This is a genomic window from Cellvibrio sp. BR (genome assembly GCF_000263355.1).
GTDB lineage: Bacteria > Pseudomonadota > Gammaproteobacteria > Pseudomonadales > Cellvibrionaceae > Cellvibrio.
Window position 1 is genome coordinate 403,701 of record NZ_JH668203.1, and the last position, 202,858, is coordinate 606,558.

The window sequence follows — 202,858 nt, forward strand, 5'->3', positions numbered from 1 at the left end:
CGTAAACTTTGCCGTCTTCACGCAGATAAGCCTGTGCTGATTTATCAACCGTGGTTACTGCCGGGAACCAAGCGCCGTAATCCCAGTAGCCAACACTGCCGTTAACCAACAAACCTTTTTTCTCTAACACTCTATCGGGTGCTGCAAACAAAGGCCCTGGTGCACCGTACCACTTGGCGTTGGTGTTTGCGGTGACTTCCATTTTGGGATTGCGCGGGCAGGAGTATGGGTTGTCGCGACCGGTAATTGGATCCTGGCCGTAGGATGCATAATCCTGTTGCAACTGACCACAAGACGCCGAGATTGGATAATTAACAGGATCGCCAGTGTTGATCGACCAGTTATTTTCATCACAGGCATCATACTGAATCGTTTCTTTCATACTTTGCGAAAGGAACGCTGCAATCGCCACTTTGGCGTACTTGATGTTGGTTGCGTCGTCTTTGGTTGGATCAAGCAACCAGTACTTGGTTGGACCCACACCAACGTTGTGCATGGCATTGAGCGCCATCAAGAAATCCGCCCATTTATAGATGCTGGATGGCTCCTTACCGTTGGATGGTGTTGTGTAAAGGAATGCCTGATTGTTCATCGCATTTTCAACGCTGAGCAAATCACTATTCAACTGCGGAATTGAGGTGATTGCACTCGCCGTTGTTAATTGGCCTGAACCATACAGAGGCATACCACCAGCGGCTTTGTTGGCTGCAATTTTATTTTTCAACCAACCGTTATCCGTTGCGCTGGTAGCGGTTGGAACAACAGCAGTACCTTGTTTGCTTCCCCAAAGAATCGCAAACACATTGCTAAATGCAGCACGACGCAAACCAGAAGTTCCCCAATCATAGTCAGGGGTTTGCTGTAACAGTGCATTAACATTGCTCGCACCGGCATACACAGAGGCATTGAGCGGAATATTTAATACTTCGCTGCGCACATTACTAATAGTGCGGCCAATACTTTTATCGCCCATAAAATAAGTACCAGCGGTACCCGAATCATTGGCTAAATTGTAGCTGCCAATTGATTCACTTACGCTCGCCAAGTGGCCGCCGGGAATTTGCCATAACATTGCAGGAATCGATAACGAATCGGTTACTTGACGCACATAGTTCAAATAATTTTCCCACTCTTTTGCGCCATAGGCATAAGCCGCACGCGCAGAGGGCGATAAGCCATCATCAGCGGATTTATCAAAGGCTAAAAAGTCAGGGCGATAATTATTCGTCGTATAAGCACCAATTGCATTTGCAAAGCTAGATACTGAAAATGCAGCGGCATCCCACACATCTTGCAAGCCATCAAAATCCGTGTGCACCCAGGTGTTATTGCCTGGGCTGGATACGCTAGCCACCCAACCGAAAGATACATCCGGGCTTAAACGTTTGATCAATAAGTTATGCGCCTGCACCCAACCGGTGATGTTGTTTTGCAATGCACTGTCCACTTCAGTTTTCAAACTATTCAGATTGTAAATAGCCGATAGTGATTGGCTGCCAAGCGCATAATTTGCTTCGTTAGTTAACGCATCCTTAACCGCTTGTTTAACATCAATTGCAACCCAATTGCCTGCACTGCCAAATGCAGTTTTAAAGCTGCCATTTTGATTAGTTTGCCACTGCGCCAACAAGCCAGCGTTCAGCACCAACGCACCGGGATTAGCCTGAGTTGAATCTTTATTGGCTTGCACAGTAGCGGCAATACGAATCAGATTTTGGAAATGTTTGACCAGATTGGCGTTATTTAAAATATCCTCTGCGCCAATACCGGTTGCGTCGGCAGTCGCCACACCAATCACCGGCAATACCGAACGCCCACTGACATTTTCAATGTTACGCGCTTGCAAAATGGTTTGTGTAGTAACGGCGGGCGTAATGACCTGACCGCGATCGCCGGTGCCATTGCCTTCGTTAGCGAAAATAGAATCCACACCTGACGCGGCCAAAGCATCGTTTGCTGCAGCGTTGTTATCGGTGAAAGAACCCATCGCCAAATCACTTGGCCAACCTTTCACTTTCAGGCTTACCGGATTCACACGCGTTGGATAATAACCACTAATCACGACACTCACACTACTGCTGCTCACCGATACAGAAGAAGAGGAAGCAATAATGACTGAACTGGATGAAGAGCTGGAGGATGAACTTTTTGAAGAACTACTGAGTGAAATTACACTCGCAGAGCTTGCACTGCTGCTGCTCACAGAAACCACACTGGATGAACTTGTACTGCTCACACCGCCGCTGCAGTTGCTGACAAATGTCCAGGAGCCATCGCTACCAGGAATACTTTGTGTCCACCAATTGGCGCGGTAGGCCTTGCCCTGGTATTGCATTTGATCGCCACCTGCCGCGTGGGATGGATTACCCGCCCAATCTTTTTGCGTCCAATTGGGGTAGATATTAATACCGGGGCAAGTGCCGCCCTGAGTGCTGGAATTTACGGAGGAAGCCACGCTTGAAGGCGCGACACTTGATACAGCAATACTTGATAAAGCAACACTAGATAGCGCAACACTGGAGGCAATACTCGAAGGCGCTGCACTGGACGGTGCGATGCTGGAAAGTGCGACACTGGATGCAATACTGCTGGAATTATTGTTTGCATCACACGCACCTAGATCCGTCCAGGCATTACTGGCCGCCCAACCCACACCCGGCTCATAGGGGCCACCAACACTGCACCAACCCGCTACGTCGCAGCGAAATGCTTTATTGATATTTTTAACCAGCGCACCCGCGCTATAAGTGCCCGGTGCATACTGAGGCAAGGGCGCGCAATTATAGGCATGGGCATTGGCCCCCACCCATAAGCCCGCCGATGACAAGAGCATCAGCATTGATTTTGTCTTCATTATTTTCCCCTCGATGGTTGATGATTTTTTTCAGGCAAAAGGGTGCCCGCTCCTGTGCAGGAGATTTTTAAACAAACACACAAACGCAAAAGACACACACACGAACCGCAGTGACACCAATTGAAAAAAGCAGGCCCTGCATAACAGAAAGGGGGCTACAACAAATACTGCAGCGGGCGTAATGAACTGGTTATTTCAGGCAAAACAAAACACCTTCGAGTTGAGCAACTCAAATTCACAATTCATTCGCAGACTATTCAGCGATTAACCCGTAATTCGTCAGATTTTTATTATTCCGTTGTTATTGCCCAACAGGTGCAATAACTTTTTCCAACAAACCTAGACAACCAACTACAGAACAACACCCGAACGGGATGCCGGTAGCGTTTAACTTACGCCTCATGGACAACGTTGTCAACATCTGTCAAAAAAAAGACCCCGCAGGGTCTTGTCCTAGTCGGACTATACGCAATACTTAAAAACATAAAAAATACTGGATAACTCCTGCAATTAAAATTTCATCACGCAGATTTTTGCTCTTGTGATTGCGACTGCGCAACCACCACCGGCAGGAACCAGGTTTCGGCGATACTGAAATGCAAATTGCCAATGGCTAATTGCAGTTCGTCGATGTATTCGTGCAAACCGGATTGCAGTAGCTCGTCCAAATCAGCTTCATCCAATTTGTGTTGAATACTCACAATAGAGGCCAACACTTTTTCACTATTGGGCAGCGCCCACAAACACTGTTCCAATTGTTTTAGGCAGTGGGCTACGGCGCGGGGGAAATCCTCGTTTTGCAATAAAAATTTAACCACTGCGTTGGCGTTCACCCGGTCGCGCACTTGCTGGCGATACATTTGATAAGCGCTGAGTGAACGCAATACACTCATCCATAAAATATTGTCGTAAGGCTCCAGGACTTCGGTGCCGCCAATGGATAAGTGCGGCAATAAATTCACCAAGCCGGCATCCACAATGCGCGTGGTCATATCGGCGCGCTCAAGGTTGCGGCCAATGCGAATTAAATCGTAGGCATTGTTGTGACTCATGCAGCCAGAGAGCAAACCCGTAAATTGCTGCACACTGCTGATTACATGCAGCAGAATTGTGCTGCGATCACGACGCGAAGTGACTTTGTCAGCACGCTCGCGAATGTAGTGATACAAATCATTAATTAACTCCCAGGCTTCCATGGGCATTGTTTCGCGCGTGATACGTGCATTCTCGCGGGCAAAGCTGAGGGAATTAATTAATGAGGCGGGATTTTTTTTGTCCGCCAAAATAAAATTCACCACCGTTTTTTCATCGGCAAGCTGGGTATCGCCGCGTTCAAAATAGCTGCCAGTACCGCTGATATCAATTAATGACCCCCAGCCCACGCGCACACCAGAGGGTAAATCCAATAATAAATTCGAGTTAACATTGACCAGCCGCGCAATATTTTCACTGCGCTCCATGTAACGACCCAACCAATAAATACGTTCCGCAACACGAGACAACATGGTTTAGTCCTCCACCACAATCCAGGTATCTTTACTACCGCCACCTTGCGATGAATTCACCACATAGGAACCTTTGCGCATCGCCACTCGGGTTAAACCGCCCGGCGTTACATGATGCTCGCGCCCCTGCAAGACAAAGGGGCGCAAATCAATATGGCGCGCCTCGGCATTGCCATTGGTAAGAATCGGTGCAGTTGATAATGAAATTAAGGGTTGCGCCATGTAGTTGCGCGGGTTGGCTTTAATACGTTCGGCAAATTCAGCGAGTTCTTTTTTGCTCGCTTGCGGGCCGATAATCATGCCGTAGCCGCCCGATTCGTTCGCGGGTTTCACGACTAATTTATCGAGGTTGGTGAGCACATAATCGCACTGCTTTTTATCCACACACAAATAGCTGGGCACGTTCGGCAGAATGGGCTCCTCGCCTAAATAATATTTGATCATGTCCGGTACAAAGGTGTAGATGACTTTGTCATCCGCCACACCGGCGCCGGGCGCATTGGCAAGTGCAACATTACCTTTTAACCAAGCGCGCATTAACCCACGCACGCCGAGCACTGAATCCGGGTTGAACATTTCCGGATCCAAAAATAAATCGTCGATGCGGCGATAAATAACATCCACGCGTTTTAAACCATCGATGCTGCGCATATAAACGCAGTCATCGCTATCTACAACTAAATCACTGCCTTCCACCAATTCCACACCCATTTGTTGGGCGAGATAAGAATGTTCAAAATAAGCGGAGTTATAAATACCGGGCGTAAGCACCACAATTTCCGGGCGCTCGGATTGACGCGGTGAAAGCGATGCAAGTGTGTCAAATAATTGATTGGGATATTCGGTAACCGGCACAATATTGTGATTTTCAAACAGCTCCGGAAATACTCGTTTGGTCACCTTGCGGTTTTCCAGCATGTAGGACACGCCGGAAGGGACACGCAAGTTATCTTCCAGCACAAAAAATTCACCTTTGTCGTCGCGAATTAAATCGCTGCCGCAAATATGCGACCACACGCCATAGGCGGGTTTCATGCCGATACATTCTTTGCGGAAATTGACCGAATCTTCAAAGAGGTAAGCGGGCACAACACGATCTTTAATAATTTTTTGATCGTTGTAGATGTCATTAATAAATAAATTTAACGCGGTTAAACGCTGGATTAATCCGCGTTCGGTTTTTTGCCATTCACGTTGCGGAATAATGCGCGGAATAATATCAAAGGGCCATTCGCGGTCGATGTTGCCAGCATCGCTGTAAACGGTAAATGAAATGCCCATGGTTTTAATAGCGAGTTCGGCCGACAACTTTCGCTCTTGTAATTCTGCACCACTGAGCGAGGCGAGATACTGGGCGAGGTGACGGGTTTCCGGACGGGCTTGGCCGGGCGCGCGAATCAGTTCATCATAGAAATGGCCAGAGTGATAATTCTGCCAATCTATTTTCATTTCACTCATAGTGACTTCCTTTAACATCGCGGCCTCGCTCTCTAGAGTATGCGCTTTTAGCATTGTTATAGCGCCCGCCGAAGTCTCCTCCCTGATGTCCGTTTCTCCCGTCCCCGGAGAATTTCAGCAGGCTACATCCAACCGTTGCAATAAAGCTGCCAACGCATACGCAATTTGGGTCAAGCGGGCATCACAGGGGTTTAATCCGAAACCAACCCGCAATACTCTGGCGCCGGGCGGTGGCCGGCAGCACTTCATGCGGAAAATCTTCACTCAAGAACAACACCAGCCTGCCATATTCTGGTGCAAGGCGCAGCAATTCATTCTCACCCGCCTCATCATAGAGCACCAATTCACCGCCCTGGGTTTTATCCCACTCAGGATTCAAATACAGCACGCTGGACAACTTGCGTCCGGGTTTACCGCGAAATGCATCGCGGTGCTTTTGGTAAAACGCACCCGGCTCATAAACCGCATAGTGGCTTTCGTAATCAAACAAACCGAGAAACAAACGCTGGTTCATGGCTTCACGCAGTTTATCCATCCAGCATAAAAATTCAGTGACAGCGGGAACACCTGGCTCCAACCATTGGATTGCGTCGCCACGAATGGTGTTATTGCGCTGGTAATCACCCTGCCGCCCTACACCGGCGGGGTTTAACGCCGTGTCTTGCTGCTGCAAATTCAGCAATAAGCCATTACATAAATCGTCCGGCAGCGGGTTTTGCAACACTATATAACCCGACCTGGCCAAGGCATCGGCGATCTCGTCGTAGAGCAAATCGAGGTCGGTAGCGTAAACAGTATCGAGAGAATTGGTCATGGGTAAATCGTCAATAAAAAGAAATGGCGCGCACGCCAGTAAAAATCGGCGCAATTATTCAGATAGCCCGCATTATAGGCTTGATCCACATCAAGTCACTGCACAGCGCAAGTTTTTACCATGGGCGAAACTCTTCGGGAAAATTGCCAATGTCACTCTTTATTCAACCGCTGGATTGGGATAAACAACTGCTGCAGCGTTACGATCTGGCCGGGCCGCGCTACACCTCCTACCCTACTGCACCGCAATTCCAAGAAGCCTTCAGCGAAACGTCGCTGCGCAATGCCATCGGCCGTAGCAATAAAGCTGGCCGCCCGCTCTCGCTGTATTTTCACATCCCCTTCTGCGATAGCCTCTGTTACTACTGCGGCTGCAACAAAATTGTGACTAACAATAAAAGCCGCGCCCTGCCCTATTTGCAGCGCATGATTCAAGAACTTGCGCTCTATGCGGATTTATTTAACACGGACAAAACCGTTAAACAATTACACTGGGGGGGCGGCACACCGACTTTTATCAGCGATGACGAAATGTCGCTATTGATGCACGCCACGCGCCGGTTATTTACCTTGGCCGATGACGATAGCGGAGAATTTTCGGTGGAAATTCACCCCGGTTGGGTGAGCACAAAAACCATGGGGCATTTGCGTGAGCTGGGTTTTAATCGCGTTAGCATGGGTGTGCAGGATTTTGATGAGCGCGTACAAAATGCCGTTAATCGCTACAACACCGTGGGACAAGTGAGTGAACTCACCCAGGCATTGCGCGCACAGCAATATAAATCCATCAGCATGGATTTAATTTACGGTTTGCCGCTACAAACCATTAACAGTTTGCGCGATACCTTAAATAAGGTGATCGACATGAACCCGGATCGCTTATCGCTATTTAACTACGCGCACATGCCGCATCTGTTTAAAAGCCAGCAATTAATTAACGAGCAGGATTTACCCTCCGCCAGCGCCAAACTGGAAATGCTACAGTTCGCGATTCAAACGTTGGAAGCAGCAGGCTATCGCTACATAGGCATGGATCATTTCGCCAAACCCGATGACGAATTGGCGCGCGCGCAAGACGCTGGAAAACTGCAACGCAATTTTCAAGGCTACTCCACCCACGGCGATTGCGATTTATTGGCGGTAGGCGTTTCCTCTATCAGCATGATCGACAATGTCTACGTGCAAAACGCCAAGGAATTAAATGCTTACCAACAAAAAATGGACATGGGTTTATTGCCCATCAATAAAGGTTTCACCCTGAACGATGAAGACCTGCTGCGCCGCTTTGTGATTAATCGCCTCATTTGTCACTGCAAATTGGACTTTGCCGAATTACAGGAGGTGTTTGATATAGAAGCTGCCCATTATTTTGCAAACGAGCTCGCGCAATTAAAACCTATGCAAGAAGATGGGTTGCTCAATATCGATGCGAAAGGCATTAGCGTACACAATAAAGGACGTTTATTAATTCGTCGGGTGTGTATGGTGTTTGATGAATATCTGCAAAAAGCCAAACAGGATTCAGCACAGATTCGCTATTCTAAAATTATTTAGAAATATCTCTCTAGCCCAAATAAAAAAGCCCGATGCGATTACCGCATCGGGCACAAAAGGCAGACGAATCTGCCACGACAAGCTAGACGAGCAAAAAAACAAACAAGAACTAAAAAACTAAAACGAGTGCGGCACTTGTGCAGTGCCTAACTCCATTAACGCCAAATCAATCGCCCCCACAATTCCCGCTTTACCATCAAGGCCAGTAGGCACTATGTATTGATCCACCCGCGTTAAAATCGATTCCGGCGCGTAGCCATTAATTAATTCCAGAAACTTACTACGCACCAGCGGAAAGAGTAATTTTTTATCCATCACCCCACCGCCTAAAATAATTTTTTGCGGTGCAAAACACTGGGTTAAGTTTACGCACATAGCCGCCAGATAATGGGCTTCATAGTCCCAGGCAGCGTGGTCGTCGGGCAGGTCTTTGCCGTTAATACCCCAGCGTTTGTTAATAGCTGTGCCAGATGCCAAACCTTCCAGACAGCCTTTATGAAACGGGCAGCAACCCTGGTAGTCATCCTGCAGCGAAGCGCGCGGCATCAGCATGTGCCCCACTTCCGGATGGGTGACGCCCTGCAACAATTTGCCATTCACTACTATGCCGGCACCTATACCGGTGCCAACAGTGACATAAATAAAATGGCTGCAATCACGTGCAGCACCAGCGACCAACTCACCCCACGCCGCACCATTAACATCGGTTTCAAAAGCAACGGGCACATTAAAGGCTGTGCGGAAATAACCGCAAATATCGGTATTTGACCAACCGGCTTTGGGTGTTTTGGTGATAAAACCATAATTAGGCGCACCGCGATCCAATTCTACCGGGCCAAAACTGGCAATGCCCATCGCCGCCAGTGAAGTATCGCGCGAGCGCACAGCATCACTAAAAAAATTGCGCGCTAGAGCAAGTGTTTCTGCCGGGGTTGTGGTGGGAAATGCCGCTTGCGCCAGCACCTTGCCCTGCATATCCGCCACGGCACAATTAAATTTGGTGCCACCCGCTTCAATGGCACCCAGTAAACGCTTATCGATTTGGGGAGACTCAAGCTGCATACATATCTCTTAAACGGCTAGTGCCACTTACTTTATTGTTGAATACCACTAAGGGCTACCAATGCGATTAATTAAATCACTGTGATTTAGTATTGGCAAGAGGTGCAGCATTTATTTTTTGATTAACCAGAATTAAACGGGGTATCTACCCCATCAAACACAAATGCCCAGCCGCCGATGTGGATTCGGCGATTGGGCATTTAATTGGACAGAAATTTAAACGAGGAATGAAGCGGGCATTAATCCAGCAGCGACAAACTACCATCATCTGCAACGACAACTTTGATTGGGTCGATGATATTACCCGCAAATTGTCCCTGCGCATCGTTGCCCATAAAGGCCAGCAAATACCAGGCTTGATCCGGGCCTTTAATCAAACGACCAGAGTAGAGGCCGTCTTGTTTGGGGCCGGTCAAAAAGCCATTACCCATGCATTCGTAAGGCCCCATCATGGAGTCGGCGACAAAATATTTCACGCCAGTTTGCGGTTCACAACCAGGTTCGGCTTTGTGTTTTGCGGAGTGGAAACGTGTGGATACCGAACAGAATAAATAATAGCGGTCGCCAATTTTTTCGATCTGCGGCACTTCCATTTCACCAAACCAACCCGGTGCCAGAAAGGCATCGCCCACTGCCCAGTCGAGCAAGTTGGTGGAAGAAGCATAGCCAATCGCACCGCGACCATCCGGCTCACCGCGATTAACACGGCAAGTAACCAGCATATGGTACAAATCCGTTTGTGGATCTTTCATCACCCAGGGATCGCGCCAGGAGGCATCGTGCCAATAATCCAAATTCAAACCGTCGTACCAACGCTCATCCAGCTCCACCACCGGATTGCTGTCGTGTTTGGTCCAATGAATTAAATCGGGGGATTTAGCCAAACATACACGCTGCACCAACCCTTTTTCTGCGCGCTTGGTGCCGGTGTAATACATGTACCACTCAGCGCCGACGTTAATAACGCAGCCAGTCCAGGTGGTAAAAGAATCGGGCGCATTATCATCGCCTTGGGTGGGTGCGATGGCATCTGGCAGCAGTGTCCAGTCGCGCAAATTTTTAGAAACCGCATGGCCGACCGACACATTCCAGTGGCGCAAATCCGGATTTTGCAGCGCCTTATCGGCCTGCAAATAAAACATGTGGTAATCCTCGCCATCCACGGCGAACCAGAAATCCCATACCCATTTATCAGTCAGCTGCAACACGAATATAACCCTCAAACAAACTTGAAAAAAATCAGGTTGCACTACTGAACAGGGCTAAATATCAGCGCTGATCGTTACTGCCCTGATTGGTCAGCATCACCGTAGTATCCGGTGAAAAATTGGCATAAAACGGCAATATCGCACCGCCAATCGCGCGCGCATCAACACCGATAATGCCGCAGAAAATATCCGGCAAAAACACACCGGGTGGCGTGAGTTCAGCCAGGGTGGTGCGCAAACGCTCCACCAATTGCAACACAATCACGCGGGGCAAATTGCCATCCAGCACTATGGCTTCAAAATCCAGCACCCCCGTTGCAGAAAAAATCGCAAAGGTCAGTGCCTGGGCGCAATCTTCTATCCACTCGTCAACCGCCACTTGCGCCTGCGGCAATATGCGCGGTAATTCCGAAATATTGTTGATCGCAAAACCGCGTGCTTTGAGATGACGGCGCAATACATAAATAGAGGCGCGATTAGCCAACACTTCAAACGGCCCTTTCACCGGCGGGCAGGAATCCAGAGTGGAGGGCGACACCGGCATAGAGGCCAAAGCCCCGGAGTTGCCATGCACACCACTTTCCAAATTGCCTTGCAATACCACCCCGCCACCAACAAAGGTGCCGATAAAAATGTACAAAAAGTTTTTAACCTGATTGCCCAAACCAAATTGCAACTCGGCGATGGCGGCGGCGGAGCAATCGTTTTCGATAAAAATCGGCAGGCTGATACGCTTGGCCAGCTCCTGATCAAACTTGAGTGAATTCCAGCGCGCGGCCAGTTCATCGCTCATATTTAATTCCTGCTGCCAACCACCCATAAACCAGGGCATGGCCAAGCCAACCCCCACCAAACGCGGGCGTTCGCTGGGGTCTAACAAGCCCTGTAAATGCGTTATCGCCAGCTCTACTTTTTCCAGCAGAAAGTCTGGGTTAGGCAGGCTAAATTCATGTGCGACTTTATTTATCACATTGCCGCCAAAATCCATCAACAATATTTGGATGTCATTGCGACCCACATTCACCCCAATGGAAAAAGCCCCCTTGGGATCAATACTGTACATGGTGGAAGGTTGGCCGAGACCGCGCTGTAACTTGCCCCGTTGTGCCACCAGCCCCGCCGCTTCCAGGTCGTCGATAATACGTGTGACCGCTTGTGGGGTAAGGTTGGAGAGCCGCGCCAGTTCAAACTTGGAAGCCATGCCCAGGCTACGCAATGAACTGATCAACACCCGTTCGTTATAACGGCGCAAACCACTCGAATTACTACCCTTACTCATAGCGACCCCTATTACCTTTAGAGAATATAAAAACTATTTTTTATCATGTAATCGAGTTGACTTAATTAAACCACTGTGAATAAATAAGTCAACTACTTTTCCAATCATACGCTTTTGGGTGCCAGACTCAAATGCTGTACTAGCATTAATAAACCGAGATTAATAAAACGGGATAAATGCAACTGGAATTGATACACAGGGATCAATCAGACCGGAATCAAGACATACCTGATTTGCTCGCAACCAGAGCCTAATAATTCACAATAAATTATCTATTTTGCACAGGGCTGCCCCATGACATCTGCACACCAAGAACACAATCTGGTTCTTATCCGCTGGCTCACGTTTTTAATGTTCACCATGTTTGCCATGACCACCGATGCGGTGGGTGTGATCATTCCCGAAATCATCAAGGAATTTAACCTCAACCTCACCCAGGCCAGTGCGTTTCACTACGCGCCGATGATTGCCATCGCCTTTAGCGGTATCGCCTTTGGGTTTTTAGCGGATCGCATCGGGCGCAAGTACACGATTTTGATCGGCTTGGCGCTGTTTGCCATTTCCTGTTTTTTATTTGCGCTCGGCAGTTACTTTGAGTTTTTTGTCGGGCTGCTATTAATCTCCGGCTGTGCGATTGGCATTTTTAAAACCGGTGCACTCGCACTGATTGGCGACATTTCTACTTCCAGCCGCGAACACACACGCACCATGAATACGGTGGAAGGCTTTTTTGGTGTCGGTGCCATTATCGGTCCAGCGATTGTCGCCTATTTACTAGCAGCAAAAGTCTCGTGGATTTATTTATATATTTTTGCCGGATTTGTGTGCTTGCTGCTGATTGTCATCGCATCACGGGTAAATTATCCCAAGCATAAACCCGCCAGTGCACAGGATAAAATTGATGTTAAACGCACGATAAAAATGATTGGCAACCCCTATGCCGCCGGCTTTTCGGGAGCAATTGCCCTGTATGTTGCCACCGAAGTTGCAATTTATGTGTGGATGCCAACTTTCCTCAAAGACTATTCCGGCAACGCCCTGTGGTTTGCTACCTATGCGCTGACAATATTTTTTGTGCTGCGCGCGGGCGGACGCTTTCTGGGCGCCTGGATTCTGACTAAATTCAACTGGACATCGGTAATGGCACTGTTTAGCAGCTGCATTTTTTTATGCTTTCTAGGCAGCATGGTGGGCGGTGTGAACTATGCGGTTTTTCTATTGCCGCTTTCGGGTTTATTTATGTCGATGATTTACCCAACGCTTAATTCAAAAGGCATCAGCTGTTTCAATAAAAGTGAACACGGCACAGTCGCCGGTGTGATTTTATTTTTCACCGCCGTGGCTGCAGCACTTGGCCCACTATTAATGGGTGCCGTGGGAGATTTATTTGGCCACGTGAAATACGGCTTTTATTTGGCAACCGGTTTTGCGGGTTTATTATGTATTGCCATGATTTATAACTGGCTCAAAAATCCTGCGGAAAAACATTTATCACAATTGGAAATTAGCCAGTACGGTGGCCACTAAATATCACCCGTATTATTGAGTCGCTCCGGTAATTTTTTTAACGTATAAATATCGTAGCGACTCGATTTTCCTTCCAGCTGATAAGACGGCGCTTGATTATTTAATAAGGGCGCCTTGCGCGGCCGCTTCACCACCACGCGATAATTGGCGTGTGCCAGCGCCAGTGGCAACAGTGCATCGGCATCTTCATCTTTACCCACCAGCGAATGAAACGCGGCCATGTCTTTTTTAACATCGGCCGTTTTGTGACGCTCGGGAAACATAGGGTCCAAATAAATTACATCCGGAAAATTGTCTGCCGTTAGCGATTGCAAATAATTATGGCTATCTTGTTGCGCCAAGCGCATCCGTTGTAACACCGCAAACAATTCCGGATCTTGCAGCGCATAATCGCGCGCGCGCTGCAAACCATCGTTTAATAAACAGTGCACGATGGGCGAACGTTCAATCATGGTCACGGCACTACCAAGTGTAGCCAATACAAAGCTGTCTTTCCCTAAACCCGCCGTTGCGTCCAACACTCGTGGGTAAACACCGGCTTTAATGCCTACTGCCTTGGCAATCATCTGCCCCTTGCCGCCACCAAATTTACGCCGATGATCCACTGAGCCTTCCGTAAATTCCGCGCGAATCGGCCCCGGTGCTTTACGCCCGGTTTGCTGCAACTCAATTGCATGAGGTGCAATCACCAACACAAAATCCACATCACTAATTGTTTCAGTATCCCGCTCGCGCAATAAGGGCAAAGACCACTGCATCGCCAAGGTCTCGGCGTAGGGCATGGATTCAGGGTGATTACACAACAGGGCAATAGGATTGGACATAGCAGCAAAAACAACGTGAAAAAGATGCGGCATTATCGACTCACAGCGAAACCGCCGCAATCATTTGTTCGGTCGCGTTATTTTTCCATGTTGAAACGAACCCTATCTCTCACATCTGGCGTTTTTACCGCAACACCATCCACCACATTAGGTTTGTACTTCCAGCCTTTCACCGCTTTGATCACACTGCGGTTAAACACACTGGAGGGTACGGCGGCGATAATTCGAATATTTTCGGTAGTCCCCAATGCAGTCACATCAAACATAATATCCACATAACCTTCGACGCCTCGCGCAACTGCCGCCTGCGGATACTGGGGCGCAATGCGGATAATGGGTACCATTTGCCCAGCAAAACCAAACACACCATCAATGGGTGGTTTCGCTGCAAGCGGTGGCTCGCCGAAATTCATACCGGGGTCTACTTTAACCTCGATGGTCTCCTGCGTATTAATGACTGGCGGTGGCAATTGCTCAACCGGGCGCACAGGCGGCTCTTGTTTTATCGTCTCAATGGTTTCAGGAACTTTCATGGTAACTGTCGGTATAGGCGGTGTTGGTTTTGCCGGCTGTAATGGGTAATCGTTATGCACCAGCGAATACATCGCAAATAGCAGGCACAAAGTCATCAACAATGCGGCGGGGAAAATACTCAACAGACGAGCTATTAGGGAATGGGTAAATAGATGACCATCAACTAAAACGGGGGTAGGTATAGCGTTCATAATAATTTCCTCGGTTTTTGGGCAAAGAAAATCCCTGCCCGGTTATGGCATACAAAAAATGATTAACGATCTGTGTAGATGGAGGGGAAGTTAAAACTTATCGTCGTCGTGTGGCGACATCAGCGGGTCTTGCACCCGTAGCTGAATCATCATGCAAGAGCGTAAAGCGGAACAATTCTGTTACACCTTGCACAACAATAGGTTGACCATCAATTACTTGCGGACGGTAGTGGGATTTTTTTAATGCAGTTAAAACACTGCGGTCAAACACACGCGAGGGCGAACGGTTAATAATACGCGGATTGATAATATGGCCGGTGGTATCAATCGTAAATTCAACCTCCACCCAGCCCTCGATACCCTTACTCAGCGCGCGCGCGGGATAAACGGGTGTAACCAACGTTACCGGCAAAAAACCTTCGACTTGAATGCGAGGGATGGGCAAGGCTGAAGGGGAACCAAGTTCAATACCGGAGAGTTGGGTCAATTCGGTTTTATCTGGTTTAACCGCCTCAACATGTACCTGTTCTATTATTTCCAGAGGCGATGGGGCATCAGACAATACAGGTTTTAATGATTGTACTAACGCCCAGCTGAATATTTCGCTGCGCACTTCTGTGTTATGGAGCAATGCATCTTGATTATCTTCCCACTGGATTTTCAATACATTATCCACTGAGGCATTCATTTGCGCGCGCAAGGGAATCCACTGCACACTCGCAAAAATGCTTAGCAACAATGCACCAATAAGTACCCAGTACTGCGCTGACTCTGTAGCGATGGAATGATGTGGCCGCTGCTTATCCAACACAGCCAAAATACGCTGATGAATATCTGAATGGCCACGCATATACATTGCGCTATCATCGACCGGATGATTTCCCTCTAGTGTCGCAAACGCCAATAAATTTTTAGCATAGCTAAGATGCTTGTCACGCAACTTATAGATGTAATCATCACACGCGATTTCAGCTTGTAAGAATAGTTGATGGGCCACCCACCAGATTGGCAACAAAAACCAAAAAATAGCGCAGGTAATTTTTACCAACAAACTAATTAGCCAATCCCAACGCGCGATATGCCCTAACTCATGCATCAACACGCTCACGCGTTTGTCTTCATCCCACAACAACACCGCGCGCGGCAATACAATAACCGGTCGAAAAAGCCCCCAAGTGTACGGTGATTTCACATCGGGCGACGTCAATAATTGAACCGGGCGCTGCACATCCACTAATTCGCACAACACGGCAGCTTGTGCGAGTAATTCGGGATCGATAATTTTTTGTGCCGATTTTTGTTGCTGCCAAAGACCAATTACTCCCAGCAATAAATAGAACAATAAACTGCTAGCGGGAAATAAATACAGCGCGAGAAGAATTAACCATTGCACCTGTGTCAACCCTTGCTCCAACAACGAGCCCACTGATACAAAGTATTCATGTGATATCCATTGGGTAATCAGCGGTGTTGATTCAAAGCTCAGCAGGATAACCGGTGCAATATTTGCGAGCAGCGGCAATAAGAGCATCCAAAGGAAACCAAGACTCAGCACAAAATGCTGCAAGGCAGCCGATTTATTGCGCACCAATAGCCACAACATCACAATTATCAATAATAACAATGCAGGCTTAATCAAGCCGGTCACCAGGACATCTATGGTTGTTGCGGTATCCATAACTCTGCCTCGTATTAATGGACACTTACACGCAAAAATAATGTTTGTGTGCGATTATTATTGGCTTTTTTTCGGTGACGATGGCTCTTTTACGGTTGAATGCACAGCGGATGAATTTACTTCCACATTAGCGGCTTCATCGATTGCTTGCTGCAGCTGGACAATTTCATCGGCGCTGAGTTTGTCCTTATTCATCCCTAATAACGCATTGACGGCCGCCGCAGTAGACCCCCCAAAAAAAGTTTTTAGCAGTTTTTGCAATGCGGACGTACGCGCCTCTTCCTGGGCGATTCGCGGAAAATAAATGTAACGCGGCCCCTCTTCACGAAAATCCACAATTTGCTTTTCCACCAACTTGGCCAACAATGCCCTGACAGCCGAATAACTTGGCGCATCGGGAATGGCCTCACGAACATCCTGGGCAGACAACTCGCCCGCCTCAAATAAGGCATCCATAATTTGCCGCTCGCGCCGACTGAGCTGTGAGGCAGCTGCTTTTTCTATATCATCTGAAGTCATATCTCTACTAGCACTCTATTTGCTGAGTTACCTGGAAGTGCTATTTTTTTAGCACCATGCTATTAAATTAGCACCTTTAACTCACCGGTCAAGTAAAAGATGCTAAAAAAGCAGCACCCGTTAAAAATAATCGTTGCCCATACAAAATATGGGCAATAAAAAAGCCGCTGCGGTTACCCGAGCGGCTTTTGGACGAGCAGTCGAACTTATTGTTCGTTAGGTACCAGTTCCAGTTCTACACGACGGTTCTGTTCGCGACCCATAGCGTTGTCGTTGCTGGCAACCGGGTAGCGCGAGCCGTAACCATAAGACTGGATACGCGCACTCGCCACTTTTTGGCTGCGCAAGTACATGGCCACACTGTCAGCACGACGCTGGCTCAGCGGCTGGTTGATGCTATCGCTACCAGTAGAATCGGTATGGCCAGTTACGCGAATAGAGGTTTGATTGAACTCGGCCAATACTTTGGCTACAGAATTGAGTACAGAAAAGAAGTCTGAGCGAATATCAGCACTGTTGGTTGCAAAGGTAATGTTGCCCGGCATAACCAAAAACAGGTTATTACCTTCTCGTCTTACTTGCACACCCGTGCCCTGTAATTCGGCACGCAGTTTGGCTTCCTGGCGATCCATGTAGTTACCTACACCACCACCCACTACACCGCCCAGGGCAGCACCTTTAAGCGCACGCTCACGGCGATCCTTGGCATTATCGCCAGTAGCTGCGCCCAATACCGCACCCGCTACGGCACCAATACCGGCACCTTTTACAGTTTTACTGGTTTTTTGTTCGCCAGTGTAAGGATCAGTAGTTGTACAACCGATCAAGCCAACGGATAACAAAAGCGCAATTAGGTATTTCATGATGAGTCTCCAATAAAACAAAAGTAACGAATAGATGCTGGGGGTGAATAAAAATCGATATCGCCCAAGCAGATGCCAAGGTTCAATCCATGCTCATGGTTGATCGAGTATTGATTTTTAACGACAGGAACTGAACCAATACTGAATTCGCGATTCTACCATTGCTGTCACCGGTGTATCTGATTAAAGTGGCTAGTAACACTTATTTACTCAGCGCCAAATCCACCAGCACCGCAATCTAGGTAAAGTTGATATGCAAAGCAAGCTTCCACTCATTCAAATTAAATCGCTATGGATATTTTGTGCTCTACTCATCAGTCTATTAATGAGTGGCTGTAAAAATTATTCTGTGAGCGTCAACGACAACATGGTGTATGTACCACCCTCTATTTTTAAAGATTTTAAAATAGCGGACCAACAATTATTCGATTGCGTACAACAAACTATTTACGACGCACACATCACGCGCGCAGAAGATCTAAGCACGCTAAATTGCAGCAATGCAGGCATTAAATCACTACAAGGACTGGAAAAGTTTTTTGCGCTGAAGGAATTAAATTTAGCGGATAATCAACTTACAGACATTACCACTTTAGGGAGTTTGGGGCGCTTGGAAATAGTAAAGCTAAGTGGCAATAATATTAAAAATACCGCGCCGCTGTTGCACCTACTGCACTTAAAAACATTGGATATACGCAACAATAGCGCGCTGGACTGCAAAGATTTGCCACAACTTATCGCCAATTACAACAAAACCACTACTGAGTTTTTATTACCTACACAATGTATTAAATAATAAAAGAATATTCACTGCGCACAATAATTGCGCGCAGTGAAGGTACGCGCAAACTCTCCAACCCAGAACCCCGTCAACTACTGCTGCGCACAAACATTAAACCAATGGTATTGCGCAGCTGATGCACTACGCGCATGCGGACTGGCTCCGCATTAATTGCACCCACTGCCTTTTTGAATTTCACCATCACTTCAGTTCCAACCGGCGGGCAAACCTGATTTTCAATTTGCACTTGTGCGCCGCCATCTGAAATGTCTTTTGCAAAACCCACGATCATGCCAAAACTGGGGTTGGACATCTCGACCCTGACTGAGGTTGAGGTGCGCTCAAAAACGCGACGTTCGTTCACTGTTCAATCTCCATTTTGTTCTCCATTAGTGCGCAATAACCGATCAAATTACTTTTTACCGTTTGAGTATAGATACTAATTCCCAGAACACACGGCAATAAAAAAGGGGCCGAAAGCCCCTTTTTGGCGATCGAAGAACACAACTAGAAAGTCAGCCCTAAGCGCTGGCCCACCATTTCATAGGATTCCACCACATTACCGAGATTCTGGCGGAAACGATCTTTATCCAACTTCTCGCGAGTGTCTTTGTCCCACAGACGGCAACCGTCTGGAGAGAACTCATCACCGAGGATAACTTCTCCCTTATGCAGACCAAACTCCACTTTGAAATCAACCAACAACATATTGCCTTCAGCAAACAAGGCTTTAAGTATGTCATTGATCTTAAAGGTTAACTCCTTCATCCGCGCCAATTGCTCGGGCGTCGCCCAACCGAAGGATTGAACGTGGGATTCGTTGACCATAGGGTCACCCAAAGCATCATTTTTGAGGAACAATTCGAATGTAGGTGGAGTTAACTCCATGCCTTCCTGCACCCCCAGACGACGCACCAAAGAACCGGCGGCCAAGTTGCGTATCACACACTCGACCGGAATCATTTGCATAGTTTTCACCAGCACTTCGGTATCTGACAGGAGTTTTACAAAATGGGTAGGAATGCCGGCAGCTTGCAGCTTGCCCATAATGAACGCATTGAACTTGTTGTTCACCATGCCTTTGCGATCCAACTGCTCGATACGCTTGCCATCAAAAGCGGAGGTATCGTTGCGGAACAACATGATTACGTGATCCGGATCATCAGTTTTGTAGATGGATTTGGCTTTGCCAGCATAGAGTTGTTCGCGCTTTTCCATTGATAGGCCTGCTATTCAAAAGTAAAAATGTAAGAAACTGAATTTAAGAAACGGATAACCAGTCAAACCCCTGGTTTTGACACGCAAAAGTCACTTGTTTGACCTCTGCTGTGACGGGTGCCAGAGTGGCTTGCGCCAGCTCCAGCGAATTATTTTGTTGACTTATATGAGCAATCACCAAATGCTGCAAGCGGGCACAATCCAAACGCTGCAAGAACCCAGCGGCCTGCTGATTACTCAAATGCCCCCACAAACCACCTACACGCTGCTTGAGCGATGGCGGGTAATCACCCGACGCGAGCATCACGGGATCATGATTTGCTTCCAATACCATCGCATCCAGATCCTGATAATGCGCTTCAACGTGAGCGGTAATACTGCCCAAATCCGTCAACACACCAAGGCGCAACCCGGCATACTCAAATACAAATTGTGAGGGTTCGCGCGCATCATGTGGCACCGCCACTGGCGTCACCAGCAGCTGATCGATCTCAAACGGCTGGTACGCTTCAATCAAACGTAAATCCGGTAAATCACCCAAATTGCGACTGTGATAAGTACCGGGTGTCATATACACCGGTAAATCATAGCGTCGCGCCATAGCGGCAACGCCCTTGATGTGATCTGTGTGCTCGTGCGTGACCAGTATAGCGGTCAGCTCTTCCGGACATTTGCCCAACCGCTGCAGGCGCTCATTTGCTTGTTTGACGCTAAACCCGCAATCAATGAGCAAAGTGCCTGCCCCCCACTCCACCAACGTAGAATTGCCGCGACTGCCGCTACCGAGAGATGCAAAACGCAGGGGAGCTGTCACTTAAATCAGGTTTTTACGTAATAAAGTGACTAAATGGCGCGCTTCGCTGGTAGTCAAGCGCTTGCCATAAGGGTCGCGTACCCTCACAACATAATCGTTGTTTTCACCCGTGATTACTATGAGATAACCAGGTGCTTTGGGTAGTATTTTTTCCTTTTTACGCTCCGAGCGTGGAGCTGCTTCAAACTCACTACCCGTCAACATGTTTGTTTTAATTTGCGCCAAGCTGTAGGGGGTGGTTGGCGCTTTGGGTTTCAAACCAATTCTAAAAAGACGCTTGAAAAAGCCTGGCTTGGCCTCTTCTGGATCCAAATAATGAACATAGTAGATGGCCGCATCGGCATCAGCTTCAAAGGTAGTAAAACCATCTTGTTTAGCTGCATAAGCCAAGGTGGCAAAGGCGCGAGTGCGGTCCAACTTGATCAGCATTGCTGGCTCACCGCGCAACATGGTCAAACTGGCTTTTACTGAACCGCCGATAGACTGGGCCAAGAGTGAAGTGCCGCCTTCGGCTGTTTCACTTGCAAGTGTTGCAGCCAGCTCATCCAACAACCATTTTTCACGCTCAGGATTAACCGATTTACGCGGCCATCCCAAATCGGCAGCGGGTTTTTCCGCTTTAGGTACACTCATGTGCGTGATGTGCACTTCCGTCGTTTCCGGTTGTACCCCCTGATCAATCTGCAGGCGATAACGATCATAGGTCGAAAGATCAGTTTTGAATTGCAACCAGCTGGTTTCAATAATGCCGCGACTAATATCCGCACGACTAACCGCCAAATTGTTTACGTTGAGGAAGTTACGAATGCGTGGCCAGACCTCTCCGGGAGCAGCGTTAAGCAAAATCCAGCTCTCGCCACCCACACGTTGGATTTTTACGTTTTCCTGCTCAAGATTGGCAGACAAAGGCATAGGGCGGGGAATTTCGTTATCAACCGAATTAGGGTCGTAACCAAAGTCTGTCGCGGTAATTGGGGGAATGGGATACAACTCACCCATGGCTTCGGAGTGCTTACCGGCTGGCAGAACCAAGGGAGGAATATTATCTGCTTTCAGATAATCGCTTTCGCGATTACGAAAAACGCCCTCATCACCAAAAAACATGCCGCAGCCAGACAGGGAAAACCCCACACTCGCCAACAACAACATGTTGAGCGGACGGGTGAAGCGTGTACCAAATATTTTTATCGTCATTGCGTTACGTAAACTCATGAATCATCTCATCGACAACAACAAGACAAGTGGCGGGAATTAAAGACCCGCTGCTTGCATGGCTGTTTTAAGCTGTTGGTGATACTGCTCTGACAAACGTGTCAGTGGCAGGCGAATACCTGATTGAATCAAACCCAATTGCTCCACGGCCCACTTGACCGGAATGGGGTTGGATTCAACAAACATAGCAGTATGCAAAGGCAGCAAACGTTCATTAATGGCACGCGCTTCTTCGGCATTACCCGCCAAGGCCAACTCACACATACGTGCAATGGCAGCAGGTACGACATTCGCGGTGACAGAAATATCCCCTTTGCCCCCTAAAAGAATTAAATCGACTGCTGTGGCATCGTCGCCAGAGATGATACTAAAGCTCTCAGGTGCTTGATCGATAAGGATTTTAGCCCGGGCCAGATCGCCTGTAGCTTCTTTGATGCCGATGATATTCGGCACTTTTGCCAGACGTAGCGCTGTTTCTGATTTCATATCAACGCCGGTACGACCTGGCACGTTGTAAAGAATTTGCGGAATAGCAACAGCATTAGCGATATGCGCATGATGTAAAAACAAACCTTCTTGGGTAGGCTTGTTGTAATAAGGTGTGACCAGCAGACAGGCGTCAGCGCCGACATCTTTCGCCGCTTGGGTGAGTTCGACCGCTTCCGAGGTAGAGTTGGCACCCGTGCCCGCAATCACCGGTATGCGACCATTGACCTGATCGACCACTTTCTTAATAACCGCCAAATGTTCATCAACCGTCAAAGTGGCTGATTCGCCAGTGGTACCCACCGCAACAATGGCGTGAGTACCCTGCTCCAGATGCCAGTCCACCAATTTATGCAAACTCGCCCAATCGAGGGAATTATCTGCATTCATTGGGGTTACCAGGGCAACCATACTGCCTTGAATCATCGAGAGCTCCGTTAGCTAGCGAAAAAAGTAGCGATATAAAGGTGGAAACAACAGGTCAACAAACGAAAGGCGCCATGGTACTGAGTGGGGCCTGACGAAACAAGCAAAACACCATCAAGAGCAGCGGAATCGCCGCGAAAGAGTTATTTTTTAAAATCGAGCATACGCTGCAACGGAATCATAGCCTGGCGACCCAACTCGGGATCAACATGAATCTCGTTATCACCCTGCTCAAACACATTGGCCAGATTGTCCAACACATTCATCGCCATCCAAGGGCAATTTGCACAAGAACGACAGGTCGCACCACTACCTGCGGTGGGAGCGATATGGAAAATTTTATCCGGATTAAGCTGCTGCATTTTGTAAAAAATGCCTTGATCTGTCGCCACAATAAATTCGCGATTAGGCAGTGTTTGCGCCGCCTTAATTAACTGCGAGGTGGAACCCGCCACATCGGCCAAATCAACTACCGCTTTGGGCGATTCAGGGTGCACCAATACAGCCGCATCAGGGTAAAGCAACTTTAGATCTTCAATGCCCTTGGCTTTAAATTCTTCGTGTACGATACAAGCGCCGTCCCAGAGCAATACATCGGCACCGGTTTTTTGCTGTACGTAAGCGCCCAGATGTTTATCCGGCGCCCAGAGGATTTTTTTACCCTGACGATCGAGATAATCAACGACATCCAGCGCAATACTGGAGGTCACTACCCAATCAGCACGGGCTTTTACCGCAGCAGAGGTATTGGCATAAACCACCACTGTGCGATCCGGGTGCTGGTCGCAAAACGCAGAAAATTCATCGATAGGACAACCGAGATCGAGCGAACAGGTCGCCTCCAACGTCGGCATCAAAACACGCTTTTCAGGAGTGAGGATTTTGGCGGTCTCGCCCATGAATTTCACACCGGCAACAATTAAGGTATCTGCCGGATGATTTTTACCGAAACGCGCCATTTCCAGCGAATCCGATACACAACCACCGGTTTCTTCGGCAAGCGCCTGAATCAATGGATCGGTGTAATAGTGTGCAACCAATACCGCATTATGCTGCTTCAACAACGCCTTGATGCGCGCCTTGTAGCCAGCCTCTTGTTCGGGGGTATATTGCGGAGCGCTCCAGGCGCGGGCGAGATGCTGTTTTACAACATCTTGCGCATTGGCATCGCGCTTGGCCACATTAAGAAGTTCAGACATAAAATCGCCTCACTGGACGCTCACTCGCGATGGCGAAGAGCAAATTTGCGCGAAATTTTATCACAGAGCCGAATCGTTGACGGGAGAATAAACAGCGCCAGACATGTTTTCGATCTAATAAAAAAAGGGCGCCTGTAAGCGCCCTTTTTTGACTCTGCCACACGAATTAACTGCAGCATTTAATGTGGTGGGTCGTGCTGGATTCGAACCAGCGACCAATTGGTTAAAAGCCAACTGCTCTACCGACTGAGCTAACGACCCACAGGTGTCGCACTTACAAAAACATCACCACAACAGAGTTGAGTGGTGGGTCGTGCTGGATTCGAACCAGCGACCAATTGGTTAAAAGCCAACTGCTCTACCGACTGAGCTAACGACCCTAAATGCGAGGCGCGTATAATAAGGTTTTGATAAAAAAAGACAAGCGTTTTTTTAAACATTTCATAACGAACCACAAATTTCTACGGCGGCCGGTTATATAAAAAACGATTTGTTTTTCTAATGCACAAACACCTGCTATTCACGCTGGAACACAGGTTTGAACGGCAAGCAAGATAAAAATTTCCACTCCTGCGTGTAAAAATTGACCTATTATTCACTGCATAGGCCTCTTCACTGAACGACTGCTATTGAGACACTCGCATGCCGCTTGCGCCCTCCGGAGAAAACACACTAAGGCCTGCAGGGGTCAAGCCGAGCCAGTTTTTAATACTGCTACTGGCTTATTTCTCTACCGGCTGGTTAGGCTTGCTGGTTCCGTTTGAAAATGAAAAGGTCACACTATTTTGGTTGCCAAGTGGTATAGCTGCAGCGGCGTTTTATCGCTGGACACCCAAACTCTGGCCCAGTGTTTTTATTGCGGCACTGCTGATAAACATGACCTCCGGCAACAATCTGCAAATGAACCTGCTACTCGCCGCCGGTAATACCCTCTCGCCTCTGGCAACCGTCTGGCTGCTGCGCCGATTTAATTGCGACCTATCCAGCCTTGATCGTAAACACACCCTCGGCTTTTTGCTGCTCAGCGCTCTGGGCATGACACTCTCGGCGCTGGTGGGCGCAAGTTTAATTGGTATTTACCATCAGTTATCTCTGGAGACCGCTGCCTACATCGCTCTTGCATGGTGGATGGGCGACAGTCTGGGCGTGTTTCTGGCCATGCCGTTCTTGGTCAACATGAATCGCGACTATCTGAACCGGGTCAATACGCGCAGGACAGATTTTTTATTGGTGATCAGCACAAGTCTGATCGTTGGATTAATCTGCTTCCCGCTCAACAATTTTGTCAATGGTGCGCACCTGCCCATAGTGTTTATCACTTTTATTTGCATTGCATGGGCAGCCCTCTGGTTCGGCCTGTTTGGCAGCGCGATCACCACCATAGGCTTTTGTTTTTTAGCCATATGGGCAACCGTGAACCAATGGGGGCCATTTGTGTTGCCCAGTATGACGCTGAGTTTTTGGCTGATTTGGCTCTATACCGCAAGTATGGTGATCATTGGTTTTATGATCACCGCTGCACACATCAAGATTACCCATAGCTACCAGCAACTCGCACAATCAGACCTTCATCAGGAACAGCAGCAAGCGCAACTGAAACGCGCGCAATTAATGGCACGTCTGGCTCATTGGCAGTGGAACCCGCACACCGGGAACTACCAGTTCAGCGAATCCATGAGCAAACTATTCGGGCTGCCAGCAGAGGCGTTAAGCGGCAAGATGGAGGATTTTATTGGTTCCTTTATCCACCCGGATGATCGCCTGCTGCTACAAATCGCACTCAACTCAGCACTTGACCAACAACAACCGCTGTCCCTGGATCTGCGGCTTGAACCGGGCGGCAATCAACGTTTTTGGTTGCAACTACAGGCCGATAAAACACCCACCACAGAAGGCATAGTATTGCAGGGCACAATGCAGGATATCAGCGAGCGCAAGCGCCTCGATTTGGCACTGACCGCTGCGGCTGCTGATGCCGCTTCAGCACCGGATTTTTTTGTCACTATCTTGCGCGCCCTGGGCGATGCAATGTGCGTGGAGCATGTGCTCATCAGCCTTATAGACCCCGATGACCCGATGACAGCGCACACCCACACCTATCTCCGGTGCGGTGAGTTGCAGCCCAACTTCAGCTATTCACTTGAACACACACCCTGCGCCGATGTGATGGATGAAAATCTGTGTTTTGTCAGCAGTGCGGCCACCGCGCACTACCCCTTGGATGAAATGTTTCGCGAGCACAAGATTGAGAGTTATTTGGGTGTGGGCATCCGCGATGCGGAAGGGATTCCCATCGGCATCCTGATTGCCATGGCCGAGCACCCCACCCCTGTTTCTGCGCAATTAAGTTCGCTTCTGTTAATTTTTGCAGAGCGTATTGGCGGCGAGCTGCGCCGCGCGCAGGATCAGGAAAAAATCTACAACCTTGCGTTTTTTGATCCACTGACCCGCTTACCCAATCGTCGCATGCTGCAAGACCGCCTCAAATTAGTTGTCTCGCAAAGCACCCGCAGCCAACAGTACGGCGCTTTACTTTTTATCGATCTGGATCACTTCAAACTGCTGAATGATACTCGCGGCCACCATATTGGCGATCAACTTTTGGTGCAGGTGGCCGAGCGCATTGAAAGCATTATCCGCAGCTCTGATCTGGCAGCCCGGTTGGGCGGCGATGAGTTTGTGGTGGTGTTTGATAATCTGGGGGATAACCCGCAAGACGCGGCTCAGGAAGCCAAAAAACGCGCCGAGCATTTACACGAGTTAGTGAGCCTGCCCTATGCATTGCGCCAGTCGGTCTATCACTGCACCATCAGTATCGGGGTAAGCCTGTTTAACGGCCAAAACCGCTCCATCGATGACCTGCTACGCCATGCCGATGCCGCCATGTATCAAGCCAAAGACAGTGGCCGCAATGCCATCCGCTTTTTTGACCCCAACATGCAATCCCATTTGGAGAAACGCGCAGCCATAGAGGAGGATTTACGCAGTGCCCACGATTCGCGCAAACAGTTAATTCCCTACTATCAAGTGCAGGTTGATGAACAAGGCAAAGCCATAGGTGTGGAGTTATTACTGCGCTGGCAACACCCCCAAAAAGGGATGATTTCGCCCGCCGACTTTATTCCCGTTGCGGAACAAACCGGATTAATTGTCTCCATGGGACGCGAGGTAATTCGCCAGGCATGCCAACAATTACAGCGCTGGCAGCAGCGCGCTGAATTTGCACACCTGAGCATTGCAGTGAATGTCAGCCCAATCCAATTCAACCAACCCAACTTTGTGGAAGAGGTACTGACCATTGTCGACAGCTGCGGGGTCAATCCCCGCCGGCTCAAGCTGGAGCTGACAGAGAGTTCACTGCTTAAAAATGTCGATCAAAGCATTGTCAAAATGCAACTGCTGCAGGATCGCGGTATAGGCTTTTCAATGGACGACTTTGGCATAGGCTATTCATCACTTTCCTACCTCAAACGTCTACCGCTGGATCAATTAAAAATTGACCAAACCTTTGTACGCGATATCGCCATAGACCCAAACGATGCAATTATTGCGCGCACTATTATCGCCATGGCGCAAAACATGAATTTGCAAGTGATAGCGGAGGGAGTTGAAACAGACCAGCAGCAAGTGTTTCTGGAGCAAAACGGTTGTCGTTTGTTTCAGGGGTACTTTTTTGGCCGCCCCATGCCGCTGGAACAACTCGAAAGCGAGTTGCTGGCACGAGGCTATTGCTCCTAAAACAGTTGATGCAGACGCGCTATTGCTAGCGCGGCATTATTGATAGCGAGTGGGATCAGCAATACCGGCCTGCACAAAGCCCTGCTTGCGCAGGCGACAACTATCGCACTTGCCGCAAGCCTCGCCTTCATCATTGGCCTGATAACAGGATACCGTCAGGCCGTAATCCACACCCAGCGCTACACCTTGCTTGATGATGTCGCCCTTACTCAGATGAATAAGTGGTGTGCGAATATGTAGCTTATTACCTTCCGCGCCCGCGCGCGTCGCAAGGTTAGCCATCACCTCATAAGCAGCAATGTATTCAGGGCGGCAATCCGGGTAGCCGGAAAAATCCACCGCATTCACGCCGATAAAAATATCATCGCAACCCAGCACTTCCGCCCAGCCCAGCGCAATAGATAAAAACACTGTATTGCGCGCCGGTACATAAGTCACCGGAATACCGCCGGTCTCCTCTTCCGGTACCGCAATAGTGTCATCAGTCAGCGCAGAGCCGCCAATGGCACGTAAATCCAGCTTAATCACCTTGTGTTCCACTGCGCCCAGCGCCTTGGCGGTGCGCTCGGCAGCTAACAGCTCGGAGCGATGGCGCTGGCCATAATCAAAACTCATGGAATAACAGGCATAACCTTCGCTACGGGCGATGGCGAGCACGGTAGTGGAATCCAAGCCACCGGAGACAAGAACTACTGCTTTTTTTTGCAACATAACTCGATCAACCAAAACAAATGAAGGATTAGCCAGGCCTGAGAAACTTTGTAGGAATCAGTGGCCTGGCACGTCGTTCCACAACAGCTTGTGCAATTGCAGTTGGAAACGCACAGGCAAATTATCGGCCAGAATCCACTCCGCAAGTGAAAGCGGTGTTACTTGACCAAAACTGGGGGAGAACAACACCTCAGCAACACGGCCAACCAGCTGGTGTTCATCAACCTTGAAACGAGCCCATTCGTAGTCCTCCCGGCTGCAGATCACGAATTTAACCTGATCCTGCCTGCTCAGAAGTGGGATATTTTCCCAGCGGTTGCGCCCTACCTCACCGGAACCGGGGGTTTTTAAATCCATGACTTTCACCACTCGCGGATCCACATCATCCACTGGCAAGGCGCCACTGGTTTCGAGGGATACGCTGTATCCTGCATCACACAATGCACTCAAAAGGGTCAAACACTCACGCTGGGCGAGAGGTTCACCGCCGGTGACACAAATGTAACGGGGATTAAAACTGGCAACCTTGGCAAGAATTTCATCAAGGGATAATCGCTCGCCACCATAAAATGCGTATTCAGAATCGCAATAACCGCAGCGCAGCGGGCAGCCGGTCAGGCGCACAAACACCGTGGGCAAACCCACAGTGTTGGATTCGCCCTGCAGCGAATAGAAAATCTCGGTAATTTTTAAACTGGCTTGGGTCATGGTGCTGGTTTGGGTCATGTGACTGCACGCTGGCGTGCTGGCGGGATGAACTAGAGCGCCCGAACCGGTTGGATAGTGCAGCCAGGCGGCTCAGCGAGTAAATGTGGCGCGCAGTTTACCCCAAAGGCCGCCACTGATGCGAGGATCAGTCCATCGCAAGGTTTGCCCTGATGTCAGGCGCACTGTTATGCTGGCAGATGCCGTTTTTTCCGCCCATCGCGTTTATTAACTGAAATATTCTGAATTCAATGATCAAACCAACCAAAACTCGTCGCCAATTGCATCAGGAACTGGAAGCGCAAATCCAGGAATTTCTGACCCATGGCGGTCAGGTCAATGAAGTGCCGCGCGGTTTAAGTGGCCGCGCCGATGCCAATGGACCATTGATCAGTATCTTTGATGGCAGCGGCCAAGAGGATCGCACACCACTGCCGGAAGTAGTTGCAGCCATCGAGGCGCGCAAAAAACCGCAACTGGCACAAAAAACAAAAAAAATGCGCCCACGCAAAAAAGTGATTCTCGACGATTTTGGTCAACCCCTGCGCTGGGAATGGGTCGAGGAGTAAGCATTCGCAACAATTTAAGCGCTAATAGCGCAAAAAAAACGCCACAGCGATCACTCACTGTGGCGTTTTTATTGGTAACCATGGGGCTTATCAGAGCCAATCTTTGCGCTTGAAATACCAATAGGGCAAGACCGCCGAAAGCAACATCAACACTACTGCGACTACAAAACCGTATTTCCAGTCAGTGTGGGGAATGTACTCAAAGTTCATCCCATAAGCGCTGGCTACCACGGTAGGCGGCAGGAACACCATCGCGGCAATGGAGAAAATTTTAATAATCTGGTTTTGTTCAATATTGATAAAACCCTGGGTGGAGTCCATCAGGAAGTTAATCTTGTCGAACAAAAACGCGGTGTGCGACATCAGGGTATCCACATCGCGTTTAATCTCCCGTGCCGTTTCCTGCAACTCAAACGACTCGCGCAAATGGCGCTGCAAAAAAGAAATGGAGCGCTGGGTATCCATCAAACACAGACGAATCTTACCGTTACTGTCTTCCAGTTTTGCCAGTTTATCGATGGCATCTTCCAGCTCGGCGTCCTCATCCTCCAGCACCATATGGCTCACATCTTCGAGTTTGCGATGGATATCCTCTAGGGCATCAGCGAGGTTTTCCACTTTCTGCTCAAACATGGTCACCAGCAAATCCTGGGGGGACGCCACTTGCACCTGACCGGCGCGGGCGCGCATACGCAACAGACGGAAATCCGCTAGGTCGCCATCGCGCACACTGATCAAACGTTTCTCTTGCAGAATAAATGCAACCGTAGCAGTGCTGTGACGGCCAGATTCACCGGGAGCAAGGAACAGGGAGTGCACGTGAATACCTACACTGTCCTGAAAGTAGCGCGCCGAGAACTCAATCTCTTCAACATCATCTGACTCAGGTAGTTCGGCACGTAAGAAGCCGTTTAGCTCATCGCGCTCTTCGTCGGAGGGTTCGTGGGCATCAATCCAGAGCGCATTATTCAATGCCAAGCGCGGGCTTTCATCCGACTCCTTATCCTCTCGCAGGGTATTACCTTGAACTTTAAACATTCTTAACATCGTTGTTCATCTCCTGCAGCTCAAGGTCTAAGGTATCTCCCCCTACGTCATAGTCGGGCGAGCGGTTTTAGGGCGGCTTTATAGCACAGCGCCAATACAGTTAAAGTATTTTATTAGGTTTTCGCCCTAGGCGATTATTTTTTTGAAGGTTTTTCAGAGGCCAGCCGATTTACCGGATGGCAGCCTTGCGCTAACAGCAAAGCCGGTGCAATTCTGCTAAGGTTGAGCAGCCACTATTTTGAGCTTTGATTATGCAAATTCGCCAGATATCCGCCGCCCTGGATGCCAAACTCGTGCAGCTGGATCACCAATTAAAACAACTGGAAAAACAATATCAACAGACGCCAGATCAACAATTGGTGGATGAGATGGCGGCACTGAACCAGATACGCGACAAGCTGCTCAAGTCCAAAGACATTGCATGGCGCGCCCATCAACTGCGCGACGATAATGATGATCAACGCCGTGCACGGCAACGCATGACAGGGTTGATTATGTGTGGGCTGAGTTTGATAGGCGCAGTAGCACTGGTCTATTTTGCCCTGCAATAACGCACCGCAAATGGGTGCAAAATACAAAGCCCGGCAGTGCGTCGCCGGGCCAAGGGTAATCCCACTTAACTAATTAAGCGGCAACCGCCGCATCGATCAAAGGTTTTAATTCACCCTTCTCGTGCATTTCGGTGATGATGTCGCAACCACCGATCAACTCACCCTTAACCCACAGTTGCGGGAAGGTTGGCCAGTTAGCAAATTTTGGCAATTCAGAGCGAATATCCGGATTGGTCAAAATGTCCACATAAGCGAAGCGCTGGCCGCAGGCCATGAGTGCTTGTGACGCACGCATAGAAAAGCCGCACTGCGGCGCGCTGGGTGAACCCTTCATGTAAAGGATCACAGCATTGTCACTAATTTGCTGCTTGATTGTATCTAACACGTCCATCTTAACTACCTCGATGATCTTTAGGGATGTCTTCTGGGAATGAGGGGGCAACTGGGCAAGATCGGTATATCCGAGTATTTTGCTCAAGTATTGCCATTTTACCCTAGCCGACCGCTGCAGGCCAATCGGGGGCGATTGCCAAATCGCGGTTTTTGCTTATTCTGTGATAAGTCTGTTCGCTGTCTCTCCCGCCCTCTGAAGGTATTCGTTGCTGTGAAGTTTAATTTACGTGTCCAATTATTTGCCGCCTTTGCGCTATTTGCGCTGCTGTTAACCGGCGGGCTTTACCTTTACTCACGCTTGAGTTTTGAACACAGCTTCAATAATTACATGGAGCAAAAAGAGGCCGCGCGCAACGCCAAGTTAATCAATGCACTGGAGCATCACTATCTGCTTTATGGCAACTGGGAGAGCTTCAAAAATAATCGTCACTTTTGGCAGATGTTTGTCTGGCAATATTCCACTAATTGGCGGCAGCGCAATGAGCGACCTATTCCGCTGCCACTACCGCCGGAGATAAATCCCTCCTTCGCACCAGACGATAATACCGATGCGCTGCAATCTTTTCTGTTGCGTCGCAACACCCAGGAAAATCGTCGTGATGATCGCGACCGCCCCGTGCGTCCCGATGATTTTTTGCGTCATCAACCCTTCAAGCGTTTTATTTTGTTGGATGCCGACAAAAATTTACTCAGTGGTAAAAAGTGGCGCAATGAAACTTATTTTTTTAACGACTTGATACTTACAATCGATGGTGAAAAAAAAGTAGTAGGTTATCTCGGTACGCCGATGAATCCGGCATTGCGCGACTTGCGCGACAATGAATTCGCCAAACGCCAGCAACAGCATTTTTTATTAACTGCACTGGTTGCACTGGCAATTGCACTTTTCTGCGCTATTCCGCTGTCCTATTTGTTAACCCAGCGGGTAAAAAAACTAGCGACTCACGTGCAGCGCTTAAGCAGTGGCGATTACACCCAGCGCTTGCAAAGCAAAGGACAGGATGAAATTTCTACCCTGGCCGAACACCTTAATCACTTAGCCCACACCCTGGCGCAAAGTGAACAGGCACGCAAACGCTGGGTTGCGGATATTTCTCACGAATTGCGTACCCCGCTCGCGGTGCTCAAAGCAGATTTAGAAGCACTGGAAGACGGCGTGCGCAAGTTTGATGCAAAAGCGATTACCCGCCTGCAAAAACATGCTGAGCGCCTTGCCAATCTGGTAAACGATTTGTATCAACTCTCGCTCACCGATATAGGTGCCATGAGTTATCGCAAACGCGAGTGCGATTTAGGAGAAATTATCGAGGAAATCAGGGTTTCCCTGCAGGATAAAGCCACGCAACAAGGGCTTTCGCTGGAATTAAAAACACCCAAAAATCCCCTGCTTGCTTTTGCCGACCCCGAACGTTTGCATCAGCTGTTTTTAAATTTGTTTAACAACAGCATTAATTACACGCAAAGTCCCGGCACTATTCGTGTGCAACTCGATACTGCGTTAAAAAACAATAAAGCCCATGCAGTATTTATGATTGAAGATTCGGCACCGGGTGTAGACCCAACGTTACATGAAAAATTATTTGAGCGACTCTATCGCGCCGAATCATCGCGCAGCCGTGAAACCGGTGGCGCAGGTTTAGGTCTGAGTATTTGTCGCAACATTTGTGAAGCCCACGAAGGCTGCATTGACATTGCTAACAGCGAGTTGGGTGGCCTGAAAGTATCTGTTTATTTACCTCTGCAGGAATCCGCATGAATATATTAATTGTTGAAGATGAAATTGATCTGGGTGAAATACTGCAAGATTATTTAGTCAGTGAAAACTTTACCGCCACACTGGTCAGTGATGGCGAGGTGGCGCTGCAAAAAATACTCAATGAAAAATGGGATTTGGTATTACTGGATTTAATGCTCCCCAATCGCGATGGTTTAAGTATTTGCCAAGAGGTTCGCAAAACCTCGCAAGTACCCATTATTATGACTACCGCAAAAGTAGAAGAAATAGACCGATTGCTCGGCTTGGAATTGGGCGCCGACGATTACATTTGCAAACCCTTTAGCCCACGCGAAGTAATTGCACGCGTAAAAGCTGTATTGCGCCGCAGCAATAAAACCGACGAGCAACAAGACACCGGCTTTCGTTTGGATAAAGAGCGTCAGTACGCCTGTGTGGGTGATCAATGCGTTGAACTAACCAGCATTGAATTTCGCATTTTGGAAACATTGCTGCTTAACAAGCAGCGTGTTATTTCACGCGATGTATTGCTCAAAAATGCCTACACCGACCACCGCATTGTGAGTGATAGAACCATGGATTCTCACATCACCAAATTGCGCAAAAAATTACTGCCCATTTGCAGCGACGATTTGATTCATTCGGTTTACGGTGTTGGCTATCGCCTGCAACTGCCTTGATACAGTTGACGATACACCGGCGCCACGGACGGCGCGATATCCCCTCCCATTCGCAAGAACCCAGGTAAGAAACTGCGCAAAAAACTGACTTTTCTTGCTCTTTTTCCCGCGCCCCATCAAGTTCCATAGTTTTTGCACAGTCATAAAGTTTGCACAAATTATGCAAATTGCTTTCACAATCTGCCCATAACAAGCTTTTCGGAATCTGGTCATAGTTGTTGTCAATAACAGTTGCGCCATTAAGCGCTACTACTAACAACAGCCACTACTTATCAGCACAGGAAAATAATTATGCATCAGCAGCCGAACCAGCAGGACAGAAACGGAAATACAAATAGCAATGCAAATACAGCGAAAAGTACAGTCGATAGCGACCGTCGTAAAACGCTTGGTACACTTGGACTATTTAGCCTTATGGGCGCCACCGGTTTAATCAGTTGTGGTGGAGGCTCAAGTAATAGCAGCACCAGCAGTAGCTCTACTGCATCCACCGCCAGTATTAGCTCAACAAGCACCAACGCCGCAACCAGTAGCAGCTCAGGCAGTTGTACATTAATTCCCACCGAAACCATTGGTCCCTTTCCATTATCAACCCTACTAAATAATTCACTGGTACTGCGTGAAAATATCGCAGAGGATAAAACCGGTGTGCCCTTACAGGTGAAATTAAAACTGGTGAACGTCAATAACAATTGCAGCCCGGTTTCGGCGTATATGTATATCTGGCACTGTGATAAAGACGGATTGTACTCAGGGTATTCCACCAACAATAATGCTGGGCAAGCTGGGCAAACCTATTGCCGCGGTATTCAGTACACCGACACAAGCGGCGTGGCCCATTTCACTACCATTTACCCTGGTTGGTACGCCGGGCGAATCACCCATATTCACTTTCAGATTTTCCTAACTACCTACAGCAGCACTGCGCAGTCCACCGCCATTTCACAAATGGCATTTCCCGCTGCGGTAACAACTGCTGTTTATAATTCTTCGCTTTATACCAAGGGGCAAAATACTTCCGTAACCAGTTTTGCCACAGACAATGTATTTAGCGATGGAGTGGAATATCAATTAGCAACGGTGACAGGAAGTGTAGAAGAGGGCTATGTTGCGGAGCTGGAAGTGGGTATCTCGGTGTAGCGAAACCCATCCAGCCCGGTAAATTTATTGCGGCACTTGCTGCTGCGCTAATTTTCGCTTGGTTAGTGCAGTCGCCTCGTGTTCCAGCGGATTTTCCGGCCAGGGGTGGCGTGGGTAGCGGCCGCGCATTTCTTTGCGTACCTCGGGGTAGGCCTGCTGCCAAAAGGTTTGCAAATTAGTGGTAATGGCGAGCGGGCTGCCATTGGGTGAAAGCAAATGGATTTTTAGCGGGATTTTGCCATTACCCAGTTGCAACTGTTCGCAGCCAAAAAACTCCTGCAACTTGGCAGAGATTTGCGCACTGCCTTCACTGGTAAACTCAATAGTTACACTGCGCCCACTGGGTAAAGTAATTTTATCGGGCAACAGCTGCGCAACTTTTTGGCACTGTTCATATCCCAAATAAAATTCCAACGCTTCACGCAGCGGCAAGCGTTCCAGTTGTGTGCTTTCATTCAAAAACGGCGATAGCCACTGCGGCATCTTCTCGATAAGTGACGCATCATCCAGTGCGAGACAATCCAACAACTGATGTATATTTAATAATCGTGCACGTTCGAGTAAAGCGCGTGCGCTGTCACTCCATGATAGTTGCGCTAAACTTTTTTCGCGCGCAAGCTGTTGAACATGAGCCACCAATTTTGCGCTCAACTCTGTAGAGTCAATGGGTTGAAACTGCTCGTCGATAACCACACCGCCCATGGTCCAACAGCTGTGCTCTTGCCAGCGCTGCTGTTTGAAAACCATGCTTTGGTTTAACTGACTTAACTCGCGCTGTTGCGCCTGCGCAAGTGATAAGGCGAGACCAATACCGGAGTGACTTTTGGGCTTGGTATTGATGAGCAAAAACACCGCCCAATTGGATTCCAATTTTCCTTGCGGCTCCACACTCATGCCCGAATTTAAACGGTAGCGGCCAGACTCCTGTTTAAAACCGATACGATCACTGAACGCCCGCGCAATCAATAACGAATCGATTGCGGCATTTTCTTCCTGCAGCGCCAATACCGAAAGCCAGCGTTTTTGTTGTCGCTGCCAGTGGTGATTGCGTTTTAATTCTTGCGCTGCATCCGCAAGCCACTGCTCCAAATCCTGATCGCCCGCCAATTCAAAATGTAACGCCAAAGCGAGCAATAGAGATGAAGTGGCGATCACATTTTTATGCAGCAACAAAAACGCGGCAATGCGCGGGTGAGTACCCAGTGCGCTGACTTTTTCACCCGTAGGGGTAATTGCGCCCTGTTCATCCAGCAGCTGCATTTTTTGCAATTGTTGCTGCGCAAAAGCTAATGCCAGCGCATTCGGTGCTTCAAGCCAAGGTAAGGATTGGGCGGGGCTGCCCCAGTGGGCGATGCGCAACATCAGCGGAAGGTAATCCGTCGCGCGAATTTCCGGTAAATCCGCAGCGGCGAGCGGCTGGTCTTGCGACCAGAGACGAATACAGTGGCCGGCTTGCACGCGCCCCGCACGACCGCGCCGCTGTTCGGCGCTGGCCATGCTGATGCGTGTGGTGCGTAAGCGAGTAACGCCAGTGCGCTGTTCGTAATCGGCGCGGCGCGCCAAGCCAGAATCAATCACCAGTGTGACATCGGCAATCGTCAAGGAGGTTTCAGCAATATTCGTCGCTAAAATAATACGCGGCCCCTGCGCTGGGTCGAGCGCCATTAATTGCTCGGCAGCGTTAACGCGGCTGTGTAAGCGACAGACTTTGTGTGTGGGAAAATAGCTGGCGAGCAATTGCGCGCAATCTTCTATTTCACGCCAACCCGGCAAAAAAACCAGACAACAACTGGCTTGCCATGCAGGATAAGACTGCAAGGCACGCAGTAATTGTTCATCCACTTTCTCCGGATATCCGCGCACATTTTGTTTGGCCGGTTGATGCTGCACGGTGACGGGAAAGCAGCGACCCGGCGCAAAAATTCGCTGGGAAATTTGTTGTTGCAACGCGGGATCAGGTGTTGCACTCATTAGCACAAGCTGCAAATCCTCACGCAGAATTTGCACTTCTTGCAAAAACGCCCACGCCATATCCTGATTGACACTGCGCTCATGAATCTCGTCCAACATCACACAGGCAACATTATCGAGCGTGGGGTTTTGCAGCAAATGCTGCAGTAAAATACCGGGGGTCATTAATACTAAACGGGTATCCGCACTCATGCGCGAATCGTAGGGCACTTGATAACCCACTTGTTGCCCCGGGGTTTCACCCAATAGCTGGGCGAGCCGTTGGGCAAGCGCTTGTGCGGCTAATACCCGCGGCTGCACCAACCATACTTGTTGCCCTGCGGGTGCTTGTTGCAAAACCCACAGCGGTGCGAGGGTGGATTTCCCAGCGCCCGGCTCCGCTTCCAATAACAAAGGCGTGTGTGCAAGTGCGGCGACAAATTCACTGCGCAGTGCGCTTAAGGGTAATTCAGGCAGATGAATGGCAGCGTTTTTCGCCTGCGGATTTAACTCAATGCTCACGCATTACTCCTGACAATGCACAAAGGTATTTAGCGTAAGCCTGCCGGTGCGCGGATTGGGATCAAACTTAAATGTCGGTGCGATATTGCCGGAATGTAAGTGATTACTGCGATACATAACCAGGCGATTAAAAACGGCGTCATAACTGGCAAGCTGTTCGAATAGATCGGTTGAACCATTGATATAAGCTTTGGGTAATTCGCGCTGCTGCAATTGCGCCGTCAGTTCCACCAAATAAAGTTGCTTACGGGCGTCACTGATTGTTTGATAACCGGTGGTACGGTGACGATACAGAGAAGTACCGCCCATGGTTTCATCACACAAATAATGCACACAGGCGAGATTATTTAAACCAGTCGAATCCACATGGGGTACACATTGTGGCGGGCGCAATTGTGCCGGAGGTGTCACCACCATTGAATAATCGCTGCGCAAACCCTGAATCATGGTGGATTTTATAGCAAAGGTTGAATAAATAATTTCACCTAAATCGCGCAACATAGCGCGCAGATAAGTGCTGGGCGCAGGCATGCGCACACCGGGGTAAGATAAATCTGCAGTATTAAACTTACTGTGCTGCACGCAGTAATCAATAAGCTGTTCAGCATTGGCGAGAAAATTATCTACCACTAATACCGGCTGACGTTCATCACCGATATAATCAACGCGAAAACTAAGCTGCTGGTGTTTATGCAGCTGGGGCAACCTTTCGGTCGCGGTATCGTTTAGTGGATTAATCACAAAGCCCCCATCTACCAAATCCAATTTGACTCAGTTTACGCGCGCGCATAGATAAAAGTATTTAATGTTAACCGGCCAGTGCGCGGACTGGGGTCAAAAGTAAAATCCGGCGCGATATTGCCGGAGTGCAAATTATTGCAGCGATAAATAATAAGGCGATTGAAACGTGCTTCGTAACTGGCAATTTGTTCAAAAAAATTATCGCTACCATTCATGTACCTACGCGGCACCAAATGATCCGGCAGTTCTTGTTGCAAACTGCGGCGATAGATTGGCTTGCGCTCAGCATCGATAGTTTCATAATTTGTTGAGCGATGACGATAGAGCGAAGTGCCGCCCTGTTTACTGTCACACAAATAATGTACTGCCGCCAATTCACGGCCATTGGTTGAATCAAAGTGCGGTAAACACTGCGCCGGGCGCAACTCGGCAGGCGGTGTGACGACCATGGAAAAATCTGCTTTTACGCCAGTAACCCACTCGTCACGCATTCCAAAAGTGTCACTCACTAATCGATGCAGGTGCCGTTGAAAGGAATACAAATAAAGTTCCGGCGCAGGCAGACGAACACCGGGGTAATGAGCATCGACATTGTTAAATTGCCCTTGCTGCTGCGCAAATTCAACCAGAGTTTCAGCATGAACCAAAAAATTATCAATGACCAATACCGGTTGACGCTCAAGGCCAACGTAATCAACCCGATACTTAAAATCGCTATGCAATGGAACCGATGGCGGTGAACTCTGCTGTTGCATGCTGCTCTCTATTATTGAAACCTAATGGCTATTATTAAAACACTATGTTCATTCCGGCCGTCATGTTACGCCCCAGCGCTGGCTCAAATGCGCGACCATTGGCTTGATTCACTACCACTGAGCCAACGTAATTTTCATCGCTCACATTTGCGACTTTTAACCACCAACCAACACGCAGTTGATTAATTACCACATCGCCCTGGGCACTCACATCAAAGGTGCGATAACCCGGTGCAGACACGGCATTATCATCGGCGCTAAATACCCGCGTGCGCTGTTGCAGGCTGGCGCCTAATTGCAACGCTTCGCTACCGAAGGGCAGCCATTGTAAACCGAGTTGATATTGCTCGCGCGCTACTCCGGGTAATTGGTTGCCATCCAATTCACCCGCGGAATAAATCGCATCAATAAATTGGGCGCTGGCTTGCAGGCGCCATTGATCGTTAACACTGTAGCGACCTAACACCTCCACACCTTCGCGCTCAGTCGCTGCCGCATTGCGATAGCTGGTGCGACCGCCAACCGACTGATCCACCACTAATTCGTTTTTGCTGTCGATCATAAACTGGGTGACGCTTAATTCGGCACCAGCCACGGGGCGATAATGAATACCCCATTCCTGCTGATGATTCAGCGCAGCTTCTAACGCGATATTTAACCCGCTGCCCACGCGGCGATAAGCCATCTCGGTGAGTGTAGGTGTTTCGTAACCGCGCCCACGGCTGGCAAATAACTCCCACTGGTCACTGAGCTGATAATTCGCGCCAAACGCATAGGCGTTTTCACGATAGTCACGCGTGCCGCTGTCATCGGGATTACCGGTAACCACAAAATAGTCGTCCACTTCCATATCCAACCGGCTTTGACGCACACCGGTGTAGAGCGACAAATCCGCTGTCGGCGTTAATTGCAGCAGCGCATAAATATCGCGGCTATCCACCTTGCCCAATTCATTGCGACGCAAATCGCCCGCGCTGCCGTTATTGTTTACAAAACCGCGCCGGCGATCTTCCGTTTGCGCCAGTTCGATACCGACACTCATATCGGCGGGCATATTCAGCAGGTTAAAACTTTGGGTGATATTCGCGCTGGCACCGGCGAAATCGCGCACTAAATCTACGACGCCACCGCTGCCGGAAATCCCCTCACCGCTAAAACCCAGGTATTGGGTGATGGCGCGCTCGCCCTGCCAGAACGAGGTTTGCCAGCGGGTTGCCCCCTCACTGTCGCGCAGGCTGAGTGAGGTCTGCTCATGGTCGACAGATTTGCGGGTATTAAAGTCTTCGGCGAGTTGATTGGTTTGACGCGGGTTAGCGCGCCACTCTTCCGGTCGCAGCGAAAGCGGGTCTTGCAGCAGCGGGTCATGGCTGCGCTCGTGTTTCAGGGTGATGTCCAGCTGATTGCTGGTGGTGTAGTAAAACTGGGCCGCACCCTGCTGGCGCTCCGCGCTGGAATGCGGACGCTCGCCATCCACCTCGGTATTCGCCAGCTGTACCCGCGCCGCCATTGCCCCTTGCCGCCAATCGCCTTGCACCGTTTGGCGCTGTAAGCCGGGGTCGCCGCCCATCACGCCTAAATTCACCTGATTTGCCACGGGCGCGGCGGTTTGCAAGGCAATGACCCCTCCAGCGCCATTGCCATAAAGCGCAGCGATAGGGCCCCGCAGCACCTGCACGCTGTCAATATTATCGAGCATGACGCTGGATAGCTGCCCTTGCCCATCGGGGGTGGACATGGGGACGCCATCTACCTGCAGATCTATACCGCGCACCCCAAACGCGGAGCGGGCACCAAAACCACGCAGACTGATGCGTGTGTCCTGGGCGTAATTGCTGCGTGAATCCACCTGTACGCCAGGCAGGGTTTGCAGCAGTTCAGCGGGATCAAGGCGCGCACCGGGCGGGAAATCGCCGGCGTTTTTTAGCATCACTTGGGATGACAAAACCGACGCCGGGCGCTCGCCGCTAACCACCAGCGTCTCCAGCACTTGTTGCGCCTGAACTGCAAGCGGTAGCGTCATCAGGATTGTGGATGACATAAGGCAGAGGCCGGTAACACGAGGGGCAAAACGGTTGAATCGATTAGACATTGCAGTGGAATCTCTTAACCCGGTAACCGGGTGCGACGGTAAGAAAGAAATGACAGGCGCCATTGTGCGCAAAGGCTGCTGAACTCTCATCTGCTAAAACGGTTTTTTACATCGGCGATGAGTAAGCATTCGTACTTAAATAACACTTTGCATAACAGCCTCTATACTGAAGTAAGCAACAGTGGACCGAGCCTATGACGCAAGAATTTCGTAAACAGCTTGAAGCCCTGCGCCAGCGTTTTATTACCAGCCTGCCAGAACGTGCGCGGCATTTGGAAAACATCTGGGGTTACCTGCGCCACTTAAACTGGAGCGCACAGGGTTTTGCCGCCCTGCAGCAGTTTGTGCAGAAGCAAAATGAGGCCGGTGCCAGCTACGGATTGCCAGAGCTGCGCGCCAGCGCGAGCCAATTGGAAAACTTCTTAAACGAACTGCAGGAGTTGGGACGCAGCTTTGGTGGGCAGGAATATACCCAGCTGGAAGAGCACGTCAAACGCCTGAGCCAAGTGATGATGGCAACGGCCCAAGGCATTACCACAAAAGACAACTTACCCGCTCCCATTGAGAAACAGGCCTACCCGGATGCGGAAGGCAAGGTGTTGTTTTTAATCGACCCGGATCGCACCCTCGCGGCCATGTGTAGCATCTATTTACGCCGTGTGGGTTTCACCGTTGAATACTTTGAAACTGTACAACAGTGCATGCAGCGACTGAACCTGGAATCGCCCAGCGCCATTTTGATGGACCCGGATTTCGAACACGCTGGTTTGCAGGCGCTGGGCAACCTCCATCAAATCAAAGCGCTGGTTCCGCCTAGCACCCCGATTGTGCTGATGTCCGGGCGCACCGATGTCAACGCCAAACTGCGCGCCCTGCGTGCCGGGAGCAGCGATTATTTAATCAAGCCGCTGGACATGGGCCTGCTGATTGAACGGCTGTTGCAAGTCATCACCCAGCACAATCGCACCTATAAAGTGATGGTGGTGGACGACGACCCTGATATGGCTGCGCTGGAAAGCGAGATTTTGCGCCTTGCCGGTATGGAGGTGATCAGCGTGCACCAGCCACTGCACAGCTTGCAGCAGGCTGCGCAGTTCAATCCCGACCTGGTGATTTTGGATATGCACATGCCCGACATCAACGGCATGGAACTCGCCGTACTGCTGCGCCAGGATCCGCAATTTCTGCTGCTGCCAATTGTATTTGTGACCGCCGATACCGACACCAGCCTGCATCACACAATCAAAGCGCTGGGGGTTAATGCCGTACTGACCAAACCCTTTGAAGCGACTGAACTTATTGGCATCTGCGAGCAGGCGCTCAGCCAGACCTCAACCCTCAAAAGCCGGGTTGCACGGGTGACGCGCCACACCCAACTGCCGCAGAAAATTAATCGCAGTTACTTTTTTTCAGTGCTGGAAGATGAAATCAACAGCGGCGCTCAGGGGCCGCATACCAGCGCGCTCTATTACATCAGTATCGACAACCTCAGCGAGCTGAGCCAACAGTTGGGCATGGTGGAGCTGATCAAACTCCACGACCAATTCTGCCGCCATTTGGATGATTCCATTGGCAGCGATGAGCAGTGGATCGATTTATCCAACATGGTGACTTGCGTATTAGCCGGTAAACGCAGTGCCGAATTTCACCGCCAACGTTGCGAACAATTGCGGCGCCATTTGGCCGCACGTACATACCTGGCCCACGAGCAGGCAATATCCCTGACGGTAAACACCGGTATCGCCCTCTTAACCGCCAACCTGGGCACAGCCAATCAGGCACTCTTGTGTGCGGAACAAGCATTTGAGGCCAGCTTGGCTCCCAAACCCAACCATGCGCCAACAGCAGACACTGTCGATATTGTGACTATTCCGGTACTCACCAAAGTCGAGCCGGACTTTTCCCAAATCGTCTTCAGCCGCGATTTGTCCCTCGCCTTCCAGCCCATCATTAGCCTGGAAGATGCGCGCATAGAGCACTTCTCGGTATTGCTGCGCTTACAGGGTGAAGACGGCGAACCCATCGCCGCTAAACAATTTCTCAGCCGGATCAATAAACCGTCACAGCGTATTGAATTGGATCGCTGGGTATTGCAACAAGCGGTGAGCGCTATCGCCAATAACAGCGCCACCCGTGAGCAGGCCACGCTGTTTATCCATTTGGCCGAAGACACGCTGCAACAAAGCACCTTCTTTTCTTTTGCCGCCAATGTGCTGCGCTCCTCCCGCCTGCGCGGCAGCGAGCGCCTGGTATTTATGCTGGAGGAAAACTGGGTGCTCAATCACCTGCATCAAACCCGCGAAATTGCGCGGGCGCTGCATGATATCCAGTGCGGTATTTGCCTGACCCGGGCGGGAGAAAACCCCGGTATTGTGGAGATAATCGACCAACTGCCGCTGGACTATTTGCGTCTGTGCCCCAAGTTGTCGAATACCGGGACAAATCCGGCACTTCTGGAGAGCCTGGTCAGCACGGCAACCCAACGCGGGGTCAAGGTCATCGCGACACAAATTGAAAACTCACGCAACCTGTCCAGTTTGTGGCTACAAGGGGTGCGGTTATTTGAAGGATTTTTTATCCAGCCACCGGACGAAGGTTTCCACCTGCAAAACGATATTATTTTTGCCAAGGAGTTTGTGCAGGGAAATGGCTTTAGCCAATAAACCGGTGGCGACCTGCGTGTAACTGCCACAAAAATGGGCAAATTTGCCAATAATCGCAATAACTTATATATTTACCGCCTGTTTTTGCTGCGCGCCTTAGGCGCACCCACTGCGCCGTTCCGGCTCGCCGTGTTGAGTTAGCGAAAAATCCCCTTAATGAATCACCCGCCAGCCCGCACGCGATAGGCTGAGTTGGTTTCGTTTTTTCAGCTATCGGGAACTGACCTTGTTAAAGCCTCGGCTTTGTTTTTGGAGAACACCATGTCCAGTCTAATGAACACTTACGGCACCAGAACCCTGACCCTGACCAAGGGCGCGGGCAGCCGCGTGTGGGATGATCAGGGCAACTCCTATATCGATGCGATTGCCGGTATCGCCGTGTGCGGTTTGGGCCATTCGCACCCTGCCCTGACCAAAGCCATCTCTGAACAAGCAGCAACCTTGCTGCACGTATCCAACCTGTACAACATTCCCCAGCAACAGCGTTTGGGCGATTTGCTGATTCAGGTCTCAGGCATGGACAAGGTATTTTTCTCCAATTCCGGCGCCGAAGCCAACGAAGCCGCGATTAAAATCGCGCGGAAATATGGCAACGAAAAAGGCGTGAAAAATCCCGCTGTGATCGTTATGGCCAACAGTTTCCACGGCAGAACCCTGGCGACATTGAGCGCTACTGGCAACGTAAAAGTACAAATCGGCTTTGAACCGCTGGTGGAAGGTTTTATTCGTGTGCCCTACAACGATGTTGCTGCAGTGAAAGCCGCCATCGCTGAGCACAAGAATATCGTCGCTATTTTGGTTGAACCCGTACAAGGCGAAGGCGGTGTGCGGGTACCTGCGGCCGACTATTTAAACCAGTTGCGCACCCTGTGTGATGAACACGCCTTGCTATTGATGACCGATGAAATCCAAACCGGCAACGGCCGTACCGGCACTTTCTTCGCCTATCAGCACAACGGCATATTGCCGGATGTAGTCACCACCGCTAAAGGTCTGGGTAATGGCATGCCTATCGGCGCCTGCCTTGCACGCGGTAAAGCCGCAGAAGTATTACAAGCAGGCAACCATGGCACTACCTTTGGTGGCAACCCACTCGCCTGCAGTGCCGGTATCGCGGTGATTGAAACCCTGCTCGCCGACAAACTGATGGAACGGGTAACCACACTAGGCAATAGAATGCTCACGGGTTTTAAAGAAGCCCTGGGCGATAACCCCAAGGTAGTTGATATTCGCGGCAAGGGCTTAATGATTGGTATCGAACTCAATGCGCCCTGTGCCGAGCTGGTACAAAAAGGTCGCGACCTGGGGATACTGATCAACGTAACTGCCATGAATACCATTCGTTTGTTGCCAACCTTCATCCTCAGCGATGCAGAAGCCGACGAGCTGGTCAGTAAAGTGGTAACGCTAGTGACAGAGTTCTCCCCCAATTAGTAATGCGTTTTAAGTGGGCGCGCGCAATAAAGCGCGCGCTATAAATGAAAGAGCATCGATTATGGTTCCCTCAAAGGCACCGAGACACTTCCTGACTCTCAACGACATTAACCGCGCCGAACTGCAACAAATTATTGCGCGCGCCATCGAACTCAAAGCCATGTTGCGCCAGGGCACTGCCCCTGAGCCTTTTAACAACAAAGTGCTGGCGATGATTTTTGAGAAAAATTCCACCCGCACCCGCGTCTCTTTTGAATCCGGTATGGCCAAACTGGGCGGTCACGCCATTTTCCTGTCCACCAAGGACTCGCAATTAGGCCGCGGCGAACCCATTGAAGACGCCGCCCGCTGCATCGCCAGCATGGTCGACATGGTGATGATCCGCACCTATGCCCACAGCACCGTGCAACGTTTTGCCGAATATTCACGCGTGCCAGTCATTAACGGCCTGACCGATGAATATCATCCCTGTCAATTGCTCGCCGACATTCAAACCTACGTTGAACAGCGCGGCTCCCTCGCGGGCAAAACCGTGGCGTGGGTGGGCGATGGCAACAATATGTGCAACAGCTACATTCAAGCCGCCGAGCTGTGCGACTTTGAATTACGCATTGCCACCCCCAAAGGCTTTGAGCCGGAAGACGAATTTGTCACCCCCTACCAGCATCGCGTCAGTTTGAGTAATGACCCACGCACTGCCGTTGCCGGTGCCGATTTGGTGGTGACTGATACCTGGGCTTCTATGGGCCAGGAAGATGAAAAGAAACAGCGCGAAAAAATCTTCAGCGGTTATCAAGTCAACAAAGAGCTGATGAGCCTCGCCCAACGCGATGCATTGTTTATGCACTGCTTGCCCGCCTATCGCGGCAAAGAAGTGAGTGCCGATGTTCTCGACGCACCCGACTCAGTGGTATGGGAAGAGGCAGAGAACCGCATGCATGCGCAAAATGCTTTGATGGAATTTTTGTTTAACCAGTAATTTTATCGGGATAAAAATATCCGGCGCAGACATCAACGCGCATGAAAAATCGCCCTGCACATCACTGCCCATAAAGCCACCTGTAAAAAATTACAGGTGGCTTTTTTGTTGCTGCCAACTTCTTGCCCCATTCCTCCCGCAATTACATTTCGCTACAGTTTTTTAATTGACGCTATCGCAGCAAAAGCAATAAATACTTAACGATTAGTTTTGGTTTATGGGTATTACACTCAGGGAAAATAGCAGCAGATGAAACTCAGCGACTTTAATGAATTGGTATTCCAGTTTGCGCAAGCCGAAACCACCGAAGACATCACCCGCCTTTGCGTTACTCACTGCGCCAAAATGGGTTTTGATAATTTTATTTACGCGCTGCGCGTACCCACCAGCTTTGCCGAAGCACGCATTATTACCATTAAAGGTTATCCGGATTCGTGGCTGACACATTATTTTGAAAATGCCTATTACCTGGACGATCCGGTAATCATGCACTGCAAAAAACATTTGATCCCAATCCAATGGCAAGACCTTGGGCCAGTGAGCACAGAGATGGGCGAGCGCATTATGAATGAAGCGACTGAATTCGGATTAAAAGGCGGTATTAGCATGCCGGTCCATGGGCCGACCGGGGAATTTGGTATTTTCAGCATGACTTTGAATGAACAAAAAAAGATGCATCTGGAATTAATCCAGCAGGCATCACCCTATATCCATTTATTTGCCGCTTACCTGCATGAAACGGTACAGCGCGTTTTAAGCCTGGATGTTCCCGATAAAAAACTATTGCTCACCGCGCGCGAGAAAGAATGTTTACGCTGGACTGCCGACGGAAAAACCTCGTGGGAAATTTCACAACTGCTAAATACTTCCGAGCGCACTATTAATTTTCATTTAACCAACTCAATGTCAAAACTCGACGTCAACAATCGCCAACACGCCGTTGCCAAAGCGGTATTGCAGGGAATTATTAACCCCAATCCGTTTTAACAGCCTGTCAGTTTTTACAGCTAACCGCCCACGCCGCAATGATTTCTAATAAGTGAACAACACTCTCTGGTGTTTGCTGTTTAGCACTGTTGAATTCAGCCAATTTATTTGCGGACTTGATCATGAATAAATACGACTATTCTTTTTTATCACAGGATTTTTTTACCAAAAAATTTGTTTCGCTCAAACACCTTGTCACGCCGGCGGTTACTGCCGCAACGTGCAGCTTGCTAGTTGCCTGCGGTGGCGGGGGTGGTGGCGGTAATAATAATTCCAGCCCGGCATCCAGTAGCGCCACCTCCGTAGCTTCCAGTGTCAGCAGTAGCGCGAGCAGTGTCTCCTCCAGCCTCTCTTCGTTGAGTGCCTCTTCATTGAGTGTTTCATCGCTGAGCCTGTCCTCCAGCAGCCTTTCTTCAGTGAGTTTATCGTCCCTGAGCAGCGCCCCATCGAGCACCTCTTCAGTAAGCAGCAGTGCAGTCGCCGTTTCATCTGCCAACAGTTCATCGAGCAGCATTGGCGATGCAACCGCTATCAGCATCATCTCGCCACCCGGCGCGGCCAGTGCACGAGTGGCAATAGACGATCAAGGTAACGCTTGGGCGATCTGGAAAGGCATTATTGACGGCGCAAGCGGCGGCGATAATTTAATTGCCAATCGCTATGTAAAAGGATCTGGCTGGGGCACAGCGCAGCTATTGGAAAACGACGGCGCTTCCGTCGATAAAGCTGAAATCTACATCGACCCAAGCTCGGGTCGCGCTGTGGCAACCTGGACACAGCTCACCTCCGCTGGCGCTTACGATTTATGGGTGCGTCGCTATGCGCCAGCAACGGGCTGGGCAGAACCCGAGCGCATCGAAAACTCCGAAGGGGCCATGGGCTTTTTCGCCAAAACCATTATCGACAGCAACGGCAATGCACTGGCGGTGTGGGCGCAATCACCCGTGAATTTGGGGCGTTTCAGTATTTGGTCCAGCCATTACACAGCGGCAGCGGGCTGGTCAGAACCGGTTCTGTTAGAGGACAACAACGTGATTGGCGGTCAGGACGGTTCACCGAGCCTCGCCTGGACCGGTGATGGCAAGGCGCTGGTGGTGTGGTTAAACAGTGGCAACAATCGCGTCAACATCGCCACCAATAGTTACACGGCAGCTGGAGGCTGGGCGGAGGATGAAATACTGGTTGCCGACACAGGCGGCGATATGGTGCTCAATCACCCGCTACTGGTTAATGACGGCGCAGGCAAAGCCCTGCTGGTTTGGGGGCAATGGAATTCGCTGGGCGATGGCACCTTCACCAGCCGGATACTGGCAAAAAGCTACAACAACGGCTGGAGTGACGATATTGCCGTGGTGGGCGAAGACCCCGGCAGCGATTTGGTCAGCGCGCCGCGTGCAGCCAGTAATGGTAGCGGTGTGGCCGCAGTAACCTGGGCGCGCAAAAATCAGGCAGTGATGGCAAATATCCGCGCGGCTAATGGTACCTGGGGTACCCAGAGCATTCTTAAACCGGGCAATGCAGATTTTCTGCAGAGTGTTCCTGAAGTGGCCATCGATGGTGCCGCCAATGGTTTGCTGGTTTGGTCGCAAGAATCCAACGATAACACCAGTAAAGACAGCTGGTTCGCCAACCTCAGCGGCAGCACAGGAAGCTGGGCAAGCGGGCAGTTATTAGAAGCATTTGTCGGCACAGCTGTAGAGCCAATAGTTGCCGCCAATAACGCGGGTGATCGTGTAGTCGTCTGGTACAACTTCAACAGCTTCGGCTCACCCGGCTCGGAAATTTACGCCCGTTATTTCCCCGCTGGCACTACAGCTGCACCTGTGCCCGCAGAGGACTAATCGTTTTTTCACCCCTTGCGTCGCAGAGGCTTCTACAACTCTGCGGCGCCTTTTTACACGCTCAAATACTTACACCGTCAGTTTTTTTATACCGTCAAATTAATCTCTTGCACAACACCCACCTTGCCGTCTTCCGTGAGATATACACCGGAATTGGCGACCTCACCTAACGACTGGTTATCGGGTCCTTTCAACTGAAAAGGCGACGACACATGGCCGAGAAAAATTGCGCCGATATTTTTATCACCCAGTGCCGCCAATTGACTTGAGCCGTCTTCATTGATCATCCAAATACGCAGCTGGTGATAAATACTGTCACCTTCATCGATAAAATTATTGCCGTCCTCATCAAACGCTGCCAGCTCGGCAAAACCGCGTCCGCTATTAGGGCCAAACAATTCACTGCCGTTATTGATTGCCCCATCGCCATTGCGATCCAACGCCAGATAGCCATTGCCGGGGCGTAAACTCGCAATCTGCTCTGCTGTGCCGTCGCTATCCAGATCAAATGCAAAACGGGTTTGGGTGAGGCCCGCCCCCAAGCCATCAAAATTGATTACCAGCGGGTCAATTTTGGCGGCGCCAATACGCACTTCCAGATGGGATTCCTGCACAAACTCGCGGCTCATTGTAAGTGCAACGGCAAAGTCGATGTCGCGCCCGTCCGCCGTGCGCACCACACCCACCGCTTGAAAACTGGATGCCTCCTGTTCGCTATAACGCTCCTGACGCTGGTAAACCAAGCCCGGCCCGGTAGCGCGCGCCAATACTTGCGCCGGTGGGGTGGCATCCACCGAGAGTGTTTGCACAGCGCCGCCGTCTGTTTTGGGCTGTATATCCGCAGGGGTTGTTACCTGCAAGTCCTTACCGGTGATGGCCTTGTACATCGCCTCCAGAATCATCAAATTCAAACGCGAACGGGAATCCAGTTGGGGCGATAAATCCAGCAGCTGTCGCTCGCGATGCATGGCCAACACCGAACCGGCGGAGGATAAATCCACCCGCACCGCAGGCTGTTGCGGCGCTGTTTCTGGTTCAGTGACGGGGGTGGCAGCTCGCTCACCTAGCCAAAACTCCAAGCGCTCGGCGACCTGATGCTCCTCGCGATAGTCGTGTTGGGCAGCCATGTGGATGTGTGCGTTGGCAATAATCATAGAGTCGCCTGCATAGGATTAAGGGATACAAACCCTATAGCGGCAAAAACGCGCACTTTTTGAGCAGAAAAATGCAAAAGAATTAGATTTTGTGGTTATAAGCGACAGAAAGCAGAAGCCGGAAAATCTACAGAACGAGTGCCTAGTTACTCGCCAGCGCCAATTGGGTTTTATAGCGCTGATGCAGAATGTTAACGCGGAAAACGTAGGTTTTGGTTTCATCAAACGGAGGCACGCCGCCGTACTTCTCCACATTGCTGGGGCCAGCATTGTAGGCGGCAGTCGCACGGGTGATGTCGCCATTAAAACGTTTGAGTAACCATGCCAAATATTTCACCCCACCATCGATATTTTGCGCGGCGTTGTAGGCATCACTAACTCCCATATCTTTGGCGGTGCCGGGCATTAATTGCATCAAGCCCATGGCGCCCTTGCGGGAACGGGCAAGAGGGTTGAAGTTGGACTCGGCATGAATCACCGCCCGCACCAGTGATGGATCTACCCCATGGCGCGCCGCTGCTTGCGTGATGGAATAGGTAAATTGGGACAAGTACAGGCGGGTAACACGCCAGTCCACTGTCGATAGCGGGTTACAAGCAAAGCAGGAGTTGTAAACAATAACTTGATAATCGGTTTTGCGAGGCTGGCGATCCGAATAAGTCACGGCGCCGTCTTTGCGATACTTAAAAAAAGTCAGTTGCTGGGGTTTATTTGCCTGGGCTGCCGCTTCTCGCTCCAAACGCTCCTGTTCTTGGCGCGCTTTTTCCTCAGCGGCAGTACGCTCGGCAATACGGCGCACATGGGCTTCAACGTCGGTAATGCTGGATTCCTGATGGGCCAGCAGCTTTGCCGCCGAAGGGGTTGGCGCAAGCGAAACCTCATTCAACGGCGAGAGTTCCACCATGCCTGTTTCAGCCAATAGGCAGCCACTGGAGAACCCCAGAAGCAGCACACCTATGACAAAAGCACCCTTACGCACGGCCAACACTCTCTCAGTAATGGAACAGCAACTACACCACACCGGCGTAAACGGCGCCGGGAGGTTAAGTGTAGCTCAGCCAGCGCACAGCAAGTGGCACCAAAAACGATTTCCGTGACCAACTACCACTTGATAAGACTCGCCGTTTTCGGGACACAGGCTTCGGGGCTCAGGACTCAAGCCACACATCGCGTACCCAGTGCCATACCGAGGGCCAAGTTTCGTCGGTTAATTCGCCATCGCGCCAAAACACCACTTCGCCGTCCTGCTCTACGCAATAGTAAGCACCATTCACTTCACACAGCGGCATTAAATAACGCGGCACCCCCTGCTCCCAGGCAACTGCCGTCACCTCGGGCAAATAAGTATGCGAGTAAGGGTCGGCCGCCGTAACCGGCTCAATGGAACCGTAAACCACATCGCTGGCCTCCAACAAAAAGCTGCGCATTTCGCGAGGGATTGGCAGTAATAATTCTTCTTCGATTTCAACCAAGCGGTCTTCATCGGGCAATTCCAGCGGCACAGGGACTGGCTCATTGTGATCGCGCAACAGCTCAAGAACTTCATCGATATCGGAATCGGACTCAGACATATAACTACCTGAAAATGACAAAGGGAGGCGGACTATAGCCCGATCAACCAAACAACGACAACTGGCTTTCCACCAATTGGTTCAGCGACTCATCGCGGAAATGCAAAATGCTGTCAGCGACAGGCGAAAGCTGTTTGTCGATGTAATGCTGATAATTAATCGGGCTTTGTAATAACGACAGGTTTACTTCATAACTGCCTAGTGGCTCGGGGCCGTTGGTGGTGATCACATAACTGATCCAATCACCGCGCCGCAGGGTTTCACCGGTGAGCTGTGCGTATTTGCGTGCGGCCTGCACATGGGGTGGGACATTTTTTTGATATTCATGTAAATGACGGCGCAGGCGTTTGCGATAAATTAATTCCAAATCACGTTTTCCCGCCAAAACCTCTGCCGTCGTACTGCGCACAAAATCAAAATAATCCTCACCATCAAACACTTTGCGGTAAAGCGTCATTTGAAATTCTTTGGCCAATTGTGTCCAATCGGTGCGCACGTTTTCCAACCCTTTAAATACCATCTCGCGCTCGCCATTTATTTCTATCAAACCGGCGTAACGTTTTTTAGTACCCAATTCAGAGCCGCGAATCGTAGGCATTAAAAAGCGCAAGTAATTAGTTTCGTACTGAATTTCCAATGCGCTGTTTATATTGAATTCCGTGCGCAATGTCTCTGCCCACCAGAGGTTCAGCTCTTTCGCCAGACGCTTACCAATAAGGTCACATTGCGACGCTACTTTTGGTGGATAACCCGTGCAATTATTTTCCAGCCACACAAACAGCGAATCAGTATCGCCATAAATAACCGCATACCCCTGCTGCTCAATCCAATCGCGGCTGCGCTGGATAATTTCATGACCGCGCAAGGTAATTGAGCTACATACACGAGGGTCGAAAAAACGGCAGCCGGTGGAGCCCAGCACACCATAAAACGAATTCATAATAATTTTGATGGCGTGGGAGAGCGGCGCATTTTTATGTTGTTTGGCTCGGTCGCGCGCCGCAGAAAGCTGTTCGATCACATTAGGCAGAATATGCCCCTCACGCGCAAAATAAGCCTCGTTAAAACCAGGCACAATGTCTTCATCGCTTAAGTGATTGTGCTGCGCCAACCAAAAGGCACAGGGGTCGATTAAAAACGTTCGTATAATGCTCGGATACAGGCTTTTAAAATCCAGTACCAAAACGTTATCGTAAATACCGGGGCGCGAGTTCATCACATAACCGCCGGGACTAATGACATCAGACTCCAATTCACCCAGATTAGGCGCCACATAACCGCGCCGATGCAAACGCGGCAAATATAAATATTCAAACGCCGCCACCGAACCGCCAATACGATCCAGCAACAAACCCGTCAATTGGCTGCGCTCCAACGCAAACGCCAGCAATTCCTGGCGCTGGAATATTTTCCACACCAACTCGCAGTCGTGCAGATTATATTCGGCCAGTGCGATTTTATCGGTGTTAAACAACTGGGTAATATCACTGCCGCGATCATTACCGCTGATTAATTTACTTTCACCCAATAATTCTTCCGAGATATTTTGCAGCGAATAACTTTCATAGCGATAGTTAGCCGCTTTTAACAGCTCGATACCATCCAGCGCAACGCGACCGGGAATCACCACAAAACTGCGACCGCCGTCATTGGCATCTTCATGGCGCCAATGAATGGATTGGCCTGCGCGACCCAACTGCAACGGCATTTTCAATCGCTGGCACAGTTTTTCCAGTACCAACAAATCAAACTGCACCAGATTCCAACCAATTAAAATATCCGGGTCAAACTCCGCAATCGCCGCGAAAAATTGTTGCAAGCATTCTTTATCGTCGCGACAAAAAATAATCGTGTGATTACTTTCTGGTGCCGCGATACTTTCACCCTCACCGATCATAAACACGGTTTTTGCCGCATCACACCAAATAGCAATGGAATAAAGCTGCTGCGCATCCATCGAGGTTTCTATATCCAGCGACAACATGCGCAACCTTGGTCGCCACAGCGTGTCCTCAACGGGCACAAGGCGCGGGTTGCGCAGTGGTTGTTGGGTAATATCCGGCATATCCAACTGCGCCGCTGCGGTAATAAAACGCTCCATTAAATAGCGCTCAGGCGGGCGAATATCGCTTTCCCAAAAAGCAATATCCTGCTGCCGTAGCAGATCCTGCGCATCGCGCGCGGTGCGGTGCTGTTTGAAATAGAGGGCAACAACTGGCTGATTATGAAAGGTTTTTAATTCCACCTCCGCCATACGCCAGGCGCGCAAGCGGGAAAAAAGCGCAGGCAATTCCGGTGCATGTTTGCGCTCAACAAAAAACACCACCTCTTGCCCGGTAATTTGCGTCCAACAACTCCCCTGCTCAGTCGCCCACCACAAATCCAACACCACACCCTCACGGGTATCGCGCCATTGGCGGGTCAATAAAAAGGCATTAGTCATAAGCGCACAAACAAACTGGTTAAGTAACCAGTATTATCCTGCAAATGACCACAATGAAGCAATCAGGATTAATAGTGCATTTAGATAGGTTGGGCACACGCCCCACATGGATTGGTATGCTGCGAACGGAGATTCATTTAATGTTACGGTTAACCCCAATTATTATTTATAGCCACCTTATCCGAATTGTGGGCAAACAAGAAATAAGTACCTAATCCGTAATCAGTGGGTCAGTTTTAAGTGTAAATTGATCACCATACAAACTATATGAGTAGCACATGGATACATTAGTTGGAGTAAAAACAGTGATCGCGGTAGTGGAGTCTGGCTCATTTACTGCGGCGGCAGAAAAACTGGCGATATCGAAGAGCTTAGTGAGTAAATACATTCACGAAGTTGAGTCGCAATTGAATATTCGCCTGTTTAACCGCAACACTCGCAGAATATCCTTAACTGATGCAGGCAATAATTATTACCAACACGCATTAAAACTTGTAGAGCACTACACCGCCATGATGGAAGATGTGGTCGGCAATGAGGCAAATCCAAAGGGCACATTACGAATAAGTTGTCCCGTAGCTTTTGGTGAGCATGTTATATCAGCGCTGCTACCAGAATTTGCCAAAACCTATCCGGATATCTCGGTAGACCTGCAGTTAAATAATCGTGCGGTGAATATGCTGGAAGAAGGTATAGATGTACGCATTAAGAGCGGGCTTGTAAACGATTCAAATATGATTGCCCGCCATCTTTGTCAGTGGCCTTTAATTTTTTGCGCGGCAGCGCCATTTATTGCTCGCCATGGCCTGCCCGCTACCCCCGAAGCCCTACGCGAACTACCCTGTGTGATTGATAGCAATTTAAAAAACGGTCGCAATTGGATGTTTCTATCTGCTAATGGCGGTCATCAAACCGTTTTGGTTCAATCCAATATTTCGAGCAATAACCCACAAGCTGTGGTGAATATGGTTAAGGCTGGCGGTGGAATTGGGCTGGTCGCACGCGGATCGATAACAACAGAATTGATGAGCGGTGAATTAATTGAGCTACTCCCTGAATACCAATCGTTAACTCTGGATATATTTTTAATTTATCCCCATCGCAAGCATATACCCGCCAAAGTGCAATGTTTTATCGACTTTATGCTGGCAAAATTTGTACAACTGTAAATCTATATGCGATCAACAATGCACAATCCTGCACCGCTTTATTTGCACTGATTACAATCCGTTAACAGTGTGTTTACGCTAGCCCTATTTATCACCCCCCTCCTGCTGAGTTAACGTGCTGCATGCCATTCGCACCAGCGATCGCGAGCGTGAATCTAACAGGGCTCCCTCTATGCACAGCGTTATAAGAGTTAACCACTCGCAGCTTTGCCAAGCGATTTGCCAACGTCTGCAACAGGCGGGGGTAAATACACATCAAGCCAGAATAGAAGCCGAGATCATGGTGGAAGCCGATTTATTGGGCACCCCCTCCCATGGGGTGCGCATGCTGCCTAATTTGCTCGCTGCATTGGCCAGCGGCCAGGTCAGTGCCACAGCCACACCTCATAAAGTGAGTGAGCTAGGAGCCATCAGTATTGTGGACTGTGGTAATGGCACCGGCCGCTACGCCTCAGCCACAGCAATGGATCAAGCTGTAAGCCAAGCCAGCCAATTTGGCGCAGGCGTGTGCCTAGCCAAAAACACTAGTCACTGGGGGCGCGCTCATGCCTATGCCAGTAGAGCAGCGCAACAAGGATTCATCGGGCTTTGCACCACCAACGCTATTCCTACAATGGCAGCTTGGGGCGCAAAAACCAGGGTAATAGGCAACAACCCTATTGCAATTGGTATACCCGGTGTTTCACAGGGGGAGCCTATAGTGCTGGATATGGCCATGAGCCAAGCTGCGGTGGGAAAAATCGCCACCATGCACCGAGAAGGCCAAGCAAATACCGAACACTTGGGCTTGGATCGCCACGGCAAGGCTACAGCCGACCCTGCTGCCATATTAGAAGGTGCGGTAACACCCATGGGACAACATAAAGGAGCTGGCCTAGCCCTAATGTTTGAGTTATTAACAGCAGCATTAGCCGGTGCGCAGTTTGGTTATCAATTAGGTGCAAGCGGCACTAACAGCGTGGATTCCGCCGCAACAAAAATTTTTATTGCGTTAAATATTAATGCTTTTATTGAACCTGACATGTTTAAAAATAAAGTTGCTCAATTACTGCATCAACTTACATCTGAAGCAACGCCATTTAATTACCCGAGCGAACGCGGCTGGAAAGACAAAAAAAACAATCTCATTAATGGTGTGCCACTGCACCAAAAAATTGTAAAAGAGCTGTTAGCCGTAGGTGTGGATATCGCCGCGTGATTGACATGTTCACACAATAACAATTGCCAAATAATCCGAACAATAAACGAAAGGAAATAAAATGTTACGTAAAGCCTTCATAACAGGAATAGCGAGTTTGTTGCTAAGCAGTGCTTGTATTAATTTTTCGAGTGCTACCGCAATACCTAAGCCTGTAGGCACACAAGTGGCCGATGCCATTATTGCGCGCTACCAGCCAACCATTGATGTATTAACCCATCACGGCTGGGACCACTCCAACAGTATTGTTTTACACGGTATAGAGAAGATTTACCTGCACAATAAAAACGCACAGTATCTCGATTATATAAAAAATTATGCTGACGACTATATCAATGCAGATGGAAGTATTAATGGGTTACTGACAACCTTGGATGGTATGCATCCCGGGGTAGTGTGCCTTTTTCTCTATCAACAAACAGGCGAAGACAAATACCGTTTAGCCGCACAGACCATGCGCAATCACTTACTGGGTAGCGATACAAAACCATCTACTTTTAATAAAACTCCTGATGGCGGCTACTGGCATAAAAATGATGCAAAATATAAAAATGTCGTATCGGTAGACGGCCTGTATATGAAGGATCCATTCCTGGTGCGCTATGGTGTTATGTTTAACGAGCCAAACACAATTAATGCAGCGCTTGAACAAGTACTTTTGGTTGCGCAACGCTCGTTTAACATTCGCACCAACCTGGCTTTCCATGCGTGGAGTTACGACAAATCCCCAGTCTGGGCAGACCCCATAACAGGCCAAGCCAACCAGCATTGGTCGCGAGCTTCAGGCTGGTTCGCTATGGCTTTGGTCGATATTTTGGAACACCTACCAAAAGATCATACCGATTATTCAAAAATAACCTACTTATACCAACGCTTGGCGCAAGGTATAAAAGCCGCACAAAACCCAGCCAATGGACTGTGGTATCAAGTACTGGACGCTTATAACCAACCAGATAACTATCCCGAAATAAGTAGCTCGGGCATGATGGTATATGCGCTTCAAAAAGGCGTAGCGTTAAAATTACTGCCGAGTGAATACAGCCTCCTCGCCAAACGCGGTTGGCAAGGCATGCAAACTTATATTAAAACGTACGCCGATGGTGGCCCACAGATTACTTCTGTGGCACCAGGCATGAGTAGTCAAACAGGCTATCAAGCTTACGTGGATATCAAACCCATCAGTGTGCCGAGCACTGAACCCATACAATATTCGCATGGTTATATTGGCGTACTTATGGCTGCGTCAGTAATGGAAACTTTTGAACATTACACTCTGCAACACCTGCCAATACTGATTGATTAATGTTTTAGCAAAAGCCCGTCACTCAACGCGCGACGGCAGGCATTAAATGCAGGTACCAGCGACAACACAACACTGGAAAGTAAAATCGCCAATAAGTAATAACCCTGTTGCGGTGTCATAAAATTCAGTGCGAGTTGAATGCCCCATTCGCTCAACAACCAGGGTTGTAGCGACCAGAGCAAAAATGTGAGTAGTGCGATGGCGAATACTATGGCACTGCTGCAGATGAGCAATACTTCCAAGATTACCAATACAAATAAATACCAGAGGCCTGCGCCGAGCGAGCGGAGAATGGCGAATTCGCGCTGGCGTTGGCTTAAGCCAGCGAGCAGGCTGGTGGTCATACCCAGCAGACCGGCGATAACAACTAACCATGCAATTAAATTAAATGCAGTTTCTACCGAGCCTACCAACTGCCACAACTCCGCTAATGCAAGGCCGGGAATAATGGATTGTAATGGCTCGCCGGTGTATTGATTGATTTGCCGCTGCACAGTGAATGTTGCAGCGCGATTATTTAAGCCGACAAAAATCGCACTTAACGATTGGTCATGCGCATGATGATCGTGATGTTGCTCATCATGTTCTTCATCACTGCTGTGATCATCAGCATGCTCGTGATGCTCCTCTTTATTATGACCATGGTCGTGATCGTGGTCGTCTTGTTTTTGTGCTGTTTGTTGTGATGTTTTTTTCGGTGAAGGAATTTGCACACCTGATTGCCAGTCTTCATGAATCGCGGCCATGCCTTCAAGGGAGATGTAGAGGCTTTTATCGACGGGTGTTCCAGTAGGCGCTAAAACGCCGGTGATAACAAAAGGCGAATCGTCGTGTTTCGCGAGTGAGACTTCGGCAATGCCGTGCGCCAGAACAATTTTATCGCCCAGTTGATAACCCAATTTGCGTGCGACGGCTGCGCCTATCACTACATCGTATTTTCCGGCAAAGGCTTTTCCTACAGCAAAACTCAAGTTTTGTTTTTTGCCATAGGCGTAGTGCGCAAAAAAATCTGGAGTGGTAGCAACTACACGGTGACTTTTGTGTGAATCGCCCATGGCCAGCGGAATTGCCCATTTCACCTGGCTGTGTTTGGTCAACTCTTCATAGGTTTGCCAGCGAATACTGTGAGTGCTGCTGCCCATATGAAATACGGAATACAACAATAAATTCAACGCGCCACCGCGTGCACCCACAATTAAATCGGTTCCCGACAGCGTATTGTTAAAACTCTCTTTCACCTGCGTACGCAAGTGATTAATACCGAGCACCAACAGAATTCCAATGGTGAGTGAAAGAATGGTGAGCAATACAGTCCCACGGCGATTGACTAAACTTTTACCGGCAAGGCGCAAGCGCATCATACTTGCACCTCGTTTGCGCTTGCTGCAACGATTGAATCGGCGCGAAAGGCTTGCATATTAAGTACACTATCAAAGCGCGGCAGAAGTTGTTGATCGTGGCTGACAAAAACCAAACAGGTTTTTTCATCCAACAATTCAAATAACAAACCCATAAATTCTTCACGCAAATCTGCATCCAGTGCAGAGGTGGGTTCGTCAGCAATAATAATGCGCGGGCTACCCAATAGCGCTCGGGCGAGTGCAACACGCTGTTGCTGCCCGACACTGAGTTGATGGGCTTGTTGTTGTGCAACATGGGCGATTCCCAAGCGCTCCAGCAATACCGGAATTTGCGCGAAGGCAGCCTGTTGTTGATCGCGCGGTAAAAACTCGATGCGCATACGCAAGTTATCCGCACAATTGAGATAGGGAATTAAATTGAATTGCTGAAAAATAATACCCATGTGCTGCGCGCGAAATTGGTCGCGCTGGCGATTACTCAATCTCGTCACATCAGTACCCAGCAGATGGATACTGCCCGCGCGCGGCAAAACCACGCCCGCCATCAAATTCAGTAGCGTACTTTTGCCAGAGCCAGAGGCACCGTGCAAAAATAGTTTTTCACCGGGTGCGATGCGCAAATCATCGATCACCAGAAAAGGCGAATCCTGTTTACGCCATGCGTATTGGACGGACTGTAACGAAATTGCAGTGTTGCTCATGCTGTTATTCATGTTGTTTTTCATGCTGCTTTTCATAAATAGGGCTTGTATGATTGCGCAATTAATCCTGCCGATGCAGGTGTGATGGTACTGTGAGACACCTAATGATGAAACTTTATCCCACAACACTCTATTCGCTTTGCTCGAATTTTCTTTCTCTTGCCTCGTATTTTTTTGTGCTAACAATGATGTTTTTCGCTACTGCCGTTTACGCAGTGCCCGAGCATCTTATGCGCCCTGCCGTGACCGTTGAGTGGACAGAATTACTACCCGACGAAGATTTACGCTTGCTGGAATCCATTCCGCAAGTGGATCACGAATCAATGAGTGAGGACGAGCTAGCGCTAGACTCACCGATGGAAGGACTCAACAGCAACACCTCGGCATTTGAAGACCAGGTTGCCAATGCCATTGCCGAGTCAAAACAAGCAATCGCCGATGAAAAGAAATACGGCCGCGATTGGCGCGACGCACTCAAATCCACCAAAGTGCGCCCGGAATTTAATAACAAACGCATTCGCATTGCGGGTTACATAGTGCCCATCGAATACGACGATAACCAGGTCATCACCGAGTTTTTTCTAGTGCCTTACTTCGGCGCCTGCATCCATGTTCCGCCGCCACCGCCCAACCAATTAATTTACGTTAAACACCCCAAGGGCTTTCAATTGCCCGACCTCTATACCCCCTTTTGGGTTGATGGCACTGTGGTGATAGAAACCCAGGAAAACGAACTCGGGTTATCGGCCTATTCAATGCGCAATGTCAAACTCACTCGCTATGAGGAACCGGAAGAACCGGAGTTTTTGAATTAACGGCTTTGCCTTAGTCCTGACTCCAGATCCCGCCAGCAATTCACGAACCTCGCCACCCATAGAGAAATAAGCAGTCGCTTGATAGCTACTTAACAACCATTAGTGTTATGTTATAACAACATGAAGGATGTTATCAATTTTAGCGACCAACCAACTGCAGCCGAATATTGGTGTAAGTGTGACCGCGAATGCATATGCCTGTCGTGGGTTTACACCATGCAATGAGCCAGCGCGCCAAGAGACTAGGACTAATGACTGCTGATGAACGCATACCCATTTATTTGTTAACAGGATTTTTAGGCAGCGGTAAAACCACGCTATTAAATTCACTGGTTAAACAACCGGGCATGGAGCGCACATTAATTTTAATTAATGAATTTGGTGAAGTCGGCCTTGATCATTTATTAGTGAGCCACTCCACGGAAGATATAGTAGTGGAGCTGGATAGCGGTTGCCTGTGCTGCACCACGCGCGGCGATTTTGCCAAAACCCTGCGTGATATTCCCTGGCGTTATTCGCGCGAGGGAAAACGTTCGTTTGATCGCGTCATTATCGAAACCACTGGCCTCGCCGACCCGACATCGGTTATTCACACCTTAATGACGGATCATTCCATTTATCTGCAATTTCGTTTGCAGGGCGTAGTGACCACGGTGGACGCAGTGAATGGCGAAGCAACTCTCGAACGCCATATTGAATCATGCAAACAAGTTGGTGTTGCCGATTTATTGCTGGTGACAAAAACCGACTTAATGGACGATGAGAATAAGACGGATAATTTTTTGCAGCAACTCTGTGAGCTTAACCCCACTGCGCAGGTGCAAGTCGCGCAAAACGGAAGCATCGCCGCCGAGGTTATTCTGCAATTGGATCACATCGAACCCATGGACTCCGCAACGCCGCTCAACCAATGGCTCAACATCACCTCCTTTTCCATTCAACCCACCACCAAAACCCGTTGGGCATTTCGCGAATTAACAACCGCGAGCACAACCCAAAACGATATCAATCGCCACAACGACCATATTCAAGCGCAGTGTTTTGTATTTGACACGCCCTTTACCGAAGCAAGTTTGGATATGTGGCTGGAAATAATTACCAAATTAATGGGGCAAAATTTACTACGTTTAAAAGGCATCATTAACGTACAAGGCTTCACTGGCCCCGTGGTAATCCACGGCGTACAACACATCTTCCACCCCGCTGCACTGTTGCCGGAATGGCCAGATGAAGATCGCCGCACAAAATTAGTATTTATTACCTACGACACACCACGGGAATTAATAGAACGAACGTTTGATTTATTTTTAGTGGCAGCAGCGGATAAGTCGGATGTGGTGACGCAACCAGAAAATGTGTGAGGTGTAGCCTGTATGGAGCCTAGCGGAATACGGGGGTGGATTTATTAAAAAACCCGCATGTTGTGGAGTGTCATGCGGGTTATTCATTATTTCCGATTATCTTTTATATACATGGCATTCCCACCATTACGCATTTCCACATCGAACAACTCACTTGCTCGAACCAAATCGCCCAGTTTTTTGTAGCCGTAATTAATGGATGAGAAAGAACTATTATTGGAAATATATTGGCCAACCCTACCCATTTGCGACCAACCGTCATCATCTGAAGTCTGCTCAGCGGCGGTTCTCAACAACTTGACCAGCACAGTATCTTTACGTAGCTCGTTCTTGCTCTTTTTGATTTGAGCTGGCTCACTGGTTTTTTCTTCCGGCTCCAACAACAGGTTTTCAGTGAATACAAATAAGGAGCAGGAATCCACAAAAGGCTGCGGCGTTTTCTTCTCACCAAAACCGTATACGGGCATTCCACTTTCCAATATGCGCAGCACCAAAGGAGTGAAGTCACTATCACTTGTCATGAGCGCGAAGGCATCGACTGTTTTGCTATGCAATAGATCCATTGCGTCAATAATCATCGCAGAATCGGTAGCATTTTTTCCTTTGGTATAAGCAAATTGCTGCATTGGCCTAATCGCATTAGGGTGCAGCTTTGTTACCCAGCCAGACAATGATGGGCTATTCCAATCACCATGCGCATGTCGCACATTAACCATGCCGTATTTAGCAAGCTCTGCTAACACACCTTCGATAGAATTATGACTGACATTATCGCAGTCGATTAGCAAAGCTATTTTTTTGGTTTCGGGCATTTGGATTCCTTTTTAAAAATAGAGATTCTTGGGTATTTTAAACTTCGCCTAATTATTTTCTGTCAATGCTGGGTATGATCTCCCAACCTTCGGACTATTTAAATTCAAAATTAACAACACTGGCCAAATACGAAAACCCCTCTTCTCCTTCAAAAATTTTTCTACAGTCTTCACCTCTAGCAGTTGCAGTAAGCCTTTCACTTCCTGATTTGCTAATATACTTAATAATTACACTATCTGATTTGGTGATTATCCAAAGCTGATAAACAAATTGCGATGCATGGATCCCTCGCGGCATAGCCTCCTCGAATGTCACATCGACAAGCTCCGCATATGCCATATCCTCACGGATACTTAGATCAACCACTTCGAAACCTTGAGAAGCCGCCCCCACACAAAATTGAAATTGTTCATCTAGATCCTTTCGTTTGAAACCTTTACAGTGAGAAATCAAATTGTCTGCATGATCTAAAAAGAATATCGTGTGCGATGTGCGGATAGCCGAATAAACCAAAAAAATCGAATTTGCAACGTCCATTAGCTCTTGTCTTTCGAGTTTAATAACGTGTTGATTTTTTACTCCATATCTACAAACAATTAATGACTGCTCTGTGTCAATTGAAAGATGCTGAGCAATATTTCTCCACTGATTAAGCGGCACCAACCATGGACTTAAGGTGAATATATCAACACTTCCGAGCATTTCACTTAGTTTTTTTACTACTTCACCTAAACTCAACGCAGCAATTTCAGAATGTGACACATTTTTATCCTGTGCAAAGAAAGCTATATGAAGCAATTCCTTTAGGTAAACCTGAAAGGTACCTTCAATTAAACCACCAATATTTCTCAACAATTCATAAGCATACTCATCAATTGGTAAATCACCCTTATTGTGCTCAAATTTTAAAGCGTTCCAATAAAGGGACAGCGCCTTACCAATCTGCTCCTCCCATTGCGAACAAACTTCAGCACAAATATTTTTATCTTTCGACAAAAGTTCTCGACGAATCATCATGCTTTTATCGTATATTTCAGAGGCACATCTATTCATTCTCACCTTAGTAATATTCACTGATTCTGCAGCAAGTAAATCTATGCCATATCGATCAAGAACAGTTGGATTGTCAAACTCTGGCTCAAGCCGCTGGAGAATACCCCCTTTTATTTCTTCTTTTGAATATCCTGCTTCATAGGCTTGCAGCAACGGGCTGAAAACCCTTACCCCGTTTAACACTCTTTTATTCCCAGATTCCAATTCGAAGCTCCCCTCTAAGTTAGAACGATTGTACAGCCCTAAAAAAACTCTATTTAGACAGCTAAATACTCGGATATATGTGGTCCTGCCTAACAATTCCTCTTGCTACGACTCGTCCCCACAGGATATCTATCCACCTAAATACGCATTCCAACAGACAGACACCATCCAAAGGAAATGCACTTCCGCCCACAGGTTTTTCGAGAGAATAGCAAAACGAGAAACAACATAGCGAATGGACTTTTCGGCTATTCGATGGTGGGAAATACTCGAGATGGGTGCCCGCGTTCGCGAGTATGACGGGGTATGAGGCTTTCAAAGTCGCCCTTTTCTGCTCGCATTAGCCACAATATGAATAAAATTCACATTTTCATGAATTTATATCGTTTTTATTCACTTTGACATTCCAGTATAAAGACAACCTGTATTTAACCAGAGCCAACTTTACCCTTGCCTCTTCATCAGGTTGCAACATCACCATGAACAACGATTTTACGTTTAGCATCAAAAGCATTTGTTTCGATGAGAACTATCATCCGGCAGACAATACGCGTGCCACTACCAACTTTGCCAATTTGGCGAGGGGTAATAGCCGGCAAGAAAACTTACGCAATGCGCTGAAGATGATTGACAATCGTTTTAATGCCTTGGCGCATTGGGATAACCCCAAAGGGGATCGTTATTCGCTTGAACTTGAGATTATTTCTGTGGAAATGGATCTTGATCGCGAGGGTAATGGTGACCCCTTCCCGGCGATTGAAGTTTTGAAAACCACTATTCTGGATCGCTACAACAACAAACGTATTGAAGGCATTGTGGGGAATAATTTTTCCTCTTATGTGCGCGATTATGATTTTAGTGTGCTGCTGTTAGAGCACAACAAAAACCAACCGACATTCACTATTCCCGATAATTTTGGCGATTTGCACGGCAAGCTCTTTCAGAGTTTTGTGAACTCGACTACCTACAAAGCGCATTTTAATAAACCACCAGTGATCTGCCTGAGTGTTTCTGATAATAAAACTTATCGGCGCACTGAAAACCAGCACCCGGTGCTGGGCGTTGAATATCAGCCAAATGAATCATCGCTGACGGAGCAGTATTTCAAAAAGATGGGCTTGGCGGTTCGCTATTTTATGCCACCCAATAGCGTTGCGCCGCTTGCCTTTTATTTCTTTGGGGATCTGCTGGTTGATTACACCAACCTTGAATTGATCAGCACCATTAGCACTATGGAAACTTTCCAGAAGATTTATCGACCTGAAATTTATAACGCCAATGCGGTAGCGGGAGCCTATTACAAACCCAATTTAAAAAATCAGGATTATTCATTAACCAAAGTGGTTTATGACCGCGAGGAGCGCAGCAGATTGGCGATTGAACAGGGGAAATTTGCTGAAAAACAATTCATCAAACCCTACCAGAGCATTCTTGAGCAATGGTCTGCCAAGTACGCGTTTTAATTAGCCATGCTGTTGATTTTTTTGGATACCCGCGTTCGCGGGTATGACGGGAAGTGAATATTTCAGAACTTCCCAAAACCATTCATATAAACAAGATCATTCACTATGAAAACATTATTGCCCACATCCACCGCTGGCAGCTTACCCAAGCCTTCCTGGCTTGCACAACCTGAGACACTTTGGTCACCCTGGAAATTGCAAGGTGATGAACTACTGGAAGGCAAACAGGATGCGTTGCGTTTGTCATTGCAAGAACAACAACAGGCAGGGATTGATATTGTTGGTGATGGCGAGCAATCGCGCCAACACTTTGTGACGACGTTTATTGAGCACCTGAGCGGTGTTGATTTTGCGCAGCGCGAAACCGTTAGAATTCGCAATCGCTATGATGCGAGCGTACCGACGATTGTTGGTGATGTGTCGCGCCAGAAGCCGGTTTTTGTTGAAGATGCCAAGTTTCTGCGTAAGCAAACCACGCAACCCATTAAATGGGCCCTGCCCGGCCCCATGACGATGATTGATACACTTTACGATGGACACTACAAAAGCCGCGAAAAACTGGCTTGGGAATTCGCCAAAATTCTCAACCAGGAAGCGAAAGAATTAGAAGCGGCAGGCGTTGATATTATTCAGTTTGATGAACCTGCTTTTAATGTGTTTTTTGATGAGGTGAATGACTGGGGCATTGCCACATTAGAAAGAGCGCTTGAAGGCCTTAAGTGTGAAACTGCCGTACATATTTGTTATGGATACGGCATAAAAGCCAATACCGAATGGAAAAAAACGCTGGGTTCTGAGTGGCGACAATACGAAGAAATTTTTCCCAAATTGCAAAAATCCAACATCGATATCATCTCGCTGGAATGCCATAACTCGCGCGTACCAATGGAACTACTTGAACTGATCCGAGGAAAAAAAGTGATGGTCGGTGCAATTGACGCAGCAACCAACACCATTGAAACACCCGAGGAAGTCGCCAATACCCTGCGTAAAGCCCTGCAATTTGTAGACGCCGACAAACTCTGCCCCTGCACCAACTGCGGCATGGCGCCTTTATCCCGCCAAGTCGCTCTCGGCAAACTGAAAGCCTTAAGCGCAGGTGCGGAAATTGTGCGCAGGGAACTCGCGCGCTGAGAAAAAGAGGAGAGAGAAATAATTGGTAGGTTGGGCAGCCATGCCCAACATCTTGGAATCAAACTATATTGTTGGGCATGGCTGCCCAACCCACGTTATACGCACTATTAATCCGCCCAGCAGTTAAAATGTTTGGGCACCGCTTTTTACAGGTGCTCGATTAAATCACAGGTCACCACCAATCGTTTTGGCTGTTGAGTGGTCGGCGCTGGTGAGCGGTGAATAATTCCTCTTCCTTCATTCCCTTCCCACAACTCGCCTTTGAATAAAGCCACATCACCCGCTGCCATGCGTTGGATGTGGCGTTCACTCGCAGTGATCGCACCGGGTGTATTGATTTGGCTGGCAAACGCAGTGCCCAATGCGACGCGGTTGGATAATTGATCGGGCAGCCATTCGGTGGCCAAACCGTAATAGGTGGTGATTAAACGAATGGCGACATTATCTGTATGGAAACGCGGGCACATGGCGTGTTCGAGAGTATTGATGCGCAGGCCGAGAATTTTTGCATCGAACAAACAGGCAAACATATCCAACACTTGATGGATATCCGCATAAAACGCCGCCGCCCTAATACAAGAACTTTGTTCGCCAATTAATGCAGGTGGAAAGAATGCAAGCGGAAATACCCGTTGGATTTCTTCCATCAGTTGTTCGGGCGAACCCGATAATTTCAGTGCAATAGTTTTTGGTTTGCGCAGCAGCTCATTCAAATAAGAGTCGACATCTTGCTGCAATTGGCGCTGCCAAATCGCAATGCTGATGGCATCCTCATAAATGCGCGCGAGCACGGCGGGATCTTGATCGATTGCCCAATCATCACCCGCTGTTTCTGATTGCAACATGACACTCATATCCGGCTCCTTAATTAATAGGAATAAGCTTAGTGCGCGTGACCTTGCGTCCAAGTCGGAAACGGATCGGGTAATGTTTTCCAAAAATCCTGGCCTTTTAACACTTCCTCTTCAGTGAGCAAACACTGATCTAGCTGCGCGGTGACAAATTCTTTGTCCAGATTTTGGCCGATAAATACCAACTCCTGACGCATATCGCCAAAAGGTTCCACCCACTTTTCCATAATGTAATTTACCTGCTCTTCATCTTCCGGCCATTGCTCTTTGGGGATAGCTTTCCAGAACATTCCCGCAGCGCCATGTTGCGCAATACCACCCGCCTGACTCCACTGCCCTGCCCATTGCGGGCGTGATGCAAGCCAAAAAAAACCTTTTGAACGCAGCAACTTTCCTTTTACGGCTGGACTGGAGAAAAACTCATAAATTTTTTCCGGATGAAACGGGCGGCGCGCATGATAGGAAAAACTGCTGATACCATATTCTTCTGTTTCCGGTGTGTGCTGGCCGCGCATTTCTTTTAGCCAACCGGGCGCTTGCTGGGCTTTTTCAAAATTAAACTTTCCGGTGTTGAGCACTTTGTCGAGCGGTACGTTGCCACGCTCGACGGGAATAATTTCGGTATCGGGATTCAGCTTGGTTAAAATCGCGTAGAGTTCAGCAAGTTTTTCTTTTGAAATTAAATCGGTTTTGCTGATTAACAACACGTCGCAAAATTCAATTTGATCAACGAGTAAATCCGCCACGTTGCGTTCGTCTTCTTCGCCGAGGCTTTCACCGGTTTCTTGCAGCGAGAGCGCATCGTAATAATCATTTAAAAAATTCACCGCATCGACAACGGTAACCATAGTATCCAGCCGCGCGACTTGCGAGAGGCTCTGGCCGTCTTCATCCTCAAAGGTAAAGGTTTCGGCAATCGGCAAAGGCTCGGAAATACCGGTAGATTCAATTACCAGATAATCAAAACGCCCTTCTTTTGCCATGCGCGTCACTTCGACCAGCAAATCCTCACGCAGTGTGCAGCAGATGCAGCCATTGCTCATCTCGACTAACTTTTCTTCGGCACGATTCAATTCCACCTGATTTTGGATCAACGACGAGTCGATATTTACTTCGCTCATGTCGTTCACTATCACGGCGACGCGGCGGTTTTCGCGATTATTCAGAATATGGTTGAGCAGCGTAGTTTTACCGGCCCCTAAAAAGCCGGATAAGACGGTAACAGGTAGCACGGTAACGGGAGGTAATGCCATAGGTTTAGCCCACAAAGAAACGTTATAATATAACATTATCAACAAAAGATAGGCCGATGACAAGCATGAGAGGAGCGATGATCTAATTTAAGTAAGCGAGGGCTCAGGAAAGCCCTGTGCTCGAAAGCGTAAGCTATGAGCACAGGTATAACAGGCGGGAAGATTTAACGACTTAAATTACTTGAGAACCCGGCTCGAACTTGCCGGATGCCATGGTTCAGGTACATAACGAGTGCGTGCAAGGGTTTTGTAATATTCCAAATCATGTTTGGGTTTTTCATAACCGGCGGGGATCGCTTTGCCGGAGTAGGTTTGGAAATAGAGTACACAGGAGTCGCGCCAGATGATTGCATCGCGCTCTTGCACTTTTAATAGGGCTTTCACTTGCGCAAAGCGCGCGGGGTCAACGTAGGCTTCTTGTGCATCCCACGCGGTTTGCATCGCGCGCACTTGCTCTACGCCTTCGTAGTATTTGTGCACTAACTCTTCCCACAGTGTGCGACCGGATTTCATTTTGTGATCCCAACTGACATGGTGGAACCAGAGCAACAATTCCTCCGGTACTGCATTTACATCGCCATAAATTTTTGCCAAAGGTGCCGGGTATTGCGCGATAGCATTGGAGCCGGTGTTGGTGCGGTTAAAACCCAAACCGTCTTTTGCGGCGCGGTGATAATAAATAGCTGTCCAATCCGGGCGCTCAGAATTTTCCGTCCAGGGTGCAGGACCGTAGTGATCACCTTGTGAATAGAGGTGAGTCAGCCCTAAAGGCGAGCGGTAATTCACACCGGCTTCGCGTGAGACCATCATCAGCTCTTTCATTGGGTCGATAAATTTTTGCTCGTTAGAGAAGGTCATGCGCAACCATTCTTCTGCGGCAGATTCAGCAGAAATATTATGATCCCACGCCATGCGCCCGAAGGCATACCAGCTAGATTGCACGAACGGATGACCCGTCCAATTGCGGTCAGTACCGGGGTTAATTACTGCCGCCATACCGGTGCGCTTGGTGTTAAATACTTTTCCTTCCAAAATATTGCCGATGGTTGAGCCTTCACCTTTTACATAGGTTTCGGTGCGCAACGATTCTTCAAACAATGGGCCTTGATAAGCAAGGTGCGTGGCAAAACCAAAATATTCTTGTGTGACCTGGAATTCCATCATCATGTTGGTTTTTTCCATCGCGGAAAATAATGCGGAATAAGGTTCGCGCGGCTGGAAATCGATGGGGCCATTTTTGACTTGCAGGATGACGTTGTCTGCAAATTTGCCATCGAGTGGTTTGAATTCATCGTAAGAGCCGCGAAAGCGGTCACCAATGTCCGGGCTGTACACAAACGCGCGCCAAAACACCACACCACCAAAAGGTTTTAGCGCAGCGGCGAGCATATTTGCACCGTCAGCGTGATTGCGGTTGTAATCCTGCGGGCCAGGTTGACCTTCAGAATTCGCTTTTACCAAATAACCACCAAAATCCGGGATATATTTATAAACTCTGGCGGTGCGTTCTTTCCACCATTGTTGCACGCGCGGATCGAGCGGATCGGCAGTTTCCAAATCACCAAAGGCGCGCGGTGAATTGTAGTTAATTGATAAATACATTTTTATGCCGTAGGGGCGAAATACGTCGGCCAGCGCGGCAATTTTTTCTAAAAATTGATCGCTCAAAATGCGCGGGTCGGCATTCACATTATTCAACACTGTGCCGTTAATACCGAGCGAGGCGTTGATGCGCGCGTAGTCTTCATAACGTTCAGATTTATAGCCGGGCAAAGTCCCCCAATCCCACAGCGATAACCCGGCATAACCACGCTCAACCACGCGATTTAAATTATCCCAATGATTGACTACGCGGTGCTGCAATTTGGGTGCACTGCGAATGTTCAGGTTATCCAGCGATTGCTGTGTTTGCAGCAAGCGTAAAAAATGAAAACTGCCGTAGAGCACACCCACATCGGTATTGGCTGCAATCACCAGCGCAGCACGGTTATTAATTTTTTGCTCGGCAATTAAATAACCTTCATCACCCAACGCCGCGAGTTCATTATTCAGTCCGAGCGCTGCAATCAGTGTAGAGTTATTGGGGGTTCCAATCACCAGCGCATTTTTCGCGGGATTTTTAGTGGCGCTAGCAATAGGTTTTGCTAACAAACCACTCAAGCCGCGCTGTAATTCTGCAGCAGCTTTTTGCATAGTTACCGAGTCGCCCTGCACCACAACCTGGGTGATTTTTTTGCGATAGGTTTTGAGTTGTTGCTCATTGCTAATTGGCTGATAGCGCAGCCACATTTCATAACCGTCCTCCGCATACGCATTACTAACGGCCAATAGGGGTAATAAGAAAAACAACCAACCGTACTTATTGATATAGAGATTGATATAGGTATTGATACAGGTTTTAAACACTTCCACACCCCTCGTAAACGTTTCTTAATTTGCTGTCTCAGCATTTGCTGCGTATCTTATAGTCATCTAAAATATAACACTGGTATACAAGAACACCAAACAGCTTTTTACCCATGAAAATGTAAAGTTTTATCCACAACAGGCTATCAACAACAATAAGCACAGAGGATCAACCTATGAATCTTTCACGTCGGCAACTTCTCGCACTAACCAGTGCGAGCATCGCGATGGGCCAAGCCAGCAAGCTTGCGGCAGCAACCAAAGCGGCGGAGCAAACCGGGCTTAAAAGTGCCTACAAGGATAACTTTTTAATCGGCGCCGCACTCAATGCGACTATTGCGAGCGGTGCAGATGAACGCCTTAATACCTTGATTGCCAAAGAGTTTAATTCAATTACGCCAGAAAACTGCATGAAATGGGGTGTATTGCGCGATGCCCAAGGCCAGTGGAATTGGAAAGACGCCGATGCATTTGTTGCATTTGGCACCAAACACAATCTGCACATGGTCGGCCACACCTTGGTATGGCACAGCCAGATCCACGATGAAGTATTTAAAAACGCCGATGGTAGTTACATCAGCAAAGCCGCGTTGCAGAAAAAAATGGAAGAGCACATCACCACCCTCGCGGGCCGCTATAAAGGCAAACTTGCCGCTTGGGATGTAGTGAATGAAGCGGTGGGCGATGATTTGAAAATGCGTGACAGCCATTGGTACAAGATTATGGGCGATGATTTTATCTACAACGCCTTTACCCTTGCCAATGAAGTCGACCCCAAAGCGCACTTGATGTACAACGATTACAACATTGAACGCACCGGCAAACGCGAAGCAACAGTGGAAATGATCAAGCGCTTGCAAAAACGCGGCATGCCCATTCACGGCTTGGGTATTCAGGGACATTTGGGAATAGATACACCGCCTATTGCCGAGATCGAAAAAAGTATTATCGCCTTCGCCAAATTGGGCCTGCGCGTGCACTTCACCGAGCTGGATGTAGACGTACTGCCTTCGGTATGGGAACTGCCGGTAGCTGAAGTGTCTACCCGCTTTGAATACAAACCCGAGCGCGACCCCTATACCAAAGGTTTGCCGCAGGAAATGCAAGACAAATTGGCAAAACGCTACGAAGATTTATTCAAATTATTTATCAAACACAGCGATAAAATCGACCGCGCCACCTTCTGGGGTGTAAGCGATGACGCCAGCTGGCTCAACGGCTTCCCGATTCCCGGTCGCACCAACTACCCACTGTTGTTTGATCGCAAACTACAACCGAAAGACGCTTACTTCCGTTTACTGGATTTAAAACGTTAAGCTCAAAATAAAAATCCCGCATCATTGAGTGATGCGGGATTTTTTAAAATACAGATCGATTTATCACTTGTACACTTCGTAGCTCGTTTGTCATTAGGATTTTTCATTTCGAAAACGCATGAATACCTCCTTGTAGCTCCCTCAAGTCGTCCCTGACTTGAGGGTTTCGAAATGAAAAATCCTAACGCCAAACTAAAAATTACAGTGGCACTATTTACCACTTCATTTTCTTTTCGATAAACGCTGTTAATAACTCTGCATTCGCCTTGTGTTGTGCGATACGTGGATGCTGACCGTAACCGTTAAAGGGAAAGAAAATAGTATCGATTTTCTTGTCATTATTTTCTTGCTGCATACGCGCTACCGCATCTTTTACATAACCCGGCCAGGTCGGATTAGCCGTTGCATCCATACTGCCCAATGCACAAATAATCTGCGCTTTAGGATATTTTGCGCGGATAGTGCGCACAAAATCCACGTAGGCTTGCACTCGCTGTGCATCACTGGGAATGGGTTGCAAACGTTTTTCACGGTCAACTAACCAACTATCGTTTTGAAACAAATTGATCACGACTAGATCAGGCGTCCAGCGCGAAAAATCCCATTGACTGTCATTATCCCCCACCGCATTTAGCTGATCGTAAAACTGCGGCATGATGAACGGAAACCAGCTGATCATAATGCCAATGCCGCTTTGCGAAATAGTGTGCAGCTCAGCGTTTACATTGCGCGCAGTGATCGCACCATAGGCCCAATAATTATTTTTTTCGCTGAGCAAATGATCCGCGCCATTATCTGCACCTTCATTGCCCATGCCGCTGGTGATGGAATCACCGTAAATTTCCATGCGGCGCTTGGGGCGCGCTGGCGGTTTAACCAGGCTCGCATCCTTATCCAGTACCAGACCTTTGAAGTGAGTTGCGCCCTCTTCGCCCTCGGTGCGCTTGTAAATTTCCAGGCTGTGTTTGCCCGGTTTTAAGGCGGTGGAGATCACATAAGTATGCTCACCTTGTTTTGCCTCCAACACATAGGGGTGTTGGGTTTCACCATCGACTATCACATTAAAAAAGTTTTTGCCTAATTGATCGTCGAGCACAATCGCAAGCGAGGTGCCAGTGAAATTGGCTTTAATACTGGAACCCGGCCAGGAAAGTTGCGGGGATTTTTTATCACTAAAATCAATACGCCCGGTGTAAAGATAATGCTGATTGTCGGCACTGATGGTTTGCACCGGCTCGGCCAGCGCGAAGCTGGAAAAGCACAGCGCGCCAATTAACAGGCTGTGGATAAATTTCATTGTAGTTCTCACGTCAGGTAGGGGTTGATGTTTTGCCGTCCAACATATGGATCTTGTTATAGCCAGTCATATTAATCGGCACCGACTACAAATACCATTGTCTGATCACTAAGAAGCGTAAACCCGCGCCGCCACGTTGCTCACAGAAAACGCGATATAACAAGACTGTTTTTGCAGCGCTTTACATGCGAACATTCAAACTATTCCCCGGCACACAAGCACTGAGCCTAGGCCAGTGATGGTTAATAGCACACGGCAGAAGCATGATGATAGAGAATAGCAACGAATACTTTTCCAAAACTTTCAATGCCCTGGATGCTGCAGAAGAATCTTTTACCGAAATTCTCTTTGAAAACTGTATTTTTGAAAACAGCAATTTCTCCGACACACGCTTTTACAAATGCAAGTTTGTCGATTGCATATTTACCAATACCAACCTGAGCAATATAAAAGTTGACTACAGCCGGTTTTTAGATACACGCTTTCACGAATGTAAATTAGTCGGTGTGGATTGGACTAAAGCTGACTGGCCCCGTTTTCACTTTTCATCACCACTAAAATTTACCCAATGTATTTTGAATGACACTTCTTTTTTTGCGCTGAGTTTGAGCGAATTACAGTTGGAACACTGCAAACTTCACGATGTGGATTTTAGAAACGGTAATTTTTCCAAGGCAAATTTTACCTACAGCGATTTCACCAATAGCTTGTTTATGAAAACAAACCTGAAGGAGGCAGATTTTAGTGAGGCCGAAAATTATGACATCGATATTTTTAATAACCAGATTACCGCTGCGCGCTTTAGCCGACACGAAGCAATCAGGCTGCTAAATAGTCTGGATATCGAACTTGTCGATTAAAAAAGCAGCGCTTGCCAAAGCAAACAAGGCTTGCTATGGTTTGTCCATGAACTATTGCACTGCACTGCACATTTCACCTCTTTCTTCCGCGCCGGAATGCAATTCCGTTCGCGCCTTCGTCGTATTTGGCGATTAAGTTACCGCCCACTTAATCGCCGAAAAACCACCCCACTTTATTTTTTTCGCACAAGCAGCCTGATGGCCGCTTCTTATTTTTTGGAATTATTATGAGCAGCAAAAAAGCAAGCGCTTTGGTCATTGCCAAAACCGATTATTTACGTCTTATGCAATTAATTGAAAAAACTGACAGCGACGCGGCAGATGCTTTGGATTTGGAAATTAGCCGCGCAAAAATTGTGGAAGATGCCAAGTTACCTGCTGACGTAGTCGCAATGAACTCCACCCTCACGTTTAGCGACTTGGATTCTGCCGAAGAAAAAACCATTCAACTGGTTTACCCGCAAGATGCCGATGTAACCCAACTGAAAATCTCTGTGCTTTCACCGGTTGGCAGCGCGTTAATTGGCCTAAAAATTGGTGGTGCCATCGAGTGGCCAGTACCACAGGGAAAAGTTCGCCGTTTAAAAGTAATTGCAGTGGAACAACACAAGCAAGAAGCCTGATCCAACTCCGCGAATTCAAGCTGTTGAGTTCTATATACTTCTATTCGCGGGTATGCCGAAAAATAGTATTCCTAAGGTTTCCCCAAAAGCAAAAGGCCGATGACAATGCCATCGGCCTTTTGCTTTTTACTCACCGGTTAGTTTGTTAACCAATTCGTGCAACAGGTAGTTATTTCAAATCGAACCGATCTGCATTCATCACTTTCACCCAGGCTTTTACGAAGTCTTTTACAAACTTCTCACGGTTGTCGTCTTGTGCATAGACTTCCGCGTAGGAGCGCAGGATGGAGTTGGAACCGAATACCAGATCTACACGTGTTGCAGTCCATTTCACATTGCCAGTTTTGCGTTCAACAATGTTGTAGCTGTTTTTACCGGTAGGTTTCCACTGGTAGCTCATGTCAGTCAGGTTTACGAAAAAGTCATTACTTAATACGCCAACTTTATCGGTAAACACGCCGTGCTTGGTGCCACCATGGTTAGTGCCCAGTACACGCATGCCGCCAATTAATACAGTCATTTCCGGTGCAGTTAAGCCCATGAGCTGCGTGCGATCTAACAACAACTCTTCGGGTTGTACTACATAATCCCGTTGCACCCAGTTGCGGAAACCATCGTGAATAGGTTCCAGCGGCGCAAAAGATTCTGCATCGGTTTGCGCTTCGGTAGCATCACCGCGACCGGCAGCAAAAGGTACGCTGATATTGACACCGGCATCTCTCGCCGCTTTTTCAACGGCTGCAGTACCGCCCAACACAATTAGATCAGCCATGCTGACTTTTTTGCTCAAACCGGATTGGATGCCGGCCAGCACGCCAAGCACTTTTTGCAAACGTGCAGGCTCATTACCTTCCCAATCTTTTTGCGGCGCAAGACGAATACGCGCACCGTTGGCACCACCGCGGAAATCCGAACCGCGGAAAGTGCGGGCACTGTCCCACGCAGTAGCAACTAATTCCGACACACTCAAACCACTGCTGAGGATTTTTGCTTTCAGCTCGGCAATATCATCACTGCTGAGAATGTAATCCACCGAGGGAACCGGGTCTTGCCAGATTAAATCTTCCGTAGGTACGTCAGCACCCAAGTAGCGCGCTTTTGGTCCTAAATCGCGATGCGTTAATTTAAACCAGGCACGTGCAAATACTTCGGAAAAGTACGCCTGATCTTTCGCAAAGCGTTCGGAAATTTTGCGATATTCCGGATCGACTTTCATTGCCATATCCGCGTCAGTCATCAACGGCATGCAGCGGATGGAAGGGTCTTCCACATCGACTGGTTTATCTTCTTCTTTAATATCTATTGGTTTCCACTGCCATGCGCCCGCCGGGCTTTTAGTCAGCTCCCACTCGTGATTCAACAGCATTTCAAAATAGCCGTTGTCCCATTGGGTTGGGTTGGTTGTCCAAGCGCCTTCAATACCACTGGTCACAGTATCGCGGCCAATGCCACGGGTTTTGTGGTTGTTCCAGCCCAAGCCCTGCTCTTCTACATCGGCCGCTTCCGGCTCTGGCCCCAAATTCGCGGCACTGCCATTGCCGTGCGCTTTACCCACGGTGTGACCACCGGCGGTGAGCGCGACAGTTTCTTCATCGTTCATCGCCATACGTGCAAAAGTGATGCGAATATCGTTAGCGGTTTTTTGTGGATCGGGATTACCATCCACACCTTCGGGGTTTACATAAATCAGGCCCATCATCACTGCAGCTAATGGGTTTTCCAAATCGCGCTCACCAGAGTAGCGAGAACCTTCACCGCCACTTTTGGCCAGCCATTCTTTTTCCGAACCCCAGTAAATATCTTTCTCGGGGTGCCAAATATCTTCGCGGCCACCACCAAATCCAAAGGTTTTCAGCCCCATGGATTCATAGGCCATATTGCCCGCAAGGATCATCAAATCCGCCCACGAAAGCTTGTTGCCATATTTTCTTTTGATCGGCCACAACAGGCGGCGGGCCTTGTCTAAATTGCCGTTATCCGGCCAGCTATTGAGTGGGGCAAAACGTTGGTTGCCAGTGCCAGCGCCGCCACGGCCATCGGCAATGCGGTAGCTACCCGCGGAGTGCCAAGCCATACGAATAAACAGGCCGCCGTAGTGACCCCAATCGGCGGGCCACCAATCCTGGCTGTCAGTCATCAGGGCTTTGAGATCGTTTTTAACGGCTTGCAGATCAAGCTTTTTGAATTCTTCGGCGTAGTTGAAATCATCGCCGAGCGGGTTGGTCTTGCGGTCATGTTGATGGAGTATGTCGAGGTTCAAGGCATTCGGCCACCAGCTCATCACCGATTTGCTCGACTCGGTATTAGCACCGTGCATTACCGGACATTTTCCGGCTGTGTTGGTATCTTTATTGTCCATAACGCTCTCCTGTGTTGGCATTAATTGAGTAGGCTCATCACCTGGTACAGGCTTACCTTAGGCCAAAACAATCAATATAGTAAATTTATATTAAATAACTCATCAATAGCCAAAGCCTATTCTTAAAGAATTGCAGCAATTAGTCCTGCGCGAAGAAAAGTCTAGAAGAACTTAAACGAAACGCCTTTGGCATCAATCAAAAAGTTGTGTAAATGCCAGCAGTGCATCCGGTTTATCCGTGAATACCGCATCTACCCCTAACTGCTGCATTGCTCGCCAATCGTCCTCGTGGTTGACGGTATAAACCCAATTTTTCAGGCCGCGTCGCTGTGCATCAACCATTAATTCGTGGGTGACAAAACTCAAATGGGTATTAAAGGAATAGGCCTTGAGTGGCTCGCAACAAGCGGCGTAATCCAGCGGAATTCCCTCTATTAATACACCGCGTTTTACCTGTGGCATTTGCTGTAAGGATTGAAACAATTGCTGATGGTCAAAGCTGGATACACAATATTGTTCGTAATTACCGTGATGGGAATAAATGTGATCATCCAATACCTGCGCCAATATCGGCACTGTATTTTCACCTTTTATTTCAATATTCAGCAGCGCTTTTTCACCCACCAATTGCAACACCTGTTGCAAACGGGGCATGGGTTCACCGTTAGCCAGGTGTTGCGCATTTAAGTAATCAAGCGACTGAGCAGTGATTATTCCCTGACCGGATACTACGCGCCCCAAGCGACGGTCATGGGTAACAAACAGTTCACCGTGAATTTGAAAAACATCAATTTCAACCGCATATACGCCCAAGTCGAGCGCGCGCGTTATGGCAGCAAGGCTATTTTCCGGCAGTGGCGCAGGCCCGGCCAAAGGGCCGCCGCGATGGGCGATACACAACAAAGGTTTCATAAAGCACTCGTTCAGCTGTTAGGTGGGTATAATGTGCGAACGAGTATGGCAGTCGTTTATTGAATCAGCAACGCAGGTGCCGCAGTGGATCATTTACCAACATTTCAGGAAACTATGAATTTTTTACAAGAGATAACCAATCACGGTGTCTTCTCCAAATTAATTATTATCTTCAGCTGCATTATTGTTTTTTCGCTTGCATCTAAATTACTTGATCGCATTATTCACGACGTCAGCGTGCGCCGTGCACTGGGCGATTTGCGCGTGCTCTACATTACCCGCCTGATGAAAATCGGCATGGTGTTTTTGTGTATTGTAGTGATGTGTTTAGTGCTGGGTTTGGGTTATAGCGAAATATCGGTATTCCTCTCCTCGATTTTCGCAGTAGTAGGTATTGCGCTGTTTGCCCAGTGGTCGATTTTAAGTAACGTCACCGCCAGCATGATTATCTTTTTCAGTTTTCCCTATAAGGTAAACGATCGGATTAAGATTTTGGATAAAGACGATGACATGAGCGGCGTGATTGTAGAAATCACCATGTTCCATGTGATCCTGGAACGGGAGGACGGCAATTTAATCACCTACCCCAACACGCTGATTTTACAAAAAGCAGTCCTAAAAATAGATCATGAATTAAAAGAAAATCACACCGAAGAAAAAATTCGCTTGGTACAGCGCGAGCTGGAGTTTAGCGCCAGTGAACCGGAAAAAATCAAGCAGCAGTATTAAATATCTTAATCCGCACCCAATAAAAAAGGCGATCCGCAAAAATGAGGATCGCCTTTTTTTACCACAGGTTGAACAACTAGAGCACCGCCACAATCGCCTTACTCACGTAATCCATTTTCTCCACCGTTAAACCGGCCACGCTGATGCGGCTGGTATCGGTCATGTAAATGCTGTAATCATTTTTGAGTTGATGTACTTGCGCTACTGTCAGCCCCAAAAATGAAAACATGCCGCGCTCCTTGGCGATAAAACTGAAATCCCGCGCTTGCTGTAATCCCCGTAAAGATTCAACCAATTGCACGCGCAAACCGGCGATGCGTTCGCGCATTTGGGTAAGTTCGGTTTGCCACATCAGGGTGAGTTCGTCGCTGTGCAGAATGATGTCCACAATGGTTGAACCGTGTGCGGGTGGCATGGAGTAAATTGCACGCGCTACATTTAATACTTGGCTCAAGCCTGCGTCCGCTTGTTGCGGAGTCGCAAATACCAAACTCAACGCCGCTGCACGCTCTCGATACAAGCCAAAATTTTTGGAAAAAGAAGTCGCCACAATCATTTCTGGTACACGACCGGCCAACATGCGCAGGCCGTAGGCGTCTTCCTCCAGACCTTCACCGAAGCCTTGATAGGCCATATCCACAAACGGAATGATGCCGCGTTCTACCAACACATCCGCTACCTGATCCCATTGCGCGGGGGTTAAATCCGCACCACTGGGATTGTGGCAACAAGCGTGTAACAACACCAAATCGCCGCGCGGGATTTCCTTGAAGGTGTTAAGCATGGCGGCGAAATCGATGCTGTGGGTCGCGTAATCATAATAAGGATATTCACGTAAGGTGAGGCCGGCGCTGCCCAAGAGTGGAATATGGTTAGCCCAGGTTGGGGTACTTACCCAAAGGTTAGCGCCGGGTTTGGCGCGCTGGATTAATTCCGCCGCTACCCGCAGTGCGCCGCAACCGCCGGGTGCTTGCACAGTGCGCACCCGCCCTGCTTCTACCGCCGGGTGCCCCACACCAAATACCAATTGGGTCGCGACTTCATTCGCGCCCGGAACACCCGCCGGTGGGGTGTAGGCTTTAGTGGAGTCGCGCGTTATACGCAGTTTTTCCGCTTCGGCCACGGCGCGCATAATCGGTGTTTGACCCACATCGTTTTTATAGACACCCACGCCCAAATCCACTTTGTTGGGATTGGTATCCTTCGCGTAGGCAATGCTCAAGCCCAAAATAGGATCATTCGGCAGTAACGACAGGGTTTCAAACATGGCGGGCTCCAATCAAATAGGGGTAGCAGACTGTGTTGCGGGGCGCGATTATACGCGCAAGCTGTGAAAGAGGTTAAGTTGCTCCTGCGCCTGTGATAACTTGCCCGCCCCGCTAGTAGGAACACTTTCCATGACAATCCATACCGCTATGACGATGAACTGGCAAATCAGCCCGCTTAACCGCGCCAACGAAGCAGACATTCAAGCGCGCATCGACCAAAAAACCAAACCTTTGGGTGCCCTTGGCCAGCTTGAACAGCTAGCCATGCACATTGCGCTGGTGCAGCAGAAAGCGCGCATCAGTATTGAGCGCCCATTGATGTTGGTATTTGCAGGCGACCATGGCATTGCCGAAGAAGGGGTGAGCATTGCACCGAGCAGTGTCACCCAACAAATGGTGCTGAATTTTTTAGCAGGCGGCGCGGCGATAAATTGTTTTTGCCGCACCAACCATTTACCACTCAAGGTGATCGACGCGGGCATTAAATACGAAATCAAACCCGCACCTTCGGCGTTAATTGTGCAACGTATTGCCGCCGGAACGCGCAACCTCGCGTTTGAAGCGGCGATGACTCACGCGCAAGCCGAACAGGCATTATTTCTGGGTAAAACCATCGCGGAGCAAGAAATTGCGGCGGGTTCGAATTTATTGGCCTTTGGCGAAATGGGCATCGCCAATAGCAGTTCAGCGGCGGCAATTTTGGCCGCATTGAGCGGTGCCCCCGTCGCCCAATGTGTGGGTAAGGGCACGGGCATTAACGATGAACAGTTAGCGAAAAAAATCGCACTGGTGAGTCAGGGGGTTGCGCGTATTGCGGATAAATCCCCTTTGAATGTACTCGCGGAAGTAGGTGGTTTTGAAATCGCCCAAATTTGTGGTGCCATGCTCGCCACGGCGCAGGCGCAAAAATTAATTCTGGTGGATGGTTTTATTGTGAGCGCTGCGGCACTACTCGCGGTTCACTTTAATCCGAATGCACGCGACTATATGATTTTCGCCCACAAATCCGAAGAGGCCGGGCATCAATTATTGTTGCAATTATTAAACGCACAACCGTTACTGGATTTGGGTTTGCGCTTGGGTGAAGGCACAGGTGCCGCGCTCGCATTACCACTCATTCAAGCGGCGACCAGTTTTTATAATCAAATGGCAACCTTTGAAAGCGCTGGTGTAACGGTTTAAAAAATTACGATTCACTGCTTCGATCTCTCAAGAGGCGGAGCAGATAGCCCTGCAAGACTGTCGGAGACAGGGACGTCGACGACAAGCCTACATGGATGTATTCACGGCGTGTCTTGCAGGGCTATCTGCTCCTCCGACACGCGACCAGGTTTTATGAAAAAACAACTCAATTTATTTTTTCTCGCACTGGGATTTTTCAGTCGTATTCCCATGCCAGCGTGGATTGAATATTCACCGGAATTACTCAATCGCTCCAGCCGTTACTACACCTTGGTCGGTTGGTTATTGGGCGCGTTGGTAGCAGGCGTTTACGTCGCTGCGAGTCAGGTTTTTTCCACACCTGTCAGTATTTGGTTGGCGATGGTTTTTAGCTTGCTGCTCACGGGTGTATTTCACGAAGACGGCCTTGCCGATACCGCCGATGGTTTTGGCGGCGCGTTTGTGCGTGAGAAAAAATTGCTGATTATGAAAGACAGCCGCATCGGCAGTTATGGTGCCGCAGCATTGGTGATGGCGTTATTGGGTAAATATCTATTCCTCGCAGAAAGCCACACCATTGCACTTAGCTTGTTAATTGCTTATGCACTCTCGCGCACACTCGCGGCCAGTTTAATTTTTACCATGCCCTACGTGGCCGATGAAGACAGCAGCAAAAGTAAACCCCTTGCCAATAATCAATCCAAAACCGATTTTTTAATTCTAGTAATTACCGCGCTGCCCATTTTTTTACTGCTGCACTGGCAGGCGGCAAGTGCATTAATCATTGCATTGTTAATACTGCGACAATTAATAAAAATGTATTTTATGCGGCAGATTGGCGGTTACACCGGCGATTGTTTGGGTGCGGCGCAGCAAGTGAGTGAACTGCTGATTTATGCGGTGCTGTTGTTGTGTGGCGTGGCTAGCGCAAAATATCTACCAGGATTTTTACTATGATCACCTTGGTATTGGGCGGCGCGCGCTCTGGTAAATCGCGTTATGCGGAACGTCTCGCCAGCAACAGCCAGTTGCCAGTGCTTTATATTGCCACTGCTACCGCACTGGACGATGAAATGAGCGCACGTATCGCGCATCACCAAACACAGCGCCCCAGCGAGTGGGCGCTGTGTGAATGCCCATTGCAGCTGGCAGAAACACTTGCCCATGAAAGCCAAAAACCGCAATGCATTTTGGTGGACTGTTTAACACTCTGGCTTAACAACCAACTCTTTCACTACCCGCAACAGGATTTCTCCTTGCTGTTTAAACAGCTAATCGATTCACTGCAGAACAGTCAGGCGCAGATTATTTTTGTCGCCAATGAAGTGGGCTTGGGCATTATTCCGCTCGGCGAAATCAGTCGCCAATTTGTGGATGAAGCAGGTCGGCTAAATCAAGCACTGGCACAACGCGCAGACACCGTCTTTTTTATCGCCGCCGGTTTGCCCCTGCAATTAAAAGGCGATGCTGTATGAGCAATCGCCTTATTACCCTAATCCGTCATGGCAAAGTCGATGGCCCCGCTGCACTCTATGGCCGTACCGATATCGCATTGAGTGATGCTGGCCGCACAGATTTACAGCGCGCCCTTAGGGCAATTCACCAACAAACCGCAATCGACCAAATTGTCAGCTCACCCTTACAACGCTGCGCGAGCGTCGCACAAGAATTTAGTGCGCAATATGAATTACCGCTGTTGATCGAACCGGATTTGCAGGAAATGAATTTTGGCCGCTGGGATGGTATCGCTTTTGATGCCTTGGGCGATGAATGGGACAAGCTCGCACGCTTTTGGGATTCACCCGCCACCGCGCAAGCGCCCGAGGGTGAAGCGCTGCAAGATTTTGCAGCACGCGTAATTAGTGCCTGGCAGCAATTAATTTGTAGCTCCACCGCAGCGCACCAAGTGATTGTCTGCCACGGTGGGGTAATCCGCATTATTATTGCGCACATTTTAAAACTGGATGTGGGCACACCCAGTTTGTTTCAACAATTGCAGATAGATTACGCAAGCCAGACGCGCATAAGCATCGACAACTATGATCAAGCGCAACCAGTAATCAACCATATCGGTCTTAAAACCTAATGCGCGCTCAAAAGTGAGCGCAGCATTATCTATCCAGATGTAACGGAATTTTTTGTGAACGCAACAGACGATCAAATTAATCAACCCCTCCCCGATCATAACCAAAGTTTGGTTACGCGCACCCTGCATGAGTGGAAACAACTCGCGCTAATGGGCGCACCAATTTTAATTGCGCAGTTGGCACAAATGGCCAATGGGGTAATTGATACCGTAATGGCCGGTCACGCCAGCGCTGAGGATTTAGCCGGTGTAGGTATTGGCACCAGCCTATGGGTGCCAGTGCTGTTATTTTTTGCGGGAGTATTGGGCGCAATGCAGCCTACTATTTCCGGCCATCGCGGGGCGCAGGAATTTGACAAGATCATGCCCGCCACCTGGCAGGGGATTTATATTGCATTAGTGGCGATGCTATTAATGATTGCGGTATTAATTAATACGCAGCCGCTGCTCACCATTCTGCAACTGGATGCAAAAACCAACAGTATTGCGGTAGGTTATTTGGATGCGTTTGCCTGGGGTGTGCCTGCATTATTACTCCTCACCGCACTGCGCGGCCTGACCGATGGACTGGGTCATACTGGCGTGATTATGGCGTTCTCATTATTGAGCACCTTACTTAATTTGCCGCTCAACTATATGTTTATTTACGGCGCGGATTTGGGTGTTATACAAATACCCGGGCTGGGTGGTATCGGCTGCGGCTGGGCAACCAGCATTGCCAACTGGAGTGCAACATTGGCACTGCTAGTATATTTAAATCGCAGTAAAACCTTTGCGGCATTTCATTTACTCAGTGGCTGGGCCGCGCCGCAGCTTGCGGTTATCAAACGTTTATTAAAGCTCGGTTTGCCTATTGGCTTTACCAGTTTTATTGAAGTAAGCATGTTCTGCATGATTGCACTTTTTCTGGCGCCGTTGGGTGCTACAACGGTGGCAGCGCATCAGATTGTATTGAATTTAGTTTCATTATTTTTTATGTTGCCGCTGAGCTTGGGTATTGCCATTACCCTGCGTGTGAGTTTTTTAGTGGGCGCCACTGATTACAGCGAAGCGCGCCTATTGGCGCGTAGCTCGCTACTCTTGGCACTGGGTGTAGGTTGTACCAATGCCAGTATTTTATTTTTGGGACGCGATTGGTTTGCCAGCCTTTATACGTCTGACCTGGCAGTGCAAAAAATTGCAGCAGATTTATTTTTATTGGGCGCGTTATTTCAAATTGCCGATGTAATTCAAGTGACCATGATTAATGTGCAGCGCGGTTACAAGGACACCAAAATACCCATGTTGATTATGCTGCTCGCGTTTTGGGGAATTTGTTTGCCACTGGGTTTTGCACTGACATTTAAAGACTGGCTAACGGATGAACCCATGGGCGCCGCCGGGTTTTGGACAGCGTTAATTGCAGGTTTAATCTGTGCAGCCATACTTTTAACGCGGCGCGTATTTTATTTTAATCCGCAGCAATTCCGGCACACGTAAAAAAATGTCCTAAAAACAGCTGCACTCAAATACAATCCTTGAGTGCAGCGATTGAATCCAACACCCAATCAGGTCGCACGTCGGACTGGGCAAAATAACTTTCGCGAAATTTACCGGTTTTTACCAAACACCCCCGCATCCCCATTTGCTGGGCGCCGCCCACGTCGCTGTCGATATCATCACCCACCATTAACGTCTCACTCGCTGCCACACCGGCGGAGTCGAGAATCAATTGGAAAAAATCACGATTGGGTTTGCCCATAATGAGCGCCTGTTTACTGCACACATACTCAAGACCCGCGACAAAAAAACCGATGTCAGCTTTTAAACCATCGCTGGTTTGCCAAAAGCGGCCTTTGTGTAGCGCGATTAATTCGGCGCCGCCATGCATGGCATTAAATAAGCGATTGATTAATTCCAAATCCCAGCGCTCACCTATATCGCCGAGTACCACATAATCCGGTTGCTGTTCATCGTGAATAAAATCGCTGAAATCGGTTTGGATGGCACTGGCCACCAGCGGCCAAATGCGCAACGGCCTGCCAGCTTGTTGTTGCAATTTTTCCAGCGCGATGCGCGCAGCAACGGGCGCACTAATCAACTCGTCATCGCCCAACGTAAATCCCATCGCGCGCAATTGATCAATTAATTGTTGTTGGGATTTGGTGGTGGTATTGGTGAGAAAACGCAGCGCAATACCCTGCGCACGCAAGGTAGCAAGGCACTCGATCGCGTCGGAAATGGGGCTGTCGCCCACGTAGAGGGTGCCATCCAGATCGAGCAGAATTAACCGGGGTGTAGTGTACATAGCCGCGCTCCCTGGTACTGAATAATTCAACTATAGCGCTGTTTACTTCACTAAACACACTAACGCCATTCAGCCCAATTCTTCAATGCAATTAATCAATGCAATTTTTTATTCACCACCCGCAATATTTCTTCTGACAGTTTTGGGTCGTCCACGGCGCGCGCCATAACTTGTGCACCGACCAAAGTGGCCAGTGTTAATAGTGCCTGTTCGCGTTTGGCGGCTTCAGTTTTTGTGGCGGGCAATAAATTCATCATAGCGCTGAGCAGACGATTAAAACTTTGGGTAAATGCCTGCTTGATTGCTGGCGATTGACGCGCTGCATCTGCCCCGAGCGCGGCCATCAAGCAACCGCTACCGGGATTATCGCGGTGCCCGATCGATAGATAGCGTGAAATATACGCTTTGTATTTCGACCCTTTTGTTGTTGCACGTGCCGCCTCGCCCTGTGCCAAAAGCTCATCTACTGCATAAGCACAGGTCTGCTTCATTAAATCTTCTTTTGAGGTGAAATGGCCGTAAAAACCACCATGGGTTAGGCCAACTTTTTTCATCAGATCGGCAATACCGATGCCATCAAAACCTTTTTCACGAAATAATTGCGCAGCGGTATGCAAAATTTTTCCGCGATTTTCTGCTGCTTGTTCTCTGCTGACTCTCATAGCGTTCCTCTTACCGTTAAACCAGCCATGGATAAAATCTGATTGACAGTATACATGACGGCCATCATATAATTTATAAATGACGATCGTCATGTAAATTAAACTGAGGAATAACCATGAGCCAGCCAACCCGCATTGTGATTACCGGAATGGGCATAGCCTCTCCACTGGGCTGCGGCATTGAACCTGTATGGCAGCGGTTGCTTGCGGGCAGATCCGGCTTGCGTCGCCTGCCAGATGAAATGGTTAGCGACTTACCCGCCAAAGTGGGCGGTGTGGTTCCCACAATTGAGGAAGATGCGGACGCGGGTTTGAATCCGGACGCCATCGTCAGCCCCAAAGACCAACGCAAAATGGATCGCTTTATTTTGCTCGCGCTCGCCGCCACTGAAGAAGCCCTGCAGCAGGCGCAGTGGCAACCCACAACAACCGAACAGCAAGAGCGCACGGCGACTATTATCGCTTCTGGAGTTGGTGGTTTTCCGGCGATTGCTGAGGCAGTGCGTACCGCAGACGCGCGTGGCACACGCAAATTATCGCCCTTCACCATCCCCTCGTTTCTGGTGAATCTGGCCGCTGGACATATCTCGATTAAGTACGGATTTAAAGGGCCATTAGGTGCGCCGGTGACGGCCTGTGCGGCCGGTGTACAAGCAATTGGCGATGCCGCGCGCATGATTCGCGCAGGCGAGGTGGATGTGGCGATTTGTGGCGGTGCAGAAGCCTGTATCCACACCGTAAGCCTCGGCGGTTTTGCGGCCGCGCGGGCGCTATCGTCGGCGTTTAATGATGAACCGACTCGCGCATCGCGCCCCTTTGATCGCGACCGCGATGGTTTTGTCATGGGCGAAGGTGCAGGCATTTTAGTCATTGAATCACTTGAACATGCCCTGGCGCGCGGAGCAAAACCCATTGCTGAAATTGTCGGCTACGGCACCAGTGCCGATGCTTACCATTTAACGTCCGGGCCGGACGATGGCGATGGCGCAAAACGCGCGATGGAAATAGCCATCAAACAGGCGGGAATAACACCCGCACAAATCCAGCATTTAAATGCACATGCGACCTCAACTCCCGTGGGAGATAAAGGGGAGCTTGCTGCAATTAAGCGCGTATTTAAACTTGAGAGTGGTGGCGAGGGAAAAATCGCCGTGACGTCCACCAAATCCGCCACCGGTCATTTGCTCGGCGCCGCGGGTGGGATTGAAACTATTTTTACAGCGCTGGCCTTACGCGACCAAATGATCCCTCCCACCTTGAATCTCGAACATAAGGACGAGGCGGCAGAGGGCATTGATATAGTTCATGGCAGCGCGCGTGCGGCCGAGCTTGATTACGCCATCTCCAACGGCTTTGGTTTTGGTGGCGTAAACGCCAGTATTTTGTTAAAGCGCTGGGTGTGAGCCGCGCGCCTCAAGGCGTATACTGCGCACTCTTTTTTGCTGCAATTGTTGAGGAACTCGCATGTCGAAGTTTTGGAGTCAGGTGGTGCGCGAACTGGAGCCTTATGTGCCCGGGGAGCAACCGCAAATTGATGGTTTGATCAAGTTGAATACTAACGAGAGCCCCTACCCGCCCTCGCCCAAAGTCATCGACGTGATTAACCATGACACCATCGACCGTTTGCGCCTCTACCCGGACCCCAATTCCAAAAAGTTGAAGAACACCATTGCCACTTATTACGGTGTGACCGCCGAGCAAGTGTTTGTGGGCAATGGTTCAGATGAAGTGCTGGCACTGCTATTTATGGCGTTTTTCCAGCAGGACAAACCACTGCTGTTCCCTGACATCAGCTACAGCTTTTACCCGGTGTACTGCAAATTATTTGGCATTGATTATCAAACCATAGCCCTGCGTGATGATTACACCATTAATTTTGCCGATTACCCCCAAGCCAATGGCGGTATTATTTTCCCCAACCCCAATGCACCTACCGCGATTGGCAAACCACTGGCGGAGATTGAAGCGCTGCTGCAGCAAAATACTGAATCAGTCGTTGTTGTCGATGAAGCCTATGTGGATTTTGGTGCGGAAACAGCAATCAAATTAGTCGATAAATATCCCAATTTATTGGTGGTGCAGACTCTGTCCAAATCCCGCTCACTGGCAGGTATGCGCGTAGGTTTGGCAGTGGGCCATAAGGATTTAATCGACGCACTGGATCGCGTGAAAAATTCATTTAACTCTTACCCGCTCGACCGCATCGCTGAAGCAGCGGCAGTGGTAGCGTTTGAGGATGAAGACTATTTCGCTCGCTGCCGCGACCAGATTATCGCCACACGCGATTGGACAACCACTGAATTGGAGAAACTTGGATTCAAAGTACTACCATCGCAAGCCAATTTTGTATTTGCCGAGCCGCAAGGCAAAAATGCTGCTGACCTTGCCCAGTATTTGCGCGATCACAAAATTCTGGTGCGCTATTTTAACAAGCCGCGCATCAGTCAATTTTTGCGCATCACCATCGGTACCGACGAGCAAATGCAGGCGCTGATCGACGCGTTAAAAAAGGTTGGCTAGGCACAGGCAAACCAGCAACAAAAAAGCCCGGCATTGACCGGGCTTTTTTGTCAGAAAAATATGTCAGGAAGGCTAGGTGATCTGTGTGGTTTTAATCACAAAGTAGCGATCCATTCCCGTCCACTCTAACAACTGCGCGACATCTTTATTGCAATTGCACAGGCTAATAGCTTCGCGCGCCGAACGTTTTCGCTCTTTAAATAATAACAACATACCCAAGCCTGTCAGGCTCAGTGCGGGGGTGTCGCTGAGGTTAAACTCAAATTCTTCGACGCCGGTATCTGCCGTACCTTCCAAAAGACGCGCCCATTCTTTGCGCAGATCGTTGTCGATACAACCGTGAATATTTACACGCAAGCCGCGACCATTATTGATGGGAATCCAATCCAGTGAAGCAGAATCGGAAAAGGTAATGGCGCTTGCACCGGTGCTGGTTTTTTTTACGGCAGGCTTGGCTGTAGCTGGTTTAGGTTTAGCCGTGTTCCCCGTACGCGCAGGTGTTTGCGGCGCTGCTGATGAGCGCGCAACAGAAGCAGATACAGCTGGCTTGCTCACCTTGGGCACGGAGCGATCAACCCAGCCTTCGGGAACCAGATCATCCCAACTACTCGGTGCAACACCCTCGCCTACCACATCATCAATTACCTTTCCGCTCAAACGCTTGGCGCGCGCCTGCTCGTCTTCGGCGCGAACCACTTTACGCTCACCCACGAAAGGAACCTGATGTCGCATGACGACCTTACTCCGGCACAAAGCCATAAAAAACAAGGAACAATAAACTGAGAATAATAAAACTGACGCTCAATTAAATTTTAGATCAGCACTTGATAAAAGCGAACTTAGACGACGGCAAAACTAACCCTGCGCACCGCCAGTCATACAGACAGATAAGTTGCGATGCTGAGCCTTCTTTTTAGATTACTTATGAAAACATAGTATTGGCATATTTTTCATCTTATTAACAATAATGCGCGCCACCTTTGGGAAGATTGGAAACACTTTGGCGTCAAAATAAACTAATCGTAGGTTAATTTTTGAGTGTCCTTTACAGGGCAGGTTTAATTATCATAAAAAAGGATGTGTTTAGGCACTTTTGTTGTAAAGTGCTGATTCACGTTAGAAATTTGGGAAATGCAGGCCCCGGAAGAGTGGCCAACAGTTAGGTTTTTAGTGACACAGCGCCAGCCTGTAGAAGTGGCCAGAAGTTCAGACACACTAAATCGCGAGACGATCACCCAAATTGAGCAAATATGCCGAATAGCGAATCAACGCAGTCGAAACACACTGCCGTCGAGTTGATTAAGAAGTTCCAACGACTTTTTACCAACCTGAATCACAAACAAATTGCCGAGCGCTTGGTGAAGTTGGTTATTGCCAAACACACCATTCAGCGGGTTGCTTTGCTCGTCGCTCGCGACGGCCATGTGTATGTTGAAGCGATTGCCAATCGCACTGGCGCGCAGACATCTATTGATGCAATCGCCACCTCACTCAGCCGGATTAAAAACCTACCCTCTGCTTTTATTCATGAGACCTTTGAACAGGGCCAACCCCTGTCCTTGAGCCGCAGTGCCATGAGCGGCCTGATTGGCAAAACCATTCCCGTCGATACCCAGTCCTGCCTGTTGCATCCCATCTGCGAAAACCAGAACACCATCGCGGTGTTTTACATGGAGTCCCAAGGGGATTTGCATGGCCTGCAACAAACGGTGCAGCAATTGGATACGGTGTGGACCTTCAGTTCGCTCCTGGTTCGCCAGATGATCGACATGTGGCAACACGAAGAACAGGCAGAGCGCTTTCGTTTAGCGCAACAGGCACTCTGGGCAAGCGAAACCTACCTGAATGCGATTTTGAACCACTCGCCCGCGTTGATTTCGGTAAAAGATCTGGATGGCAATGTAGTGCTCGCCAGTGAGCACTACAAACAAATGGCCAACGTCGATGACAGCGGTTTTGTCGGCAAAAATGTGTTTGACGTCTACCCCAAAGATGTCGCCCAATCCATGTGGGAGATCGACCTCGCTACCAAAAAGACCCAGCAGACCTACGAGGTTGAGCTGGATCTGATGCACAAAGATGGCACCCAGCACACTTACCTGCTGGTGAAATTTCCGCTGCGCGATAAAGAACACAATGCCTTTGGCGTATGCACTATTGGCACCGATATTTCCGAGCGCAAACTGGCCGAAACCGCGCTGCGCGAACAGCAGTCGCGCCTTAACTACATGGCATTCCACGACTCGCTCACCTCCCTGCCCAACCGCTCGCTGTTTTACGACCGCATCTACCACGGTTTAGCCCGTGCCCGGCGCGCCAATTCGCGGGTAGCGCTGATGTTGCTGGACATCGACCGCTTTAAAAATATCAACGATAGTCTCGGCCACGACGCCGGCGACATATTGCTCAAAGCCATCGCCACCCGCCTCAATGAAGGGGTGCGCGATATGGATACGGTTGCGCGCTTGGGCGGCGATGAGTTTGTGGTGGTATTGGAAGGTATTCACGATATCGACGATGTGGTGTTTGTCGCCAACAAACTACTCAGTACCCTGTCGCGTCCAATTGAAATTAGCGGCCACAGTATTTCCACCACCGTCAGCATCGGCGTAAGCCTCTACCCTGATGACGGTGAAGACACCGATGAGCTGCTGAAAAATGCCGACATCGCGATGTACAAAGCGAAAGAAGCAGGCAAGAACAATTGCCAGTTTTACACCAAGGGCATGAACGCCACGGCGGTCAATTATTTGCTACTGGAAAACGATTTACGCCGCGCCGTTGAGCAGCAGCAATTAACCCTCTACTACCAACCACAGGTGGATTTAAAAACCGGCGAGATGACCGGCGTAGAGGCACTGGTGCGCTGGCAACACCCGGAGCGCGGCATAGTATCACCCGCCCACTTTATCCCACTGGCGGAAGAGACCGGCCTGATAGTACCGATTGGCGAGTGGGTATTGCGCGAAGCCTGTCGCCAGCAGCGAATCTGGCTCGATGCCGGCAAATATGTGGGCAAGATTGCAGTAAACCTTTCACCGCGCCAATTCCGCCAGAAAAATTTCCCCGGCAAAGTGGAGGCAATCCTCAGCGAAACGGGGTTGGATGCCCAGCATCTGGAACTGGAAATCACCGAAAGCTGCGCCATGGAACACGCCGGCGAAACCATCAACCAGCTCAACCAGCTCAATCAAATGGGTATGTTTTTAGCCATCGACGACTTTGGCACCGGCTATTCATCGCTCGCCTATTTGCAGCGCTTCAAGGTACAGAAACTCAAGATTGATCGCAGTTTTATTAACGATATTCACGACGACGCTAACGATGCCGCTATCGCCAAGTCCATTATCGGCCTGGCGCACAACATGCAGATGCGGGTGGTTGCAGAAGGGGTAGAAAACGAGAACCAAGCCGAATGGTTGCGCAATATGGGCTGCGATCAGGCACAGGGCTTTTTCTACGCCAAACCCATGACCGCCAAACAACTGGAAAGCCACTTCCGCAACGGCCGTTTTTACTTCGATGGCACCGTAGTACGCCTGGAAAAACACTTGCGCGAACAACAGTTAAAAGTGGGCGCCTAAGCGCCCGCACTGATCAGCCCTTACCGCGAGTTTTATTGGCGTTGGGGCGCGCATTTTCTTCTACAAAGGCCACGATCGCATCGGCGATATCTTTATGAGTCGCGCCTTCAATACCTTCCAAACCGGGCGACGAATTCACCTCCATCACCAACGGCCCGCGCGCCGAGCGCAGCAAATCCACCCCCGCCACTTGCAAGCCCATGGTTTGCGCCGCTTTGATAGCAGTGCGCCGTTCGGTAGGGGTTAGCTTGGCCAGTTTGGCCGAGCCACCGCGATGCAGGTTGGAGCGGAACTCACCTTCGGCAGCGGTGCGCTCCATGGCGGCCACAACTTTGTCGCCAATCACAAAACAGCGCAGGTCGCTGCCATTGGCTTCCTTGATAAATTCCTGCACCAAAAACTCGGCGCGCAGTTCGCGAAAGGCTTCGATCACACTCTCCGCCGCCTTCTGCGTCTCCGCCAGCACTATGCCGCGCCCTTGGGTGCCCTCGCAGAGCTTTAACACCAGCGGTGTACCACCAACCAGCTTGATCAGCTCCTTCGCGTCATGCACGTTGTAGGCGAAGCTGGTTTTGGGCAAACCCAACCCTTTGCGCGAGAGCAATTGCAACGCGCGCAACTTGTCGCGCGAGCGGCCCAGCGCGATGGACTCGGTGAGGCAATACACACCCATCATTTCAAACTGGCGAATCACCGCCAAACCGTAGTGGGTTACCGAGGCGCCAATACGCGGGATTACCGCATCAAAATCCTCCAGCTGTTCGCCCATATACCAAATAGCGGGGCTGTCAGAAGCGATGTCGATATAGCATTTCAGAATGTCGATTACGCGCACTTCATGGCCGCGTTTGGTACATGCCTCTACCAAACGACGCGTGGAGTAAAGGCGACGATTGCGCGACAAAATAGCGATTTTCATAGGGATCCTGAAGGATATTGATCAAGTAAGGGGAGGCACCCGGGGCAAATCGCCCTAGAGCGCGGACATCAGTGGCTGATCTTTGGAGCCGCCGAGTAAAAATGATTTGCTGCTATCCACCCAAAAGCCTTTTTTGAGTGCACTGCGCCCCAGCAGCATACGGAAGCGCATATTTTCACGGTCGGTGAGCGTAACTTCTATTGGCATTTCCAAGCCGTTAATGCGCAGGCAGGTTTCAATCACCACCCGCGCCTCAGTATGACCACCAGAGTCGGTTACCTGACGCACATCTTTCACCGGCGCCTCGCATTCAATACAGGTGAGGCTGTCCTGCTGTAAGGGATGCAACCCGAAGCGCACCCAGGGCTTGCCATCCTTTTCAAAGGGGGTGACATAGTAGGCATGCAAGGCACTGGTGCGCGCACCGGTATCCACTTTGGCTTTGATGGCTGGTATCCCCAAATCCGGCAAGCCTACCCACTCGCGCCAACCGATAACTTCCACTTGTTTTTTTGCCACTGTCGTTTGCCCTCACCCAAAAAAGTTAGCGTTTTGTGCGCCGGTAACAGGCGCGCTTTGTAACCCAGATTAGCGCCAAGGTAAAAAGAAAAATCTCTTCACCCAAACAAGATTTTTCTTTTGTTTTTTAATGGGCTATGGTAAATAGCGCGGGTCAAATTTTCCCTGTGGGGAACGACGCCAAACCTTCTCTCTGTCAATGTTGGAGTAGTCTTATGTCAGTTGATGTAGAGTCACCGGATACTGATCTTATCAGTGATGTTAGCATCGAAACCGATGATGAAGAGGCAACGCCAAAACTGACTGGCAAAGAAGCCAGCCAGCACACTTTGGAAATGCGCCGCAAAATCGAAGATCGCCTGGAGCGTCGCCGCATTAAGGATCAGCTCGGGTACGATGATATTTCCGATCTGGATTTTTAACGCTCACCCCATCCAGTCACACAGCCGCCGATTTATCGGCGGTTTGTTTGTCCAGCCTGTTATTCCAAGCCAGTCGTGTTTTCCAACCGAATGTTATCCAGATATACCCGGCGCACACGGGTTAACCCCGATGCAAAAATCCCCAGGTTACACACAGCATCGAGCTGCATAGTCCGCTGTTTTGGGCTTTGGGCTATGTCGGTGATCGCAAACCGCAAATGATTCCATCCCGGCTGCAACACTAGCGACTGATTAAAACGATCGTGATAACTATGGCTACCGCGATCATGAACTACATCGGAAAGCCGCAACACCAGCTTCAGGGTCTCCTCATCCGGGTTGAACAGATCGAAAGCCAGATAGTCGTAACCACTCCAATCGCCATAACACACCCGCAGGCGAATACCGGCATAACCACCAGTAGCCAAATCCATCTGCAAAGAATGCTCGCCCTGACTGACGATCCCTGTAGTGAATTGCGCTTCCACCCGCTCGGGGTTAACACCTAATTGCCGCACTTCGGCGCGCGATTCAAAACTGTTTAACAGCGGAAAGGCACGACGCAAACTCACCTCAGCCCAAGCCGCATCAATCACCAACCAGAGCGCGGGGGTGATCAACAAAAAGCTCAACCAGCGCCCGAACCTCACCCTTACAACGTTAGCGGCGGTGGGATGCTGCCCCCAAAATAACCCTAACCAAACCCCCACAAGATTATTAAATATGTCCGACCAACTGGCATGGCGCCCCACAAAATGCTGCACCACTTCTACCAAACCACCCAGCAACAGTGCGAGCAAAGTTACACCCAGCCAATGGCGCCAATGCGCAAGCGGAATAAACCACTGCAGCACAATTAACAACAGCGCATAAAAAACCACGTGGCCAAAATTCCACAGATTTTTTAATAATTGTGATGATACCCAATCCGGCCCGCCCACAAAAAATAACGGCGCCGCGAGCAGTAGCAACAAACCAAATACAACCACCAGAATACGCGCGGTTGCAGGTGAAAAAAATGCATGCAACATAACGCGATTAACCTAATATTTTCAAAACGGTGAATGCCCCATACCATTAAATTGCTTGGCGAGGTTGGTGGCGTAGTTGTCGGTCATGCCACTAATAAAATCGATGACCGCCATAAGGGCGAGATATTTATAGTTTTGCGCTTTATTGCTGACGTCCGGGTGAAAATTATTTTCGCCAATTAACGCCATCACCCGATTATCTTTATAGGTCATTTGCGCCGGATCGCCGAGCGAGGCATAAACCGCAGAGCACACAGTATTTAACAAAGTCCCAATCACCGCGTAAGCGCCAATTTCCAATTCAACCCGACGCGAGTGATTAAATATTTTACGCTTGGCTAAATCTTTTGCCGCCTGTACCGCCGTGCGCACTTTGGGGTCACACAGTGAAATCAAATCGCCCTGCACTTCACCGCGCAAAAATGCATCCTGATGTTTAATAAACGCGGCGGTACCTGCATTGATAAATGCATCAATTACTTTGCCTCGTACCAATGCAGGTTTGCGACCATCATTGACTTTTTTCAGCAAGCGCTCCAAATCACCCAACTGTGGTGAATCGGCAATGACCGGGTGCAATAATTCGTAAATTTCCGCCCAGTTAAGAATGCCCATTTCCAAGCCGTCTTCCAGATCGATAATGCCGTAACAAAAATCGTCCGCCGCTTCCATTAAATACACCAATGGATGACGGCAATACCAATCGCTACCCAATTCGATCAATCCAGTTTTCTGCGCGATTTCATGAAAGTGCTCCAGCTCGGATTGAAATATTCCGTACTTGTTATCTTTCGGGCGCTGCCCCAATACCGTGGGCGATGATGTCCAAGGGTATTTAATCGACGAAGCAAGCGTGGCATAAGTCAACCGCATGCCGTCATGAAATTGGTGATACTCAGACGTCGTCAACACCCGCAGACCCTGTGCATTACCTTCAAACACGCGAATATCATCGCGCTCGGAGGGCGACAAATCCGCTAAAAATTCCGCGCCCTCTTTTTGGAACCAGTTGCGAATCGCATCTTCACCGGTATGCCCAAACGGCGGGTTACCAATATCGTGCGCAAGGCACGTTGCCTGCACGATATCGCCTATGTCCGTCGGCCAGATATTAGTGGGCAAATCGCCTTTATCTTTTAACGCCTGCCCCACACGAATACCCAGCGTACGCCCGACACAAGCCACTTCCAAACTGTGTGTCATGCGGTTATGCACATGATCGTTCGTCGCCATAGGGTGCACCTGCGTTTTGCGCGCAAGGCGACGAAAAGCACCGGAGAAAATAATTTTGTCGTGATCCGAGTGAAAGGGCGAACGCCCCTCCTCGTGTTTGGCAATACGCTGCCCCAAGCGATCTGCGCAGAGCAATTGGTTCCAGTTCATGGTCATACAGAAATCCCTAACAGTTTTTAAGATATCCAGTTTTTTTGGATTTCTTGTTTATCACGCAATGAATAGATCCACTCTTTGCCGTCTTTGTGTTTATCAAAAAGATTTAGTTCGACCAAACCATTTAAAACAGTGGCGGCGGTGTTGTAAGAGCAGTGTAATTTTTCTTCTACATATCGTGCTGTAAAAATGGTATTCGGGCTGCTTTTTGCAACTTGAAAAACAATTCTCTGTTTCCCACTGAGTTTTCCATAAACACCGCTGTTAAATAACCATGTATCAAATGACTCAATACTTTCAACGGTTTTTTGGCAGTGATTTTTGAACGCAGCAACCGCACGCATAATCACCGAACATTGATAATCAATGAAATAGGTCATATCCATCTCATCCGTTTCGGTATACAAATAGGATTTCCCGTATTGTGTAGCCGCTTCTTTTAATAGATTACTAATCGATATATAGCGGAAGGCACCATAATCTTTTTTAAACATAAACCAGTAAAACAATGCCCGCGCAACCCTGCCATTACCGTCATTAAATGGATGTTCGTATCCTATTGCAAAATGGATGCAAATCGCTTTTACCAAGGAATGAATATAGCTTTGACTTTCGATATCGTCATGATCTGTATTCACCCAATTACATAATGACTGCAAGCGCTCATCAAGCCCAGTAGCTGGTGGCGGCTGATGAACTATATTTCCATCACTATCCTCGACAACCACATTATCCGTCAGGCGAAAAATTCCCGGTGTGTATTTCCCGTCATCTATACCGCCAACGCCAATTGCATGAAGCTCTTTTATTAAATCAGCCGTGAGCGGAAGCAGTCGTTTATCCCATACAAAATGCATCATTTTAAAATTGCCAATAATCATGCGCTCATCCATGCTGCGCGGCTCACGCTTACGCTTGATCATCTCTTTCGCAACCAAGGTCGTTGTAGCCGCGCCTTCTAGCTGGCTGCTACTTATCGCCTCGTCTTCAATCAGATCCTCTAGCATGTAAGCGATATTCAGCCCTTCGCCTACTTTTTTGTTAGCCCACTCTAATGCGGCGCTAGTAGTGGACTGATCGACGATTGTCGCAGTCTTCTGCATTAAATTAGTGGTTATATAGGTGCCCTTGCGCTTAGGGTCGACCTGACCGAATAATGACTGTTTTGCATGGGCGCGCGCTTCTTTGGTAAAAAACCAAGCAATATCAACAGATAGATCTTTTGGTACACGATGACGAAATTCATCGTAAGGTAAATACCGCCCTCGCGCATCAACAGGAGCAGCAAAAGGAATGTACGGAGGCAACTGGTCAGAAGAGAGGCTTGCCCATGGGTTCGCTAGCTCGGCTTTGACTGGAGGACGCTTAATCATCTCAATTCATCTCAAAAACCAACAATATTGAGATAAACTATAGTTTAGTCAGCTTGATATCTCAATATTTATAAAATTTGAGATATAGAAAGAAGGCTAAATCGCACCAATTTAGCCCCCCAACAAAAATCCCACGCACAACTTAAGCGCATAAAACCCTTCGTAAAAACCGCCTCAAAGCGCCCCATTCCATCCCCTTATAAAATTCATAACCAATTGAATAAAAAGACTTTTATTATTTTTAAATAGTAAATTTAGGACGCCGATTTTAGGCTGGCACAGTTTCTGCAAAACCAACTGAAAAGCAATCTTGTATCCAAGATTGTATTTCAGATTTGAACGCAGGAACCATAATGACGCTGTTGCAAAATAACGAGACCACTGGCTGGACAATTACTGAATGGCTCAACGCCTATCGCAGCGAAGGTTTGCAGGCGCGCGATGCGCTGCTGAACCTTCGTGCACAACTCAAAGCCGATGACGCTGCCTGGATTTACATTGTTTCGGCCGCAGAGATTGAGGCACAGCTTAATGCGCTGGCGAGTCTTGATGATGCAACCAGCCTCCCGCTCTACGGTATCCCCTTCGCGGTTAAAGACAATATTGATGTTGCGGGCATGCCCACCACCGCAGCCTGCCCGGCGTTTACCTATATCGCCGAAGCCGATGCCACCTCTGTTGCACGCTTGAAACAAGCGGGGGCGATTGTGCTGGGCAAAACCAATCTGGATCAATTTGCGACGGGTTTGGTAGGCACGCGCTCACCTTATGGCGCCGTACCTAATTCATTTAATGCAGATTATGTGTCCGGCGGTTCCAGCTCCGGCTCAGCCACTACTGTTGCGCGCGGATTAGTACCTTTTAGTTTGGGCACCGATACCGCAGGCTCCGGCCGTGTGCCAGCGGGCTTTAACAATATCGTGGGCTTAAAACCAACCAAAGGGCGCTTCAGTACCAGCGGTGTTGTGCCCGCCTGTCGCAGTTTAGATTGCGTTTCGATTTTTTCACTCACCGTGGACGATGCAGAAACTGTTGCCAAGGTGATGGAAGGGTTTGACGCAACCGATGGTTATTCGCGCATTAACCACAGCACACCCATTTATTTTTCCGCCAAACCGCGTTTTGGTATTCCCGCATCACCCAATTGGTTTGGCGATACGCACGCCGAAGCGGCGTGGCTGGAAACACTGGAAAATATTTCAGCGCTGGGTGCGGAATTAATCACCATCGATTTCACGCCCATGTTCAACCTCGCGCAATTATTGTATGGCGGCCCCTGGGTTGCTGAGCGTCACGCCGCGATTAAGGATTTTATGCAAGACCACGCCGCCGATATGAATGATGTGGTGCGTGGCATTATTGAAAAAGCGGTGAATTTTTCTGCAACCGAAGCGTACCGCGCTGAATATCAACGCGCTGACCTTGCACGTGAAATTCAAAATTTAATGAACGGTGTGGATGCGCTGCTAGTGCCAACATCGCCACGCCACCCAACACTCAATGAGGTAGCGGCTGACCCAGTAACGGTTAACAGCCAACTTGGTACCTACACCAATTTTGTGAATCTCGCTGACTGTTCTGCTCTCGCATTACCTGCAACGCTGCGTGCCGATGGTTTGCCCTTTGGCCTCACCTTAATTGCACCTGCATGGCAAGACGCCGCCCTCGCCGCTTTCGGAAAAAAATGGCACAGCAGTGTGAATTTAAAACTCGGCGCGACACAACAACCAACACCTGCACCACAAACAAACACCAATCCACCTGCTGGTTATGTGCGCCTCGCCGTTGTGGGCGCGCACCTCACCGGCATGCCACTCAATGTGCAATTGCAAGAACGCAAAGCACTGTTTGTTGAAAGCACTTACACCGCCAGCAATTACCGTTTATTCGCGCTGCCCAATACCACACCGCCCAAACCTGGATTAATTCGCACTGAATCAACCGGTGCAGAAATTATTGTGGAGCTGTGGGATGTACCGCTACAGCACTTCGGCAGTTTTGTTGCACTGATTCCCGCACCACTCGGTATAGGCACATTGAGTTTGCACGATGGCCGTGAAGTAAAAGGTTTCATTTGTGAAGGCGCCGCCGTAAATGGCGCAACGGATATTACGCATTTGGGTGGATGGCGGGCTTATATCAAGTCGCTGCAGAAATAAAAAACAGAATTAACGCCGGAGAAGAATCATGTTGAAGACCGTACTTATCGCTAACCGTGGAGAAATCGCGGTACGCATTGCCAAAACGCTGAAAAAAATGGGCATCGAATCGGTTGCTGTTTATTCCGATGCAGACCGCAACTCCGCGCACGTCACTGCCTGCGATAAAGCGATATGCCTTGGTGGTAATACGGCGGCAGAAAGTTATTTAAAATCCGATTTAATTCTCGCTGCCGCTAAAGCAAGCGGTGCCCAGGCGATTATTCCCGGTTATGGTTTTCTCTCTGAGAATGCAAAATTTTGTGAGCAGTGCGAAGCCGAAGGCATTGCATTTTGCGGCCCTACTCCCGCACAAATTCGCGAATTTGGTTTGAAGCACACCTCGCGTGAAATTGCTGAAAAAGCCGGTGTACCTCTCACTCCCGGAACCGGTTTATTGGACTCGATTGACGAAGCGGTTGCATCTGCTGCACAACTTGGTTATCCGGTGATGTTAAAAAGCACCGCCGGTGGTGGTGGTATCGGTTTAACGCGCTGCAATAACGAAGCTGAATTAGTCGCCGCCTATGAAAGCGTAAAACGCTTGGGGCAAAACTTTTTTAGCGATAGCGGAGTATTCCTCGAACGCTTCGTGGATAACGCCCGTCACGTAGAAGTGCAAATTTTTGGTGATGGTAACGGCAATGTACTTGCACTGGGCGAGCGCGATTGCTCATTGCAACGCCGCAACCAAAAAGTGGTTGAAGAAACTCCTGCACCCAATTTACCTGCTGCCACGCGCGATAAATTATTGGCCGCGTCCAAAAGCTTGGGCGAGGCTGTTAACTACCGCTCTGCAGGTACCATTGAATATATTTACGACGCGGCGCGCGATGCGTTTTACTTTTTGGAAGTAAACACTCGCCTGCAAGTTGAACACCCAATTACTGAAGCTTGTACCGGTGTCGATTTGGTTGAGTGGATGATCCTCACCGCTGCCGGTACTCCGCCAAAACTGGATATCGAAATTAATCCGAAAGGCGCCGCTATTGAAGTGCGCTTGTACGCAGAAGATCCGGTGCGCGATTTCCAACCCTCACCCGGTGTGTTAACGGATGTGGTGTTTTCTGAATCGGCACGTATCGATACCTGGGTTTCAACCGGCACCGAAGTATCGCCCTATTACGATCCGATGATCGCCAAAATTATTGTGTACGGTAAAGATCGCGCCGATGCGATCAGCAAAATGAAAACCGCACTTAATGAAACTCGCGCCGCAGGTATTGCCACCAATTTGGATTACTTGCGCCAAATTATCGCAACCGATTTTTTTGCCATCGGCGATGTGGCGACCAATAAATTAGCCAGCTTTGAATACCAAGCACCGGTTGTTGAAGTATTGCAACCCGGCACTTACACCAGCGTGCAGGATTATCCTGGCCGTGTTGGTTTGTGGAGCATTGGTGTTCCGCCGTCAGGTCCAATGGATGATTACGCATTCCGTTTGGCCAACCGTATTGTCGGCAACCACGAAAGCGCTGCTGCACTCGAATACACCATCATCGGGCCAAAATTAAAATTTCATCGCGATGCAATTATTGCGCTCACTGGCGCAACATCGCCTGCAAAAATTGATGGCGAATTAATTCCTTTCTGGCAACCGGTTGCCATTAAAGCCGGACAAATTCTGGAAGTGGGCAAAGCCGAGCAAGGCTGCCGTGGTTACCTCGCCGTACGCAACGGTTTTGATGTGCCAGTTTATTTAGGTAGCCGCTCCACCTTTGCGCTCGGCCAATTTGGTGGTCACGCAGGTCGTACACTGCGCGCGACCGATATGTTGCCAATTAGTAATCCAGCGATTGCTGCTTGCACTACGCCCGCACCAACCTATGAAGCTGCCGCAGCACCCGTTGAATTAATTCCAAGCTATCCAAATGAATGGGAAATTGGTGTGCTCTACGGCCCACACGGCGCGCCCGATTTTTTCACGGAAGATGCGATTGATATGTTTTTTTCAACCGCATGGGAAGTTCACTACAACTCCAACCGTTTAGGCATTCGTTTGAATGGCCCCAAACCAACCTGGACGCGAAGCGATGGCGGCGAAGCGGGTCTGCACCCTTCGAATATTCACGATACCGAATACGCCGTTGGCTCCATTAATTTCACTGGCGACATGCCGGTAATCCTCACCAAAGACGGCCCCAGCCTTGGTGGATTTGTTTGCCCGGTAACAATCGTCAAAGCAGAGTTGTGGAAAGTTGGCCAAGTAAAACCCGGCGATAAAATTCGTTTTAAACGTTTGAGCTTCGACGCTGCACTCGCGCTGGAATTATGTACCGACCGCGCCATTGAAAACCTGAGTGCACAACCAGAAGTTTTGCTCGCACCGATTGTGAAACCGGAAAACACTATTTCCGATTGTATAGTCGCCGCATTACCACCCGAAGGCAGCCGCCCACTGGTGAGCTATCGTCAAGCAGGCGACAAATATATTCTGCTTGAATACGGCGACAATGTTCTTGAATTAAGTTTGCGCCTGCGTGTGTATGCGTTGATGGAAGCATTAAAGGCATCACCCATTAATGGCGTGATCGAGTTGTCACCCGGTGTGCGCTCACTGCAAATTAATTACGACAGCCGCGTGATTCACCAACAGCAATTAATCGATAAGCTACTGGTGATTGAAGAAACGCTCGGTAACGCGCGAGATATTAAAGTGCCTAGTCGCATCGTGTATATGCCGATGGCCTTTGAAGATTCGGCAACGCTGGATGCGGTAGCGCGCTATCGCCAATCCGTGCGCGACACAGCCCCTTGGTTGCCAAGCAATACTGAATTTATGCGGCGCATTAATGGCCTGGATTCCATCGAACAAGTTAAACAAACCTTGTTTGATGCAAGTTACATGGTGCTAGGTTTGGGCGATGTTTATCTCGGCGCTCCCTGTGCAGTTCCGGTTGATCCGCGTCACCGCCTGCTCACTTCCAAATACAATCCGGCGCGCACTTACACTGCAGAAGGCACTGTCGGCATCGGCGGCGTATATATGTGTATTTACGGCATGGATTCTCCCGGAGGCTACCAACTGGTTGGTCGTACGCTGCCCATCTGGAATAAATTTCTCAAAAATCCAATCTTTAAAGATGGCGAACCATGGCTGCTGAAATTCTTTGACCGTGTGCGCTATTACGAAGTGACTGAAGAAGAATTAACGGCACAACGCGAAGCATTCCGCGAAGGCCGTTTAAGCCTGCGAATTGAAGAAGATTATTTTAGCCTCGCAGAACACGAACAATTCCTGCAAGACAATGCTGCCAGCATTGCTGAATTTAAAACCAAACAACAAGCCGCCTTCACCCAAGAAGTTGCGCTCTGGCAAGCCGATGAAGAAAAACAAGTGGATGCGGCACTGCAAGCAAAAGTATCAACTGGCCCAATTGAAGTGGATGGGCATGCCGTCACCGCCGACATTAGCGGCAACATTTGGAAACTGTTAGTTGAACCCGGCCAAATGGTAGAAGTCGACCAACCGCTGTTAATTGTTGAAGCCATGAAAATGGAGTTTTCGGTGTATGCCGATCGCGCCGCAAAAATCACTGCAATTCATTGTGAGCCGGGAAAACAAGTAAATGCGGGTGATTTGTTGTTGGTGCTTGAGACGGATTAAGTTAAGCAGGGACGTAGGTTGGAAGAGCGCAGCGACTTCCGACAATTTTCATGAACAATACATATGTCGGAAGGCGCTACGCTTTTCCAACCTACGGTGAAAAAATGAAATTAATCAAAACCGACAAAACCAAAAAGAAAACCGATGAACCGCGCACCAATTTAACGGAGCGGATTTATCAAATTATCAAAGACGATATCTTTTCTTTTCGCTTGGTTCCCGGCGATCGTTTCAGCGAAAACGAAATTGCTGAACGTGTTGCTGCCAGTCGCACCCCCGTGCGCGAAGCGCTCGCACGTTTGCAGCGCGAAGGTTATGTGGATGTTTCGTTTCGCAGTGGCTGGAAAGTAAACCCGTTTGATTTCAAAAAATTTGAACAGCTTTATGACGTGCGCATTATCTTGGAATTAGCCGCCATCAAAAAACTGTGCGAAATGGAAACCGCACCCGATCTGGAAGATGTAAAACGTATTTGGCTGGTAAAACCGGAAGACCGCTTAAAAGACGGCCCAACCGTATGCGGCCTGGATGAACGCTTTCACGAACAATTGATTGAAGCTACCGGCAATATGGAAATGGCACGAATTCATCATGAAATTACCGAGCGGCTGCGCATTATTCGCCGCATTGATTTCACCCAGCGCAATCGTATTGAAGCCACTTACGACGAACACGCCAAAATTCTGCGCACCATTATTGAACGCCGCGCAGAAGACGCTAAAAGCTATTTAAAAACACACATTGAAGCGAGCAAGGCCGAAGTTAGAAAAATTACCCTGCATATGTTGTACGAAGCGCAGCAACAACATCCGGCAGATTCAGAATAAATTTTCGTTAGCAACACCTATTTCACATTAGAGCAGCAACTGGTTGATGCCTGAAGCACATGAACCAGATCATGGAAGAAAATTTTGCCGCCCAATATAAGCGTTATGCATAAGGCGTTACCGGAAAAATTGCATTCACTGGGTAGTTTTCAAGAAACAATGAATGCGCATAGTTAAAAACCACTGAGTCATTAAAACCATCTAGGAGATAGACCCATGAAGCTGAAGAAGATAGCAAAACATGTCGGGGCACTCGGTATCGCCTGCGGCTTAACCATCGCCTCATTCAGTGCAACTGCGGCTGAAACGATTAAGGTCGGCATACTGCATTCACTCTCTGGCACCATGGCCATTTCAGAGACCACACTGAAAGACACCATGTTGATGTTGATTGAAGAGCAAAACAAAAAAGGTGGATTGCTCGGTAAACAACTGGAAGCAGTTGTGGTTGACCCAGCATCCAACTGGCCACTGTTTGCCGAAAAAACCCGCGAGCTGTTAACTAAAGATAAAGTGGCCGCTATTTTCGGTTGCTGGACATCGGTATCACGCAAATCAGTATTACCAGTTATTGAAGAATTGAACGGTGTGTTGTTTTATCCCGTGCAATACGAAGGTGAAGAATCTTCACGCAACGTGTTCTACACCGGTGCTGCACCAAACCAACAAGCTATTCCCGCAGTTGATTATTTAATGAATGACATGGAAGTAAAACGCTGGGTACTGGCGGGTACTGACTATGTTTACCCACGTACCACCAACAAAATTCTTGAAGCTTATTTGATGTCCAAAGGCGTTGCCAAAGAAGACATCATGATCAACTACACACCATTTGGTCATTCTGATTGGCAAAACATTGTGTCCGATATCAAACGCTTCGGCTCAGCGGGCAAAAAGACTGCAGTAGTTTCTACCATCAACGGCGATGCTAACGTGCCTTTCTACCGTGAACTGGGCAACCAAAAAGTAACCGCCGAAGATATTCCCGTAGTCGCCTTCTCTGTGGGTGAGGAAGAACTTTCCGGTATCGACACCAAACCACTGGTGGGTCACTTGGCGGCATGGAACTACTTCATGAGCGAAGACAATCCTGCTAACGCCGCGTTTATCAAACAATGGAAAGCCTTTATCAAAAATGACAAACGCGTAACCAACGATCCAATGGAAGCACACTACATTGGTTTCAACATGTGGGTTAAAGCGGTTGAGAAAGCAGGCACTACCGACACTGACAAAGTGGTTGACGCAATCATCGGTGTAGAAGCACCTAACTTGACTGGCGGCATCAGCAAAATGTTGCCCAACCACCACATCACCAAACCTGTATTGATCGGCGAAATTCAGGAAGACGGTCAATTCCTTACCGTTTCACAAACCGATGGTTTGGTTCCCGGCGATGCATGGTCTGACTTCCTTGACGGTTCAAAAGATCTGGAATCTGACTGGATTAAATTGAAGTGTGGCAACTACAACACCAAAACCAAAAAATGTTTGGGTGCAGCTGCTGCGCAATAATTGTTTAACTTGATCTTTTGATCTGCAGGGTATGGTGGAGCGCAAGTTCCACCACACCCTGAGCACTAAACCCTAAGCACCACGCCCTAAGTACCACATCAAAAATCAAAAAAGATTTACCTAATTATTTTATTTTTTTTTAACAGAGACAAGACTATGCGAAACCTACTCAAGCCGTTGGGAAGATGGCCGCTGCAATTGTTGATAATTTTATCCTTCTGCATTCCAACAACAGTGTTTTCGCAAGACGCTGAACCTACAACAACTGATACCACACTCGTTAACACAACGGTTGCAGCAGATACGGCGCAAGTTACATTCGACACCTTGGTTAAAGACTTAACCCAAGGCAGCCTGCCCAAACGCGCCCAAACCGCAAAAAAACTCGCTCAACTTGACGACAGCCGCGTTGCCGGCATCATTGCTGCACTGCAGCAGGGCTTGCTTTACGCCACCAAATCCAGCGATCCGCTAGTGGCAATTGCCGATAAATCTGGCAACTTTATCAATGCATTAAGCGGCGAAAAAATTACCGCCGATACCAGTACACTTAAACGTGTGCCAATTAACAACACCATGCGCAGCCAGCTACGCACTGTCTTGGCTGCATTGAATTTAAACGATAAAAATCCCGCTATCCGTCTGGATGCGGTGAATCGCATGATTGCCGATGGTGTTGATGCAGACATTATTGCACTACTAGAAACCCGTCAAAAAACCGAACCGGATGACGATGTGCGCACCGCCATTGCCGCCGCGGTTGCCCTAATGAATTTACAAAGCAGCGAACAACAAGTTCGTTTGGATGCAATAAAAATTTTACGCGGCAGCTTGCAACAAGAAGTACGCACCGCGTTGTTAGAGATTGCCACCAACGACAGCGATGAGAAAGTAAAACAACAGGCACAATTTGCATTGGATTCTATTGAAGACCGTATTGCTGCTTTTCGTTTTGCTGAAAACGTATTTTTCGGTTTGAGTTTAGGTTCGGTATTGCTGCTCTCCGCAATTGGCCTCGCCATTACCTTTGGTGTTATGGGTGTTATTAATATGGCGCACGGCGAGTTGATGATGATCGGCGCTTATGTGACTTGGGTTGTGCAACAACTATTTCCTAATCAAATTGCCTACAGCTTAATGATCGCAATTCCTGCCGCGTTTATTGTGGCCGGTTTGGTGGGCATCGCCATTGAGCGCGGTGTCATTCGTTTTTTATATGGTCGACCGCTGGAAACTTTGCTCGCCACCTTTGGTATCAGTTTAATTTTGCAGCAAGCTGCACGCAGTATTTTTTCACCCTTGAATCGCGCCGTGGAATTACCTGAATGGATGAGTGGTTCGCTGGTCATTAACCCAGTGCTCTCTATTACTTACAACCGGTTATATATTTTTATCTTCGGTTTGATTGTTTTTTTTGCGCTGCTCGCCATTCTCAAAAAAACCTCACTCGGCTTAAAAGTTCGCGCCGTGTCGCAAAACCGCGCCATGGCACGTGCGGTTGGAGTGCGCGCAAGCTGGGTGGACGCCATGACTTTTGGGCTAGGTTCCGGCATTGCCGGTATCGCCGGTGTGGCACTCTCGCAACTCACCAACGTCGGTCCTAACCTTGGCCAAGCCTACATTATCGATTCATTTATGGTGGTGGTATTTGGCGGCGTAGGAAATTTGTGGGGCACGCTAGTTGGCGCCATGGGCTTGGGCATTATCAATAAATTTTTAGAACCCTACGCCGGTGCAGTACTCGCCAAGGTTTTGGTATTGGTGTTGTTGATTTTATTTATCCAAAAACGGCCGAAGGGAATTTTCCCGCAGAAAGGTCGCGCAGCGGCGGATTGATTAATCCCCTTCCAACCTCCCCCTTTTTCAACGGGGCGGAGCAAATGCCAACAACCACAAAATTGACGGAATTTTAAAAGAGAGAATCAAATGTTAACCCAACGTTTATTACTCAGTGATCGCGGCGGCATGATTGTGCTGGGCCTGGTATTGCTGGCCATGGTGCTGGTACCGATTTGCAATATTCTCGTGCCGGAAACTTCATCGCTACATGTCTCCACCTTTATGGTGACGCTGCTCGGTAAATTTTTATGTTATGCCTTGCTCGCATTGGCGGTGGATTTAATCTGGGGCTACTGCGGCATTCTGTCGCTCGGCCACGGCGCATTTTTTGCGCTTGGCGGTTATGCCATGGGTATGTATTTAATGCGGCAGATAGGCCCGCGCGGTCAATACGGTGACCCCTTGCTGCCCGATTTTATGGTGTTTTTAAACTGGCAAGAATTGCCGTGGTACTGGCAGGGTTTTGATATGTTTTGGTTTGCCATGTTAATGGTAATTGCAATCCCGGGCCTGCTGGCTTTTGTATTTGGTTGGCTGGCATTTCGTTCGCGTGTGACCGGTGTTTATTTTTCCATTATCACCCAGGCACTGACCTATGCACTGATGCTGGCGTTCTTCCGCAATGAAATGGGCTTTGGTGGCAACAATGGTCTCACCGATTTTAAAGATATTCTCGGCTTTCCTATCGCCGCCAATGGCACGCGTATTTCGCTGTTTTTAGCTTCAGGTTTTATGTTGATTTTTGCCTACATCGCCTGCCGCTATATTGTGACGTCGCGCATGGGGAAAATTATTGTCTCTATTCGCGATGCAGAAAGTCGCACGCGTTTTTGCGGTTATAAAGTGGAATCCTACAAGCTGTGGTTATTTGTATTTTCCGCGATGCTCGCGGGTATTGCTGGCGCACTTTATGTACCACAAGTGGGCATTATCAACCCCGGTGAGTTTTCCCCGCTCAATTCCATTGAATTAGTGGTGTGGGTTGCAACTGGCGGGCGCGGCACCTTGTTTGGTGCAATTGTTGGCGCTTTTACCGTCAACTACGGCAAAACTATTTTTACTTCTTATTCACCAGAGACTTGGTTATTTGCATTAGGCGCATTGTTTGTAATTGTGACGCTGATATTGCCCAAGGGTTTAGTAGGTTTATTTAGCCGTTTCAAAAAAGCACCAGTGAAAACCGACAATGAGAATGTAAAAGTAGATGTCGACAAAAAAGCCGAATCTACCACTGCGACCAAGGAGTCTGTGTAATGAATATTTTTTCACAAGCCCGTCGCACCCTCGGCCAAAGCGACCCCAACTTTGGTGCTCCACTGGACACCACTCACGGTACGATTTTGTATGTAGAAGGCATTACTGTGAGCTTCGATGGTTTTCGTGCACTGAATAATTTAAACCTTTACATCGATGAAGGTGAATTGCGCTGCATTATCGGCCCCAACGGTGCGGGCAAAACCACCATGATGGATGTGATCACCGGCAAAACCAAACCCGATGCCGGCAGTGTGTATTTTGGCCAGCAAATTAATTTGCTGGAGTTGTCCGAACACCAAATTGCCCGCGGTGGTATCGGTCGTAAATTTCAAAAGCCGACCATTTTTGAAGCACTGAGTGTGTACGAAAATTTGGAGCTGGCCACCGCCGCCGACAAACGTGTGTGGTGGACACTGAGCCAACAATTAAACTCCGCACAAAAATACCGTATTGATGAAGTGTTGTTACAAATAGGTTTGGCCGAACACCGCTACAAAAACGCAGGTGCACTATCCCACGGGCAAAAACAGTGGCTGGAAATTGGCATGCTGTTAATGCAAAGCCCCAGGGTGTTGTTGGTCGATGAACCCGTCGCAGGTATGACGGGTGAAGAGACCGAAAAAACCGCTGAATTATTATTATCGCTCGCGGGTAAACACTCAGTGATTGTGGTGGAACACGACATGAAGTTTGTGCGCTCCATTGCACGCAAAGTCACTGTGTTACACCAAGGCTCGGTGCTCACCGAAGGCACTATGGATCAGGTACAAAATGATCCGAAAGTAATTGAAGTCTACCTTGGCGAATAGCAGACAGCGAAGAGAAAACGGTGAATAGAATCGGGATAACCAAATCATGTTGGAAATAAAAAACATCAACCAGTACTACGGCCAAAGCCATATTTTGTGGGATTTGTCGCTCAACCTGAAACAAGGCACCTGTGGCTGTTTGATCGGGCGCAACGGTGTAGGTAAAACCACCCTGCTCAAATGCATTACCGGTTTACTGCCGGTACGCGATGGCATCATCAGCCTCAACGGTTATGACATCAATAAACTCTCCACTGAAAATCGCGCACGTGGCGGTATAGGTTTTGTGCCACAAGGGCGCGAAATTTTTCCACTATTAACCGTGGAAGAGAATTTAAAAATATCGCTCGGCGCACGCAAAGATAAAGCCCGTTTTATTCCCGGATTGATTTATGAATTATTCCCGGTGCTTAAAGAAATGAAACATCGCCGTGGTGGGGATTTATCGGGTGGTCAGCAGCAACAGCTAGCTATAGGGAGGGCATTGGTGCTCGACCCCAAATTATTAATTCTGGACGAACCGACCGAAGGCATTCAGCCCAACGTTGTGCGTGATATTGGTGAAGTGATTCGCAAGCTCAATCGCGAACTTGGGTTAACTGTATTACTCGTCGAGCAAAAACTCCCCTTCGCCCGCCGTGTTGCCGATGACTTTTTTATTATGGAAAAAGGCAGCGTAGTCGCCACCGGCCCTATCGCCAACTTGAATGATGATTTGGTGCAGCGGTATTTGAGTGTGTAAAAATGCATGAGGATTGCTAAAAATAGTGTTTGAAAAAAAGGCCGCGGATTAACGCGGCCTTTTTGTTTATCAGGGTATTGCCGGCACACTAAAGATTCGCAATAGCAGCTGGGTTGAATCGCTATAACTGAGCGCACTGACACGCTGGTTATCCCCCGAGAGCACTAAGCCACGATCCAGCAAATAGCGATAGCCATTTTCAGTCGAAGAGCTGTAGTTGCCCAAATTCTGCCCGGTCACTGTGTTGTACACAAAAATATCCTGCGCATCATAGTAGGCACCTGCACCGCCTACCAAAACTCCATTCCAACCACAAACAACAGAGTTGGGGTAGGCAGTAGCTGGCAAGACTTGCTCCAGGGTTTGACTCACAATGCCGACGCCCGAGAACTCATAAGGCGCACCACTTGCGGTGTACACACGCGAGCCTGCCGCATCCACACAAGCCTGTCCGGCACGCCCTTGGGCGTAGGAAACCGAGGATTTAACAGTGGCTGTTAACGTGCCGTTGCCGCCCCCCAGCGCTGAATAAAAATATTCCATCAGGGAGCCATCGTAACCCGCAACCCAATTGGGGTTTTGGTTGGTAGATATGCTGTAGAAATAGGAGTCGTACCCCCCTTCTACCGCCACTTGCTCGCCTGTGGTCAGATCAAAAATGCGCGTACCGGCCACAAACAAGAGCGGGCGACCATTGGGACGGAAATAGCCGGGCATAAGCACTGTGTGGAGCGAAGACCATTCGGACGGTACCACCCTAAAGCTATTTACCGTGTCGCCAGTGTCCGCGTACAACTCCACCACTTTCAAGTTCACCGGATCGTGCACGTAAAGCTTTGTACCATCCTGACTAATCGCCATGCTGCCAATCGAGCCTACTGCCGGCATATAACTGTGTACCAACGCGCCGCTGAATTGGTTGTAAATATTGATTTGACTGCCCAAACCTATATATACCCAAGGCTCAACGGGGCTCGCGACCATCCCAAAACGGCCTATGCCGGCGATAGCATCGGAAACGCTAAAAGTGGATGCCAGATTAATATTGGCATCGGAGGGATCAGCGTCCAATACCGTTAAACCAACGCGAATCACCTCTTCATTTTCCACGTTACTATCGCTCGAACTTACCCTCACTTCGGCAATATGAGTACCGACAGCAAGAGCCGTTTCATCTGCAGTGAGCACCAGATCTTCACTCGTCAGCCCCGAGCCAGTCACGGTCAACCAAGGCTGATTAGAAACCGCTACCCAGGGAACATCATCGCACCCGATTGAGCTGTTGATTTTGAGTGTGCGAGTTAGTACTGAACGGGATGGTGCGGCGGTAAAGGCAACCCCGAGATTGCTCGCCACCAAACGGTTGGCCTCTTTATTGAAGGTGACCGCCACAGTGCGGGTTAACACCTGGTCGCCAACTTCAACCCGCAATGCAAGGTTGGCGGCATGGGTACCAGAAATCAGGGAGGCAAGTGGCGTCAGGTTAAGGTTTACACCAGCGCCGGTCACTATGCCGCTATTGTTCACGGTGCCGGGGCCGGAACCGGAACTGATTGTCAGCCAATCCCCATTCGCCTCGGTTTGGGCACTCACCGAGTAATCATAGCCATTGACCCCGGTATTAATCGCAAAGCCCAGGTTAGCCTGGGCGATGCCCAAGCCGTCGCTGCCACCCAGCAACAGGTTCTCGCTGGTAACTGTCAGGTTGGGGCTGCCACTACCAAGGTCAGATTGAGGGTGACCTGGTTTTGCGGATTCAAATAATCCTCCAAGCGCAGCTCGGCCGGATAGGTCCCGACGGGCAAACCACTGGCGTTTATCTGCAATTGCAAGCTGCCCGAACCGGTTCCCACCACATTGCTGGTCGTCAGCCAATGCGCATTGCTAATGGATGTCCACTGGGCGTGATCTCCAGCGGTGAAAGGTAACTCCAAACTGCGCTGCAAATTATCTGACCCATAAACGATGGGGTTAGCCTGCAGCTCTTGCGCACGCGTCATGGCCAGTTCAGAAAACTGGATAGGCGCCTCCACAATGATTTTCATAGTGTGGTGGTCAATGTTAGAAAAGTCGTTTTTATCGACCAGGGTAACGCGCCCTGTGTAAGTCCCCTCGGACAACCATAAAGGGTTAAGGCGATACTCAATATTGCCACTACCGCTGCCTTCCGCGTTGTAAATAGATACGCCCGGAATATCGGTAGAAGCCATCCAATTGGTTTGCGCATCACCGCTAAACGGGAGCTCTGCCCGGTAATCCGAACCCGAAAGGCCAGCCACAAAAATAAGCTCATCAGGTGCCGCCGAAAATACCAGCGGTGCTACCACGGTCAGGTTGTATTGCAAACTTGCGCTATTGGTTGCATTGCCGTTTTCAGCAAGTTGCACAGTACCGGTGTAGTTACCGGGCGTTAGGTCGCGAGTATCAACCCCTAGCATCAACTGGCCGCCTCCAGTACCCGTAGGATTGGAGATCACCAACCAGGGAGCCGATGAGGTCGCTGTCCACGCAGCTGTGCTTTTTCCAGCAAACCAAATATCGGCAACCTGATCCCCCACGGGTTTGCCCGCAACGGCGTAGCGCGTTATGGTTGCTTGTGAAAACGCAAAGTTTTCGGTCACCGACAGCGTTACATTCACCACGCGTTTCTGCAGCGGTTTTTCATTTTTGTCGCCGGTTGCGATAGTAAAATTAGCTGAGTAATTACCGGCCGCCATACCCCATGAACTGGCGGAGATATCAAGCGTGTATTGACTGCCACTTCCCGACAATGACACCGACAACCAAGGCACTTCCGACTGGCCTTCATCGAAACCTGCAACCACATAGGTCACATCACTACCGGTCACATTTATTTGAATAGTTTGATTTAAAAACTCGCCCGACCGCTGGCTGTAGGAAAGACTGGACTTATCAAGAGTAAAAGTACCTTTTGCCGTACCCCCCACCAGATCCACCACCCCCTCCATCACCGCCGCCGCACGCGGTTAACACCAATACTGCCACTGACAGTATTACCATCTTGATTGTCGTCATCGTATCTACCTGAATTTATTGTTGCCGTTATTATTAGTTCCCTATCTCCTCTCAAGCGATTAACTACCCTTCGGTAGCAATTGGATCTAACCTGAGTAAAAGATCGCCCAGGCAAATGATTCATGCGCCAAGGCTCGCGCATCATATCGATTGATTGTGCAAAAAAGCTACGGAGACAAAGGCCACTCTGAAATATATTTTCGTCCACCCTGCCAACGCCGTTAACGGCTGGAAAATCTTTACAAATCCAGACTCAACACCTTATACGCTCATTGACTATAAGAGGTATTTAAGGGATGCTATGGCGACAAGTACACAAGTTTTACCAAACCACCAATAACAAGATGAGATCACCATGACTCAAGCAATTGCCCAGGCTGCTCCCACGGCCGCTGCACACAAACTTTCCGTTGTTGAAAAAGTCGGTTACAGCCTCGGCGACCTGGCTGCCAACCTGATTTTCCAAACCCTGGTGACCTTTCTCGCCTTCTTCTATACCGATGTTTATGGCATTTCTGCCGGCAAAGCCGCGATGATCATGGCCGCAGGCGGTTTATTTGGTGCCTTCTTCACCCCGGTGATGGGCATCATTGCTGACCGAACCAATACCCGCTGGGGTAAATTTCGCCCCTGGCTGCTCTGGACCTCCGTGCCCTTTGGCGCCCTTGCACTGCTGGCCTTTAGCACGCCGGACTTTGAAGAAAACGGTAAGGTCATCTACGCATTTGCCACCTACATTTTGCTGCTGGTGATCTACGCCGCGAACAACCTGCCCTACTCGGCGCTGAGTGGCGTGCTCACCGGCAATATGGCCGAGCGCAACAGTTTGTCGGCTTACCGCTTTGTCGCAGTGATGGTGGCGCAATTTATTATTCAAGTATTGCTCTTGCCGCTGGTATTGATTCTGGGCGACGGCGATAAAGCCGTGGGCTTCCATAACACTATGCTGGTGTTCTCCATTACCGGTACGATTTTCTTTTTGATCGCCTTTATCACCACCAAAGAGCGCATCCTGCCGGTAGTAGAAGCGCGCAATAGCATCGCGCAGGACTTATCTGACCTGTTTAAAAATATCCCCTGGATCATCATGCTACTGGTGACCATTCTGGTGTTTGTCACGCTCGCCCTCAAAGGCGGCATGTACATTTTCTACTTTGAAAATTATTTAAGCGAAGCGCACCTCGCACAATTTTTGGATGACATTGGCTTCAATAATTTTATCGCCGGATTAAATGCTTTATTAACAGGCATGGGTCTGTCGGAATTCCAATGGCCGAAAGATGCGCCCACCTCCACCTTCAGTTTATTTAACGGCTGCGGCATCATCATGATGATTATCGGTATTGGTTTCTCCAAAAACCTCGCCGACAAATTTGGCAAACGCAATGTCTTTGCCGCTGCGCTGTTTGTATCTACCCTGTTTGTATTTGCATTTAATTTTTATGCTGCTGAGAGCATCGGGATTGTATTTATTTCGCAAATTCTGCACGGATTTTTCTACGGCATCACCATCCCACTGCTGTGGGCGATGATTGCCGACGTAGCGGACTATTCCGAATGGAAAAATAACCGCCGCGCTACCGCTATTATTTTCTCCGCGATGATTCTCGGCTTAAAACTGGGCTTGACCATTGGCGGCTCACTGGGCGCCACACTGCTCGCCTACTATGGCTACGACGCCGCGCTGGATGTGCAAAACGCGGAAACCATAGAAGGCATTAAAACGGCTGTGAGCGTATTTGCATCGCTGCCCTTCTTTATTGCCGTAGGTTGCATGTTCTTTTATGCAATTAATAAAACCCTGGAATCGCAAATTGAAGCCGACCTGAACGCGCGACGTCAGGCCGCTGGAAGATAATTATTTTCAACTTGATATGAAGAGAAAGAGAGAATTGTATGGCTGAAGAATGTTTAGCACCCGAAGTCGTCGCGGACTACAAAGCGCGCGCCATTTCACAACCACTGGTTGAACACATCTACACCGCCGATCCATCGGCTCATGTGTTTAATGGCAAACTTTATATTTATCCATCGCACGATATTGAAGCGGGCATTCCGTTTAACGACAACGGCGATCATTTTGGTATGGAGGATTACCACGTAATCTCTCTGGATTCACCCGAAGGCCCCGCCGTCGATAATGGCGTTGCACTGCATGTAAAAGATGTCCCTTGGGCAACTCGCCAAATGTGGGCGCCGGACGCCGCGCATAAAAATGGCAAATATTATTTGTATTTCCCGGCAAAACGCGCGGACGATATTTTCCAAATCGGCGTAGCAGTAAGCGATTCACCCACCGGCCCATTCACCGCCGAACCCGAAGCAATGAACGGCAGTTACTCCATCGACCCGGCCGTGTTTGAAGACGACGATGGCAACTACTACATGTACTTCGGCGGCATTTGGGGCGGCCAGTTGCAGAATTATCGCAACAACCAATACGACGCACAGCGCGGTGAACCCGCCGACCACGAACCAGCCCTCGGTCCCATCATCGCGCGCCTCAGCGACGACATGAAAGAATTCGCCGAAACCCCACGGGAAATTCAAATCCTCGATGAAAACGGCAAACCGCTGCTCGCGGGCGACCACGACCGTCGCTTCTTTGAAGCCTCCTGGGTACACAAGCACAACGGCCTGTATTACTTCTCCTACTCCACCGGCAACACCCACTTTTTGTGCTACGCCACGGGGGATAATCCCTACGGCCCCTTCACCTATCGCGGGCAGATCCTCACCCCGGTAGTGGGTTGGACGACTCACCACTCCGTCTGCAAATATCAGGATCAGTGGTACCTTTTTTATCACGACTCGGTCTTATCAAAAGGCATTACCCACTTGAGATCCATCAAGATGGCCCCACTTACTCATAAGGCGGATGGCAGTATTGAAACAATTGATCCCTACCGTTAAGCGGGGATTAGGAGTAGAATGCCGCCACTCGCTGCTTGACGTGGGACGTTCGCAAGAACAACCCTTCAGGTTAAGCGATTGGGGTCGATTTGGATTCGACGCTGGTAACAAAGCCCAAGGTGCATGTCGTGATGACAGCCAATCACGTTAATCCAAAGCTGTACTTGAATAGTCGCAAACGACGATTCTTACGCTTTAGCAGCTTAATCGCTGCTAACGGTCTGTAACAAGGTGCCAGTACCGCGTTAGAGCCCGTCATACAGAACTGGATCGCAGCAAAGTAAGCCTGGTGCGGCGCTGCTAAAACTCTACAGGATCGCGCTTTTCGTCCTGCCTGTTGGGCTGATAAGCGTTAAATTAATAAACGGACCTAAACATGTAGAGCCGAGGATGGAGTGCTGGCGGACGGGGGTTCAAATCCCCCCGGCTCCACCAACTTCCAAACAAAAAACCCGATCAGGAATGATCGGGTTTTTTGTTTCACCATTTAAATATTCGGCGTAATTGCTATAGTCCAAAAATCATTGGATAAAATGTAGCTATAAGTTTTTCGACACGCAGACTATCGCCATGCCTAAAACCTACCAGCCGCCCCACAGCCTCACCCCAACCATGCTTCGCTTAAGCTCAGCTATAAGTGAAGCGGTGGGCCGCTTGTCAGTTTTGGAGGAAGATAAAAATCTGCGGTTACGCCGAGCTAACCGCATTCGCACAATTCAAGGTTCATTAGCAATCGAAGGTAATACATTAAGCGAAGAACAAATTACCGCAATTCTGGAAGGTAAACGCGTTATAGCACCACCGAAAGAAATTCTGGAAGTTCGTAACGCGATTAAGGCTTATGAACAATTTGAAACATGGAAAGCGACCAGTGAAAAAGACTTGCTGAAAGCCCATACTGTTTTGATGAAAGGTCTTGTTGATGATGCGGGTAGTTATCGTAAGGGCAACGTGGGTGTAATGAATGGCGATCAAGTCGTGCATATGGCACCGCCAGCAAATCGCGTTAAAAATTTAATGGGGGATTTATTCGGTTGGCTTGCAAGCACTGAAGAACACCCACTAATTGCCAGTTCTGTTTTTCACTATGAATTTGAATTTATTCATCCATTCAGTGATGGTAATGGTCGCATGGGACGGCTTTGGCAGACATTAATACTCAATCAATGGAATCCACTGTTTGCGAACTTGTCGTTGGAAAGCATGGTGCATGAGCACCAAAGCGAGTATTACCGAGCAATTAACCTCAGCACGAAAAAGACCGACTCTGCACCGTTTATTGAATTTATGCTGCAGATGATTATGAACACTATTGAATCATCCAACTCTTTAGATACCCCCCAAGTCGCCCCCCAAGTCACCCCCCAAGTCAAAGAATTGCTTTCCGCGCTTAAAGGGGAGATGAGTCGTGACGATTTACAAACAGCCTTGGGCTTACAAGACCGAAAATCATTTAGTGGACGCTATTTAAAACCCGCGCTCAATGCGGGTCTAATTGAAATGACAATTCCTGAAAAGCCCAACAGCCGACTGCAGAAATACCGCTTAACGGGAATTAGCCGCTAAACTTGGCAATTCCCTGCCCTATGCCCCAAAGGGCTTTTGGTTTTTGGAGCCTTGATGTCCACCTACACCATCCTCGCTGAGGCTGTTGAATCCACCACTGAAGAAAAGAACAGTGATTTTCTGACGTTTCTACACCCCGTTACTTCCCGTGAAGAAGCGATGTTGCAGGTGGAGCAATATCGGAAAAAATACCCGGATGCAAACCACGTGTGCTGGGCTTATGTGATTGGCAATACGCGGCAGCCGCAAACCCAGGCGTTTAGTGATGATGGTGAACCTTCCGGTACCGCGGGCAAACCGATGCTGCATGTGCTCACTGAACGTGAAGTGGGAAATTCGCTCGCGGTAGTGGTGCGTTATTTTGGCGGAGTGAAATTAGGTGCGGGTGGATTAGTGCGCGCCTATTCTGCTGCGGTTTCTACGGCGGTTGGGCGCGCGCAGTTAATTGCGGTTACACCGAGCATACAGCTGCAGGTCACGGTGGATTTCGCGAAAGAAACTAAAATTCGGCATATAGTGAACCAGTATCAGGGGCATATTTTGCAGGTGGATTACGCCACCCACGTAACACTGGAGATTAGCCTCGCCGCCGCTGACGCCGAGTTATTTTCGCAACAAGTGATTAATGAAACCGCTGGAGATGCTACTGTGCGGTTACTCAGCTGATAAAACCCGTGGTCGCCCGTGCCGCCGTACTGAAGGGAAATTACTGTATGACCAAAGAAATTGAACTCAAAAAATCCAAACGCCTGGCGGTATATTTTTTAGGGTTTGCGGCGTTCACATTTATCACCACATTATTTTTACCTGTTGATCGTTGGTGGGTTGGGTTAATGCGGGCGATATCGGAAGCGGCGATGGTGGGTGCACTGGCTGACTGGTTTGCAGTGGTCGCATTATTTAAACGGGTGCCTATTCCCATTATTTCCGCGCATACCGAAATTATCCCAAAGAACAAAAATAAAATTGCGGAGAACCTCGCACTGTTTGTGCGGGAGAAATTTCTGGACCCGGATTCCATAGTTGCACTTATCCAAAAACACGACCCCGCACAAAAAGCCGCTGATTGGTTATGCGCAGCAGACAACACCAAAAAACTCGGCGCTTATTTAGTCAAGTTAACGGCGGGTATGATCGATTTTATTGAAGATGCCGCCGTGCAAAAATTCATGACCAAAGCCATTCATGCGATGCTGGATAAAATGGATTTATCTACCTCGGCTGGCATGTTACTGGAAGTGATGACCAAAAATAATCGCCACCAAGCGCTGCTCAACGAAGGTATTAACCAATTTGCGCTGATTTTGCGCGAAGAAGATACCCAAGCATTTATTGCCGAGGGCATTATTGAATGGCTGAAAGAAGAACATCCCATCGCGGAAAAAATAGTGCCCTCCGCCTGGGTTGGCAAAGCCGGGGCGGAAATCGCAATTAAAGCAGCGAGCCGGCTACTGAATGAGGTGAACGACAATCAAGAGCATCCACTCCGCTTAAATTTTGATAGATACACACAAGAATTTATTCAAAAACTCAAAACAGACCCGGAGTTTTTTGCGAAGGCGGAAGAAATAAAACACTATTTGAAAAACGATGAAACTTTCAATACGTATATGGGCGCACTCTGGCGCGACCTGAAAGACTGGATCAAACGCGACTGCGCCGATAAAAACTCGGTTCTGCACGCTAAAATTTCCGAGACAGGACAATGGCTTGGCAAAACCCTGGCCGAGGATGCAAGCCTGCGCCAATCGCTCAATTTACACATGGAAGATGCCGCAAAAAAAATGGCGCCCGATTTTGCGCAATTTTTAACGGTACATATACGCGATACGGTGAAAAGTTGGGACAGTAAGGAGATGTCGCACCAGATTGAACTGAATATCGGCAAAGATCTGCAGTACATCCGCATCAACGGCACCATCGTGGGTGGGTGCATCGGTTGCCTGCTGTATTTAATTGTTCACGCGCAGGAGATTTTTCAGTTTGTGGTGAATTAAATCCTGCGCCTGAAACCCTTAAGTTCCGCTGGAGGAAACTTCAATCGGCAGCGATTCAATTGCGCCCCACTCGGCCCAGGAACCGTCGTACACGCGAATATTGTGATAACCGCACAACAGCGCCGCAACGTAACCAATGCAGGCTGTCACACCCGAGCCGCAGGAAAAAATTAATTGCTGATCACCACTGCAGCCAGCCTCCTGAAATAATTTTTCCAATTCCGCACGCGGTTTGAAGCGGCCGTCGCGAATAAAATTGGCGTAGGGAATATTGGCCGAACCGGGAATATGGCCACTGCGTACACCCGCGCGCGGCTCGGGCACCTGACCATTAAACCGCGCGGCGCCTCTGACATCGATAATACAAATATTCGCCTTGCCAATCGCCGCTAATACATCTTCTTTTGTTGCCACGCGGTTGCTTTGCTCGTGCGCACTAAAATCCCCTTCAGGGTTTGCAGTAAGGGTTTCATGAGCAATGGGATAACCACTCGCCTTCCATGCGGGAATACCGCCGTTTAGCAGCAACACATTATTGCAGCCCATCATCGTCAGGTTGAACCACACCCGCGGCGCCGAATAAATGCCGATGTTGTCGCACACCACTATGGTGGAATCATTATTGATGCCCAGTGCTCGCGCTTTGGATTCAAAATCGCGGGCGGATAACAGCGTATGCGGGAAGGGCGCGTCGGGTTTTGAAAAATCATCAATATCAAACAGCCGCGACGCGGGAATAAAATCTGACTCATTCAGGGATTCCGCTGCCACACCCACCGGCCGCAATAGGCAGCAGAGCAATAGACTATTATCCTGTTTGAGGATTTCCTGCAGTTGCGCGGCTTCAATTAACATGATGACTCCTTGGGATAGTGTGGTTTGAGCAGGTTCGCCCCTGCTGCAGGGATTGCGCAAAATAATAACCCATTCGCAAAAAATTTTTATCGGCCTGTCGAATTCCCGTAACCCTGTTCGACTATTTATCAGTAATACCCTAAAACTTCCCAAACAACTGTTCACTGAAGGAGAACAACAATGAAAGTCATGGTAATGGTAAAAGCCTCTGCAGGTTCTGAAGCGGGAAAAATGCCGAGCGAAGCGCTGATGACGGCGATGATGAATTTTAACGAAGAGCTGGTGAAGGCTGGCATTATGGAGTCCGGCGATGGGCTTAAACCCACCAGCCAAGGCGTGCGCGTACGTTTTGATGGCAGCCAGCGTGTGGTCACCACCGGCCCCTTTACCGAAACCAACGAATTAATTGCGGGCTATTGGATTTGGAATGTGAGCTCCATGGAAGAGGCCATCGAATGGGTGAAAAAGTGCCCCAATCCCATGGAAGAGGAAGCATCCGATATTGAAATTCGCACCTTTTATGACATAGAAGATTTTGCCGACGCTGACCCCGAGGGCAAATCCCGCGCGCAAGACGCGGCACTGCGCCAGGCACTGGCGATGCAAAAAGTGGAAGTGAATAACTATTTATTTTTCTCCGGCCGCTGCGATGAAGCGCTGGCGTTTTATCAACAACATTTAAATGCCGCGATTAAATTCCTGATTCGCTTTAACGAAAGCCCCGACCCCATGCCCGAAGGCATGTTGCAAGCAGGCTTTGAAAATAAAGTGATGCACGCGGAATTCAGCCTTGGCAATGCCGTAGTCATGGCGTCCGATGGTTGTAATGATGTGGAAAAGTTCAGCGGCTTTCGCCTCACCTTAACGGTACCGAGCGAAGACGAAGCGCGCCGTATTTTTACAGCGCTGGCCAGCAATGGCGGCACAGTGGATATGCCGCTGATGCAAACCTTTTGGTCGCCGCTGTACGGCCAAGTGACCGATCAATTTGGCGTGGGTTGGATGGTGATGTTGCCGGGTGAAGAGCCAGCGCAGAGCTAATTCTGCGCAGAGTAAATGGGTGATAACACGGGCAGTCTCTTTAGCCGATAAAACCGGCTGAAGAAACTGCCCGTTTTTTTATCTATCGTTTTTTATCTATCGTTTCTTATTAACAGTTTTTTACGCATCGCGTTTAACCACCAGCGTTTCCCACACAGCAACCACAATCAGAATGCCAGTAGTCACCGCACTTAATGCCAATGCAGAGAAATGGTGATGGGTGGCAAGTGGAATGGCACTGCACAACAACAGCAAACCAACCATGTGTGACAAAGGCGGCGTGCGACGGTCATTGGTCACCCACTTAAACAACATGCAGCCCGCTAAATAAAGCGCAGGGCCACCAATAATGGCCGCAATACCCGCAGGGGTTGCATGATCGGGATGCGCAAGCACCAGTTCATCGGCAACAGCGCAGACAATAATCCCGGCAATAATCGGGGCATGCATGTAGGTGTAAGCAAGGCGCGCCTGGCTGCCGGGGTCTGCGGAATGCAGGATGCGATGATGGGCGCGCTGCAAACCGGAATCAAAATAAATCCACCACAGGGCGAGTGAACCAATCACCGCGATTAAAAAGGCGCTGATTACCTCTGCGCTCCATTGTTGCTCCGCAAAGGTGGCGCCCGTCACCAGGAGCGATTCACCCAGCGCGATAATCACAAACAGCGCGCAGCGCTCTGCCATGTGATTGCCTTCCACATCCCAATCGCTGGTGCTGGAACGCCCTAAACCCGGCACCCAAAAAAGCGCGGCAGGCGAAATAAATTCGATAAAAAAGGCGATGCACCACAAAAGCAAACGCTGTTGGCCTTCGTGTAGCCCACCGGCAATCCAAAAAATGGCAGAGAAACACAACCAGATAAAAATGCGCTGAAAACTGCGCACAAAATTCGGTTTGCTGTGGCGAATGGCGTAAAGAAAAAACGCAGTGCGCCCGACTTGCATAAATACGTAAGCACAGGCGAATAACAAACCGCGCTCGGTAAATGCAGCCGGAATAGACACTGACATCAGCAGGCCAGCTAACATCAGCGCAAATAAACACAAACGCACCGGCAGGCGATCCGGATCGAGCCAATTAGTAACCCAGGAGGTGTAAATCCATACCCACCATACGGCGAGCAATAACAACAAATGTTTTAACACACCATCGAGCGTTAAATTGGCCAGCAGGGAATGGGAGAGCTGGGTGATCGCAAATACAAAAACCAAATCAAAAAACAATTCGACCATCGCGACCTTGCCACTTTGGTCGCTGCCTCTAACGCGCAGTAACGACAACATCAATCAACCCTCGCCCTCAATAATGTGAGGCGCCACCATAACAGCCCGCGTGCAGAAGTGGGAGCCACTCAGGTTGTTGCCGCCGGTAGCCCCAATTCCACCAACTCCACCATCGCCTGCAATTCCTGACTGACTGCCTGGGTAGCGGATTGAAGCCGGGACTGGTTTTGAAGTGAGGTTTGATCACTAGCGTTATCGCGCAGCAGTTGTTCGAGTTGTTGCGCCAATTGCTCCAATGTATTCATCCCCAAACTGCCCGCGAGGGATTTGAGCGAGTGCACCTGGTTAAGGGCGTCCGCTGGGTCCTGGGCGATTAGCGCCACTAAGCCGCTAGCCAAACTGGCGCGCTCGGCGGCAAACCGCTCCAGCAGGCGACGGTAGAGGGCGTGGTTGTGCATCAGGTTGTGCAGGGCGCGCTGGGTGTCTATACCGCCGCACTGCAATATGTCGAAGGGATCGGCGGCGGCAACCAAGGGCACAACTTGATGTTGCGCCTGACCCCAGCGGCGCAATACCGCTTGCAGCTGCGCAGGTTCAATTGGCTTGGATAAATAGTCATCCATGCCCGCCGCCAGATAGGCTTCGCGGTCGCCCGGCAGCGCATTGGCGGTAACGGCCACAATCGGGATAAACGTGCCCGCTGCCAGCGCCCGGATGCGCGCGGCAGCTTCTACGCCGTCCATGCCCGGCAGCTGGATATCCATCAAAATCAGCGCAAAATGCTGCTGCTCCACCGCGGCAATTGCCTCTGGCCCCGAGCCGACACAGGTTACTTGCACCCCCATGCCGGTGAGTAGCGACTCAATGATTTCCTGATTGAGCAGGTTGTCCTCCACTACCAGCACCGGGCAAAGCGCCGGTAGCGATTGCTCTGCCGATTGCTCTGTTGATCGCCCCGCGAGCGGTTCAGTTCCGGCGTTGTGAGCGGGTTTATCGAGCGTGACCCGCAAGCGGAAACAGCTGCCCTGCCCCGGAATACTTTTTACATCGATATGCGCGCCCATAAGTTCCGCGAGATTTTTGCAAATGGATAGCCCCAACCCCGTGCCTTCAAAACGGCGCGCACTGGAGCTGTCCACCTGCTCAAACGGTTGGAATAACCTGGGCAACTGCTCGACCGCGATACCTATGCCGGTGTCCTCCACATCAAATAATAATTCCACCTGCTCCGGCCAATCGCGCACCTTGGTGACGCGCAGGATCACCCCGCCCTGATCGGTAAATTTCACCGCGTTGGCGCAAAAGTTAATCAGTATCTGCCCCAGGCGCAGCTCGTCACCCAGCAGGGTTTTAGGGATGGTCGGGTCTATGTCCGCGCGTAGGGTAAGGCCTTTGGCGGCGGCTTTTTCAAAGACCAGATCCAGGGTTTTATCCACCAATTGCTCAACCGCAAAGGGGTTGTTGTCCAGGCTGAGTTTGCCCGCCTCCATGCGCGAGAAATTCAAAATATCGTTAATAATTTGCAGCAGGTGTTCACCCGAACCGCGCATTTTTTCCAGATAAATCCGCAGCCGCAGTTCCGGCCCGCTGGCCAAGGCCACATGGGCGAGGCCGATAATGGCGTTGAGCGGCGTGCGGATTTCATGGCTCATATTGGCGAGGAACTCGGCCTTGGAGTGCGACGCGGCCAGCGCTTCGTCCTTGGCGATCATCAACTCGCGGGTGCGCTCGCTCACCAGTTGTTCCAGATTTTGGTTGACCAGCGCCAGCTGCTGGTTGGCCACCACCCGCTCGGTAGAATCCACCCAGATGGTCGCGATGGCCTGGGGCGATTGACCGCGATGGTAGACCACCGGAAAACGCACTATGCGGTAGTAGCGCGGCTTGCCCTCGGCATCCAGCACTTCGCTGATAAAATCCTTGTGGTAGGAATCGCTGTCCAATTCCCGCTCTGCATCCACCAGTGGCCGCAGCCAGGAGGGAATAGGCAGTTGGTCGATATTGCGCCCGAGCAGTTCGGTTTTGCCCAGCCCCACCAATTCGCAAAACGAGGGGTTGACCACAATGATGTGGTGATTGAGCGAGGTCATGTGAATGGGCGGCGGCAGGTTGTCCAGCAGTGAGCGAAAGCGCCCCTCACGGATCGATAGCCGGCGCCGGTTAATTATCGCCGCGCCGGTGAGCAACACTATCAGCAGGTTGGCGCCAATGCTGAGCGCGACAATAATATTGCGCGAGGCCAAATAGGGCGACATAGCTTCGTGCATGTCCTGCTCGACAATAATGCCCAGCTCCATCTCCTCCAGCCAACGCCCCGCCCCCGCTACCGCCACACCGCGATAATCCTGATAACCCAGGCTGACATAGGCACCCTGGCGATTAATTAAAAAATCCACCATCCGTGTCATTGGGCTTTGGCTGCCCTGCAGCGAGAAGTGATCGGCCATGACCTGTTCGCCCGCTTTGGTGGCCGAAAACCGCGGCGGGGTGACAAATATGCCCTTGCGATCAATCGCGTAAATTTCGCCCGAGGCGCCACTGCGGCCATTGAAAAAAATGGGAAAGAAACTGGATTGGGTGTTAAAGCGCAAACAGAAATAACCGGGGGTAGTGAGGTTTTCATCCAGCGCGATACACATGTTTTGCATAAGTGTACCGGCGGGTTGCGGGCCGCGCGGGCCATCGATAGGGAGCATGGCAGCGACCGGGCGGGAAATGGCCGGGCGATTGGCCAGGGCTTTATCCAATACCTCGTGGGTTTCGGCCAGGCGCACCGGCTGCCGGCGATAACTGGCACTACTCGCTGCGACCAATACCCGCTCGCGATTGATCACCGAATAGCCATCAAAACCCATCACCATCAGCACCGGGTAAAGCCAATCACGCAGGGCGTCGTGGGTGGCGGGGTTGTTCCCCTGCTCCATCAGCACCTGTTTGATCAGTGTGCGCCCCTGTACCGAATTGGCGAGCATATGAATCGCCGCCAAATTCTGCTGCTGCCAAACGTTAATCAATTCCGAGAAGGAGTTAAGCGAACCCTGCAAGTGCTCGCGCACTATGCGCTCCTGGGTAGTGTGTACATGACGCAGGGCAAAGAGGGTAGAAAAAATCAGCAGGGCTATGGCTAGCACTGCTGATAAGAGGGTGGGATTGACCAGCGATAAAAAAGGAAAGCGTTGCGCTACACGAGCAGAGTATTCAGTTATCCAGCGATAGAGGTTTGGCATATGGTGTTTGACTTTGCGCAGCACGTTCAATCCAGCCCAGCAACTCGCGTCCGGGTAATGGTCGCGCCAGCAGGAACCCTTGCGCCTGATTACAACCCAGGCTTTGCAGCAAGTGTAGCTCGGCTTCGGTCTCTACACCTTCGGCCACGGTTTTAATCCCCAAACGGGTGCCGGTATCGATAGCGGATTTCAAAATATTGCGCAGGTACTGGCGCTCGGGTGCACCGTGTACAAAGGAGCGATCAATCTTTAACTCGGAAAAAGGAAAGCGTGACAACTGCTGCATGGAGGAAAACCCCGTGCCGTAATCGTCGATAGAAATACCAAAACCTTTCAAGCGCAAGCGGCTGATAGTGGCGAGCGCGGAGGGTAAATCCACCACCAGCGCGCTCTCGGTAATTTCAAACGTAATAAAATGCGCGGGGATGCCCTGGCGAATTACCCGCTGGATAATTTCATTGGCGAGGTTGAATTCCGCGAGGGATTTGGCCGAGAGGTTAATGGCCACCGGAATATATTGCCCGTGCTCCCACCAGTTATTCATGTCCTGCAGTATTTGCTCTAGCAGCGACAGGGTTAAATCGCCAATCAGCCCATGCTCCTCCGCCAGCGGAATAAACAAACTGGGTGGAATCCAATCGCCTTGGGCATTTTTCCAGCGCGCAAGCGCCTCCACACCGGCGACCTGCATGGTGTTTAAATCCAGCTTGGGCTGGTAAAACACTTGAATATTGGCGCGCTCCAGCGCTTGTTTCAGCTGGGCCAGATCGGGCGCCAAGGCGTTTTTGGTATCCGTGCCGGGCGCCGCAGTGGCAGCGCTGTAGCTACTCAGGGCATCGGCTAAATCGGCGGGGTTAATCGGTTTACGGAAGGCACCGAGCAGGGTAATGCCCAGCGCTTCGGCCATAGTGGCAACGGCGCTAATCAGCACTTCATCGGAACTGCTGGCGAGAATCACCGCCGGTTTATGGGCAAAGGTAGCAATTTGTTGCAGCACTTCTATGCCATCCATGACCGGCATTTCCAGATCCAGCATCATCACCGCAGGCGGTTGGGCGATGCTGGCTAAATGTTCCAGCGCCACCTTGCCGTTCGCCGCTTCAATCACTTGGCTAATGCCAAACGCACTCAAGCACAAATGCGCGCTGTAGCGGTGCATGCTGCTGTCGTCCACCACCATTACCCCACGCTGGTGTAAATCTGCGTGCAGATCGGCTACCGGGCTGAGGTTGATGGATGAGTGCAAAGAAATCATACAAGGCTTCTCGTGATTAAACCGCCAGTTAGCTGGCGATGCGGCCAAACGCAGCGCTGTGCGGAGCAAGCTCTGCGCGCTGCAGGCTAAACGCGGCGCGCTGGGAATTAGTTTCCGCACGCTCGACGTGGTTTTTATTAACAGTAATAGGTTTGCGATAAATAGAGGGGCGCAGTGTATCCACTGGCACCTGTAAACCCTGCAAGCTTTCGCAGTGCCCCAGAATTAACCATCCACCGGGGCGCAGTGCTTGCAACACATTATTCAGTACTTGTTGTTTGGTCGGGTTATCAAAATAAATCAGCACATTGCGCAAAAAAATCACATCGAACTTTTCCTGCTCGGAACGCGGGTGCAGCAAATTGTGCAATTCAAAATTCAGCGGCGCGCGCAGCGAGGGAACAACAGCCAACATACCGTCATATTCGCCAATGCCACGGCGACAAAAACGCTTTAAATAATCTGCCGGCATATGGTTGATGCGCTCGGCACGATACACACCCTGACGCGCGTGTTCCAGCACCTTGCGCGAAATATCGGTAGCCAAAATAGTCCAGTTGCTGGTGCCCAAACAATCCGCCAGCACCATCGCAATACTGTATGGCTCTTCGCCGGTGGAGGCAGCGGCGCACCAAACACGCATGGTGCCGCTACCTTGGCGGGGAATTATCTCGTTGCGCAAAAAATCAAAATGCGCAGGTTCGCGGAAGAAATAGGTTTCATTGGTGGTGAGCAAATCGAGCATGATGTCGCGCTCATCCGCACCTTCGGGGCGAGCAATAAAATTGACGTAGGCGTCGTAGTTGGTGAACCCATAAATCGCCAAACGACGCCACAAACGACCTGTCACCAACGCGGTTTTATCCGGGCCAATCACAATGCCTGCCGTGCGATAGACAAACTCGCGGATCTTACCCAAGGCAGAGGCGCTGATGTCGTTGTGGAAATTCATCTATTCAAACTATCCAAAGTAAAAGGGTGAGCCAATTGTTATGACTAGCAGTGGTTCACAGTGTGATGGTTAGGCAAAAAAGACGTGAGAGTAAAAATACTCAGGTGCTGTGAGGGGAAACCCCTAGAAACCACCAAACAACCCGTATTGCCACTTCCCTTTTTCTGGCTTTGGCACCAACCTCGTTACTTATTGATAAGTGACAAAGTTGGTATCAGAGCATAATTTGCTTTTTAATAACATGGACGAAGTCCGCAAGTGCACGGGAGACCAGAGGAATACCGGAGGGTATATAGTGCACACTGTCTACACTTGCATGGCACCCGGAAAAACTACGGCAGGTATTGGGAATACCATTGACTAAGTTAAATAGTTACTATAGATATAATTTCTTAAAAAAACTAAGAACGAAAAACCAAAAAAACAGGATTTTTAAAATGGAGAATTACAAAAAAATGCTAATAACTATTATTGGTATCGGAGTATTTTTGTTGATAACTGCTTGCTCATTTCCTGGAAACAAATCCAAAATAAAACAACTGCCAGAGCTGGCAAACATTAACACAAAACAACACCATGAAATTCAATCCATCAGCGGCTATCCTGAATCAACACTTTTTCATGTTAAAACTAACAATACCTATATAATAAGCACCCGGCTACGCACTTATGGGTCATTTAATTGGCGACATTATTGGCGAATTTCAGCCAAGGGAGAGCTACTTGAATCGTTTGCCATTGAAGGGCTACATGATTTCACACTCGCTGGAGTTTTATTTAATAAAACTAGCTATATAGACTGGCCTCTAACTGGCGACACACATGAAAAAAAATACCATCAGATAATCAATGGCAACAATATTGACGAAAACACACTGAAAAACTATTTTTCAGAAAGCGAGGACATACTGTGGAATAAAGTATATACAAATAATGACGCCAGAGAGGAATACCATTTATACCTAAAAAAACAAAACCAATGGACTCTAATAATTTCTGATAAAGCTTTATTCGATAAACTGCAGTCGAATTGGCCGTCGATACGCCAACTATCTGCAAAAAACTCCAATCAAGACGAGTCTGTTAGTAACGCTAATCACAAATTACCTGCAACAAAAAAAACCTATTCACAGCAACCCTTAACCACCTTGGATTGGACAGAGGTAGAATTCACTCTCGCCCAACCTACCTTTGGGCCAGTTAATTACAAAGGTTTTAAAAGTGAATACAGTGTAAAACCATCGTTTATGTCACAAAGCGGCTGGACTGGCAGAATCGGAAAGGGTGCTCTTCAGGTTTTATTTGATAATCAGGTTTACGACTTTAAAACGTATATGCGTGAAACGACTCCTGTACACAGTGAATACTCACCAAAAATGCACATATATCACTCTCCTCCAAGTGAAGCACTGACTCCTTTTTTACTTTTGCAACTTAACGCAGCGGGATCAGGAATCGACCGTGACGATAGTGAAGCTGGAATCTATATTCTTCGCAAAGTAAATTCATTCAATTCAAACGACCAATCACCCATCAGCCAGATACAATTTAAAGATTTCCAGATAGCACCTGTAATACGCTGGGTAACTGACACAAATGGATACAGGGAAGATTGGCCTAATAAATTTTCAGCAAAAGATGTGAAATTACCCAAGTCACTAAAAAAATTACCAGCCTATATAGATTTCTATTTTTCACCACCACAATCAATCATAAAAAATTCAACAATCAATTTGATTATTAACGATAAAACCTGGAAATGGGAAAATTCAGCTTCTATTTATGCGACCCTCTACTTTGATCAAAGAGAAATGACAGATGCCATTAGAGAATTGGGGAGCAATAATCTAACGCTTAGCATCAAATCAGAGTTGCAAGAACAATCCATAAAATTAATTATGGCAATTGAGTCCACTGAACGATCCATTCACTTGAAAAAAGCTACGCTGGTTTCAAAATCAAGTGAAAGTTAAAATTTAAAAAAAATAATAAAATTGAGCTGTCATATTGCCGAATAAAAAATATTTACCGCTCACCGCCCAAAAATCACAATAAAATCCCGCATCAATTCCATCGCGGAATTCACGCGCAATTTTTCCATAATGCGCGCGCGGTGATTTTCTACCGTGCGCACACTCAAATTGAGTTTTGCGGCTATGTCTTTGCTGGATAGACCGGCGAGAACTTCGTGCAGAACTTCTTGCTCTTTGGGTGTGAGAAGGGCGATGCGCGCTTCGCGGGCGGCGAGTTGTAGGCGCTGTTGGTGTAACTCGCGGCTGAGGGCGAGTGCGGCTTGTAGTTTTTCCAGAAATTGATGGCCTTGAATGGGTTTTTCGACAAAATCGAAGGCGCCTTGTTTCATCGCTTCCACTGCGGCGCTGACTTCGGCGTAGCCGGTGACGATAATCAGCGGTGGCGGTACCGGGTAGCGCGCTTGCAAGGTTTTGTGTAGCTGCAGGCCGCTCACGCCGGGCATGCGCATATCGGAAATCACACATTCGCAGGGGCGCGGGCTGTAGGCCTGCAAAAATGCCTCGGCGCTGTTAAAACACAGGGGTTGCACCCCAATCGGCTCAATAATGCCGCTCATCAGCTCCAGCGTGATGCTGTCATCGTCGATAAGGTAGGCGGTAGCAAACGCAGCGGTATTCATGTCACTCCTTAGGGATAAACGGCTGGCCGTATTATGGTGCTTCTCATGCCAGAATAGCTGTAAGTGAGTGTAGCAGAGGGCAGCGGATTTCACGGCCAGCGCTTGTATTCGCCGGTCATCTCCGTTAAAAAGCCGCCTCGCAATCTGCGCGCCGCCACTGGATACATTTGCCCCTGAGTTATTTATGAACAGACCTCTCACCCCCGAATACCTGCAGCGTTTTGGTGGCCTGGGCCGACTTTACGGCCAAGCCGCCCTGCCCGCGCTAACGAATGCACATTTTGCAGTGATTGGTTTGGGCGGTGTGGGCACCTGGGTAGCGGAAGCATTGGCGCGTTCAGGGGTGGGCGAACTGACGCTGATTGAAATGGATGAGGTTTGTATCACCAATACCAACCGCCAATCCCACGCGCTGCAATCCACCATTGGCCAATCCAAAAATCAGGTGATTAGCGAACGCCTGCGCGATATCAACCCCGAATTAATTATTCATTCGGTGGAAGATTTTATCGACGATCAAAATATGAAAGCGCTGATTGGCAAACACCACCATGTAGTGATTGATGCGATTGACGCCGCGCATTTAAAAGCGCGACTGGTGGCTTATTGTTTGGCGATAAAAGTGCGCCTTATCACCATTGGTTCCTCGGGAGGCAAACGCAGCCCGCAAGCGGTCACGGTGGATGATTTGGGCCGCAGTATTAGCGACCCGATGCTCGGCAAAGTGCGCACGCAGCTGTATCGCCACCACAATTTTGCGCGCGATAAAAATCGCAAATTTCGCGTGGATGCAGTGTATTCCACCGAACAGATGATTTACCCCAAACCCGACGGCTCGGTGTGTATGGATAAACAAGCATTGGCCGATGGTGTCAAGCTGGATTGTGCCGGCGGTTTTGGCTCCAGCATGATGGTTACCGCCAGTTTTGGACTGGCGGCGGCGAATCGCGCCATTGAGCGTTATTTAACAAAAGTGCTGTAAAAAACTAAGCGCCATTTAAAAAACAGAAACTGTTTAAAAACAACGTTTAATTTCATTTAGTTTTTAAAACCCTTCAAAACTTGATTTCCATCAAGTAGTGCGCGCCATTTTGTTGCACTCCTCACCAATTAAACTAGGCTGAAGACCGGAGTTAGTAATAACCCTTGGAGAAAGCCAATGCAGGACCTGCCCATCGCTGAAGAGTGCGCAGAAAATAGCGCCGAAGACGCCCAACGCAATCAACAACAAAAACAAAAAAAACGCGAATGGCGCTTATTCATTTTTATCATCGTTTTCCTCTTTCCTATTCTGACCGTGGCACTTGTCAGTGCGATGGGGTTTTCTATTTGGTTTTATCAACTTATCGCCGGGCCACCAGGTGCAGGCTAATGAAATAATTTGGCAGAGAGAAATGTTATGCAGAGCAAAATAATTGCTACCGAATTATTAAACGCACCGCCCACACACTTGCATATCGCCAGCTTTATTGCCCACGTGCGCCCCGAAAAAATGGCAGCACTTAAAGTCTGGTTAACCGACCTGCAACAAATGGAAATTCACGCTGAAAATGAACAGGGCAAATTAGTGCTGGTGACCGAGAGCAATAACGAGCAGCAGATTTTGCACTTACTCGATGAACTGCGCGCGCAAGCCGGTGTGCTTAATGCCGCGCTGGTGTATCACGAACAAATTGACCTGGATGAATTAGCCGCCGAGGAACAGCTTTGATGAACATCACCCGCCGCTTATTTGCTAAAGCCAACGCCGCTGCAGTTGCCGCCGCCGCGATTGGTTTACCGCTACCCGCCAGCGCGAGTAATTTAATTACCAATCGCGAACTCACCAACCTTAAATGGAACAAAGCGCCCTGCCGTTTTTGCGGCACTGGCTGCGGGGTGATGGTGGCCACCAAAGACAACCGCGTGGTTGCCACCCACGGCGATGTGAAAGCCGAAGTGAACCGCGGCTTGAATTGTGCGAAGGGTTATTTCCTTTCCAAAATCATGTACGGCAGCGACCGTTTGCAACAGCCCATGCTGCGCATGACGAACGGCGAGTACGATAAAAATGGCGAGTTCACACCCATCACCTGGGCACAAGCCTTTGCGATTATGGCGGACAAAGCCAAAACCGCCCTGCGCGATCACGGCCCCGAAAGTGTGGCCATGTTTGGCTCCGGCCAATGGACTATTTGGGAAGCCTATGCCGCGAGCAAATTGATGAAAGCTGGTTTGCGCACCAACAACCTCGACCCGAATGCACGCCACTGTATGGCGTCCGCCGTGGCCGGTTTTATGCGCACCTTTGGCATGGACGAACCCATGGGCTGCTACGACGATTTTGAAGCCGCCGACGCCTTTGTGCTATGGGGTTCCAACATGGCGGAGATGCACCCGATTTTGTGGAGCCGCATCACCGACCGGCGCATGTCCTTCCCGCATGTGCAGGTGGCGGTGTTATCGCCCTATGAAACACGCAGTTTTGAATTGGCCGATGTGCCGCTGATTTTTAAACCGCAAACCGATTTAATTATTCTGAATTACATCGCCAATCACATTATTCAAAGCGGCAAGGTGAATCAGGAATTTGTGAAAAATCACACTCGTTTTGCCAAAGGGCAAGACGATATTGGCTACGGCCTGCGCCCGGAAGACGAACGCCAAAAAAGCGCCAAAGGTGCCGACAAAGCCAATACCTGGAGCGATATTACCTTTGACGATTTTGCCGACTACGTAAAACCCTACACTCTTGAACACACCGCCAAAGAAACCGGTGTGGGCAAAGATCACTTGCTGCGTTTGGCAGAGATTTACGCTGACCCAAAAATCAAAGTCATGTCGCTGTGGACCATGGGTTTTAACCAGCATACGCGCGGTGTATGGGCCAATAACATGGTGTACAACCTGCATTTGCTCACCGGCAAAATTGCTGAACCGGGCAACAGCCCTTTCTCGCTTACCGGTCAGCCATCGGCCTGCGGCTCGGCGCGGGAAGTGGGTACTTTTTCCCATCGCTTACCCGCGGATTTATTGGTCACTGACCCCAAACATCGCGCGATTACCGAAAAAATCTGGAAGCTGCCCGAAGGCACCATCCCCGAAAAAGTAGGCTTCTCAGCGGTACATCAAAGCCGCAAATTAAAAGATGGCGTGATTCGTTTTTATTGGACCCAAGTCTCCAACAATATGCAGGCGGGGCCGAATATTGCGCAGGAAATTTTACCCGGCTGGCGCAACCCCAATGCGTTTGTGGTGGTGTCCGATGTATACCCAACAGTATCGGCCCAAGCTGCCGATTTAATTCTGCCCAGCGCCATGTGGGTAGAAAAAGAAGGCGCCTACGGCAACGCCGAGCGCCGCACACAATTCTGGCACCAGTTGGTAACGGCGCCGGGTGAAGCCAAATCCGATTTGTGGCAACTCATCGAATTTTCCAAACACATCAAAACCGACGATGCCTGGCCACAGGAGTTATTGGCAAAAGCCCCCGAGTACAAAAACAAAAGCCTGTACGAGGTGTTATTTGCCAACGGCCAGGTGGATAAATTTCCCAACAGCGAACGCGCCGCCGAGTATTTAAATACCGAAGCCGATATGCTCGGCTTTTATGTGCAAAAAGGGCTGTTTGAAGAATATGCCCGTTTTGGGCGCGGCCACGGCCACGATCTGGCCGACTTTGACAGCTACCACGAAGCGCGCGGTTTACGCTGGCCGGTGGTGGAGGGCAAAGAAACGCGCTGGCGCTATCGCGAAGGCTATGACCCCTATGTGAAAAAAGGTACCGGCGTGCAGTTTTATGGCAAGCCAGATAACCGCGCGATTATTTTCGCCCTGCCCTATGAACCGCCCGCTGAATCGCCCGATAAGGATTACCCCTTCTGGCTCAGCACCGGGCGCGTATTGGAGCACTGGCACACCGGCACCATGACCAACCGCGTAGAGGAGTTGCACGCGGCGGTGCCCGATGCATTGGTGTATATGAACCACGAAGACGCCGAAGCGATTGGTGTGCGGCAAGGCAGCGAAGTGCGGGTGATTAGTCGCCGTGGTGCGGTGCGGGTGCGCGTTGAAACACGCGGAAGGGTTAAACCACCGCGCGGGCTAATTTTTATTCCGTTTTTTGATGCAACCAAACTGGTGAATAACGTCACGCTCGATGCCACTGATCCGATTTCGCTGCAAACCGATTACAAAAAATGCGCGGTAAAAATCGAACTGGTAAGCCTGGCCTAAGGAGCAGATGATGAACAAAATAATCGTGTTAGCCACTGCACTGCTCGGCGCCGTTGTTATCGCCAACGTTTCACCAGAGTTACAGGCACAAGATGTAAAAGAGCAGGATGTAAAAACCATTCCCCACGGTGGTGCGAATATTATTTTGGATGCATCAGCACCCGATGGTATTCGCCCCGGCGGCACACTGAGCCAGGATTTACCCGCGCCCAAAATAGCGCGGCAACGGATTAGCGCCGAACCCGCCAACCGCAATTACCCCGAGCAGCCGCCGATGATTCCGCACAACATTCGCGGTTATCAAATCGATAAAAACTTCAACATGTGCCTCACTTGCCACAGCCGCAGCGCCAGCCCACAAACCGGTGCGCCCATGGTGAGTATCACCCATTATTACGATCGCGACGGCCAGGCACTCGCCGCCGTTTCACCGCGGCGCTATTTTTGTATTCAATGCCATTTGCCACAGCACGATGTAAAACCCGCACGCGGCAATAGTTTTAAAAGCATAGATACGATGCTGCAACAACCGGCGGTGGAGTGATTTATGAGTAAAGACGCCAATAAAAAAAGCCTGTTCAAACGCACGCTGGCACTGGTGAAAGAGTACTGGGGCCAGTTCCGTCGCCCTGCCGCTTACATTAGCTTGGGCACCTTGAGCATGGGCGGTTTTATTGCGGGTATTATTTTTTGGGGCGGTTTTAATACTGCATTGGAGTACACCAATACCGAACAATTTTGTATTGGCTGCCACGAAATGAAAAATAATCCCTATCAGGAATTGGCCAGCACTATTCACTACACCAATCGTTCCGGTGTGCGCGCCATGTGTTCGGACTGCCATGTACCTCATGAATGGACGGATAAAATTGCACGCAAAATGCAGGCATCCAAAGAAGTGTGGGGGAAAATATTTGGCACCATTAATACCCGCGAAAAATTTCTCGCCAAACGGCGCGAACTGGCTGAACGGGAATGGGCGCGTTTAAAAGCCAACGACTCATTGGAGTGCCGCAACTGTCACGCATTAGAGTCGATGGATTTCACCCAGCAATCACCGCGAGCACAGGCCATGCACTCCACGCTACTCGCCAGCGGTGAAAAAACCTGCATCGATTGCCACAAAGGCATCGCCCACCATTTACCGGATATGGCCGGTGTACCCATGGTGACCAGCATTGAATTTCAGGAGCCCTGGCAACAATTTATCGCCGAGGAAATTGCAACAACCAATTAATAACCGGAATGTAAGTTGGAATTTTTTAGGTGGTCGTAAATTCGCGCAATAATTGCATTCAAGCCATTATTGCGCGACGGCGTTAAATGTTTTTCCAAACCCAATTCGCGCAACTCGCTCTGCAAATCCAGCCCGATTAATTCTGCGTGGGTTTTACCATTTAACTGCACCAACAACAGCGATGCCAGCCCCTTAATCACACTGCTGTCGGCATCCAGCGCAAAATAATAACGCTCTTGGGCAAGGCTGCAGCCAAGCCATACCGGCACTTCGCAGCCGCGAATCAGATTATCTGCGATGCGTAACTCCGGCTTGGGCGATAACAGCTTGCCCCACTGAATAATTAATTTGTATTGCTGCTGCCAATTCTGCGTCGCGCGCAATTGCGCTAGTGAAATACTGGAAAGATCATCGTGATACTGCACAGGAATAACTCATCAAAAAAAGGCGATTATAAAGCGCTGTTGCAAATTTACCCAAACACAGTCTTCACTGGCTTTAAGAATCTTTACCTTATCGCCATAGGCTTACACAAAAAACTGTGGTTAAAATGCCGCTGGCGATCTGTAACTGCAGGACTCACTACAAAAAATACAGACGCTACCACTACCGAAAACGCCATATGGCACATTCATTACAGCTCTCGCGATTAACGACCACTGCGTTTTCCGAGGGATTTATGAACAACTTTTTCCAGCGCATCTGCCCACCATTTTGGGCTCCACTCACGGCCCTGCTTCTGGCGTTAAGCGTAACAGCCTGTAGCAATAGCACGGCAACATCCACTACATCTGCCACCGCGTCTAGCGCAGAAAAAGCATCGCTGAAAGTTATTGCCTATTACATGGGCGATGGCAGCGACTTGGCGCGGTACGATTTTAATCAGCTGACTCACATCATCTACAGTTTTTTGCATTTAAATGGTAACCAACTCGCATTTGATAATGATAAAGACAAACAAGCCTTTGCGCGGCTAGTTGCACTGAAAAAAGATCATCCCCATTTAAAAGTTATGCTGTCACTTGGCGGCTGGGGCGGCTGCGAAACCTGTTCTGATGTTTTTAACAGCGCCGAAAATCGCGCGGCATTTGCCAAATCCACGCTAAAGCTAATTCAACAACACCATGCTGATGGCATAGATCTGGATTGGGAATACCCCACGGTTCCCGGTTTCCCTGGCCATAAATATGCAGCTTATGACCACGCTAATTTCACCGCGCTGATTCGCGAATTGCGCGCGCAATTGGGCAATCAGTATGAGTTAAGTTTTGCTGCGGGCGGGTTTGATTCATTTTTGGAAAAAGCCGTGGACTGGGCCGCGATTATGCCGTTGCTGGATAATGTAAACCTGATGAGCTACGACATAGTCAATGGCGGTACACCGCACACTGGCCACCACACCGCGCTCTATTCCACACCCGAGCAAAAAGATTCCACCGACAATGCCGTGCAATTTTTATTACGCCAAGGTGTAGCACCGCACAAAATTGTTATCGGTGCCGCGTTTTATGCACGCGTGTGGAAGGATGTTGCAGCCACCAACAACGGGCTTTATCAACCCGGCACCCATATTGAAGGTTATGGTTATAAGGAATTCGCTACACAATTTAGTGCTGCGAAAGGCTATGCGTATCACTGGGATGAGGTAGCACAGGCGCCCAGTTACTACAGCAAACAACAGCAAACCTTCGCGACCTTTGATGACCCGCGCTCACTGAGCGCCAAAGTGGACTATGTAAAAAAATATAATCTCGGTGGCATTATGTTTTGGCAGTTACCACACGACAGCGACAGCGACAGCAATGGCTTGCTTGATGCAATTCATCACAGCGTGCATAAAGTAAAATAATTTACTCCGGCAAACCAAATAAGCGATGCGCATTGCGGGTGGTGACTTCCGCCACCTGCTCAACACTAACCCCTTGCAACTGCGCCAGGGTTTGCGCAATAACGGGAAGATATTCCGGGCTATTGCGTTCACCTTGTTTGCCGCAAACAGGCATGTCCGGCGCGTCGGTTTCCAGCAGTAAATATTGCAGCGGTACCTTGCTAAAAGTCGCTCGTGTTTTTTGCGCACGCTCGTAAGTAATGGTACCGCCCACCCCCAATAAAAAACCGTGTGCGATAAATTGCTGCGCCATTTCAAGACTGCCACTAAAGGCGTGAATCACCCCGCCGTAACGCGGTGGCTGTTGTTTGAAACACGCAAGAATTTCATTGTGAGTTTTTACGCTGTGAATAATCAGCGGCGTGTGAAATTGATTGGCGAGTTCGGTATGCAAACCCAGCAGTTGTTGTTGCAACGCGAGCGGTACCTGAATAAGTTTATCCAACCCACATTCACCCACCGCAACACAATACTTACCTGCGCCGCGCTGCACGCGTGTTAATTCATCGCCCAATAATTGTTTGATCTGCTGCTGTGTTGTTTCATCCAACAGACCCGCACTATTGGTCGCACACCAGTGCTGTTGTTCGATCCAATGCGGGTGAATACCCGCCGCATAATAAAACCCGGGATATTGTTGGCATAACTGTGCCGCCGTTTGCCACTGCTCCGGGCTAACACCGGGAATGATCAGGTGATTAACCCCCTGTCGCTGGCAGTGCGCCCACACGGCCGCACGGTCTGCAGCAAAAACCGGAAAGTCAAAATGGCAGTGGCTATCAACAAAATGGTAGCGGTTATTAAATAGTTGCATGATGTTGACTGTTGTTAGCGATAAAGATGTCACTTGGCAGTGTGGCATAATTTGCGCACTAGCGCCGGAAGCCCACTTATGAATGTAACTGTTTCTATCTTGATTACTGCGGTATTTTTTGCCCTGTCTGGCTGCAGCAGTTCACTCGCGCCCAAACCTGACCCGAGGTTAACGAAGGAGTGCGTTATTTTATTACACGGATTGGCGCGCACCAGCGAGTCCATGGTACCGCTGGCCACACAATTACAGGCGCAGGGTTACAGGGTCGTCAATATCAATTACCCCTCGCGCGAATTTCCTATTGCAACCCTGGCACAAAAAGCTATTCCGCCCGCACTGGCACAATGCCGTGCCGGTGCAGCGCAAAAAATTCACTTTGTGACCCATTCACTGGGCGGAATTTTATTGCGCCAATATTTACACACTCACACGATTCCCGAGCTAACCCGGGTAGTGATGCTCGCGCCGCCGAACAAAGGCAGTGAAATAGTGGATCACTTAAAAGACCTGCCGCCCTTTGCTTGGCTCAATGGCCCGGCAGGCGAGGAATTGGGAACCGACGCGAGCGCTTTGCCCCGCCGTTTGGGCGCGGTGGATTTTGACTTGGGCGTGATCGCTGGAACCACGAGCATCAATTTATTATTGTCGCTTTATCTGCCCAATCCCGATGACGGTAAAGTGTCGGTGGAAAGTACCAAAATCGATGGTATGCGCGATTTTATTGCGCTGCCCGTTTCACATCCTTTTATCATGAAAGATAAAAATACCATCGCACAGGTGATTCATTTTTTAACCCAGGGTAAGTTTTTACACACGCCCGATCGCTAACAGATAACAGGGAATTTTTAACCATGGTGAGTTTCGCCGAACACTCTAGCCTGCCCATTTTTGCCGGACTTTTTGTCCTGCTGGTTTTGCTGCTGACCACAACCGGCTGCAGCACCCTGCGCAACGCCAAACCCTGGCACAGAATTGAACTGCAACAGGAATTTAATGCCGCGCTGATTAAGCAAAACGGAGCATCGACGTACACCTGGAGTGATTATTTACAACAGGAGGAAAAACTTTTTCAGGAACTGAAAACGCAATTAAGTGAAACCGATACCTATCAAGGTTACAGATACGAGCTGGGTTCTCCACTGAATCCGCTCAATCACACCACTAACTGGAATCGCAGTTTTGTTGTAAAACCGGAAAAAATTCGCGCGGGCATTGTTATGCTCCACGGCTTGACCGATTCACCCTACTCGGTGCGTCGCCTGGCGCAGACATTTGCGGCTGAAGGTTTTTTAGTTATTGGCGTGCGAGTACCTGGGCACGGCACCCTGCCTTCCGGATTATTGACGGCAACCTGGCGCGACTGGGCAGCGGCAACCCGTTTGGCGGCAGAGGAATTACACCGGCAACTGGGCGATAACCCGCATTTTTATCTGCTGGGCTACTCGAACGGCGGCACCCTTGCACTCAATTACGCCCTGGATGCAGTGGAAGACAAAAAACTGCCCCAGCCGAAAAAAATTATCTTGCTCTCCCCCATGATCGGCATCAGTGACTTTGCCGGACTGAGCAAACCGCTGGAATTGGTGGGCCACTTACCGCTGCTCAGTTCGCGCCGTTGGTTAAACAAAAGCCCGGAATACAACCCGTTTAAATACAATTCCTTTCCCGTAAATGCCGCTTGGCAAGCCCATCGTTTTTCACGCCATGTGCAACAAAAAATCCAGCGTTTGGCAAGCAAGCAACAACTATCAAATCTGGCGCCGATACTGACTTTTCAATCCATTGCAGACTCAACCGTCAAAACCGCAGCCATTGAACAGCATGTTTATCGCCACCTACCCGCCAACAACAGTGAACTGGTGTTGTTTGATATCAATCGTCACCAAAATTTTTTGCCCATCACCCGCACGGGTGCCAGCCGCTATATGAGTAGCCACTTTGCACCGGCCCTGCGCGCTTATGATCTGGTGAAAATTGCCAACCGTAACAGCAACACCACTGCTGTGAGTGAGTGGCGGCAAGAGGCAGGCAGCCTTACCGAGCAGGAACAACCGCTCGCGTTGGAATTCCCCAATGGCGTATTTTCACTCTCCCACGTCGCCCTGCCTTTTGCCGTGGATGACCCGGTGTATGGGCTAACACCCAACACGGATGAAGACTACGGTATCCGCTTGGGCAGCCTGCATTTATTGGGCGAGACCAAGACGCTGATTATTAATGCCAGCGCTGGCATGCGGCTCTACTGCAATCCGTTTTACCCCTATATGGAAACGCGTATTTTTAACTGGCTCAACCTACCCCGCATTCCCGGCAATTAAGCCGCCGGGTGGCAGTAAATGGGCAAACCCGGTATTTCCGTCTATGCTCAGGGCATAACGAAAACACCACTACGGGAGTACGCATAGGCGACTATGCCCAACGATTCAAAAAATAAGTTCCAACGCGGCATGGTGTATTTATTTGCCATTATGGCGGCTGTGGCTGTTGCGCCCTTTGTTGTGATTCGCTACATAAATGGCGAGTTCCTGAATGCCGCAGTGGATTTGGCGATTGTCATTGCGGCGATGGGCAGCGCGATTGTGACCTATCGGCGCGGAGAGGCGACTACAACAGTCTCGGTGATAACAGCCTTTCTTTACTCGGGCGGCGCGGTAACAGTCACCCATTTAAATGAACCGATTTATGTGTTTTGGCTGTTCCCCTCGATTCTCGCCAACTTCTTTTTGCTGCGCACCAACGCCGCACTCATTGCCAACCTGCTCTGCATAGTGGCGATACTACCTATCGCCGCGCGCCTCGAAACTAACACCGAACTGTTTGCCATGATCGCCAGTTTGCTGATGTGCGGCAGCATGGCCTATACCTTTGCCTTGCTCACTGATCGCCAGCGCGAACTGCTGGAGGGTTACGCCACCCAAGACGCCCTGACCAACCTGGGCAACCGCCGCGCGATGGATGAAGAGTTACGCCTCTGCGTGGAAGATTACGCCCGCGATAATATTCCAGCATCGCTGATTGTGATTGATTTGGATTTTTTCAAAATGGTTAACGACCGATTCGGCCACAATGTGGGCGATAAGGTATTGGTTGAACTGGCAGATCTGCTGACCCGCCGGGTACGTAAAACCGACCGTGTATTCCGTTTTGGCGGTGAAGAGTTTGTGGTGCTCGCGCGCAACACCGTTCTTGAGGATGCATTGGTAATCGCCGAGCAATTGCGCGCGCAAATCGAGAGCGAACTAAAAGACCCGGAGGGCGCTATCACTGCCTCTTTTGGTTGTGCCCAGCTGTTGAAAGATGAGCCCCAGCAAGACTGGTTTGTACGCGCCGATAAAGCCATCTACCAAGCCAAACAACAAGGCCGCAATTGTGTTGTGGCGGCAGACTAGTGGTTGCAAATTAACGCTGGGCGCGGTGTGAGAACTGTCGTCAGCTTTGCGATTCTTTATCCCCATCAAATTCCCCGCTGCGTTATGCTCCCAACTAGATTCAACAACATAATGACATTAATCGTTCATCAGGCTTCTTCATGCAATCACTGATTAGCAACATCATCGACCAAGTGGATCAAGTATTACTGGGTAAGGATCAGCAGGTACGCCTCGCACTCGCCTGCCTGTTTGCCGAAGGGCATTTATTGATTGAAGACCTACCCGGCATGGGCAAAACCACCCTCGCCCACTGTCTGGCAAAAGTGCTGGGGCTGAAGTTTGAACGGGTGCAATTCACCAGCGATTTACTGCCCGCCGATATTCTGGGCGTAGCAATTTTTGAACGCGAACAGGGGGTATTTAAATTTCACCCCGGCCCGGTGTTTACCCAGGTGTTGCTCGCCGATGAAATCAACCGCAGTTCCCCCAAAACCCAAAGTGCATTGCTGGAGGCGATGGAAGAAGGGCAAGTCACCATTGAAGGTAAAAGCCGGCCATTGCCCACCCCGTTTTTTGTGATCGCGACACAAAACCCCTTATCGCAAAGCGGTACTTTTCCGTTGCCCGAGTCGCAACTCGACCGGTTTTTAATGCGCATCTCCCTCGGCTACCCCAGCCCGGCATCCGAGCGTTTACTGTTTGAAGGCGTGGACCCGCGTGCACGTATTCGCGAATTAAAACCACTGGTTAATAACGAGCAATTGGCAGCCATCCAAAAGGCGGTAAAACAGGTGACGGCGAGCGAGGTGCTGCTGGACTATGTACAACGTCTAGTGGCTTTCACTCGCAGCGATGCACGTTTTAGCTACGGCTTATCACCGCGCGGCGCACTGGCTTTATTGCGCGCCGCCAAAGCCTGGGCACTGATTCACCAGCGCGCTTACTTGGTGCCGGAGGATATCCAACAGGTATTACCCGCCGTGGTCGGCCACCGGGTGCGCGGCACCGGCCACAGCAGTGACAGCGATGCACTGGTAAAACATTTGCGCGACAGTGTGAATGTACTGGCGTAAGGGCGAGACCGGCCATGAGCATTAGCACCTACTGGCGCGCCGTCTGGCAGCGCCGCTTTTTCCGCTGGATCGACAAACGGGCGCCGCGTGCACGCCAGATCAGTCTCAACCGCAAAAACCTCTACATCTTCCCCAATCGCACTGGTTTTTTGTATTTGGCGATGACACTGGTGATTTGGTTGCTGGGCACCAACTACCAAAATAACCTGATCCTCGCTCTCGCCTACTTGATGATTAGCTTGTTCGTAGTGGCGATCCATCACACCTTTGCCAACCTGTCCGGCATTAGCGTGCGCTTTATTAGCGCCACCCCCGCTTTTGCGGGCGAGCCCGCCAGTTTCGTGCTGGAGTTTGAAACGCGCCACAAACGCGGCAGCGAAAATGTGGAGATCTGTTGGCAGGGAGGCGAGCGGCATACTTTCGCGCTCAACCCCGCCGAACCGCAGCGCGTGAACCTGCGTGCGCCCAGCAAAGTGCGCGGTTACCTGCACCCCGGGCGTTTGTTAATCCAGAGCCGCTTTCCGCTGGGCATTATTCGCTGCTGGAGTTGGTTGAACCTGGAGGCGGTGGCGCTGATTTACCCCCAGCCGATTGCTATCGATGAACCCCATCACCAAGCCAGCAGCGGGCGCGAGGAAGGCGGCAGCAGTACACGCGGTGGCGACGACTTCAGCGGCCTGCGTGAATATCAAGCGGGTGACCCCATCAAACACATCGCGTGGAAACAATATGCGCAGAACAAAGGGCTGTTTACCAAGGAGTACGAAGCCTATTTTTCTGCCGACAAATGGCTGGATTGGCACAGCCTCAACCAATTACAGGAGCTGCGTTTGTCTGGCCTGTGTTATTGGGCACTGCACTACGAGCGTCAGCAAATTCCCTATGGCTTGAGTTTGCCCGGCTTGACGCTGGAACCCGCGCTAGGCGAATACCACCTGCAAACCGTGCTCAAGGCGCTGGCGCAATTTAACCTGGCGCGCGAGGCTGGCTATGTGGACTAAACGGCTCGCTCAACCCCGTTCGCAGCGCACCGAATATTTAGCGCGCGACAAACTCGCGTGGCTGCTGGTGATGCAGACGCTATTGATCTTGCCATTGCTGATTAATTTGCCTGCCTGGCTCTGGCTGGTGTGGGCGATAGCGGGGTTTTGGCGCACTCAGGTCTTTCGCGGCCGCTGGGGTGCTCCGGGCGGCACGGTGAAAACCCTGCTTACGCTGGTGTGTGCGGGGGGCCTAATTGCCAGTTACGCCGGTAAAACCGGCACCGACACCATGGTCGGGCTGCTGGTATGCGCCTTTGTACTCAAGCTGTTGGAAGTGAATTCCGCGCGCGATGCGCAGCTGCTGATTTTTATCGGTTTTGTGATTACCGCCTGCCAATTGTTGTTCAACCAAAGCCCCTTGGCAGCGTTTTACAGCCTGGGCTGCCTGCTGGTACTGCTCGCCAGTTGGCGCTCGCTCTACCTGACCACCGCGCAAAGCAATGGCCTGCGGCTGGGCGCCGGGGGGCGTTTGTTGCTGCATGCACTGCCGGTAATGCTGGTGTTGTTTGTGGTGATCCCGCGCCTTGGGCCGCTATGGGCGATACCCAACCAGCAGGCGGCCAAAACCGGTTTTAGCGATAGTCTCTCACCCGGTGATTTGGGTCAGCTCGCGCTTAACCGTGCACCCGCATTTCGGGTGGAATTCACCAACAAAGACGAACCACCACCCGCCAATCAACTCTATTGGCGCGGCTTGGTATTAGACAATTTTGATGGTCGCACCTGGCGCCAACGCGATAGCTGGGGCCTGCCGCCTGCGGCTGAAAACAACCAGCGGGTACTGGAATCGCTGGATTACAGCATCATTATGGAACCCCACGGCCAGCCCTGGCTGTTCAGCCTGATGACACCCCAGCGCACCAGCGCAGTGAGCAACCGTCGCCCCATCCGCATCACCCGCGACCACTTGTTGTACAACCCGGTGCCTGTCGCCCAGCGCCTGCGTTATGAAGTCAGTTCGGCGCTGCAGCTGGAGCCAGTTGCCAAGGTATCGCTCTCCACAGGCGAACGCGCCGCCCACACGCGTTTGCCCGCCAATGCCAACCCGCAAACCCGCGCACTGGCTGAACAATGGCGAGGTGAAGGGTTAGCTGATCAAGCCATTATTGAACGTGCGCTCAGCCTGTTTAACCGTGAATTTACCTACAGCCTGCAGCCACCTGTGCTCGGCCAACACTCGGTGGACGAGTTTTTATTCAGCACCAAAAAGGGCTTTTGTGAGCACTTTGCCAGCAGTTTTAGCGTATTGCTGCGCGCTGCGGGGGTTCCGGTGCGAGTGGTGGTGGGCTATCAGGGCGGACGCTGGAACCCGCTGGAAAATTACCTGCTGGTGAGCCAGTCCGATGCGCATGCCTGGACCGAAGTATGGATAGAGGGCGAGGGTTGGCGCACTATCGACCCCACCGCGGCCGTCGCCCCCAACCGTATTGAACAGGGGTTGGATGACGCCCTCAGCGCCGACGACCAGAACCTGATGAGTAACAACTGGAGTGGTTCATCCCTGCTCTACAACCTGCAACTGCGCTGGGATGCCGCCAACTTCGTGTGGCAGCGCTGGGTATTAAATTACGACAGCGATGCGCAGGAGGGGCTGCTCACCCGCCTGCTCGGCGGCACCGAAGTCTGGCGCATTACCCTTTGGCTCGTGGGTTTGGGATTAGCAGCGGCAGCACTGGCCGCTTGGGCACTGCTGCGCAGCCACGCCCGCCCCGCGCTGCGCGCGGAAATTCGCGCTATTCAATCCCTTGAACGCAAGCTCGCCCAACTGGGTTATGTGCGCGCAATGGGTGAAACGCCGGGGGATTTTATTGCGCGGGTGATTCGCAGCGAGCCGCGCTGGCAAGCCAGTTTGAGTATTATCGCGCGCCTGTTTGAACAGATCGCCTATCGCCAACAAACCCAGCAACTGGCGCAATTGCAGGAGAAAGTCCGCCGCTTTCCCTTCTAGATATTAAAACAAGACATAAAAAAACCGCTCGCTGAATTCTCAACGAGCGGTTTTTTTATGTGGTAAAGAAAATTAAGCGCGGTTTTTTCTTCTTACCAACATTAAACCCAAGATGCCGATAGTCAACATAACCAGTGAGCTGGCTTCATTAACACTCGCGCGTGCCGTTACCACTACGTGGTCAATAAAGTTGCCGTAGGTGCCATTGGTCAGGGTAGAAAAAGTCAGCACACTGGTAGCTGCACCGGCAACAAAACTACCTTCAAATTTTGACCAAACACTGGTGGTGTGGTTGTCCAGAACCAACGCGAGGTTTGCTACGGAGAAGGAGAATGCCTCAGTGTCGTTTTGACGCGCGCGGTAAAAGAATGACACGTCGTAGGTTTGACCGGCACTTGTCGCCAGATTTTGGAATATAGAAAAAATGGCACCGTTGTAGGGGTCAGCATTTAATTCGATGTGGTTTTTACCGTCAGGAGCTTTTACACCACTCATGCCATTCCAAATCTCGATGCGGCTGCCTTCCCAACCATTTACGGCGCTCGCATTAAACGCTTTCCAGGAACCAGCGTTCACGGCGTTGTCTTCAAAACTACCGTTAACAATCAAATTAGCTTGTGCAGAAATTGATAAAAACAGACCCGCCAGCAATGCAAATACAGGAACAGAAATAACGCGTTTTAACATGATGGAATCCATTGATAAGTCAGTGAGGTTGGCTGGTTGTTTTAGCCTAGCCATTGTCGTCTAAATTAGCAATTATCAAGCCACACATGCAATTGCGATATAAATCAATATCATGCTGATAACCAAATCACATTAAAAATAGAATAGTGTAAAAAAAGCCGTCAGCTGCCTGGTTTTTAGGTCGCTATCGATATGGATTTTGGCGACGCAGGCTGTTTATACTCGCGCCGCGACAATTCCCCTAACGCCAGTGCGCTGAACACCCTAAGGAAGCACCATGAACACCCTCTTGGATAGCGACATTTCTGGCGCTTATAAAGACCCCCTAAATAGCACCCCTAGCAAACGTCAAAACCTTGTCGATAAGCCGCTGACAAATATTCCGACACTGACTAAAAACGTGCAAAAACACACTGTCGTTATTATTGGCGGCGGCCCCGCTGGCAGTGTGGCGGCCACCCGCCTGGCGCAAACCGGAGTGGATGTGCTGGTGTTGGAGCGCGAGCAATTTCCGCGCTTCCACATTGGCGAGTCGCTGCTGCCCAATGGCAATCGCATTTTGCAAGCAATTGGTGTGTGGGACAAAATCGCTGCCGCCGGTTTTATCGAAAAACGCGGTGCGCAATTTACACTTGCCGATCGCTCACGCACCGTGCGCAACGTGTTTGCCCAGGGCTGGGTGAAAGGGTTGGAGATGACCTATCAAGTCGAGCGCGCGCGTTTTGATGAGATCCTGCTGCGCCACGCCGAAAGTTGCGGCGCGCAGGTGTGGGAGCAATGCCCGGTCACCAAAGTGACGCGCACTGAATCCGGCTGGCAGTTGGAAGCCAGCCGCGCTGGTCAACCGCAGGTCATCAATGCCGAGTGGGTGATCGACGCCAGCGGCCGTCACTGTGTCATGGGCCGCGCCATGAAACTCGCCAAAGCCGCCTTGCCCTACCCAGGGCGCATGGCCGTGTTTAATCACTTTGAACATATGCAGCGCGATAGCGGTGAACCGGCGGGCGATGTGATTGTGCTGCGCCTGGAACAGGCCTGGTTTTGGGCGATTCCCATATCCCCCACCGTCACCTCCGTGGGTGTAGTGCTGCAAAAAAATGGTGGGCGCGAAAAAGACGAGAGCTGGGAGCAATTATTCTGGCGCAAAGTAAAAGAGTCGCCTTTTTTAAGCGATGCTCTCGCCCAGGCCAAACCCTTGGGTGAATACCGGATTGAATCCGACTACAGCTTTTCCCACGAGACCTTTGGTGCCGAACGCTGCTTATTAGTGGGCGATGCCGCCAGTTTTATCGACCCGGTATTTTCCTCCGGCGTATACCTCGCACTGGAGTCAGGTTTACTCGCCGCCGACCAAATAGCAGCGCAACTGAAAGTCAAGCTACCGCTGTTAGCCGCGCACCGCGAAGCCAGGTTATACACGCGTTATACCAAAACCCTAAAGTCACAAATTGGCACCATGCGCCAATTGATCGATGCCTATTACGACAACAGCGCCTGCGAAGTCTTTATGTCGCCGCGCCCCACCTTGAGCTTGCCCCAGGCGATCAACTCCGTGTTGGCTGGCAGCCTGAAACCCGGTTTTGCGGTGCGCTGGCGCCTGTGGCTATTCCAACAAATCTGCAAGCTGCAAAAAAAGCGGCCGCTGGTGCCGCCAATTGAGTGGCGTTCACCGGGTGACAGCGCAGCCACTCGCAGTGCAGAATCACCGCACTAATTTTTTGGCCAGCGCCAAGGTTTTCCCTATCCGGCTCGTCCAAGCAATATGACCAGCCTTGCACTCCCCAATACTTTTTCTGACCGCCATGGAAACGCTATGACTGATGCGGATCACCCGGCGCTTATCCGCCAAGCCCAAGCGGGCGACGGTGCAGCTTTTGCGCAATTATTGGCGCAGCATTACGACACTATGTTCCGTTTTGCCTTCCGCTGGTGTGGGCACCGCAGCGATGCAGAGGACATTACCCAGCTCGCCTGTATCAAACTCGCACAATCGATTAACCAATTTCGTTTTGAAGCGGCGTTTAGCAGCTGGCTGTATCGACTGGTGATTAACTGCGCCAAGGATTGGTACAAGAGCCAACGGCGCCACCAGCATGACAATATCCACAGCTGGAGTGAGCCGGAGCAAGCGCCCGAGCACTACGCTGAAAACACTATTTATTTGCAGCAATTACTGCGTTTGCTTGATCAAATGGCCGAGGGGTTCAAAGAGACTGCACTGCTGGTGCACGGCGAGGGTTTAAGTCACGCCGAAGCGGCTGAAGTGCTGCACCTGAAAGAATCCACCGTCTCCTGGCGGCTGCATGAAATTCGTAAACAACTCAAAGCGCTGCAACAAACCGGCGATGGTAGTTGGGAGCCTTCCCCATGAACAAAAAGCCTATGAACGAAGACGATTTGCAAAAACTGCTACAACAGCAACCGCCAGCACCGGATGCCGATGCCAAGGCACGTCATATGGCGGTAGCGATGGCGGCGTTTAATGCGCAGCACACTAATGAACAAAACATCGCACAGGACACTATCCACAACATCAATCACAACAGCGAAAAAAAAACGAATATCCTCCAAGGATTTTTACAGCGCTTGCGTCTTACCCGTGACACCAACCATCACGGGAAAAACACTATGCGTGCTCCAACATTTGAACAACGCGCCTTCTGGCAAAAACCAGCATTAATCTCCGGCATTGCCGCCTCCAGCCTCGCGGTATTGGCAGGGCTGACATTTATGCAGCACTTGATGATTAATTCTGATGAGCAGGAATTAGCGGCGCGGATCGCACAAGAATCCCACACCAAGAATGTTCCACTGAATGTGCAACAACCCAGCGCTGATCTCACCCTTGAGGAATCCGTCGTTAGCGCTAATAGCGATTTAGCTAAAAAACAGGCAGTAGCAGAACACGAGCAATTGGCGCGTAGCAAAATGGTCGCCGTTCAGTCCCAAGCGATGATGGAACAGCAGCCCATGGCGCTCTCGGCACCTGCTCCCGCCTATGCAGCAGCAGATATGATGAGCCAACCCGCGCCGGAGTTTCGCGACCGGTTTAGCGATGTGAATGAAAACGGGGTACTCGCGGTAAAGAATAATCCGGTATCCACCTTTTCCATCGATGTGGATACAGCGTCCTATAGTTTTGTAAGGCGCATGCTCAATAACGGCCAGCTGCCGGAGAAAGATGCGGTGCGCAGTGAAGAGCTGATCAACTATTTTGATTACGCCTACCCCCTGCCCACCTCTAAAAAAACGCCCTTCACCACCACCGTGAGCCTGGTGGATTCTCCCTGGACCAAAGGCAACAAATTAATTCACATTGGCATTCAGGGTTATCAATTAACAGCGAGTGAAATTCCGCAATCCAATTTGGTGTTTTTGTTGGATGTGTCTGGCTCGATGGATGAACCGAGCAAATTGCCGCTGGTAAAACAATCCATGGGCTTGCTGCTGGATACCCTCAAACCCGACGACACTATTGCCATAGTGGTTTACGCCGGTGCCGCCGGCACTGTATTGGAACCGACCAAAGTTAAAGAGAAACAAAAAATTCTTGCGGCATTAACAAATTTGCAAGCAGGTGGCAGCACCGCTGGTGCCGAGGGTATCGCCCTCGCCTACCAATTGGCGGAGGCGAATTTTAATAAAAACGGTGTCAACCGCATTATCCTCGCTACCGATGGCGATTTTAATGTCGGCCAAACTGGCGATGAAGCACTGCAGGACTTTGTGGAGCGCAAACGCGAGCAGGGAATTTATTTATCGGTGCTGGGTTTTGGTCAGGGCAATTATCAGGATGCCCTAATGCAGACCCTGGCACAAAACGGCAACGGTACCGCCGCCTATATTGATACGCTCAGTGAAGCGCAAAAAGTATTGGTTACTGAAGCTACCTCCAATTTATTTCCGATCGCGCAGGATGTAAAAATCCAGGTGGAATTTAACCCCAATACCGTGAAGGAATATCGCCTGATCGGCTACGAAACCCGTGCCCTTAAACAGGAAGATTTCAACAATGACAAAGTGGATGCCGGTGAAGTAGGTGCAGGCCAACGGGTAACAGCGATTTATGAAATCACCCCCGCAGGAGCGCAGAGTGGGTTGCTGGAAGAAAGCCGTTATCAACAAGAAACCAAGGTTGATACCAAAACAAGCAGCGAATATGCCTTTTTACGTTTGCGCTACAAATTACCGGGCGAAACCCAATCGCAATTGCTTGAAACCGCTATAGAAAAAAATGTACTGCCGGATGTAAATACTACCTATCAACAAGAAGTAAATTTCTCCATCGCTGTGGCCGGTTTTGCGCAGCTGTTACGGGGCAGCAACTACGCCGGTGATTTTACCTACGACAAAGTAATTGAACTGGCGCAAGCCAATAAAGGCAAAGATGAATACGGCTACCGCACTGAATTTGTACAGTTGGTCAGAAAGGCAAAAATTGCACAGTAGCGATTTTTTCACCTACAAATAAATTATCGAAAAAGAAAGTATCGACAAAGAAAATATCGGTAACTAAAAAGCACGACAAAAAAGCCGCCGCTCAGTGAATGAACGGCGGCTTTTTATTGGCTGCACCTTGTGATTGAGGGCAGTAAAATTTAATGCACCGTAAAACTCTCACTCACTTGTTTCAGCAGCACATGTTGCACGGCAAACTGCGAAGCCAGTGTCCAGGCATAAATCACATAAAAGTGCTCCGCCGTCTCAAGTGTAGTAATGACGTAAATAATCTTAATACCATCCACCTTGGCAGCGAGTGCAGCCTGCTGTGCAGCCATGCCGCCGATATTGAGTTTACGCGGCGCTTCTTGCACATAAAATTCCTGGGTGGATTTTTCCAACCCCTGCGCAATTAATTCGCTGTAGCGTTGCAAATCAAAAGTGCCACCAAAATCAGTTTTATTTTCACGCAGCACCACGGCGTAAACATTTTCACGCAGATTCGCTACCCCAATCGCCGCTTCGGGATTCAACCGGCGCTCGCCTTTCCAGCTAGACGGGGTGGTCAGTGAAATAGTTTTATCGTCGCTGTAAGTGCGCAAATTAGTGAGTAAACCGGTAGCAGGCTCCTGCTGTTTATCGCCGCTTGAAGCCTTGGTGTGCTGCGTATTTTCCGCCGATGTTACAGGCGGTTGGTTTTTAGCGCGGGCGGCATAATTCTGGTAGGCAGGCAATGCCACGGCTGCAATTAACCCCACTAACCCAAGCAGTGCAACGCCCACCACAATTCTCGTCAGCCACACACCCGAGCCATCAGCGGCAAGCACTTTGGTAGCGGCGGCTTCCGGCACGGAGGGCAATTCTGTGGCAACCTGAGGCTCAACACTTATCACCTGAGGCGCAGCAACGGGAGGTGCAAGGGGTGCAGGAGTTGCGCCGTGATCGATAATTTCGCAGTAGCCGCCAGCATTTTGAATGGCGGTTTGGTATTTGGCGGCGGTTGTTGCATCCACACCGGCTTTTACTAGCGTGCGCGTTTTGCGCAGCATTTTTTCGATGGTGGGAGCATCTTTTTTGAAGAGTGCGGCAAGGTTGCGCACCAGTGTTGCTCTATCAAAACCGGCGCGAGGTTCGGCCAGCAGGTATACATCCAGGCGTTTTTCAGTCATGCGCGCACCCTTTTGATAACCGGCGCGACATGTATGCTGACACCGGAGGCCCCTGTGTCAGCGTGGTTGTCGCGCCAATTTATTATTGAGGCGCCATCTTAACTTTTGTAAGGCATAGCTCCAAGGTAATCCTTTTTACCCACATCCACGCCGTTGTGACGCAAAATCGCATAAGCAGTGGTGATGTGGAAATAAATATTCGGGATTGCATGTTGAATCGCAAACTCGGTACCGGTCAGATATTTACCTTCCCAGCGCGGTTGGCTGATATGGCGCTCGGCAGCACCCTCAAACTCTTCCGGTTTAACACTGGCAAGGTAATCCAGTACCGCTTGGATACGCGCTTTTAATTCCGGCAAGGTGGTTTCTGTATCGGCATGTACCGGTGCGGAATCCACTTTACCAATCAACCGCGCCACACCTAACTTTGCAGTGTCACACGCGATTTGCACCTGGCGGATCAAGTTGAATTGGTCGGGTGCAAGGCGCGAATTAAGCAACACAGATACATCAAATTTTTTCGCTTCAGCTTGTGCAGCGCCTTTATCGAGTATCGCACTGAGGTTATTGAGTGCTTTGGTAAATTGCACCACGGTAAGTTCATAAAACATGGCATTCTCCTTTGAATGACGGGGGCTAGCTTGAGGGATATTACGCATTGCGGTTTGCACTTAGTGGGGTTCTAGCAGGGACTATTCAATCCACGGGGGTGTAAATAGCGCGGTAAAAAAACGCAAATATTGGCTCATTGCTTGCATTGCTTTTATTTCAGCCAATATAGTTAGGTCTCATTCATCAAGGACTTAGCTGCTTATGCCACATGACATTAGCCTAATTACCACCATTGCTGCCGGCCTTGGCCTGGCGATGATCCTGGGGTTCGTCGCCGCGCGCCTGCGCTTGCCGCCACTCATTGGCTACCTTGTGGCCGGTATTATTATCGGCCCCTCCACCCCCGGTTTTGTTGCCGATATGGCACTCACCGCCCAGCTCGCGGAAATTGGCGTGATGCTGCTGATGTTTGGTGTTGGCCTGCATTTTTCGATGGGCGACCTGATGGCCGTCAAACGTATCGCCGTACCCGGTGCGATGCTACAGATCACCATTGCCACTCTACTCGGTGCCGGTGCTGGCTACTGGTGGGGCTGGGACCTGGCGCAATGCCTGGTGTTTGGTTTATCGCTCTCCTGTGCCAGTACGGTAGTTCTGCTCAAAGCGCTCGAAGCGCGCGGGCAAATTGAAACGCTTAATGGCCGTATCGCTGTGGGTTGGCTGATAGTGGAAGATCTGGTGATGGTATTGGTGTTGGTACTTCTGCCAGTGATCGCGGGCATCTTGGGGACTATCCCCGCCGCCGATGGCCACGCCCCAGCCGCCAACGACCAGCATATCGCCGTCACACTATTGATCACACTGGGCAAGGTTGCCGCGTTTGTGGTGTTTATGCTGGTGGTCGGCAAGCGTTTGCTGCCCAAATTGCTTTGGTGGGTGGCCGGCACCGGATCCCGGGAATTGTTCAGCCTGTGTGTTATCGCCACTGCCGTAGGAGTCGCCTATGGTTCGGCGCTGCTGTTTGATGTGTCCTTCGCGCTGGGTGCTTTCTTTGCCGGCATGATGTTGCGCGAGTCGGAATTCAGCCACCGCGCCGCCGATGATTCCCTCCCCCTGCGCGATGCCTTTGCCGTATTGTTTTTTGTGTCGGTCGGCATGCTGTTTGATCCGCACATTCTGCTCGACGAGCCACTAAAAGTGCTCGCCGTCGTAGCCATTATTATGTTTGGGAAAACCATCGCTGCAGTCGCACTGGTACTGGTCTTTCGCTACCCGCTCAACACCGCATTGATTGTCGGCGCGAGCCTGGCGCAGATTGGCGAGTTTTCTTTTATTCTGGCGGGCTTGAGTATCAGTTTGGGCTTGATGGATATCCAGGCACAAAACCTGATCCTGGCCGGTGCCCTGGTTTCCATCGCCCTTAACTCGTTAATGTTTACGCTGCTGGAACCGCTGCGCAATTGGGCGCTCAAGCATTCGGCCTTTGCGCGTAAATTGGAAGTGCGCGATGACCCATTGGCGGTACTGCCGATGAGCACCGACGAAGTTTATCTCTCCGGCCAAGTGGTGCTGGTGGGCTATGGCCGGGTGGGTCGCCGCATTGCCAAAATACTCGACGAGAAGCAAATTCCTTATGTTGTGACCGAAGCCAATCGCGCCATCGTTGAAGAGTTGCGCGCGAAAAATATTCCCGCGGTGTGCGGCGATGCCGCTGACGCGAATGTACTGATTCAAGCGCATATCGCCAAGGCAGGCATGTTGGTAGCAGCAACATCCAATACCTTTCATGTACGCCAAATGGTGGATATTGCGCGCAAATTGAACCCCAAAATTGAAACCGTCATTCGCACCCACAACGAAGAAGAAGCCGAACTCTGGGTGAAAGAAAATATCGGCCGGATATTTTTAAGCGAACAGCAATTGGCAGGTGGTATGGCAGAACATGTACTGCAACGGATGGGCAAAACCATTACCTCGCCCAGCCACTAACCCCAACCGGTGCTGGTTCGACTGCCCGAACCAGCACTCTTGACGCTGCAGCTAACGCGATAATTGCCAAGCGCGATACCCACTCCAACCCGCCATAAACAATAGCCACATACCTACCCAGAATAATCCCCCGCTAATAATGTGATTGGCGAGGCCGAGAAACTCCAGCCGCTCTGTTAATGGGTTATGGGTATCCACCACAATCGTCTCCAACCGGCTCAGCCCGAATAACAAAGCCGCGATGACAAGGTTAATGAGCGCATCAATTATCAACTTCGGCACAGTCCAATAAGGGTAGAGCAAATTCCACAGGCCAAAACCGAGCGAGGCGATAATCGCCAGTGACAGCAGTGGAATCGCGGTTTGTACTTCCGGGGTAAAACCGATGGTGAGCCCGGCAAGCTGTGCGGAGGGAAGCCACAAGGTGTAATTCAGCAGTAACAAAAAGAACAGGTCGCTGGTGAAATCCACGCTTTGCTCACAGCTGCTAATACGCTGCCAAGGGCGACTCACCGGTGGCAATTTCTCGGGCGACCAACACTGGTAGGGCTTAAACAAGGGTTTGCCACCGGGTGGATTGCTGAATACATAAAATACCCCGGTAATCACCGCAAACGTGATCAATCCTTTCATCACTAATCCATGCAAAAAACCAACAATATTGATTTGTCCCGAGCTGAGAAAACCAATACCGAATTGAATCAAACCGAGCATAAACACCAAAATCAGTCCGTAATGCAGCGCTTGTTTGTACAGGGGAAACAGGGCGGTGGTAACCAGCTGTTGCGGTGGTAGAAAACTGGCCGCCACTTGTTGTGGATGCCCCAGCGCAACCAAAACACCAGAGACTTCTGCCGCTGTCGGTTCGCGCCCCAACTGCTCGCGCAGCGATTCCAAACTATCGAGCACATTCGCGCGCAACTCACGGGTAATCTCCTCGCGGCGACTCTGTGGCAGGGCTTGCGCTACCGCGCCCATATAGCGATCAATCAGTTCCATGTTGCACCTCCAAAATCTTAGCCAGATGTTGATTCAATTCCTGCCACTCGGCGCCCAAACTTGCCAGCAACTCAGCACCCTCGGGCGAAAGCTGGTAATAGCGGCGCTCGCGTCCTTCCCCCTGTTGCCACTCGCTGGTCAGCAGGCCCTGCTCGGCCAAGCGGCGCACCAGTGGGTAAAGCGTGCCCTCGTCTATATCAATGCCCGCCTCCTGCAATTGTTTGCGCAGCGAGTAGCCATAGTGGGATTGGCGCAGGGAACCCAACACAGCTAACACCAAAATTCCCCGCCGCAACTCCTGTCGCAACTTCTCCAAATGTTCTTCTGCCATAACGACTCACCATTACTGTGCGATACACAGTAATTACTATGCGCCGCACAGTATAAAAATACAAGCCGAAGAAAGCATATTTTTTAAGCAACCATGGCGTTTTCACAAACGCCAGATAGTAAAAAAGCAGCCGAAGCTGCTTTTTTGATCTGTGTGTTTTTTAACCTGCGAAAATAAACACCGAGCTGTTCCTACTGTTCCGTTTGCCGTCGCCGCTGTTTTTTCTCGGCTGCATTTTTCTTTACGCTGTCGCGCAGGCTCTGTTCACTTTCAAACAAACGGTCAAAGCGCATTTTGGGATTATCCCAACTGCCTTTGATGGTGTAACTGACGCTGGTGGCTTGATCTACCTGTTTCTTGAAGAGTTTGCTGACCAGATAAATACCCGCCGCTGCCGGCAACCCCGCCGCCAATGCGGCATAAAAAGTCACGTTACCTGCCACCGGCAAGGCCGCTACCAAACGGGTATTAAGTCGCTCACGGCGCAGGTCGATGGTACCTGCCATTTGCATACCACTGGAGGGCGTTGTCACTACCAGCGGCTCTTCAAATACCAGGGTGCCCTGATTAAAACGCACTTTGCCGGTGATTTCGTCGTAGGCCAAGCCACTTTTATACAGATCCGAAAAATCCAGGCGCAAGCGGCGTGCAAGGGAGTCAAAATTGAGCACCGACATCAGGCGTAAAATACCTTCGCCCGCACTGGCATCGCGTTTAAAGCGGCCATTCTCCATGGCGATGCTCATTTCCCCACCGAGATTCAACAAGCTGAAATCCTGTGGTGATCCAGGCCAAAATAGGTCGGCCTCATAGCTGGCTTTGGTGCTGTCCAGCATGTCGGGTTTTTGCCAATCGCGCAGTACCGCCCCTATATCACCCGCACTCAAACGGCCGATGAAACGGGTCTGCACGCCAACGTCGGTGTTTTGCCAAATCAACCGCGCACCGGCAGATTCCGGCTCCGCCGGGTTGTCGTCGATACCGCTGACGGTAACGCCGCGAATGGTGCCGCGAATATTGTCGATCACCACCCCACGCTGGTCCGGGCGCAACTGCAGCGACCAGGTGCCGTAATCTTTATCGTCCAGCAACAGGGACTGCACGCTGATATTCGCCAGCGGCAACTTGCGTGGATCTATGACTTTTACAACCTCCGCCGGTACTTCCACTGCTTGAGCCGGTGCCTCAGCATCCGTGGCAACCACGGGTTTGCTCAAACCCAGCTCCACCGAATTAAGCGAAAGCCGGCGCAGATTTACGTCGATGGGTACAAACGTACTGGTCGGTACAAATACATCACCCTCTACGACCGGATTCTTAACTGCCAATTGCCAACCGGCTTGCACTGGCATGGCGGTAACCGCCAGATTTTCCAGCGTCATGGGCCCAAGCTCGTACTCCCCCAGCACCAACTCCAGCAAAAAAGGTAAACCGGCGATTTTGCCTACCGCATCGGCAGCACTGGCAAGTGACTCGCTGTCACCGTAGGAGTGAGTTGATAGCGGGCGAACCACAACCGGCGTGAGGCGCTCGGCATAGGCGAGGTAGCGAGCCTGTACTGCTTTCCAGGCATCTAGATCTATGCCCGGTAAGAAGCCGGAAACCAGAAACTGCGCCTTGTCACCCAAGCGGGCATCGGCCGCCAACGCGATATTGGCATTGAGCAGTTGATTATTATTACCTCTGTCCATGCGCAACAGGGCTTGCACATCCTGATTGTAATCGACGCGAATTTGCGATTGTTTTTCCTGTAACCAGAGGGAGAATTTAAAGGGGCGCTCATCGCGCGCGCGCTTGCCATAAGGTGCGGGTAAATCAATGCCAACACCCGCCAGGTTGGAGCTAAGGGTCACGCGCGCAAAGGACTGGGCTGCAAATTCACGCGGGCTCAAGGTATTCAGCGGGTTATCGTCGGCCACGCCGGGGCGAACCAAGTGGTTCAACTCTACCCGCGCCTCGTAGGGCATTAGCCCTTCAAAAAACAACGCTTCAGGGCGTTTACTCCACAGTGCCAGCTGCTCACTATCCACCTTGCCTTGCAGGTCGATAAGGGTTTTATTGGCGCCTTTGGTTTTGTCGCTCGCCAGACTTAGTTGCAGCGGCTCACCAAAAAACACGCCTTGCAAGTCTTTACTGGCAATACCACTGGTGCTGTTGTAGCTGATGTGGCCACGTAAATCATTGACACTCAAATTGAGATTCTGCAGCTCAAACAGCGGCGCCTGCAGATCTACATCTACCTGTTGGCGGGCATCGGCGGGTTTATCCTCGCCGCTGCCGAGTGGGATATCCAAATCCAGACGGGCGAGCATGTCGCCCTGCATCGACCAGGAGTCCATGCTGCTGCCCAGGTATTGGCGCAACTGACCCTCGCGCAGCACACGAATGCCATCGCTGGCCAAACCGCTGATTTGTCCATCCACTTGCAACAGGGAGCCGCGCCCCTGCACACGCGGGTTCACTTTAATTACCCCATGCTCAACCCGGCTATCCAGCACCTTGGCGCTGTCCACCCTCGCATCCACATGAACATCACTCACCGACAGCTGCCCATTCACCTCGCTCAGGGCTGGCCAGCCGGGATGATAATCGAGCGCGACGCCGTTCAGGTTCAACGCCAGTTGGGCAGTGCGCGCCTGGGCATTGCGAGTATTGAGCGTGCCGCGATACATAAAGCCAACCCGGCTGGCGATGCCAGGATTGCTCTCGCCCAAACTCTCTGCCAACCATTTGCGCAGCGACTCCGGCAGGGTTTGCGGGAGATAGGTTTTATAGCGGCTGGCACTGACGTTCTGGCCGCCCACTTGCAGATACAGGTCGATATCGCCGGTATTACGTTTCCAGGGCAACCCCAACCACATGTAACCATGGGCCAGTTCGTCGCCCTTTTGAAACTCCAACAGCCCGCTGTTGACGTAAATCTGATTCTTGTCGCGCTGTAAATGCCAGGCGATGTGGCCGCGTGCGCGGTCATAATCCATGGGCTCGGCAAAGGTAGGTGAATAATGCATGGAAAAACCGGAGCGACTATCGAGCGCTACAAAACCGGTTTTTTGCCCCGTTTGCAGGTAACCATCGACCCCGACCAGCGCTGGCATTCCACGCCAGGCCCCCATGGCGACCTGATGCAAATTGGCGCGCAGTTGCCATTCGGCGGGAGTGTGAATAGGCAAACTCAGCTGGATATTACGCAACTCGCCACGCGGAGCAAGGCTGGTCAAGGCATCGGCCAACACACCTTGGGGCAGCACCCCGGAGCGCGCAAATAATTGGTTGAGCCGCGCCAAATCCAGACGATCCATATTCATCGTCAGGGGTTGCTTGAACCCGCTGGACGAGAAAGCGATATTGGCACCGTCGATTTGCTGATCCTGCACCACGGCTTTGAGCGCCTGCAGGCCCAAACGCCAAGTACCGCCCGGCAGCCAGTGGCCCGTCAGCTCGGTGCTGAAATCATCCAGTGCCAAACGGCGCTCAGCGAGCGGCACTGACAGCCGCTGCAAGGCAAGACGCCCGCTCAGGTCATAACCCGCCCCCTTGGCGCGGCTTTCAAACCAGATATTGGCATCCAAACTGCCCTCGCTTTGCAGTACCGATTTGCCGGCACCGCCGAGTAGAAAAGCAGTTGCTGCAGCAACGGGCTCGCCGGTAGGAAAGCGGTTGAGCTGTAAATAACCCTTGCTGCGAAAACGTTTGGACTGGCGTGGATCGCCCTGCCCTTCTACCACCAGATACACACTGCGCGGCTGCTCATCCACATCAATCTGCAGCGCCAGACGATGAAAATCGCCCGCACTTTCAAGCAGTACATAAGGTGAGTCCAGCAGCATTTGTTGCCCGCTGGCAAAGGCAAAACGAAGGCGGCTGCTCTGCAATTCAATGCGCGTGGAGAGCAGCAGCATATCGACCAGACTATTGAGATCCGTGCCCTTGGCCTCGTCATCCTTAACTTCTGGTAACCCGGCAATGCGCCAGAATCCCGAATCGGTCTGGACAAAGTCCATATCAACCTGATTGAGGCTGAGATTGCTCCAAACCAACCGGGCATTGCGCAGGGATTTGAGGATATCAAAGCGCATCCGCGCTTCAGCAACCGCCACTATGGGCAGGCCGCCATGGCTTTGCATGCGGAAGTTGTCTACTACCAGACTGGGTTTCAGCCCGTTCCATTCGGCCTGGATACTACCAATCTCTACCTGGGCATTGAGCTTATCGGACAGATAACCGGCAATCCCCTGATTGTAGTCACCCAACAAATGGGAAAAGCTGCGCCCGGACTGCACCACTACCGCTAATAGAATCAGCGCCAGGGCAATCAGCAGGTAACACCATTTCACCAATTTATGTAAGGTGCGTTTCATTACAGCGATGTTTCTCAGGGTAAAAACCAGGGTAAGGGACAGGTAAAAGCGCTAGTGGAACAGGTCACACCAACACAATATCGTACTGCTCCTGATGGAAGAGCGCCTCAACCCTGAATTCGATAGTACGGTTAATAAAGGCTTCCAAATCCGCCACGTAAGTGGCTTGTTCGTCGAGCAGGCGATCCACCACCAACTGCGACGCCAACACCAAAAACTTCTGATTGTCATAAGTGCGCGCCATGCGCAAAATTTCGCGGAAAATCTCATAACACACAGTTTCCGCCGACTTCACCTGGCCGCGCCCCTGACATACCGGGCAAGGCTCACACAACAGCTGCCCGAGTGACTCGCGGGTGCGCTTGCGCGCCATCTCCACCAAGCCCAACTCCGAGACTCCGGTAATACGGGTTTTGGCGTGATCTTTTTCCAGCGCCTTTTCCAAGGTACGCAATACCTGCCGCTGGTGTTCGGCATCCTTCATATCAATAAAATCGAGAATGATAATGCCGCCCAGGTTGCGCAAGCGCAGCTGGCGTGCAATCGCAGTCGCCGCTTCCAGATTGGTTTTGAAAATCGTCTCTTCCAGGTTGCGATGCCCGACAAACGCACCGGTGTTGACATCCACCGTGGTCATGGCCTCAGTCTGTTCGATAATCAAATAGCCGTTGGATTTGAGCGCAACCCGCGGCTCCAGTGCACGCCGAATCTCCTCTTCCACACCGTAAAGTTCCAGCAGCGGGCGATCGCCACTGTAAAGCTCGATCAACTCCACTAACTGGGGTGCGTATTTGGCGGCAAACTCCTGCATTTGCTGCCAGGTCAGGCGCGAATCCACCCGCACCCGGTCGATAGGCGCGCGCGCCATATCGCGCAGGGCGCGCAGATAGAGCGGCATATCGCGATGGAGTTCCGCTGGCACCCCCAAACCGGGCAACTTTGCACTTAAATCCTGCCAAAGCTGACATAAAAACGGAATATCGGCATTGATGGCATCGGCATCCGCGCCCTCAGCAACGGTGCGCACAATAAAGCCGCCACTAATGCCCTGCCCGCTCACCGCCGTTTCGACTGCCTGGCGCAAACGCTCGCGTTCGGGTTCATCCTCTATACGGGTAGACACACCAATATGAGAGGAGTTGGGCATGTACACCAAGTAGCGCGACGAGAGGGTCAAATGGGTGGTTAAACGCGCGCCTTTGGTACTGATCGGATCTTTGGCCACCTGTACCAGAAGTGTCTGCCCCTCGCGCACCAGAGTGCGAATATCAGGCGCTTCACCCCGCCGCACTTCACCTTCGGGCGGCTCAGGCATCATGTCCGCGGCATGGATAAAACCGGTGCGTTCAAGGCCAATATCCACAAACGCCGCCTGCATACCCGGCAGTACTCGCACGACTTTGCCTTTATAGATGTTGCCAACGTAAGTTTCGCCGTGGCTGCGTTCGATGTAGAACTCTTGCACTACGCCGTTTTCCACCAGCGCGACCCGGGTCTCGACCGGGGAGACGTTAATCAGAATTTCTTCGCTCATGATGCGCACTCCGCCGCTGCAGGTGTCCACCAGGGCACCGCAAATTCACGCAACAGCTCGCAGGTAGCCTCAATTGGTAAGCCCACCACACAGGAATAACTACCGCGGATTTCCTGCACAAATACCGCACCCAACCCCTGGATGGCATAACTACCGGCCTTGTCCTGCGGCTCACCGGTTTCCCAATAGGCGGCAATCTCTCTATCGCTAAGTTCGCGAAAAGTTACATCGGTGGTGGACACACGGAGCGCTTGTCGGGTGGACGAATGGAGGGCTACGGCGGTAATCACTTGATGGGTGCGGCCAGAAAGCTGACGCAACATTGTGTGGGCATGATCTTGATTGAGGGGCTTTTCCAGAATTTTGCCATCAAGCAAGCCGAGGGTATCGGCGCCCAGCACAGGAGCCAGTGGAAGTTGCTGCTTAAGCAACTGGGCAAAACCGGCAGCGGCTTTTTCACGCGCCAAGCGCTGCACATAATCCAGCGCCGTTTCACCCGGGGCGGGCTGCTCAGGAATAGAGGCATTAATCACCGCATGAACAACACCAATCTGCTGCAATAGCTCACGCCGACGGGGCGATTGGGATGCCAGATACAAGGAAGGAACAACTGCATTCACCCTGAATTCTCCTGCTATCACCGTCGTGGGTGATATAAATTATTCGTTAACCGGCAGCCTTGGCAGCTAGTGATGATAGCGATGCGTCCAGCGGCTCAGGGCGCCATAACACAGCGGCCACATCAGCGCGCTGGTGATGGCAGGATATAAAAACTGAATACCGGAAAGTGGGCGACCAGCCATGCCCTGCACCCAATTATCGGTGAGCTGGGCGATACCAACCAATACGAAAATCCAGGTGGATTGGCGCCAGATAGAAAAGTTGCGCACCCGCTGGTAAGACAAAATACAAATGTAGGCGACAATCACCAGCCCCAAACTGTGCTGGCCAAAAGGTACACCTTCAAGTAAATCCTGGAATAGGCCAAGTAAACACAGCAGCGAAAAGCTCACCGTGAGCGGCATGAAAAAAATCCAGTAAATCGCTACCAGCAGCACAAACTCCGGGCGCAACCAACGCAGGTTCATCGGCAAGGGGTAAACCGACAACACCAGAGCAACCAGAAAACTGATGCCGATAGCCAGGTACAAATTAACGCGGGAAGCAGGCATCAGCGCGCTCCACCCTCATCTTCCGGGAGAGATAAAGCACCAGGGACAGTGGCACGATCGCGGTCTGCAAATACCAGTAATAAGTGACGGCTGCGATCCAACCGCGCCATGGGTTTGGCGACAACCGTTAAGAAGGCTTTGCCTGGGTCGCGCACTACATCTAATACTTCAGCCACCGGGTAGCCAACAGGGAAGCGATCCCCCAAACCGGAGCTGACCAACAAATCGCCAGCGCGAATATCGGTATTGGCCGACACATGGCGCAAGCTCAGGCTGTTGAGATCGCCGGTGCCTTCGGCAATGGCACGCACACCGTTGCGATTCACCTGCACCGGAATCGCGTGGGTAGAGTCAGAAATCAGCAATACGGTGCTGGAATGCTCGGCCACTTCTGTTACCTGCCCCATCAAACCAAAGGCATCCAGTACCGGCTGGCCTTTAAAGGCGCCGTCTTTGCTGCCGCGGTTGATAATCACTTTATGGCTGAGCGGGTTGGGCGACACCCCGATCAGTTCGGTAATCAGCACTGTATCTTGCAGGGTTTCGCTGGCATTGAGCAATTGACGCAAGCGCACGTTTTCGGCAGCGAGCGAAGCCAGCTGTTGAAGTTTGCGCTGATGAATAAGCAGCTCGGTTTTCAGTGCCTCGTTTTCCAGTTTGAGGTCAATCTGGGAGACAAAGGTGTCTTTGCGCCAATCATTGACACGGCTGGGCACATCGGTGAGTTGATAGAAAGGAGTAACCAATTGCGCGAGTTTTTCGCGCAAGGGTTCAAGGCGATCGGTATAAAGCCCTACTACCACCAGCACCATCATGATCACAATGAACAGAAAGGCGCGACCAGCGGCAGAAGAGTCTCGATTAAAGAGCGGTTTAATGGCGATATCTCCTGTGCAAGTGGAGCGCTAGCGCCAACTGCGCCAGTCGCCCCGCTGTTATCAGGACGAGAGCAAGTCGATATTGCGCTTGTCATTCATTTCCAGCGCAATACCACCGCCGCGCGCCACACAGGTCAGTGGCTCTTCGGCGACAATAAAAGGCAAACCGGTTTCGTTGGACAGCAAGCGGTCGATGTCACGCAGCAAAGCGCCACCGCCAGTTAATACCACACCGCTTTCGGCGATGTCTGATGCCAGCTCCGGTGGTGATTGCTCCAGCGCACTTTTTACTGCCTGGACGATACCCGCCAGTGGGTCTTGCAGGGCTTCCAGAATTTCATCGCTGCTCAGGGTAAAGCTGCGCGGTACACCTTCAGCCAGGTTGCGGCCGCGCACATCAATCTCACGGATTTCGCTGCCGGCAAAAGCACAACCAATTTCTTGTTTGATACGTTCAGCGGTGGCATCACCAATCACGCTGCCGTAGTTGCGACGTACGTAGTTAACAATCGCTTCATCAAAACGGTCACCGCCAATACGTACGGAATCGGAGTAAACCACACCATTCAGGGAGATAACGGCAATCTCAGTGGTACCGCCACCGATATCCACCACCATCGAACCGTTGGCTTCAGAGACTTTCAGGCCAGCGCCAATCGCTGCCGCCATAGGCTCTTCAATCAAACGCACTTCGCGCGCGCCAGCACCCAAGGCCGATTCGCGAATCGCACGTTTTTCTACTTCGGTAGACAGACAAGGAACACTGATCAGTACACGGGGAGAGGGGTTAAACCAGGAATTTTCATGAACCTTGCGGATAAAGTGTTGCAGCATTTTTTCGGTGACCTGGAAGTCGGCAATTACACCGTCTTTCAGAGGGCGGATAGCGGTGATGTTGCCCGGAGTACGGCCCAGCATACGTTTCGCTTCAACACCCACTGCTTCGACAATCTTGGTGCCGTTATGGTGACGAATCGCCACTACCGAAGGCTCGTTCAAAACAATACCGCGACCGCGGACATAAATAAGGGTATTAGCGGTTCCCAGGTCGATAGACAGGTCGTTGGAAAATGCTCCACGCAAAAGTTTCATCATGACAAGACGAGGCCTTAAATAAAATGTGTTGGAATGGATGTTCGGTAAAGTCAGCCGTTGTAGACAGCAATACTGAAATAATCTGTGCCAGCGCTGGCGACGGCGCGCTCCTGGCTTTTTTATCCTATGGCAAAACGCCAGATTCCTTGATCGATCAGCCCGCTCGGGGCGGTTCCCTGCAAAAAAATGTAAGCGCGCAGTATATGTGAATTTTTGTTTTTTATCCGAGCCGTTTTGGCCTTAAAAATAAAAAGTCTTCATAAAGATATACATGGCGCACGAAAGTTCACTTTGTTTCACAATATTGGACACTTTCTGCCTGTTTTTTGCGCAAGCCCAACAAGGCAGGCACAGGGATTTAGAGGTGCGCGCAAATGTGGTACCTTGAGCGCCCATTTTTGGCGACTTACCGCAGGATAACTGCCGTTTGGCCGCACTTTCGCTTTTTTATCTGCTGGAGCTAATACCACCATGGCTGTAGACCGTTCCGATATCGCCAAGCTGGCCAAGCTGGCGCGTATCCAGATTACCGATGAGGCCGCCGATGAAGCGGCAAAAAGTATTTCCGACGTGCTGGCTCTGGTCGATCAATTGCAAGCCGTCAATACCGATGGCGTTCTGCCCATGGCCCACCCACTGGACGCCGTTCAGCGCCTGCGCGCCGACATAGTGACCGAACCCAATCAGCGCGAAACCTTTCAGGCGATTGCACCAGCCACGCAAGATGGCTTGTATCTGGTGCCACAGGTTATCGAGTAGCGACCAAGTAAAGAAATAGCTCGCTCCCTCTTACAAAAAAATCTCAGGAATTTGCAATGCATCAATTCACCATTGCCGAACTGGTAAAAGGCCTGCGCAACAAGGACTTCTCCAGTACCGAAGTGACCCAACATTATCTCGACCGCATTGTGCGTCTGGACCAAACCTACAACAGCTATATCACCGTGACGCCTGAGCTGGCGCTGCAACAAGCCGCTGCTGCCGATGCACGTTTAGCCGCAGGCAACGCACCGGCACTCTGCGGTGTACCCATCGCACACAAAGATATTTTTTGTACCACCGGTGTGCGCACCTCCTGCGCCTCCAAAATGCTCGATAAATTTATCGCGCCCTACAACGCCACTATCGTTGAAAATTATTTGAATTCCGGTGTGGTGATGCTGGGCAAAACTAACATGGATGAATTTGCCATGGGTTCATCCAACGAAACCAGCTGGTACGGCCCGGTAAAAAACCCCTGGGCGACTGATTGTGTTCCCGGTGGATCATCGGGCGGTTCTGCTGCTGCAGTAGCCGCACATTTAGCACCGGCGGCAACCGCATCCGATACTGGCGGCTCCATTCGCCAACCCGCCGCCCTGTGCGGATTAACCGGTATTAAACCGACTTATGGTCGCGTATCGCGCTGGGGCATGATTGCGTTTGCCTCTAGTTTGGATCAAGCGGGCATTTTGTCGCGCACCGCTGAAGACGCTGCGATTTTGTTAAACGACATGGCCAGCTACGACGCCAAAGATTCAACCTGTGTTGAGCGCGACGTACCGGATTACACCGCCGATTTAAACAAGCCATTAACCGGCATGCGGATTGGCGTGCCCAAAGAGTATTTTGGTGAAGGTTTGAATCCAGAAACGGCGGCGCTGGTTGAAGCGGCGATTAAAGTCTACGAAAGTTTGGGCGCAACACTGCACAGCGTCAGCTTGCCGCACACTCATCTCGCCGTACCTGCCTACTACGTGATTGCACCGGCAGAATGCTCCGCTAACCTCTCGCGTTTTGACGGCGTGCGCTACGGCCATCGCTGTGAAAACCCAACCGATTTAAACGACCTGTATATGCGTTCGCGCAGTGAAGGTTTTGGCAATGAAGTGAAACGCCGTATTTTGGTAGGCACCTATGCCTTGTCGGCTGGCTATTACGATGCCTATTACAGCAAAGCGCAAAAAATTCGCCGCTTGATCAAGCAGGATTTTATGGATGCCTTTGAACAGGTGGATTTAATTATCGGCCCCACCTCGCCATCGCCCGCATTCCAATTTGGTTCCAAAACCAAAGACCCGGTCGCCATGTATCTGGAAGATATCTACACCATTGCCACTAACCTCGCAGGCTTACCCGCGCTGTCAATTCCCTGCGGCTTGGTGGATAACAAACCGGTTGGCCTGCAATTGATTGGCAACTTCTTCGCTGAAGGGCCGCTGCTTAATGCCGCACATCAATTCCAGCAAGCAACCAACTTCCACCAACAAACCGCCCCTGGCATTGAATAAGAAAGAGGAGAACAAAAATGCAATGGGAAACCGTAATCGGGTTGGAAGTTCACGTACAGCTCGCGACCAAAACCAAAATCTTCTCCGGCGCCAGCACTGCATTCGGCGCTGAGCCAAATACCCAAGCCTGTGCTATCGACTTGGCACTGCCCGGCACCCTGCCCGTCGCTAACGAACAAGCCTTTCGCTTCGCCACCATGTTTGGTTTGGCGGTGAACGCAGAAATCGGCAAGCGCTCAGTGTTTGAGCGCAAAAATTATTTTTATCCCGATTTGCCCAAAGGTTATCAAACCACACAACTGGCAGAGCCAATTGTCGGCGCGGGCTTTGTGGATTTGGAATTGGGCGAAGGCCGCACCAAACGCGTTCGCATTCACCACGCACACCTGGAAGAAGATGCAGGCAAATCCCTGCACGAAGATTTTGCTGGCATGAGTGGAATCGACTTAAACCGTGCGGGCACACCATTGATTGAAGTAGTAACGGAACCGGATATGCGCAGTGCCGAAGAAGCCGTTGCCTTTGCCAAAAAATTGCATTCCATCGTTACCTCGCTGGAAATTTGCGATGGTGAAATGAGCCAGGGCTCAATGCGTTTTGACGTCAATATTTCCGTGCGCCCGAAAGGTTCTGAAAAGCTCGGCACCCGCACTGAAACCAAAAATTTAAACTCATTTAAATTTATGGAAGAGGCGATTGCGCTCGAAGTTGAACGCCAGATTGATGTCCTCGAAGACGGTGGAAAAATCATTCAGGAAACTCGCCTCTACAACGGCGACACCAAAAAAGCCCGCTCCATGCGCAGCAAAGAAGACAGCAACGACTACCGCTACTTCCCCTGCCCTGACCTGTTGCCGGTAATTCTGGATGATGCCTACATCGAATCTGTACGCCAGCAAATGCCAGAGCTGCCAGAAGCCAAACGCGCGCGCTTTGTCGAGCAATATGGTTTGAGCAGCTATGATGCAGGTCAAATCACCATGGATAAATTTACGGCGGCATTTTTTGAAGCTTCAGCGGCAATTTCCGGTGAAGCCAAACTCACCGCTAACTGGATCATGGCTGACCTGGGCGCTTATTTAAATCGCACCGAACAGCGCATTGACCAATCGCCAGTAACACCAGAACTGCTTGCTGGTTTGGTGGTGCGCGTAAAAGACGGCACTCTCTCCAGCAAAATCGCCAAACAGGTTTTTGAAGCGATTTGCAACGGCGAAGGCGATGCCGACACTATTATCGAAACCAAAGGTTTGAAACAGGTTTCCGATACCGGCGCGCTGGAAAAAATTATCGATGACATCATCGCCGCCAACACGGCACAGGTTGAAGGCTACCGCGCCGCCGCCGAAGATAAACGCGCAAAAATGCTCGGTTTCTTTGTCGGCCAAGCGATGAAAGCATCCAAGGGACAAGCCAACCCACAAGTGTTGAATGAATTGTTAGTTAAAAAATTAAACGGTTAAGAGCCCAAGCCCTCTCCCCCGAGAGGGCGTCAAAAATAGAGAGTCCACATGAGCCAACGTAAAGACAAAGAAAAAGTTCTCGGCGAAATATTCGACGAAGCGCGCATCGCCACCTTCTTGGAATATCCAGCACCTGCTGGCATCAACGCCGATTACCATTTATTGGAAAAAGCCTATCGCGGCATGCGCGGCGAAAACTTTGGCACCTTCGTCAAATTATTTATCGAAGCCGGCAAAGACCTCAACGCAATCGGCCCGGAAGGCAAAACCTTCCTGCAAGTGGTAAAAGCCCATCGCAACGGCGAAGAATACGCCGTTGCTTTGGAAGCTGCTGGCGCGAAGTAAATAAAACACCGCATGCAAAATAAAAAGGCAGCCCTCACCGGCTGCCTTTTTGCTTTTAGTGAATATAGACTACAGCAAGTCACTACCCGTCCGAGCGGACTTATACACTTTGACTGGATCAGTTCAAAAACTTAAAAGTACCGCATATGACAAATTTCACTGTTAATCCAAACATTATCTTGTGTGTCTTATTGAGCGCAGTGATGTTTACACTAACGGGGTTTCAAGGCAGTATTTTCGACGAACTCAGCCTTTACCCCGACAAGGTTAGTGCTGGTGAAGCCTGGCGCTTACTCACCGCCAATCTTGTACATTTCGGTTGGGCACATAGCTTGATGAATGTCGCCGCGCTGGTGTTGTGTACACTGGCTTTTTTTACCGATGTATCACTAAAAAAATTCTCGCTCTTGTTGTTGTGGTGCGGAGCAAGCGTAGGTTTAGGGATTTATTTATTTAACCCTGAATATTCCCCTTATGCGGGATTGTCCGGGGCGATTCATGGATTAATTGTGGCAGGGCTGTTACAAACGCGCGCATACCCGGTGTGGATTCGTGTTGTGGCCTTAGTATTAGTAACCGCCAAGCTGGTGCAGGAAAATAGTGCTGGTTATGAAGCGACAGATTTACAACAACTGATTCCTGCAGCGGTTGCGGTTGAGTCACACTTATACGGAGCAATTGCCGGAATCGTTTTTGTAGGCGGTAATTGGCTGATAATTCGCTTAAAAAGGAAGCTATAGATGCAAGGTTCTCCCGGGAAAGCAATTGATTACTTTATGGCAGGTGGCAAGCTGATTGTGCAACCCGGTTTTCGCCGGTTTATTTTAATTCCGCTGCTGATTAATCTGGTTATTTTTGTGCTAGTGACCGCCACACTGTTTAATATGTTCAGTGATTTTTTTTACCAAATCCTGGAGTGGTCACCGGGCTGGTTAGACTGGCTGGCCTGGTTGTTATGGCCCTTGGTCGCATTTATTTTTTTAGTGATCTACGGTTATAGCTTTAACATTATTACCAATTTTATTGCGGCGCCTTTTTTTGGTTTACTCGCCGAAAAAATTGAAGCCCATTTAACGGGAACGCCACCACCCGACGAACCCTGGGGGCAATTGATTCCGCGCACTTTGCAACGCGAACTGATTAAGCTTTGGTATTTTGTGAGCCGCGGCTTACTGGTGCTGATTATATTGGGCTTCTGCCTTTTTATTCCCGGCCTGAATTTAGTCGCAGTAATTATTGGCGCGCTCTGGGGTTGCTGGAGCATGGCGGTACAGTACTCTGACTATCCGGCAGACAACCACCAATTGGAGTTCCGCGAGTTGCGCCGCCGCTTAAATAGCCAGCAATTAACCAGCTATTCTTACGGTGGAATTATTTTGCTCGGTAGTATGGTGCCAGTATTGAATATTTTTGTTACGCCGATTGCGGTAGCAGGAGCGACAATTTATTGGGTTAAGGAAGTGCGCCATCTTTGAAGCTCGCGGTCTTTGAAAAGCCATTCAACATAAAAAGGGCGCGATAAATCGCGCCCTTACCATTAACAACCGCGTGTATTTATTCGTCGCCATCATCCACAATCATATTGCCACCTGCGTCTTTGGCGCGGCGCAAATATTCGTTTGCCTTAGCGATCTGTTGATCCAAACTATTATGCAGCTGGCTAGTCACACCAGCACTAAAATATACACCTATATTTTGTCCATTGATAACAAATTGCTCCGCGGCCAATAACTGTTTCACTTTGCTCAAAAACGCTGCGGCTTTTTCATGGTCCAGCCCCGGCAGCATCACATAAAAATCATCGCTGTCGGCGCGCGCCAATAAAAACCGCCCCAACATGGTTTGCAAGCTGCTGGCGATTTGTTTCAATGCTTCATCGCCCCAGGCGTTACCGTGTTGCTGATTGATTTCGCTAAAGTTATCGATATTGATTATTGCCATAGACAAAGGCGATGATTTCTCTTGCGCGGTTTTGTATAGCTCACGCGCGGCATTAAAGAAATAAGAACGATGGTAGAGGCCGGTGAGATGATCACGCTGGGCACTGTTGGTAATTTGCTCAACCAACTCCAGATATTCAATGTTGTGGATAATGCGGCAGTAAAACTCTTCCGGGTGAAACGGCTTGCGCAAAAAATCATTGGCACCGTGTTTAATGAACTTGGCTGAAAGCGCCTCGCTGCTCTCGCCCGACACACCAATCATAATCAAATCGGTTTTGTCGTATTTGTAGCGCAGGTTACGCACCAGTTCAAAGCCGTCCATTTTGGGCATGTTGTAGTCGGTGATTAATAATTTAATATCCGGATTTTCCAACAGCACTTTGATCGCATCCACACCATCAACTGCTTCAACCACTTGAAATAAATGGCGGCGAAATAAATTCGCCATATGTTTACGCGACATATCCGAATCGTCCACCACCAATACTTTGATGTGCTGATTTTTTTCCAGCCGATGAATCATCGCGATAGCTTTGCTGTAGGCATAGCGACCTTCTTTGGTCACGTAATCCACAATGCCTTTGTTGAACAACTGCTCGCGCCGTTTTTCGTCGTAGGAGCCGGTGAGCACTATGGTGGGAATTTTTTTACTGAGAGTGAAATCCACCACCTCACCATCGGGGGCATCGGGCAGATTGAGATCCACCAGCGCAGCAAAAAAATCAGCGGGCGACTCATCGTAGAGCGCAACCGCCTGCGCAAGGCTGATCGCGTAAACCGGTTCGTAGGGGAGCGATGATGCCTGCACCAAATGGCGCAGGATTTTCATCACCATATCGCTGTCTTCCACAATTAGAATTTTTTTCATAGCAGATCACTCAATGACGCTTAAATATCCATTGAGTGTAGACAAATTTTAGAAAAATGCGCCAAGCCTATGAAATAGCTGGATCTTTAGCGCCAGATAAAACCGGAAATAGCGGTGTTGAACAGTAGCCCACTAAAATTTTGCCGGGCGGGTGTTGCGGCTTGCAGTGCTGCACCAAAACATACATGCAGTGGCAGCAAGTGTTCTTCACGCGGGTGGCAAAAACGCCCTTGTGGTGCAACGGCCCACTGACTCAAGTTCTGTTCGCGCTGTGTATTGGTGAGAGTGTCAGCGGTGAGCGTTTCCGTTAGCCAGTGATCAAAGGTTTCACTTTTGCCACGCACCGCCGGATCATTGGAGAAAAACGCGCGCATATTGTGGAACGACATGCCTGAGCCAACAATCAACACGCCCTGCTCACGCAGCGGGGCGAGCGCTTTGCCTACGGCGATATGGGCTGCGGGGTCGAGCGAGGCGAGCAGCGACAATTGCACCACCGGGATATCGGCGGCGGGGTAGATCAACATCAGCGGCACAAAAGTCCCGTGATCATAGGCACGCTGATTATCCAGGCGCGCATCAATATTTTGCTGCTGTAATAGCTGTTGGATGTGTTTGGCGAGTGCGGGATTACCCGGCGCCGGATAACTGAATTCATAGCTCTCGGGCGGGAAACCGTAGTAGTCGTACATCATGCCCGGCGCGGGGGAGTTGCTGATACTGACTTGCTCTTCTTCCCAGTGGGCGGTAATCACCACAATCGCCGTTGGGCGCGGCAAATCCGCCGCCAGTGATTGCATAAAATGCGTCAGTTCGCGGTGGTTTATATCGCCCAACAGCGGCATAGGGCCACCGCCATGGGGTACAAACACAACAGGCATTAATGCACTCATCATGAAACTCCCAATAGCGTGTGATGCAGAACTAGAGGTTAACGGCTGCCGTAGCCGCCGCTTTATTATGTTCGCGCACCGACTCGTAAATCGCCGCGGCCATAATAATGCTGCCGCCAAACAGCGTACTCCAATCGGGATAGGTGTGCAGCACCGCAATCTCATAACCCACGGCATAGACGGGCTGCAAACACGCCACCAAACCAACGGTTTTAGCCTTTAAGTAGCGCAGCGAATAACCCAGTAGTGTGTGGGTGAATGCGGTAAAAAAAACGCCTAAACACAAAAGCAGCCACCAGTCGTGGGTAGATGGTTGATGCGGAGAGAGAATAAGCACTGGAGTCATTAACAGGGCGACAATCAACACTTGATAACTCATCGAGCGCGCCGCAGTTTGGTTGCTGAACCAGTAACTCAGCAACAAGTTACGCACTGCAAAAGTCACCGCTGAAATCACACCCCAAATCACTCCTTGGGTCATGTTGTTGTCGATATTAAATTCCGGCACCAGCCAATAAATACCAAACAGCACCAAACAACCGCTGACCACATCGCGCCAATCGAGCTTGGTGCGCTTGAGCCATGGTTCCAGAAAAACGGTGACCACCGGATAGGCATAAAGGGAAATCATACCGACGGCAATATTGGCGACCTGCATCGAATAAAAAAATGTTACCCAATGCAGCGCCAGCAACACGCCGAGGATCAACATGCGGCCATAATCACGGGCTGAGCGCAGTGCGACATTGCGCTCGCGCCACCATACCCAGGCAAATAAAATGAAGGCAGCGATCCAGGTGCGATAACCGGTGATATCCCACGCAGGCAATTCGATGATTTTGGAGAAGAGCCCTGTAGCCCCCATCAAAAAGGCGCCCAGATGCAGGCTTAACAGGGCTGACTTGGCTGAAGACATAACCATTCCGGGCGATGGCACTGCCCGGCACAAGGCCAGGCGACGTCAATTAAGGATACGGATAAAAAAGGTGCTAGCGCTAATCAGTGACGCGGACGGCGACTGCGATTACCGCCGGGGCGATTGCCCACAGAGCGATTACTGTGTCTGTCGTTGTTACGCGCACGGGCCGGTGCGGGCAAGCTTTCCGGCGGCGCCAACATTAAATACTCCGGCGGTTGTTCGCACTTAATGGGTTTACCCAATAGCGTGCCAATCGGCTCCAACAACTGCGCATCGTCTTCACAGGCAAAACTGATCGAAGTGCCGTTCTTACCGGCGCGGCCGGTGCGCCCAATGCGATGAACATAATCTTCCGGCTCTTCTGGCAGGGTGAAATTCACCACGTGGCTGATACCGCTGATATGAATACCGCGCCCGGCAACATCGGTTGCCACCAACACTTTAATTTCGCCGGACTTAAACGCATCGAGCGTAGATACACGTTTATTCTGTGCAATTTCCCCGGAGAGCAAGCCGGCTTTGATACCGTGACGCTCCAATTTTTCCTGCAAATCGCGGCATTCATCGCGGCGATTGGCGAACACAATCATGCTCTCGGCGTGTTCTTGTTGAATCAGGTTATACAGCAGCGTGTATTTTTCTTCGGTCGAAACCAGATACACATGCTGATCCACCCGCTCATTGGCTACCGACTCGGGTTCGATATCGATGGTGACGGGCTTGTAAGTCCACTGCTCTACCAAGGTGCGCACTTCATCGGTAAACGTCGCGGAGAAAAACAGGGTTTGGCGATCTTCACGTTTGGGCGTTTGACGCACAATTTGACGCACTTGCGGGATAAAACCCATGTCCAACATGCGGTCGGCTTCATCGATAACCAGGATTTCCAGTTGATCCAGGTACACGTCTTTATTGCCGCAGAAATCGAGCAAACGACCAGGTGTCGCCACCAGGATATCCACTAGATCATCGTGTAAATGGCGCTGTTGTTTGACGTAATCCATACCGCCTACCAGCGTGTGGATTTTCAGATCGGTGTATTTGCACAGGCCTTTGGCATCTTCGGCAATCTGGATAACCAGTTCGCGCGTGGGGGCGATAATGAGCGCGCGCGCTTCACCGGCATAGCGTTTTTCGGTGATGGGATTTTTTAACAGGTCATCAATAATCGCAGTCAAAAACGCGGCGGTTTTACCGGTACCGGTTTGCGCCTTGCCCACCACATCCTTACCTTGCAATGCATAAGGCAGGGATTGCGCTTGAATGGGCGAGCAGTATTTGAAGCCTAAATCGGCAATCGCCCGCATGATTGGCAATTCCAGATCAAAATCGTGAAAGCGGCTCTTGCCCTCTACTTCTTCAACGTCAAACTGGGCAATATCCCACGGGCCGTGATCCACTTTTAGCGCTTTTTTGGGACGTGGTGCAGCTGAATGGCGCGGAGGTTTAGCGGAGTGATCGCGCTGAACGGCGGGGGTTTGCTGTTCGGTTTTTTGGCCGGGGCGTTGGTCGCGGCTATTGCGATTACCGCGACTATTTTGCTGTTGGCCGCTGCGCTCGCGGGGGTGTTTTTTTGCGCCAGATCTGTCACTGGCAGTTGTTTTGTCACTGGCAGGCTTTAGGTTAGCCTCATTCTTTTCAGGTTTATCCGCACCTGAACCAATCAATTTTTTAAAAAGTTTTCCGATCAATCTATTCACCAAAAGTTATTACAGCCAACGGCTTGAGTGGCAGTCACGCAGACGTGCCTATGTAAATGCTGTTTCGCTTTTATCACAGGGCATTAAACCCGGCGCGAAACAGCAAAAGAAGTGCGCAAAATGACTGTTAATTGCACGCACAAACTGTGCCCGAGTATACACCAATCGTCAGACAATCAGCGGGTTTGACGCCAATTGTATGGAATTAATACACCCGAATTGGCAGGATCTCTGCATAATCAGCGGCAGAGTTTCACTCATTCCTGTGGCAATTAAAATACAACAGAAGGAACACACCATGAGAATTCACAGCCTGCAGCACGTCCCCTTTGAAGATATTGGCAGTATGGCCAATGACTTTCGCGCGCGCGGTTATGCACTTTCCACCACCCATTGGTACAACGGCGATACAGCACCAGCCCTGAATGATTTTGATGCGCTGATTGTCATGGGCGGCCCCATGGGTATTTATGACGAGGCGATTTACCCCTGGCTGGCGGATGAAAAAGCGCTGATTAAAGCGGCGATAACCGCCGGAAAAATTGTGCTGGGCATTTGTTTGGGAGCGCAGTTAATTGCCGATGTATTGGGCGGCAAAGTCACACGCAACCCGCACAAAGAAATTGGCTGGCTGCCGATTAGCATTAATCCCGCAGCGGCAACTCACCCTATCGCTCAAGTATTCACACGCTACGCAGATGTATTTCACTGGCATGGCGATACCCTTGCACTACCGCCGGGTGCGGTACATCTTGCACGCAGTGAAGGCTGCAGTAATCAGGCATTTTGTTACGGGGATAAGGTGTACGGTTTCCAATTTCATCTGGAAACCACACCCACTTCGGCGCGGGCGTTAATTGAACATTGTGCAGAAGATATTGATGGGTCGCGCTACACCCAAACCGCGCAGGCGATACTCGCAAGCAATGAAAAATTTGAGCAGATCAATCGCGCCATGAGCGAGGTAATTGCACTGGTTTTTGGCTCAGAGCAGCGCGCCAAATAGATGACCGGCCGCAAACGTCAGGGCCATCGCGGCGGCGCCCCAAAAACCCACCCGCAGGCTGCCGAGCAGCATATTGGCGCCACCCACTTTGGCGGCAAGCCCACCCAGTAATACCAGGGCGACTAGTGAAACCAACGCAATGGCAGGGGTTAACTGAGTTGCCGGTACCAGCAGGACAACTAACAGAGGAATAAAAGCCCCCACCGCAAAGGTGGCGGCCGAGGTGAGCGCCGCTTGTAATGGGCGCGCGCTCATCGCCTCGGTGATACCCAGCTCGTCGCGCGCGTGAGCACCCAGCGCGTCGTGCTGCATTAATTGTTTGGCAACTTCGCGCGCGAGTTCACGTTCCAACCCCCGCGCGACATATATCTCTTGCAATTCGCGGTGTTCACCGACGCTATCGGTGGCCAGCTCATGAGTCTCACGCGCCAAATCAGCGGCTTCGGTATCGGCCTGGGAGCGCACCGATACATATTCACCCGCCGCCATGCTCATTGCACCCGCCACTAAACCTGCGACACCCGCGAGCAGAATTGCGGCACTATCGCTGGCGGCAGCCGCGATGCCCATCATCAAGCTGGCGGTGGAAATAATCCCGTCATTGGCCCCCAGAACCGCTGCACGCAGCCAGCCCGAATGATGTGAACGATGAACTTCGCGATGACGCATAGGGCTCTCCAGCCAAAAAAACAACAGGGGTTTTATTCCGCCTTGAAAGGCGAAATACGGCGCAGGGTATTGTCGCGTTTTACGTAGTGATGAAATAAGGCAGCGACAATATGCAGCGAGATCAGGTAATAACCAAAGGTGCCGACTTGTTTATGCAGCTCTTCCACTTGCTCAGCCAATGCCGCGTTTTCATCTAACAGTGGCGGCAATTCCAAACCAAAGAAAGGCACACCATGCCCTTCAGCGCTCAAAATAATCCAGCCGGCAATAGGCATAAAAATCATAAACGCATAAAGGGTGATATGAACCACCTTGGACAAGAGGTTCTCCCATAATTTGGGCTCAGGCACAATTGCCGGGGTTTTGCTGGAAAGGCGCAGCGCCAACCGAACCACCACTAATAGCAATACGCCCATGCCCAACATAAAGTGCAGCGCCTTTACCAATTCACGTGGCTCGCTGCCGCGCGGAAATTGACCGCGTATTTCAATAGTGACGAACACCGCCACCAGCAGCACAAACATAAACCAATGCAAGGCAATCAAAATCGGGCTGTAACGGTTGGGGCTGGACAAACTGGTCATAAAAGATCCTCGTTTTTGTTGTGTTAAAACCTTGTGTGAAAACTCTGCCTGCTGACGCTTGCGGAGAAAATTTTGCTAAAAACGGGCGACTAGCGATAAAGTTTTCCTTGATATCTCAACCATCCACCAGCGTGTTTGCCCTTAGGGTCGTGATGAGTCCAGTGGATAACACCGCCTTTATCGTTCCACTCGTACTCGCCGTAAAACTCAATCATCTCGCCCTCGCGCAAGGTTTCAATACGCGGTGCCAAGTCTATATTGTGGGAAATCAGCAGCGAATGCCCTGACTCCAGCTGCAGCAAAAATTTTTGATGGCGACTACCTTTGTTATCGTCGGGCAACACACGCACTACTCGCCCCTCGCCCGCCAACATCAGATCTGACTGGCGATTGGCAAACGCCTCGGCAATCAATAAATCGCGGCCACTGATATCCAGCGGCAGATCCAGTTGCTCACTGCCGTGACTGAGCAACTGCGCTTTATTGGCACTGTTTACCAACACCAATAGCAGCGCAAAAATCACCAAACCAACTAAATGACCGGTTTTTCGGGGCCAATGCATCGCTCATTTATCTCCACTAAAGCCTGGTCGCGCAGCATACCTTGTGCACCCAAAAGACGCACACTTTTACACAAGATGTCATTTGACAGACCAGATGGTCTGTAATTAAATAGCTACCGACCAACTGGTCGGTCAGCAATGCTCGCCATCAGATACCACTGCATGCAAGGAGAACCAAGGGATGAACCAATTGCCCCCTTCAGCCAGTCAATCCGTTTCATCGCTCGACCATATCCCGCTGCTGGGATACCCCGAATTTTCACTCGGGCTCCCGAGTCATATCCGTATGCTGCGTTTGTTGGGGTACGGATTTGTATTGCTCGGGCTCTTGTTAATTACGGGGGCGATGGGCTATCAATATCTGTGGCAGGCCCATTAGGCTTGTCGCGCAACGCGCTATCACCCACAGCGATATAACGATAATAATTTCACTCAACAATCCTAGAGAACCTCATGGCCACTGAACGCAACGCCGAACAAACCCGCACCCGGATTCTGGAAGCCGCCCACGAGGAGATTTATCAAAACGGCTATCAGGGAATGCGTATTGAAGCCATTTTGCAGAAGACCAATCTCGCCAAAGGCGCGCTCTACCATCACTTCCCCAACAAATTGGCGCTGGGTTATGCGGTTGTTGATGAAATTTTAATGGAGCACTTTCATAACAACTGGAATGAGTTTCGCCAGCAATATCCCGACCCACTCACCGCCATGCAGCAATTGTTTTTGTGGAAGGCAGAAAAGTACCGCGATGAGCAGTGTTTTAAAGGCTGCCCTTTAAATAATTTAAATCAGGAAATGGCAGCGATTGATGCAGGCTTTCACGCGCGCCTGGAAATGGTGATGGAGGCTATTTATCAAGCGATAGTGCAAGCGCTGGAATTGGGACAACAGCAAGGGGATGTGCGCGCCGACATTAATCCAACGCGCATTGCGATGTTTATTATGGCCAGTTACCAAGGCATTATGGGCGCCGCAAAATGTATGCAAGCGCCAGAATTATTGAGCGATTTATTTAGTACGTTGAACGATTACATCGACACCTTGCGCACCCCCGATCAGCCCCATTAATGGCTGATCATCCAGGGCCGCATAGAAGGAAACATTTTATTACCCTCCGCCGTGTACAGCAGATTGGATTTGCGAATCGGCTTATCGCCACACCCACAACCTTTACCGTGTTTATGTTCGCGCCGCGCCAGTTGTTCCGCGCGATAATCCGGCGTTGATAATACCGGGCTGTGCATCGCACTTTCATTGCGTGTATGCGCCGCACGATTCTCCTGTTTCATATCCAAAAATTCCGGCGCAACCATCAATACCCGCGCACTCAAAGTCGCACAGGTCGGGCAATTTTTTGGCTGGCTGGATTCATCCATCGCCGCCAATTCATAAAACAAACCATGCTCGGGGCATTTATAGTCGTAAACAGGCATTTTAATCTCCACGTTTTTTAACCTCACCCTAACGCTCCCCCTGAATAAGGGGGAGGTTGGGAGGAGTCTGTTATTTGTCTTTCGACAAAGGCACATCCATTCCCGGTGATACTTTTTTGCTCGGGCCTTCAGCCGATGGATTCACATCAAAATCAAAAATATCCGTCGGCAGCCAGAGTGTTGCGCAAGCATTGGGAATATCCACCACTCCAGAGATATGCCCCTGTACCGGTGCACAGCCTAATATCGAATAGGCCTGCGCTTTGGAGTAGCCAAATTTGGTCAGGTAATTAATCGCATTCAAACAAGCCTGGCGATACGCGACATGCACATCCAAATAATGTTGCTCGCCATATTCGTCCACCGAGATGCCTTCAAAAATTAAATAGTCGTCATATTTCGGCGCAATCGGGCTGGGTTTGAAAATGGGATTTTTAATCGCGTATTTGGCCATACCGTCTTTAATTAAATTCACGCGTAAATGAATCCAGCCCGCCATCTCAATCGCACCACAAAAAGTGATCTCGCCATCGCCCTGACTGAAGTGCAAATCACCGACCGAAAGCCCGCCGCCTTTGACATAAACGGGGAAATAAATTTTGGAACCGCGCGACAAATCTTTAATGTCACAGTTGCCACCGTGTTCACGCGGCGGCACTGTACGTGCGCCTTCAGCCGCCGCCGCTTTGGCTGCATCGGGAGCCATGCGACCCATGTGCGCAGTGTCGGCATAAGGCAGAGTTGCCAGGGCTGGAACCCGTTCAGGTTCAGTGTCATAAAGTTCTTTTTCGCGTTTATTCCACTCCAGCAACATTTCTTTGGAGGGCAAACAGCCAATCAAACCGGGGTGCATTAAACCCGCGAATTCTACATTCGGCACATGCCGCGATTTGGTAAACATACCGTTGAAATCCCAAATGGATTTCTGCGCTTCCGGAAAATGCTCTGTTAAAAACCCGCCGCCATTTTGTTTGGAGAAGAAACCGTTGAACCCCCATAGGCTCTCCTGAAAAGCGCCTATATCAAGAATATCCACCACCAATAAATCACCTGGCTCGGCACCTTCTACACCAACGGGGCCGGACAAAAAATGCACCTGGGTTAAATCCACATCGCGCACATCGTCAGCGTTATCGTTGTTGGCAATCTGGCCGCCGGTCCAGTCATAACATTCGATAATAAAATCGTCGCCCGGTTTTACCGTTTTCACCATCGGAATATCCGGGTGCCAGCGGTTGTGAATCATTTCATTTTCGTAGGGGGATTTTTTCAGATCTATTTTGATAATAGTTTCGGCCATGGTTCTGACTCCAGTAGGGTTGGACAAACGAGTGTCGCGTGACTGGTTCAGTATCCAATTGCGGGGGGCGAGCAACAATACGACAAATAGCGCGCATGACTACGCTATTTGACGTATAGACTTTGGTGTGGGAGCGATGACTAAGGCGCGGGTTTGGCTGCACGTGCCGCCTGATCCTGATATTCCGTCGGCGTCATATTGGTCATCTTTTTAAAGGCGCGATAAAAGGTGGATTTGCTGTTGAAACCGGCATCCGCCATTACATCCAGCATGGAAAGTTTGGCGCTGCTCTTACTGACATTCTGAGCAAAGCTCCGGGTAAGAATATCCACCGCTTTTTTCACGCGGAAATTATTGATGTAATCAAAAAAGTTTTGTTTGCCAGTGCGATTAATCGCCGATGAAATTTTGCGCGCAGAAATACCGGTAATTTCCGCCAATTGTTCCAGGGTGAGGTCAGGGTCCAGGAACAATTCCCGCTCCAGCATGATGTGGTTCAATTTATCCATAATGCCGGGGTCGATACTCTCTGGTTCTTTTACCTCGGTTTTATCCTCAACCGGCTGCAACACATACCCAATAGTGACATGTGCCATGCTGTACACCACCAGAGCATTAACAAAAATCGCATTGAAAATATTGCCCGAAATACCAATCACATTGCCCAGCCACATGGACGAACTAAACAGGGTAATCAAGTAGGAAATAAACACCCACACCCAAATCATTAAAAAACCGCCGACCAACATCATCAGCCAGAACATATCGATTTTTTCTATATTCGAATAACGCTGTTTTAGTTCTTCTTTATAACGAAGCAACAATATCAAACAGGCCACGCCGTAGCCCACATACATAATATTGCGCACCCACAAATGCACCTGGTACACCGGGTTGCTGTACAGCAAGCCAAATTGGGTAATGCCCAACTCGCGCCCCTCTTCCCCCAAACTGGCATAAAGCGCGGCAATCATTAAGGGAAAGACAAAGAGCGGAATAAAGTGCACTACATCCTTGCGACTAAAAACGTAGTCGGCATAAAGCAGTGACTTGACGTAAAAATAAAGCGTGGGCGCGGCGAGATAAACACTGAACTTCAGGCAATAAAAAATATGTATATGATCAGAGAGGTAAACATGTTTGATGCTGGGGCTCCAATAAATCATCGCATCCAGCGCGTCCAGGCCAATGGCGAGCAAGAAAAATGCGAGGAAAATATTAGCCTGACGTTTGCCCACTTTGACGATCAATAACAAGATGGCAAACAATAGCGACTGAAAAATAATCAAAATGACAGGAACGTCATTAAAGCTAAAGACAAGTTTATCCACGGTTGATCTCTCTATTTTTATTGGAATTTATTCGCTGTTAACAGCATTGCCGTCTGCTAAACAATATACGGGGTTTATTCCCGGTCTGCAAAAATCCGGATTGTGCAAATACTGTGATTGTTAATTGCGTCAGAGAACAAATTAAGAGTTGTTGCGTCTCACTATCACTTAGTTAAGCGCAACAACCTGAGGTAATTAATATGATTATTAAGCTATTAAAAATGGCCGGCATTATTGGAATTTTATTGCACACTATCGCCCAACCCGTATACGCGGCAGATAAACAACGCCCGCTGCGCGATGAACGCCACTTCGGACCACCGGAGGAAGCACTGCTGGCCTGCAAAGGTTTAACTGAAAATGACGCCTGCGCATTTGCGGGGCGCAATGATGAAATGATTAATGGAATTTGTTCCCTACCCCCAACACAGGCGGATAACACAGTGCTCGCCTGCAAGCCCGACCATATGCCCGAACACGCTAATATGGAGCCGCCACCAAACCGTGAGGATTAGTAACACAAAATAAACAAATGAAAAAAGCCAGCAGTTGCCCGAGACGTGACAAAAGCTGGCTGAAACTTTTTTAGTTGTTAAAAAAATTATACGGATAAATAAGCCGCCACTTTGGCTTCATTAATGGTTGAACGCAGTTCTTCGTGCACTATCTCACCTTTTTCAATCACCAAAATACGGTCGGCAATATCCAGCGCAAAACTTAATACTTGTTCCGATACCACAATCGATAAACCACGCTGATCACGAATCATTTTTAACGTGCGCCCCATCTCGCGGATAATCGATGGCTGAATGCCCTCAGTCGGTTCATCCAGAAATAACATTTTGGGGTCGCTGGCCAGTGCGCGGGCAATGGCCAATTGTTGCTGTTGCCCGCCCGATAAATTACCGCCGCGGCGATTGCGCATTTCCAGTAATACCGGAAACATATCATAAAGTTCTTTGGGCACAGTGCGACGCTTGGTAGTAGTCAAGCCAGTTTCAATATTTTCTTTTACGGTCATACTGGAAAAAATCATGCGCCCCTGGGGAACAAAACCAAAACCGCTAGCAACACGCTGATAACTTTTTAACTGGCTCACTTCTTTGCCATCGAGTGTTACGCTGCCGCTATTGCTTGGAATAACACCCATCAGTGATTTCATCAAGGTGGTTTTACCCATGCCATTGCGTCCCATCACGGCGACGATTTCGCGCGGTTTAACTTCAAAGTTCAGCCCGTGCAGCACTTCACTCTGGCCATAACTCACCCGGTAATCTGATACAGATAACATAATTAATTCCTCGTGTTATGCAGCCGTTTATTAATGCCCCAGATAAACTTCAATGACTTTGGGATCATTTTTAACCTTGTCCACGGAACCTTCCGCCAGAATTTTTCCTTGATGCAACACCGTCACCTTGTCCGCAATCTGCGCCACAAATTGCATATCGTGTTCAATCACAATCACCGAGCGGTCTTTAATAATGCTGCGCAACAATTCGGCGGTTTGCTGGCGTTCACCCACTGACATGCCCGCTACGGGTTCATCCAGCATTAACAAGTCCGGGTCTTGCATTAATAACATGCCAATTTCCAGCCATTGTTTTTGTCCGTGACTCAGTAGCTCTGCCTGCCGATCCAACTGATCGCCTAAAAATATCATCTCCGCCACTTCATGAACTTTATTAACTACCTCTTCATCGCGTTTGAATACCAGCGCACCAAATACCGAGCGACCGCGCGGAAACGAAATCTCCAAATTTTCAAACACCGTCAAATCGCCATAAATCGACGGCGTTTGAAATTTGCGCCCGACACCGGCTTTCACTATGTCGTGCTCTTTCATTTTGGTTAGTTCTTTATTGCGGAATTTAATGGAACCTTCAGTGGCTTTGGTGCGACCACAAATTAAATCCAACACCGTGGTTTTACCAGCACCATTAGGGCCAATGATTACGCGGATTTCATTTTCATCCACATAAAAACTCAAATCATTCACTGCTTTAAAACCATCAAAGGATACGGTGAGACCTTCCACCGCTAATACAAAGTCAGTATTACTGGGGCTCATGGATTGCTCCTTGTGGAATAGATCGGGGTTCAGCAGCTACTGTTGAGGTTTTTTTAATGTCACTGGGCTTTGCACTTTCGCTGGAGGCCGTATCTGCGGCGACTACAGCTACCGTTTTTTTCTTGAACAACTTCTCCAACAGAGCGTCTACTTTGGGCGCCGCATAGGTGTTATAGATACCTGCCAACCCATTCGGAAAGGCCATTACCACCGCGATAAATAAACCGCCCATGGCAAACAACCACAGCTCAGGAAAGCTTTCTGAAAAAGACGTTTTGGCAAAGTTCACCACCAGTGCGCCGTACACTGCACCAACGATGGATAAGCGCCCACCTACTGCGCAGAAAATTACCATTTCAATGGAAGGCACTATGCCCACCAAAGTTGGCGACATAAATCCCACCTGCAAGGTAAACAATGCACCGCCAATCGCCGCGAAAATGGCGCCTACGCAGAATACAAATATTTTAAAGTTGGATACGTCATAACCGGAAAAGCGTACACGATCTTCTTTGTCGCGCATGGCTACCAGCAAACGGCCCAATTTACTTTTACGAATATACTGCGCGATAAACAAACACACGAATAACATAAATACACACACAAAATAAAAGATGTATTTCGCATTGTCGGTGCGAATATCCCAGCCATGCAAAGTACGTAAATCAGTCATGCCATTTACACCGCCGGTATAACCCTGCTGGCCGATAATTAAAATCGTAAGAATGGCCGCAAAAGCTTGGGTGATAATCGCAAAATAAACACCACCCACCCGGCGTTTAAACATGGCAACACCGATGATGTAGCCGAGAATGGTCGGCACCACAATAATCGCGAGCAGGGTAAAACCAAAACTGTGGAACGGCTGCCAGAAAAACGGCAACTCGGTAATTTGGTTCCAATCCATAAAATCCGGAATACCCGGTGTGGATTGAATTTTTGTGCTCTCCGGGTCAGAGGCTTCCAGCTTTAAAAACATCGCCATGGCATAACCGCCCAAGCCAAAAAATACCCCCTGCCCCAAACTCAAAATACCGCCGTAACCCCAACACAACACCAAACCCACCGCCACAAACGCATAGGTTAAATATTTGCCAACTAAATTGAGACGAAAAATATCCAGCGACAGCGGCAATACAATCACCAGAATTACCGCGAGCACCAAAAAACTGAGCAAATCTTTTTTGGGCAAAAACGACGCCGTAGCATGACTCGATAATAAACTCGACATAATGATCGACTCCCCTTAACGACGCACTTTGAGTGTGAACAAACCTTGCGGGCGCAGCATCAGAATTACCACCACAAATAACAGTGTTAATACTTTGGACATAGAGCCACTCATAAAAAATTCCATGGTGGATTGCGCCTGCGAAATACTGAATGCGGAGGCAATAGTGCCGAGCAAACTGGATGCGCCGCCAAATACAACAACTAAAAAGGTATCCACAATATACAGTTGGCCTGACGTTGGGCCCGTGGAGCCAATCATGGTAAATGCACTGCCTGCCACACCGGCAATACCACAACCCAGTGCAAAGGTAATACGATCCACCTTCGCCGTATTAATACCCACCGCACCGGCCATAGGGCGATTTTGTACTACGGCGCGCACCTGCGTGCCCCAGCGCGAGCGATACATTAATAATGCAACGGCAAGTGAAATGCCGAGCGCTAAACACATTACAAATAAACCGTTAATCGGTAATTCAATGGTGTCTGTTAGTTGATAAGAACCCATTAGCCAATCGGGCAAAGTCACACCGACTTCGCGCGCGCCGAATACAGTGCGATAAAGTTGTTGCAGAATTAAACTCAGGCCCCAGGTCGCAAGCAACGTATCCAGTGGCCGATTGTAGAGATGGCGAATCATCGACCATTCCACCAGCGCACCGAGTGCGGCAGCGGCGACAAAGGCGAGAATCATCGCGAGAATAAAATAGATGCTGAAAAAATCTGGCAGGTAGGTAGAAAACACATTGGACGTTAAATAAGTGACATAGGCGCCGAGAATCATAAACTCACCGTGCGCCATGTTAATTACACCCATCTGCCCAAAAATAATGGCAAGCCCCAAGGCCATGAGCACAAACACCGAAAATAAAATCAATCCTGCTACACCTTGCATTGCAAAGATCGACATTAATTCCGAGCTACTGTATTCAGCAAACATAGCTGCACCTCATCATCTCGCATAAGAAATTACTGATGAACCCGGAAGTGAGGAATAGTGTTTGATTTAAAACCGTATGAGGCATGGATGCCGATTCGAGCCTACATGGATGTATTTACGGCGCGTTTTAAATTGAACACTATTCCTCGCTCACACTGGCCAATTTTTAATACTTGCAGCCAGCACAATGGCTGGCTGCAATTAACAGTTATTGATAACCTTTAGGGAATGGATCCGGCTCGATCAGGTCGGTGGTTTCAAATACCACATCGTATTGACCATCAGGACGTGCGTGACCGATACGGGTTTTTGACCAAAGGTGGTGATTGGGGTGAACTTTTACATAACCTTCCGGTGCAGTGGTCAACTCAATACCCGGCGATGCCGCGCGCACTTTATCGATATCAAACGAACCGGCTTTTTCCACCGCCGCTTTCCACAACCAGGGGCCAAGGTAAGCCGCTTGGGTTACGTCACCAATTACTGTGTCTTTGCCCCACATAGCTTTGAAATCCGCTACGAATTTTTTGTTGTTGTCGTTCGGCAAGCTTTGGAAATATTTCATCGCCGCATAAGCACCTTGCATGTTGTCACCACCAATACCGAGAATTTCGTCCTCAGTCACTGAAATGGTTAATACCAGCGGTTTCTCTTTGGTCATATCAATACCCGCCGCTTTTAATTGTTTGTAGAAGGCCACGTTAGAACCACCCACAACAATTGCGTAAATCACGTCAGGTTTTTTCAGTTTGATTTTGTTAATCACCGAGTTGAATTGGGTGTGACCCAATGGGTAATACTCCTCACCCACTACACTCAAGCCTAATTTTTCAATATGTTTGCGGGCAATTTTGTTGGAGGTGCGCGGCCAAATATAATCTGAACCAAGCAAGTAGAATGATTTAGCGCCTTTGGTTTTGGTTACCCAATCGATACCGGCAATAATTTGTTGGGTTGCTTCTTGCCCGGTATAAATAACGTTGGGCGATTGCTCCAAACCTTCATAAAAGGTGGGGTAATACAACATGCCGTTGTATTGTTCAAAAATCGGCAATACCGCTTTGCGCGATGCAGAAGTCCAACAACCAAATACTGCTGCTACTTTATCGTTCACCAATAATTTTTTTGATTTCTCTGCAAAGGTGGGCCAGTCGCTGGCACCGTCCTCTTGAATGTATTCAATTTTGCGACCGAGCACACCGCCCATCGCATTGATTTGTTCAATCGCCAATTTTTCCGCTTGCACCGAACCCGTTTCACTAATCGCCATGGTGCCGGTTACTGAGTGCAAAATACCGACTTTTACTGTGGTATCGGTCACTGCAAGGCCCGTGGTATTTACCTCGGCCTGAACACTGCCAAATGCCAGCGAGGCCGCGAGTGTTAATAAACACTTCTTCCAGGTTTTTGAACCTGCGCCCTTAACCGGCGCAGAGGGTTGTATGGTCTTGTTCATTGTCGTTCCTCAGGTAATTAAACATTGTCTGGTCACACAAATGCATAAAAAACGTTTTGTTGATGTTTGTAGCGTGAGTCCACTGAGCGCGTATTTACCACCGAGACATTGCCCTGAAGCGGGAGCAATCTCTACGTGGCTCAATGTAAGTCTGGGGAGGGGGTATCACCATTCGATAAATGACACAGGCCGCTACGTCATTTGACGCATAGCCAATCGTTAAAGTTGGTACAGCAATTGAAGGACAACAGCAAAGCGGGGATAAAAAGTTCAACGAGTCACAGAAGACAATAAAAGCAACAGTAAACGCACCACAAACGATCACCATTGCAGCGGTGCGCATGAAAATAATGCAGCGATAAATGACAGCAGCCAATAACCCGAGTATTCCATTCACCAGCGTTTTGTTCCCGGACGAACAAATTGTTTAACGGGTAAACCATGACCGCCAAACAACATATATTTCGCGTGCGCCGCAATTACAACCAGTGGGTGGCCAACCAAACACTGGAAGACTACGCGCTGCGTTTTACCGCCAAAAGTGCGCGGCGCTGGTCGGCGGCCCGTGTAGCCACTACCGCATTAGGGGCAATTTCGTTTCTCGCGCTGGAAGCAATAGGTGGTGCGATTACCTTGCACTACGGTTTTAATAACGCCGTTGCAGCCATTCTTGCGGTAAGCGCGATTATTTTTCTCACCGCGATTCCCATCAGCTACTACGCCGCAAAATACGGTGTAGATATAGATTTGCTCACCCGTGGCGCTGGCTTTGGTTATATTGGCTCCACCATTACCTCGCTAATTTACGCCTCGTTTACCTTTATTTTTTTCGCGTTGGAAGCGGCCATTATGGCCATGGCGTTAGACTTGTTATTTGGCATTCCCCTGGCCTGGGGTTATTTGATTAGCTCGGTGGTGATTATTCCGCTAGTCACCCACGGCATTACTTTTATAAGTCGCTTCCAATTATGGACCCAGCCGCTGTGGTTAATTCTGCAACTCTTGCCCTTTGTTTTTATTATTTATGCCGATGCCAGTGCGGTAGAAAGTTGGACTGAATTTTCCGGCGGTTTACCCAATGAAAATAACGGGGCAACGGCAGGAGTAAACGTTTTGTTGTTTGGTGCAGCCTCCGCCGTTATTTTTTCGCTGATTGCACAAATTGGAGAACAGGTGGATTTTTTGCGTTTTTTACCCGAGCCAAAACCAGCAACACGCTGGCGCTGGTGGGTAGCATTAATTGCCGGGGGGCCGGGTTGGATTGTGATTGGCGCAATAAAAATTTTGGCGGGTTCATTCCTGGCGGTGCTGGCATTAAATCACGGCATCGGTATGGAAGAAGCCGCCGACCCAACCCGCATGTATATGGTGGCGTTTACCTATATCACCAGTTCCCCGGAAGTTGCGCTGTCGGTAGCAGGAATTTTTGTCATTTTAAGTCAGTTAAAAATTAATGTGACTAACGCTTACGCCGGTTCGATTGCCTGGTCAAATTTTTTCTCCCGCTTAACCCATAGCCACCCCGGCCGCGTAGTGTGGTTAGTATTTAATGTGGCGATTGCGCTGTTATTAATGGAGCTGGGGGTTTACCGCGCACTGGAACAAACGCTCGGTTTTTACGGCATAGTCGCTGTGGCCTGGTTAGGTTCGCTGGTGGCCGATTTAGTCATTAATAAACCGCTCGGCCTCAGCCCGAAACATATCGAATTTAAACGCGCGCACTTGTACGACATCAATCCGGTTGGTGTTGGCTCCATGCTCATCGCCTCGGTGATGGGCATTGTCTGTCACGCCGGTGTACTGGGTGATATTGCACAAGCGCTATCGCATTTTATCGCCTTGGGCTTGGCCTTAATCTGTGCACCGCTGATTGCCCTTGCCACGCGTGGGCGCTATTACCTTGCGCGGCCAGTTACCGGTATTAATTCTCCTGAGTACCGTTATTATGAGCCGCAAAAAAATGCGACCGTCTCCTGCTGTATTTGTGAACACAAATTTGAATATGAAGATATGACCTACTGCCCTGCCTACGCGGGTGATATCTGCTCACTCTGTTGTTCGCTGGATGCACGCTGCAATGACTATTGCAAACCCGAGGCGAACTATACCCATCAGCTGAGCAATTTTTTTACCCGTTTTTTACCGGCATCCTTTAGCGCCAATATCAATTCACGGGTTGGACATTTTATTATTTTGGTGGCGGTGATTAATGGCCTGTCAGCAATTTTATTATCGCTTATTTATTTTCAAACCCCGATAGACGCGCCTGAAACCGCTGCGCTGTTGGAAGCCACACTGTGGAAAGTATTTTTTCTACTGGTGATAATTACCGGTGTGGTGAGCTGGTTATTTGTATTAGCTCACGAGAGCCGCGTGGTGGCGCAAGAGGAATCACAACGGCAAACACGGTTATTGATGGAAGAAATTGAAGCGCACGAACGCACCGACCGCGCATTGCAAACCGCCAAAGAACAAGCCGAAGCTGCCAACCTGGCCAAGAGCCGTTACTTGACTGGCATCAGCCACGAATTGCGCTCACCACTGAATGCGGTGTTGGGTTATGCGCAGCTGTTGGAAAAAGCCAGCGATATTCCCGCCGGCCGCAAAGATGCGCTCGGTGTAATCCGTCGCAGTGGCGAACATCTAGCCGATTTAATTGAAGGGCTGCTGGATATATCCAAAATTGAAGCGGGCCGTTTGGATTTACATCAAGATCAAGTGCGCTTGTCATTACTCATTGAACAACTGGTACATATGTTCCGCTTGCAAGCCGAGGCAAAAGGGTTGGAATTTATTTACGAATGCAAGGATCGTCTGCCGGAGTTAGTGCGCACCGATGAAAAACGCCTGCGGCAAATTTTAATTAATTTGTTATCTAACGCGGTGAAATACACCAATAAGGGCAAGATCATTTTTAAATTGCGCTATCGCAGTCAGGTTGCGGAATTTACCGTTACCGATACTGGTGAAGGAATCGCCACCGAAAATATTGAACGCATTTTCCGCCCCTTTGAACGTGTGCATCGCCCCGGCTCTACCGCTACGGGAACAGGGCTGGGTTTAACCATTACGCGGTTATTGTGTGAAATTATGGGTGGCGATATTGCCGTGAGCAGTAAGCTCGGTGAGGGCAGCCAATTTAAAGCCAGTTTAATGCTCGCGAGTATTACCAACCCGCAGCGCGAATCCATTACCGCGCCGGTGCAAACTATTTTTGGCTATCGCGGCCCGGTGCGTCGCTTGTTATTGGTGGATGACGACGCGAGCCATCGTCAATTAATGCGCGCCATGCTCAGCCCGTTGGGTTTTGAAATTATCGATATGGATAACCCTTTGGAAGTTGTGCCGCGTTTGCAGTACGAAATAGCGCAAGGTACTCCACCGGAGTTAATTATGCTGGATGTCTCTATGCCGGAGATGAGCGGTTGGCAACTGGCGGAGCAATTGCGCGCGCAGCTTTTCCACGGGCCGATCATCATGGTCTCAGCGGATGCCAGCGAAGGCAAAAATCATAGCGATGCACCAGAACACGCGCTGCACAATGCCTATGTCATTAAACCCGTACGTTTGCCGCTACTGCTGGATCATATCGGCAATTTATTAAAACTAACCTGGTGTTATGAAAATACAGCTTCCGCATCTACACCACAAACAAACAGGTCGCACACAAACACACTACACACAACCAGAGAGAAAAATAAAATCCCAAACAATATTATTGTCAGTGACAAAACAGAATCGCCTGATGGTCAGATTAAAAATTTAGCTAACAACAGCACACTGCAGCAACTAAAAAACATGGCCGCCATAGGCCATAAAAAGGGCCTGCTCGAAGCCATTGCGCAACTACAACAGCTGGCAAGTAATGGCGATGACACCCAATGGTTACAAGAATTACAACAACTCAGCGCTAACTTCCAGTTCGAAAAAGTGATTGAAATGATTGATGATTACTGCGCACACGAACCCACTCACTAAACGGAGACCAAAATGATCAGCAATAGCAATGTGGTACTCGTGGTTGATGACTCCATCGATAGCATTCACATGCTGAACGATGTATTGGAGGATGCAAAATTTACCGTGCTTGTTGCGCTGGAAGGCACCCAAGCACTGACCATCACCCAAAATATTCGCCCGGATATTATTTTGCTCGATGCCATAATGCCCAACATGGATGGCTTTGAAACCTGCAAACGTCTGAAACAAAACCCGCAGCTGGCCGATGTGCCCATTATTTTTATGACAGGGCTAAGTGATACCGAACATATTGTGATGGGGTTGGGCGCAGGCGGTGTGGACTACATTACCAAACCAATTAAAGCCGACGAATTAATTGCACGCATGCAAGTGCATTTAGCCAATGCGCGCATCACCCAGAGTGCACGCGCCGCACTGGATACCGCTGGTCAATATTTATTAACTATTAATACCCTGGGAAATTTGGTGTGGGCCACACCGCAGGTCTATCAACTACTCGATAATTCTGGCGCAACCCAGGACTCCATTGTGCTCACCACATCGATAACCCAACAACTGCGCGACTGGATTAGCCACAAACCCGAAACGGGGCGGCAATTATTATTGCAGCAACTAAGCACCGAGTTATCGGTAGAAATGCTCAACTTGATTGACGGTAAAGAATATTTACTGCGTTTAACGCCCGCCCACAAACCCGCCGACGACACCCAATCCCTCAAACAACAATTCGCCGTAACCGGCCGCGAAGCCGATGTATTATTGTGGATCGCCAACGGCAAAACCAATCGCGAAATTGGCCAGATTTTAGAAATGAGCCCACGCACAGTGAACAAACATTTGGAGCAGATATTTAAAAAATTAGGTGTGGAAAACAGGACGTCGGCCGCAGCAATTGCTATCAGGTCTTTGGCGCGGGGGTGAAATCCAGTTACCTTGTGAAGTAGATTAAAGCCGGTGAAACACCGGCTTTTTTACTAACACTCAATGCCCAGTTCACGCAAAATATCGTCGCGCAATTGTTGTAAAGCGGGGTCAGACAATTTGCGCGGGTGTGCAAAAGGTACATCAAAAATTGTCTGGATGGTTGCTGGACGGTTTGATAACACCACTACACGATTAGCCAAATGAACGGCTTCTTCCACGTCGTGGGTAATCAATATAACGGTGTGTCGCTCCTCCTCCAAAATCCGCAATAACTCGGTGCGGATACGCAAGCTCATTAATGCATCCAGTGCAGAAAAAGGCTCATCCATATAAAGGATTTCCGGTTTAACCGCGAGCGCACGCGCAATTTCTGCACGCTTTAACATACCGCCCGACAACTCACGCGGATAGTGTTGCTCAAAGCCTTTTAAACCCACCAAATCTGCATAGTGGTCAGCAACTGCCGCTTTGTCGACATGTTCATCATTTAAACCAAACATCAAATTTTGCTGTACGGTTAACCAAGGGAACACCGAGCCGTGTTGGGAAATCAAAATACCGTTGGCATTGGGACCTTTGCGCTCTACGCCATCAACCGCGATACTGCCTTCATCCGGCTGTAAAAAACCGGCGATCATTTTCATCAGTGTGGATTTACCGCAGCCCGAAGGGCCAACAATCGCAATAAATTCCCCATCAGCAATTGTGAGATTGATACCGTCAATTACTGATTTGGATTCGCTGCCGGAAGAAAAACTTTTTTTAATATTTTGAATAACAATCTTATCGGTCATAACGCCACCTTACTGATTTATGTCCTTCCATTAGTCGCATCAAGCCGTCCAACAAAAGTCCGATGACGCCAATAATAATCATACCTGCAATCACCAAATCATAGCGATTACCCGCATTACGTGAATCCATAATCATGTAGCCAAGGCCGGAGCGTAGGGCAATCATTTCTGCCGCCACCACTACCAACCAGGCAACACCCAAAGAAATGCGCATGCCCACAATTAAATCGGGCAGTACCGCCGGAATGACTACTTGCCGATACAGCTTGTAACGCGACACACCAAAGTTTTCAGCCGCATTTAAGTAACGCGGTTCAATGGTATGAACGCCTGCCGCGGTTTGCACAATCAACGGAAATACCGCAGCAATAAAAATTAAGAAAATCGGCGATGCATTACCTACTCCAAACCAGAGAATCGCCAGTGGAATCCAAGCAATGGGTGAAATGGGCCGCATAATTTGAAAGGCCGGATTTAACGTGGCGTAAGCACTATCGACACGCCCCATCCATAGGCCCAGCGGGATCGCAATAAGTACCGCCAGTAAAAAACCAGTACCTACGCGCATTAATGACGAGCTGATGTGCTCCCATAACGTGCCATCTTCAATCAACTCCATTGCACCAGTCACTACTTGCAACGGAGTGGGGAAAATTACGCTTTTAGTTTGCACCACCACAATCCACCAAACCGCAATTAGCACCGTGATTAGCGCTAGCGGTGGTAATATTTTTTTGAGTTTTATCACAGAAACTACCTTTTGTTATTTGAAATTTTACAACGACTAACGGAACACATTTTTAACTCGCCACAGCAAACGATTCCACCCCGCCGTGGGCTCAGGGTCAACCACTACGATCATTTGCCCGCTCGCATGGGCAGTGCAGGCAAATTCATACTCAGAAGCCAGTTCAAACGGCAATTTGAAACTTTGACCGGGCATAATCAGTGTCGGCCCAAACATTTGCGGCACATCATCCAGATTGCGCAACACTAATAGATCGCGCACACCCAGCGCCAAGTAAATCTGGTCAGGTAGAATGCTGACCGGATTACCCGCCATACGCTGCGCCCAAGTACCCTTGGGAATTTCAAATACTTCTTCACGGGAATCAAAACGAAGGGGATAAAAGGCAAGCAGTAAGGCCGCGGTACTCACCACGAAAATTACAGCCGACAGCAACCGGGCATAACCAACACTTACTTTCATAACGCAGCCTGTTGCGTTTTTTCTTGCAACAATATTTTGATGTCGTGGGTTATGTCATCTGCACTTTTTCCAAACGGCACCAGCGCGCGCAACAAACCGTCGCGATCAATCAAATAAATATACGAAGAGTGGTGCACTTCATAATTTCCGCCATTTTTGTGCACTTCTTTTTTCGCGATGATGCCATAAGCCTGGCGCACAGCCGCCAACTCATCGGCAGAACCGGTGACGCCAACAAAATGTGAATTGAAATTGGTTAAATATTCACGCAAGCGCGCCGGAGTATCGCGCTCAGGATCGACAGTCATATAAACCACTTGTACTTGCCCGGCTAACGCACCAAGATTTTTATAGACCTGCGCAAGATTAGCGAGTGTCATGGGGCAGACATTAGGGCAATTGGTAAAACCAAAACCCAATACCAGAAGTTTGCCGCGTTGTTCGCTCAGCGTGAATTGGTTATCACGGGAGCTGGGCAGGGAAAAATCCGGAGCTATGCGCGGTGGATCAAACACACCGGATTTTAATGCAGTACTTTTTGTTTCCGTACTTTTTGTTGCAGTACTTTCTGCCGCGACATTACTGACAACACTTAGGCAAAACACAAACACCATTATCAATCGAATCATCATCAGATCCTGCTATTAAACTGTAATGGCAACAGGTTTTGCATTGCGAACAAAGGTTTCATCAACATAGCTTTCATACGCAACGGGACTAGTCAGGGTTCCTGCAGCAATAGACAACTCCATCAGATCATTGAATTCGTCCTTGATCATACGCATATCACCATAGGTCACACGATCTTCAGGATTTTCCATCACGAAGCGAATAATATTCGGGTCCTGATTAAAAAACTGGCGCCCGGCGGCGATCTGCACGGCCTTCTCGCGATTCACCATATTCTGATCCAACCATGCACCCGCCCCCATCACGTGGTTAACCAAATCCTGTACTACTTCCGGTTGCTCCTGAATTAATTCTTCACGCACCGTCAGCACACAGCAGATGTAATTGCGCCATTCATCGCGGGTCATGCGTAAAGGGCGCGCATAACCCGCCTTTTGTGCGGCGGCACCAAATGGCTCGCCGGTACAGTAAGCATCTACCGCGTTCGCGTAGAGTGCGGCGGGCATATCCGGCGGTGGCATTTCTACAATTTCAATGTCGGTATGCGTCATGTTTTCCTGCGCGAGCATTTTGCGCAGGAATAAAAAGTCCACCGCAAAACGGCTTGGGATTGCGATGCGTTTACCTTTCAATTGGCTGAAGGTTTTGTAGTCAGAATCCGTGCGCACCATTATCACGGCGCCGGATCTATGCCCGAGGGAAATAATCTTAAGTGGTATTTTTTTGGTGGTGAGATCCATCACCAGCGGCGCCAGCATATAGGCCGCCTGAATGCGCCCGGTCATAAGCGACTCTTTGATCTCTGGCCAGCCACTGTATTTACTGTACTGGAAACCCACGCCCCCTGTACCTGCCGCCGCCTTACCAACACAGGCAATGGGTAACGTCAGATTGCAGGTAACAGGTAATCCACCCACCACCAGTAGATTGCTATCTTCGGTGCGCGAGCAGGACGCAACACCTAAAGGAAGGGTCGCGGCAGTCATGCCTAATAATAGCTTTCGGCGCTGCTGGGAAAATGTAGATAGAGAGTCGTGGGTGTTCATTTGATGCCTTTTTACGGTAGTGTCATGCCAATCAACAAAATGTGCCGCGCGAGTATTGATGATCGGCTCCGCACAATCTACAGAATTACCATAGATAAAGCCTATCGTATTTTGGGGATGCAAATTATGGCCCCCAAAATCGATCCTCCCCCACCTCACTCCCAATAGTTCATAGCCAAAATCTATAGGGCGCGCATTGTGGCAAGCCTGGGACATCCTCTATAACGCCGCTCACTTTCCATTCTCTCAATCAACTAATAAATAAGACCGAGAACACTATGACTAGTAAATCCCGCCTGATTAGTCTGGCTATTTGCACATTGCTTGCCCCGACTGTTTACGGCGATACCGACACGAAGGATGAATCCAAGCCTGAAGAAATGGTCATCACTGGCGTAAAAACTGAAACTCCACTCACCATCGAGACCGACCCCAAAGCGCCAAGACAACCACTACCCGCGCAAGATGGGGCGGATTACCTTAAAACAATTCCAGGCTTTTCCGTAATCCGCAAAGGCGGAACCAGCGGCGATCCGGTATTTCGCGGAATGGCCGGATCGCGACTGTCGCTATTGTTAGATGGTGATCTGGTATTGGGCGGCTGCGGTAGCCGCATGGATCCGCCCACTGCATATGTATTCCCGGAAACTTATGACCGTATTCGCTTGGTCAAAGGGCCGCAAACCGTTATTCATGGCCCCGGTAACTCTGCCGGTGTCGTTCTTTTTGAACGCGACCGGGAGCGTATGGCCCAACCCAGCTGGAAATTTTATAGCAGCCTTTTGGGTGGCAGTTTTGGTCGCAATGATGAAGTTATTGATCTCCAGGGCGGCACCCCGGATTTTTATCTCCGCGCAATGGCCAGCCATTCACAACAAGATAATTACCAGGATGGCGACGGTAACGAAGTCCACTCCCAATACGACCGCTGGAATACCAACCTTGCCTTGGGCTGGACACCCAGCGACGACGTGACTATCGAAATCAACGGCAGCCAAAGCGATGCAGAAGCCGCCTATGCGGATCGCAGCATGGACGGCTCAAAATTTGCGCGTGACAACCTCAGCGCCAAAGTAATTGTGAAAAACCTGACACCGTCCTGGAAAAAACTCGAGGCTCAAGCCTATTACAACTATGTCGATCACGTGATGGATAATTACTCTTTGCGTGAACGCACTGGAACGACGATGCAAATGGCCTCCAACCCCGATCGTCAAACCGAGGGCGCGCGCCTACTAGCTACTTTCACCCCAACCTCATCCGCCGAGCTGATAGTCGGTGCAGATACCCAGAAGAACGATCACACCAACCGCTCCACCTCAAACCAAATGATGATGCCCTATCAGGATATGCCGCGCGTTGGTGATGCGCATTTCCAACAACTCGGTGTCTTTGGTGAATGGACGCAAACCATAACAGCGCAGCAACGAGTAATTGGTGGGATACGCGTTGACGACTGGAGCGCAGAAGATCAACGCGCAGCAACTCGCATGATCGGCAATACCCAACACGTCAATCCCACTGCAGGCGAAGAACGCAATGAAAATTTATCTAGCGGCTTTCTGCGCTACGAAAAAGATTGGCGTAGGGTTACGGTCTATACCGGCATTGGCCACAGCGAACGTTTTCCCGACTACTGGGAATTAATTAGCAAAGAATCGCTGGATTCTATTAGTGCCTTCAACGCTAAAGCGGAAGAAACAACCCAGTTAGATATAGGTGCGATTTACAGCAAGCATCGCCTGAAAAGCAGTGTCTCTATGTTCTACAACGAAATTGATAATTACCTGCTGATCCAATCGCGCGTGAACAAACCAACGGGGCCAACGAGCACTAGAAGTACCACTGTCACCCGCAATGTAGATGCAACAACTTGGGGAATGGAAGCCGACCTTAGCTACGCATTGACCGACACATGGCGCACAGAAGCATCGGTAGCAAGTGTGCGCGGCACTAACGAAACAGATAATACCCACCTGTCACAAATCCCGCCGATCGAACTTCGCCTCGGCCTCTACTACAACAACCCAACTTGGTCTGCCGGTGTATTCTGGCGCGTTGCGGATGAACAGACACGAGTCGATATCAACAAAGGTAATATCGCAGGACAAGACATAGGCCCAAGCGAGGATTTCAATGTGCTCTCGCTTAACGCTGGCTGGCGCGCGCACAAAAATCTGTTGCTCACTACCGGTATTGATAACCTGCTTAATGAAACTTATGCAGAGCACATCAGCAAAGCAGGCGCCATGATCGCAGGTTACGACCAAACCACCCGCATCAATGAACCAGGAAGAACTTACTGGTTAAAAGCACAATTAACCTTCGATTAAAAACTCGTTATTAATAATAAATAATTAAAAGAATTATAGGTTGCAAAGGACTGCAGCCATAAATCCCATCTCCAACCCCATACCGTCGCGCTTCGCTAAACACGCCTTACCAGCATGAACAACATGCTTATTTCAGTGAAGTGATTACGCAGCATAACGCACACTTTTACAGACTTGGTAGGAACGTCCAATGCGGGTGTTTTCTATATCGCCTCAAATATTTATTTCGTAGGGCGCGCTTCGCGAAGCAAGTCGCCAAGCTTAGGCTATCAGCAAACAAGCTGACATTTGCACTTACTGTAGGTTGCTGGTGAGGAACGAACCGCAACATGAAATTGTTTCCAATGTGTGATTTAAAGCCCTCATGTGACCAATTGATAAAAACACTGGCATTAAAATGGATAATGAGAGCCGTAAAGCAAGCGACTAACTTCACAGATCGGCCAATTGCGGACCTTGGTGACGGGGTACTCAGTAAGAGAAAAAGCTGATTTTGATGCCGAAGCTGACGATTTTTTACCACAGTCGCTTGTTAGGTATTTTCAATTTTATTAAATAGCTCGCTATTTTCTGAAACCTCACAATCTGATTCCTCCTGTACCAGTTTTAAGAGCATATCTGCTGCCAATTCTTTAGTGCTCATAATATTCTTTTTAATAAACGGATATGTAACTCTTATGTAGTAATAATTATTCTTTCCTGGAGCCAAAAACAGCCAATTTCCAAATGAATGATGATTTTCATTCCAGCTTATTGCGCCAATATAAGCCTTCAGCGACTTGCTTTTTCCATTTATCGTTGTGCAGGTATTTTGATGTACTGCTAAATCAGCTTTATTTTCCTTAGCTGTACTGAAAAGAGATATAAACTCTAACTCCCCGGTTTTACTAGCAATGTTTCTGGGATAAACATAGAACGTTATTTGAATTTTTCCTAAAGAGTACTCTACAGATGCCGAATTTGGCTCATCAGGGTCAAAGACATCAAGCTTTGAAATTGAATATTTTTCAAACTTATTCGGGAAAACGATACCGCTATTCTTGTGAAGTACCGCTTTTCTTTTTATAACTTCAAAGCCTGCGGGAATTTCAAGCGCAAAACAATTCGTACAGAAAATAAAAAATGCCGTAAATATAGTACAGTTAAATTTCATTTATTTTTACCTAACGTTAAGCACAACGGCAGTTTGTAAGTTGCGCGTTGTGGAATACTTTTGCGAAGCCAAAACACATAAGCGCGACTTACAAACTGGGCAGCCGCGCAGCGGCGTGTTGCTGCGCCTTGTATGATTGATTTCACCAGTTTTCTTATCATTCTTAACGCGATAAGGTGGAGCCCATACCTGCAGCAACAGGTATTCAGCAAGGTAGCCCGGTGCAACGCCGGAACCGAATCATCGAGTCCGTTAACAAGCGTGGGCGCCTTGCTGATTCTACTTTTAACTCGAACAGTCGAATGGGCTCCGAGCCCGAATGTAGCAAGGGTGAGTTATGAATACAACTACCGCCGCACACATTGATCGCAGTGAAAGAAATGTAGGAATCGACATTGGAAAAAGCACACTGGATGTTTGCATTTTCGAGCTCGATGTCTATTTGCAGTACCCCAATACCACAGAAGGGATTCGTGAATTAATTAAAAAACTATCGCGTTATAACCTCACTCGCATTTTGGTTGAGGCAACCGGTGGTTACGAACGAGGTTTGGTGGAAGCCTGCACCGAAAAGGAATTGCCGGTGATTATTGTCCAGCCGACCCAGGTTCGTCAGTTTGGTAAAGCACAAGGTGTTTTTGTCAAAACCGATAAAATTGACTCGCGGCTTATTGCAC

Annotated in this window: 171 protein-coding genes, 2 tRNA genes and 1 other RNA gene (1 of these 174 running past the window's edge); 81 read left to right on the forward strand and 93 right to left on the reverse strand. The window is 49.7% G+C overall.

What is annotated here, in order from left to right; translation table 11 throughout:
* The 4 genes from O59_RS22085 to O59_RS14935 form a co-directional block, all read right to left on the reverse strand.
* On the reverse strand, positions 1-2,854 hold the 5' portion of the coding sequence (locus tag O59_RS22085; RefSeq protein WP_232283094.1) for a cellulose-binding domain-containing protein. It extends 542 nt beyond the left edge of the window; 2,854 of the gene's 3,396 nt are visible here — the first part of the coding sequence; it begins with the start codon at positions 2,852-2,854; the stop codon falls past the left edge of the window.
* Between the two features lie 521 nt (positions 2,855-3,375).
* A complete protein-coding gene (locus tag O59_RS14925; RefSeq protein ID WP_007644182.1) occupies positions 3,376-4,359 on the reverse strand; it encodes an alpha-E domain-containing protein in 984 nt (327 codons plus the stop codon).
* 3 nt (positions 4,360-4,362) lie between these two features.
* Positions 4,363-5,808 carry a circularly permuted type 2 ATP-grasp protein gene (locus tag O59_RS14930; protein WP_040393025.1) on the reverse strand — a complete coding sequence of 482 codons (1,446 nt, stop codon included), beginning with the start codon at positions 5,806-5,808 and terminating at the stop codon, positions 4,363-4,365.
* A 190-nt stretch (positions 5,809-5,998) separates the two neighbouring features.
* Entirely contained in the window at positions 5,999-6,631 is a 633-nt protein-coding gene (locus O59_RS14935) for a 2OG-Fe(II) oxygenase (protein ID WP_007644185.1), read from the reverse strand.
* A 149-nt stretch (positions 6,632-6,780) separates the two neighbouring features.
* On the opposite strand from O59_RS14935, the gene hemN reads away from it, so the two are divergent.
* Positions 6,781-8,184, forward strand: a complete 1,404-nt coding sequence (gene hemN / locus O59_RS14940) for an oxygen-independent coproporphyrinogen III oxidase (protein WP_040393026.1) — start codon at positions 6,781-6,783, stop codon at positions 8,182-8,184.
* A 117-nt stretch (positions 8,185-8,301) separates the two neighbouring features.
* Here the strand turns inward: hemN and O59_RS14945 are convergent, their stop codons facing one another.
* The 3 genes from O59_RS14945 to O59_RS14955 all read right to left on the reverse strand — a co-directional run bounded on the left by O59_RS14945 (position 8,302) and on the right by O59_RS14955 (position 11,733).
* Positions 8,302-9,246: an ROK family protein gene (locus O59_RS14945; RefSeq protein ID WP_007644190.1), complete on the reverse strand. Its 945-nt coding sequence runs from the start codon at positions 9,244-9,246 to the stop codon at positions 8,302-8,304.
* A gap of 239 nt (positions 9,247-9,485) precedes the next feature.
* A complete protein-coding gene (locus O59_RS14950; protein ID WP_007644192.1) occupies positions 9,486-10,454 on the reverse strand; it encodes a family 43 glycosylhydrolase in 969 nt (322 codons plus the stop codon).
* Positions 10,455-10,515: 61 nt separating this feature from the next.
* Positions 10,516-11,733 carry an ROK family transcriptional regulator gene (locus O59_RS14955; RefSeq protein WP_007644194.1) on the reverse strand — a complete coding sequence of 406 codons (1,218 nt, stop codon included), beginning with the start codon at positions 11,731-11,733 and terminating at the stop codon, positions 10,516-10,518.
* A gap of 294 nt (positions 11,734-12,027) precedes the next feature.
* Between O59_RS14955 and O59_RS14960 the strand changes: the two genes are divergently transcribed.
* Positions 12,028-13,260 carry a sugar MFS transporter gene (locus O59_RS14960; RefSeq protein WP_007644196.1) on the forward strand — a complete coding sequence of 411 codons (1,233 nt, stop codon included), beginning with the start codon at positions 12,028-12,030 and terminating at the stop codon, positions 13,258-13,260.
* Here O59_RS14960 and O59_RS14965 read toward each other — a convergent pair.
* From O59_RS14965 to O59_RS14985, 5 genes are all read right to left on the reverse strand, one after another.
* The gene (locus tag O59_RS14965; RefSeq protein ID WP_007644201.1) at positions 13,257-14,117 is read right to left on the reverse strand and encodes a class I SAM-dependent methyltransferase; all 861 of its coding nucleotides are present in this window, start codon (positions 14,115-14,117) and stop codon (positions 13,257-13,259) included. The two genes, O59_RS14960 and O59_RS14965, sit on opposite strands and share 4 nt — an antisense overlap.
* A gap of 44 nt (positions 14,118-14,161) precedes the next feature.
* Complete coding sequence (locus O59_RS14970; protein ID WP_007644202.1) at positions 14,162-14,809, reverse strand: energy transducer TonB; 648 nt, start codon at positions 14,807-14,809, stop codon at positions 14,162-14,164.
* 97 nt (positions 14,810-14,906) lie between these two features.
* The gene (locus tag O59_RS21120) at positions 14,907-16,487 is read right to left on the reverse strand and encodes a M56 family metallopeptidase (RefSeq protein WP_007644204.1); all 1,581 of its coding nucleotides are present in this window, start codon (positions 16,485-16,487) and stop codon (positions 14,907-14,909) included.
* A 57-nt stretch (positions 16,488-16,544) separates the two neighbouring features.
* Positions 16,545-17,006 carry a BlaI/MecI/CopY family transcriptional regulator gene (locus O59_RS14980; RefSeq protein WP_007644206.1) on the reverse strand — a complete coding sequence of 154 codons (462 nt, stop codon included), beginning with the start codon at positions 17,004-17,006 and terminating at the stop codon, positions 16,545-16,547.
* Positions 17,007-17,212: 206 nt separating this feature from the next.
* A complete protein-coding gene (locus O59_RS14985) occupies positions 17,213-17,869 on the reverse strand; it encodes an OmpA family protein (protein WP_007644208.1) in 657 nt (218 codons plus the stop codon).
* A gap of 253 nt (positions 17,870-18,122) precedes the next feature.
* Between O59_RS14985 and O59_RS14990 the strand changes: the two genes are divergently transcribed.
* Positions 18,123-18,665 carry a leucine-rich repeat domain-containing protein gene (locus tag O59_RS14990; protein WP_151056658.1) on the forward strand — a complete coding sequence of 181 codons (543 nt, stop codon included), beginning with the start codon at positions 18,123-18,125 and terminating at the stop codon, positions 18,663-18,665.
* 73 nt (positions 18,666-18,738) lie between these two features.
* On the opposite strand, the gene O59_RS14995 is transcribed toward O59_RS14990, so the two are convergent.
* The 8 genes from O59_RS14995 to O59_RS15030 all read right to left on the reverse strand — a co-directional run bounded on the left by O59_RS14995 (position 18,739) and on the right by O59_RS15030 (position 24,385).
* A complete protein-coding gene (locus O59_RS14995; RefSeq protein ID WP_040392816.1) occupies positions 18,739-19,014 on the reverse strand; it encodes a PilZ domain-containing protein in 276 nt (91 codons plus the stop codon).
* Between the two features lie 143 nt (positions 19,015-19,157).
* Positions 19,158-19,868, reverse strand: coding sequence for a phosphoribosylaminoimidazolesuccinocarboxamide synthase (gene purC / locus O59_RS15000; protein ID WP_007644214.1), 711 nt, complete (start codon positions 19,866-19,868; stop codon positions 19,158-19,160).
* Between the two features lie 43 nt (positions 19,869-19,911).
* On the reverse strand, positions 19,912-20,682 hold the full coding sequence (locus tag O59_RS15005; RefSeq protein WP_007644216.1) for an MBL fold metallo-hydrolase: 771 nt from the start codon (positions 20,680-20,682) through the stop codon (positions 19,912-19,914).
* The gene (gene bamC, locus O59_RS15010) at positions 20,683-21,894 is read right to left on the reverse strand and encodes an outer membrane protein assembly factor BamC (protein ID WP_157152589.1); all 1,212 of its coding nucleotides are present in this window, start codon (positions 21,892-21,894) and stop codon (positions 20,683-20,685) included. It lies immediately after the preceding gene.
* A 39-nt stretch (positions 21,895-21,933) separates the two neighbouring features.
* Positions 21,934-22,806 carry a 4-hydroxy-tetrahydrodipicolinate synthase gene (gene dapA, locus O59_RS15015; protein ID WP_007644220.1) on the reverse strand — a complete coding sequence of 291 codons (873 nt, stop codon included), beginning with the start codon at positions 22,804-22,806 and terminating at the stop codon, positions 21,934-21,936.
* A gap of 143 nt (positions 22,807-22,949) precedes the next feature.
* Positions 22,950-24,005, reverse strand: coding sequence for a quinolinate synthase NadA (nadA, locus tag O59_RS15020; protein ID WP_040392820.1), 1,056 nt, complete (start codon positions 24,003-24,005; stop codon positions 22,950-22,952).
* Positions 24,006-24,190: 185 nt separating this feature from the next.
* Positions 24,191-24,266, reverse strand: a tRNA-Lys gene (locus tag O59_RS15025).
* Between the two features lie 43 nt (positions 24,267-24,309).
* Positions 24,310-24,385, reverse strand: a tRNA-Lys gene (locus O59_RS15030).
* A 262-nt stretch (positions 24,386-24,647) separates the two neighbouring features.
* Here O59_RS15030 and O59_RS15035 point away from each other — a divergent pair.
* On the forward strand, positions 24,648-27,743 hold the full coding sequence (locus O59_RS15035) for an EAL domain-containing protein (RefSeq protein WP_007644224.1): 3,096 nt from the start codon (positions 24,648-24,650) through the stop codon (positions 27,741-27,743).
* 36 nt (positions 27,744-27,779) lie between these two features.
* Here the strand turns inward: O59_RS15035 and queC are convergent, their stop codons facing one another.
* Both queC and queE read right to left on the reverse strand, forming a co-directional pair.
* On the reverse strand, positions 27,780-28,454 hold the full coding sequence (gene queC, locus O59_RS15040) for a 7-cyano-7-deazaguanine synthase QueC (RefSeq protein WP_007644225.1): 675 nt from the start codon (positions 28,452-28,454) through the stop codon (positions 27,780-27,782).
* Positions 28,455-28,511: 57 nt separating this feature from the next.
* Entirely contained in the window at positions 28,512-29,180 is a 669-nt protein-coding gene (queE, locus tag O59_RS15045) for a 7-carboxy-7-deazaguanine synthase QueE (protein ID WP_007644227.1), read from the reverse strand.
* Between the two features lie 230 nt (positions 29,181-29,410).
* Between queE and O59_RS15050 the strand changes: the two genes are divergently transcribed.
* Complete coding sequence (locus O59_RS15050; RefSeq protein WP_007644229.1) at positions 29,411-29,728, forward strand: hypothetical protein; 318 nt, start codon at positions 29,411-29,413, stop codon at positions 29,726-29,728.
* Between the two features lie 90 nt (positions 29,729-29,818).
* Here O59_RS15050 and corA read toward each other — a convergent pair whose 3' ends face one another.
* Positions 29,819-30,775 carry a magnesium/cobalt transporter CorA gene (gene corA, locus O59_RS15055; protein ID WP_040392824.1) on the reverse strand — a complete coding sequence of 319 codons (957 nt, stop codon included), beginning with the start codon at positions 30,773-30,775 and terminating at the stop codon, positions 29,819-29,821.
* Between the two features lie 251 nt (positions 30,776-31,026).
* Between corA and O59_RS15060 the strand changes: the two genes are divergently transcribed.
* Positions 31,027-31,326: a hypothetical protein gene (locus O59_RS15060; protein ID WP_007644234.1), complete on the forward strand. Its 300-nt coding sequence runs from the start codon at positions 31,027-31,029 to the stop codon at positions 31,324-31,326.
* Between the two features lie 73 nt (positions 31,327-31,399).
* On the opposite strand, the gene grxD is transcribed toward O59_RS15060, so the two are convergent.
* Positions 31,400-31,717: a Grx4 family monothiol glutaredoxin gene (grxD, locus tag O59_RS15065; RefSeq protein ID WP_040392827.1), complete on the reverse strand. Its 318-nt coding sequence runs from the start codon at positions 31,715-31,717 to the stop codon at positions 31,400-31,402.
* Between the two features lie 213 nt (positions 31,718-31,930).
* On the opposite strand from grxD, the gene O59_RS15070 reads away from it, so the two are divergent.
* The 3 genes from O59_RS15070 to O59_RS15080 all read left to right on the forward strand — a co-directional run bounded on the left by O59_RS15070 (position 31,931) and on the right by O59_RS15080 (position 35,274).
* Positions 31,931-33,475, forward strand: a complete 1,545-nt coding sequence (locus tag O59_RS15070) for an ATP-binding protein (protein ID WP_007644236.1) — start codon at positions 31,931-31,933, stop codon at positions 33,473-33,475.
* On the forward strand, positions 33,472-34,134 hold the full coding sequence (locus tag O59_RS15075) for a response regulator (RefSeq protein ID WP_007644237.1): 663 nt from the start codon (positions 33,472-33,474) through the stop codon (positions 34,132-34,134). The genes O59_RS15070 and O59_RS15075 overlap by 4 nt, the downstream gene beginning before the upstream one ends.
* 291 nt (positions 34,135-34,425) lie before the next feature.
* Complete coding sequence (locus O59_RS15080) at positions 34,426-35,274, forward strand: protocatechuate dioxygenase (protein WP_198284811.1); 849 nt, start codon at positions 34,426-34,428, stop codon at positions 35,272-35,274.
* 24 nt (positions 35,275-35,298) lie between these two features.
* Here O59_RS15080 and hrpB read toward each other — a convergent pair whose 3' ends face one another.
* The 4 genes from hrpB to O59_RS15100 are packed head-to-tail and all read right to left on the reverse strand — an operon-like array spanning position 35,299 to position 41,331.
* Positions 35,299-37,746, reverse strand: coding sequence for an ATP-dependent helicase HrpB (gene hrpB / locus O59_RS15085; RefSeq protein ID WP_007644239.1), 2,448 nt, complete (start codon positions 37,744-37,746; stop codon positions 35,299-35,301).
* 3 nt (positions 37,747-37,749) lie between these two features.
* Positions 37,750-38,487 carry a DUF6445 family protein gene (locus O59_RS15090; protein WP_232283095.1) on the reverse strand — a complete coding sequence of 246 codons (738 nt, stop codon included), beginning with the start codon at positions 38,485-38,487 and terminating at the stop codon, positions 37,750-37,752.
* A gap of 35 nt (positions 38,488-38,522) precedes the next feature.
* Positions 38,523-39,242, reverse strand: coding sequence for a DUF6445 family protein (locus O59_RS15095; protein ID WP_007644242.1), 720 nt, complete (start codon positions 39,240-39,242; stop codon positions 38,523-38,525).
* A gap of 34 nt (positions 39,243-39,276) precedes the next feature.
* The gene (locus O59_RS15100; RefSeq protein WP_232283096.1) at positions 39,277-41,331 is read right to left on the reverse strand and encodes a TonB-dependent receptor domain-containing protein; all 2,055 of its coding nucleotides are present in this window, start codon (positions 41,329-41,331) and stop codon (positions 39,277-39,279) included.
* A 194-nt stretch (positions 41,332-41,525) separates the two neighbouring features.
* On the opposite strand from O59_RS15100, the gene O59_RS15105 reads away from it, so the two are divergent.
* The 5 genes from O59_RS15105 (at position 41,526) to O59_RS21855 (ending at position 49,235) form a co-directional block, all read left to right on the forward strand.
* Complete coding sequence (locus tag O59_RS15105) at positions 41,526-43,994, forward strand: response regulator (protein ID WP_007644246.1); 2,469 nt, start codon at positions 41,526-41,528, stop codon at positions 43,992-43,994.
* 261 nt (positions 43,995-44,255) lie between these two features.
* Positions 44,256-45,428: an aspartate aminotransferase family protein gene (locus tag O59_RS15110; protein WP_040392830.1), complete on the forward strand. Its 1,173-nt coding sequence runs from the start codon at positions 44,256-44,258 to the stop codon at positions 45,426-45,428.
* Positions 45,429-45,489: 61 nt separating this feature from the next.
* On the forward strand, positions 45,490-46,407 hold the full coding sequence (gene argF / locus O59_RS15115; protein ID WP_040393041.1) for an ornithine carbamoyltransferase: 918 nt from the start codon (positions 45,490-45,492) through the stop codon (positions 46,405-46,407).
* Positions 46,408-46,656: 249 nt separating this feature from the next.
* On the forward strand, positions 46,657-47,394 hold the full coding sequence (locus O59_RS21125; protein ID WP_007644253.1) for a LuxR family transcriptional regulator: 738 nt from the start codon (positions 46,657-46,659) through the stop codon (positions 47,392-47,394).
* Between the two features lie 122 nt (positions 47,395-47,516).
* On the forward strand, positions 47,517-49,235 hold the full coding sequence (locus tag O59_RS21855) for a hypothetical protein (RefSeq protein ID WP_198284812.1): 1,719 nt from the start codon (positions 47,517-47,519) through the stop codon (positions 49,233-49,235).
* A gap of 86 nt (positions 49,236-49,321) precedes the next feature.
* On the opposite strand, the gene O59_RS15135 is transcribed toward O59_RS21855, so the two are convergent.
* The 4 genes from O59_RS15135 to O59_RS15150 all read right to left on the reverse strand — a co-directional run bounded on the left by O59_RS15135 (position 49,322) and on the right by O59_RS15150 (position 54,403).
* Positions 49,322-50,389 carry a hypothetical protein gene (locus O59_RS15135; RefSeq protein WP_007644255.1) on the reverse strand — a complete coding sequence of 356 codons (1,068 nt, stop codon included), beginning with the start codon at positions 50,387-50,389 and terminating at the stop codon, positions 49,322-49,324.
* A gap of 142 nt (positions 50,390-50,531) precedes the next feature.
* Positions 50,532-51,368 carry a lytic transglycosylase domain-containing protein gene (locus O59_RS15140; RefSeq protein WP_232283097.1) on the reverse strand — a complete coding sequence of 279 codons (837 nt, stop codon included), beginning with the start codon at positions 51,366-51,368 and terminating at the stop codon, positions 50,532-50,534.
* A gap of 169 nt (positions 51,369-51,537) precedes the next feature.
* Positions 51,538-51,939 carry an SMI1/KNR4 family protein gene (locus tag O59_RS15145; protein WP_040393049.1) on the reverse strand — a complete coding sequence of 134 codons (402 nt, stop codon included), beginning with the start codon at positions 51,937-51,939 and terminating at the stop codon, positions 51,538-51,540.
* A gap of 64 nt (positions 51,940-52,003) precedes the next feature.
* On the reverse strand, positions 52,004-54,403 hold the full coding sequence (locus tag O59_RS15150) for a DNA polymerase II (protein ID WP_007644258.1): 2,400 nt from the start codon (positions 54,401-54,403) through the stop codon (positions 52,004-52,006).
* Between the two features lie 278 nt (positions 54,404-54,681).
* On the opposite strand from O59_RS15150, the gene O59_RS15155 reads away from it, so the two are divergent.
* The 3 genes from O59_RS15155 (at position 54,682) to O59_RS15165 (ending at position 58,073) form a co-directional block, all read left to right on the forward strand.
* A complete protein-coding gene (locus O59_RS15155; protein WP_007644265.1) occupies positions 54,682-55,572 on the forward strand; it encodes a LysR family transcriptional regulator in 891 nt (296 codons plus the stop codon).
* Between the two features lie 115 nt (positions 55,573-55,687).
* The gene (locus O59_RS15160) at positions 55,688-56,770 is read left to right on the forward strand and encodes an Ldh family oxidoreductase (protein WP_007644267.1); all 1,083 of its coding nucleotides are present in this window, start codon (positions 55,688-55,690) and stop codon (positions 56,768-56,770) included.
* A gap of 61 nt (positions 56,771-56,831) precedes the next feature.
* Complete coding sequence (locus O59_RS15165; RefSeq protein ID WP_050977080.1) at positions 56,832-58,073, forward strand: glycoside hydrolase family 105 protein; 1,242 nt, start codon at positions 56,832-56,834, stop codon at positions 58,071-58,073.
* Here the strand turns inward: O59_RS15165 and O59_RS15170 are convergent.
* Entirely contained in the window at positions 58,070-59,434 is a 1,365-nt protein-coding gene (locus O59_RS15170) for an ABC transporter permease (protein WP_007644273.1), read from the reverse strand. The genes O59_RS15165 and O59_RS15170 overlap by 4 nt on opposite strands.
* Positions 59,431-60,159: an ABC transporter ATP-binding protein gene (locus O59_RS15175; protein ID WP_198284813.1), complete on the reverse strand. Its 729-nt coding sequence runs from the start codon at positions 60,157-60,159 to the stop codon at positions 59,431-59,433. Before O59_RS15175 ends, O59_RS15170 begins: the two co-directional genes overlap by 4 nt.
* 161 nt (positions 60,160-60,320) lie before the next feature.
* Here O59_RS15175 and O59_RS15180 point away from each other — a divergent pair, with 161 nt between their 5' ends.
* Positions 60,321-60,950, forward strand: a complete 630-nt coding sequence (locus tag O59_RS15180) for a DUF3299 domain-containing protein (RefSeq protein WP_157152591.1) — start codon at positions 60,321-60,323, stop codon at positions 60,948-60,950.
* Positions 60,951-61,201: 251 nt separating this feature from the next.
* Positions 61,202-62,311 carry a GTP-binding protein gene (locus tag O59_RS15185; protein ID WP_007644276.1) on the forward strand — a complete coding sequence of 370 codons (1,110 nt, stop codon included), beginning with the start codon at positions 61,202-61,204 and terminating at the stop codon, positions 62,309-62,311.
* Between the two features lie 86 nt (positions 62,312-62,397).
* Here O59_RS15185 and O59_RS15190 read toward each other — a convergent pair whose 3' ends face one another.
* Complete coding sequence (locus O59_RS15190; RefSeq protein ID WP_007644277.1) at positions 62,398-63,123, reverse strand: NYN domain-containing protein; 726 nt, start codon at positions 63,121-63,123, stop codon at positions 62,398-62,400.
* 94 nt (positions 63,124-63,217) lie between these two features.
* On the reverse strand, positions 63,218-64,360 hold the full coding sequence (locus O59_RS15195) for a hypothetical protein (RefSeq protein ID WP_157152592.1): 1,143 nt from the start codon (positions 64,358-64,360) through the stop codon (positions 63,218-63,220).
* Positions 64,361-64,860: 500 nt separating this feature from the next.
* Between O59_RS15195 and O59_RS15200 the strand changes: the two genes are divergently transcribed.
* Both O59_RS15200 and O59_RS15205 read left to right on the forward strand, forming a co-directional pair.
* Positions 64,861-65,844 carry a DUF1852 domain-containing protein gene (locus tag O59_RS15200; RefSeq protein WP_040392851.1) on the forward strand — a complete coding sequence of 328 codons (984 nt, stop codon included), beginning with the start codon at positions 64,861-64,863 and terminating at the stop codon, positions 65,842-65,844.
* A 105-nt stretch (positions 65,845-65,949) separates the two neighbouring features.
* On the forward strand, positions 65,950-66,978 hold the full coding sequence (locus O59_RS15205) for a methionine synthase (protein ID WP_007644280.1): 1,029 nt from the start codon (positions 65,950-65,952) through the stop codon (positions 66,976-66,978).
* Between the two features lie 146 nt (positions 66,979-67,124).
* Here O59_RS15205 and O59_RS15210 read toward each other — a convergent pair whose 3' ends face one another.
* The 3 genes from O59_RS15210 to O59_RS15220 all read right to left on the reverse strand — a co-directional run bounded on the left by O59_RS15210 (position 67,125) and on the right by O59_RS15220 (position 71,488).
* Positions 67,125-67,832, reverse strand: coding sequence for a DUF1826 domain-containing protein (locus O59_RS15210; RefSeq protein ID WP_050977081.1), 708 nt, complete (start codon positions 67,830-67,832; stop codon positions 67,125-67,127).
* Positions 67,833-67,861: 29 nt separating this feature from the next.
* A complete protein-coding gene (zigA, locus tag O59_RS15215) occupies positions 67,862-69,082 on the reverse strand; it encodes a zinc metallochaperone GTPase ZigA (RefSeq protein WP_007644283.1) in 1,221 nt (406 codons plus the stop codon).
* A 177-nt stretch (positions 69,083-69,259) separates the two neighbouring features.
* Positions 69,260-71,488, reverse strand: a complete 2,229-nt coding sequence (locus tag O59_RS15220) for an alpha-glucuronidase family glycosyl hydrolase (RefSeq protein WP_232283098.1) — start codon at positions 71,486-71,488, stop codon at positions 69,260-69,262.
* A 176-nt stretch (positions 71,489-71,664) separates the two neighbouring features.
* Here O59_RS15220 and O59_RS15225 point away from each other — a divergent pair, with 176 nt between their 5' ends.
* Positions 71,665-72,804: an endo-1,4-beta-xylanase gene (locus O59_RS15225; RefSeq protein WP_007644287.1), complete on the forward strand. Its 1,140-nt coding sequence runs from the start codon at positions 71,665-71,667 to the stop codon at positions 72,802-72,804.
* 214 nt (positions 72,805-73,018) lie between these two features.
* On the opposite strand, the gene O59_RS15230 is transcribed toward O59_RS15225, so the two are convergent.
* A complete protein-coding gene (locus O59_RS15230; RefSeq protein WP_007644288.1) occupies positions 73,019-74,101 on the reverse strand; it encodes an SGNH/GDSL hydrolase family protein in 1,083 nt (360 codons plus the stop codon).
* Positions 74,102-74,364: 263 nt separating this feature from the next.
* Between O59_RS15230 and O59_RS15235 the strand changes: the two genes are divergently transcribed.
* Complete coding sequence (locus O59_RS15235) at positions 74,365-74,961, forward strand: pentapeptide repeat-containing protein (protein ID WP_040392854.1); 597 nt, start codon at positions 74,365-74,367, stop codon at positions 74,959-74,961.
* 227 nt (positions 74,962-75,188) lie between these two features.
* Positions 75,189-75,584 carry a nucleoside diphosphate kinase regulator gene (gene rnk, locus O59_RS15240; protein WP_007644295.1) on the forward strand — a complete coding sequence of 132 codons (396 nt, stop codon included), beginning with the start codon at positions 75,189-75,191 and terminating at the stop codon, positions 75,582-75,584.
* A gap of 169 nt (positions 75,585-75,753) precedes the next feature.
* On the opposite strand, the gene katG is transcribed toward rnk, so the two are convergent.
* Both katG and O59_RS15250 read right to left on the reverse strand, forming a co-directional pair.
* Positions 75,754-77,943, reverse strand: coding sequence for a catalase/peroxidase HPI (katG, locus tag O59_RS15245; RefSeq protein WP_007644296.1), 2,190 nt, complete (start codon positions 77,941-77,943; stop codon positions 75,754-75,756).
* 192 nt (positions 77,944-78,135) lie between these two features.
* Positions 78,136-78,855, reverse strand: a complete 720-nt coding sequence (locus O59_RS15250; protein WP_007644297.1) for a glycerophosphodiester phosphodiesterase — start codon at positions 78,853-78,855, stop codon at positions 78,136-78,138.
* A 114-nt stretch (positions 78,856-78,969) separates the two neighbouring features.
* Between O59_RS15250 and O59_RS15255 the strand changes: the two genes are divergently transcribed.
* Positions 78,970-79,584, forward strand: a complete 615-nt coding sequence (locus O59_RS15255; protein WP_050977082.1) for a mechanosensitive ion channel domain-containing protein — start codon at positions 78,970-78,972, stop codon at positions 79,582-79,584.
* Positions 79,585-79,660: 76 nt separating this feature from the next.
* On the opposite strand, the gene O59_RS15260 is transcribed toward O59_RS15255, so the two are convergent.
* Positions 79,661-80,851: an amino acid aminotransferase gene (locus tag O59_RS15260; RefSeq protein ID WP_007644301.1), complete on the reverse strand. Its 1,191-nt coding sequence runs from the start codon at positions 80,849-80,851 to the stop codon at positions 79,661-79,663.
* Between the two features lie 130 nt (positions 80,852-80,981).
* Between O59_RS15260 and cobT the strand changes: the two genes are divergently transcribed.
* The 5 genes from cobT (at position 80,982) to O59_RS15285 (ending at position 85,578) form a co-directional block, all read left to right on the forward strand.
* The gene (gene cobT / locus O59_RS15265) at positions 80,982-82,034 is read left to right on the forward strand and encodes a nicotinate-nucleotide--dimethylbenzimidazole phosphoribosyltransferase (RefSeq protein ID WP_232283099.1); all 1,053 of its coding nucleotides are present in this window, start codon (positions 80,982-80,984) and stop codon (positions 82,032-82,034) included.
* A 153-nt stretch (positions 82,035-82,187) separates the two neighbouring features.
* Complete coding sequence (locus O59_RS15270; RefSeq protein WP_007644304.1) at positions 82,188-82,970, forward strand: adenosylcobinamide-GDP ribazoletransferase; 783 nt, start codon at positions 82,188-82,190, stop codon at positions 82,968-82,970.
* Positions 82,967-83,488, forward strand: coding sequence for a bifunctional adenosylcobinamide kinase/adenosylcobinamide-phosphate guanylyltransferase (gene cobU / locus O59_RS15275; protein ID WP_007644305.1), 522 nt, complete (start codon positions 82,967-82,969; stop codon positions 83,486-83,488). The genes O59_RS15270 and cobU overlap by 4 nt, the downstream gene beginning before the upstream one ends.
* Positions 83,485-84,099: an alpha-ribazole phosphatase family protein gene (cobC, locus tag O59_RS15280; RefSeq protein ID WP_007644306.1), complete on the forward strand. Its 615-nt coding sequence runs from the start codon at positions 83,485-83,487 to the stop codon at positions 84,097-84,099. Before cobU ends, cobC begins: the two co-directional genes overlap by 4 nt.
* 54 nt (positions 84,100-84,153) lie before the next feature.
* A complete protein-coding gene (locus O59_RS15285; protein ID WP_007644307.1) occupies positions 84,154-85,578 on the forward strand; it encodes an MATE family efflux transporter in 1,425 nt (474 codons plus the stop codon).
* Positions 85,579-85,603: 25 nt separating this feature from the next.
* On the opposite strand, the gene O59_RS15290 is transcribed toward O59_RS15285, so the two are convergent.
* Together O59_RS15290 and O59_RS15295 are read right to left on the reverse strand one after the other, a co-directional pair.
* Entirely contained in the window at positions 85,604-86,386 is a 783-nt protein-coding gene (locus O59_RS15290) for a TIGR01458 family HAD-type hydrolase (RefSeq protein WP_007644308.1), read from the reverse strand.
* A 95-nt stretch (positions 86,387-86,481) separates the two neighbouring features.
* Complete coding sequence (locus tag O59_RS15295; RefSeq protein ID WP_007644309.1) at positions 86,482-87,048, reverse strand: TetR/AcrR family transcriptional regulator; 567 nt, start codon at positions 87,046-87,048, stop codon at positions 86,482-86,484.
* 116 nt (positions 87,049-87,164) lie between these two features.
* Between O59_RS15295 and fabF the strand changes: the two genes are divergently transcribed.
* Both fabF and hisC read left to right on the forward strand, forming a co-directional pair.
* The gene (gene fabF / locus O59_RS15300; protein ID WP_007644310.1) at positions 87,165-88,451 is read left to right on the forward strand and encodes a beta-ketoacyl-ACP synthase II; all 1,287 of its coding nucleotides are present in this window, start codon (positions 87,165-87,167) and stop codon (positions 88,449-88,451) included.
* A 61-nt stretch (positions 88,452-88,512) separates the two neighbouring features.
* Complete coding sequence (gene hisC / locus O59_RS15305) at positions 88,513-89,568, forward strand: histidinol-phosphate transaminase (RefSeq protein WP_040392857.1); 1,056 nt, start codon at positions 88,513-88,515, stop codon at positions 89,566-89,568.
* 72 nt (positions 89,569-89,640) lie between these two features.
* Here the strand turns inward: hisC and O59_RS15310 are convergent, their stop codons facing one another.
* Positions 89,641-90,300: an STAS domain-containing protein gene (locus O59_RS15310; protein ID WP_157152593.1), complete on the reverse strand. Its 660-nt coding sequence runs from the start codon at positions 90,298-90,300 to the stop codon at positions 89,641-89,643.
* Positions 90,301-90,818: 518 nt separating this feature from the next.
* Between O59_RS15310 and O59_RS15315 the strand changes: the two genes are divergently transcribed.
* Positions 90,819-93,152 carry a bifunctional diguanylate cyclase/phosphodiesterase gene (locus O59_RS15315; RefSeq protein WP_040392860.1) on the forward strand — a complete coding sequence of 778 codons (2,334 nt, stop codon included), beginning with the start codon at positions 90,819-90,821 and terminating at the stop codon, positions 93,150-93,152.
* 13 nt (positions 93,153-93,165) lie between these two features.
* Here O59_RS15315 and rimK read toward each other — a convergent pair whose 3' ends face one another.
* Positions 93,166-94,071: a 30S ribosomal protein S6--L-glutamate ligase gene (gene rimK / locus O59_RS22090; protein ID WP_007644314.1), complete on the reverse strand. Its 906-nt coding sequence runs from the start codon at positions 94,069-94,071 to the stop codon at positions 93,166-93,168.
* A 54-nt stretch (positions 94,072-94,125) separates the two neighbouring features.
* Complete coding sequence (locus tag O59_RS22095) at positions 94,126-94,590, reverse strand: ATP-dependent zinc protease (RefSeq protein ID WP_007644315.1); 465 nt, start codon at positions 94,588-94,590, stop codon at positions 94,126-94,128.
* Positions 94,591-94,805: 215 nt separating this feature from the next.
* On the opposite strand from O59_RS22095, the gene O59_RS15330 reads away from it, so the two are divergent.
* Positions 94,806-95,012 (forward strand): PA3496 family putative envelope integrity protein, encoded by a 207-nt coding sequence (locus O59_RS15330; RefSeq protein ID WP_007644316.1) that lies wholly within the window; start codon positions 94,806-94,808, stop codon positions 95,010-95,012.
* A gap of 59 nt (positions 95,013-95,071) precedes the next feature.
* On the opposite strand, the gene O59_RS15335 is transcribed toward O59_RS15330, so the two are convergent.
* Genes O59_RS15335 through O59_RS15345 form a run of 3 tightly spaced genes read right to left on the reverse strand, consistent with a single transcriptional unit; the run spans position 95,072 to position 98,805 of the window.
* Complete coding sequence (locus tag O59_RS15335; protein WP_007644317.1) at positions 95,072-96,043, reverse strand: VanZ family protein; 972 nt, start codon at positions 96,041-96,043, stop codon at positions 95,072-95,074.
* Positions 96,044-96,064: 21 nt separating this feature from the next.
* On the reverse strand, positions 96,065-97,432 hold the full coding sequence (locus tag O59_RS15340) for a deoxyguanosinetriphosphate triphosphohydrolase (protein ID WP_007644319.1): 1,368 nt from the start codon (positions 97,430-97,432) through the stop codon (positions 96,065-96,067).
* A gap of 20 nt (positions 97,433-97,452) precedes the next feature.
* Positions 97,453-98,805, reverse strand: a complete 1,353-nt coding sequence (locus tag O59_RS15345; protein WP_007644321.1) for a Fic family protein — start codon at positions 98,803-98,805, stop codon at positions 97,453-97,455.
* Between the two features lie 353 nt (positions 98,806-99,158).
* On the opposite strand from O59_RS15345, the gene atzF reads away from it, so the two are divergent.
* The 8 genes from atzF (at position 99,159) to urtE (O59_RS15385) (ending at position 111,602) form a co-directional block, all read left to right on the forward strand.
* The gene (gene atzF / locus O59_RS15350; protein ID WP_007644322.1) at positions 99,159-100,964 is read left to right on the forward strand and encodes an allophanate hydrolase; all 1,806 of its coding nucleotides are present in this window, start codon (positions 99,159-99,161) and stop codon (positions 100,962-100,964) included.
* 28 nt (positions 100,965-100,992) lie between these two features.
* Positions 100,993-104,613: an urea carboxylase gene (gene uca / locus O59_RS15355; RefSeq protein WP_007644323.1), complete on the forward strand. Its 3,621-nt coding sequence runs from the start codon at positions 100,993-100,995 to the stop codon at positions 104,611-104,613.
* Between the two features lie 104 nt (positions 104,614-104,717).
* Complete coding sequence (locus tag O59_RS15360) at positions 104,718-105,440, forward strand: GntR family transcriptional regulator (protein WP_040392864.1); 723 nt, start codon at positions 104,718-104,720, stop codon at positions 105,438-105,440.
* A 216-nt stretch (positions 105,441-105,656) separates the two neighbouring features.
* Positions 105,657-106,955, forward strand: a complete 1,299-nt coding sequence (gene urtA, locus O59_RS15365; RefSeq protein WP_007644325.1) for an urea ABC transporter substrate-binding protein — start codon at positions 105,657-105,659, stop codon at positions 106,953-106,955.
* Between the two features lie 156 nt (positions 106,956-107,111).
* On the forward strand, positions 107,112-108,791 hold the full coding sequence (urtB, locus tag O59_RS15370) for an urea ABC transporter permease subunit UrtB (RefSeq protein ID WP_081489718.1): 1,680 nt from the start codon (positions 107,112-107,114) through the stop codon (positions 108,789-108,791).
* Positions 108,792-108,881: 90 nt separating this feature from the next.
* On the forward strand, positions 108,882-110,048 hold the full coding sequence (gene urtC / locus O59_RS15375; RefSeq protein WP_007644327.1) for an urea ABC transporter permease subunit UrtC: 1,167 nt from the start codon (positions 108,882-108,884) through the stop codon (positions 110,046-110,048).
* The gene (gene urtD, locus O59_RS15380; RefSeq protein ID WP_007644328.1) at positions 110,048-110,860 is read left to right on the forward strand and encodes an urea ABC transporter ATP-binding protein UrtD; all 813 of its coding nucleotides are present in this window, start codon (positions 110,048-110,050) and stop codon (positions 110,858-110,860) included. Before urtC (O59_RS15375) ends, urtD (O59_RS15380) begins: the two co-directional genes overlap by 1 nt.
* A 46-nt stretch (positions 110,861-110,906) precedes the next feature.
* Positions 110,907-111,602, forward strand: a complete 696-nt coding sequence (urtE, locus tag O59_RS15385) for an urea ABC transporter ATP-binding subunit UrtE (protein ID WP_007644329.1) — start codon at positions 110,907-110,909, stop codon at positions 111,600-111,602.
* Between the two features lie 69 nt (positions 111,603-111,671).
* On the opposite strand, the gene O59_RS15390 is transcribed toward urtE (O59_RS15385), so the two are convergent.
* On the reverse strand, positions 111,672-113,282 hold the full coding sequence (locus tag O59_RS15390) for a hypothetical protein (RefSeq protein ID WP_007644330.1): 1,611 nt from the start codon (positions 113,280-113,282) through the stop codon (positions 111,672-111,674).
* Positions 113,283-113,302: 20 nt separating this feature from the next.
* Positions 113,303-114,559: a hypothetical protein gene (locus tag O59_RS15395; protein WP_157152594.1), complete on the reverse strand. Its 1,257-nt coding sequence runs from the start codon at positions 114,557-114,559 to the stop codon at positions 113,303-113,305.
* Positions 114,560-114,993: 434 nt separating this feature from the next.
* Between O59_RS15395 and O59_RS15400 the strand changes: the two genes are divergently transcribed.
* The 6 genes from O59_RS15400 to O59_RS15420 all read left to right on the forward strand — a co-directional run bounded on the left by O59_RS15400 (position 114,994) and on the right by O59_RS15420 (position 121,114).
* The gene (locus tag O59_RS15400; protein WP_007644332.1) at positions 114,994-116,496 is read left to right on the forward strand and encodes an MFS transporter; all 1,503 of its coding nucleotides are present in this window, start codon (positions 114,994-114,996) and stop codon (positions 116,494-116,496) included.
* Positions 116,497-116,534: 38 nt separating this feature from the next.
* Entirely contained in the window at positions 116,535-117,551 is a 1,017-nt protein-coding gene (locus O59_RS15405) for a glycoside hydrolase family 43 protein (protein WP_007644334.1), read from the forward strand.
* Positions 117,552-117,631: 80 nt separating this feature from the next.
* Positions 117,632-117,986: a transfer-messenger RNA gene (gene ssrA / locus O59_RS21520) on the forward strand.
* A 135-nt stretch (positions 117,987-118,121) separates the two neighbouring features.
* Positions 118,122-119,117, forward strand: coding sequence for a Fic family protein (locus O59_RS15410; RefSeq protein ID WP_007644335.1), 996 nt, complete (start codon positions 118,122-118,124; stop codon positions 119,115-119,117).
* Between the two features lie 54 nt (positions 119,118-119,171).
* Positions 119,172-119,783: a YigZ family protein gene (locus O59_RS15415; protein WP_007644337.1), complete on the forward strand. Its 612-nt coding sequence runs from the start codon at positions 119,172-119,174 to the stop codon at positions 119,781-119,783.
* 47 nt (positions 119,784-119,830) lie between these two features.
* On the forward strand, positions 119,831-121,114 hold the full coding sequence (locus O59_RS15420; protein WP_007644339.1) for a DUF445 domain-containing protein: 1,284 nt from the start codon (positions 119,831-119,833) through the stop codon (positions 121,112-121,114).
* Between the two features lie 18 nt (positions 121,115-121,132).
* On the opposite strand, the gene O59_RS15425 is transcribed toward O59_RS15420, so the two are convergent.
* The gene (locus O59_RS15425) at positions 121,133-121,969 is read right to left on the reverse strand and encodes a sulfurtransferase (RefSeq protein ID WP_007644340.1); all 837 of its coding nucleotides are present in this window, start codon (positions 121,967-121,969) and stop codon (positions 121,133-121,135) included.
* Between the two features lie 180 nt (positions 121,970-122,149).
* Here O59_RS15425 and O59_RS15430 point away from each other — a divergent pair, with 180 nt between their 5' ends.
* Positions 122,150-123,010 (forward strand): YciI family protein, encoded by an 861-nt coding sequence (locus O59_RS15430; protein ID WP_040392867.1) that lies wholly within the window; start codon positions 122,150-122,152, stop codon positions 123,008-123,010.
* A gap of 120 nt (positions 123,011-123,130) precedes the next feature.
* On the opposite strand, the gene O59_RS15435 is transcribed toward O59_RS15430, so the two are convergent.
* The 4 genes from O59_RS15435 to O59_RS15450 all read right to left on the reverse strand — a co-directional run bounded on the left by O59_RS15435 (position 123,131) and on the right by O59_RS15450 (position 129,671).
* Positions 123,131-124,297, reverse strand: a complete 1,167-nt coding sequence (locus O59_RS15435) for a low temperature requirement protein A (RefSeq protein ID WP_040392868.1) — start codon at positions 124,295-124,297, stop codon at positions 123,131-123,133.
* 68 nt (positions 124,298-124,365) lie between these two features.
* Positions 124,366-127,488 (reverse strand): ATP-binding protein, encoded by a 3,123-nt coding sequence (locus O59_RS21130; RefSeq protein WP_050977083.1) that lies wholly within the window; start codon positions 127,486-127,488, stop codon positions 124,366-124,368.
* Complete coding sequence (locus tag O59_RS15445) at positions 127,436-128,719, reverse strand: EAL domain-containing protein (RefSeq protein WP_007644349.1); 1,284 nt, start codon at positions 128,717-128,719, stop codon at positions 127,436-127,438. Before O59_RS15445 ends, O59_RS21130 begins: the two co-directional genes overlap by 53 nt.
* Before the next feature lie 28 nt (positions 128,720-128,747).
* The gene (locus tag O59_RS15450; protein ID WP_007644350.1) at positions 128,748-129,671 is read right to left on the reverse strand and encodes a protein-glutamate O-methyltransferase CheR; all 924 of its coding nucleotides are present in this window, start codon (positions 129,669-129,671) and stop codon (positions 128,748-128,750) included.
* Between the two features lie 437 nt (positions 129,672-130,108).
* On the opposite strand from O59_RS15450, the gene O59_RS15455 reads away from it, so the two are divergent.
* Complete coding sequence (locus O59_RS15455) at positions 130,109-131,644, forward strand: hypothetical protein (protein ID WP_040392869.1); 1,536 nt, start codon at positions 130,109-130,111, stop codon at positions 131,642-131,644.
* Between the two features lie 59 nt (positions 131,645-131,703).
* Here O59_RS15455 and O59_RS15460 read toward each other — a convergent pair whose 3' ends face one another.
* The gene (locus tag O59_RS15460) at positions 131,704-132,324 is read right to left on the reverse strand and encodes a response regulator transcription factor (protein WP_007644352.1); all 621 of its coding nucleotides are present in this window, start codon (positions 132,322-132,324) and stop codon (positions 131,704-131,706) included.
* 184 nt (positions 132,325-132,508) lie between these two features.
* On the opposite strand from O59_RS15460, the gene O59_RS15465 reads away from it, so the two are divergent.
* The 6 genes from O59_RS15465 to O59_RS15490 all read left to right on the forward strand — a co-directional run bounded on the left by O59_RS15465 (position 132,509) and on the right by O59_RS15490 (position 137,776).
* Positions 132,509-133,306: a ThiF family adenylyltransferase gene (locus O59_RS15465; protein WP_007644354.1), complete on the forward strand. Its 798-nt coding sequence runs from the start codon at positions 132,509-132,511 to the stop codon at positions 133,304-133,306.
* 177 nt (positions 133,307-133,483) lie between these two features.
* On the forward strand, positions 133,484-133,696 hold the full coding sequence (locus O59_RS15470) for a periplasmic nitrate reductase, NapE protein (protein ID WP_007644355.1): 213 nt from the start codon (positions 133,484-133,486) through the stop codon (positions 133,694-133,696).
* 27 nt (positions 133,697-133,723) lie between these two features.
* Positions 133,724-134,035, forward strand: a complete 312-nt coding sequence (locus tag O59_RS15475) for a chaperone NapD (RefSeq protein WP_007644357.1) — start codon at positions 133,724-133,726, stop codon at positions 134,033-134,035.
* The gene (gene napA, locus O59_RS15480; protein WP_007644358.1) at positions 134,035-136,539 is read left to right on the forward strand and encodes a nitrate reductase catalytic subunit NapA; all 2,505 of its coding nucleotides are present in this window, start codon (positions 134,035-134,037) and stop codon (positions 136,537-136,539) included. The genes O59_RS15475 and napA overlap by 1 nt, the downstream gene beginning before the upstream one ends.
* Positions 136,540-136,549: 10 nt before the next feature.
* Positions 136,550-137,083: a nitrate reductase cytochrome c-type subunit gene (locus O59_RS15485; RefSeq protein ID WP_157152595.1), complete on the forward strand. Its 534-nt coding sequence runs from the start codon at positions 136,550-136,552 to the stop codon at positions 137,081-137,083.
* A gap of 3 nt (positions 137,084-137,086) precedes the next feature.
* Positions 137,087-137,776: a cytochrome c3 family protein gene (locus O59_RS15490; protein ID WP_007644360.1), complete on the forward strand. Its 690-nt coding sequence runs from the start codon at positions 137,087-137,089 to the stop codon at positions 137,774-137,776.
* Here the strand turns inward: O59_RS15490 and O59_RS15495 are convergent.
* Positions 137,773-138,201, reverse strand: a complete 429-nt coding sequence (locus tag O59_RS15495; protein ID WP_007644361.1) for a SufE family protein — start codon at positions 138,199-138,201, stop codon at positions 137,773-137,775. The genes O59_RS15490 and O59_RS15495 overlap by 4 nt on opposite strands.
* Before the next feature lie 197 nt (positions 138,202-138,398).
* Between O59_RS15495 and O59_RS15500 the strand changes: the two genes are divergently transcribed.
* Positions 138,399-139,625, forward strand: a complete 1,227-nt coding sequence (locus O59_RS15500) for a glycoside hydrolase family 18 protein (RefSeq protein ID WP_007644363.1) — start codon at positions 138,399-138,401, stop codon at positions 139,623-139,625.
* Position 139,626: 1 nt separating this feature from the next.
* Here the strand turns inward: O59_RS15500 and O59_RS15505 are convergent, their stop codons facing one another.
* Positions 139,627-140,478, reverse strand: coding sequence for a TatD family hydrolase (locus O59_RS15505; protein WP_007644365.1), 852 nt, complete (start codon positions 140,476-140,478; stop codon positions 139,627-139,629).
* Between the two features lie 78 nt (positions 140,479-140,556).
* Here O59_RS15505 and O59_RS15510 point away from each other — a divergent pair, with 78 nt between their 5' ends.
* From O59_RS15510 to O59_RS15535, 6 genes are all read left to right on the forward strand, one after another.
* Positions 140,557-141,306 carry a triacylglycerol lipase gene (locus O59_RS15510; protein ID WP_157152597.1) on the forward strand — a complete coding sequence of 250 codons (750 nt, stop codon included), beginning with the start codon at positions 140,557-140,559 and terminating at the stop codon, positions 141,304-141,306.
* Positions 141,307-141,329: 23 nt separating this feature from the next.
* A complete protein-coding gene (locus O59_RS15515) occupies positions 141,330-142,796 on the forward strand; it encodes a carboxylesterase (RefSeq protein ID WP_007644367.1) in 1,467 nt (488 codons plus the stop codon).
* 93 nt (positions 142,797-142,889) lie between these two features.
* On the forward strand, positions 142,890-143,867 hold the full coding sequence (locus O59_RS15520) for a GGDEF domain-containing protein (protein WP_007644368.1): 978 nt from the start codon (positions 142,890-142,892) through the stop codon (positions 143,865-143,867).
* Positions 143,868-144,007: 140 nt separating this feature from the next.
* Positions 144,008-144,922 (forward strand): MoxR family ATPase, encoded by a 915-nt coding sequence (locus O59_RS15525; protein ID WP_007644369.1) that lies wholly within the window; start codon positions 144,008-144,010, stop codon positions 144,920-144,922.
* Between the two features lie 14 nt (positions 144,923-144,936).
* Entirely contained in the window at positions 144,937-145,923 is a 987-nt protein-coding gene (locus tag O59_RS15530) for a DUF58 domain-containing protein (protein WP_007644370.1), read from the forward strand.
* Entirely contained in the window at positions 145,913-147,913 is a 2,001-nt protein-coding gene (locus O59_RS15535) for a DUF3488 and transglutaminase-like domain-containing protein (RefSeq protein ID WP_007644371.1), read from the forward strand. The genes O59_RS15530 and O59_RS15535 overlap by 11 nt, the downstream gene beginning before the upstream one ends.
* A 72-nt stretch (positions 147,914-147,985) precedes the next feature.
* On the opposite strand, the gene O59_RS15540 is transcribed toward O59_RS15535, so the two are convergent.
* The gene (locus tag O59_RS15540; RefSeq protein ID WP_040392872.1) at positions 147,986-148,600 is read right to left on the reverse strand and encodes a DUF642 domain-containing protein; all 615 of its coding nucleotides are present in this window, start codon (positions 148,598-148,600) and stop codon (positions 147,986-147,988) included.
* A gap of 277 nt (positions 148,601-148,877) precedes the next feature.
* On the opposite strand from O59_RS15540, the gene O59_RS15545 reads away from it, so the two are divergent.
* The 3 genes from O59_RS15545 to O59_RS15555 all read left to right on the forward strand — a co-directional run bounded on the left by O59_RS15545 (position 148,878) and on the right by O59_RS15555 (position 153,049).
* Positions 148,878-150,314, forward strand: a complete 1,437-nt coding sequence (locus tag O59_RS15545; RefSeq protein ID WP_007644373.1) for an NAD(P)/FAD-dependent oxidoreductase — start codon at positions 148,878-148,880, stop codon at positions 150,312-150,314.
* Between the two features lie 99 nt (positions 150,315-150,413).
* Positions 150,414-150,971 (forward strand): RNA polymerase sigma factor, encoded by a 558-nt coding sequence (locus tag O59_RS15550; RefSeq protein WP_040392874.1) that lies wholly within the window; start codon positions 150,414-150,416, stop codon positions 150,969-150,971.
* A complete protein-coding gene (locus O59_RS15555; protein WP_007644375.1) occupies positions 150,968-153,049 on the forward strand; it encodes a VWA domain-containing protein in 2,082 nt (693 codons plus the stop codon). The genes O59_RS15550 and O59_RS15555 overlap by 4 nt, the downstream gene beginning before the upstream one ends.
* Positions 153,050-153,198: 149 nt before the next feature.
* On the opposite strand, the gene O59_RS21135 is transcribed toward O59_RS15555, so the two are convergent.
* Both O59_RS21135 and O59_RS15565 read right to left on the reverse strand, forming a co-directional pair.
* Positions 153,199-154,209 (reverse strand): hypothetical protein, encoded by a 1,011-nt coding sequence (locus tag O59_RS21135; protein WP_007644376.1) that lies wholly within the window; start codon positions 154,207-154,209, stop codon positions 153,199-153,201.
* A 98-nt stretch (positions 154,210-154,307) separates the two neighbouring features.
* Positions 154,308-154,820 (reverse strand): DUF1993 family protein, encoded by a 513-nt coding sequence (locus O59_RS15565; RefSeq protein ID WP_007644377.1) that lies wholly within the window; start codon positions 154,818-154,820, stop codon positions 154,308-154,310.
* 202 nt (positions 154,821-155,022) lie between these two features.
* Here O59_RS15565 and ybaL point away from each other — a divergent pair, with 202 nt between their 5' ends.
* A complete protein-coding gene (gene ybaL, locus O59_RS15570) occupies positions 155,023-156,750 on the forward strand; it encodes a YbaL family putative K(+) efflux transporter (protein ID WP_007644378.1) in 1,728 nt (575 codons plus the stop codon).
* 51 nt (positions 156,751-156,801) lie between these two features.
* Here ybaL and O59_RS15575 read toward each other — a convergent pair whose 3' ends face one another.
* The 8 genes from O59_RS15575 to O59_RS15610 all read right to left on the reverse strand — a co-directional run bounded on the left by O59_RS15575 (position 156,802) and on the right by O59_RS15610 (position 167,120).
* Entirely contained in the window at positions 156,802-157,749 is a 948-nt protein-coding gene (locus O59_RS15575; protein ID WP_007644379.1) for a hypothetical protein, read from the reverse strand.
* Positions 157,736-158,080 carry a PadR family transcriptional regulator gene (locus O59_RS15580; protein ID WP_007644380.1) on the reverse strand — a complete coding sequence of 115 codons (345 nt, stop codon included), beginning with the start codon at positions 158,078-158,080 and terminating at the stop codon, positions 157,736-157,738. The genes O59_RS15575 and O59_RS15580 overlap by 14 nt, the downstream gene beginning before the upstream one ends.
* Positions 158,081-158,271: 191 nt before the next feature.
* On the reverse strand, positions 158,272-162,441 hold the full coding sequence (locus O59_RS15585; RefSeq protein WP_007644381.1) for a YhdP family protein: 4,170 nt from the start codon (positions 162,439-162,441) through the stop codon (positions 158,272-158,274).
* A gap of 64 nt (positions 162,442-162,505) precedes the next feature.
* The gene (gene rng / locus O59_RS15590) at positions 162,506-163,975 is read right to left on the reverse strand and encodes a ribonuclease G (RefSeq protein WP_040392876.1); all 1,470 of its coding nucleotides are present in this window, start codon (positions 163,973-163,975) and stop codon (positions 162,506-162,508) included.
* The gene (locus O59_RS15595) at positions 163,972-164,595 is read right to left on the reverse strand and encodes a nucleoside triphosphate pyrophosphatase (protein WP_007644383.1); all 624 of its coding nucleotides are present in this window, start codon (positions 164,593-164,595) and stop codon (positions 163,972-163,974) included. Before O59_RS15595 ends, rng begins: the two co-directional genes overlap by 4 nt.
* Positions 164,596-164,661: 66 nt before the next feature.
* Positions 164,662-165,147: a rod shape-determining protein MreD gene (mreD, locus tag O59_RS15600; RefSeq protein WP_007644384.1), complete on the reverse strand. Its 486-nt coding sequence runs from the start codon at positions 165,145-165,147 to the stop codon at positions 164,662-164,664.
* Entirely contained in the window at positions 165,147-166,025 is an 879-nt protein-coding gene (gene mreC, locus O59_RS15605) for a rod shape-determining protein MreC (protein WP_081489719.1), read from the reverse strand. Before mreC ends, mreD begins: the two co-directional genes overlap by 1 nt.
* Before the next feature lie 60 nt (positions 166,026-166,085).
* The gene (locus tag O59_RS15610; protein ID WP_007644386.1) at positions 166,086-167,120 is read right to left on the reverse strand and encodes a rod shape-determining protein; all 1,035 of its coding nucleotides are present in this window, start codon (positions 167,118-167,120) and stop codon (positions 166,086-166,088) included.
* A gap of 471 nt (positions 167,121-167,591) precedes the next feature.
* On the opposite strand from O59_RS15610, the gene gatC reads away from it, so the two are divergent.
* From gatC to cysZ, 6 genes are all read left to right on the forward strand, one after another.
* Entirely contained in the window at positions 167,592-167,879 is a 288-nt protein-coding gene (gene gatC / locus O59_RS15620; protein ID WP_007644389.1) for an Asp-tRNA(Asn)/Glu-tRNA(Gln) amidotransferase subunit GatC, read from the forward strand.
* A gap of 56 nt (positions 167,880-167,935) precedes the next feature.
* The gene (gatA, locus tag O59_RS15625) at positions 167,936-169,390 is read left to right on the forward strand and encodes an Asp-tRNA(Asn)/Glu-tRNA(Gln) amidotransferase subunit GatA (protein WP_007644392.1); all 1,455 of its coding nucleotides are present in this window, start codon (positions 167,936-167,938) and stop codon (positions 169,388-169,390) included.
* Between the two features lie 17 nt (positions 169,391-169,407).
* On the forward strand, positions 169,408-170,853 hold the full coding sequence (gene gatB, locus O59_RS15630; RefSeq protein WP_007644393.1) for an Asp-tRNA(Asn)/Glu-tRNA(Gln) amidotransferase subunit GatB: 1,446 nt from the start codon (positions 169,408-169,410) through the stop codon (positions 170,851-170,853).
* 48 nt (positions 170,854-170,901) lie between these two features.
* Positions 170,902-171,198 (forward strand): PA4642 family protein, encoded by a 297-nt coding sequence (locus O59_RS15635; protein ID WP_007644394.1) that lies wholly within the window; start codon positions 170,902-170,904, stop codon positions 171,196-171,198.
* Between the two features lie 203 nt (positions 171,199-171,401).
* The gene (gene rrtA / locus O59_RS15640; RefSeq protein ID WP_007644395.1) at positions 171,402-171,938 is read left to right on the forward strand and encodes a rhombosortase; all 537 of its coding nucleotides are present in this window, start codon (positions 171,402-171,404) and stop codon (positions 171,936-171,938) included.
* Complete coding sequence (cysZ, locus tag O59_RS15645; RefSeq protein ID WP_007644396.1) at positions 171,939-172,673, forward strand: sulfate transporter CysZ; 735 nt, start codon at positions 171,939-171,941, stop codon at positions 172,671-172,673. It abuts the gene before it with no gap.
* A 79-nt stretch (positions 172,674-172,752) separates the two neighbouring features.
* Here cysZ and O59_RS15650 read toward each other — a convergent pair whose 3' ends face one another.
* From O59_RS15650 to rhlB, 4 genes are all read right to left on the reverse strand, one after another.
* Positions 172,753-174,009, reverse strand: coding sequence for a response regulator (locus O59_RS15650; protein WP_007644397.1), 1,257 nt, complete (start codon positions 174,007-174,009; stop codon positions 172,753-172,755).
* Between the two features lie 86 nt (positions 174,010-174,095).
* Complete coding sequence (locus tag O59_RS15655; protein ID WP_007644398.1) at positions 174,096-174,905, reverse strand: class III extradiol ring-cleavage dioxygenase; 810 nt, start codon at positions 174,903-174,905, stop codon at positions 174,096-174,098.
* Positions 174,906-174,933: 28 nt separating this feature from the next.
* The gene (locus tag O59_RS15660; RefSeq protein WP_007644399.1) at positions 174,934-175,818 is read right to left on the reverse strand and encodes a DMT family transporter; all 885 of its coding nucleotides are present in this window, start codon (positions 175,816-175,818) and stop codon (positions 174,934-174,936) included.
* An 83-nt stretch (positions 175,819-175,901) separates the two neighbouring features.
* On the reverse strand, positions 175,902-177,521 hold the full coding sequence (gene rhlB / locus O59_RS15665; protein ID WP_007644400.1) for an ATP-dependent RNA helicase RhlB: 1,620 nt from the start codon (positions 177,519-177,521) through the stop codon (positions 175,902-175,904).
* A 298-nt stretch (positions 177,522-177,819) separates the two neighbouring features.
* Between rhlB and O59_RS15670 the strand changes: the two genes are divergently transcribed.
* Positions 177,820-178,527, forward strand: a complete 708-nt coding sequence (locus O59_RS15670; RefSeq protein WP_040392881.1) for a type 1 glutamine amidotransferase — start codon at positions 177,820-177,822, stop codon at positions 178,525-178,527.
* Here the strand turns inward: O59_RS15670 and O59_RS15675 are convergent.
* From O59_RS15675 to O59_RS15685, 3 genes are all read right to left on the reverse strand, one after another.
* Positions 178,507-179,196, reverse strand: coding sequence for a VIT family protein (locus tag O59_RS15675; protein ID WP_040392884.1), 690 nt, complete (start codon positions 179,194-179,196; stop codon positions 178,507-178,509). The genes O59_RS15670 and O59_RS15675 overlap by 21 nt on opposite strands.
* A 32-nt stretch (positions 179,197-179,228) precedes the next feature.
* The gene (locus O59_RS15680) at positions 179,229-179,780 is read right to left on the reverse strand and encodes a cytochrome b (RefSeq protein ID WP_007644404.1); all 552 of its coding nucleotides are present in this window, start codon (positions 179,778-179,780) and stop codon (positions 179,229-179,231) included.
* An 89-nt stretch (positions 179,781-179,869) separates the two neighbouring features.
* Positions 179,870-180,343 carry a DUF3465 domain-containing protein gene (locus tag O59_RS15685; protein WP_007644405.1) on the reverse strand — a complete coding sequence of 158 codons (474 nt, stop codon included), beginning with the start codon at positions 180,341-180,343 and terminating at the stop codon, positions 179,870-179,872.
* A 181-nt stretch (positions 180,344-180,524) separates the two neighbouring features.
* Here O59_RS15685 and O59_RS15690 point away from each other — a divergent pair, with 181 nt between their 5' ends.
* Together O59_RS15690 and O59_RS15695 are read left to right on the forward strand one after the other, a co-directional pair.
* Positions 180,525-180,722 carry a hypothetical protein gene (locus O59_RS15690; protein WP_007644406.1) on the forward strand — a complete coding sequence of 66 codons (198 nt, stop codon included), beginning with the start codon at positions 180,525-180,527 and terminating at the stop codon, positions 180,720-180,722.
* A gap of 74 nt (positions 180,723-180,796) precedes the next feature.
* Positions 180,797-181,414: a TetR/AcrR family transcriptional regulator gene (locus O59_RS15695; protein WP_007644407.1), complete on the forward strand. Its 618-nt coding sequence runs from the start codon at positions 180,797-180,799 to the stop codon at positions 181,412-181,414.
* Here O59_RS15695 and O59_RS15700 read toward each other — a convergent pair.
* From O59_RS15700 to O59_RS15710, 3 genes are all read right to left on the reverse strand, one after another.
* Positions 181,411-181,779, reverse strand: a complete 369-nt coding sequence (locus O59_RS15700) for an FmdB family zinc ribbon protein (RefSeq protein WP_040392888.1) — start codon at positions 181,777-181,779, stop codon at positions 181,411-181,413. The two genes, O59_RS15695 and O59_RS15700, sit on opposite strands and share 4 nt — an antisense overlap.
* A gap of 70 nt (positions 181,780-181,849) precedes the next feature.
* Positions 181,850-183,079 (reverse strand): formamidase, encoded by a 1,230-nt coding sequence (gene fmdA / locus O59_RS15705; RefSeq protein ID WP_007644409.1) that lies wholly within the window; start codon positions 183,077-183,079, stop codon positions 181,850-181,852.
* A gap of 140 nt (positions 183,080-183,219) precedes the next feature.
* Positions 183,220-184,410 carry an AraC family transcriptional regulator gene (locus O59_RS15710; protein WP_007644410.1) on the reverse strand — a complete coding sequence of 397 codons (1,191 nt, stop codon included), beginning with the start codon at positions 184,408-184,410 and terminating at the stop codon, positions 183,220-183,222.
* A 200-nt stretch (positions 184,411-184,610) separates the two neighbouring features.
* Here O59_RS15710 and O59_RS15715 point away from each other — a divergent pair, with 200 nt between their 5' ends.
* The gene (locus O59_RS15715; RefSeq protein WP_007644411.1) at positions 184,611-184,925 is read left to right on the forward strand and encodes a hypothetical protein; all 315 of its coding nucleotides are present in this window, start codon (positions 184,611-184,613) and stop codon (positions 184,923-184,925) included.
* Between the two features lie 86 nt (positions 184,926-185,011).
* On the opposite strand, the gene urtE (O59_RS15720) is transcribed toward O59_RS15715, so the two are convergent.
* The 5 genes from urtE (O59_RS15720) to urtA (O59_RS15740) form a co-directional block, all read right to left on the reverse strand.
* Positions 185,012-185,701, reverse strand: coding sequence for an urea ABC transporter ATP-binding subunit UrtE (gene urtE / locus O59_RS15720; RefSeq protein ID WP_007644412.1), 690 nt, complete (start codon positions 185,699-185,701; stop codon positions 185,012-185,014).
* Between the two features lie 30 nt (positions 185,702-185,731).
* The gene (urtD, locus tag O59_RS15725; protein ID WP_007644413.1) at positions 185,732-186,481 is read right to left on the reverse strand and encodes an urea ABC transporter ATP-binding protein UrtD; all 750 of its coding nucleotides are present in this window, start codon (positions 186,479-186,481) and stop codon (positions 185,732-185,734) included.
* The gene (gene urtC, locus O59_RS15730) at positions 186,468-187,712 is read right to left on the reverse strand and encodes an urea ABC transporter permease subunit UrtC (protein WP_040392892.1); all 1,245 of its coding nucleotides are present in this window, start codon (positions 187,710-187,712) and stop codon (positions 186,468-186,470) included. The genes urtD (O59_RS15725) and urtC (O59_RS15730) overlap by 14 nt, the downstream gene beginning before the upstream one ends.
* A 15-nt stretch (positions 187,713-187,727) precedes the next feature.
* Positions 187,728-188,654 carry an urea ABC transporter permease subunit UrtB gene (gene urtB, locus O59_RS15735; protein ID WP_007644415.1) on the reverse strand — a complete coding sequence of 309 codons (927 nt, stop codon included), beginning with the start codon at positions 188,652-188,654 and terminating at the stop codon, positions 187,728-187,730.
* A gap of 208 nt (positions 188,655-188,862) precedes the next feature.
* Positions 188,863-190,110 (reverse strand): urea ABC transporter substrate-binding protein, encoded by a 1,248-nt coding sequence (urtA, locus tag O59_RS15740; RefSeq protein ID WP_007644417.1) that lies wholly within the window; start codon positions 190,108-190,110, stop codon positions 188,863-188,865.
* A gap of 441 nt (positions 190,111-190,551) precedes the next feature.
* Here urtA (O59_RS15740) and O59_RS15745 point away from each other — a divergent pair, with 441 nt between their 5' ends.
* A complete protein-coding gene (locus O59_RS15745) occupies positions 190,552-194,088 on the forward strand; it encodes an ATP-binding protein (protein WP_007644418.1) in 3,537 nt (1,178 codons plus the stop codon).
* Positions 194,089-194,100: 12 nt separating this feature from the next.
* Positions 194,101-195,012 (forward strand): response regulator, encoded by a 912-nt coding sequence (locus tag O59_RS15750; protein WP_007644419.1) that lies wholly within the window; start codon positions 194,101-194,103, stop codon positions 195,010-195,012.
* A 53-nt stretch (positions 195,013-195,065) separates the two neighbouring features.
* On the opposite strand, the gene O59_RS15755 is transcribed toward O59_RS15750, so the two are convergent.
* Genes O59_RS15755 through O59_RS15775 form a run of 5 tightly spaced genes read right to left on the reverse strand, consistent with a single transcriptional unit; the run spans position 195,066 to position 198,695 of the window.
* Complete coding sequence (locus O59_RS15755) at positions 195,066-195,809, reverse strand: ABC transporter ATP-binding protein (RefSeq protein WP_007644420.1); 744 nt, start codon at positions 195,807-195,809, stop codon at positions 195,066-195,068.
* Positions 195,799-196,557: an ABC transporter permease gene (locus tag O59_RS15760; RefSeq protein WP_007644421.1), complete on the reverse strand. Its 759-nt coding sequence runs from the start codon at positions 196,555-196,557 to the stop codon at positions 195,799-195,801. The genes O59_RS15755 and O59_RS15760 overlap by 11 nt, the downstream gene beginning before the upstream one ends.
* 36 nt (positions 196,558-196,593) lie before the next feature.
* Positions 196,594-197,019, reverse strand: coding sequence for a hypothetical protein (locus O59_RS15765; RefSeq protein ID WP_007644422.1), 426 nt, complete (start codon positions 197,017-197,019; stop codon positions 196,594-196,596).
* Complete coding sequence (locus tag O59_RS15770; RefSeq protein WP_198284814.1) at positions 197,016-197,648, reverse strand: SCO family protein; 633 nt, start codon at positions 197,646-197,648, stop codon at positions 197,016-197,018. Before O59_RS15770 ends, O59_RS15765 begins: the two co-directional genes overlap by 4 nt.
* Positions 197,649-197,663: 15 nt before the next feature.
* Entirely contained in the window at positions 197,664-198,695 is a 1,032-nt protein-coding gene (locus O59_RS15775) for an ABC transporter substrate-binding protein (RefSeq protein WP_040392894.1), read from the reverse strand.
* 278 nt (positions 198,696-198,973) lie between these two features.
* Here O59_RS15775 and O59_RS15780 point away from each other — a divergent pair, with 278 nt between their 5' ends.
* Positions 198,974-201,028, forward strand: a complete 2,055-nt coding sequence (locus tag O59_RS15780; RefSeq protein ID WP_007644425.1) for a TonB-dependent copper receptor — start codon at positions 198,974-198,976, stop codon at positions 201,026-201,028.
* 532 nt (positions 201,029-201,560) lie between these two features.
* On the opposite strand, the gene O59_RS15785 is transcribed toward O59_RS15780, so the two are convergent.
* Positions 201,561-202,181: a hypothetical protein gene (locus O59_RS15785; protein WP_007644426.1), complete on the reverse strand. Its 621-nt coding sequence runs from the start codon at positions 202,179-202,181 to the stop codon at positions 201,561-201,563.
* Between the two features lie 337 nt (positions 202,182-202,518).
* On the opposite strand from O59_RS15785, the gene O59_RS15790 reads away from it, so the two are divergent.
* A partial coding sequence (locus O59_RS15790; RefSeq protein WP_040392897.1) for a transposase occupies positions 202,519-202,858 on the forward strand: 340 nt, incomplete at its 3' end.

What these genes read in the sequence shown, in the direction of transcription:
- O59_RS14925 (WP_007644182.1), bottom strand. Translation starts at nt 4,359, where the DNA reads ATGTTGTCTCGTGTTGCGGAACGTATTTATTGGTTGGGTCGTTACATG.
- O59_RS14930 (WP_040393025.1), bottom strand. Translation starts at nt 5,808, where the DNA reads ATGAAAATAGATTGGCAGAATTATCACTCTGGCCATTTCTATGATGAA.
- O59_RS14935 (WP_007644185.1), bottom strand. Translation starts at nt 6,631, where the DNA reads ATGACCAATTCTCTCGATACTGTTTACGCTACCGACCTCGATTTGCTC.
- hemN (WP_040393026.1), top strand. Translation starts at nt 6,781, where the DNA reads ATGTCACTCTTTATTCAACCGCTGGATTGGGATAAACAACTGCTGCAG.
- O59_RS14945 (WP_007644190.1), bottom strand. Translation starts at nt 9,246, where the DNA reads ATGCAGCTTGAGTCTCCCCAAATCGATAAGCGTTTACTGGGTGCCATT.
- O59_RS14955 (WP_007644194.1), bottom strand. Translation starts at nt 11,733, where the DNA reads ATGAGTAAGGGTAGTAATTCGAGTGGTTTGCGCCGTTATAACGAACGG.
- O59_RS14960 (WP_007644196.1), top strand. Translation starts at nt 12,028, where the DNA reads ATGACATCTGCACACCAAGAACACAATCTGGTTCTTATCCGCTGGCTC.
- O59_RS14965 (WP_007644201.1), bottom strand. Translation starts at nt 14,117, where the DNA reads ATGCCGCATCTTTTTCACGTTGTTTTTGCTGCTATGTCCAATCCTATT.
- O59_RS14970 (WP_007644202.1), bottom strand. Translation starts at nt 14,809, where the DNA reads ATGAACGCTATACCTACCCCCGTTTTAGTTGATGGTCATCTATTTACC.
- O59_RS21120 (WP_007644204.1), bottom strand. Translation starts at nt 16,487, where the DNA reads ATGGATACCGCAACAACCATAGATGTCCTGGTGACCGGCTTGATTAAG.
- O59_RS14980 (WP_007644206.1), bottom strand. Translation starts at nt 17,006, where the DNA reads ATGACTTCAGATGATATAGAAAAAGCAGCTGCCTCACAGCTCAGTCGG.
- O59_RS14985 (WP_007644208.1), bottom strand. Translation starts at nt 17,869, where the DNA reads ATGAAATACCTAATTGCGCTTTTGTTATCCGTTGGCTTGATCGGTTGT.
- O59_RS14990 (WP_151056658.1), top strand. Translation starts at nt 18,123, where the DNA reads ATGCAAAGCAAGCTTCCACTCATTCAAATTAAATCGCTATGGATATTT.
- purC (WP_007644214.1), bottom strand. Translation starts at nt 19,868, where the DNA reads ATGGAAAAGCGCGAACAACTCTATGCTGGCAAAGCCAAATCCATCTAC.
- bamC (WP_157152589.1), bottom strand. Translation starts at nt 21,894, where the DNA reads ATGAGTTTACGTAACGCAATGACGATAAAAATATTTGGTACACGCTTC.
- dapA (WP_007644220.1), bottom strand. Translation starts at nt 22,806, where the DNA reads ATGATTCAAGGCAGTATGGTTGCCCTGGTAACCCCAATGAATGCAGAT.
- nadA (WP_040392820.1), bottom strand. Translation starts at nt 24,005, where the DNA reads ATGTCTGAACTTCTTAATGTGGCCAAGCGCGATGCCAATGCGCAAGAT.
- O59_RS15035 (WP_007644224.1), top strand. Translation starts at nt 24,648, where the DNA reads ATGCCGCTTGCGCCCTCCGGAGAAAACACACTAAGGCCTGCAGGGGTC.
- queC (WP_007644225.1), bottom strand. Translation starts at nt 28,454, where the DNA reads ATGTTGCAAAAAAAAGCAGTAGTTCTTGTCTCCGGTGGCTTGGATTCC.
- queE (WP_007644227.1), bottom strand. Translation starts at nt 29,180, where the DNA reads ATGACCCAAACCAGCACCATGACCCAAGCCAGTTTAAAAATTACCGAG.
- O59_RS15050 (WP_007644229.1), top strand. Translation starts at nt 29,411, where the DNA reads ATGATCAAACCAACCAAAACTCGTCGCCAATTGCATCAGGAACTGGAA.
- corA (WP_040392824.1), bottom strand. Translation starts at nt 30,775, where the DNA reads ATGTTAAGAATGTTTAAAGTTCAAGGTAATACCCTGCGAGAGGATAAG.
- O59_RS15060 (WP_007644234.1), top strand. Translation starts at nt 31,027, where the DNA reads ATGCAAATTCGCCAGATATCCGCCGCCCTGGATGCCAAACTCGTGCAG.
- grxD (WP_040392827.1), bottom strand. Translation starts at nt 31,717, where the DNA reads ATGGACGTGTTAGATACAATCAAGCAGCAAATTAGTGACAATGCTGTG.
- O59_RS15075 (WP_007644237.1), top strand. Translation starts at nt 33,472, where the DNA reads ATGAATATATTAATTGTTGAAGATGAAATTGATCTGGGTGAAATACTG.
- O59_RS15080 (WP_198284811.1), top strand. Translation starts at nt 34,426, where the DNA reads ATGCATCAGCAGCCGAACCAGCAGGACAGAAACGGAAATACAAATAGC.
- O59_RS15095 (WP_007644242.1), bottom strand. Translation starts at nt 39,242, where the DNA reads ATGCAACAGCAGAGTTCACCGCCATCGGTTCCATTGCATAGCGATTTT.
- O59_RS15100 (WP_232283096.1), bottom strand. Translation starts at nt 41,331, where the DNA reads ATGTCTAATCGATTCAACCGTTTTGCCCCTCGTGTTACCGGCCTCTGC.
- O59_RS15105 (WP_007644246.1), top strand. Translation starts at nt 41,526, where the DNA reads ATGACGCAAGAATTTCGTAAACAGCTTGAAGCCCTGCGCCAGCGTTTT.
- O59_RS15110 (WP_040392830.1), top strand. Translation starts at nt 44,256, where the DNA reads ATGTCCAGTCTAATGAACACTTACGGCACCAGAACCCTGACCCTGACC.
- argF (WP_040393041.1), top strand. Translation starts at nt 45,490, where the DNA reads ATGGTTCCCTCAAAGGCACCGAGACACTTCCTGACTCTCAACGACATT.
- O59_RS21125 (WP_007644253.1), top strand. Translation starts at nt 46,657, where the DNA reads ATGAAACTCAGCGACTTTAATGAATTGGTATTCCAGTTTGCGCAAGCC.
- O59_RS21855 (WP_198284812.1), top strand. Translation starts at nt 47,517, where the DNA reads ATGAATAAATACGACTATTCTTTTTTATCACAGGATTTTTTTACCAAA.
- O59_RS15135 (WP_007644255.1), bottom strand. Translation starts at nt 50,389, where the DNA reads ATGATTATTGCCAACGCACACATCCACATGGCTGCCCAACACGACTAT.
- O59_RS15150 (WP_007644258.1), bottom strand. Translation starts at nt 54,403, where the DNA reads ATGACTAATGCCTTTTTATTGACCCGCCAATGGCGCGATACCCGTGAG.
- O59_RS15155 (WP_007644265.1), top strand. Translation starts at nt 54,682, where the DNA reads ATGGATACATTAGTTGGAGTAAAAACAGTGATCGCGGTAGTGGAGTCT.
- O59_RS15165 (WP_050977080.1), top strand. Translation starts at nt 56,832, where the DNA reads ATGTTACGTAAAGCCTTCATAACAGGAATAGCGAGTTTGTTGCTAAGC.
- O59_RS15170 (WP_007644273.1), bottom strand. Translation starts at nt 59,434, where the DNA reads ATGATGCGCTTGCGCCTTGCCGGTAAAAGTTTAGTCAATCGCCGTGGG.
- O59_RS15175 (WP_198284813.1), bottom strand. Translation starts at nt 60,159, where the DNA reads ATGAAAAACAACATGAATAACAGCATGAGCAACACTGCAATTTCGTTA.
- O59_RS15180 (WP_157152591.1), top strand. Translation starts at nt 60,321, where the DNA reads ATGATGTTTTTCGCTACTGCCGTTTACGCAGTGCCCGAGCATCTTATG.
- O59_RS15185 (WP_007644276.1), top strand. Translation starts at nt 61,202, where the DNA reads ATGACTGCTGATGAACGCATACCCATTTATTTGTTAACAGGATTTTTA.
- O59_RS15190 (WP_007644277.1), bottom strand. Translation starts at nt 63,123, where the DNA reads ATGCCCGAAACCAAAAAAATAGCTTTGCTAATCGACTGCGATAATGTC.
- O59_RS15200 (WP_040392851.1), top strand. Translation starts at nt 64,861, where the DNA reads ATGAACAACGATTTTACGTTTAGCATCAAAAGCATTTGTTTCGATGAG.
- O59_RS15205 (WP_007644280.1), top strand. Translation starts at nt 65,950, where the DNA reads ATGAAAACATTATTGCCCACATCCACCGCTGGCAGCTTACCCAAGCCT.
- O59_RS15210 (WP_050977081.1), bottom strand. Translation starts at nt 67,832, where the DNA reads ATGAGTGTCATGTTGCAATCAGAAACAGCGGGTGATGATTGGGCAATC.
- zigA (WP_007644283.1), bottom strand. Translation starts at nt 69,082, where the DNA reads ATGGCATTACCTCCCGTTACCGTGCTACCTGTTACCGTCTTATCCGGC.
- O59_RS15225 (WP_007644287.1), top strand. Translation starts at nt 71,665, where the DNA reads ATGAATCTTTCACGTCGGCAACTTCTCGCACTAACCAGTGCGAGCATC.
- O59_RS15230 (WP_007644288.1), bottom strand. Translation starts at nt 74,101, where the DNA reads ATGAAATTTATCCACAGCCTGTTAATTGGCGCGCTGTGCTTTTCCAGC.
- O59_RS15235 (WP_040392854.1), top strand. Translation starts at nt 74,365, where the DNA reads ATGATGATAGAGAATAGCAACGAATACTTTTCCAAAACTTTCAATGCC.
- rnk (WP_007644295.1), top strand. Translation starts at nt 75,189, where the DNA reads ATGAGCAGCAAAAAAGCAAGCGCTTTGGTCATTGCCAAAACCGATTAT.
- katG (WP_007644296.1), bottom strand. Translation starts at nt 77,943, where the DNA reads ATGGACAATAAAGATACCAACACAGCCGGAAAATGTCCGGTAATGCAC.
- O59_RS15250 (WP_007644297.1), bottom strand. Translation starts at nt 78,855, where the DNA reads ATGAAACCTTTGTTGTGTATCGCCCATCGCGGCGGCCCTTTGGCCGGG.
- O59_RS15255 (WP_050977082.1), top strand. Translation starts at nt 78,970, where the DNA reads ATGAATTTTTTACAAGAGATAACCAATCACGGTGTCTTCTCCAAATTA.
- O59_RS15260 (WP_007644301.1), bottom strand. Translation starts at nt 80,851, where the DNA reads ATGTTTGAAACCCTGTCGTTACTGCCGAATGATCCTATTTTGGGCTTG.
- cobT (WP_232283099.1), top strand. Translation starts at nt 80,982, where the DNA reads ATGACAATCCATACCGCTATGACGATGAACTGGCAAATCAGCCCGCTT.
- O59_RS15270 (WP_007644304.1), top strand. Translation starts at nt 82,188, where the DNA reads ATGAAAAAACAACTCAATTTATTTTTTCTCGCACTGGGATTTTTCAGT.
- cobU (WP_007644305.1), top strand. Translation starts at nt 82,967, where the DNA reads ATGATCACCTTGGTATTGGGCGGCGCGCGCTCTGGTAAATCGCGTTAT.
- cobC (WP_007644306.1), top strand. Translation starts at nt 83,485, where the DNA reads ATGAGCAATCGCCTTATTACCCTAATCCGTCATGGCAAAGTCGATGGC.
- O59_RS15290 (WP_007644308.1), bottom strand. Translation starts at nt 86,386, where the DNA reads ATGTACACTACACCCCGGTTAATTCTGCTCGATCTGGATGGCACCCTC.
- O59_RS15295 (WP_007644309.1), bottom strand. Translation starts at nt 87,048, where the DNA reads ATGAGAGTCAGCAGAGAACAAGCAGCAGAAAATCGCGGAAAAATTTTG.
- fabF (WP_007644310.1), top strand. Translation starts at nt 87,165, where the DNA reads ATGAGCCAGCCAACCCGCATTGTGATTACCGGAATGGGCATAGCCTCT.
- hisC (WP_040392857.1), top strand. Translation starts at nt 88,513, where the DNA reads ATGTCGAAGTTTTGGAGTCAGGTGGTGCGCGAACTGGAGCCTTATGTG.
- O59_RS15310 (WP_157152593.1), bottom strand. Translation starts at nt 90,300, where the DNA reads ATGCGACATCAGGTTCCTTTCGTGGGTGAGCGTAAAGTGGTTCGCGCC.
- O59_RS15315 (WP_040392860.1), top strand. Translation starts at nt 90,819, where the DNA reads ATGCCGAATAGCGAATCAACGCAGTCGAAACACACTGCCGTCGAGTTG.
- rimK (WP_007644314.1), bottom strand. Translation starts at nt 94,071, where the DNA reads ATGAAAATCGCTATTTTGTCGCGCAATCGTCGCCTTTACTCCACGCGT.
- O59_RS15330 (WP_007644316.1), top strand. Translation starts at nt 94,806, where the DNA reads ATGTCAGTTGATGTAGAGTCACCGGATACTGATCTTATCAGTGATGTT.
- O59_RS15335 (WP_007644317.1), bottom strand. Translation starts at nt 96,043, where the DNA reads ATGTTGCATGCATTTTTTTCACCTGCAACCGCGCGTATTCTGGTGGTT.
- O59_RS15340 (WP_007644319.1), bottom strand. Translation starts at nt 97,432, where the DNA reads ATGACCATGAACTGGAACCAATTGCTCTGCGCAGATCGCTTGGGGCAG.
- O59_RS15345 (WP_007644321.1), bottom strand. Translation starts at nt 98,805, where the DNA reads ATGATTAAGCGTCCTCCAGTCAAAGCCGAGCTAGCGAACCCATGGGCA.
- atzF (WP_007644322.1), top strand. Translation starts at nt 99,159, where the DNA reads ATGACGCTGTTGCAAAATAACGAGACCACTGGCTGGACAATTACTGAA.
- uca (WP_007644323.1), top strand. Translation starts at nt 100,993, where the DNA reads ATGTTGAAGACCGTACTTATCGCTAACCGTGGAGAAATCGCGGTACGC.
- O59_RS15360 (WP_040392864.1), top strand. Translation starts at nt 104,718, where the DNA reads ATGAAATTAATCAAAACCGACAAAACCAAAAAGAAAACCGATGAACCG.
- urtA (WP_007644325.1), top strand. Translation starts at nt 105,657, where the DNA reads ATGAAGCTGAAGAAGATAGCAAAACATGTCGGGGCACTCGGTATCGCC.
- urtB (WP_081489718.1), top strand. Translation starts at nt 107,112, where the DNA reads ATGCGAAACCTACTCAAGCCGTTGGGAAGATGGCCGCTGCAATTGTTG.
- urtC (WP_007644327.1), top strand. Translation starts at nt 108,882, where the DNA reads ATGTTAACCCAACGTTTATTACTCAGTGATCGCGGCGGCATGATTGTG.
- urtD (WP_007644328.1), top strand. Translation starts at nt 110,048, where the DNA reads ATGAATATTTTTTCACAAGCCCGTCGCACCCTCGGCCAAAGCGACCCC.
- urtE (WP_007644329.1), top strand. Translation starts at nt 110,907, where the DNA reads ATGTTGGAAATAAAAAACATCAACCAGTACTACGGCCAAAGCCATATT.
- O59_RS15400 (WP_007644332.1), top strand. Translation starts at nt 114,994, where the DNA reads ATGACTCAAGCAATTGCCCAGGCTGCTCCCACGGCCGCTGCACACAAA.
- O59_RS15405 (WP_007644334.1), top strand. Translation starts at nt 116,535, where the DNA reads ATGGCTGAAGAATGTTTAGCACCCGAAGTCGTCGCGGACTACAAAGCG.
- O59_RS15410 (WP_007644335.1), top strand. Translation starts at nt 118,122, where the DNA reads ATGCCTAAAACCTACCAGCCGCCCCACAGCCTCACCCCAACCATGCTT.
- O59_RS15415 (WP_007644337.1), top strand. Translation starts at nt 119,172, where the DNA reads ATGTCCACCTACACCATCCTCGCTGAGGCTGTTGAATCCACCACTGAA.
- O59_RS15420 (WP_007644339.1), top strand. Translation starts at nt 119,831, where the DNA reads ATGACCAAAGAAATTGAACTCAAAAAATCCAAACGCCTGGCGGTATAT.
- O59_RS15425 (WP_007644340.1), bottom strand. Translation starts at nt 121,969, where the DNA reads ATGTTAATTGAAGCCGCGCAACTGCAGGAAATCCTCAAACAGGATAAT.
- O59_RS15430 (WP_040392867.1), top strand. Translation starts at nt 122,150, where the DNA reads ATGAAAGTCATGGTAATGGTAAAAGCCTCTGCAGGTTCTGAAGCGGGA.
- O59_RS15435 (WP_040392868.1), bottom strand. Translation starts at nt 124,297, where the DNA reads ATGTTGTCGTTACTGCGCGTTAGAGGCAGCGACCAAAGTGGCAAGGTC.
- O59_RS15445 (WP_007644349.1), bottom strand. Translation starts at nt 128,719, where the DNA reads ATGATTTCTTTGCACTCATCCATCAACCTCAGCCCGGTAGCCGATCTG.
- O59_RS15450 (WP_007644350.1), bottom strand. Translation starts at nt 129,671, where the DNA reads ATGAATTTCCACAACGACATCAGCGCCTCTGCCTTGGGTAAGATCCGC.
- O59_RS15455 (WP_040392869.1), top strand. Translation starts at nt 130,109, where the DNA reads ATGGAGAATTACAAAAAAATGCTAATAACTATTATTGGTATCGGAGTA.
- O59_RS15460 (WP_007644352.1), bottom strand. Translation starts at nt 132,324, where the DNA reads ATGAATACCGCTGCGTTTGCTACCGCCTACCTTATCGACGATGACAGC.
- O59_RS15465 (WP_007644354.1), top strand. Translation starts at nt 132,509, where the DNA reads ATGAACAGACCTCTCACCCCCGAATACCTGCAGCGTTTTGGTGGCCTG.
- O59_RS15470 (WP_007644355.1), top strand. Translation starts at nt 133,484, where the DNA reads ATGCAGGACCTGCCCATCGCTGAAGAGTGCGCAGAAAATAGCGCCGAA.
- O59_RS15475 (WP_007644357.1), top strand. Translation starts at nt 133,724, where the DNA reads ATGCAGAGCAAAATAATTGCTACCGAATTATTAAACGCACCGCCCACA.
- napA (WP_007644358.1), top strand. Translation starts at nt 134,035, where the DNA reads ATGAACATCACCCGCCGCTTATTTGCTAAAGCCAACGCCGCTGCAGTT.
- O59_RS15485 (WP_157152595.1), top strand. Translation starts at nt 136,550, where the DNA reads ATGAACAAAATAATCGTGTTAGCCACTGCACTGCTCGGCGCCGTTGTT.
- O59_RS15490 (WP_007644360.1), top strand. Translation starts at nt 137,087, where the DNA reads ATGAGTAAAGACGCCAATAAAAAAAGCCTGTTCAAACGCACGCTGGCA.
- O59_RS15500 (WP_007644363.1), top strand. Translation starts at nt 138,399, where the DNA reads ATGGCACATTCATTACAGCTCTCGCGATTAACGACCACTGCGTTTTCC.
- O59_RS15505 (WP_007644365.1), bottom strand. Translation starts at nt 140,478, where the DNA reads ATGCAACTATTTAATAACCGCTACCATTTTGTTGATAGCCACTGCCAT.
- O59_RS15510 (WP_157152597.1), top strand. Translation starts at nt 140,557, where the DNA reads ATGAATGTAACTGTTTCTATCTTGATTACTGCGGTATTTTTTGCCCTG.
- O59_RS15515 (WP_007644367.1), top strand. Translation starts at nt 141,330, where the DNA reads ATGGTGAGTTTCGCCGAACACTCTAGCCTGCCCATTTTTGCCGGACTT.
- O59_RS15520 (WP_007644368.1), top strand. Translation starts at nt 142,890, where the DNA reads ATGCCCAACGATTCAAAAAATAAGTTCCAACGCGGCATGGTGTATTTA.
- O59_RS15525 (WP_007644369.1), top strand. Translation starts at nt 144,008, where the DNA reads ATGCAATCACTGATTAGCAACATCATCGACCAAGTGGATCAAGTATTA.
- O59_RS15530 (WP_007644370.1), top strand. Translation starts at nt 144,937, where the DNA reads ATGAGCATTAGCACCTACTGGCGCGCCGTCTGGCAGCGCCGCTTTTTC.
- O59_RS15535 (WP_007644371.1), top strand. Translation starts at nt 145,913, where the DNA reads ATGTGGACTAAACGGCTCGCTCAACCCCGTTCGCAGCGCACCGAATAT.
- O59_RS15540 (WP_040392872.1), bottom strand. Translation starts at nt 148,600, where the DNA reads ATGTTAAAACGCGTTATTTCTGTTCCTGTATTTGCATTGCTGGCGGGT.
- O59_RS15545 (WP_007644373.1), top strand. Translation starts at nt 148,878, where the DNA reads ATGAACACCCTCTTGGATAGCGACATTTCTGGCGCTTATAAAGACCCC.
- O59_RS15550 (WP_040392874.1), top strand. Translation starts at nt 150,414, where the DNA reads ATGACTGATGCGGATCACCCGGCGCTTATCCGCCAAGCCCAAGCGGGC.
- O59_RS15555 (WP_007644375.1), top strand. Translation starts at nt 150,968, where the DNA reads ATGAACAAAAAGCCTATGAACGAAGACGATTTGCAAAAACTGCTACAA.
- O59_RS21135 (WP_007644376.1), bottom strand. Translation starts at nt 154,209, where the DNA reads ATGACTGAAAAACGCCTGGATGTATACCTGCTGGCCGAACCTCGCGCC.
- O59_RS15565 (WP_007644377.1), bottom strand. Translation starts at nt 154,820, where the DNA reads ATGTTTTATGAACTTACCGTGGTGCAATTTACCAAAGCACTCAATAAC.
- ybaL (WP_007644378.1), top strand. Translation starts at nt 155,023, where the DNA reads ATGCCACATGACATTAGCCTAATTACCACCATTGCTGCCGGCCTTGGC.
- O59_RS15575 (WP_007644379.1), bottom strand. Translation starts at nt 157,749, where the DNA reads ATGGAACTGATTGATCGCTATATGGGCGCGGTAGCGCAAGCCCTGCCA.
- O59_RS15580 (WP_007644380.1), bottom strand. Translation starts at nt 158,080, where the DNA reads ATGGCAGAAGAACATTTGGAGAAGTTGCGACAGGAGTTGCGGCGGGGA.
- O59_RS15585 (WP_007644381.1), bottom strand. Translation starts at nt 162,441, where the DNA reads ATGAAACGCACCTTACATAAATTGGTGAAATGGTGTTACCTGCTGATT.
- rng (WP_040392876.1), bottom strand. Translation starts at nt 163,975, where the DNA reads ATGAGCGAAGAAATTCTGATTAACGTCTCCCCGGTCGAGACCCGGGTC.
- mreD (WP_007644384.1), bottom strand. Translation starts at nt 165,147, where the DNA reads ATGCCTGCTTCCCGCGTTAATTTGTACCTGGCTATCGGCATCAGTTTT.
- O59_RS15610 (WP_007644386.1), bottom strand. Translation starts at nt 167,120, where the DNA reads ATGATGAAACTTTTGCGTGGAGCATTTTCCAACGACCTGTCTATCGAC.
- gatC (WP_007644389.1), top strand. Translation starts at nt 167,592, where the DNA reads ATGGCTGTAGACCGTTCCGATATCGCCAAGCTGGCCAAGCTGGCGCGT.
- gatA (WP_007644392.1), top strand. Translation starts at nt 167,936, where the DNA reads ATGCATCAATTCACCATTGCCGAACTGGTAAAAGGCCTGCGCAACAAG.
- gatB (WP_007644393.1), top strand. Translation starts at nt 169,408, where the DNA reads ATGCAATGGGAAACCGTAATCGGGTTGGAAGTTCACGTACAGCTCGCG.
- O59_RS15635 (WP_007644394.1), top strand. Translation starts at nt 170,902, where the DNA reads ATGAGCCAACGTAAAGACAAAGAAAAAGTTCTCGGCGAAATATTCGAC.
- rrtA (WP_007644395.1), top strand. Translation starts at nt 171,402, where the DNA reads ATGTTTACACTAACGGGGTTTCAAGGCAGTATTTTCGACGAACTCAGC.
- cysZ (WP_007644396.1), top strand. Translation starts at nt 171,939, where the DNA reads ATGCAAGGTTCTCCCGGGAAAGCAATTGATTACTTTATGGCAGGTGGC.
- O59_RS15650 (WP_007644397.1), bottom strand. Translation starts at nt 174,009, where the DNA reads ATGAAAAAAATTCTAATTGTGGAAGACAGCGATATGGTGATGAAAATC.
- O59_RS15655 (WP_007644398.1), bottom strand. Translation starts at nt 174,905, where the DNA reads ATGATGAGTGCATTAATGCCTGTTGTGTTTGTACCCCATGGCGGTGGC.
- O59_RS15660 (WP_007644399.1), bottom strand. Translation starts at nt 175,818, where the DNA reads ATGTCTTCAGCCAAGTCAGCCCTGTTAAGCCTGCATCTGGGCGCCTTT.
- O59_RS15670 (WP_040392881.1), top strand. Translation starts at nt 177,820, where the DNA reads ATGAGAATTCACAGCCTGCAGCACGTCCCCTTTGAAGATATTGGCAGT.
- O59_RS15675 (WP_040392884.1), bottom strand. Translation starts at nt 179,196, where the DNA reads ATGCGTCATCGCGAAGTTCATCGTTCACATCATTCGGGCTGGCTGCGT.
- O59_RS15680 (WP_007644404.1), bottom strand. Translation starts at nt 179,780, where the DNA reads ATGACCAGTTTGTCCAGCCCCAACCGTTACAGCCCGATTTTGATTGCC.
- O59_RS15685 (WP_007644405.1), bottom strand. Translation starts at nt 180,343, where the DNA reads ATGCATTGGCCCCGAAAAACCGGTCATTTAGTTGGTTTGGTGATTTTT.
- O59_RS15690 (WP_007644406.1), top strand. Translation starts at nt 180,525, where the DNA reads ATGAACCAATTGCCCCCTTCAGCCAGTCAATCCGTTTCATCGCTCGAC.
- O59_RS15695 (WP_007644407.1), top strand. Translation starts at nt 180,797, where the DNA reads ATGGCCACTGAACGCAACGCCGAACAAACCCGCACCCGGATTCTGGAA.
- O59_RS15700 (WP_040392888.1), bottom strand. Translation starts at nt 181,779, where the DNA reads ATGCCTGTTTACGACTATAAATGCCCCGAGCATGGTTTGTTTTATGAA.
- fmdA (WP_007644409.1), bottom strand. Translation starts at nt 183,079, where the DNA reads ATGGCCGAAACTATTATCAAAATAGATCTGAAAAAATCCCCCTACGAA.
- O59_RS15715 (WP_007644411.1), top strand. Translation starts at nt 184,611, where the DNA reads ATGATTATTAAGCTATTAAAAATGGCCGGCATTATTGGAATTTTATTG.
- urtE (WP_007644412.1), bottom strand. Translation starts at nt 185,701, where the DNA reads ATGTTATCTGTATCAGATTACCGGGTGAGTTATGGCCAGAGTGAAGTG.
- urtD (WP_007644413.1), bottom strand. Translation starts at nt 186,481, where the DNA reads ATGAGCCCCAGTAATACTGACTTTGTATTAGCGGTGGAAGGTCTCACC.
- urtC (WP_040392892.1), bottom strand. Translation starts at nt 187,712, where the DNA reads ATGTCGAGTTTATTATCGAGTCATGCTACGGCGTCGTTTTTGCCCAAA.
- urtB (WP_007644415.1), bottom strand. Translation starts at nt 188,654, where the DNA reads ATGTTTGCTGAATACAGTAGCTCGGAATTAATGTCGATCTTTGCAATG.
- urtA (WP_007644417.1), bottom strand. Translation starts at nt 190,110, where the DNA reads ATGAACAAGACCATACAACCCTCTGCGCCGGTTAAGGGCGCAGGTTCA.
- O59_RS15745 (WP_007644418.1), top strand. Translation starts at nt 190,552, where the DNA reads ATGACCGCCAAACAACATATATTTCGCGTGCGCCGCAATTACAACCAG.
- O59_RS15750 (WP_007644419.1), top strand. Translation starts at nt 194,101, where the DNA reads ATGATCAGCAATAGCAATGTGGTACTCGTGGTTGATGACTCCATCGAT.
- O59_RS15755 (WP_007644420.1), bottom strand. Translation starts at nt 195,809, where the DNA reads ATGACCGATAAGATTGTTATTCAAAATATTAAAAAAAGTTTTTCTTCC.
- O59_RS15765 (WP_007644422.1), bottom strand. Translation starts at nt 197,019, where the DNA reads ATGAAAGTAAGTGTTGGTTATGCCCGGTTGCTGTCGGCTGTAATTTTC.
- O59_RS15770 (WP_198284814.1), bottom strand. Translation starts at nt 197,648, where the DNA reads ATGATTCGATTGATAATGGTGTTTGTGTTTTGCCTAAGTGTTGTCAGT.
- O59_RS15775 (WP_040392894.1), bottom strand. Translation starts at nt 198,695, where the DNA reads ATGAACACCCACGACTCTCTATCTACATTTTCCCAGCAGCGCCGAAAG.
- O59_RS15780 (WP_007644425.1), top strand. Translation starts at nt 198,974, where the DNA reads ATGACTAGTAAATCCCGCCTGATTAGTCTGGCTATTTGCACATTGCTT.
- O59_RS15785 (WP_007644426.1), bottom strand. Translation starts at nt 202,181, where the DNA reads ATGAAATTTAACTGTACTATATTTACGGCATTTTTTATTTTCTGTACG.